The organism is Carnobacterium sp. GW821-FHT04C06, from assembly GCF_059420345.1.
The window spans coordinates 55170-223161 of sequence record NZ_JBWKTN010000006.1 but is presented as its reverse complement, the minus strand read 5'-3'; the positions used below and the strand labels follow the sequence as shown (position 1 = coordinate 223161).

Here is a 167992-nt window from a genome sequence, read left to right as displayed (position 1 = left end):
CTTGACCTAGTCAAGAGACCCTACACATTTGATTCGTCTTACTTTGTTCAGTTTTCAAAGGTCTAAGTTGTTTCGTTATTGTTTTGACAACTTCTATATATTAGCACGTTTAGAAGTTTGTGTCAACAACTTTTTTTATTTTCTTTTTCGCTAAGTTGTTGTTACGTCCTAGCGACATGTATAAATATAACAGGTATATCAAGGTTGGTCAACTCTTTTTTTGCTTTTTTTTATTTATTTTTATATTTATTAACAATATTTACAGAAGAGTTAAATCATACGCTTACACTTGGCAATAGACGAACTTTAGCGATAACGAAACTTCTATTGTACTGCATTGTTTTAAATGTATAATATCCAATAAAATATTTAATAAACAAAAAAAGAGAGTCTACGGCTTGTAGACCCTCTTTTTTACTATTAATTATTACGCATTGTTGGAAATAGCAATACGTCACGAATCGCTTGAGCATCTGTTAACAACATTACTAAGCGGTCAATTCCGATTCCTAATCCACCTGTTGGCGGCATTCCATATTCAAGAGCTTCTAAGAAATCTTCATCTAATTGATGTGCTTCGTCATTTCCTTCTGCTCGTTCTTGCATTTGTGATTCAAAACGTTCTCTTTGATCAATCGGATCATTTAATTCTGTAAATGCATTTGCATATTCATTTCCAACAATAAAGAGTTCGAATCGATCTGTGAAGCGTCCGTCTTTAGGATTTTTCTTCGCTAATGGCGAAATTTCTACAGGATGTCCATAGATAAATGTCGGTTGAATCAATTTCTCTTCTACAAAAGTTTCAAAGAATTCATTTACGACATGACCATATTGCATGTTCTCAGTAATTGCTACGTTATTGTCTTTTGCTAGTTGACGTGCTTCTTCATCTGTCATTACTTGCCAAAAGTCAACTCCAGATACTTCTTTAATAGCATCTAGCATGTGTTGACGTTTCCAAGTTGTTTCTAAATCAACATCTACACCACCATAAGTGATTTTAGCTGTTCCTAATACTCGCTCAGCTGCTGTACGAATGATTCCTTCTGTTAAATCCATTACGTCTTGATAGTCTGTGTATGCTGTATATACTTCTAACATTGTAAATTCTGGGTTGTGTGTTGTATCGACACCTTCGTTGCGGAATACTCGACCGATTTCGTAAACTTTTTCCATTCCTCCAACAATTAAGCGTTTCAAGTGCAACTCTAAGGCAATACGTAAATACAATTCCATGTCTAATGCATTATGATGCGTAATAAATGGACGCGCTGCTGCTCCACCTGCTAAATTGTGTAAAGTTGGTGTTTCTACTTCCAAGTAATCTTGTTCATTTAAATAATTACGAACTTCTTTAATGATTTGGCTACGTTTTGTAAAACGATCAAAGCTTTCTTTGTTACTAATCAAATCTAAGTAACGTTGACGGTAGCGTTGTTCTACATTTGTTAAACCATGATATTTATCTGGTAACGGACGTAGTGCTTTTGATAGTTGAACCAATGAAGTAGGCTTAATCGTTACTTCTCCAGTATCTGTTTTCATGATGATTCCTGTTACACCGATAAAATCGCCTAAGTCTGCGTTTTTAAAGATTTCATAGTCTTCCTCACCAACAGTGTCTTTTCGAACATAAATTTGAATTTGGCCTTTACGGTCTTGTAAATGAGCAAAGCCAACCTTACCTTTTCCACGCTTAGTCATGATTCTTCCAGCAACAGTTGCTGTTTCTTCCTTGGCTGCTAATTCTTCTTTAGTATCAGCATCATAAGCTTCATGTAATTCGCTTGATAGATGTGTTCTTTCAAAGCGACTGCCAAATGGATCGATGTCTTTTGCGTATAAATCGGCCAATTTTTCACGACGCACTTGTAATTGGTCATTTAATTCTTCTTGATTGTTAGTTTCGTGGCTCATTTTTTGCACTCCGTTTCTGTTTCGTTTTGTTTCTTCCATCTTTACTCTTTATAATGCCAATATAATTGAAAAAAAGCAAGGGAATTAAAGTTTTTATCTTTAATTTCCTTACGTTTTTATTTCACCTTGTTCAATTCTCGTTCTTCTGTCGCTTCTACAAATGCATCGAGTATACTTACCATTTCTTCTTGTCGAGTTGCTTGATTCACTGCTAGTTTAGTTTTTGCTGCACGTGAAATCCCTTTTAAATAGTAAGCAGCATGCTGACGGAATTCTCTAGTGGCAATGGTTTCGCCTTTTAAATCAACTAATCGTTCTAAGTGAAGCTTGGCTGTAGCAATTTTTTCTCTTGCTGGTGGTTCAGGTAGTAGAATTCCTGTTTCCAAGTAATGTTTGGTTTGATAAATCATCCAAGGATTTCCTAGCGCTGCGCGTCCAATCATTACGCCATCTGCACCAACCTCATCTAACATACGTTTAGCGTCCATTGGGGTTTTTACATCTCCGTTCCCCATGAATGGAATGGTTAGTGCTTGTTTCACTTCTTTTAAAACATCCCAGTCTGCTTGTCCTTCGTACATTTGGACTCTTGTCCGACCGTGCATTGCTACTGCTCCCGCTCCTGCTCGTTCTGCTGCTAATGCATTTTCAACAGCGAATACATGATCCAAATCCCAACCAATTCGCATTTTTACGGTTACTGGTAATTGAACAGCATCTGCAACTGCCGCAACCATTTCATAGACCTTATTAGGGTCCAACAACCATTTTGCGCCAGCTTCTGCTTTGATGATTTTATTTACTGGGCATCCCATATTAATATCGATAATGGCTGCTTGGGTATTTGCCTCAACAAATTTTGCAGCTTCCACTAGTGTATCTTTATCGCCACCAAAAATCTGAACGCTTAATGGGTACTCATTTTCTTCAATGTGCAGCATTTCTAAGGTTTTTTTATTGCGAGTTTGGATTCCTTTATCACTGATCATTTCACAAACAACTAAGCCTGCGCCAAATTCTTTTACAGTAACTCGGAAAGCTGCATTGCTAATTCCAGCCATTGGAGCAACTACAACACGATTGGGTATTTCAACGTCTCCTATTTTCCACATGGTTTATTTCCTCTTTTCTCTATATAGGTAACAATTGGATTGTTGGTTTAAATTTACTAGAGGTATCATAGCATAATTCACAAACAAGTAAAACTGTCTTGTTTGTAAATTAAAAAAACTTCCAATGATACTCATTGGAAGTTTTGAATTATTCGCCTTCTACTGCTGGGTATAGTGCTGTTGATAAATAGCGTTCGCCGTTGTCAGGTACTATCGCTAAAACGGATTTGCCTTTTCCTAACTTTTTAGCAACTTCAATTGCTGCTTTAATTGCTGCTCCTGATGAAATTCCAACAAGTATTCCTTCTTTAGTGGCAACTTCTCTTGCCATTCCTAACGCATCTTCGCTTGTTACTTCTAAAATTCCATCATAAATTTTCGTATCTAAGACACTAGGCACAAAACCTGCTCCAATTCCTTGGATTTTATGGGGACTTGGTGAGCCTCCTGCTAAAACAGGTGATTCAGCTGGTTCAACAGCGTAAATCAAGGTCGCTGGATTTGCTTGTTTTAAAACATGACCCACTCCAGTAAGAGTTCCACCAGTTCCAACGCCTGCAACAAATGCATCTGGTCCTTTTCCGTCAAACGCTTCTAAAATTTCAGGTCCAGTTGTCGCTTCATGGACTGCTGGATTCGCTAAATTGTCAAATTGCATTGGCATAAAATAATTGGGTTGTGCTGCTAATTCAGTCGCTTTGGCAATTGCACCTTTCATTCCTTCTGATCCTGGCGTTAATATTAAAGTCGCTCCATATGCTCTTAATAATTTGCGACGTTCAATACTCATAGTATCTGGCATAACTAAAATTGCAGGATAGCCTTTTGCTGCTGCTACCATCGCTAGACCTACACCCGTATTTCCACTTGTAGGTTCAACGATTGTGTTTCCGGGTTTTAAAACACCCTCTTCTTCTGCAACTTCAATCATATTCAATGCAATTCGATCTTTTACGCTACTTCCAGCGTTAAAAAATTCTAGTTTCACATAAACATCTGCAGCTTCTGCTGGAACAACTTGATTTAGCTTAACGATTGGGGTTTCTCCGATTAATTCTGTTACTGATGAAACAATTCTTACCATGTTGTTTCCTCCTCTATTTGTTCAACTTGGAACGTTAGCTTTATTTTAGAAATCTTACTTACTTTTGTCAAGTGAAATGCAAAAGCCGTTTTCTTTTATTTACAAAAGAAAACGGCTTGGATTTTTTTATTTAGCTAAGGCTTCTGCTCGTAATTCTATCAAATCTGTTTCTGAATAATGGTAGTGATTGCCACAAAAATGACAGCTTGCTTCAGCGCCATGATCTTCCTCAATCATTTCAGTGATTTCGTGTTCTCCTAATGCAATAATCGCTGTTGAAAAGCGTTCTTTTGAACAATCACATTTGAAACTGACTGGCATTTTTTCAAGAACTTTCACATTTTCTTTACCTAATAGACGATCTAATATTTCTTCTGGTTGCTCTCCTGCATCCATTAATTTTGATACCAATGGAATTTCAGCAATATTTTTTTCAATTGCAAGAAGCGTTTCATCTGTTGCTCCTGGCATTACTTGAATCATAAAGCCCCCTGCGGCTTTAATGGAATCGTCTGTGTCTACTAAAACACTTAATCCAATTGCTGAAGGCACTTGCTCTGAATTAGCCATGTAGTAGGTGAAATCTTCGCCTAGTTCGCCACTAACTAGCGGAACTTGTCCAGAAAAGGCTTCTTTTAAACCTAAGTCTTTTGTTACTGTTAGCGTCCCTTGAGTTCCGACTGCACCGCGAACATCGATTTTTCCTGAAGCGTTAGGAGGTAAACTCACACTTGGATTAGCAATATAGCCTTTTACTTCACCTCGGCCATTACTGTCTACAACGATGTGCCCAACTGGTCCGTCTCCATCCACTTTGACAGTCATTTTGTCGTCACCTTTTAAAGTTGCACCTAACAACAGTGCACCAACCATCGTTCTTCCTAATGCAGCAGATGATGCGCTCCATGTATCATGTCTTTTTTGAGCTTCACTAACGGTTTCTGTTGCACAAAGTGCGTAAGCTCTAATTTGCCCCTCGTAACACACACTTTTTAATAAATAATCTGACATTCTGTTTCACCTCATATTTTGATAAAAGAAGGACACAACAAATGTTGTATCCTCTTTTTGAACGATTTAATTTTTATTTGTAACGATCTGAGAAGTTGTTGTCGTCGTATTCAGACTTAGCTTCTTCCTCTGTTTTTTCTTTTTGTTCTGCTTTCACTTCATCAGAAGCTTCTTTGGCTTCAACATGTTCTTCCACTTCTTCTTCATGAAGTTCTTGCTTACGTTCCGCTAGTTCAGCTTCTTCTTGTTTCATTTTTTCAGCTTCTTTAGCTTCTAACGCCTTTTTTGCCTCTTCAAAGGTTGCACCTTTTTCACTTGGAAATTCAGGGTTTTCTTGACCTTTTGCTAGTGGCATTTCGCCTGTTTCAAATAGACTCTTGATTGTGCGTTCGTCTAATGTTTCTAATTCTAGAAGTTTTTCAGCAATCAATTTGTGTTGTGCTTTATGTTCTTCTAAGATACGACGAGCTTCCACGTGAGCGTCATTTAACAGTTTGCGTACTTCTTCATCGATTTCATATGCAACTTGTTCTGAATAAGCTTTTGTTTGACCGTAGTCACGACCAACAAAGACTTGGTGGTTTCCTTCATATTGAACAGGACCTAAACGATCACTCATTCCGTATTCAGTTACCATGCTACGAGCTAAGCCTGTTGCTTGTTCAAAGTCGTTACTTGCGCCAGTCGATTGAACGCCGAAGACCATTTCTTCCGCTGTACGTCCACCAAGCAATCCAACAATTTGTTCAAACATTTCTGTTTTAGTCATTAAGAAACGATCTTCTTTTGGAAGCATAATGGCATATCCGCCAGCACGGCCACGAGGTACGATGGTTACTTTGTGAACAACGCGTGCGTCACTTAGTACCATACCAACGATGGTATGTCCTGATTCATGGTACGCAACCATTTCACGTTCTTTTTTACTGATAACGCGGTCTTTTTTAGCTGGACCTGCAATTACGCGGTCTTGTGCTTCATCGACATCTAGCGCGTCAATTTTAGTTTTATTTCGACGAGCTGCAACTAATGCAGACTCATTTAATAGGTTTTCTAAATCCGCACCGGCAAAGCCTGGTGTTTGTTGTGCTACTACTTTTAAATCTACGTCATCTGCTAAAGGTTTGTTTTTAGCGTGGACTTTAAGAATTGCTTCACGTCCTTTAACATCTGGACGGCCTACTAAGATTTGACGGTCAAAACGACCTGGACGAAGTAAGGCTGGATCTAATACGTCTGAACGGTTGGTTGCAGCAATGATGATGATGCCTTCATTTCCTGTAAATCCATCCATTTCAACTAATAATTGGTTTAGGGTTTGTTCACGTTCGTCGTGTCCGCCACCCATACCTGCACCACGTTGACGACCAACTGCATCGATTTCATCGATAAAGATGATTGCTGGAGCATTTTTCTTCGCTGTTTCAAATAAATCACGTACGCGGCTTGCACCGACCCCTACAAACATCTCAACGAAATCTGAACCTGAGATTGAGTAGAAAGGAACGCCAGCTTCACCTGCTACGGCTTTTGCTAGTAAAGTTTTACCAGTTCCGGGAGGTCCTTCTAATAGAACACCTGCTGGAATTCTAGCTCCTAAAGCAACAAAACGTCTTGGGTCTTTAAGGAATTCAACTACTTCAACTAATTCTTGTTTTTCTTCCTCAGCTCCTGCTACATCTGAAAAACGAATTTTGTTGGCTTTGCTGTCAGCTTCTTTAGCTTTTGATTTACCAAAGCTCATCACGCCACGTCCGCCGCCTTGTCCACCTTGACCGCCTTGTCCCATCATTAGATAGAAGAAGAAAATCAAAATAATGATTGGCGCCATTGTCATTAATAGAGTTAACCAGATTCCTGGAGTATCCTCTTCTAATGGTGTCATCGTTACTTTTTTATCTTGAGCAATACCGTTAATTTCACTAACAATCGAGTCATTTTGTAAGACTGTTGTTGTAAAGTTCTTGCTCTTAGCGTCTGTTGAACCAAAGATTTTTAGTCCAGACGAGCTGTCTTTCACTTTTTGTTCGTCACGATATTCCCCAGTGATGTTATAAACCCCACCACTTGGTTGGATGTTAAATTTTGCTATTTTGCCGTCTTTCAATTGAGTTACGAAGTCACTTCCTGAAAGCTTGTTACTTTGTTCGCCAGTTGATCCACCAGTTGCCCAAGTTACAATTCCAATGATTCCTAAGAAAACAATTGCATAGAAGACGCCACTTTTAAAGAGTCCATTCTTCTTCATATTCGCCCTCCTTCTACACATGAGTCTGTCTCATGTTGTATGGTTAATTTTACTTTTTATAGTATTGTTTCAATTCTAGACTATCATAACATATTTGACCTTCATTGACCATTTATTTCTCTTGGTAAATCTCAGGTTTTAAAATTCCAATATAAGGTAGATTACGATAACGTTCTGCATAGTCCAAGCCATAGCCTACGACAAATTCATTTGGTACTAAGAAGCCAACATAGTCCGCTGTAATATCCACAACGCGTCCTTCTGGTTTGTCTAAAAGCGTCACAATTTTAACTGATTTGGCTTGACGATACTTAAATAAGTCAACTAAGTAAGCTAACGTTCTGCCGCTGTCGATAATATCTTCAACAATCAAGATGTCACGTCCAGTTACATTGGTATCTAAGTCTTTAATGATTTTTACTTCTCCTGAGGAAACAATATCATTTCCATAACTTGAAACATCCATGAAGTCCATTTCTAAATAGGTATCAATTTCTTTGACAACATCTGACATAAAGAAAGTTGCGCCTTTAAGAACACCTACTACAAGCGGATTCTTACCTTGATATTCCTCTGTTAACTGTTTACCTAGTTCTACGGTTTTAGTAGCCAATTCTTCTCTTGAGAAGAGGATACGTTCAATATCATTTTGCATTTATCGTTTTCTCCTTTTCAATACCCTCATTTTTATCGTAAACGAGTATGTATTGTATTTTATCAGTTTCTTTAGCAATAGACAATTGGGATTCCTTATATTCTATCAACCAAATAATTTTTTTTTGATTATCGGCGATCAAATATGCTTGATTACGCTGTTCTAGCGGTATTTTTTGATCTATTAAAATATCTTTAAGTTTTTTGTGACCTCTGCTTTTTCCTTTTAAGCTCATTTTATCACCAGGCAACCGATTTCGGATGGTTAGCGGTAATTCTAGCGAAGCTGGATTAAGATAGATCACCAATTGATTGGGTGTTTCTTTTTCTTTGTAATCTGTTGTTTTAAAAAAACCAACGCGCTCACCGTTTGGTAGGTCAACCCATGAATTCAATGGCAATTCGGTTGAATAAAAACTGGATTTACTGATTATTTTTTCGTTTGTTACGTAAAATGAATCGTAGCTTTTAATGCCGTACCATTGATTTGAAAAATGAAGCTCCCCATTTGGTTGTTGACTTTCTATTAATTCGAGTATTTTTGCTAGATGGTTTCGTTGATAACTAAAGGTGGTTTGCTTCAATAATTCTTGTAAAAAATGGTTTAAGATTTGTTTTCTTAAACTAGAAGGATACTGTTGAAAATCGGAAATGGTTAGTTTCCAAGTTCCTTTGCTTTCTTGTTTAACCACTTTTTGATAGCTTGTCATTATTTGTAGTTGAGCAATCTCAAGTATTTCTTGTAAGTCATTTGAAAAATCATTAAAATGTTGAATCACTTGCGGATTTTCCTTCTTCAACAATGGCAGAATATGGTTACGATATCGATTTCTTGTGTATCCATCATCAAGGTTTGTTTTATCCTCAAAGTAGACGACCTGATGGTTTTTGCTATATTCAAGAAGTTGACCTTTTGTAAAAGCAAGTAACGGACGAACGAGCTGTTTATGGTAAAACTCTCGGTCTGTCTGAATTCCTGCAATGCTTTCAAGATGTCCACCTCTCACTAAACGCATTAAAATCGTTTCTGCTTGATCGTCTCCATGATGAGCTGTTACTAAATGGCTGATTTTTTCTTCAGCCATTATTTTTTTAAAAAACTCATAACGAAAAGTTCTGGCAGCGGCTTCAGTTCCTGTTTTTGGTTGCTCGGATTTTTCCCATTTTGTTGAAAAATAAGGGATCCCGTTGTCTAAACAAAAAACTTCTAGAAAAGCGGCTTCATTTTGAGATTCGTTTCGTAGCTGATGATTAACATGGGCTACTGCAAACCACGGTTTTACTTTTAATGGCAACTTCATAATTAAATCTAGCAATACCATAGAGTCTACACCTGTTGACACAGCCAGCAAAAGTCGATCGTTTTTTTTCCAAAAGGTTTGTTTGTAACATTCACTTAAAAAATTGCTTTCGAGCATCTGCATGGCCCCCTTCAGGATCATTCTTTTTTTGAATAAACATAAAAAAGGATAAGTTTCCTTATCCTTATCATCTATTTTAGTTACGACGTCCGCCTCGTCCGCCTCGTTTTCCTTCAGTATTGCGTTTTAATGAAGTTAAACGATCGTCACTATCTTTTAAAAATGAAGTCATCAATGAATCAAAATCTTCTTTTTTAGGAACTGCGTTGCGATTGTTACGGTCATTTCTTTGGTTTTGATAACCACCACTGCTACGTCCGCCACCGCTGTCTCTTCCGCCGCCACCTTCACGACGTCCTTGATAGCTTGACTCACGTCTTGCTGGAGCTGCTGATTCGGGTTTGTCTACTGCACGACGAATTGAAAGACCAATTTTGCCGTCGTCTCCGATAGACATTACTTTAACCGTTACGTCATCTCCTACTTTTAAAACATCTTTAATGTCTTTAATAAAGGTATCAGATACTTCACTAATGTGAACAAGACCTGTTTTACCTTCACCTAAATCAATAAATGCACCAAAATTTGTAATACCTGATACTTTTCCTGAAATTTTACTTCCTACTTCAATTGACATAAAAAATATGTTCCTCCTTAAAACTTGTAAGCTCATTATAGCACGCTACTTGGCTACTTCAAAAGACTATTTACTCAAATTTTGTTAAATTTGTAAATATTTAATCAATAATACACTTAAAACTCTTAGTTAGAGCTGTTTTCTTGCTTATTATCCTTTTTTTCTTCACTAGATTTATTTTTTTCAGTTTCTTCTGATTTCTTTTTTGTTTCTTCCAATATCTTGGCTGCGTTATCTTCTGGTAAGCTAAAGATAATCTCACCGTCTTTTGATAGATAATACTTGCTACGAGCAAGCTTAGTAACAAAGTCATCATCTTTCAATTGATTGATTTGGTTGTTTAATAAACGTTGTTCGGCTTGAACTTTTTTCAAGTTTTTTTCTGCTTGAATTTTTTCTCGATTCATTTTTGCAACTTCTTGACGGTTGACTAAAATTGTAATCGAAAGCCCCACGATGATAATCGCTCCAACTAAACTAATAAGAAAGATTCTTCTTCGCATATGTCGTTTTTGCTTCTTTTCACGATGATTTTGAAGATTTTTTTCTTGGGTATACTCATTTTTCAAGTTTTCGACATTGCTTGGTTGGTGATTGTGTTTCTTCATTTTTCCACTCCTCGATTTGAAAAAACTAAGAGTCTTTTGCACTTGGATAAAGTTGTTAGCTTCGTTTTACTCGTCTCTTTAATAGTACAAGAAAGTCGCAGCTTTGTCTATTAAGAGTCCGCCCCATCAGGAGTATCTACTTTGTACGTTTCGCTAATAATTGTGTACATATTTTTCGCTTCATCTTTTTTAGTCGTTTCGATAATACGGTCAATTTTTACAACTAGTGTTTTATTGCCAAAAGCAATACTTAATTCATCGCCAATTTTTACATCTGTTGATGATTTTGCCGCAAGTCCATTAACTTGAATTCTACCTTTATCTGCTACTTCTTTTGCTACTGTACGACGCTTGATAATTCGCGATACTTTTAAAAATTTATCTAGTCTCATGGTTGTTCCCTCTTTTCTTCTGCTTTTATTTTTTGCCAAAGTTTATCTAATTCTTCGATTGTATTGATTTCCACGCCATCAAAAACATGGGGGTGTCTTCTGCGCAATTTTTTATTCAGTGTTGTGAGGACATCTTCTAATGTGAAATAGCCTTCTCTTTCGCCAAATCCTGTGTGATACAAGACTTGCATTAAAACGTCTCCTAATTCTTCAATGGTGTTTTCTGTATCTTCATTTTCAATTGCTTGAATTAATTCTGCGGTTTCCTCTTTTAAATAAGGAATCAAGGTCTCATGGGTTTGTTCTTGAATCCAGATATCGCCATTTTCACCGGTAATCGCATCCATGTAGGTTTGCAAGGTAGCAAATGCAGCAACGCGTTCGTCTAATTCTAACGGAGGAACGTAAAGGGACGTTAAATTATGGACGCCTTCCATTCGATCGATTTCGTATAAAGGCAACCAGTCAATTTGTTCCTCTTTACTTCCTGCTGAATGAACGAGTGCCACTTGATGATCGTCTGGATAGATTTCCATTAAGGTCAGCTTCACATCACTTGCGATAAATTCATTAAAGACTTGCATGATAATAACGTGTTGGCTCATTTGAATCTCGTCTTGTCTTAAAGCTAGTGCGTCTAATAATTGGAAGCCTTCAACTGGATCTATCTTCACTGCTTGAAAGAAATCGTCTAAGAAGCTTTTTCCGCCTTTAATTGTCACTTGGATGCCTTTTGTGTTTGCTAGCAATAATTGAACTGATTTTTCAGCGACCATTGGATGACCTGGTACGGCATAGACAATTGGTTTTTCTGTTTTTTGCGCACTATCAATTAATTTTTCGACAATGGTTTCATAGACATTTTCAAATTGGTCGTTTGCTTCATAAATCTCATCAAAGGAGGTGAAATGAAGATTTTCTTCTTCTAAATTCGCAACAACTGGATGTAATTTTGTTCGTAAATAAACAGGGTAATCTGCTTTTAATAGTTGATAGACGCCAAAAGGCAACTGCTCTATATCTCCTGGGCCTAAACCAACAACAAGGATTTCTCCCATAATAATTTCCTACTTTCTTAATAGCTTTTTGCCAAAGGGCATGTAGAGCCATTCTCTAATTGTAAACAGTTTCCACTTTAAAATACTAAAGCCAAAGATACTGACTCCGACAATTATCCCAATGAAAGTGACTAGAATTGCGCCACTTCGTCCGGAAAATAGTGGGAATAGACTTAAAAATAGCACTGTCAGCAAGACAACAAATGTCATCACCCAACAACATAATACTAATTTTACCAAAAATCCGCCACGTAAGATACTGCCTTTAAGTGCAACAGGAGAACCAATCCATAGGCAACTTAAAATAACCGCTAAACTCATTACTGTTGCTAGACTTGCCCCTAGTGTTCCAAAAGCCCTCACCAAAAGATCGTTAAATAAAACTTTGACTACCAAACCGACTAGAAGTGCAATCATTGCTAAACGGTGTTGGTTGCGACTTTGTAAAATAGCATTGTACGCCCCAATTAACGATGCCAAAATGATTGATAGCAGGTAGATGCTTAAAACACCATTTCCTGCTCGATCTCCAAATAAAACGTGATTAATATAAGGCAATAAAACCAACATTCCAGAGGTCGCCGACATCGCAAAAGCTGTCGTAATCCTAAGAAGCGAAACGGCTGTGCGCTGGAATTCAAATTCTCTTTTTGAAACATAATAATTGCTTAGCATCGGTACCAAGCTAGCTGCGAATCCAGTTCCTACAACCATTCCTAATTGAACAAGCGGTTGTCCGCGGTCATAAATTCCTTTTAAGTTCTTAGCTACGTCAGGGGAAATTCCACTTAAGGTCATCCCTTTGTATAATGTAAAGGAGTCAATTAACTGCAATAAAATCAACATCGCACTTAAAATACAGATAGCTGTTCCTTCTGTCAAAAAACGATAAAGCAAGGTTGAATAGCTTGTTGGTTGATACAATTCTTCGCTTCCTTGTTTTTCAAAAGCTGGCGCTATAAAATTCGCTTCTTTTTTTACATAATAATAATAGGCTAATACCAATAACGCTGCGATTCCTGCAATCCACGCGCTACTCATCGCAATGGTTCCCATTTGATAGTCTGTCCAGCCTAATTTCAGATAGAGAAAAGCAGCGATCAAAATGACCGCAACACGCACAACCTGTTCAACGACTTGAGATACGGCAGTAGGCAGCATGCGATAGGTTCCTTGAAAGTACCCTCGCCAAACAACTAAAAAAGGCATACATAGAAACATCCAGGAAACCGCTTGGACGAGGGGTGTTAGTCCGCTGTCTCCCATTAAACTTGCAATTTTTCCAGCAAAACCATAGATTCCAGCAAATAACACGATTGAAAAAATGCTTAGAATGACGAAAGTTCGTTTGAGTAATTCTTTTTGACTGCTCTGTGACTTTCTTTCTGCTACTAATTTTGATAAAAAGATTGGAAAGCCTGATAAAGCAAAGGTCATGCCGATTCCATAGAGTGGGTAAACTTGCTGATACACGTAGAATCCTGTATTTCCTACCATATTTTGGAAAGGAACACGGTAAACGGCGCTTAGTATTTTAGCAATTAATGAAGCTACAGATAAAATCACTGCGCCATTCATCATATGCTTCATTTGTTTATTTCCCATTTATACACCTACATTCGTTAAGTCTTAAAATAAATTTTGACTTTCGTTCTTTTTATCGAATTATACGTTTAACTTCTTAAGAAAAGCTGAAGTTTCTGCTTTATTTTTCAGATGCTTCACTTTTTTCTACGAAGTAAGCTGCAACATTTTCTGCAAATTTTTGCAAATAATCTAACCATTGATAGGTTGGCTCATTGTTTAATTGGAAGGTTACGACTAATTTTTCTTTTTTAACAGCGACATTCGCTCTTAATGGAATATCGCCCAGTGCTTTGAATACTTCTTCAGCTGGCAATTTTTCAGTGCCTGATTGAGAAAGAGTGACGTCAATTTGATTGTTGTTACGTTTAATAAATTCAATTAAGGCTTTTTCGCTATGCATTTTAATTAGTCCAATCGATAGTAAATCAGCTACTTCATCTGGATATTCGCCAAATCGGTCAATTAAATCATCTTGTAGCATAGTATATTCTTCTAAGTCTTTTAATTCACGAATGCGTTTATAGATTTCAATTTTTTGACGTTCATCTTCTATATACGTGCCTGGTAAATAGGCATTGATTGCCAAATCAATTTCCACCTGTGTTTTCTCTTCCTTAACTTCTTCGCCACGTTTTCGCATCACGGCTTCACTTAGCATTTCAGAATACAAGTCAAATCCGACGGAATCAATAAAGCCATGTTGTTGTGCACCTAATAAATTTCCTGCCCCACGGATGGATAAATCGCGCATCGCGATCTTAAAACCTGAACCTAACTCGGTAAAGTCTTTGATGGCTTGCAGTCGTTTTTCGCTGACTTCATTTAGTACCTTGTTTGCTTGATACATGAAATAGGCGTAGGCTACTCTGTTGCTTCGGCCCACTCGTCCTCTTAGTTGATAGAGTTGAGACAAGCCCATATGATCGGCATTTTCAACAAATAAGGTGTTCACATTTGGGATATCAACGCCGGTTTCGATAATCGTCGTCGTTACAAGAACATCATATTCACCTTCAACGAACTGGTATAAAATACTTTCCAACTGTCCTTCTGTCATTTGACCATGTGCATAGGCAATTTTAGCATCTGGAACGAGCATTTGCAGCTCATCTACCTTTTTCTCAATTGTTTCAACACGATTGTAGAGATAAAAGACTTGCCCGCCACGTGTTAGCTCTCGCTCGATGGCTTCACGAATAGCTCCTGGATTTTGCTCCATCACGTAGGTTTGAACAGGGTAGCGATTTGCTGGTGGTGTTTCGATAACTGATAAATCACGTACGCCTAGCATTGACATGTGTAAGGTTCTTGGAATTGGTGTTGCTGTTAACGTTAGCACGTCCACTTGTGATTTTAACTGTTTTAATTTTTCTTTGTGCTTCACGCCAAATCGTTGTTCTTCATCAACTACTAATAAACCTAAATCATAAAAATCAATATCTTTTGAAAGGATTCGGTGAGTGCCGATGACGACATCCACTTTCCCTGTTTTAATGCCTGCAATTGTTTCCGTTTGTTGTTTTTTCGTTCTAAAACGACTTAACAATCCTATCTCAATTGGAAAATCTTCAAATCGGGTAACAAGACTTTCGTAATGTTGCTGAGCTAGAATGGTTGTTGGGACTAAGAACGCGGCTTGTTTGCCATCTTGTACGGCCTTAAAAATAGCACGCATAGCGACTTCGGTTTTTCCGTACCCTACATCTCCAACTAACAGGCGATCCATTGGCTTTTTCTTTTCCATATCGTGTTTGATTTCAGCTGCACTACGTAGTTGATCGTCGGTTTCTGAGTATGGAAAGGCGTTTTCAAATTCAACTTGATAGCCATCATCTGGTGAGAAGGCATACCCTACTTCTGATTCTCTGGCTGCGTATAGCTCAATCAAATCATCGGCAATGTCTTCTATTTTAGCGGCTACTTTTTTCTTCGTTTTCGCCCACTCTGCGCCTCCTAATTTATTGATTTTTGGAGTTTTCGCTTCAGAGGAAACGTATTTTTGCAGTAAGTTAATTTGAGTTACGGGAATAAACAGCTTGGCATCGTCTTTGTAGATCACTGACATATAATCTTGATGAATGCCATTGATTTCAAGAGTTTCCATTCCAGTGTATTTTCCGATTCCGTGATTGACATGGACGACAAAATCACCTGGGTTTAACTCGGTGTAGCTTTTTAAACGCTCTGCATTGGATAAGGTTTGTCTGCGAGCTGTTTTTTTCGTCACTTTATTAAACATTTCGCGTTCATTTAGGACAACAATTTTTTCTTTTGGCAATTCAAATCCGTTGTGGATTTCGCCTGTGGTAATTTGAACGAGTCCTGTTTCTAATTTTTTAGGTTTAACGACTTTGCTTACTATTTCAAAATCTTTAAAGGTTTGATGGACTTTTTTAGCGCGTTCGTTGTCTGGAACCATTACGATAATCGTATTTTTTTGCTTCGTCCAGCGTTCCATTTCTGTTTTTAATAGAGGCATTTGGCCAAAAAATTGTTGCATACTTCGATATTGGAAGGGATGAATTTGAGCAAATCGAAGATTTCCCATACCTTTTTGAAATAGTGAGAAGTATAGAATGTCTTGTTCTTGATTTTTCATTACGCTTCTTAATTCATTTGAAAAGACTTGATCTCGTAAAATTTTGCGTTCAGCTAGCTTATTCGTCATCCACTCAGCTTCTTCTTCAACTAGTCGACGCTCGGTTTCTAAAATACGTGGGTACTCGTCCATAATGATTAAGCTGTTTTTGTGAATATACTCAAGTACAGTTGTATGCTTTGGATAGACAAAATCGGTATACATCACTAACTTATCCGTTGGCTCGCCTTTATCAAAAGCATCCACGATTGGGCTTAGCTGTTGATGGAAAATTTCTTTTTCACTTGCATCCATAATTAAATCGTGGTTTCGTTCAACTGCTTCACTAAATGCTGTTGCGCCTTTTTGTAGGAGCTCTTTGGTAAACAAGACATCTGTTGCAGGCAAAATAGTGATTTTCTCAATATTTTCAATTGAGCGTTGGGTATCTGCTTCAAAATAGCGTAGTGAGTCGATTTCAGTATCGAATAAATCAACTCGGATAGGGTGTTCTTCTGTTAGTGGGTAGATATCGACAATCCCACCTCGAATGCTAAATTCACCTGGTTTCCCTACTAAATGCTCTCTTGTATAGCCCATATTCACTAATTGTTCAGCTAAATGAGTTGGATCTAATTCGCCACCTTGTTTCATTTTAAATCTTGCTGCTTTCCAAATTTCTTTTGGTGGCAATAGCTTACGAATGCCAGATAATGGAATAATGACGATACCTTTTTTACCTGACAGTAAGAAATCTAGTGTTGCTACTCGCTCGGCACGGTATTCAGGGGACGAGACGGACATTTCTGCTTGAATCATTTCATCTACGGGGAATAAATGTAGTTGGTCTTCTGGAACAAATCCTGAAAAATCTTCAATCAGTTGACTGGCATGAAATAAATTGTGCGCGACGATAACAATCGGTTTTTTCTTTTGTTCTAAAATCGTACTGATGACTAGTGTTCTTGCTGATCCTGATAAACCAGTAACTAATTGAACCGTATTTTGACCAATCGATTCAAGTAAATTCGCTATATCAGGAGTCGTTGCTAAGAGTTGTTTAATATCACTCATTTAAATGCTCCTTTATTCTATTATTTCTAAGTAAGGGAAAAGAAGCTCAGAATTTCTCTCAGCTTCTACTTCTTTATTGGTTGTTTTTAATTATGCTTTTTTATTAAATTCATTCATGGTTTCTAGAAAAGTATGACCTTCTACCCAATATTTGATTGCTTTTGCACTGTCTTTGACGGCAAATAACATCTCTTCATGTACTTCTTTTGGAAAATTGCTTAAAACATGGTTAATTACGGTTTGCCCTTTGACTGGACGATCAATTCCGATGCGAATTCGATTAAATTCAGATGTACCTAGGTGCTGAATCAAGCTCTTGATGCCGTTATGTCCTCCCGCACTTCCTTTTTGACGAAGGCGAATCTTGCCTGTTGGTAAGTCTAAATCATCATAGACAACAACCAAGTCGTCTATTCCTAAATTGAAATAATCCATTAACGGTCGAACAGATCTGCCTGAATCGTTCATAAAGGTTTGTGGTTTAACAAGAATAACTTTTTCAGTTCCAATAAAGGCTTCTGCGTAAACTGCTTCAAATTTACTTTTATTGAATGTAAGACCTTCTTGAAAGGCAAGTTCATCCATTGTGATAAAGCCTATATTATGTTTTGTACCAGTATATTTAGCGCCTGGATTCCCCAAGCCAACAATCATTTTCATTTTGTCGCCTCATTTTAATTATAATTTGGTTCTGAGCTTCTTTTTTTCCACGCAAAAAAATGCTGCACGAATAGTCGCCCAGTTGTGTTGCTTAAGACAGTATACCATATTTGCAAAGAGATAAGGAAACACTCTTCTTTTTCCATTAAAATTTAACAAATTCGTGACATTTTGTTCCCTTTCTAAAAAAACAGTTGATTTCCTAAGCATCCTTCATTAATATTTTCTCATAAAATGCTATACTGAATTTGATTAAAATAATTTTCAGGAGGAATCCCAACTATGATACAACATGATATAAAAGATCATCAAAAAGTAATTATCGTCGGTGACGGTGCTGTTGGTTCAAGTTATGCTTTTGCTCTTGTAACTCAAAATATTGCGCAAGAAATTGGAATCATTGATATTGATCGCGATAAAACAGAAGGTGACGCGATTGATTTGTCACATGCTCTTGCTTTTACGTCGCCTAAAAAAATATATGCAGCTAGCTATGAAGACTGTCATGATGCAGATATCGTTGTCATTACAGCCGGTGCTGCTCAAAAACCAGGTGAAACACGTTTGGATTTAGTTAACAAAAATCTTAAAATCTTTAAAAAAATTGTCGGAGATATTATGAAGAGTGGATTTGATGGGATTTTTCTAGTTGCCAGCAATCCTGTTGATATTTTAACTTATGCTACATGGAAATTCTCTGGTATATCTAAAAATCGCGTTATTGGAAGTGGAACTTCTTTAGATAGTGCACGTTTCCGTCAAGCGATTGCTGAATTAGTCCACGTAGACGCTCGTAATGTTCATGGATATATTTTAGGAGAACATGGCGATACAGAATTTCCTGTTTGGTCACATGCAAATATTGGCGGCTTACAAATTTATGAGTGGGTCAAAGACAATCCTGATGTTGATGAAGAAGCTTTAGTAGATGTCTTTTTCAAAGTTCGCGACGCTGCTTATGAAATTATTGAAAAGAAAGGCGCAACCTTCTATGGCATTGCCGTTGCTCTAGCACGAATTACAAAAGCGATTTTAAATGATGAAAGCTCCATTTTACCCTTATCAGTCTATTTAGATGGCGAATATGGTCAAGAGGATGTCTTTATCGGAGCTCCTGCGGTTGTAAATCGTCAAGGAATTAAACACGTCATTGAAATTCCATTATCTGACTCTGAAAAAGAAAAGATGGCACTTTCTGCCAACACATTAAAACAAATTTTAAATGATGCCTTTGAACAATTAGAAGATTAAAAATTTCAGTGAATTTCTGTATTAAAAGGGACTGAAACAGCATGAAATCCTCTATTTTAAAAATAGAGGATTTCATGCTGTTTCTTATTTTTGATTAGATCAATTTCCACTCATTTGTCATCATTCCTTAAGTTGCTTGGAACCTCACTAAAGTTGCCCGCTTCTGTAACTTTATTTAATGATTCGAGTCTAAATTTTTGTGACCGTTGCTAAACTTCTTGTACCTATACAATACAAACTATTGTGCTACATAGTTGATTGAAATAAGTCTTTTAAGATTACTTTATTGTATAAGGAATCTAATTCTTTAGGCGTTAATTTTTTATTTAATGATTTATTCCAGTTATCTAAAAAATTTATGTTCGAAATGACATATTTACTAGCAAAAGAAGGATCAAAATGATTTAGAGACAGCTCTTCGAAATAGTGCTTCATTTCTATTTCAAATGATTTTAATAAATATTCTGTTAAAAAGGTGTTGAAGGGTTCATCATTTACATGATGGCTAATTAATGTTCTAGCTTTAGAAGATTTATAAAAAGAGTCCGCTGTCTGAAAAGGTCGATGGATTCTATCATGAATAGTTATTTACGTAAATTGATTCCATAAAATTGAAGTTCCAAATTCTAATAAATTGTATTTATCATGAAAAAGTCTATAGAAGGTCGAGCGATGTATCCCTGATTGTTCACATATTTTATTTATAGGAATTTTAGAAAATGTGTCTTCTTCATTTGTAAGAAGAAAATAAAATTGTTCCCATATATAATTTTTTTGATTCATTGCTTTCATCGTAAACCTCCTAAGAAACTTATTTCATTGCTGTTCCAAAAAGAGACAAAATTCAATTTTGTCTCTTTTTATATTATGCTTAACAGTATAATATAAACGTACACTGAATAAAAGGAGGAAGACACGATGACGAGAAAAGTAATCCTTTATATTGCTACAAGTATTGATGGATTTATTGCAGATACTGACGGAGGAATCGAGTGGCTATCAGCAAGTGAAACTTCTGGTTTAGCAAAAGATATCGATACAACCTATGATGTATTTTATAAGGAGATAGATACGGTTATCATGGGGCGAACAACCTATAATCAAGTGGTAAATGAATTATCGCCAGACTTCTATCCTTACGAGGATAAAATTAATTACGTGTTAACTAGTAAAGTTGGTGATAATAGAGCGGACATTAATTTCTCAAATGAGAGTGTAGTAGATCTTGTAGAAAGATTAAGACACGAACCTGGGAAGGCTATCTGGATTGTTGGTGGAAATAGCGTAATTATGCCCTTAGTTGAAAAGAATTTGATTGACGAATATCGGATTGCTACAGTTCCTGTTTTACTTGGGAGTGGGATTCCACTGTTCAACACATTTAATCCATCACTTTTTTTAAAGCTAAGAGAGTCCCGTCAAATTAATACTATTTGTTACCATACTTTTACACTCAACTAAATTATTGTTAGAAAGAGCTGAAAAAATAAAAATAACTTGGTAATTTTCAGCTAATCTGAATTTCACCAAGTTATTTTTTTAATCGTTGTATTCCCTTTTTGGCTAAAATACTCCTGACGTAATTCGGCCTTGATACATTGTCACCGTTGGAGACGTTCTTCTAGCTACTGCTTCTGCTGAGCAACTGGCATTTGTAAAAACAAAGGTAGCCTTATCTCCAATTTTTGGCCATACTTGTTCGCCTTCATCGTTAAGCGGCGTAACGCCATTGGTAATCAAACCTAGTGTTCTACTTAGTTCAAATTCTGTCACTTGATTAAATAGTTCGCCAAAACGACTTGCTCGCTCTAAAATATCACCATTTCCGTAGGGGGACCAATTATCAAAAATATTGTCACACCCAATTTTAGTCGTAACCCCTTTACTGGCTAATTCTAGCATTGGTGGAATCACTGGATCAATCGGCACACTTGTAATAATCTCGATTTTAGCTTCATTTAAGGATTGAAATAATTCTTCCTTTCTAGAACCCGTCACGTCTCTTAATCCAAATCCATGACTGACCGCTACTTTTCCTTGCCAATGATAGTGATTTGTTAAGCGAATCAGCTCGTTAAATGTTTTAATTCCCATTTCTCCTCGTTCATGTAAATGCAAATCAATTCTTGCGTTGTTTTCCATTGCTAGTTCAAATGTCATAGCTAATGATTTTTCCATTTGCTGATCGACAGCTGTTGGGTCTACACCGCCTACTATTGTTGCCCCTTTTTTTAAGGCTTGTTTCATTAAATCTACGCTATTGCTACGTAACAAGCCGTGTTGAGGAAAGGCCACTACTTCAAAATCCATTTTTTGCTGATTCGTCAACGCATCCATCACTTCCACTAAATGTTCTAGCTCCACTGTTGGATGCACATCTACATGAGTTCTGATAGCTGTTACCCCATTTTGACGATACGTATCTAGTAAGATTTTTGCTCGTTCTTGAACCCCTTTGTCTAATTGCTTTAACTCAATCATTTCATCTTCAAAACGTTCAATAATCGAAGGTACGCGCTTTACCGCTTTCCACGGCGTTCCTAATCTTGATTTATCTAAATGGCTATGTCTTTCCACAAAACCAGGCAATACGAGTTGTCCTTTGGCGTCATAAACCGTAGTAGCTGCTAGCTGTCCTTTTCCCTCTTGAATAATCTGGCTAATTTTTCCTTTTTCAATTAAAAGATCAACCAAGGCTGTCTCAGTTTGACTAACGGTATTCCCACTTTTTTTAAAGCCAGTTTCCAATCGGCAATTTTTAATTAATAGCGTTTCATTCATGTGATTCCTCCTTTTGGTTAGGCGTGAATAATCGTTTCTTTAGTGTTTTCAACCGTTACTCGACCGTTTTTAATCACTACTAAACGCGTCGGTAAATCAATGATAGCATTCGCTTTAGAAATTGTGTCTAATATAACTAAGTCGGCTTTTTTTCCAACTTCTATGCCGTAATCCGTTAAACCTAATGCTTTAGCTGGATTCTCAGTAATCATTGGCAACACTGTTGGTAAATCCGCTGCCCCTCCCAAATGCCCAACAGGAATGGCTAGCATTGCAATTTGTAAAATATCGCCGTTGCCGTAAGGTGTAAAAGCGTTGCGGATATTATTCGTTGCCAAGCACATATTTACGCCGCCATCTCTTAATTTGCGAATGGGGGTGACCGCTCGTCTCACGTTAAATTCATCTTTCCTAGCTCCTAGATGTAAATCCGTTGCAGGCAATGCCATTACGCTTATTTCTGCTTGTGCCATTTTTGAAATAATGTTATCCAACTCTAGCTTTGGTAAAGCATGTAAGGCTGTTAAATGTCCAACCGTTACTCGCCCTTGATACCCTTTTTCAATCGTTTTGGCACACAGATACTCAATTGACAAGGCGTCTGCTTCATCACTGAAATCTTGATGCAAATCGATTGGTTTATTGTATTTCTCAGCAATTTCAAAAATCAAATCGATGTGCTTTTCTGCTGGTAAATCATTATAGGGAATACCTCCGACTACATCGGCTCCCATTATCATTGCCTGATGCATCATTTCTTCTGTTCCAGGTGCCTTAAAAATTCCTTCTTGGGGGAATGCAACGACTTGGATATCAATCAATTCTCGGTATTCGTCTTTTAATTTCATAATGGTTTCAAAACCGGTAAACCCTTGCGCTGGATCAAATTCGGCATGTGTTCTAACTGTTGTAACACCATTAACAATCAACATCTCTAATGCTTTTTTTGCTCGTTCTTCAATGTCTTCTTTGGTAAACGTTGGCTTTAATTTAGCAGTCACTTTAATTGCTTCTTGTAATGTTCCTGATTGATTCGGCTTACGTTCTGCAATTAACGCCTTATCTAAATGAATATGTCCCTCTACAAAACCTGGAATCACAACATTTCCTTTAGCATCAATTGTTTTTTTAACTTCTTCGATACTATTTTCAGTAATTTGGCTGATTCGGCCTTCCTTGATTCCAATTGTTTTCAGTGTTTCACCATCATTGATACGTGCATTTTTAATGACTAAATCAAACATTTCTACCACTCCTCTTTTTTATTTAAGCTACTACTAATGATAAAATTAGCAAAACAACAGACGCTATGCTTAGCCATTTAATATTTCCTTTCACAACGTCAATAATCGGAATTTGAAAACCGGAAGATAAGGCTTGCATCGTAATATTCACAAAGCTCATTTGACTCCCAAATCCAACACCAATTGTGACAAATCCTAGTGCTAACGGTGAAAATCCTAATGAAACTGCTACTGGTAAAACTAAGGTTAAGACTGATCCCACGTAGGCTCCTGCTGGCACGCCTATCAAAATCCCCGTTAAAACAGCAACCGGTATCACAATCATTGCAGGAGCCGCGTTTGCAACTCCAGCAATCGTTGCAAAGGTTCCTGTTTTAGCAATTATATTAATAAAAGCTAAGAAAATTCCGACTTGAAATAAACGTGTTAAAATATAGGTTGAACCGTCTACCATCGCGGTTACAGACTCATTTAAATTAAAGGCTGTACAAAAATAAATTAATGCCAACGTAACTACCATATAAACAAGCGGCGTAAAAATTTGAACCCCTAAAACTTGATTGACTAATGGGCCAAAAATAACTGCGAATAAAAGAAAAATAGCTGGCAGTGTAATTTTAAATAATCGTCCATTACTCATCGTTTCATAAATCGAAGCTTCTTCTTCTTTAAAGCCCAATTTTCTGCGTTTTGTCCCCCAAAAAGCTAATAGTACAGCAGCTAAAACAAAGATAAGCCAATAAGGTCGCATAATGGCTACATATTCACCAACTTTAATATTCCCTAATTTAGAAACGATGCTTGATTCTAAAGAAGCAGGGGATGTTGTAAAAGAAACGGCCGCGGCAATCGACATGGCCGCGATTAATTCTGGTACAGCCCCGACTGCTGCAAAAGCTAGTGGCGCAATGACCATCGCGCTTCCTCCACCGATTCCAGACATATAAGTTGCGGCTGCTAATAAAATAACAATAAAACCAGAAACATATTCAACCTTTCCTTTTGTTCCTCGTTTGACTAATGTTAAGGCTGCGGTATAGCTTCCTGCCTTAAAAACAGCCATCGCAATCGCTGAATTGACAATTGGTACTGTAATGCTTAACATCATTGGAATGGTTTCTAAAAACTGCTTGTTCGCTTCAGCTAATCCTATACCTCCAATCAACATGGCTAAAACGCCACCGCTTAAACCAGCAACAATCATATCAACCTTTAAGAAAAGCAATACTAATACTAAAATTAATGGAATAATCGTTAAAATAGCGTAAAATCCCGTTGCTGCTTTGGCTGCCCCTAATTCAGCCGCATATACTTGTTGGACACCTAAAATACTAATAACTAAACTAGCCACTAACGCCACAATCACCTTAACCTTGTTCATTTTCATTCCCCCGCTTCTTTTAGTTACTCTTGTCCCCCATATTCAACTAACATCGTTGCAATCCTTCCATAGCCTTTTTGCTTTGCATAAGTCAATGGTGAAATCCCCCTACTATCTTTTTTATTTGGATCAGCTCCATGTTCTAGTAGCAATTGAATAATTTCTTGTTGCGTTTCACCTCCGTCACTTAGTACAATTGCCTCTAATAGCGCTGTCCAACCTGATTGATTGATATGATTGACATCAATTGGTGTTTTTTCAAGTAATAGCCGGACATTGTCCACATGCCCTTTTTCAGCTGCTGGAATTAATGCGGTTCCACCGTAACGATTTAACAAATTATAATTAGGTTTTTTATCTAACATTAATGTAAGTATTTCAAATCTTCCTTCAGCTCCTGCATATAAAAAAGGACTGTCTTGCAGCTGATCTTGTTGATTCACATCTGCACCTGCTTCTAATAAAGCTGTTGCTGTTGCGATATTATTTTCTTGGGTAGCTATCAGTAAAGCGGAGGCTCCTTTTTCGTTAATTGTCGTTAAGTCTGCTCCATCCTCAATCAGCTTTTGAATGCTTTCTGTCGTTCCAATACGTGCTCTAGTTAGAAGCTCTTGGTTTAATTCAGGAGTGGCTCGTGGTTCTTTTTTTAACTCTGCTACAGAGTCAGTTGATTTTAATTCTTTTTTATTAGATGAATGGCTGGAATTCAGCGTACTTTCAGATTGTACCCTTTCAGTTTTTTTATCTTCTTTTAGTTTAGTTGTAACCGCAAACAAAATAAAAATAATCACAATGAAACAGACGCTCCCGATTTGCCAATAATTCTCTTTTTTCATCTTTATTCACCTCTGCTCGTTTAAAGTAAAAATCTTTTATTTCGTTAACGAAAGCTTATCATGGTATGCTATTTGTAAACACTACGAAAATAATTGAATTACGATACGAAAAAAGTATAGATAGGTGAGTGAAATAAATGGACTTTAGACAATTGAACTATTTTATTGCTGTAGCCGAGGAAAAAACAATTACTGCCGCTGCCGAACGTTTACATATGGCACAACCACCTTTAAGTCAACAGCTTAAACAAATGGAAGAAGAGTTAGGTACGCCATTAATTGAACGAACTCCTAGGCAAACTCGTTTAACTGCAGCTGGAACAGCTCTTTACTATGAAGCATTAAAATTAGTCGAGCAATTAGCAGAATCTGAGCAATTGGTGAGGGAGACTGGTGATGGGTTAAAGGGACAATTAAAAATTGGTGTTAATACCCTTTCTGACAATTTACTCCCACAGGCTTTGATGGATTTTCAAAAAGATTTTCCAAACGTTACTTTTGCCATTCATCAAGGAGAATCTCAGCAACTTTGCGAGCTTGTTCGCAAGCGCAAGATTGAATTAGCAATTGTTCGTTATCCATTGGATTTAAAGGGTTTTTCTATGAAATTTTTGAAATCGGAGCCCTTTTATTTTGTCTGTGATGGGAGTGCGAAAAAAGGTCCTGCACCTGATGACTTTCATGGAATTGCCGGTAGTAAATTAATGTTGCCAAGTACAGAAGGTTTAGGCGTTTATCATTCAATTATTGAATATTTGGCTAAGTATCAATTGAATCCTGGCTCTATTTCAACCTGTAGTGATATTCGTTTATTATTTAGCTTAATTGAACAAGGTTTTTGCACAAGTATTGTTCCTGAAACTGTTTTAAATATGTATCCGCATTATCAAGTGGCAACACACTTACTAGAAGACCCTTTATTTCAAACTTCCTTTGGTGTTATTTGGCTAGAAGAACGTTATTTATCAAAAATGGCTACAGCGTTTTTAGAGTATTTAACTGTTTCTTAAAAAATAAGTTTAAAATAAGGTACATAGCTAGAGTTTCCATCTAATTATGTACCTTATTTTTTATAATATGAAGCATAACTAATCGTTGTACCTTAATTCTAATTGAAATTTTTTGAGATTTTCTTTTATGATCTCTGACACTAATTCATTACCAAGTAATTTTACTAGCCCCATTGCTATAAAATAATGATTTTCCGCTTCTCTATTATTTTTTATTTTTGCTAAATTAAAAGCTTTCTCATAATAAAATCTATACAGTGCATTTAATTGGTTAATCTCTTTACTAAGCGATATTCCTTTGTCACATAATAAAATCGCTTGTTGGAAATTTTCAATATCAGAATAAAATTTAGCGCTGTTATAATAGATTTTCAAGATAACCTCAATATCAAGTAATTCTAAATCTGCCAATTGTTCAATATTTGCTACTGATTTTTCGTAATATATGTTAGCTCGATCAAGTTCATCGCTAACAAAAAAGGAATATCCAAGCATATTTAAAATTTGACAGTCCAAAAAATCAAATATTAATGAGTCTTTATTAATAGTTAATGATAAATTCAAGTAATATTGAGCTTCTTGCACATCTTTTTTATGGTATAAGAAAAGAAAACCTTGGTAGTAATTAAGCAATTTTTTTTCATAAGTATTTGTCATTTTTTTCTCTGATAAATGTGACATGACTTGGAATGCTTTTTCAAATTGATTATTGTCGCAATATTTTTTTATTTCTTGCAACAAGTCGTAGTTTACGTTTGATTCTCCTTCAAATAGAAGAACATCGTTTAATTTAATGTCTAGCCGAGTACAAATATCTGACAAAATTTTAATAGTTGGTACTCTGTTATGTCTTTCTATCTTGCTAATCGTTACTTGTGTACATATATCTTTAGCTAATTCTTTTTGAGACAACTTTTTTTCTTTACGAATTTCTTTTAATTTACCGCCTAAAATGAGCATTTACTTAACTCCTTTTCATTTAATTTTCACTTTTATATAATAATCAGTATACACCAAAACAGATTCATAGTATAGTTGTTAATAATAATACGAATCAAAAGAAAGGAGGAATACTTTTTTGGATATCACTCTAATTACACCTTATGGCGATTTACCGCTTTGGGGATAAAAAAAGAAAAACTGATAAACTCTACATTAATGTAGTTTATCAGTTTTTTTGCTTTTTAATGCCAGTCATTCCCTTATTCAAATCTATTTTTATTTTTCACACGCCAATTCAATAATCGCTGATGCGTAAATATCCATTGCTTGATACATTTCACTTAATACTTGCCCTTCGTTCGCTTGATGGGCCAAGCTTTTACTTTCAGGAAAATGAGCGCCAAAGGCTACCAGATTGTCCATCGTGCGAGCTAATGTTGCTCCTCCTGATGTCATTGGTTCTGTCAAATCACCTGTCTTTTCACGATACACTTTTAATAACGTTTGAATTAATGAACTTTCTTTAGGTACATAGATAGCAGGAACATAATCGAATTCTTTTAGGGTTAAACCATAGCTTTCAGCAACCTTAGCCAATTGCTTCATCAAAGCTTCTTTGTCACTTTTAACGGGGATTCTCATATCAATGCCAATGGTCGAACTCTCATCAGAAACATTTAACAGTCCTACATTAAATGTTAGTTCGCCACTTACATCATCTGAGATTTCCCCAAATAAGGTGGCCCCATTTGTTTGCTTACCAATTTGTTCTGCTAAGAATGTCAGCGTTGGATGAGAGATTGCTGGAGCAAGTCCCATTGCTAATAAATTAATCGCATTTTCTCCCAATTGTGCCACACTTGCGTGGACTGCCTTGCCTTTTACTGTTACTTCCGTTTCGCTTGAATCAAAATCAATGCCTAGCTGCGTTAAATTTTTCATTACCGCTGTCAGTTCTAATCCATGATAACGAGCTTGTGCTGGAACTACATTCAACGCATCTCCTGCCTTCAACTGAATATTAGGGCTTCCTGGACCAATCAACTCGACTTGCAATAATCCTTTTTCAGCAAAAACTAACGGAAAGCTGCCATCAGGCACAAAGCCCATAGTAGCCTGTTCTTCTTTTTTATTATAGGCTGCCATGCAACGCCATAAGGTTTCCTCATCCGTACTAAAAATAAAACGAATCCGTTTATTAAATTGATAGCCTGCATCAACGACTGCTTTAAATCCGAAAAGAGAAGCAATGGTTGGTCCCTTATCATCTTGACTTCCACGTCCGTACATCACGCCGTCTTTAATGGTTGCAACAAATGGATCTGTCTTCCAAAGGGTTAAGTCTCCTGCTGGCACTACATCTAAATGGCAAACAACTGCCACTAACTCTGAGCCTACGCCATAATCTGCAAAACCATAAAAACCAGCTGGATCTTCATAAGTAGTCATGCCTAGTTCTTTGCAGATTTGCAACGCTTCTTTTAGACATAGCGCAATGCCTTGTCCAAAAGGTGGATTGGTTGTCCCGTCAGAAGTAGTGACGGACTTATGATTGATTAAGCGAGCTAAGGCTTCTGTGCTTGCCTCTTGATGAACCTTTGTAATAATTGATTTCATTAATAACTTTCCCCCTATTAACCTTTTTTAATTTTTATCGATGGTAATATATTTGTAGTTTGGCGAACCGATTTGATATTGAATGTAGTCTTTTACATAATTTTTGACTAACATTGAATCGGCTTTTTGATACAACGGAATAATCCCTGCGTCTTCTAGAATAATCTTTTCAGCAGTTAAATCGGCTTGGTATTTTTCTTCTTCATTTGCTGTAGTCACTGCCGTTTTAACAGCCTCATCGTATTTTGGATTAGCGTACTTTCCGCCATTAAAAACAGAATCCGATAAGAATAAATTTAAGAAGGCATCTGGATCGTTTTCATCTGCGCCCCATCCTGATAATAGCAAGCCAAATTGTCCCGAATCACCTAGTTCAATTCTATTTTTAAAGGGTACGTTCTTAAGTTTGATTTTCACTCCGTCCAACTCGTTTTCGACACTACTTTGAATAAATTGACTCACTTTTTTACTCGTCTCGTCGTCATCCGTCACTAGTTCGATTTCCACTTCTTTAATACCTGTTTCTTTTTTAGCTTCTGCCCAGAGCTGTTTCGCTTTTTTCTTGTTATAGGTTAGATACTCACCAGACTCTTTTCGGAAATCTTCTCCTGTTTTTGGATTTTTAGCTAAATTTTTAGTGACTAATCCGTCCAGTGCTTCTGAACCATTTGAAATAATTTCATTTACTAACTCGTTACGATTAATTGTTAACGCTAATGCTTCTCTGATTTTTTCATTTTTTAATGCGGGAATATTGGTTTGGTTGATTTCTAAATATACAGAACGGGCTGTCAAAGGAGCAATAAATTCAGGATCTGCCAAATATTGTTTTGCATATTCTCCTGTTAATCGAACTAAGTCAAGCTTGTCATCCTGATAAAGATTAATTCCTGTCGCCGTTTCTTTGGTTACTTCATTGGTGATTTTTGCTAGGGCAACATTCTTTTGATCCCAATAATCAGGGTTTTTGTTGTATGTCCACGATAAACCTGTTCCATCCCACTCGCTTAGTGTAAAGGGACCATTGTACAATGTATGTTCACTATCGGTTCCAAATTTTTCACCTTGTTTTGTAACAAAATCTTCATTCTGTGGAAAAAAAGTACCTCGTGTAATTCCCGACAGAAAGTTCGCTGTTGGTTTTTCTAATTGGACCTCTAAAGTCGAGTCGTCCAAGGCTTTAATCCCTAAGCTATCTACGGGAGCCGTTCCATTCATAATCGCCGCAGCATTTTTTACCGGCTTCATCACGAAAGCATAATTAGCTGCTGTTTTTGGATTGACTACTCGCTTCCAACCAAACTCAAAATCTTTAGCCGTTAACGCGGTACCATTTGACCATTTTAAATTGGGTTTTAACTTGAATGTATACGTTAAGCCGTCTGCACTGATTGTCGCATCTCCATCAGAAAGAGCTGGAACAGGTTTTTCTTCCTTATCTAAACGGTACAGACCTTCCATGACTTGATTGATTGCTGTAAAGCTAATCGCGTCTTGTACTAAGGCTGGATCCATTGTTGGCAATTCTGCTGGCACACTCAAATGCAATTCTGTTGTTTCTTGGTTGCGAGAACCTGTATCGCTTGCTTCTTGATTGTCTTGCTGACACCCTGCTAGCACTAAAAAAGCGGATAAAAATACAAGTTTTTGAATTCTTTTCATTTGTTACTCCCCCATTTTTTTGTCACTTTTAGTTGATTAAATGACTTAGTAATTGCGTATTCCAAAGTTTTAACTATCATACACAACTATTCAAAAAAATGCAAGTTCATTCACTAATTTTGTTTAAAAATGGCTAAAATGAATAAAATTATGTATAAAACGTATATTTTATGTATATTAAGATAGAGATGTATACAAAAAAACACTAAACGAATGTACGTTTAATGTTTTAAAGTGGAATAATCGTATCGTCGATTTCTTCCGTTTTCTCTGTTGTTTGGATTTCAATAATCATTTTATGTGGCAAACAAACACTGGTTTGACCGGGTTTGCTAATCCATCCTGTTTTCACAGCTACTTGATCTGGGCTATTGTCTTCTTTATCTCGAATTCGCGTACCATCTACTTCAATAATATTGTATTGCCCTTTTGCTGGATGCAACGTAAAGGTTTCATGTTTGGTTGATTCTGACAACGTAATGCGCCTTTCTTCTTTTCCATTTATGGAAATAACGGCTACAATCTCACTGTCAGCAGAAACATGGCTATTTTGAATGGTAAAAATCACAATTGGAATAAAAGAAGCAAGCATTAATAATGCTACAATAATCCAATCAAATGGTTTGACCAATTCATAATGCTGTTTTAATCGTTTCATTTTGGCGACTCCTATCAACTTTATTACTTGTATTATAGCATGTCTCTCCAATTTTTTTATAACAAGTTGAAAAAGAAAGTGGGCTATTAAATCATAAAAAGCCAGTTGCCTCTAAAATGGTTAGCAACTGGCTTTTTAAGTTTATTTTTTAGTTTTGAATTTTTTTTCAAAAAGTGGACTTACTGATTTGTTTTCGTGAATACGTTTAATCGCGTCTCCCATTAAACTACCAACACTTACTTCAACAATTTTTTCACACTTACGATCTTCTGGTAAATAAATTGAATCTGTTACAATCAGTTCTTTGATAACAGAACTTTGGATACGTTCTAAAGCAGGACCTGACAATACTGGGTGAGTACAACAAGCGTATACTTCTGTTGCGCCAGCTTCTTCTAAAGCACCAGCAGCAAGAGTAATTGTACCCGCTGTATCAATCATATCATCAATCAAAATACATTTTTTTCCTTCAACATTTCCAATAATATTCATGACTTCCGCTACGTTTGCTTTTGGACGACGTTTGTCGATAATTGCAATCGGTGCTTTTAAGAATTCAGCTAATTTACGAGCGCGTGTTACACCACCATGATCCGGTGAAACAACTACAACATCCTCATTTGCAATATTATGTGTTAAGAAATAGTTTGCAAGTAATGGTGCCCCCATTAAATGATCAACTGGAATATCGAAGAATCCTTGAATTTGTGAAGCGTGTAAATCTAATGTCAAAATACGGTCAGCGCCAGCAGCTGTAATCATATTCGCTACTAACTTGGCAGTGATTGGTTCTCTTGAACGAGCTTTACGATCTTGTCTAGCATATCCATAATACGGAATAACTAAATTGATTGTTTTAGCACTTGCACGTTTTAATGCATCGATCATGATCAATAATTCCATCAAATTATCATTGACTGGACTTGATGTTGATTGCACGATATACACATGATCCCCACGAATACTTTCTTCAATATTGATTCGAATTTCTCCATCGCTGAATTGATCCACAGATAATCTTCCTAATTCTACTCCTACTTCATCCGCAATCTTTTGAGCTAAGGGACGGTTTGAGTTCAATGCAAAAATCTTTAACTTCGGATCAAAATAATGTTCTGACATAATGGCCTCCACTTTCTATTGTATCAAAAATTTTAGTTATCTTATCAGTATAATACTAGTCATTTTTCACAGAGAAATCAAGTAAATCTCTTAAATATTTTTTAATTTTTAATGTGGAAGTTTTTTGAAATAATCTGCTTTGTTTTCTTGTCTAGCTCTAGCAATGGCTAAACTGCCTTCTGGAACATCACTTGTAATGGTTGAACCTGCAGCAATGTAAGTGTTTTTTTCAACTGAAACGGGGGCAACTAAATTCGCGTTACAGCCAATAAATACGTTATCGCCTACCGTTGCACGATGTTTGTTTTTTCCGTCATAATTAACAAAAATGGTGCCACATCCGACATTGATATTTTTCCCTAAGTCAGCGTCTCCAACATATGTTAAATGTCCTACTTTAGAATCTTCATCAATAACAGCATTTTTCACTTCAACAAAATTGCCTAAATGAACGCGCTCCCCAATCGTGCTATTTGGTCGTAAATGACTGTATGGTCCAATATTGCTATCATTCGCCATTTTAGAGTCTTCAAGATTAGAACTTACTACTCGAACGCGGTCTCCAATTTGGCAATTGTTGATTTCTGAATGTGCTCCAATAAAACAATCTTCACCAATGATTGTTTTACCTTTTAAGATAACACCAGCTTCAACAATCGTATCGCTCCCAATTTGAACATCGCTATCAATATACGTTCCTTTTGGATCAATTAAGGTCACCCCATTTTTCATATGGTTGTAATTGATTCGTTCACGCATCGTGCGGTTCGCTTCAGCTAAGGCAATACGGTCGTTAACCCCTAAAGCTTCATCAAAATTTTTCATGCGGTATGCCGCAACAATTTGATTGTTATCTTTCATAATTTCAATCACATCTGGCAAATAGTATTCGCCTTGGGAATTTTTATTTCCGACTTTAGTCAAAGCATCAAATAACATTTTATTGTCAAAGCAGTAGGTTCCTGTATTGATTTCTTGAACACGGGCTTCCTCATGAGTAGCATCTTTTTGCTCTACTATTTTCTCCACAATTCCTAGTTCATCACGAATCACACGACCATAGCCTGTTGGGTCTTCTGCAAAAGCAGTTAAAATGGTTGCTTTTGCGCCTTTTTCTTGATGATAGTCAAACAGATCTTTTAACGTTTCTGAGGTTAGCAACGGCGTATCTCCACAAATGACTAGAGTGACACCTTCTTGATCTTTTAATAGACTCGCTGCTTGAAGTACCGCGTGTCCTGTTCCTAATTGCTCTTCTTGTAAGGCATATTCTGAACGATTGCCTAGATACTCTTTAACTTTTTCTGCGCCAAATCCAACAATGGTTACTACGCGATCTGTACCTGCTAATTCTACTTGTTCAACAACGTGTTCTACCATTGGTTTACCTGCAACTGGATGTAATACTTTATATAATTTTGATTTCATTCTTGAGCCTTGACCTGCTGCTAAAATGATTGCATTTCGTTTTGTCATTTCAATGACTCCTAACTGATTAGTTTTGTATTTTTCACATATTTTATTTATATTCAACTATTCAATAATAGCCTAAATGTAGTTATTTTTCAACATACAACTCAGGCTACGTCTTTGTTCAGTCTACTCATTTATAAAGGTAATTCCTATTGAAACAGAACTATACCAATTAGAATAAGTCTTTTCAAAAATGATTTTCTTCAAAATCCAGCAATCCATATTTTTTTTGAAACCGTTGAATAATTTTTAACCATGATGCGCTAAAGAAAAAAAGAAAAAAAACATTTGATAACGCATGCGCCAAATCAAAATAAAAGCTTGCAGCATACGCTTGTAAAAAAGTTAATGCTGATAGGGGTTGAATAAAGCCAATTACATACCATAAATTCATAATCCAACCAAAAATAAATCCCCAAATAAATCCAAATACTAAGCGTCCCCACATTTCTTGTAAGAATGGAGTCTTTCCTAATAAACCAGCCGTATATCCCATCAATCCCCAACAAAACATTTGCCATAAAGTCCAAGGCCCTTGTCCTAAAAACATATTAGAAACTAGCGCTGCTGTTGCGCCAATCATAAACCCAGATTCCTTACCTAGAATCATCGCTGCAACAATAATCACAAAGCTCGTTGGTTGAACACTTGGGAGCATCGCGAAAGGAACTCGGCTCACTGCCGCAATCGTTGCTAAAACTGCAATAAAAACGATTTCTCTAGCAGTCATTTTTCGCCGTTCAAACCGTTGATACAAAGGGTACATCCCCATTGCTAAAAAGATAAAGCTCAGCAATAGATACTGTTTCCCGCTCACTAATAATGAACTAATCAACAAAGTAGTCATACCAATTATCGAACCTAAAATAGGCTTAATTTTCAACATATGGCAATACATCCTCCCAGATCAACGCATTTGGCAGTGAATGTCGAACTAACCGATTGATACTTGTTGTGTAAAAGAAATTATCACTAAAAAATTCTTTAGTGGGTGCTTTTGAAATAATTCTGCCATCAAATAGCATCGCAGTTTCATTAAAATAACGCGCTGCAAATTCTAAATCATGAGTTGCGACTATAATCAGAACTCCTTCCTTTTCTAACTCTTTTAGATAAATTCCTAAAGTAGCTTTTCTAACTGGATCTAAACCTTTCGTTGGCTCATCTAATAGTAAAATTTGCGGATTTGATAACAAAGTGATTCCTAACGCAATTAATTGTTGTTCCCCACCACTGCAATCAAAAGGATTACGTAGAGCAAGATGTTCAATTTCTAGCTTCTCCAACATCTTTTGAGCAGTTTTTTTAGTGTCTTTTAATGCAAGCTGTGCTCCCCGTTCAACAAATTCTGCTAATACGGTATCATTAGCAAAATGATAGCTTGGATTCTGTGACAGATAACCAATTTTTTGGTAACGTGTTGTTAAATCAAGTTTTAAAATAGCTTGTTTATCGATACGAACTTTACCACGCCTTGGTTTTAATAATCCTGCCAACACTAGTAATAACGTTGATTTTCCTGTTCCATTTTTACCTACAAGTGCTAAACTCCCTTGCTTTGGTAAGGAAAGACTTAACTCTCTTAAAATACAACGACCTTGCGCTTCGTATTGGAAAGTTAGCTTTTTGGCAATAAGGTTAGCTTCTTGTTCTTTTTCAACGTTCGCTGGAATCTCAACTGGCTGAACAGGCTTAAAAGTTGGCAAATTCCTTTGGCCTTCATTCACAGTAAAATAACATTCTCCCTTCCCTAATTCAATAAACAATCTGGGGATTTGAGGGATGAACAACTTACTAGGAGCTGTCTTTGCTAACTGTAAAACACTTCTTTTGGGTTTGTCTTCATAACTAATTTTTCCTGATTCCATAAAGATTAACCGCGTTGCAAGCGGTAAAACATCATCTAAACGGTGCTCACTAATTATAATGGTCATTCCCAGTTCCTCTTGAACTCTTTTTAATAACGTCAGAAAATCTCTCGTTGCTACTGGATCAAGTTGCGCCGTCGGCTCGTCTAACAACACCAATTCAGGTTGTAAAATTAAGACGCTTGCTAAATTAATCATTTGTTTCTGTCCTGCAGATAATGTATGAATTGACTCTTCCATTAAATGCTGAAAGCCTAAAAAGCTCACCATTTCTGCAATGCGTTTATTGATAATATCAGGAGCACACCCACAATTTTCGAGAGCAAATGCCAGCTCGCCCATCACGGTGTCCATTACAATTTGGTTGTCTGGATTTTGAAAGACCATCCCGACTTCTTTGGCAGATTGAATTGGGGTTAGTGTTGAAAAGGGTTGCCCTTTATAAAAACGTTCTCCAGAACGCTTGCCGATTGGTGACAACTCTTTTTTTAAGTGTTTTAACAATGTCGTCTTTCCACTTCCAGAGGCGCCCGCAATTAAAACAAATTCCCCTTTACCTGCACTAAATGAGATATTGTCTAACGCTTTTTTTGCTTCATCTGGGTAATTAAAATTTAATTGTCGTGTTTCAACCAGCGCCACCATACTCTTTCTCTCCCTTCTAAAAATAATGGAATTCCAATAAACAAACTAATAAAAATGAATAGGAACCATTCATTTAAGGTGGTGAATCCCCAGTTGCTAAAGGATGTATATACGCTGTACTCACCTATCCCCTTTAATTTCCAGCTGATAATCGTAATGAAGAGCGTCCCTCCGATTACTCCTATGAGCCAGTCTCTCACTTCCATAAAATATCGTAAATAGCTTGTTCTTTTAGCAACACCGTATCCTCTTCCTTCCATTGAATCCGCTGTTTGCAAGGCTTCTTCTAGCGAGCAAATCAATAAAACTTGAACTAATTTCATGCCATTTTTAGCACGTTCTCTTAGTTTTCCCGTTTCCATTTGAATGCCTCTCGTTTTTTGCACTCTTGTAATCGTAGTCAGCCTTCTCAAAAATAGCGGAACAAAACGAATTGTGATCATCGTTAATAAGGTTAACTGTGGCGAAATTCGTGAAAAAAGATATAAAAATTTATGAGCAGTTATGACTTGATTATAAGAAATAAAAATCAGCATTAAATTTAAATAAACCACTGTCATTAATAATCCATACAGCACAGCTTCTAAAGTAACTGGATTAGCACCTAAATAAAAAAGAAAATAAGTACCTCGATGATTTAAAAGTCCATTGAATAAAATAATCGCCAATAAGAGTATCCAGGATTGTTTAAACATCTTTTTTACTTTTTCGGTATTTCCTTGAAGTATATTTAGCAATAGCAACAGAAGAAGCTCTGTTAAAATGATGACAGGTTGTGTAAATAATATCACTAAAATAAACAATCCTAAATAATAGCTTGTACTGATAGCTGGATGTATTTCGTCTAATACTGTCTTCATACTTCACCTCTTTTCTATACTAAGAACCAGCCAAAATTAATAAGCTAATTTCGACTGGTTTAATTTATGCTATGCTTTTTTACGTCTACTCAAAACAATTCCACTTGTTCCGATTAAAAATAATCCGACATTTAACCCATGATTTTGCCAGGTTATCTTTTCACCTGTTTTAGGAAGTGCCGTTTTAGATTGCGTAGTCACCTGTTTTTCTTGGTTTTGTTGGCTAGTCGCTAACGGCTCACTCTCATTTTTTTGAGGTACTTGAACTTGAACAGTTTCTTCTTCTTTTGGTAACTCTATCACTGGCTCAACTAATGATAATCGTTGACCAACCATTACTTCGTCATTTTCTAAACGATTCCAACTACGAATGTCTTCAATCGCTAACCCAAAACGAGTTGCGATTAAAGCAAGCGTATCTCCTGCAGCAACTGTATAATAACCACTTTCTGGGATTGGTAATGGTGTCTTTTCTACTGGTTCTGGTATTGGATTTGGTTCTGGATCAGGAGTTGGCTTAGCTTCTGATTGGGTTAATAAAGGGACGGGATTTTTTTCGAAATCATAGATAGAACCTTTCTCTTCTTGGAAGAAACGATATTGCGCAAGGGCATAAATAACTTGTTCTAACGCTGCACCATTATTGGCAGTATCCGTTGCAACCCATTTAAAGCCACCATCTGCTAACTGATAAGTCAGTAATGCTTCAACCATCGTAGCGTCTTTCGTGTACATCGGATCCATTGGATTTATTTGATTACTAGTTAACCCCATTAATGCTTGAGCAATTGTATTGGAATTTTCTTCTCCCCAAAATCCAGCTGATTTGTAACCACCTGACGGTTCTTGAACAGCTGCTAAATAACGAGCAGCCTTATTAATTGATTCTTGAACTGCTGGTTTATCCCGATGATTAGCTAATGACGTCATGACCATTCCCGTAATATCTACATCACTTTTTGTCCCAAACAGGGCCCAACCGCCGTCTGATTTTTGAAGAGAGCATAGCCTATCGACTAATTGATCCAATGTAAAAGCTGCATCCTCTGGTACGGTATATCTTTTTGTTTCAAGTGCAATTAGACTATAAATAATGCTATTGATGCCTTCATTTAAAAGATTTTTATTTTGATACATTTCGGCCACTAAATTTTTGTGAGTTGTTGCTTCTGGGATAGATGTAGGGTCAGCGCCGATTGCAACTAAACCAATCAATGTTCGAGCATAATCTGTCGAGGCTAAACGATTGGCTGTATTTAGATAAGTCACTACCTCACTGTAGCGCGCTTGTCTCATTTCTTGACTAGCAGGTTGCAGGGAACGTGCACGAGCTAAGGCTTCCCAGTCACCGCCTATTTTTCCCTTTTCCATCATTTTTGCTACTCCTCGATTTTCAGCTTCCTGAACATTCGAATTGCTTTCTGCATGAACACTATTGCTTGAGATACTTAACAGGAAAATCCCTGCTACCACGATTTGAATAATTTTATTTTTCATGATGTTCCTCCATTTTTAGTTATCCTTGTGGGGCACCAACATCTTGCCCTAGATTTTCTGTATATTTCCACTCAATTTGATCGCCATTTTTTAAAGGGTAACTGTTTGCGCCATATCCAGGAAATAAACCATTGACTGCGTATAACCAACCACTTTCAGGCCCTTTATCCTTTTCGTAAAGGTTATTAATACCTGCTACATAACTTCCACCGAAGGTTACTTCAATTTGAATACCATTTGTTTTACAAAAACGAGTTAAAACGGACATCACGCTTTCGCCTTCCTCTATTTCAACTTTTTGTGAAGTGCGCAAGTAAGCACTAGAATTAGCCGTTGTTCCACGAATTGAAAGGTTAACGGTTGGTTTTTCAACAACTTCTGGTGCTGGGGTTGGCGCAGGTTTCACTGGTTTCGTAGAATCTGATTTTTGGGGTTCTTCTGGTGTCGATTCGCTGCTTGTTTCTTCTTGTTTTTTAGATTCTTGAGAAGGATCACGAGCTACTTGCGTTTCAGGACTCACTTCAGGAATTGGATTCGCTATTGCACTACTTTCTGTTTTAGATGCTGTTTTTTTATCATCAAGAGAAGTGCCTTCTTTTTCTGTAGTTGTTGTTTCTTTTATTTTTTGAGAATCAGAGTCTTTTTTAGCACTCTTTTTTTTCTCTGAATGTTTTAACGGTTCCTTTTTTTCACTTGTTTCTACTTTAGGCGCAATATGGCCATATTTGCCATTCACAAAAATACCACCGACGGTAAAGAAAACTAATGCTCCTGTTACAATTAATTGAATTTTTTTCTTTTGCATTTCACTCCTCCTCGTCATTTTCAAACTCCATTTCTTTATTATAATCGCCATTTTAATCGGTTACAACTGTTCTTAGCTTCTTTATTGAAATACTTCTTTATTTAACCGCTTTTATCCCTTCTTAAAATAGGCTATACTGAAATCAATACAACTATGTTTAGGAGGATTTTATTATGGTATTCGGTTCTGAAAATGATTGGATAGAAAAACTAGCATTAACGCCCCATCCTGAAGGTGGATTTTTCAAGGAAATGTTCCACTCGAAAGAGACCTTCACTACAAAAGACCAACGACTAAGACACCACTATTCTAGTATTTATTTTCTTTTAAATACTAAAAGTCCTTCTCACTTTCATCGTTTAAAATCGGATGAAATTTGGTACTACCATACAGGTTCGCCATTATCTGTTCATTTATTGCATCCTGATGGTCGTTATGAAGAAATAAAATTAGGTCTAGACCCTTCCAAAGGGGAAGTCTTACAGGCTGTTGTTCCAAAAAATGTCATTTTTGGATCTAGCGTTGAAGAAAAAGATGGCTTTTCTTTAGTTAGTTGTATGGTCTCTCCTGGTTTTGATTATCATGACTTTGAGTTGTTTACTCAAAAAGAGCTCCTAAAAGATTATCCAAATCATAGTGGCATTATCAAAAAATTAGCTTACTTTGAATTACCATCTGCATAACAAAAAGCACAACAGAAAATTTCTGTTGTGCTTTTACAACTGACAGCGCCCTATTCTTAAGTAAAACATGAGCCTCCCCTTTAAAAAGGCTTTGTTTATTCATTAAATCAATATTTTTTATCTATTGACTAATTGATAGGCTCTGTTGATAAAAATCCACTTAATGACGAATCATAAAATGATTTTTTACCTGTGATTAATTATATCAATAAGTTTACTTTTTTACTTTTTTATTTTTTCTTGTTTAATAGAAATTTAGTTTATAATCGTGCTTAATTGGCGTCATTCCTACTATTCTATTCATCAAAAAAAGCCGTTGATTCAAGAGAAATTTTCTTGAATCAATGGCTTTTTTTACTTAAAGTAGTTTCCTGGGCTTACATGAATCGTTTTATCGCGGATATCAACTTCATCTACACATAGTAGAGATGAATAATCCTCAATCATACGATTTCCACTAAAAGTTGATTCAGCAAAAACAGTAATCCCAACGAGTTCTGCTTCAAATTCTTCAATCAAGCTCTTCATCCCGTTAACCGTTCCGCCGCCTTTCATAAAGTCATCTACGATTAAAACGCGAGATCCTCTTTTTAGACTACGTTTTGATAGTTCCATTTTTTCAACTCGTTCAGATGAACCTGACACATAGTTGATGCTTACTGTTGAGCCTTCTGTAATTTTTGAATCACGACGTACAATCACAAAAGGAACATTCAAATAGCTTGAAACAGCTTGAGCAATTGGAACTCCTTTAGTTGCAACTGTCATTACAGCATCAATTGGCTGATTTAAATATTGCGTCGCAATAATTTTTCCAACTTGACGCAAGATGTCTGGTTCACCTAATAAATCAGATAAATAAACATACCCACCTGGTAGTAATCGATCTTGTTCTGATAAGCGTAAACACATCTCTTTCACAAATTCGGCTGCTTCTGCTTCTTGGATAGCAGGAATAAACTTGACGCCACCTGCTGCTCCTGGTACGGTTTCTAACGTTCCTGTACCACGTTCTCTAAATGTTTTTTTTACAATTGTTAAATCTTCACTGATAGAAGATTTTGCTGAATCATAGCGATTTGCAAAGTATGTCAAAGAAACTAATGTATGGGGTCTTTCCAATAAGTAACGGGTCATATCAATCAGTCGTTCACTTCTTTTTACCTTCAAAATGGTCACCTCTTTCTTAATATTAAAAACCAAATTTTACACTTCTCCTATTATACGGCTTAAAACAAAAAAAAGGTAGTTATTTCTATTGTTTTTTGTTAAAATGTTCGTTTTTGTTATTATTTTCTCATGAAATTTGATTTCAACCTTCGCTTTTTATACTTTTTGACTCATTTTAAACGAACTAGCATTTATGAGTTATTTTATTACATATATGATAATTTTATTGTTTTATTAGAAAACTAAAAGTAATATGAAATAGTAATTAAAAATTATTTTATTGGAGGAATTTGATGAACTTGAAAAGAAGTGCTATTTTATTAACCTGTGGAGCGATTTTATTTACAACTTCTGGAACCCTATTGTCTCCTATGTCAACACAAGCAAGTACAATGGAAATTAATCAGAATAAGATTGTCGAAATTAAAGACCCCGTTTTAAAAGAAGCCATCAAAAAACAATTAAATCTTACACCTGATGAAGAAATCACTTATGACAACATTCAAAAGTTAACTGATTTAAATGTTTCAGAATCTGCCATCAAAACACTTGAAGGCTTGGAAAATGCTCATTCTTTAAAAACACTTTATCTTTATCATGTTCAACAGTTTGATGGTAATTTAGCACCTATTGCAGGTTTGACAGAGCTAACTGAATTAAATGTCGGTAAAGCGAACATTACAGATCTATCGCCTTTAAAAAATCTATCCAAAAACATGGTGGGTATGAGCTTTGAAGACAATCCTCATTTAACTGATAACAACAACATTTTAGGAGCTTTTACACATCTCAAAACACTAAGCATTAATAATACAGCAATTTCTAACCTAGATTTTCTAAAAAATATGTACGATTTAGATATCTTATTTTTAAACAACTTGCCTCTTGATGCTACTTCTCAATTAACTTATATTAGCCAAAATAAAGCACTAACGAAACTTTCGATGAATAATCTTGCTCTTTCATCGCTTGAATTTATTAGACCTTTACAAGATTTACAAGGATTAAGCGTTAAAGACAATCATATTGTAGATTTCCGACCACTGACAGCGACTAAAGTTGACAGTCATAACGATGATTTATTTTCTGCTGAAAATCAATCTATTTCCCTACCTGAAGGAACAGTTGGACTAGGTACTCATGTAAGTTTATACCTTCCAAAAAATGACGCGCCTGTTCTTAAATGGAATGCTTTAGGTGATTTTGTTAACAATCAATTAACTTGGCACGAAACAGGAGTAAATACGTTAGACTTTTCATCAAATGACAATCTTATTTCTGGAACTATCCAACAAGTAATTAAATAAAAAAAAGACACTTCTCAACGGAACTGCCACTATAATTAGATACAACTAAAAAAGAGCACCTCAAATTTAGTAAAATAAATTTGGAGGTGTTTTCTGATGTCAAAACATAATTTTTATCCTGTTGAATTAAAGATTCAAATTATTAATCGATTTCTTAATGGTGAAAGCGCAGCTTCACTTCGTGAAGAATTTAAAATTCCTAGTAGAGGAACTCTTTACAAATGGAAAGATTGGTACCTAAATGGTGAGATAATAAGTCTAGAAAGTTCTTTTGGACGACGATTAGAAAAGGATATTCCTGTATCTGAACAATTAGATAAAGTAACGAAAGAGCTAAACTTATTAAAAAATATTTTTCTCAAGAAAGAGGATGATAGCTGAAAATATAGTGCAGTTTATTAAATAAAATACAGATATCTTTTCCATTACTAAATTAACGGAATTAGTTGGAATCTCTAGAAGTTTTTATTATCGTCACCCAAATAAAGAGAAAGTTAAATTTTCCTATCTAGAGCAAAGGATCCAACAACTAACGAAAGAAAATCACTTTCTCTATGGCTATCGAAAAATTCATGCACTTATCAATAAAAAGTTTTCTGTAGGGATTAATAAAGTAGCTAGGATTATGCGTAAATATGGATGGAATTGTATTGCGAAGAAGAAAAAATTTAAGAAGCCTCGTAATCCATATAAATCTTTTGAAAATGTCATTAATAAGGATTTGGCAATAGATAGACCTCTTTGTAAATTGACAACGGATATTACTTATCTACCTTTTGGTAAATCTATGCTCCATTTATCAACAATCATGGATACCTTTAATAGTGAGATTGTAGCCTATAAAATTTCAGATGATCCAGATACTAAATTAGCCGTAGATATCTTAAATCAAATTGATACATTTCCAAAAGGAGCCAGTTTGCATAGTGATCAAGGTTCAACCTATACTTCAAAAGAATTTTATGAAGTAGCCCGCAAAAAAAAAACGTTATCCGAAGTATGTCCCGTAAGGGGACGCCCTCAAATAACGCACCAATAGAATCGTTTCATTCCTCACTAAAGTCTGAAACATTCTAGAATAACAAACGAGTCTTAACGAAATTAGGTCCTCTTTCACCAGTAGATTACCGGAAAAAGATGACCTAATGAGATGCTCTTTTTAAATTGTGTCAAAAAGTAGTTGCATTCCCACTGAAGGGTGTCTCTTTTACATAGTTTAGGACTTGCGACTTTCTCGATAGCGAAGTTTTGAAATAATAGCAATACATCCACCACTTATAATAAATAAAAGGATAAAAATTAAGGTAATCGTAGCCCCAGGTGGAGTCCCAAATTCATAAGAGGTTGTTAATCCACCAAACATCCCCACCAGACCTACAATGACTCCCATTACCATTACCCAATTAAAACTTTTACTTAATCGCATCGCGATAGCTGCTGGCAAAATCATAATAGCAGAAACCAATAAAGCTCCAGCTATTGGCATAATCACTGCAATTGTTACACCAGTAATCACGTTGAATAATAGAGACATTAAACGAACTGGTAAGCCAGCTGTATAAGCCGTATCTTCATCAAAGGTCAAAACATACATTGGCTTTCTAAATAAGAAGAATAGAACTACAACAATAACAAATAATGCTGTTAATAAGTATACTTGCTCTTGACTAATGGTTACGATTGAACCAAACAAGTATTGCTGTACACTTGCTGTTCCACTTCCTTGATCTAAGCTCATAAGTACCAATGCAATCGATAGACCTGCAGACATCAAGACCGCAATGGATACTTCCGAATAGGTTTTATAGATACTGCGAACGTATTCTATAATCAACGCCGCAATGACAACAACGACTAACGTTGTGAATGTTGGATTGATATTTAAAAACATTCCTAATGCCACACCTGCTAAAGAAATATGCGAAAGTGTATCTGCCATCAAAGACTGTCTTCTTAAAACAAGAAAGAGGCCTAATAATGGCGCAATCACAGCAATTAAGAAAGAGGCTTGGAAGGCGTGCTGCATGAATTCATGGCGAAACATCTCCACGGTGAGTCCTCCTTTCGAATCAACTGAATATGACGGTCGGCGTACTCTTTAATATCATCATGATCATGGGTTACCATCAGAATTCCTTTTCCATGAACTTGACTGCTGTGTTTTAGTAGCTTATAAAATTCGCCTCGTGCTTCTACGTCCATTCCAGTTGTTGGTTCATCTAACACAAACAAATCTGGATCTGTCGCAAAAATTCGAGCTAAACAAATTCGTTGTTTTTGACCACCGGATAACTCGCCTATTTTTTTATGGCGCATATCCCACATCCCAACAGATAAGAGGGCCCGCTCCACATGTTCATGATCTTCTGGCGTCAGGCGTTTAAACCAACGACCTTGTTGATAGCGGCCTGATCGTACTAACTCTAAAACTGTACTGGGAAATCCAGCATTAAACGAGGCAATTTGTTGTGGAATATACCCAATGCTTAGTTTTTCACCAGCGCTATTCACCTTAGAAATCGTTGCACTTCCCTTTCCCGGCTTTAACAATCCTAGAATATTTCTAAGCAGAGTTGATTTTGCTGCTCCATTTTCTCCTGTCAGCATAACAAACTCTCCTGGATCAACAGTAAAGGAAATGTTTTCTAAGACTGGCTCTTCATCATAATAAAAAGTCAAATCGTTTACTTCTATATAATGCACACATGTCCCTTCTCTCTTGTACTTCGCTCAGTTTCTTTTTTGCTCTTTATAGTTTACCTTATTTGATGGTTTCTTGTAAGGCTTTCAAGTTATTTTCCATTACTTTGATGTAATCAATTCCTTGATCTTGATCTTCTTTTGTAATGCCTTCAATTGGGCTTAAAACAGCTAACGTTGCACCAGTCTCTTTAGCTAATGTTTTGGCAATTTTAGGAGAAGCCGTTTCTTCAAAGTAAATTACTTTAATGTTGTTTTCCTTCACAAAATCATTTAACTCTGCTAATTTAGCAGGACTTGGCTCTTGATCTGGGGAAATACCGGAAATAGCGACTTGTTTTAAATCGTATCGTGCTGCTAAATAAGCAAATGCTGCATGTTGTGTAACGAAGGTACGATTTTTCGCATCTTTTAAACCTGCTTCAAATTTTTCATTTAAAGCATCTAATTTATCTGAATAGGTTTTGGCATTTTTTTCATAGCTTGCTTTGTTTGTTTTATCTGCTTGAATGAGACCTTCTTTAATTGCATTAACTTCTTCTTTGGCTAAAACTGGATCTAACCAAACATGTGGATCATGGGCATGGCTATGACCTTCGTGGTCGTGATCATGATCTTCGTCTTCTTCTTCGTGGCTTCCTTCAAGCAACTTAATTTCTTTACTTGCATCGATGACCACCGTCTTTTTCGTATCAATATTTTTCAATACACTACCAACCCAAGTTTCCATCTCTTCACTATTGTAAACAAAAACATCAGAATCCGCAATTTTGGCGATGTCTTTTGCGCTAGGCTCGTAATCATGTGGTTCTGTACCAGCTTTCATTAAAACAGAAACCTCGCCATTATCTCCTACCACATTTTTTGTAAAATCATACATTGGATAAAATGTCGTCACTACTTGTAGTTTATCTGTTTTTGCTGTTTCTTGTTTATTGCCACACCCCGCTACAACAAATAAGATGCTAAGCAATAAAATACTAAATCCCATTATTTTTTTATTTTTCATGTAAATCCTCCTATATAGGTGCTTTATTATATTCTATGTTCAGTGCGATGACGAAATTAAATGATTCTGTTCAAATCGTAATGATTACTATTTACCAACGCATTAAGAGCTTATCATTATCTGAAACATTGGTCAAGTAAAAAATGAAACAAAATAAAAAAATCATGTTCACCTAAGTCAATTAGATAAACATGATTTCTTCCCATTACTATTAAGATACGTGTTTTTCAATAAATTCCATCATTTTATTGAAAGTTATTTTGGCTGGCTCTGTATTTAAAAGAAATTGATATTCATGCTCTGTTTTTGCTTCTTTTCGATCAAAGAAAATGCTTTCCACTTCAATCTGTTTTGCCTTTAATTGTTCAATAAATTCATGCGCGTGGTGCTCAAAAGAATTTGTATTGCCATCTGTTACAAAAACTGGCGGATATTCTTTTGTAATGTGTAAATCTAATGCCACTTGTTTTAAGCGCTCATCTTTTAACCAGTTTTTTTCTCCTACATACGCCCATGCAACTTGATTCATCAAGATATTCATTAACCTTGACTTACTTTCTGTTCCTAATTTTTCAATATTGAAGGGTCCGCAAAATAGTAGACCGCCTTTGATACTTTCTTTTGGTACGACGGCTTGAATTGCGACTAATTCCGCTAAAATTGGATTAGTCTGGATTGCTAAAAATTGTGCAACAATCTGTGCTCCTGCTGAATCGCCTGCAAAAAGCACTTGATCCAAATCAATTCCAAATTCTTCTGCGTGCCCCTTTAAATAAAGGTAGCTTTCAGTTAACTGAACTAATGGGCCTGGATAAATTTGCTCAGGTGCTAATGCATAATTGATGTTAGCAACCACATAGCCATAGCTCGCAATACTTTCTGCATAGCTCGTAATATCTCTTTTATCCCCGCCAACGTAAGCTCCACCATGAACCCAAATAATTAAAGGAGCTTTTCCAAGTGAATCTTTAGGCATAATCACATCCATCTTTCCATTTGCCAACGTTGAGCGGTAATCAATATCCTTGACTGAGGTTGTTTTAGCTTGGATTTCTTCATGGTTTCGAGGAGTAAATTCTTTTGGTCGTTCAAAACGTTTTCTTAATAATTTTGAAACAGGGACGGGTGTTAATCTCGTGATAATAGCTGGAGCCATTAGGACACCTATTAAAAATGGTGCCACGTAACCAATCCGACGCTTTTTCTTTTCCATTTTATTTCACCTCGTTTAACTTGTTCTTTCTTTCATTATGCTATTTAAGTGTTCTAACTAAATAAACTTCTTTACAGAATCCTTTTAATCCATTGTAAACTCTTTGGGCTCTTGAGTATTTTTCACACAAGGCAAATACAGTTGGTCCACTGCCACTCATTAAAGCTGCATCTGCACCAAATTTTAACATTTTGTATTTGATGCGTTCGATATCTGGGTGGCGTGCAATCGTAATGTGTTCCAAAACATTTCCAACATTTTGAATCATTTCTTGATAGTCTTCGTTTTGAATGGCGGCAATCATTTCGTTTGTATTCGGGTGAACCAACTCTTCAAAAGACAGTGCGCTAAAGACCGTCCCTGTAGAAACGCCGACTCTTGGTTTAACTAATACGACCCAGCATTGAGGCATCGTACCTATGTGTTGAATTTGGTCTCCACGTCCTGTTACAAAGGCAGTTCCTCCGTATACGCAAAACGGTACATCAGAACCTACTTTTGCGCCTAAATCCGCTAGTTCATCTAGGCTTAAATTCAGTCCCCATAATCGATTCAATCCTCTTAAAGTCGCTGCGGCATCACTACTTCCACCAGCTAAACCGGCTGCAATAGGAATTTTCTTTTCAATAGTAATCTCTACACCTTTTTTGATTTGGAACGTTTCTTTCATCAATTTGGCTGCTTGAAAAGCATGATTTCGTTTATCTAGAGGCAACACGCCACTTGTTGTGCGAATGATAATTTCGTCTTCTGGTAAGTTTTTTAACGTAATATGATCCGCTAGATCTACTGTAGTCATGACCATTTCTAATTCATGGTACCCGTCCTCTCGTTTATACAAGGCGTCTAGGGTCAAATTTAATTTTGCTGGAGCTTTTTCTATGATTTCCATCTCTTCACCAGTACCTTTTCCTATTTAGTATCTTCAAATATAGTAGCTTAAAAATACTGATTTGAAAAGGGGATTGACTGTTCTTCAAAAAAATGGATAAAAAAAACGAGCCTCATCAGCTCGTGGTGATACTATTTAAGCATACTCGCAACTTTCTTCATTAAAAAATTGAATCTCAACTGATTGAGTCAATACATCCGTATAGCTGTATGATACACGTTCAAATGCATTTTCATCTTGATCTAGATCTACAACAAAAACAGAGGGATACGTTTCACGTAAAATTCCCTTTCGTTCGGTCTTTCTTTTGCGTCCCGTCTGAGCGGTTAACATAATCTTTCTACCTAACTGACAATCCAAGTTCTTTTTGATACTTGCTAACGTAATTGGCATTAGATTCACCTCACTGGTTTTAAGTATACCATAAAATAATAAATTTTACAAGTATACCATATGACAACCATGATAGCAACTAATAAATTTCTCATTTTAATTGCGGTATAATAGGCTTTCTAGCTGTTTTAATTTTTTTATATTTATTTTTTTCTTCATGATTATCTATAAAAAAAAGATTGAAAAGGTATACTTTTCAATCTTCTGTCACTTCATTCCATACATACTCTCCAATTGCATCTGACAAACGACCAAATTCGGCTAAATCAAGTGTTTCACCACGTCGTTTTGGATCAATTTCTGCAACTTCTAACGCTTTTATTAGTTTTTCTTTAATCTCATCTGTTTTTCCATAGCGAGTCAATAAGTTATTCCATAATGTTTTACGACGTTGGACAAAGGCTGCTTTGATAACTTGGAAAAAGATGTTTTCATCCTTAACTTTAACACTGGGTGTTGCTCTTCTTGTTAATTTGATAATAGCTGAGTCCACATTTGGTTGCGGAACAAAAACTGTTTTAGGAACGATAAAAGCAATCTCTGCTTCCATGTAATATTGAATGGCAATTGACAAGGAGCCGTATGCCTTTGTTCCTGGTCGTGCTGTAATGCGCTCTGCTACTTCTTTTTGCATCATAATCACTAGGGCATCAATTCGTACTTCTGATTCTAAGAAATACATAATAATTGGTGTCGTAATATAATAAGGCAAGTTTGCAACAACCATTAAAGGTTCTCCCAAATCAACTTTTGTTGCTAGAACTTCCTTTAAATTCGCTTTTAACACATCACTGTGGATAATCGATATATTGTGATAAGGACTCAATGTGTCCGCTAAAACAGGCAGTAAACGATCGTCAATTTCAAAGGCAACGACTTCTTTACTTGCTCTTGCTAAATGCTCTGTTAAAGCCCCAATTCCTGGTCCTACTTCCACAACATTGACCTCTTTTGTCAAACCTGCGGCAGCGACAATATTCACTAAAATATTAGGATCAATGATAAAATTCTGACCTAAACTTTTCTTTAAAGAGAAACCATGTTTCTCTAAAATTTCTTTTGTTCTAATAGGCGTTGCGATATCTTTACGTTGGGTCATTTTCTTCCTCCAAAATTTGTTTCATGGCTTTGATTACTTCTGTTGGTGTAATTTGAAACATTTGCAACCTTTTTTCCAATTGTTTTCCATTAGTATAACCGATATTTAAATGTTCTCCTAATTTTTCTCGGCGTTTTTTAGAAGAAGTTCCTGCTAATAGTCCTGCATCAATCAAGAGTTCTCTTGGTATCAGTGATTCTTTCTCAACCGTTTCTGTATATACTTTTGAAAGAGCTTCGCGAATAGCTGCTGGTGATGCGTGCTCAATCCCTAAACTACCTTTGCCTTTGGGTTTTGCATCTTCCACTTTTAAAAAAGCATGTTTGACACCGGGGACGTTTCGAGAAATGATTTTTCTGATTTTTTCACCTGGGAAATCTGGATCTGTAAAGACAATTACCCCTCTAGTAGCTTGCGCCTTAGCTATCATTTCAAGAATTTCATCATTAATTGCGGAACCTCTAGTTTCAATTGTATCAGCTTCCAAAGACTCTTGAATACGTCTTGTATCGTCTCTTCCTTCAACAACGATAATTTCTTTAATTTTTTTCATTTAGTTTAACCTAAACAAGCGATTGGCATTCGTTGTCGTTTGTTGCGCCACTTCCTCATAAGAGATATTACGTAATTTGGCAATTTCTTCTGCAACGTATTTCACATATGCAGGTTCGTTACGTTTTCCTCTATATGGAACTGGAGTTAGGTAAGGAGCATCTGTTTCCACTAGTAACTTATCGAATGGAACAGCTTTAGCCACCTCATGAACTTCTACTGCTTTTTTAAAGGTTACAACGCCGCTTAAGGAAATGTGCATTCCTAAATCTAGGAATCGCTCCATCCATAAGGTGTCGCCACTAAAGCTGTGCATAATTCCGCCGATATCTTCAACATGCTCTTCTTTTAAAATTTGGTACGTATCCTCAATTGCATCACGCATATGAATGCTGATTGGTAATTTAAGTTCTTTTGCAATTTGCATTTGTCTTCTAAAGACATCTTTTTGAGTTTGTTTAGGGGAAGTATCCCAATGGTAATCTAAGCCCATTTCACCCATTGCAACTACTTTTGGCAATTGCAATTGTTGAATTAATTTTTCTTCAACTTTATCATTATATAGATAAGCTTCTGTAGGATGCCAGCCAATGATACTGTAAATTTCTGAAAAATCACGACTCAATTCTAATGATTTTTCAATTGTTTTTTCATCAAAGCCGACAATTGCCATGCGCTTCACATCATGAGCAATTGCTCGTTCTACTGCTTCTGCTTCTTCGCCACTAAAAGCTTCATCATTTAGGTGAGTGTGCGTGTCAAATAACATTTTTATATTCTCTCCTTTTAGTTAATTTTAGAGAAACACCCCGCTAAGATGATTAGCAGGGCGCTTCTTTTTTTAGGCTACTTCTGAACCGTTTTCTGCTTCTAATGGGGCTTCAATCACTTGTAATTTCCCATCTTTTTCAGCTGAAAGAATCATTCCTTGGCTGATTTCGCCACGCATTTTACGTGGTTTTAGGTTGGCTACAATTACAACTTTTTTCCCAATTAATTCTTCTGGATTTGGATACCATTCTGCAACTCCTGAAAGAATTTGACGGTGATCCTTATCGCCAGCATCTAATCGGAATTTTAATAATTTGTCAGCACCTTCAACTTTACGACAGTCAATTACTTCTGCGACTTTTAGTTCAACTTTATCAAAGTCTTCGTATTTGATTTCTTTGTCTTTTGCTGAAACCAACTCTGTATTTTCTGGATTCCACATGTTTTCATCTTCCTCCGCTTCGTCTTGATCAGTTGCAGTTTTTCCTAACATTTGCTCTTTAATGTAGGCTACTTCTTCTTCTAAATCTAAGCGAGGGAAAATTGGTGTTCCCTTGGAAACAACTTCAATTCCTACTGGGAATGAACCAAATTGAACCATTTCAAAACTGCCTGCCACGTCCCCTGTCACTCCTAATTGAGTGAAGATTTCTTTTGGTGCGTGAGTTAGGAAGGGTTGTAATAACGTTGCAGCAACACGTAGGCTCTCTGCTAAATGAACCATGACGCTGTTTAAGTCCGCTTGTTTTGTTTCGTCTTTTACTAATTTCCATGGTTCGGTTTCGTCGATGTACTTATTGGCACGAGAAATTAAACGCCATACTTCGCTCAATGCTGTACTAAATTGCATATTGTCCATTTCTTTTTGGTAATTTGTTACCACTTCTTCAGATAATGCTTTTAGGGATGCATCGAATGCTGTCACGTCACCTTGATAAGTTGGAACATTTCCACCACAATATTTATTGATCATTGCAACTGTACGGTTTAATAGGTTGCCTAAGTCGTTAGCTAAGTCATAGTTCACGCGAGAAACGAAATCTTCTGGAGTAAATACGCCATCGCTACCGAATGATACTTCACGCATTAAATAATAACGTAAGGCATCTAACCCAAAGTGTTCTACTAGCATATCTGGATAAACAACGTTTCCTTTGGATTTAGACATTTTGCCGTCTTTCATTAGCAACCAGCCATGTCCGAAAATTTTCTTTGGTAATGGCAATTCTAGTGCCATCAGCATAATTGGCCAATAGATTGTATGGAAGCGAACGATTTCTTTCCCAACCATATGCACATCAGCTGGCCAGTATTTGTCAAATAGTTCTGTGTCTTCGCTGCCGTATCCTAGTGCAGTGATGTAATTTGCCAATGCGTCAATCCAAACGTAAATAACGTGTTTTGGATTACTTGGTACTTTTACGCCCCATGAAAAAGTTGTACGTGAAACAGCTAAGTCTTCTAAACCTGGCTTAATGAAGTTGTTGATCATTTCATTTTTGCGTGATTCTGGTTGGATAAAATCAGGATGTGCTTCGTAATAAGCTAATAAACGATCAGCGTATTTGCTCATTTTAAAGAAATAAGACTCTTCTTTAACCAGTTCAACTTCATGGCCACTAGGCGCTTTTCCGCCGATTACATTGCCATCAGCGTCACGATACACTTCAGCTAGTTGTGTTTCTGTGAAGAATTCTTCATCTGAAACAGAGTACCAACCTACATATTCATCTAAGTAAATATCTCCTTGTGCTAAGAAACGTTCAAAAATATCTGCAACGGCCTTTTCGTGAGCGGGATCAGTTGTACGAATAAATTTATCGTTGGTAATTTCTAATAATTCCCATGTTTTTTTCATGTCTGCTGCCATATCGTCCACGTATTGTTGTGGTGTGATTCCTAATTCTGCAGCTTTGTTTTCAATTTTTTGACCATGTTCGTCGCTGCCTGTTAAATAAAAGACATCGAAGTCCTGCATTCTTTTATAGCGTGCCATCACGTCACAAGCAATGGTTGTGTAGGAGTTTCCAATATGCAATTTACCACTTGGATAGTAGATAGGTGTTGTAATATAAAAAGGTTTTTTTTCAGTCACGTAAAGTGCCTCCTTGATTGATTTTTAAATTTTTCGTCAAAATTCCTATTCTTGGATAGTATAACATAAATTCCATTGACTTAGGGGGATAAGTTGTAAGAAACCTTTAGAATTAAGCTTTTAAATAGAAAAAAAGTTAAGCCTATCCTTTAAAGATAAGCTCAACTTTTAGACTCTTATTTATTTTTTTACAGGCATAAATGGATGTAGCATTGCAGCAAAATTCCCCACTGTTGTTGTTTGCAATACCACATGTCCAGGTCCAGTGACAACTGTGTCAAATAGACCTTCGCCACCGAAAACCATGTTTTTGATTCCTTTAACCGTTTGAGTATCTAATGAACAGCTTTCATCCATCATCGCAACTAATCCTGTATCACAAACCAGGCGCTCTCCTGGAGAAAGGTCATAGCCAATCGCACTTCCATCAATTTCTAAAAAGACCGTTCCTGGTCCTGTAATTTTCTGCATAACAAAACCTTCGCCACCAAATAAACCTGATGATACTTTTTTCTGGAAAAACACACTTAATTCAACGCCCTCTGTCGCTGCAAGAAAAGCCGATTTCTGAGCAACAATACTTTCTCCAGCACCTAATTCTTTTGCTACAATACTTCCTGGAAAGGAAGAAGCAAATGCTATCTTTCCTGCAGAGTTCGCTTTATAGCGACTTAAAAACATACTTTCTCCTGAAAACATTCTGCCTAGCATTTTTTTTGCTCCACCGCCTGTTGTTGTTTCTGTCACAATATCCCCTAACATCCAACTACGGTCGCCATTTTCACTTACCATAACTTCTCCTTGCTCTAATTCACAAATAACGACTGGCAATGTATCGCCTTCAATACTGTATTTCATTTTTAATTCTCTCCTTTTATCTATGTATTTCCCTACCTGATAACAGATCTTATTATAACATTGCACTCCATTAAAATCACATGCATTATTCTAAAATAAATCCTACCTACTGCTTTGATGAACAACTCTTGACAATTTTATAAAGAAATGATTATATTCAATAAAATGCTCTGTAGAAACTTTTGTTACTGATTTTTATGTTATAATCTCTTCTATATACTTACGAGAAAGAAGGGATACGGATGTCTTTAATCGTATTAATCGGTGCTCAAGCTGTCGGGAAAATGACTGTTGGGAAAGAATTAGAAAAACAAATTGAGGCAAAATTATTATTCAATCATCAAACGATTGATTTATTTGCTACTTATTTAGGTTATACCGACGACACGTTTGCTTTATCTTCTAATGTACGAAAAGACCTTTTTAAAGCATTTGTAAAAAACAAAGGGAACAATGCTACAAATTCTATTATTTTTACTGTGTTAATCCAATTTGACCAACCCGATGATATTGATTTTCTAACCGAAATTAGCTCGCTCTTTTTAAATGAAGGGGAGTCGGTTTATTTTGTTGAATTAACTACTGATTTAGACGAGCGGTTAAAACGCAATGTTCATGAAGAACGTCTTCTTGAAAAACCTTCGAAAAGGAATCTTGAATTTTCGAAAAATGAGTTGCTAACGGATATGAAGGAACATCGGATGGTAAGCAATGAAAATGAGTGGAATGAATTGTTTCCCAATGTGCACTCTCTTAAATTAGATAATACTTTTCTTTCCCCTACAGAAACAGCCTCTCAGATTGTAGCTTATTTCCAATTAAAGTAACTGTTAAATAAATACAAATTCCCAAGCTATTCCGATACTTTAATGGAATGGCTTGGGAACTTTTTTATTGCTCATTTTTTTCGCTTGTCACTTTTATTAAACTTACTTCTTTATCAATTGATGACGCATTATTTTTCCCGCAGCATTGCGAGGTAATTCTGATAGTTCATAATATTTTTTTGGCAGTTTATAGGAAGCGAGCTTTTCCTGACAAAACTCTTGAATTTTTGTGAAATCAACGAGTTGATCTTTTTCAAAAACAAGATAGGCAACTGGAATTTGATCCCATATTTGATCTTCTTCCCCTACCACAACGACTTCTTTGATTGCTGGATGTTCCAATAAACAATGCTCGATTTCACTAGGGTAAATATTTTCGCCACCTGAAATAATCAAGTCCTTTAACCGATCTACTACAAAAAGATAGCCTTCATCATCTAAATAACCGATATCCCCTGTTTTAAACCATGAATCTAAGGGGAATTCTGGTTGGTTTAAATAACCTATTGTGATATTGGGCGCTTTTAAGTAAATTTCGCCTTTTTCATAAGGGGCACAAATTTCAGCACCCTCTTTACTAATTTTCAATTCTACTGGAAAAAGTGGCAAACCTGATGAACCGATTTTCGCTGTCGCCACTTGGCTGTTTAACGCGACGACTTGAGAAGCTGTTTCTGTCATACCGTACGATTGGATAACTGGAATTTCTTTTTTGACACATGTTTCGAGTGTTTGGGGATCAATGGGGCCTCCTCCTAATAACATGCATCTAAAATCAGGATGATAATGTGCCTCTTCTAAATCTGCCACTAACCGTTTTAACATGACGGACACAACAGAAATAATTGTACATTCGCCATTTTTTAAATAATGGTTGATTGTTGATGCCTCAAAATGCTCCATTAAGTAGACTGGCATGCCGTAAATCAAGCTTCTCATCATAATTGAAAATCCACTGATATGAAACAAGGGAACTGCACACAACCAACTGTCTTTGTCTGACAACCCTAAATTTAAAGCTGATCCAACTGCACTCCACCAATGATTGTTAAATGTTTGCTGAACACCTTTTGGTCGTCCTGTTGTACCAGAGGTGTACATAATTGTCGTTACTTGATTTAAATCAAAAGTTAAAACTGGTTGAAAATCCATTGGCGTTAGTGTTTCAATTTGACCAAAAGAATAGGTTTGTTCTTTTGGAAAATCTTTAGTTTTAGCGGAGTAAGTTGAATCGTACAATGTCAATTGGCAATTTGCATCTTCTATTTGATAACTAAGTTCACGGGTAGTTAATCTGTTGTTTAAAAAAATAATTGTTGCGCCTAATTGTTGTAAAGCTAAGATTAAGACATAGAAGGTAGCGTTATTTTTACCTAAAATAGCGACCTTTGTCATTTCTTCAATACCTAATGTTTTTAATTTAGCCGCTGTTTGCAAAACGTCTTTTTGTAGTTCACCAAAAGTCAGCGTCTTATTGTCAAAAACAAGGGCTGGTTTATGTGGGGATAATAAGACTCGTTTTGTTAACCAATTTTCCATCATTGTTTCTCCTTTCAAAAAAGAAAACTGTTAGAAATTCAACTCGAATCTTCTAACAGCTTCCTATTTTATTATGAATTGATTGATTTATGGGAATTTAGGGAATTGATCAAAATCAGGATCACGTTTTTCTAGGAATGAATTTTTACCTTCTTTTGCTTCATCAGAAGTATAATATAACAAAGTAGCATCTCCTGCTAATTGTTGAATTCCTGCTAATCCATCTGTATCAGCATTCATTGCTGCTTTAATGAAACGTAAAGCCGTGGGGCTCTTCTTCAACATTTCTCTTGCCCATGCCATTGTTTCTTTTTCAACTTCGGCAACAGGTACAACTGTGTTGATCCAGCCCATTTCCAATGCTTCGTCTGCTGTGTATTGACGGCACATAAACCAGACTTCTTTCGCTTTTTTATGTCCAATCACGCGTGCTAAATAGCCAGAACCGTACCCTGCATCAAAACTTCCAACGTTAGGCCCTGTTTGTCCAAACTTAGCGTTGTCTCCAGCAATTGTTAAGTCACAAACAAGTTGTAAAACATTCCCACCACCGATTGACCAGCCTTTAACCATTGCAACCACTGGTTTTGGAATAATACGAATTAAGCGTTGTAGGTCTAATACATTTAGACGTGGAATTTCATCTTCGCCAACGTAGCCACCATTTCCACGAACACTTTGATCGCCGCCTGAACAGAATGCATTGTCTCCTGCGCCTGTTAAAATAATTACGCCGATATCAGAATCTTCACGACTGATTGTAAAGGCGTCAATCATTTCAGAAACTGTTTTTGGGGTAAATGCGTTATGCACTTGTGGACGATTGATTGTGATTTTTGCAATATGATCTGTTTTTTCGAATAATATTTCGCTATATTCTTTAATTGTCTTCCAATTTTCTACCATAATTTGGTGACACTTCCTTTTCCTTTAATAACATCTTCCTATCTAGTTTAACTGATTATTGACGAAAAAACACGATAAATGATTGTTTTTTTAGATTTTCATTCGTTTAATTTCGTAAAATTGATTATAATGAAGACAAATCATTTTTACAAAAGGAGACTCACCATGAATTTATTAACAGCATTAGGTATCGTCACTAAAAGGGCGAATCAAGAAGAAGTTCAATTGACTCTCGAAATTACAGAACAGCACCAACAGCCATTTGGTCTCATGCATGGTGGCATATCTGGTATTTTAATTGAAACGGCTGCAAGTATTGGTGCAAATACTTATTTAGATACTACTCAAGAAGTCGCGGTGGGGCTGGAGCTTAACCTCAATCATTTGGCTAGTTTCCAAAAAGGACACTTGATTGTGACCGCTACACCGATTCATACTGGAAAGCAAACTCATGTGTGGCAAGCGGTTGTTTCTACCGATACAGGTAAGAAAATTAGCGTTGGGCGCTGTACGTTGATGATTCAAAGACTTGGCTAAAAAAATTTTAATGGGGATTAAATTCAGTTAGAAGGCGTTCCTTTGTTTTAGATAAAATAATTTTGAGAATGAATGTAGTTTTAGTGTTGTTCTACAAACTATCTAGCTAGTCGTAAAATAAAAAAGCACCTTCTTTGGGAGGTGCTTTACATAATCCCCATTAACCCAAGGTCCCCGTCCCCCAATCGTTTTCCAACCAAAGATTGTGAAAACCCATTGGTCTAGTTTAAGAACGTTGAGAAATCAGGATTTAGGGTTAGCTACTTCTTGTGAAAATTAGAAGAAATTTTCTTAATTAAATAACAGTTTATTGTCTATTTTTGAATACTTAAATTTTTAGCTATAACCCATCCTCCTAAGCCATAAGATGGTGATAAAATGAAATAAGAAAAGTTCTCTGATTTTAATTTATCTGAAAGTTCATCAATTTTTTTGTAGCTCATAGGCCATGAATTTTCTTTCCCCTTATTTAGTATGTCTATGTTTCCTTCAATAAAATCGTCTAAAGGTGCTTCAAATAAATCAAGGATCACACTACCAAATAATTGGTCTTCAAAAAAATAAGCAAAAACCTCACTAAAAATAACCACAACTTGTTCTCCTGATTCAGTTTTAGTTGTCATTTTAATTATTTTGTCCGTTAAACTCACTTCATAAGATATTATTTCATTGTCATGTAACATAATTATTTCCTCACTTTATTTAGTATTTAGATTCTGATTGTCTAGGTTTAGGATTTGTCCAATCCCATTTATGTCTATGAGGAAAGGTATGAGACCCATCGTCAGAATGATTGTAATCTATATCTTCTATTACTTTTCCATCTTCACCATAATATCTTCTTTGTTTTATACTTCCATCTGGATTTAATAAATCTTTTGAAGAATTTGGTTCACCTTCAGACCCTAATCTAGCTTTCTTTTTATCATATGCTTGTTGAGTATGTTTCTTTGCAGGTTTTCCATCTTCAATAGATTTTTTAAAATCACTTTGATCTTTTATTTTAGAATTTTGCATTTGCTGAATGTTATCCATGCCGTTCTGAATCGTGTTACTAAACACAAGCCCACCGTGAGCCAGTGCTCCAGCTCCGACTGTGGCGCCTGCGCCAGCAATTGCTCCAGCTCCAGGTGCAAGAGCTCCACCACTCATAACAGTTGCTCCAGCCATTCCTTGTAGACCTTTAATCACCATATTAGCACCTTGATACATTTCTGTTAACGATTGAATCCCCGTTAACCCTGTTCCAAATAGCTTTCCATAGTTATAATTTTGATTGTTTTGAAAATTTCGATTTGCCTTCTTTGCTTTTTTACCTAGATTATTTTCTACAACTGCGATTCCAGCGCCTTGTAAAAAATCGAGTGTTCCAGACATTGTTTTTTTCCACCAGGGAACTTTAGCTTTTTTCTTCTTCGGTTTTTCTTTCTTAGCTTGTTCTTTCTGTCGATCCTCCCAAGCTTGATCAATAGTTTGCGCCCAGTCCATATTGAGACCAGCTGTCGAAAAGGTGCCAGTGGTTCCATTCCAGGCTTTGCCTTCGGCAATTAAAGCCACTCCTCGTTCAAGGTTCTGTAACTGCTGTTCAAGTTCCTCGAAAATGGAGGCTGACTTATGATTGAATTCTCTTAGTTGAGTCAATTTTCTTGCTGTTTTCCCTTTGGCTTCTTGTAAATTATCGATGATATTTTGGGTGAAAACCTTTGGAATTGCGATTGAATTTAAGGCTGTAGACATGGAATCTAAACGCGACATTTGAGAAACAAGGATGTCTTCCTGTAGATCATTGACGTCTACGTTTGATTTGTAATCGGTGATCAGTTTTTCGTTCGCACGAATCGCCGTCTCACAAACTAAAATAAAACCGCGTGTTGCTGGCAGATAAGCTGTTTTAAAATAGTTTTTTGCAGAATCATATGTATTTCCCTGCAGGGAAGGCTCTAAAATGATTTTACTCAAAACGGTTTGTATTTTCGTCATTCCATTCATAATGTTCGTACAATAGCTTTTAATGGAGCTGGTTTGTGTATTCACTTCGCCGACAAACATCTTAATTCCCATGTGTTTGCTCCTTTCGGCTTAGCGTTAATTTTTGATAATAGAGTTCATCCTCTTTATCTCTTAAGGTCTTTTTCTTTTTTTGGAGTTCTTCGTAATCCTGCTCACTATCATGGAGATAGCGTTTTTGTTGGTGGAGCGTTTCTTGTTGCAAGTTTGCGATTTGCCCGCTCATTTCTCCTTCTCTCCAAGTCTCACGCATTTCATTAAAAAGGTGTTGGACTCTTTGGAAAATACTCTGAACGTCCCCTGTGTTCTGTTCTAATTTGCGGATAGCGGTTTCTGTTTGATAGCAATCCTCCGTTACATTTCTTAACTGTTCTTGTAGTCCTTCAATCGTTGGCTGTGGTTCCAATCCTCATTCCTCCAAACGTTAGTTTAAGTTAAATAAGGATTTTGCCAGTGTTTGATCCGTTGCTTCAAAATCCATTGCAACACTTTGGATGTTTTGACTATCACGCTGTAAGGCACCTAAAAAGCTCGTTAACAATGATTTTGTTTGGTCAATAGTAAGACCGGCTTTTTGGTTGCCTAATATAGTCGTAGCGGAAGCTTTTGAAATCGAACCTGATTGAAAGAAAGTCTGTGTAGCGTTGGAGAGCTCTATTGCTAGAGAACGCGCTTGATTTAAATCGCTTTTTATAACTCCCATTTAAAAAATCCCCTTTAGTTTAATAATAGAGCATTTGATTTTAAAAAATACAAACGTTCTTTAATATTAAAACATAGATTTCTAAAAAAGAAAATAGTAAACGCAATCATTATTTGAAATCCTATCTGTAAGGATTGTTGATTTTAAATCTAACCATTCAGAATAGGGGGATGTAGCATTTCATCCATTTATTTGAGTTTTTTATTTTTTAATTTATCCTTCTATAATACTGCTTTAAATGTGTAATCCATATAGCCTGAATAAATGGCGTAGGAATTTTCTGTTTCATGCTTACGTACTAGCAACATATATTCTAGTAATTCTTCATAACTTACTGCTATTTTTTCTTCTTTCTTATGTTGAATCAAAAATTCAAGCATTGCTTTTGAATAATCGAAAAAATTAAAATAAACTTCCTTAAATGGTGTACTCATCGCGGCACGATCTTCTCCTATGCCCTGACAAATACCTGATAAATCTGTTTTTTGCATTTGAGTATCTAAATTAGCATGAAATAGAAATAAACATTCTTTTCGATATTCAATCAAGTAGTCCTTCTCAGAAGCCCTTAGTGTATGTTCATTTGAGTAAATGTAATATTCATTTACCCAATAATCAATAAACTCTAAATCGTGTTTTTTTAAGTAGTCGTAGATTTTCTGATTCATTTCTACCATCACCCTTCCCCATTTTGCTATTATTACAAGTAACTAATTTTATACTTTTTTTGTTACTTTACCATAAATCTTTACAATTTTAAAAAGAATTCAATAGCAAAAAGTCATCCTATTATTGATTTCGCCATTCTTTTGTAACATTCACATCCTATACTCTTTTTAACAACTACAAAAGAAGTGGGGAATCTTATTTATGGCACCTTTAAGTATCACGAAAAAAAAATTCTTACCGATTATTTTCCTTGTATTATCTCTCTTACTCTGTCTATCTTTCGTTCTAAATAACACACAAAAAAAGGAAGTACCACTCACACAACATGACTATTCAACAGCTTATCAACAAAAATTCATTGATGAAATAGTTTTGGAAGCCCAAGCTCTTCAACAGCAAACAAACTTATTTGCAAGTATCACAATTGCTCAAGCAATTTTAGAATCTGACTGGGGACGAAGTGATTTGGCAGTTGATTCTCATAATCTATTTGGAATCAAAGGAAGTTTCAACGATCAATCTAGCACTCTTCCAACTGATGAATTTGAAAATGGAGAACGTATTACAATTGAGGCTAGCTTTAAAAAATATGACACTATCCAAGAATCCATGGTGGATCACATTGATTTTCTAAATGGCGGAACGTATGAAGCTGTTAAAACTAGTACGGATTACAAAGAAGCAGCTTACGCCTTACAAAATGGTGGCTATGCCACTGACCCTCATTATGCAGAAAAATTAATCGAACTGATTGAGCAGTTTAAGTTAAATAAATATGACCAACAAAGGAGTTTATCATGAACAAACGAACTACTATCAAAAAAAGACGTCGTCAATTTCTGTTTGGAAGCATTATTATTTTAGCAATTGCTCTAACGAGTTGTGCTGTTTATGGCGCTAAGTTATTAACCCAAACGAAGCAAACTATTGATCATTCTTTTCAGCAATTAAAAAGAGATGAAGGAACTAAAAAATCACTTTCAAAGAAAGATCCATTCTCTGTTTTATTGATGGGAATTGATGATACGAGTGAACGTAATTTAGGCAGTTCTCGGACAGACGCTCTAATTTATTTGACTATAAATCCTAAAAATCATACGGTTGATATGGTCAGTATTCCTCGTGATACCTATACAACAATAAAAACAAAGCAAACTACTTATCAAACAAGAATCAACGCTGCCTACGCTTATGGACAAGAGGAAATCACGGTTCCAACAGTGGAGAAGCTGTTAAATGCTCCCGTTGATTATTATGCTACCTTCAATTTTAATTCATTTCTTGAAATCGTTGATCAATTGGGCGGTATTGAGGTTGATGTTCCCGTTACTTTTACGGACACCAATACTCTTGGAAATGGTGAAGTTCATTTAAAAAAAGGAAAACAGCATTTGACTGGTGAAGAGGCATTAGCACTGGCAAGAACTAGACATATCGATAATGACGTCAAGCGTGGCGAACGCCAGCAACTTGTTCTTGAAGCTATCGCAAAAAAAGCAATGGACACTGGATCAATTAAGCAATATTCAAGTATTTTAAACGTTATTGGCAAAAACATGAAAACTGATTTAACATTTAACGATATCCTTGATTTAGGGAAAACTGCCTTAGGGAAACCTTATCATTTTACTTCTTATGTCTTTGACTGGGGAGATGTTACAATAGATGGTGCAAGTATGGTGGAGTTATTTCCAGACAGTCTTGATTTTATCAGCCATCGTTTGAGAGTTTCTTTAAAATTAGATGATGTTGATGAGCGTGATAAAAAAGAGTATCAGTTTACAAGTACTAAGGAAAGCCAGTATAATTAAGGAAAGAATGGAATCCATTAATTGGATTCTATCTTTTTTTGAAAGGAAGTTACTCAATGAATATTTTAATTGCCGATGATAGTCCAGAAATTGTCCATATTGTCAGTGCTTATTTAAAAAAAGATGGTTTCACTGTATTTATAGCATCCAACGGTGAAGAAGCCCTAGATATTTTTTATCAAAAAAAAATTGATTTAGCCATTATTGATTGGATGATGCCTAAAATAGATGGCATCGAAGTCACCAAAACGATTAAAGCAGAAAGTCCTGTAAAAGTGCTGATGTTGACTGCAAAAAATACAGGTGCTGACGAGTTTCTTTCATTAACAAGTGGCGCCGATGACTACATCACGAAGCCCTTCCATCCGCAAGTCTTAATGTTGCGCATCAAAAAATTATTAGGTTTGGCTCAAACAATTCTCATTCAAGATTTGATGATTGATCCTACCAATATGAAAGTCTGGAAAAAAGATGAAACCATCGATTTAACGAAAAAAGAGTTTGAATTATTGATGATGCTTTTTAAAAATCGTGGCACTATTTTAACCAGAGAACAATTGTTAATTGGCGTGTGGGGAATGGAATATGATGGCGTTGAACGAACTGTCGACACTCACATCAGACGACTCCGGGAAAAAGTCGGACCCTCTATCGTCCATACAAAACGAGGAGTGGGATATACCATTGAAAATGAAATCTAAAAAAATAAGTACTACGTTAACCGTGACTCTATCGTCGATTTTAATTGCTAGTTTTATTTTAATGTTTCTTCTCAACACCTTGATTTTGCCTCATTACTATTTTTCAAAAATGGAAGATAAAGTAAGTCAGGTGATGACATCTATTAAAGCCTTACCTGATACAAAAAGAACAACAGATGCATTAAATCAGTTAGAAAATACCCAACAAGTAACTATTTTAAAGTTAAAAAATGACCCTGCCAACATTGATGATTTTAATGAAGCTTTAAATACACAACTTAATCGCAAAAGAGTTGCCTTAAATCGGTTTTGGATTACTGAAGAAACTTTAACTCAACTTCAAAAAAGCCCTTCATCTATCCAGCGAATCTTCGATCAAGGAAAACAAAAATCAAGCTTCTTAGTAGAGATGGCAATGATGAAGGACACTTTTTATCTCGTTGGCGTTTCAACAGTGGATTTTACAGAAACCGTTGAAATTATTAATACCTTCAATTTAATCTCTTTAAGCGTGACCTTGCTTATTATTATTGTCTTAATTTATTTTTCTGCAAAAAAAATAACTGATCCTTTAGTTAATTTAAAAACCATTGCTGAAGAAATTTCTACGTTAACCTTTGTCACAACGACAGATATCCCTAGCAATGAAATTGGTGAATTAGCCATCAGCATCAATAAAATGAGTCACGCACTTGCACGTTACCAACAAAATTTATTAGCTACTAATAAACAATTAAAGCAATTTACAGCGGATTTGACCCATGAACTAAAAACTCCGATTGCAGTGATTAAAGCCTATGGTTCAGGAATTGAAGACGGTTTAGATGATGGGACCTATCTCAGCGTTATCTTGCAACAAACCCAACGTCTAAATGAAATCGTAGACCAAATGTTAACCTATGCCAAGCTTGAATCCCAGCCTCTTCAAAAAAATTCCCTTCAGCTAAGTGAGTGTTGGAATCAAAGTGCTATGGCGTTAACTCCGATGATGAAAAAAGAGCATATCTTATTATTAGAAGCCAAAACGGATCAACCCTTATCTACTATTGAAGCTGATCCAACACTTATTAAACGTGTTTTCGATAACCTTCTAACAAATAGTATTAAATACACAACCGATAAGGAAATCCAAGTAACTTGGCGAGAAACTGCTACATTGATTGAATTTTCTATTAGCAATCAAACAAACTTACCGACTGGATTCGATGTAGATAAACTTTGGGAAGCTTTTTACGTTTATGAAAAGTCTCGAAACAAAGATTTATCAGGGACGGGGTTAGGGTTGCCGATTATCAAATCAATTATGGAAGAACATGGATTCAGTATTGAAGCAAAATTAGTTCATCATTTGTTAGTATTTACGTTGACTTTTCATAAAAATGAAACAAAAAACAGTTAATTTTATAGCTAAAAAATAATGTGAACCCTCATTTTTAATAAAAAGAGAGCTCACATTATTTTAGTGTTCCTGCATAGCAACTATTTTTTTAAATTGAGTATAGGTTTCTTTAAACAAATTGGCTTGATAATGGAATTCCAAATTTTCTAAAGTATCGATTGCATTGTTTACTTTTTTTTCACCATCAAGCAACTCATTTTCATAAATTAAAATTAAGCCAATGTAATAAAAATAACTAATTCTAAAGAAAAGTTCTTCAATCCCGTTAGAAAAATAATCTAACTCTTTCAAAAGGATTTTAGCCGTTTCAATATCAAGCAACAGAATCGATTCGCGAACAGCATTGATTAGTAATGTACAGATAACTTTTTTCCCTCTCCCAAATTCTTTATATTTTCTGATTTTTGGAAGTAGCAATTTAAAATAATCGAGCCGTTCTTTATAATCAATATAGTCAATCGTGTTGGCTAAAAAGCGCAGTTCGTCAATTGTCCAATCTTGTATATTTTCTAAATGTGCCGTAATTAGATTTAAGGCTTGTTCATCTATCTTTTCTTTGCTATATAACCCAGTTTCATTATAATCATTTAGTTGATCTATTCGAGCAGTCAGTTCAGCTATTTTTAAGTTAATCTGATTGTTATCGACTGCGTTGCTGATTTTATTTTTCAAGTTCACTAGACCCGTAATATCATTTATATTTCCGTAATGTCCATATTCATTATAAAAAGATTCCGATTGAGACTCATGGTAGTGATTGTAAATATACAGAAATTCATCTACTTCCATTGGGATTTTTTCTAAAATTTGATTGAACAAAAAAAACGAAATTTCATGTTTTCCTTGTTCAAATCGAATCGCATATGATTTTGACATAATCGATTGATATAAGTATTTTTGCGTTATATTTTTTTTAATTCTAATTTCTCGAATTAACTCACCGTATGTCAAAATATCACTCTTTTCTCTTTTTTACTAACTATTATAAAATAAAAGTGTTAAATAAGGTACTTTTAAGCATTTATTGCTTTTTTTATTTATAATAAGTCGTGTAAGTATTACGTACAAGGAGGAGCATCACTATGTATGAATTAAAAGAAAATTTATCTGGAAGAAAAATCATTATCGGTTCCCTTCTATTATTGGTAGGATTTACCTTACTCATGGTTTACAGTTGGGCTTGGTGGGGACTATTTGTTGGAGGAGCGATCGCTTGGATAATTGTTTTTGGTGCTACTGGACGTGAATCGTTTCATTTTCCAAAAAAATTGTGGGTTATTCCATTAGGTGTTCTGCTTTATTTTGTTGTTGGAATTGTCGTCGGCGTAATTGCAAAAACACTTGGACTACATTGGGCAAGTAGTCCCGCAGTTGGTCATCTTAACGAACTCATCTTCATGCTTCCTATTATGTTAATGGGAGAAGAGTTGTTGGGCATAGGTATTTTAGAAGTTGCCCGAAAAAAAGGATTGTCTGTCACTATAAGTACACTAATAAGTGCTGTAATTTTTGGTTTACTGCATGTGATTCCATATTGGGATGGCAGTCTATTTTCAACCGTATTGCATGTTTTACTTTTGCAAGGTGTTGCTAGAATTATTTTTAACTTCATTTATTTGAAAACAGGAAATAGTATTTGGGGCTCTTGGGTAGCCCATATGCTAGTAGATATCATTGCATTATTTGTGGCGCAATCTATCATGTAGGTATGATATAATTCTGTTCTATCATTTCTAAAATCAACGACAAGAGAGGAAGGATTTACATGCTAATAACAACTACTGAAGCGATACCAGGAAAAGACTATGAAGTAATCGGGGAAGTTTTTGGACTAACTACACAATCCAAAAATGTATTTAAAAATATTGGCGCTAATTTGAAAAACATTGTAGGTGGTGAAATAAAAGCCTACACGGAAATGTTGGAAGAATCTCGTGAAAAAGCGATTGAACGCTTGAAACAAAATGCTAAGGACATGGGAGCAGACGCCGTTGTGATGATGCGCTTTGATTCCGGTTCGATTGGAACAGATATGCAGTCCGTTGCAGCTTATGGAACAGCCGTAAAATACAAATAATTTTTTATCTGAATCATTTTACTCTTTCTCCATCTCTTTATTTTAAATAGAGAGATGGGGAATTTTTTTTATTTAAAATACACAATCCATTCAATCCTCCTTTATCATCTTTACTTTACCTTCGCCATTTTTCTGTAACATTCCCTTGCTACACTAAGTCCATCTTAAAGGAGGACAATTATGAAAAAATTTGGAGTGTATTTAAGTTTAGCAATGATTTCACTGTCATTACCTGCCTGTAGTTTGGCAAATTCAAAAGAAGCTGGAACGGTTGACGCTGCTGTCGTAAACAAAGAGGTCGAAAAAAATAAATCCTACGCGAAAAAGGAATTTGATTTTGATGTTGTTCCTGAAACCTTTCAAGTAGCAATCACAGAAAATGGGACGAAGGAAATTGTTGCACAACCTTTGGAAGCTAAGAAAGTTACCGATTTAAAAAAAGAGAAAAAGCAGATCAGTTGGACTTATCCAACCGAACAAATGCACATTGACATTCAGAAAAAAGCGAATCATCTGGCTATTTCCATCACAAGTTCAGATAAAGAAGACCGCACCTTTAATTGGCCAAAGCTAGACGCAACAAACTATACGTTGCCTATTGCTGAAGGAAAGACCATTCCCAATGACCAAAAAGATTGGCTAGCTTATTTTAAACAAAATGACGAATTAGCTATGAGTGAGTCTTTTTCAATGAACTTTTTCACAACCAATCAACAAAAATTCGCTACTACTTTTGTGATGGACAATACTTTTGATAGTGATTTGATTGCTCAAACAGAGCCTCATTTAACACTTGAAAATGCGCATCATTTTATTGGGTTTAATCCAAATAAAACCTTGAACTACCGTTTATATGTAACCGATAATGATCCTGTTGCAATTGCCAAAACCTATCAAATGGACCGGATGGAGCGTGGGGAATTTAAAACCCTTGATGAAAAAGCTGAAAAAAATCCTGAAATCAAAAAAATGGCAGGTGCGATTCAAGTTTATTATTGGAACAATCGTATTTTAAATACCGAAGATATCAAATGGAACAAGCTTCCCGATAAAGTCGACGAACCTATTTTTAAATGGATTGGCGAACTATTGGATCAATATGGCGAAGATGGTTCCGAAGAATATTTAAATGCGCTAGCTGCCTTCAAAAATCATGAAGGGTATACATTTGAAAAAAATACTATTTTAACAGCGATTAATTATACCTTACTTTATCCTCAATTTTACAACGATGCTATTTTTAAAAATCCTGATAAAATAGCTCAGCAGTTACTGGATAAAGGAATTGATTCCCTGAGTGAACAAGAACGCTACACGCTAAATAAACATTTATTAGCTGGGGTTCTTTCGGATTTGACACCAGAACTTAATTCATGGGGACAAGCTTCTTCTACGGATGTTTTAAAAGATATGAAAGCCAGTGGCATTGAAAATGCTTGGATTGGTTTGCCAAATTGGGCGAATGGCTTGATGAATCCAACGATGGTTAAAACAGCAAATGACCAAGGCTACTTAGTTGGCCCCTATGATTCTTATCAATCGATTCAAGAAAATGCAAGTATTGACTGGAACACAGCTTCTTTTCCTAATAAGGAGCTTTACGAGCAAGCAACGGTTTCCAAAAAAAATGGTGACAAAGTGGCTGGTTTCTTAGGTAAAGGACGTAAGTTAAATCCAACGCTTATTTTCCCAGATGTCAAAGAGCGCTTTACTGGCATCGTTAAAAATAAAATTCCCTTTAATTCTTGGTTTTTAGATACCGATGCTGCAGGTGAAATTTATAATGATTACAGTAAAGATCACTTAACAACTAAAAGCGAAGATGTCGCTGGACGTTTACAACGAATGGATTATTTCGATCAACAAGGAATGGTCGTTGGCTCTGAGGGTGGAAATGATTTTGCCTCAAAAGAAATGGTTTTTGCTCATGGATTAGAAACACCCGTAATTATGTGGTCAGATCCTGACATGCGTGAAAATAAAGACAGCCCCTATTATGTTGGAAGTTACGCTGCTCTTGATGGCGGCATCCCTAGCAAATACAATAAAGTAGTCCCTATCAAAGAAGAATATAAAGCTATTTACACAGATCCTGTTTATTCGCTACCACTGTATAAACTTGTCTACAATCGTTCTGTTATTACGTCTCATCATTGGGAATGGGATAGCTACAAAATCAAGGATCAAGTTGGCGAGCGTCGTATGACAGAATATTTATATAACACTCCGCCGATGGCCCATTTAGATAAAGCAAGCTGGGAAGAACATAAATCTGATTTAAGCCAAAATGCTAAAACTTGGTCGCCGTTCCAAAAAGCAGCTTTACAACATGAAATGACTGATTTCAGTATGTTAACAGCTGATCGTTTAGTCCAAAAAACACAGTTTGGAGATAAACTGTCTGTCATCGCTAATTTTTCTGATACTGATTATGAAGCTGATGGTGTGAAGGTTGCTGCTCAAACAGCTCTTGTTCTAAATGATGGAAAAGAAACAGTGATTAAAGGAAATTAAGTAAAAAGATCCGCAAACCAATTAAACTGGTTTGCGGATCTTTTTACTTAATCCAATTCAAATGTCATTTCAACTGGATTGTGATCTGAATGTTCAAATCCCGCATCAATCACATTGGTACGACGATTCGTTACATTATCCGAAATAATAAAGCCATCAATCACCGCAACAAAAGATTTATCTTTTTCATAGGGTTTATCTAAATTGCGGACACTTGGAACTGGCGTTTTCACGTCACTAAGTTCTGCTAGGGATAAATTTTTTGGCAAGTCTTTTTTAGGGAATGCTTGCAGCCATGTGTACTCTTCCTCTTGATTATTATCAAATACCTCTGAGGATGTGTCTAATAAATCATGATTGAAGTCCCCACCGCAAATAACATAGTTCCCTTTTTTATATTCGGCCTCCATATGATTAAATAATTTGGCAATCTGTTCTTTTTGTACTTTTTTATCCTTCATATAGGCAGATAAATGAACATTATAAAGCATTAAATTCTTCCCATTTTCTACGGGTATCTTCGAGACCGTAAAGGCTCTGTCTAAATCAAAAAACTTATTGAAATTTGTTTCAATCGGCAAACTGTAGCGCGTGCTTTCGGTTATTTGAACATCACTCATTGTGACAATTCCAGATTTTGATTTTCCAATCGGATCAAAAATAGGATACATCAAGTACGCTGAATCGTAATTGGTTGCATAGCTTCTTGAATAGGTTGGGAAACGTTGACTTAGTTGTTTGATTTCATTGATTCCTCGACTACGTGTTGCGTTTACGTCTACTTCTTGAAACAGTGCAAAATCTGGATTAGCATTTTGAATGGTTTTTGCTGCACCATTTACATTGGTTAATACACTTTCTTTGCTATACGCTTTTGATTCTTTTCCACCATCCATAAAAAAAGTGTATTCGGGACTGTAGGAACCGTAACCGATGTTAAAGGTCGTAACGTTATATTCTTTATTTTGAACTATTTTTGTAGCTGTTGCTTTTTGTTTGATTTCAGTAGGGAGCTGGTCATCCAGTCTAGCATAGCTCACATAAACATAGCCGACATAAATCAAAACTGCTACTAAGATAATCCCTAACATTCCACCAACTATTTTCAAAAACTTTTTTATCTTCATATTCCATAAACCCTCCACCCTTTAGTAAATCCCATTATATCATCAATGTATCTCAATTTGCTAAATGAAGAGTAAAAAAAAACTGCTCTTAAAAGAGCAGTTTAAACAACTACGGTAACCGCTTCAAACGGTTCTAAGTTCCCACTGAATAAATGCGTTCTCTCATGTTCATAATTTGAAATCACGATTTCTTGAACTGCATACTTTTGGCTGAGTTGATAAGAGTTCCTTTCTTTTGAAAAATTGACGATCGTCAGCCATTTGGTTGATTGATCCGTTCGTAGATAGGCTAATACAACAGGATTCCCTGTTTCTATCTGCTGATAATCCCCCTCAACTAAAATTGAGTTTTCTTTCCGCAACGCAATTAATTTTTGATACGTGTAAAAAATTGAATTTGAATCTGCCAAGGCATTTTCTACATTAATTGTATGAGAATTTTTATGAACAGGTAACCACGGTGTTCCTTTTGTAAAACCACCATGCAATTCATTCGCCCACTGCATCGGATGCCTTGCGTTATCTCTACCTTTGGCATTAATCGACTTTATTAATGATTCTTTCGCGTATCCTTGGCACAATCGCTCCTCATACATTCGTCTGCTTTCAATATCATCCACTTCACTAATTTCTGTAATTGGATAGTTTGTCATCCCAATTTCCTCGCCTTGATAGATATAAGGCGTTCCCTTCATTCCATGGAGATAAATAGCCAACATTTTAGCACTTTCTACACGATACTCGCCGTCATCTCCCCATCTTGAAACGATTCTAGGCAAATCATGGTTATTCCAAAATAAACTATTCCAGCCTTCATTTCCTAGTTCAACTTGCCATTTAGAAAATACTTGATGCAACTCTGCTGGATTCAAGGTTTTTAGATCCCATTTCCGCTGTCCTTGAACTTTATCTAAATTAATATGCTCAAATTGGAAAACCATTGATAACTCCTGACGTGCTGGATGCGAATACTCTTTAGCAATTTCTGGAGTCGCACCCCATGTTTCACCCACTGTTACAACGTCATATTGACCAAAAGACTGTTCATTCATTTCTCTAAGGTATGGGTGCAGCATCGGTCCATTTTTGGTGATTAATTTTTCAGGCTCCTTGCCAATCAAATCAATCACGTCCATCCGAAATCCACCTACTCCTTTGTCCAGCCAGAAGGTCATCATTTTCCATATTTCCTGTCGCAATTTTGGATTTTCCCAATTTAAATCTGGCTGTTTTTTAGAGTGGATGTGTAGATAATATTGTTGGGTAACTTCGTCATATTCCCAAGCAGAGCCACCAAAATCTGAAGTTAATTCATTTGGCTTATCTCGCCAAATATAATAATCTCGGTATCGATTTTCTTTACTTTTTTTAGCTTCAATAAACCAGCGATGTTCGTCTGAAGTGTGGTTGACAACTAAATCCATTATCACTTTGATGTTTCTTTTTTTCGCCTCGTTCAACAATTCATCCATGTCTTCCATTGTGCCATATTCCGGTTGGATTTCTTGATAATCGCTAATATCATAGCCATTGTCATCATTTGGAGATGCATAGACTGGACTAATCCATAAGCCTGTAATCCCTAGTTTTTCTAGATAATCTAAACGTTGGATGATTCCTTTAATGTCTCCGATTCCATCCTCATTGCTATCTTGAAAACTCCTTGGATAAACTTGATAAATAACTGCATCTTGCCACCATTTTTTAGTCATTTTTTTTAACTGGTTGGGTTAAGGCAATCAGTGCTTCACCTGCTCCAACTTCCTCCTTGGTAATCTCTTCAACATTTCCATAAGCCAAAGTGTTGGTCACAATAACCATTACTGTAGCGTCATAACCAGCCGATTGAATGTGCTCTTTATCAAAGGTACCTAATACGTCCCCTCGTTTAACTACTTGACCTTGGGTTACTTGTTGGGTAAAGCCAGTACCTTTTAATTCTACCGTATCGATTCCCACATGAATCAACAACTCACTTCCTAATGCTGATTTAATCCCATAAGCATGCTTGGTTTCATAAGCCACTTCAATCACGCCATCACAAGGCGCGTAAATCGTCCCGTCTAAAGGAATAATGGCTGCACCTTTTCCCATAAGTTCTGCTGAAAAAACTTGATCTTTTACTTGACGTAAGCTTTCGACTTGACCGGAAACAGGTGCGTAAATTACTTCATCCTGCACACCTTGCGCCACTTCTGATGGGTCTTCATTAATTGTTTGAGCTGTTGATGTACCTGTTTCTACATTCAATACTTTTTTTCCATACATAAAAGTAAACACAAAGGCTAAAACAAAACTAATGACACTGCAAATCATAAAGACTGGAATTGATTTTGGTGAAATGGAAATAAATCCTATCACACTGGCTGGTCCCATTGCTACTGCTAAAACATGAAATAATCCGATAAAAGCAGAGGCGATTCCAGAAGCTATCATCCCACAGACAAACGGGAATTTTAATTTTAAATTGATCCCAAAAATAGCTGGCTCCGTAATACCTAAAAGTGCTGAAATGCTAGCTGAAGAAGCCAAACTCTTTTGTTTATCATTTTTTGTAATAAAGAAAACAGCCAAACAAGCCGCCCCTTGCGCAATATTTGCCATTGACGCTACTGGGAAAATAAAGGAACCTCCTGTTTTAGCAACTTCTGCCAAAAGAGTCGTTTCAATTGCTGGAAAGCTTTGATGTAGTCCCGTAATAACAATCGGTGAATAAAACAAACCAAAAATCCCCATACCAAGAAATCCTGTTGTTTCATACAACCAAACAAGTCCATCTGTCAAACCATCACTCACAATACGCATCAAAGGTCCGACTAGGATAAAGGTTAAAAATCCCGTAATAATAATGGCTAACATCGGTGTAAAGGTAAAATCAAAAGCCTTTGAAATTCGTTTGTGGAAAAACTTCTCTAATGTTGCTAAGATCCAAGAAACAGCCAGAACAGGTAAAACAGAACCTTGATACCCTGCTTGAGCTACATTCAAACCAAAGATATTCCAGTAAGGCATACTTCCATCTGTAATAGCATTTGCCACGCCGTATCCATTTACTAAACTTGGCATCACCATCACCATTCCCATGGCTGCACCTAAATAGGGATTTCCTCCAAAACGTTTTGTTGCTGAAAAACCAACTAAGATTGGTAAAAAGGCAAAGGGCGCTGAGGCCATTAAATTAATAATATCTGCTAAATCTTTAATCGCTGGAAAATTTTCAACAACCGATTGAGGTCCAAATAGATGTTGTGCTGTCAATAAATTATTCAATGCCATTAACAAACCACCAGCAACTAAGGCTGGAACAATTGGTACAAAAATATCAGATAAAATTTTAATAAATGCCATTAAAGGATTCGGCTTATTTCCTTCGCTTGCAACAGCTTTTAAATCCTCTGTTGACGTTTCACGAACACCGGTCAACTTTACAAGTTCGTCATAGACGACATCCACATCCCCTGGTCCAACTATAATTTGAAATTGGCCATTCGTTTTAAACGTTCCTTTGATATCCGCTTGATTATCTAATAATTGCTGATTGATTTTACTATCGTCTTTTAGAACAAGGCGCAATCTTGTCGCACAGTGGGCCGCAGCTTGAATATTATCTTCTCCTAATGCCGTTAAAATATCCTTTGCAACTTGTTTGTGATTCATCTTATCTCCTCCTATGAAATCGCTTTTATAGTTCTATCATACACGATTTTATTTTTATGTCAAACGTATATCATATTTTAAGTTAATAAATATAAAAACGATATGTTACCTTTATATAAAGCTTTTAAAAAATGACAAACGATTGACATATTTTGAAAACTACCGTATTCTAAAAATAGATAACGCTTTCTACTGGAGGTTTTTTTATGTCAAAGTTAATTGAAAATTGGACAACCGATTTACGTTACAAAAAATACAATGCTTGGGATTCCACCTATTTATCTGCATTAACAGAAAAAGTGAACACTGCACCTTGGCGTTTGCAGTATCATATCCAGCCAACATCAGGTTTATTAAATGATCCAAATGGTTTTTCTTACTTTAATGGCAAGTGGCACTTATTTTACCAGGCCTATCCATTTGGCCCCGTGCATGGATTGAAATCTTGGGCTCATATGACTTCCACCGATTTAGTCCACTGGGAATATGAAGGTATCCCACTTGTACCAAGCAACGCATATGACAGCCACGGGGTTTATTCTGGCTCCGCTCTTCCAATTGAGGACAAGCTTTTTTTAATGTATACAGGAAATGTGCGCGATGCTGATTGGAATCGTTCTGCTTTCCAATTGGGAGCATGGCTCGACCAAGAGGGACAACTCACAAAAATGACAAAACCTTTAATTGAAACGGATACTACTCAGTACACACATGATTTTCGTGATCCGCAAATTTTTAACTACGGAGATACTTATTTAGCAATTATCGGTGCACAAGATACGAACAAACAAGGAAGAGTCGCTGTTTATCAGTCTGAAAATAGTCATGATTGGCACTACCTTGGAAATTTAACTTACACCGATTTACCGATGGGTTATATGGTAGAATGTCCCAATTTAGTATTTATCGACGAGCAACCTGTTTTACTTTTTTGTCCACAAGGTATGGATCATTCCTTACTGGATTATCAAACAATTTATCCAAATGCCTACGTTTTAGGAAGCCGCTTCAATAAAGAAACGTTAACTATTGAAAATCCGACAACTCTTCAAAACTTAGATGAAGGATTCGACGTTTACGCAACGCAAGCTTTTAACGCACCAGATGGTCGAGCGTTAAGTGTTAGCTGGATTGGTCTTCCAGAAATTGAGTACCCTACTTTTTCTGATGGCTGGGCACATTGTCTAAGCTTGGTTAAGGAGCTATCCATTAAAGATGGGCACCTTTATCAGTTTCCTGTTGTTGAAACTCAAACACTACGCCAAGATGAGATTTCTTTTAAAGGTCAGATCCTTCCCTCAGGACAACAATTACTTGAAAATACATCTTTTTCCTATGAACTAGAGCTATCATTGCCAAAAGACGAACGTGGCGAGTTGAAACTCTTTGCAGATGAGGATGCTGCACGCTATTTAAGCCTATCTTTTGATACAATATCTGGTAAACTAACAGTAGATAGAACGCTAGCTGGTGTCCCATTCGCAGAAGAATTCGGCAATACTCGCTCTATAACTATTCCAAGACACGAGGCTCTTAAGCTTTCTATCTTTGTTGACCATTCAGTCTGCGAAATTTTTATCAATAATGGACTTAAAGTAATCACACTAAGACTTTTCCCTGCAGCCAACCAAACTCAATTGTGGCTATCTGGTTCTGGCAAAGGTTCTTATCAAGGAAAGTTCTGGGAATTACTTAGTCAATAAAAGGATGGAAATCAATGACAATCAAATTAACCGATGTTGCAAAAAAAGCAGGCGTTTCGCCAACAACTGTCTCAAGAGTCATTAATCATTATGGCTATTTAAGTCAAAAAACCATTGATAAGGTTCATTTAGCGATGGAAGAATTGAATTATCAACCTAATTCCCTTGCCCGCTCCTTGCAAGGTAAAAACACACAATTAATTGGCTTGATTTTCTCATCTGTAGGCAATCCCTTTTTTGGCGAATTAGTTGAAAAATTAGAAAATAAATTATTCGAAAAAGGCTACAAGACTATCTTATGTAATAGTGCGGACAATAAAGAAAAGGAACGTGATTATTTAAGAATGCTCGCTGCCAATAAGGTAGATGGTATTATTGCTGGCGCCCATAATTTAGGTATTAAAGAATACGAAAAAGTTGGTTTGCCTATCGTTTCATTTGACCGTTTTTTAGCCGATAATATTCCTATTGTCAGCAGTGATAATTTTCATGGTGGGCAAATCGCTACTCAGGCATTGATTCAATCTGGTGGAGAGAAGATTGCTATTTTTACAGGAACCAATCGTTCTAACTCTCCCACAAATAGTCGACTAGAAGGATATTTAGCAACGATTAAAAAAAATCAATTAGAGCCTTATGTTTTTGAATTTGATTCTCATTACTCTCCTGCTTTAAAATCGCTTGAAATTAAAAAGATTTTAAAGGAAGAAGCGCTTGATAGCGTCTTTTGTACGGATGATCTAACGGCAATCTTAGTGATGAACGAAGCGGTGAAGTTAGGATTAAAAGTTCCTGAAGAATTGAAAATTATTGGTTATGATGGGACTACTTTCATGCAGCAGTATTTTTCACAATTGACAACCATTGTACAACCTATTGAGGATTGTGCTACCCTCTTAATTGATTTGCTTGTCCAACGAATCACAGATAAAGACGTCGCCTTAGAACCGCTTTACACACTTCCTGTAAAATTAATTCAGGGAGCATCAACTTAATGACAGCAAAAGACCCTTTTAAGCTAGCATAATTTGCTCAGTTAAAAGGGTCTTTTTTTGTTATTTTTTATCATTCAAATGACGACTTAATGTTTATAAAATGGAACTAAAATCATGCTCAATAATATCTTCTAAAATAAATTGGTTGTCACTATACGTGTATTTAAACAACGAACAGTTTTGAATTTTGACATTTTTTTTAACTGGACTTGTGTGTTCCCAGTGACGATAAAAGTTCGCAATTGCAGCACCATGGGAAACAATCAAACTATTTTTTGCATGACTTTTTTCAATAATTTTTTTTATCGTTGAACTGATTCTTGCTTCTACTTCCTCTTGGGATTCGCCACCAAATTGCACAAAGTAATCATTGTATGGAAGTGGGGGATTTAAATGTTCCCCTTCTCCTTCATAGGAACCAAAATTCCATTCTCGTAGATCTTTGATACGTTCATAGGGAAGATCCGTCAGCAGTTCAAGCGTATCAATGGCTCTTTCAGAGGTGGAAGTATACGCCTCATCAAACTGAATGCCTTCCTTTTCCAAATGCGCTCGTGCCATCTTAGCTTGTTTAATTCCTAGTTCAGTTAAAGGGGAGTCACAAAATCCTTGTATTTTGTATTGAGCGTTGAATAGAGTTTGTCCATGTCTCACTAAATAGAGTGTTGTCATTTATTTACCTCTTTTCATAGGATTTAATTGATTTTTCGTTTTGGAGAGTGCCTTTTTTAGAAAAACTTTTAGATAGCTTCGTTTCACGAGTTGCCCTCCATTTAATCATAGTAAGTAGGGTTGGAACTTGTACTCCATCTGCTAACCTTATTTTTTCATAATTAACTCCCCTCCTAGTTTTCTTTATAAGTTTAGTATAAACTATGGAGTCTACTCCAGTACAATTACTTTGTGTTTAGCTCCCATAATTTCCCACTTTTTTTACCCTATCAAATAAAAATTTTGCCTCCCGCTAACAAAAAAAGTTGCCTAGATACCCCTCAGAAGAAAGGTACCCAGACAACTTTTTTAATTTAAATCTTGATTCCTAAACCTTCTGCAACACGTGCGCCATATTCAGGATCTGCTTTTAAGAAATGCCCAATTTGGCGAATCTTGATTTGCTCGTCCTTCACTGGGCTCATCGCTGCCACAATATTTTCTATCAAACGAGTCTTCTCATCTGCAGGTAAAAGACGGTAAAGATCACCCGCTTGCGTGTAATGATCGTCGTCGTCATAAGGAACTGCATCTGCTACGCCATGAATTTCAAAGCTTGCTTGTTTATTTTCTGGTGTTTCTGTTGGTCCACCTAAGCTATTAGGCTCGTAATATGCGGAACCACCTCCATTGGCATCACTTCGCATAGCACCATCTCGATGATAGTTGTTTACGTCATTTTTAGAACGGTTGATTGGCAACAAATGACTATTTGCTCCAACACGATGACGGTGAGCATCACCATATGCAAATAAACGACCTTGAAGTAATTTATCTGGTGAAAAATCAATTCCTGGTACAATATTTCCAGGTGAAAAAGTCACTTGTTCTACTTCAGCAAAATAATTTGCCGGGTTTTCATTTAAAACCATACGACCTAGTTCAATTAATGGATAATCTTTTTGTGACCATACTTTAGTCACGTCAAATGGATTGAATCGGTAGTGGTCAGCGTCTGCTAATGGCATTAATTGGACACATACTTTCCACGCTGGGAAGTCTCCATTTTCAATAGCATTGAATAGATCTTCGGTATGATGATCTGGATTTTCACCGGCAATTTGCTCCGCCACATCAGCCGTTAAATTTTTGATTCCTTGTTCTGTTTTAAAGTGGTATTTCACCCAAACGCTTTCTCCTTCCGCATTCGTCCACTTAAAGGTATGACTACCAAAACCATGCATATGACGGAAAGTAGCTGGAATGCCTCGGTCAGACATTAAAATCGTTACTTGATGAAGTGCTTCTGGTGATAATGACCAAAAATCCCAAACAGCATTTGGATTTTTTAAATGAGACTGTGGATCACGTTTTTGAGTATGAATAAAATCTGGGAATTTGATTGCATCTCGAATGAAAAATACGGGTGTATTGTTCCCTACAATATCGTAATTGCCTTCTTCTGTGTAAAACTTCAATGCAAACCCACGAGGGTCACGAAGCGTATCTGCTGAACCACTTTCGCCAGCTACCGTTGAAAAACGAGCAAACATCGGCGTTTTTTTACCTACTTTTGAAAATAAATCAGCTTTCGTATAATGGCTTAAATCATTGGTTACTTCAAAATAACCATGAGCTCCTGCTCCTTTTGCATGTACCACACGCTCAGGAATTCGTTCACGGTTAAAGTGTGCTAATTTTTCTAATAAGGCGACGTCTTGTATTAAAACAGGTCCTCGTACGCCAGCTGTCATTGAATTTTGATTGTCGCCAACTGGAGCTCCCTGATCGGTTGTTAAGTTTGATTTTGTTGGATCTAAATTTTTAGTCATTCTTTTTCCCCTATCCATCTTTATTTATTATCATTCTAAAAACAGAACGATTATAATAAGGATAACGTTAAAAAAACTGCCGGTCAATCTATCTGCTCTTATCTAATTATCGATTCGGAATAATATAACATACATATATATCAATAAGCATATTATTTAAAAAAACAAAAGCTTGTTTAAATAACGATCATTTATTTTTTATTGCTCCAATTTCTTGCAACCCGATTTGAATGCCATTTTTTTCTGGGCTTTCTGTAATCTTATCTGCTACTTGTTTTAATTCTTCTCGTCCATTTCCCATTGCAATACCTGTTCCAACCAATTTCAACATTTCTATATCATTTAACCCATCGCCAAAAGCAGCTGATGCTTCAATGGGAATGTGTAAGTGTTCTAGTAGTTTAATGATTCCGACCGCCTTTGAACCGCCTTCTGGACAGACGTCCACTGAATAAGGATTCCATCGCATAAAATTACAGTCTGGAAATTCTTTTGCGTAGTAGGTATCGTATTTTTCAGTTGCATGTAACATACACTGGTAAATAACGCGATTTTCATAATATTCTTTTAAAATGGGTTTTTTGCTTTTATCTCCATATTTAAAAATTAAGTTCACGATAAAGTGAGGCGGTGTAAAGGGGAGATGGTTGCTGATTTTTTTCTTCCAGCCTTTACTGCTGGCACTTACCAATGAATTGCCTAAAATTTTGTCTGAACCACAAAAGGCAACTGTTTGATTGTTTAATTCAGCTGCTTTTGCAATTCGCTTAACAGCTCCTTTTTTCATGGGGTTCTGATAAATAACTTCATTTTGATGAACAACGTATTGACCGTTCAAGCTCACATAGGTTTCAATCTCTAGTTCTGCTAAGATTTCGTGAATCCTAAAAGGCGGTCTACCTGTTGCAATTGCAGGAATAATTCCGGCTTCCTTTAATTCTGCAATTGCTTTTTTTGCTGATTCTGGAATGCGCTTCTTGCCATTTAAAAGAGTGCCATCAATATCAAAAAAGATGATTTTATACATAACTAGCTCCTTTTTAAAACTGATTTGATTTAAGTTTATTGTACTCTATTTGATAGCAAAATAAAAAGGTTGGGTATTAGTTTTTATCTGTAGAACTGAATAAGGTAGCAGCAAACTGTACCTTAATCAGTAATTGCTTCTATTTTCTTTTGTTTAATTTAAGTCAATTTGATTTTTTATTTTCTTTAAAAATAGTTCATATTTACTTGCATGCTCTTTCATGTCCAAATACTCGAAAATTTCAATTGATTTTTTTGCCCTCTCCTCACCTTTCCTATCACCTGTACTTAATCTATAAATTCCCTCAAGAAAGTTAATGACATTTTTTTCATACAAATTTTTTTCATCTAGATTTTGAGATTTTAATAAGTTCAGAAAATAGTGACTATCATTTATTTTATCTGATTCTAAACAAATAACAGTTAAATTTATAAGGGCACCATTCATAAAATGAGCATAATCTTGATTTTTTGAGTAGTTACGCAATGTTTTCAATATTTTTTCTGACAAAATAAGAAGAATATCAAAATTAAATACATCCATAGTTGAAATAAATAAACTTATTTCGTGCTTTGTCCAACTTTCTATCGATATTAGATATGTACAAATTTCATTAACTACCTTTTCTTTAGGTGGGATTCCTTTAATTCTACAACTCACTACATGAGCAATTTGTGAAAGTTGATAAAATTGTATATTTTTTGTTTTCTTATAGTCGAGAGACAGAGAATTTATCAGTAATTCTAAACTGTTTGAATCTGATAAGTAGTAAAAACTATATATTTTATACCAGTAATTATCATAGATACTTTTTGAGTAATTATTATGTATAAAGAAAAATTCATCAAAATCTACATTTAATCTATTGAGTATTTTAAAAAACAATTCAATAGTTAAAGAATTTTTGTCATTTTCTATCTTATTGTAGAAACTTAATGACAGAATATCTTCCGAAACTTCTTTTTGTGTTAAATTTTTGGCTTCTCTTATTTTTTTTAAAGTACCACCAATATTCATATATAATTAATCACTCCTTTTTTGATATATATGAATATTTTATATCAAATATGGTTTTTTTGCAATAAATTAAAATCTCACGTGTTAATATAAAATTATAATACGTATTAATAAATTTTGAAAGGAGTAGGTTAATATGATTGAGTTTGAACCAACAATTTTAGAGTTAGTTAGATTAATCCCCTATGGTAAATTATGAAAAACAAGAAAATTTTTACATTCTTTTCAGTTATAACTATTTTATTAATTGTTTTTTTTGGTATCTTCATATTAAACAATAAAACTAGTTTTAATTACACTCTAAAAACAATGAGCTTAACAAAAATTAATACTAATGAATTTGAATCTTTGATTAAAAAAAAAGAAAGACATTTTATTTATGTTGGTAGAAAAACATGTCCTGATTGTCTCAACCTTATCTCTAAAACGAATAAAGTCATACACAGTGCCAAAAAATACGGAGAAGTTTACTATTATGACACAGACTATGCTAGGGACGATTTAGGATTTGAAAAATTTACTGATAAAGTTGGAATTTCTTTTGTTCCTACAATCATTGAACTAGAAAATGGAGAAATTAAAAGACAATTTTCTAGTGAAGAAATCAATAATTACAAAAAAATCAATAACTACATTGAGGAGGAAACACAATGAAAAAATTATTCAAATTAACTTTAATTTTAGGTATCATCTTAAGTTTTATTGCTATGCCTTTCATAAGTAGCGCAGCTAGCGTGAATTCCACAAATTCAAATAATATGTCTAAAATGATTAAAGAAATCAATTTTGAGACTGATCAAAAACAATTCTCAAAGTATCTGAATTTAGCTAAGGTGGGAATGCTTGATAAAAGTATTGATTTAAAAACAACTACATCTAATTTAGATTTTGAAGCAAGTAAATTGACAGAATACGACGGTTTTATGTTGTTAACTATTCCTTTTAAAGAAGACAGTCATTTCAATGTCTTAAGTAATATCACGATTGCATTTAAAAATGATAAAGTCGTTAACTACTCGGAACAGCAATTGACAAAATCAGAAAACAATACATTTTGGGTTAATCAATTCATTGATGGAAAACAAGCTCGTAATGAAGATTTAACTATTGACTATGTTTCAAATGAAGAAACAAAAACTGCTATTAAAGAAATTCAACAATTAAGTACCCAACGAGGTCTAAATATGTCTTGTTTTGCAGCGGTTGTTGGAGCTTCTGGTGGTGTTATTGGAGTTATTCTTAAACTATGTGGAGCTCCTTGCTCGCTAGCTCCTCCAATCTGTGCTGGATGCCTAGCAGGAATTGTTGTAGTTGGAGGCGGTGGCATTATAGGTGCCGTAGTTACATGTTGGAAATGAAATTTATTAAACATCTACTTTTCAGCATCATAGGCTTCATTCTCTTACTGTTATTACCTTTCGATTTAAAAATTGGATTACTCATATACATCATTTACTTTTTAATCATATGGTTGCCTGTTTGCTTGTTAAATTTTAAAAATAAAAAATAGAAAAAATCCCATGTAAAAACCCTCCATAGTGGTTATTTCATGGGATTTCTTATTTTTTATTTTTTCAACCACGTTTCTTCAATTTCATCATAAGGAATCGGCTTACTAAAGTAATAACCTTGAATTAAAAAATTCCCCATATGATTTAAAGTTGCTAACTGTTCTTTGGTTTCAACGCCTTCAACTATAATTTGTAAATCAAGTTTTTGGGCTAGTTGAATAATTGTTTCTGTCACGATAAATACTTTTTTATCAATATTCATCGCTTCGGTAAAGCTTCGATCAATTTTCAAGCTTTGAATAGGGAATTCCATTAAATAGCGTAATGAACTGTAGCCTGTTCCAAAATCATCCACACTTAAATGGACGCCTAGTCGATGCAAACGCCATAGAATATTTTTTGATTCCGTTACGTCTTCCATTAAGACCGTTTCCGTAATTTCTAACTCGAGTAAATAGGGTGGAATTTGATATTTTTTTAGCAATTCTTCAATTAGTGCAACCAACTCATCTTCTTGAAAATGTTCAGCGGAAACATTGACAGAAATAGGAACTTCATAGCCTTTTGCAAGCCAACATTTTATTTGTTTCACACTCATTTCCACTAATTGCTTGGTTAACTCTAAAATATGTCCCGTCTTTTCACTTAAGGGGATAAATTCATCTGGATAACGCAACCGATCTTCACCAGTGACTTGCCAGCGAATCAAGCCTTCTACCCCATAAAAACGACCGCTATCTGCATATACTTTAGGCTGGTAGTGTAAAATAAATTCCTGATTTTCAATACCTTGAATCAATTCTAATTCTTTTTGATAATCATTTTTCAACTGCACTTGATAGTCAGAATACGAAACAATCATCGTTTTCCCTGAATTTTTTACTTCTTGCTTAGCTGAAAACATCGCAATATCTGCTTTTTTTAGCAACTCTTCTAATTCAGACCCATCTTCAAAGGCTTTTACAACGCCAATACTTGCGGTTGGATTCAATACCATTTTTTCAACAATAAGAGGTTCGTCAAAGGCTCTTAAAAGATTTTCAGTTACTTCTCTTGTTTCTGCTTCATTTTTTTCAATGTAAATTAATGCAAATTCATCGCCACCAGTGCGCGCAAGAAAGTAGTGGTGACCGATATAGTCACGCATCCGTTTTGCAATGTTTTCTAAATATGCGTCCCCAATATGATGACCAAGTGTATCATTGACTTTCTTTAATTCGTTCAAATCAATATAGAAAATAACGAAAGAATTTTTTTTAGTACAATCATAATTTTTTTCAAAAATCTCAAGTTCTTGATGAACAAATTCATTCATATAATAACGATTGGGAAGATTGGTTAAGCTATCATGGTAAGCAATTTGACGAATTTGACGCTTCATCTCATTTTCTTCGGTTACGTCAATAGCAATAATAAAGACTTCCATTACAATATGATTGTCAGGAACTACCGGAATCATTTTAATTTTAAATTCACGATATTCATTGGTTTTTAGTTTTATTTGTTCTTCTAAATGCATGCTTGTTCCCGTTTCAATTACTTCTTGAAAACATTGAACCGCGTTTGTATAATCCTCATCTCGCATAAATTGACGAACTGGATGTTCTCTATCTTTTTCTAAATTTAATTGAAAAGAATCAATTGCAACTTCATTTGCGGTCACCAATTCTCCATTTGTATTTAGTAGAAAAACAGGATCGGGATTGCTTTTTAATAGTGCTAAACTGGTATCCTTTAATTTACTGATTTCTAGTCTGTTTGTATCAAAAATGTAACTGATTAAGCTACTAAAGATTAATAGTACCTCTGCTAAAACAACCATTGAGCTTAAGCTGACTGATAAAAAAGCTAAGTTCGCATGATTTTCTCCAACACTATGAGGCGTCATCATTCCAAACATTCCTAAATAGTGAAATGAAAAAATACCTACTGCCAAAATCAATACTTGTTTAAGATCTTTGATTATTTTAAAAGAGTGATGTTCAATTCGAATCGCTTTCATGGTTAAATAAGCTGAGACGTATCCGATGATCAGTGAAACCAACAAAACAATCGGATGTTTTTCTAGCTCTAAAGGCATCATTGCAGCCATTCCGATATAATGCATCAAGATGAGTCCAGTCCCAAACATAACCGTTCCTTTTGTTAAATCGTTGGATTTGAATTTTGGTGAGCAAATTTCCAAAAACGATCCGTAGGTTCCAATAAAAACAACCAGTCCAGATAAAATAACTAATTGAGTATTGTAAGAATCAAAAACTGCGTGTTGAAACGAGATCATGCTGATAAAATGCATTCCCCAAATACCAAAACTAACACCTAGTGCTTTTAATACTATCCATACATGCCAATTAACTTTCTTTTTTCTACTCAAAAAATAATCCATACTGACAGCATTGTAAGAAGTAAAAATGGCGATCATAAATGAAATTGCCATTAACAACGGAGTTAAATAATTAAATTTCACGAATCACTCCACCTTTTCTGATTTGTTATTTAACATCAAAAAAATTGATTGAAATACTCACAATACTATCATAGCTCAATTTTATTTTTGATACATTAAAATAGACTTAAATTATGTTATTTATCCAAATTTAGTCCTAATTTATAAAAAAGAAGACAACTTTGTATTCTCATACTAAGTTGTCTTCTTTAGATTGTTTTTTAAACATCGTACTCCAATTCTTTAATCGCCGCTTCGACAAAGTCATAGGGTGTATGAATCGTCTCTTTATCAAATTGTGCAGCTCCTGCTTGAATTACAAGATCAACTGTGTGAAGATCTGAAAATTCTTTTGCTGACTTTTCAAAGAATTCTTTAATTCGATCGGTTACAATTTTGCTGCCGTCTTGATCTGTAAATAATAATAAGCCCCAAGTTAAATGTTCACGATCCAATACATAAAGAACATCATTGTCTCTTATCGCTTCTTTAGTCGATCTTGTCACGCGTTTAATCACTTCTGAAATTTGTTCATCATCCAACATTCGTTGCAGTTCATTCCAATACTTTACTTGAATCACAACCATTGAAACAGGCAAATTAAAACGTCTTGACGTCGACATGAATACCAACGCATCTTCTTTGTAAGCGGTCATCGTGCGTAATCTTGTTTCTTCATCAAGCGTCCCCAATTGTCGCGTTTTGCGCTCTAATTGGTGGTTTTCTGCCTGTAGCTCTTTAGTATGATAGCTAAACAGATAGACCATCACTGAAAATAAGGGAGTCATCACTAACCAAAAATACAAATTCAAGCTGACTGATTGACTGTTAGTGGTTGCTAGAAATAACGCATAACTCCCTTGACCAAAAATAAACAATAAATTTAGGACAAGTCCCATTGTAATAGTGGTGAAATACGTGATAATCGCTAAAATCATCGCGATATTCATAAAAATAATATTTTGCGCAAAACGTTCAGGGTTCATTCCGACAAAAATGGCGACGATAAAGTTTAGTAACAGAAAACCTAATAAAGATAAATCTGATAATAATTGATTATTTTTCATCATAATCCCCCTTCATTTTGCGATTTTTACGGAAGGCTAAGAATAAGCCCACAATCACTGAAATTCCAACTAAGGTAACCGCTAGTAAATAAATGGTTATGGTTGAATTTTTCTGAACTTTTTCAACAAAGGTTTTCTTTTCGCCAATATCTTCTGATTTTTTAAAGCGATATACGTAGCTGTTTTTATCCTTATCAATCACAAACGCATCGCCACTGTGTTTACTTACGCTTGTTTGACTGGCCATTTCTTTTGAAGCTAGATAAACAGATTCAGATGTTGCTCCTGTTAATATCAAGGCTCCAGATCCTTCATTATACGGCGAATGAATCAACTGACCCGTTCCAATTTGTTTGCCATAATCAGACTCAATACTAAGTTTTTCATTTGAGACAAACCCATTTCCAGCTTTATCGTATTGGAAATACAATTCTTTATTGAGTGATTTGATGACTGGATTATCTTTTGGAGAACCCATCAAAATAAGGTTATAGTTTTTCAAATCGGCTTTAGTTGCAGTCGTTGGGAAGAATTTTACTATCCCTGTATTGTCTTCTGCATATTTCCCTAATAAATTAATGACGTTGGTTAAGCTCTGATAATAATTTTGATCCATTTTATCAGGTAACACAATACCGATTTGATTGTAGCTTCCATCTTGCAAAAATGGGAATGGGTAATTTTGAAACAATAAATCTGTTCGGTCTTGTGTATTAATCAATAACGTTGATTCTGGTGCAATATAAGCCCACGGCGTTTGACTGCTGTCAGCAACACAAGGAACTGACTTCATCTCTAAATCAAAGCTGACTGTGACGGTATAATTTCCAACAACGGATAAATCTGCTGGCATTTTAAAAGAAACCGTATCTGAATCCGCATATTCTTTGTTTAGTTTTTTACTTCCAATTGGAATATCATTGATAGAAACCGTAACTAATGAACGATCAAAATCTAGATTTTTAGCGTATCTAAAGGCTAAATTCACTTCACTATTTTCAGCGATTGAACGATTTGCTGGCAAACTCATAAAATATTTTTTCTCTTGATGCCCTGCTCCTCGCACTTCATCTCCTGTTTTTGTTAATGCAAGTTCATCGTTTATTTTTAAGGGTTGGCTAGCCGTTTCAGTAGTCGTTGTGACTATTTTTTGGTCACTAGAAATTTGAGACATTAATTCATCATTTGCTACAAAACGCCCTGCTTTAATGAGTGCTTTTGGGTCATTTGATGTTACAATTAATACCGCTTTATTTTCGATTTTAAGCAATTGAATCACCGCATCTTTTTCCACTTTTTCAGCATCGATTTTACTTTGATATTCAGTTGGTAAATTTTTATATTCAGCTACCACTATTGTATAAGGCAGACCCATTGATGACGTATCTGAAAATGTACTAACAGGAATAGTTGCTCCATCTGTTTCATTTTTCTTTGCGTAACCAGACAACGCGTACACCGCGCTTTGTAGCTCTGTTTCATTGGCTTTATCTGGGACTAAGACTGCTACTTTTTTCTGAATCGTCGTGTCCATGCCACCAAAATAACTGTTGAACTGTTGAATAGTCGTTGACATAGGCTGTTTTGTATAAGCAACTCCTACATTTGAACCGTTATAAATGTGCAACCAATCAGCTGCAGATTGTGTAACACTACAAACATCTTGGGTTTCTTTGGTTACAATGACACCTTCAACTTTCAGTTCATTTTCACCTTTCCTCAAAATGTCTTTGGGTATTTCCAATGTTAGACTCTGTCTTTCTTGTGTTGATTCCGTTGGTCTAAATGAATAAAATTTCGTCCCGTTCACTGAAATCGTGATGCTTGACGCTTCATTTTTTGTTAACTGTGACACATTGTAATCTAAATTAAGCGTCACTTGATCAACATCCCAATAATCTAATAATTTAAAATAAAGGTTACTTGTAGGTGCACTTCCAACTAAGGAGCTTTTCGTACTTTGAAAATTTGTAATAAAGGTTTCTTTATCTGCTGCCGCCTCTTCGCCTTCAGCGTGGGCTAACATTGGTACACTCATTGATAAAAATGCTAAAATCAATCCCATTTTAATCCACTGCTTCATATAACAGTCACTCCTTTTCTATTTTTCATTTAAAATCGTTCGGTTTTGTACCATTTAGCTTCACGTTTCAAAACGGATTCTTTGATAAACATCACCATACCGTACGCCGCAACAAACAACCACATTTGACTATAAGTGACATACATCAACATAATAATGCCCACATTTCCTAGCGTCATCTCGCCTTTTTCAGTGGTGATGGTAATAAAGGTCCCTACAATAAATAACAAAATGGCTAAGAGCCATAATAGTCCACTAAAACCAGCTAAGGTTGTTGTGAGGTAACCCATTAAATTCATCACTAATAAAGTATCTGAAACTACTAAAGAGGTCATTAGTAAAAAGTAAATCGATAAAAAATACAAAATATCAAAACGAATTTTCCTAGCTTTACGGTCAAATAATAACGGTGTATTTTTAACAATCACATAAATATTGCCTTTTACCCATCTCGTCCGTTGTCTAAACCATACTTTCAGCGTTTGAGGCTCTTGCTCCCAAGTAACAGCTTTTGGTTGAAATTTAATGCGATAGCCCATCATGTAAATTCGAAAACTAATTTCTGTATCTTCAGCTAATGCCTTTTCATCCCAACCCCCAATTGCCTCAATGATCGAGCGTCTGACAATAAAATTCGTACCTGGAATGGTACACAACCCAAATAATTGCCAACGGCCTGCTTGTGCCATCCATTGAAAGGATAACGTTTCGATATTGATAAAACGAGTCAGCAAGCTAGCATCACGATTTCGGGTTCTAAATTTGCCAATTACCCCACCAAGGCGTTCATCATTTGTCAATTCTGCTACTAAATAGCGCAAGGCTGTTTTTTCTGGTGTGTTATCAGCATCATATATTGCAATGACCTCTCCTTTTGCTTGTTTAAAGCCAATATTCAACGCATTGGATTTTCCTTTTCCACCAGTCTCTGCATCTGTATTTACGATGTGCAATTGTCTAGTTGGATTTTTTCGTTGAATCGCAGCTAATAATTCGGCACTGTTGTCAGAAGAATTATCATTGATGACAATAATTTCATATCGTTCATGTGGATAATCAAAACGCAGTAACGCTTCGACTGTTTTTACAATTACGATTCCCTCATTGTGGGCAGGCACCATAATTGAAACAAATGGTATTTCGCCTTGAATTTGTGGAACTGCTTTTTTTTCTGTCTTTATATAGTAAATATACCCCGCAATAATCAGGACAACGTTTACTAATAGTAAACTCCATATTGAAATCGTTGAAATGAGTAAAAGATAGTCTGCTATTGTCATCACTATTCCCTCCTTACTTTTTAGTGCGATATTTACCACGATACAAGTTATAACCAACAATAAAGAATAAAACTAAAATAAAGAGTGTTCCAACAATAATAATCGTTAACACTTTATCTTGAAAAGCAAAAAATCCAGCCAAACTCCCTTTATCTGTTGCTTGCTTTTGAACTACTTTCTTACTTTCTTGAGGCAATGTGTGCAAATGTTTTAACTCGCCATTAACACGTACTTGACCATTTTTTACATCAATCACACTTGCCGAAGTTGCAACATGGTGTTCACTTTTCCGGATATCTCTTGCCATCATCGGCAGATTGTCTATTTTTTTTAACATGCTGTTAAGTTTTTTTAATGTATCTGGAAAATCATACGTAATGGCAGTTGGAGATGAAAATTTATACCCTAAAGCAGTATCGGTCCATTCAATTCCATCTAAATTTTCTGCTGGCAAAGCGTAATAGGCCTTTTGATAAACACCACTTTTTTCTGCTACAACACGTTTTGCTATTGTTTGAGGATTCGGCAACAATAATACACTATCACTTAAACCTAAGGCGTCTTCTTGATAGCCTTGGTCTTGATTCCAATAAGCTGGTGTCGCGATCCCGATGGGGTATACTTCATGCTCAACCAATTTATCAATCGTTGTATTCATAATCTCTTTTAACTCACTATCATCTTGTTTATTCGCTTGTGAAGCTACTGGCGTTTGCAATAAAATGGAGCCATTTCGAAATTGCAAGTATTGCAACGTATCCACATATTTATCGTAAGCCTTTAAATCTGTATTTTGCCAAACACTAGTTGCACTAACTGCAAAGGGTATTCCTTCTTTAAAGAGTTGATCCCCCATATATTCCAATAGAGCCAAATCGGAGAATGGTGTGACACCGGTAATCACCAATACCGGTTGACTTTGATAGGTGATGTTCAACCATTTCTGTAACAGCTTTACCATTAATTCTTGACTTAAACCCGTTGCATGAAAATAGGGTAGATAGGCAATTTTACCTTTCAACGTCCCGTAGGAATACGTTATCTGTTGGTTTTCAAATGAAATCAACCCCAGATCAGTTGTTGCATCCGTTGCATTTACTGTAACTTCTGCTGGTTCCAAAATCAGTTCTCTCGCCTCTAACTCTTGACTGCTCAGTTTAAAACGTTGCTTTGGAATTTTTTTCAATTGAATGCCCATTTCTTCTTGCCAACTAACTGGTAAGTTATCGCCAATATGAAGCTTCAAACCTTGGTAATCGTCTCGGTCTGCTAAAAACTCTTTATTTTGAATCTCTAAATCAGGAGCATTCATTAATTCAATCATGCCGTCAAACTCTTGAAGTTGATTTTTTTGATAATGATCGATGCTGACTGTGGAAACAGCGATATTCAAGCTTGTTAACAAACGTTGTAGACTTTCAATTGATTTTTCACCTGATCCTGACACATCTAAACTATCATAGACAAATAAAATCGTTTTATGTGGATGATCAATCGTTTCAGCCTTTGTATTTTCCGCTCCAATTACTAATGAAACGAATAAAAAGAAAAAGAGACACATCATTTTTTGAATTCGATTCATTTCATTAGCGCCCCTTTTCATCCTTTAATAAGTTGCCTTCATCCGACCATAAATGATTCGTTAAAACATCCGTAATCGTCATTAACGTCAATCCATCAAAAATAACGGCTACTAGGAAAAGATGTTTGGCTAAATCTGCATCTCCATCTCCAATAATAGAAATCAATAGAATTCCTGGAACCATCGTGATTAAGGCAATAATAAACCCATAACGCACAAGCCCACGATAACGTTTTTCTTTAAAATTTTGATACGCTGATACGCCGTATATTCCTAAATACACCAACATCCAAATAACAATAAAACCAATCGTCTTAGGATAAAACATTCTTTTAATCGAACTATAGCCTGTAAAATACGTTACTTGAGCTTGAGCTGGGCGTTTGGCAGAGGCTTCAAAGTTCCCCATTTCTCTTGGTTGCACTTCATGAATATCACGAGCCGCAATATCTAATAGGGTAAACAGTTCATCTGGATGAAAGAGATAATGTTTTAAAATCCAACCAAATCCATATTCATTATAAAAATGCTTAAACAAATATGGACTGTTTACATCAATTGCCTTGTATTTTTGAAAAAAAGTATTGCCTTTTAACAACGCGTATTGTTCACTCATATCCCCATCTGCTAAAGCCGCTTCGGGTTCTTTTGATTCTAATAAAACTCCTCGCGTCAATGATTGGTATTGGTTGATTTTTTCAAATTCAGAAGTGATTAGTTTGTATGTAGCCACACCAGAAATTAAAACGAGAACCAATCCAGCAGCTACTCCAATTCGATAAAAACGTTCCTTGCGAACAAACCAAAATGCGATATAAAGAAAAGCCAAACAAATTGCTAGTGGTGCATTTTGCTGCTTAACCGTTACTAAAATAATCGAACTGACTGTCACCAAGGTCACCATTGCTGTGTCATTATAGCGATGACGGTATAGTAATAATGTCCCACTGATGATATAGAGCATCGCTATAAACATAATGGGTTCACTGTACAGTGAGTTGAAATAAACTGTATACGCAGTATCTCCGAAAATAAATACCGTGATCAACCCAATCAAGTAAGCTTTATTACTCGCTACACGATACGTTAATCCTTCTACCAATAAATAAATACCACCTAAATAGAACACATAATAAATCAATCCCATAAATCGTAGGTCAAAAATTGTTTGACTATAAAAAAGCTTGTTTACAAAAATCGCTAATTTAATAAATAATGGTTGCGAAGAAAAAATCGTCGCTATATTTTCATTGTAATACTGCATAATTCCTAACTTTTTAACAACATCTACAAAATAATGATCTGAATAGCCTGGCAAATGATACAGACCATTACTATAAATCATCCTAAAAAAATCACCATTATCTGCAATTCCGTTATAAGGCGGAACAAACAAAACGATTCCTGCAATAATCGCTACTAAACACACACTGAATACCGCGGGCGAAATAAAACGATCAAGAAAGTTAACCGCTTTTGTATATTCGTTACTAATCACTCGTAATCCTTTTTTCAAAAAGTCACCCTCTTATCCTTATTTCAGTGTGATTTAATATTGATACGCTAATAATGCAATTAAATTGTTAAATGAATAGACTTGGTTTGTCTCTGTATCCCCGTAACCGCCATATAACGAGCTTGCTTCATCCATAATTTGATAAGTTTCCATTTTATTCATCGCTGTTAAATAAAATTCTTCATCCCCAGCTTCTGAGGCAATCATTGCCGCAATGCCATATGCCGCTGGTGATTGGTTTAAATCAATTGGCTTGCCTTTGCTATCGTAACGATTCGATAAGGTACCGTCATTTACTTGTTCTTTTAAATAATCAATACTCGCTTGCTTTTGTAAACCCACTTCACTTAGATGTAGAATCGCTAATAATGACTCAATGACATTGATTTCAGTACTATCTTGATAATCATTTTTTGAATAATTAAAGCGAGTTTTATAAAATGGGAAAGTATCTCCTAGATAGCCATTTTGAAGAATAGTTGTCTGATTTTCTAGCAACTTTGTTTGATTGCCTGGTAACAGACTGATTGTTTTTAAATCGATATAACATAACGTAATAAAATCATTATTCATCTTTGTTTTGCTGTCATAAAAATCATAAAGTTCATTCTCTTTAATGGATGTTTTGATGAAGCGATTGGCATATTTTTCAAAATCTTTTTCGTACTCAGTATCATGAAATTTACTCCCTGCTTCTTTCAAACTACGCAAAATACGCAAATCATCCACCGACGCGTTCACATCATATCGTTTGGCTAACTTAGGACTGTATCGATAACTAAATTGAGTTCCATCATCGACTGTTTTAAGGGTTAAATTCCATTCATTGCCAAATTCTTTTTTCTGACCAGTTAAAGCTAAATAACGCAACATTAAGCCTGCAGATTCACTTAAAATCTCATGACCAGTTGCGGTTTCCGCTGTTTGATCGGTATCTATATAATTGGTAACAATCCCATACTCACTTGTCATTTTAGTTTGTATAAACTGATTCAGTGCTTGCTCATGTTGATTGTCCTTTGTTCCAAAATGATTTTTAGGTTTAATTGTCTGCTCTTCTTTCATGATGATTGAGGCCTCACTTGAGGAATTATTTTGTTGTGAAGGAGATGATTTAGGTAGTAGAACTAGTAAAATAAGGCCAATCACTAAAAAAATTATTAACAAACCGCTAATCAGAAAATAATGACTCTTTTTCATAGTTATTGCTCCTCTTTTTTATAACGTTTCTTCATTTTTTAAGAAAGCTTCAATTTTTGCTTGATCTTTATACTCTGCTAATTTTTTGATAACAACACCGTTTTTTACCACAATTACCACCGGAACAGAAGAAATACTAGTTGCTTTAATAATTCTTTCAAATGCTACATTATCTTCTTTTTTAGCTTCATCCGTATTATAGTAGAAAATCTGTTTATTAGTCGCTTCTAACGCTTCTTCCAATTTAGGTTGAAAGGCCTGACAATGAGCACAGGTTGGACGTCCAATATAAAAAATCCCACTTTTTTTAGTATCAACTACATCTAAAAAGGCTTGATTATTGATAGTGACTAACTTCTCTTCACTTTTCTGATTTGTTTTAAATACCATCATGCCTACTATTCCTAACAAAACAAGTCCAATTATCAAAAATACCAACCATTTTTTCATATTTTCTGCCCCCATGTTATCTTAATAGTAAAAGTTTATCATAGATACTTAAAAATGTGGATTTAAAGCATTTTTGATTCCTTTACTCCTAAAAATGCACAAAGTTTTACAGTACATCTTAACATAAAAAGAACCTGATATGATTATCAGTTTTTATTGATACCTAGTAGAAAACTGATAATCTTTCACTTGAAACGCTTTCCTTTTAAAAAGGATTATTTCCTAGGAAATAATTCCCTGCCTTTCTTTTCAATTTCCATAAAGTTGCGTTACAATAATAGTAAGAATCCAATAAAATAGGGGGTATTTTATGATTACCATTGGTTTAACGGGTTGGGGAGACCACGAAACATTGATTTTAAACAAACAACAAAAATTGGAAAACTACGCGTCTCATTTCCCATTTGTAGAATTGGATACAAGTTTTTACGCATTGCCCGCTAGTTCAAGTATTGAAAGTTGGTTAGCAAAAACACCTAACACTTTTCAATTCATACCTAAAGCACTGCAAACCATGACTAAACATCGTGACTGGAGTGATTTCTATCCGAGTGAGAAAAATATGTTCGACACTTACTTAGCTACTTTTGAACCCATGGTTTCAGCAAATCGGTTGAAAGCCATTCTTTTTCAATTTCCACCGTATTTCGCCTGTACAAAAGAACATGTTGCCTACTTGAGAAACATTCGAATGTGGATGAAAGATTTGCCAGTTGCAATTGAATTCCGCAACAACACTTGGTATTCCATTGACTATCAGCAACAAACTCTTCAATTGTTAAAGGAACTCAACTTTATTCACACAGTAGTTGATCAACCTCAAACACCAACAAACAGCGTTCCTAAAGTTTTATCAGTAACCAACTCTGCCTTAACTTTATATCGTCTTCATGGTCGTAATTTTGATGGCTGGTTGAATGCCTCTGGACCTGATTGGCGAAAGAAAAGGACTCTTTACAACTATAATTTAGCAGAACTAGAAGGTATTAAACAGGATATTTTGACGCTTACAGAAGAATCAAATGAAGTTGCTGTTATCTTTAATAACAACTCGGGAGGGCACGCAGCAAGCAACGGGAAAAGCTTGCAAAAATTAATGAATGTAACATTCATTGGACTCTTGCCTCAACAGCTGGATTTAGAATTATTTTAACAATCTTATTGCTTTATTAAGAAAAGATTCACGATTCCTTTGAAAAACATATGCTACACTAAATAGGAATGACAAAAAGAAAAGAAGGTTTAATTATGTCTTATCGAACACCACCCTTTATAACACCATTTGCAATTGTTTCAATCGTTATCGGGCTAAGTGCGACGAACACGATTGTAAACCGGGTTAGCCCTCCGGCACCAAGGCAAGAACAAAAAGAGAGTCAAGAAACACCTACTCAAAAAGACTCTTCTACAATAGACAGCGCTACTTCTGAAAAGAATGAGTCTGAAAATTCTTCTAGTTCAACAGAAACTAAAAGCTCAGAAGAACCTACGAAAAAGGACTCCACAGAAGATGGTAAAACTTCTGACAGCACAGTGGATTCTAGTCAAAAAGAGCCTGCAACAAGTGACACAAGTACAAGTGAGTCTGCTCCCACTGATAGCTCGACTGACTCTAGTCAATCCAATCAAACGCCGAATACACAAAAAGATACAACTCAGCAACAAACAAATACGACAAATCCAACAGCTAATCAATAGAAAGGAGATGAATATTCATGTTTAGTTTATTTGATGCTATCAATCATTATTTAGGTTTTTTTAACTTTAATCTTAAGTTGAAAAATCAGATTTATACGATAATGGGATTTATTGGGAATTGGTATTTGTTGCATTTAGCGATTCAATTATTTAAAAATCAGCTTTACTTGCGTGGCTTTTTATTTGCACTGATTTTTCTCGTGCTTCTTTATTTTTCAATTTTAAATCTTGTTTACTACTTTACATCCAAAACGGTTAAAGGAGACATTTCTCCCCATATTGAAAAAATATTTGGTGGAAAACCTAAAGATGCCGATATTTCAGCACCCATTTCTCCTAATCCTTTTCATACACAACCGGGGACTCCTGTTATGTATGACCCTGTTGGAATTTACGATCAGAACAATCTGATTTCTGCAACGCTAACTAGTACCGATGCTCAACGAGAAGTCCTCAAACATATCGCGGATCATTTGCTTGAAACCCATCACATTCAAGAAAATTATCAAGGACTAAATGATCAACAAGTAACCGATTTCCTAAAAAAAAGCAATCTAATTGCATTTGATGCTATCGGAACTCACGCCTTAATTCCTTCTTATAAAATAGTGACTGAGGAAAATCAACTGAACGTTTACGCCGGATTAAATATCCTAGATCAACAACTTATCGGCAGCATTGAAACTGTCGGAACCTTTGATATTCATGACTTGCAAGAAAATTATCAGCTTTTACCTGTCAGTTGCATCCTTCATGGGGGCAAATGTAAAACAATTGGGCGCTCGGGGCTCATTGAAAGTATTGAACCTTATTTTGTTGAAATGAAAATTGCCTATCAAAGAAAAACGAATGAACCTAAAAATACCAACTAAGTAAAATTTATTTACTTAGTTGGTATTTTTTATATCATTTCTTTCGCTAATAATCGATACGTGTTTAACCGCTTTTCTTGGCTATGAGTAATACTCACAATCATCGCTTCATCAAAACCATACGTTGTTCCTTCTTGAAGTAATTTATCAGCAACGACAGCCGGTGTTCCTACTAAGTGGATTTTGCGATTTTCTTGGATTTTCATTCGATCTAGCTCTGTTAAAGGCAAGCTTTTTGCTACTTCAGGTGTTAAAATAACTGGTTTTTCACCTTTAGCCATCATCAAACGTTGAATATCGGCTGGTGCTGCCTCATACTCTGCTTCTTCCAAACTTTCTGCAACCGTTGCTAAATAAGCAACATTGATTTCTGGTTTTTCCATAAAATCAGACGGCTGAAATCTTGATTTGTACAAATCCAGTATTTCTTTTGATAAAGACCCCATAAAAAATTGAGCAAAAGAATAGCCAACACCCATTCTAGCAGCTTCTCTAGCGCTGTCTCCACTTGATCCTAATAGCCACGCTTCGGGTAATACTATTTGACTTGGAGAAGCGATTGTTTCTTGATACAGCGAATCACTAGGAAGCGCATCTTTAATTAACTCTAAGGTTGTTTCTAATTTTTTATATAGATAACGCAACTCAGGGCGTGCACCTTCTGATAATGCATAAATAGCCTTCATATCTCCACCTGGCGCTCTTCCAACACCAAAATCAATTTTCCCTGGATTCAATGCACTTAATGTTTTAAATACTTCTGCCATTTTTAGTGGTGAATAGTGCATCATCATCGTTCCGCCTGTCCCTAATCTAAGATTTTTAGTCAAACTAGATAAATACGCAATGATAATCTCAGGCGCTGAGCTTGCGAAGGTTGTTGTGTTGTGATGTTCTGCTAACCACATGCGATGATATCCTAATTCATCTGCTAGTAACGCTAATTCCACGGCTTTTATAATTGCCTCCGCACTTTGATTCCCTGCAGTTACAGGAGCTTGGTCTAAGACACTTAATTTCATTTTTTGTTCCTCCTACCTTCATTGATACACTACTTTTAGTATACTGCTCTTATACATAAAAAGCTGACTTTTTGCTTTAACTAAAAAAGCCAGTAACTGAATAACGATCAGCTACTGGCTTTCAATTGTTTTATTTTACAACACGAACTGCAAATGAAGGTGCATATCCGCTGATACTTTGGTATTTCACAACGTCACCTGTTTGTGGAGCATGAATGTATTGTCCACCACCTGCATAAATTGCAACGTGATGAGTAGCTCCACGAGGTCCCCAGAACAACAAATCTCCAGCTTGTAAAGCGCCCATTGACACTTGAACACCTGATGATTCTTGAGGAACTGTATAACCACCGATTGATTTTCCTAGAACACGACTAAATGCATAGCCTGTTAAACCAGAACAATCAAATCCAGCAGGACTTTTCCCACCCCATACGTAAGGAACGCCTAGATAACGTGCTGCTTCAGCAACAACTGCTGCTCCTTCGGCTGCTGAAATAGTATTTCCAGAAACGCTACCTGCGCCTGGATCAACAGCAGGTGCATTATTGGTATTTGCTGTTTCTGTTTTTGATGTTTCGGTTGAAGTTGGAACTGCTTTTGGAGCTTTAGCAGCAGCTTCTTGTTGTGCTTTTAGGTCAGCTGCTTTTTTCTCAGCATCTGCTTTTTCAGCTAAGAATTGATCACGTTCGCCTTCTGCTGTAGCTTTACTTGCTGCAAGAGTTGCAACTGCTGATTCTTGTGCGATTTTTTTCGTTTCTAACTCACCTTTTAACTTTTCTAATTCACCAGAAACTTGACGTTGTTCTTCGATTTTAGAATCTGTCTCTGCTTTTTTACTTTCTACTGCTTTTTTATCGTCTGCTTGTGCTTTAACTAATTCACGATTTGCTGAAACCATTTGGCTAACAACATCAACGCGGCCAATTACATCAGATAAAGATTCAGCTGAGATAATGAAATCTATGTAGCTATCTCCATCATTTACTTGCACTGATCTTGCTTGTTTTTTCAATTGTTCTGTTCTTTGGTCAATTTTAGCAGTTAAATCATTGATTTCTGCTTCTAATTTCTCTTTTTCTTTTTGAGTCGCTTCACTTTGTGCAACCAATGTTTTTGCTTTTTCTTCTGCTACTACGATTTCTTTTGTAACAGCTTCTAAACTTGTTGTTGCTTCTTTTTGTTGACCTGATAAGTCACTAATTTTTGAATTTTGTTGTTCAATTTTTTCAGATAAGTCGTCTGCTAATGCGCTAATTGGTGCTGATAAAGCTGATAATGTCAACGTTCCTGCTAATACAAAGGTCATGATTCTGTTTTTCACACTAAATTCCTCCAAATATCGTTGTTTTTATAGGTATATTTTTTAAGTTTATGTTTAAATTTTAGCGGTTATTTAACCTTAAAATATTGTATCATACCCTCACCTCAACGCCTAGCAATTCTCAAAGATGACTCACAAATGTAATATTTTTAAAATAGGACTAAAGGATGAATTATGTTTTGATGGGTTTTAGCCCTTTTCAATGGATGGTTTGTTACAGATGCGTAACAGGTTGTGATAAATGAACTATCGCTAACAAAGATTTTTAAATCTTTGTTAGCGATAGTTTTACTTTTTATTAAATTTATTTAGGTAAATCAAAAGATAGCTCTTTACCTGCTCCCATTGTCTTGCCCTCTTTTGTTCTTAAATTCACTTCAATTTTAAATTCTTTGTCTTTCCAAATTTTGTCATATTGTTCTTTGTCCAACAAGAAGACTTGTATGAATTCTTTTTTACTACCTTGTTCTAGTATTTGATTATTGCGATCTGTGGCTAACAACATACTTGAACTCAACAATCGTTGAGTACCATTATTGACTCTCAATACAGAAGAAGACATACTTAAATCAATATCTTTATCGCTTTTGTTATCTGTTTGAAATTTAGCGGTTAAAAGTACCAAACCATTTTCAACATTATCAAAACGCGGCGCTTCCACTTCGTTGGGTACAAATTCTGTAAATTGATAACCCTCTAAAGTTACGCCCACATCTTCAAGTGTTTCTGTTTTATTGATTTCGGATTTTTCTTTAATCATCGTTTTTTCACCCATATTATCAACCGTTACTTTATCTTGATAATAAGCACCATTGGCTTCTTTCTTTTCTTCACCTTGACTGCTGATTGGAAGCTCAATTTTTTGTGGACTTCCAATCATATCATCAACTTTAAAACTATCCGGCTTCGTATGTACACCTGGAATTGTTAAAGTGATACTTGTTTGTTCTTTAATTTTGTCAAATGCTGTTGGACCAAAAGCATAAGCTAAGTATCCTGTTTTTGTTTCTCCTGAAGTAACCTTAAATTTAGAAGCTACCATAATACTACTCAAATTTTCTTTTTCATCTGGTAGTAATGATTTTATCCCCATTGAAGTTTTGCTTGTTCCTACATAATTCAAATCAAAAGAAGGTGTAAAATAAATGTCTTTGTCTTCTTTATTTTCAATCGTATATTTTGCTATCATAATTCCACCGCGTTCTATTTGTTCTTCAAATGGAATCGCAAAGTCCCGATTAAAATCTTTAATCTCCATATATTCATAGCCGTCTAAAGTGATAACAACTTCACCTTGATTTTTCACGATGGGGTCTTGACTGGCATAAATTTTCTCGATGCTTTTAGCATCCGTTTCTTTTTTCATTTCTGAAATTTGTTTGCTAAAATCAATACTCCCCGTTGATTCTTTTTTTACTATTTTCTTTTCTTTCGGCTTATCTTTTTTTGATTTTGAACTTTCGACAATCGATTCTTTAGGTGCCTTAACTTCCTTTTCCTTTGTTCCACAACCTGCTAATACAAACGTACAGATTGCAAATGATGTAGCAAACATAGTTAATTTACTCTTTTTCATTTTCTTTCCCCCATTACTTTTTTACTTACAATTAAAGTATAGCAGTTCGGAATATAAAAATACAAGCGTAATTATAATGTTTTCTATATAATAACAAAAAACCACACCGAATTAAAATCCAGTATGGTTTTACTTTTAGTATGCTTTTACTTTACTTCACTATCTAAAACAAATTTCCCAACAACAGCAGCTAATACACCACCAACAATTGGTCCCACAATAAAGACCCAAAGTTGCGACAATGCTTCGCCGCCAGCGAAAATTGCAGGAGCAATACTTCTAGCGGGGTTAACGGATGTTCCTGTTAATGGAATACCTAGCAAGTGAATCAATACAAGTGTTAAACCAATTACCAATCCAGCAAATTCTGGGTTGCCTTTTTTACCCGTTACCATCACGATTACCAGTACAAAAACAAAAGTTAAGATACATTCAACTAGAAAAGCACCCATTGCGTTTAAGTTACCAAAGCCGTTTTGACCTAAGTTTGAAACAGATAAATCAGATGCTACTAAAATACTTTTTAATACTGCAGTTGCAACGATTGCACCTAGTACTTGACCAACAAGGTAGTACACAAGCTCCATTGCTGAAATACGTTTATTAACAAACAAACCGATTGAAACAGCTGGGTTAACGTGACAGCCTGAAATGGTTCCAATACTGTAAGCCATTGCTACAATCGATAAACCAAATGCCATTGCAATGGCTAACGTACCAACACCTTCAATTCCTCCACCTAAAACGGCCGTTCCTGTACCAAATAATACCAAAACGAACGTTCCGATAAATTCAGCAATTCCTTTTTTTATCAATTACAATTCCTCCTTAAGGATACAAATAAGAGCATTTTCTTACAGAATTTTATTTTAACATATTCAATGAGCGTTCTGCCTAAATTTGATCAAAGACAATTTTCATAATTCTTTAAGAAAACCTACTTTTTTTATAATCCTTTTCGTCCAATAACTGGAAAGAATTTTGCTGTTTTTTTAGCATATTCGATAAAATCAGGACGATCTTTGTATTTTTTTTCTAATAGTGGAACACCAGATACATATAATAACAACAAGGTAATGATAATTGGTCCAATAATTCCCCACAAGTTAGCTACTGTTGTTAGTGTGATAACATAAATCCCCCACCAACTAAGAGCTTCGCCAAAATAATTGGGATGACGAGTCAATGACCATAGCCCAGTTGTCAATAACTGTCCATGATTTTCAGCATGCTGTTTAAATTTTGTTAATTGCCAATCCCCAACAACTTCAAAGAAGAAACCAATTCCCCAAATCGCAATCCCCACTGTATTCCACCAATAAAAAGAATCAACTTTTGTCGTATTTATCAATAAAATAGGCAGTGAAACGATGTAAAGCAACACACCTTGTAAAACAAAAACGTTTAAATACGCTTTTAATCGCGGAAAATGATTTCCCCAGCGTTTGCGCATATTAACATAACGATAATCTTCCGGCTTCCCAATATTACGACGAGCTAGGTGATAAAACAATCGCATCCCCCAAATCAAGACTAACAGAGTTACCCACATTCCAGCAAAGGTTGGCGTTCCAGTTGAAAAATAAGATGCTAACGCCACAATAATAAAACCCGGTCCCCATGCCAAATCAACAATTGAATTATTATTTAATAGCTGGGCAATAATAAACAATATCGTAAAATAAATAACTAATAAAACACCACTTAACACATAAGCATTTCCCATTTAAATCTCCTCCATTTCCCTATCTTCCATCGACAAAGCGATAGCAATACATTCTTCCCCTGCACTCATTGCAACTACTGTAGAAATCTCCATTAAATAGTGAGGTTCAAATCCTAGTTCAGCTTTCACTTGATTAGCAAACCGTTTTGCCCGTTTTTCATCATTTGCGTGAATGATCGCATAGCGTTTAATTGAGTGGTGTCGTTGCATTTTTTTTACTTCCTTCAATAAACGTTTTTCATTTGACTTTGTGCTAAAAGTCACACCTTCCACAGATCCGCCACCTTCTTCATTCAAGCTGACAATTGGTTTTAAGTGAACTTTTTGAGCAATTTTCCCGACAATACCAGGTAACCTTCCCGATTGAATCATAGCATCCAATTGATTCACACTCACTAAGATTTTAGTAGTAGCACGTGCATCAACTACCCTGGCAACAATTGTATCAAAGGATTCTCCTTTTGCAATCCACTCCGCTGCCTCCATCACCAATAACCCTTCTGCAGCCGAATTTTGCTTAGAATCAATAATAGCTATCTTGGTTCCTTTTTGCTGAAACTTCTTTGCGCCTTCTTTGATTGAAGAATAAGTTCCGCTCAGAGCACTCGCAACTGTGACAACAATAATTTCTTGATACCTTGTTTCTAAATAAGAAAAAAGATTTTCAATCGCTTTAAGACTCGGTTGGGAGGAACTTGCAGTGCCATTTTCGACGCGGTTCATTTCATAAAATTCTGTTGGTTGAATAGTGAGTTTATCCAAATAATTAACATCGTTAATAATCAAGTTCATAGGCAACACATGGATTTGTTCTTTTAAAACGAACTCTGCTGGTAAATCAGCAATTGAATCCGTTACAAGGGCAATTGGATATTTTTGATTGGTATTCACTTCAAATTGCAACAGCATATCATCTGCTTTTTGCTGCAAAATACGCCCCATCTTGCATAAACGGCGCATCACTTCTGCAGGTTGATTGGAATGAATATGAATACGTGCTTTTTTAGACCCCGTTGCTACTACCATCGAATCTCCCAAATCTTGAAGTAACGCTTTTATTTCTTCCTGTACAAGATCTTCTCCTTCGATTAAAACCTCAGTGCAATACCGATTTAGTGGAACGCTATCAAATTGGTGATGCGACTGACTTACATCTACACTCAACTGTTCTTGAATAAGAGCAGAATCAATGATTGATTCTGTTTCTCCTTGTCGACAAATCATCTCCGTAAAACCTTCGAGAAACAAAACAAAACCTTTTGCTCCAGCATCTACAACATTATTTTTTTGTAAAATTTTTAACTGCTTTGGAGTTTCCTTTAATGCGTATCGCGCGTTGTCTAACCCTCTACTTAATGTTATTTTCAAGTCCGCTTCTTTTGCATCAAGTGATTCTGCCCAAGCTCGAATAACCGTAATCATCGTGCCTTCCATTGGATTTTCAATCGCGGCATACGCATCTTTAACAGCCGCCTTTGCACTTTCTACAAAATTCAATGAAGAAAATAACGCTTCTTTTTCAATTTGTTTTGCAAATCCATTCAAATATTGGGCAAAAATAATACCCGAATTTCCCCTAGCACTCACTAATGCAGCTTCTGCAACAGCATCAAAAACTTCCTTAATAGACTGGAATTGTTGTCCAGTTTCTTCAATAATCCCCTGCATTAAAGAAGCCAGATTGCTTCCGGTATCCCCATCTGCTACTGGAAATACATTCATATCATTGAGTGACTTTTTTTTATTAATAACAGAAATAGCTCCTTGCTGAAAAGCTAATCTTAGTTGTTCTTTATCAATTACTCTATTAGATTCCATTAGTTCCCCCATCTTTACTCCCTGCCTTAATTATTCTAATGCCATTGAAAATGTTTTGCTATCAAATAAACAACCCCAGCTGTGGCACTATTTAAAACCGTACCCCAAATCAAATCAAGGATCGTAACTAGTGTCGACCAATCTTTCAACGTCGCCAAATTGGTTAAATCATATGTTCCATAACAAATTAAGCCGAAAAAACCACCTGTGATGAGCGCTGTGAGTAAGGAACCTTTTTCTAGTGACGGATTGATTACAAAGAAAATCAATCCTGCAATAAATAACAAATAAAAAATAGCTGCTGGTAGTACTTTAGTTTGACCCATCAAATGACCAATTTCCTTTTGGTAAACATTTTTAGCAATAAATAATAACCAAATTAAATCAATAATCAAAAAAACAAAAACTGTTGTGAGATAAATTTTAGCATAATAACCCATTGTTCTCTCCTCCTTTTTTACTCTTAAAAATATGACTTATTATAACAAACCTACACTTTAATTAGCGAATACTTTGATTGCAGTTTAATCGATTGACAGTTTTAAGCTTTAGTTGTATGATGAATAAAAGCTTACTATTTGTAAGTTATAAACTTTTAATTAAAGGAGTATCTCTACTATGAAAATTGATATTTGGTCAGACTTTGTATGTCCATTTTGTTATATCGGAAAACGCCATTTAGAAGCAGCTCTTGGAGATGAAAAAGATGTTGAAATTATTTTTCACAGCTTTGAACTTGATCCAAACACCGCTATCCATCACGATGAAGACATTCACCAATTGATTGCCACAAAATACGGGATTAGTTACGATCAATCCAAAGCAAATAACGCTCACATTCAACAAATGGCTGCAAACGTTGGGTTAGATTATGACTTTGACCATATGCAGTCAACGAACAGCTTCACCATCCATCGTTTAGCACAATTTGCTAAAGAACAAGGACTTGGAAATGAATTTGTTGAAGCAGGTATGCATGCTTACTTTACGGAAGCCGCTTTTTTGAATGACGAAGAAACATTAGTTGCTATCGCTAAAAAAGTAGGATTGGACGAAGCTAGAACTCGTGAAATCATCCATTCAACAGAATATACAGCGCCTGTTCGGGTCGACGAAACCAAAGCAATGGAATTGGGCATTCAAAGTGTTCCTTTCTTTTTAATTGATGACCAATACGCTTTAAGTGGTGCTCAACCAATTGAAACCTTTAAATCTGTTTTGGCTCAAATTAAAGAAAAATCAGCAACTTCAGCACCCATCGCTTCTACTGATGCTAATTGTGAAGGAGATTCTTGTACAATTTAACTAAAAAGCAGTTTCCTGAATATTTTTCGCCATCTGACTCATTATCGGATGGTTTTTTATTTTTTTCTATTGCTATTCTTTTAAATACTTGTTTAAATTAAAAGAAAACCTTTACAAAAAGAAGGAGGCATTTCCATGTTAAAAAAAATCCATACCGATTCAGCACCAGCAGCGATTGGACCTTATTCTCAAGCGATTGCTGTCGGCGACACACTCTACACATCTGGCCAAATCCCAGTTGATCCTACCACTGGAAAAGTTGTCGCAGCTACAATTTCCCAGCAAACTGAACAAGTCATGAAAAACCTAGCTGCTGTTTTAAATGAAGGCAACAGTGATTTACAACACGTTATCAAAACAACTTGCTTCTTAGCAAATATGTCAGACTTTGCTGAATTCAATCAAGTTTATGAGGTCTCCTTTGGCGAACACAAACCCGCTCGCTCTTGCGTAGCAGTAAAAGATTTACCTCTTGGGGTTTTAGTTGAAATAGAAGCAATTGCTATCATCAATTAATTGAAACAAAAAACGATCTATTCCCAACTAAACATCATTAGTTAAGAATAGATCGTTTTTCATTTCGATTCCATTTCATCAGAGATTTTAAATACATAGTTGTCTAATTCAAATAGCTCCCTTAAAATTTCTTCCACTTGGTTAAATAATTGATTGACTTCATTGATTTTATTCGAACATTCGATTGTTTTATGTCCTTCGTAAATGAATTGATCGTACGCTTCAATTAATTTTACTTGTTGCACGCCTTTAGTAAATAAGGTGAATTCATCCATCATCTGAACTTCAAAACTCTGTTTCCACCCCTCCGTTAAGACAATCGTCATTACAACAGTATTGACTGACAGGCCATCTAATGCTATTTCTCTGCCATTTACCAATAACGTATAGCAAACACTTTTCACAATCCCACAAGCATTGCATCCACCTTCAGTTAAATCAACAGACTTGCTAAGAACAATCTCTTTCATTTTTTACCTCCACTTACAATGACTTATATTAGTTAAATTATACTACTTTTTAGTGACAAGAACACTTTAATTATTCATCATTTAGCATTCTTATCACAATCACGTTTTATATTCGTTCTTTTAATCCAAATGTAGCGAACAATCAAATATCCATGTTAATTTTTTGGGTACATCGCCACATGGAACATGCTAAAATCGGTTTATACTATTCAATGAAAGGAAGGGCTCCAGATGATAACAAATCAAGCAAAAATCGACCTCTATTACCAAATGCTCCTTGAAAAAAATTCAACTTTCGAAGGTGTCTTTTACGCTGGAATCAAAACAACTGGCATTTTTTGTCGCCCTACTTGTCCCGCGCGAAAACCTAAGAAAGAAAACTGTGAATTTTTCGAAACTGCCAAAGAGGCAACCTTAGCTTCTTATCGCCCTTGCAAAAGATGCTTGCCTCTTTCAAATCCAAGTCACTTATCCCCTGAAGTAAAAAAATTGGTCCGCGCAATTGAAGAAAATCCAGAACGAAAATGGACAGATAGAGATTTCGATGCGCTTTCCATCAGTGCAAACACTGCTCGCAGACAATTTAAAAAGCAATTTGGTATGACCTTTATTGAATATGCTCGTTCAAGAAGGTTAGGGTTTGCTTTTGAACACATTCGTAAAGGAACCTCCTTTATCGACGCACAACTTAATACTGGTTACGAATCAAGCAATGGCTTTCGAGACGCCTTCACACGAACAATGGGCACCGTTCCAACCAAATCTGCTGATATTAAATTGCTCACTGCTCATTGGATTGAAACACCTCTTGGATCGATGCTAGCAATCGCTGATGAAAATGCGCTTTATTTGTTGGAATTTGTTGACCGTAGGGGCTTGGAAACTGAAATTGAAAAATTACGAAAACGAGCACACGCTGCTATTATTCCAGGAGCCAATTCCATTATCCAACAGATTTCCTCTGATTTAACCAACTATTTCAATGGCACACTAACCCAATTTACGACTCCCATCCACTACCTAGGATCTGATTTTCAAAAAAGTGTTTGGGACGAACTTCAAAAAATACCAGCTGGCACGACTCTTTCCTATAAAGAACTTGCCGAAAAAATAAACAATCCAAAAGGCTACCGTGCCGTTGCCCGTGCAAATGGTACAAATCAGCTTTCTTTAATTGTCCCTTGTCACCGCGTCATCAATACAAATGGCGCCTTAGGAGGCTATGGCGGAGGTGTAGATCGTAAGGAATGGTTATTAAAACATGAAATAAAACACTACAACAGAAAAAGCAACTAGGAAAAATTCCCAGTCGCTTTTTCTTACTTTTCAGATTTCTTCATAAACCCAACTAAAACGGTAAACAACGGTGTCAAATAACAAAAGAAAGCAAATGGCAAGTATTGCAAGGTCCCAATTCCAAGCGTCCCTGCAATAAATACACCACTCACGCCCCATGGAATTAGTGGGTTGAAGGTCGCTCCCGCATCTGACAAGGTTCTAGATAGATACTTATCAGGTAAATCAATTTTACGATAGTTCTCTTTATAAGCCTTACCTGGCAAAATAATAGAGAGATATTGTTCGCCAATCAATAAATTGACCCCAATTGAACTTAAAGCCGTCATTAAAATCAAACGCCCTTTTGTCTTCATCAAATCCTCTACCTGTTGCAAAATCGTTTCTATAATACGCAATTTCACTAACAGTCCACCAAGCGACAGGGCTAAAATAATCAATGAAACCGACCACATCATGCTTTGCATCCCACCACGAGTCAATAGCGTATCGACATTTTCAACCCCTGTTTTCGATACAAACCCATCTTGAATCCAAGAACCAACAGAAGCAATTGTAGTAGATGGATGATAAATGTAACGCACCACAATTGACAATACAATACTCGTTAAAAGAGTAGGAATCGCAGGCACTTTACGCCATGCGGCAATAAATAAAATTAAAACAGGAAATAACGTAATTGGAGAAATCGTATAAAACTGATGCAGCGTATCTGTAATAACTTGTAAATCATCACCAGCTGCACCTTTTACTGGATGAAAACCAAGAGAAATAAACGCAATAAGAGAAAGAACGAAGGCTGGAAAAACCGTCCACAACTCATTTTTAATATGCTCAAATAGATCAACTTCAGCAATTGCTGCTGAAAGATTTGCTGTATCCGATAAAGGAGAAATACTGTTCCCTAGAAAAGCTCCGGAAACAATTGCTCCAGTTGTAATAGCTGGATTAAATCCCATGATTTGTCCCATTCCAAAAAAGGCAATTCCCACTGTTGAAATCGTCGTAAAGGAACTTCCTACCGTTGCACCAACAACTCCACAAATAATAAAAACTGTTGGCAAAAAGAATTTAACAGACAAGACGCTAAATCCATACACCATAATCGTGGGAATCGTTCCTGCAGCAATCCAAACACTGATTAACGCACCAATCAAAATGAAAATAATAATCGGAACCAAACCTGGCGTAATCCCTTCCTGAATGCCCTCATGAATTGTCTTCCAAGATACTTCTTTCACTGCAGCAAATAAAATGACCAATGCTAAGGCAAATAAAATCGCCACATGAGCTGGCAGTTTAAAGCCAATAATACAAGTTCCAATCATTGCTAATAAAACAACTAAAAGAAACATTGCTTCTTTAATCGTTACATCCTTCTTCATCTTTTGCGCTTCCTTTCTTCTCTTTTCATTCACCTAATAAATTAACGTCTTGAGTACGCTCCGTGCCAAACTGGACCAATAAATTGGTTTAAGGCAAATCCTTCTTCAATGCCACAATAAACAAAGTCTTTTGCTTTTATCACAGCCTCTTTTGCCGATAAACCATTGGCTAAACCAGCAGTTACAGCAGCTGCAAAGGTACAGCCTGCACCATGATTGTGATTTCCTTCAATTTTAGGTGATTTTAGTAGCATAAATTCTTCCCCATCATAAAACAAATCAATCGCTTCTTGACTAGTTAACCCTTTTCCGCCCTTAATGACAACATTTTTGGCTCCTAAAGCAATAATTTTAGCGGCGGCTACTTTCATATCTTCCACTGTTTCAAGTGGTTTCATTTCTGCTAATTGACTGGCTTCAAATAAATTTGGCGTTGTAATGGTTGCTTTGGGAATCAATAATTGACGCATACTGCTAACATTTTCAGGCTGTAAAACCTCTGCTTCACCTTTACAAACCATCACTGGATCAATCACGATTTGTTCAATAGCACCTGTTTCTAACATTTGACTCACCTGTTCAATGGTTTCAACTGTCCCAAGCATACCTGTTTTCATTGCTTTAAATGGCCCACACGCTAATGCCGTTGCCAATTCTTTTTCAATGATTGATTCTGCTATTGGAAAAACGTCATGATGCCAAAAATTCGCTGGGTCCATTGTCACAATCGATGTGACCACACTAATACCGTAAGTGCCATATTCTTCAAATGTTTTTAAGTCCGCTTGTAAGCCTGCTCCGCCACTTGTGTCAGAACCTGCAACTGTCAATACTCTTTGAATTTCCATCTAATCCCCATCTTTCCACCAAATTTAGTTGCTTGTTATACAAAGAAATGTATAGCAGAATGCGCTCCACTATACATTACTGTAAACCAGCCTTCGCTATTTTCCTTGCGCAGACAGTAGTTCTATTCAGAAAATCCAAGCCAACTCGGAATTAGTTGAATACCGATTTCAAGTCAGCTAAGACTTACATTTTCGTTCAATTAGTTTTCTTCAGCATAGATTGCTTCTAATTTACTTTGAATTGCTGCTTCAATTTTAGCTGCATATTCGTCAAATACTTCTTTATCATTCATATATGGTGACATTGCAGAAGCACGTAAGATGGTTACTTTGTCAGCACGTTCCCATTCTTTACGTGAGAAACCTAAACCATTTACAAATTCAAATGGGCTGTGTCCATATTCTTCAATCGCAAAGTCAGTATGTGAAGTGATAAATTCATTGTTGTATAAACCACCTTTTGCATATGAAGCATAATCATAGAAATCATGGTTTAATTTGTTCATTTTCACTAAGTCAGTGTTGCCTTTTTCGTTGAATACATAATCTACCATGTTGAAATCTGGTTTTGTTAATGCATGCAATTCAATTGTTTTGTCGCCAACTTTGAATTCTTTGCCGTCGATAAAGTGATAGAAGTGATAAGCTCCTTCAATGCTTGCACCCATTAATTTACCGTAACCAGTTACGTTTAATGGCAATACTTTGTGTGCAGTCCATACAGCAGCTGCAGTTGCGCCGGCTTTTGAACCTTCAAGAATATATGCACCTAATAAGGCTGGAATATCCGCACCTTTTTCAAATACATACGTTGCAAAGTAAGAAATAACGTCACGCATGCGGATATCTTTAATTACAACACCACCTGCAGAGTAAGGGATATAACCCATTTTATGAGGGTCGATTGTAACAGATTCTGCTAAGCTGATTGCTTTGAATGATTCATAAACTTCTCTTGTTAACCAATCATTTTTTTCCATGAAGATACCGTTTTTAGCGTAAACAGCTTCGATTTGATCCCATTCAATAAATTCATCGTTTTCATCTAAGAAGATTGAACGTCCATAACCACCGTATGCAGCATCAACGTGTACATAGAAGTAAATACCTTCTGCAGCTAATTTATCGCGTAATGCAATAATTTGGTCGATACGGTCGATTTGACCTTCTTCAGTTGAACCAACAACACCTACTACCCCAAGAGTTGGAATACCTTGTGCAGCTAAATCACGAATTTGTGCTTCCAATTTATCAATATCCATACGGTATTCACTGTTTACTTCACCAGCGATCACTTGGTCTAAACCAATACCGATAATATCAGCAGCTTTTAACCATGAATAATGTTTTGTTTGTGGCACAATCCATTTACCTAATTTTTCTAAGTTTTTACCACTACGCGCTGAACGTGCTTTAATTTCGTCAAATTGATCTTGAAGTTGGTCTAAAATGTTTAGAACTTCTTCAGTAGACATATTTAATAATTCCCATTCAGATTTACCTGCAACCATTTCTGGTGCTACTTCTTGGATAGCAAATGGCAATGATTTCATATTACGTGCATACCATAAGCCTTCTAAGTTAGCGATTGAACCATCAGCTGCGATGTGTCCCCAACCATTTTTATAACCCATCAATGTTGCAAATTCCATTCCGACTTCTTCTTCCATTTGAGAAGTTGCTGGAGATGATTCGTAAGCCACGTTGTTTCCGTTCCAAAGCATTGCAGTTGTATAAGCAATAATGGCTGGCATTAATGTTTCAGAGTTCATATGACCCCAGAAACGACCTGCTGAGTGCCATGGAAGTGATTCAGTACGTAAACGTGAAGACAATACGTTAAATACGCTTCTCATGTTATCTGCTGTTGCTTGGAATTCTTTTGAACTTCTGTCTTGTGGAGTAATTACTGGTAAATCTTGAGGCATGTAGTTTTGTCTCCAACCAACGTGTTCGTCGATCATTTTGTTTAAAATTTCTTTGAATAAATCAACGTTTTCGCCTTTGTCGCCAAGGAATAAAGCTTTTAAATTAGTATCATCTGTATTAAATGTGTTTTTCATGATGTGTTCCTCCTGTAAAGTTGTTTTTGAGTGAAAGCAAGGACATTTGTATAGGATGTCAGATGCTTGTTATTTTTTATTGATTAATCTTGTTTTTTCCATTCTGGTTTTTTAAATTTGAAGATTAGTAACGCAATCACTACCATAATCACCGTTGCTGCTACTTGATAGATAATATAACCGATATGACCACTTTCAGAAATTGAAGATGGTGGAATCAAACTTACTAGAATTGTTACGATAACACTTAAGATTGAAAGTCCTGCAACAAACCACATTAAGCCATTGCCTTTACTTCCTAATCTAAATGGACGTTCTACTTCTGGCATTTTGTAACGTAATTTAATTGCTGAAATGGCAATCAATAGATAAACGATGCAATAAAGAATCGTTGTTGTAATCGTAATAATTAAGAACGCTGCACTAATATCTGGAATTACTACATATAAGAAAGATACAAGAGAGATAACGATTGCTTGGATCATGACAAATGTAATTGGAATTCCTTTAGCATTACGTTTTTGGAAGAATGGAGGAAGATTTCCTTCATCTGCCACTTTAATCATTGATTTACTTGGTCCTAAGACCCATGCACTTAATTGAACCAATACCCCAACTAAAATCATTAGTGAAATAATGTTATTGAAAATTGATGGAATCCCTAAGTCTTGCGTCATAATTACAAATGGTTGTGTAATATTTGCTAATTCCATTTTTCCTGCTGGTACGCTATCTGCCACACTTAAACCTGCTACTAAGTTGAAAACAACTAATAATAGAACAGATGCGATTACTGCGATTGGATAGTTGCGTTTTGGATTGTCGATATTATTTGCATGAACAGAAGAAATTTCAACCCCTGCAAAGATAAAGATAATTCCTGTTAATGTTGGTAAGCTTCCTAAATCACTGAAATCAGGTAATAGTTTACCAGCTTCAAAATGACCTAAATAGCTATCTGCATTAATTCCGTGTTTTGCCATATATAGCACGCCTAGAATCACTAGTGCTAAGAATGGGATATAAACACCGATAATTGCACCCCAGTCACCTGCGATTTTAACCATGTCAAATTTCAAGTTCAATAACGTAATTCCCCAATAAGAAATTAAAATCATCACGAAGATGAAAATATTGTTTGTACCAAGTTCTGGACGGTTAATAACATAACCTAGTAATACTCCAACTGTTGAAGCAACCATTACCATTCCAAAGAACATTTGCACCCATAATAACCAAGAAGTAACAAAACCCCATTTTTCGCCAAGTGCGTTACGCACCCAAACTTGAGGTCCTCCTTCTTCTGGCCAACCCGTTGATAACTCAGCTGACATTAACGCAATTGGTAATGCGAAGACACAGGCTGCTAATAACATATAGAAGATTTGCGACCATCCTGTTGAAGCTAACGTTGGAACACTACGAACCGTTCCAAAGAAGGCCATTGTAATTCCAATTAAACCAAATAATGATAATTTTTTAGATTTTCCCATAATAGCTTTACCACTCCTTTTTTAGTTTAGGAGTTTTCTGAGGTAATTGACTAATTGATAGCGCCAATAAAAATTCAATTAGTACCTTAAGTCAAAAAACTTCTATTAAATGTTGTTTTCGATTTATTTCACAATTCAAAAAAACAAATATACTAATGTTTCGATAACTTTATATAGTAATTTATACATTTTAAATTTGATTTTCAAATTCCAAATAAAATCGATAAACAATTGCTAACTTGTTAATACATGCGTTAGTTTAGTCCTCAAAAAGAAGTTTGTCAACAAGCTAAAAACCCTTTATATTAAAAGAAAATTAGACTTTTACCAACTTCTTTGTTAAGGGTTTTCGTTAAAGCTTCAACTCGTTAACGCATTAAAGAAACAGCGTGCAAAAGTATTTTCAGCTATTTATTTTTATGCATTTTTATCTAATTATACATAAATTTATCAATTCGAATAAAAACAAAAAAACAACTTAAATATAATTTTTTCACAAAAAGAAGCTTCATTAAAGACTTTTCAAGTCCCTAATTAAGAAAATCCCCACATTTGCGATTACGATTAAAAAAGACACGAATTCGACATTATCGAATTTTATACACAAACTTTCTTTCTATTTTTTTCGATTAAAAATTAACACATGCTACCATCATCACTTTTGTTCATTTCAACATGAAAAAAAAAGAAGTTAAAAATGAGAAAAAATCTCTTTTTACTCATTTTAATTCTCATCATTTTTTTAGTATTTTTAGTTAAAATAACACTTTGTTTTTTTAGAACAATCTGCCTCCAACAAAAAAAGCCCTAACTAAGTTCTGAAACTAGTTAAAGCCTTGCTCTTATTCTTCATCATTATTTGTTTGATCATTCTTTTCCAATTCAATTCGTTTAAACAACATATCATAAGAATTGTTCCCGTCAAAAAGGGAACGCTTCACTCGAGCAATTGTTGCTGTACTTGCGTGAGTCTCTTTTTCAATGACACTATATGTTTTCTTTTCATATAGCATTTTCGCAACTTGATAACGTTGCACCATCGTTTTAATCTCATTCAATGTTAGTAAGTCATCAAAAAAAGCAAAACATTCTTCTTTTGATTCCAATGCTAAAATACCATCAAAAAATTCATCTAGCATTTGATCGCGTATTTTATCTATCTGCAAAATCAAAACTCCTTTCACAAACTTATCTTGATTCCTTTTTTAATAGTATGCTCTTGGCTGATTATATCAAATTATTCACTAAAAGTCATGAAGTTATGTTAAGGAAAATAAAATGAAATTCTTTATTGAAATCAACTTTAGCAAAAATCACTTTTACTAAGTAAAAATAAAAAACTATTTAAAAAAAAGAATAAGCTTATTTTAATCTGTTTTCACTTCACTTTCATGCTCATATTTTTACTATTTAATAATTTGCTTGTTGACAAAGTTTTTTTCTTGGACTATACTTTGGTCAATCTCATAAATAACTTACTTTGAAAGAGCGCAGTAGCATGTTATCCCTGTTTGTAGAGAGCTAGAGGTCGGTGAAATCTAGTACAAATAACTTTTGCGAAGTACACTCTGGAGTTTCTTGACTAATCTCAAGCGTTTTACGAACGTTATCTAGTAAATGAGTGACATTTACAACTTTGCTTTTGAGTTGTTTATGTAATTTGGGTGGTAACACGGTTAATTCGTCCCTATTAAACTGAAACTTTATGTTTCGGTTTGGTAGGGACTTTTTTATATTTCTAACTAATTTGAAGGAGTGAAGAACACATGAACATTATTGATGAATTACAATGGCGCGATGCCATCAACCAACAAACTGACGCTGAGGGCTTAAGAGAACTTGTAGAGACGAAAAATATTTCATTGTACTGTGGAGTAGATCCAACTGGAGATAGTATGCATATTGGACATTTAATTCCATTTATGATGATGAAACGATTCCAATTGGCTGGACATCACCCTTACATTTTAATTGGAGGGGCAACTGGTACAATTGGCGATCCAAGTGGTCGTACATCCGAACGCCAACTGCAAACAATGGAACAAGTTCAAGCAAACGTAGACGCCTTAACGGCACAAATGCAAAGCCTATTCGACTTTGGTGGAAATGACGACGTGACAATGGTGAACAACTTTGACTGGACACATGATTTGACATTACTTGATTTCTTACGTGACTACGGTAAAAACTTTAACATCAACACAATGTTAGCTAAAGATATCGTTTCAAGTCGTTTAGAAACTGGAATCTCATTCACTGAGTTCACCTACCAAATTCTTCAATCAATGGATTACCTTCACCTATTCAAGCACCATGATGTTCAATTACAAATTGGTGGCGCGGATCAATGGGGCAATATCACTGCTGGTTTAGATTTGATTCGTAAAAAAGAAGGCGCTGAAGCGAAAGCCTTCGGTTTGACAATTCCTTTGATGTTAAAAGCGGATGGTACTAAATTTGGTAAAACTGCTGGTGGCGCAATTTGGTTAGATCCTAAGAAAACAACACCATTTGAGTTTTTCCAATTCTGGTTAAACCAAGATGATCGTGACGTTGTGAGATACTTGAAATTCTTCACTTTCTTAACAAAAGAAGAAATTGATGACCTTGCAAACAAAGTGGCAACAGAACCACATAAACGTGAAGCTCAAAAAACGTTAGCTAAAGAAATGACCAACTTTGTTCATGGTGCTGACGCATTAGCAGAAGCAGAAAAAATTACAGCTGCTTTATTCTCAGGTGACGTTAAAAATCTAAATGCGGATGAAATCGAAGAAGGCTTTAAAAATATGCCAACTTTCGAAGCAACTAAAGAAGAAAAAAATATTGTGGACTGGTTAGTTGATCTTGGAATCGAGCCTTCAAAACGCCAAGCCCGTGAAGATATTAACAACGGCGCAATTTCAATGAATGGGGAGAAAGTTGAAAGTGTGGATGCTGTCGCTTCTCCAAGCAACTCATTTGACGAACGTTTCATCTTAATTCGTAAAGGCAAGAAAAATTACTCATTAGTTAAACTAGTTTAATTTTAAAAAGGGATAAATTCGGTTTTATCCCTTTTTAATTACCTCATAAAAAGGAGCTCAGATGATGATCCATTTAATTTCAGCAACTTCAAAAGAAGACGCCTTACTCTTAAACCAATTAGCTACTAAAATTTGGCAAGAACACTACATTCCAATTATCGGCGCGGATCAAGTTTCTTATATGCTGACCCACTTACAATCGGCTGATAAAATGTTCCAAGACATCCAAAGTGGGATGACCTACTATTTAATCCAAGTTATAAAAGCCGACGGTACAAAAGAATGGGCTGGTTACGCAGGATTTGAAATCAAATCAGACCACTTATTTCTAAGCAAACTTTATGTATTAGCTGATTTTAGACAACACGGCATCGGCTCTTTTGTTTTCCAACACATTCTCAAAGAAGCAAAATCAAGCAACTTACCTGCCATCCAATTAACAGTCAACAAATACAACGACAAGTCAATTGCAGCCTATCAAAAAATGGGCTTTACAACGATTAAAGAACAAGTTGCAGATATTGGTGGCGGCTATGTAATGGATGATTACGTGATGGAATATCGTATCTCATAGAAGCACTCAACTATCAAAAAAACCTGATGCATTTCAACCTTTTTATGGCTGAAATGTATCAGGTTTTTATTATTTTAAAATGCATACGTCAGCAATAATATCGCTGCTAAACCACCAATAACTGAAAGTCCCATCGACTTTGTTTTATAAGCAACTGCCATCACGATTACTGCCGCAATAATTTTCAAATTACTAAATAACGAAAAATCGCCATCTACAATAAAAACATCTTTAAAGAACAAGGCCGCAAACAACGCAGCTGGAACATATTTCATCCATTCATGAAACCATTCAGGAATATCACGCTTAGAAAAATACATCATCGGAATCACTCTTGGCAAATACGAAACAAATGCCATTCCTAAGATCAATAAGATAAATTGACTATTCATGTGGTGTCGTTGCCTCCGTCTCTAACGGTTGTCGTGTTTTTTCTTTAAACTTTAGTTTACCAGCAAGATTCCGTTTCTTTAATTGCTTTTCAATCATATAACCAGTAAAAGAAGCAATAATTGTGGCTAAAATCAAACCAATCGTACTTTTTAAAATCAACATCGTCATAATTGACAATAATCCTGAAAAAAGACCTACAAAAATAATTAATTTATTTTGCAACTGCATCGTAAACATATAAATAAACATCGCAGTTAAAGCAAAATCAACAATATGAACATCTAATGGAAGCACTGACCCTAACATTGTACCTGCAACAGTACTCACTAACCAAGATGCTAACGAATAACGATTGACCATCAGAGCCTTATGGGCATTCCAACTTGAATCAGTGGAAAACTTCAAATAATTAACTGCATAATTTTCATCATTAATACTTTTAGTAAACAAAGCTATAAAGCCACGCTTTTCTTTTTTGATAAATGTCGATAAACTAGAACTAAGCAATATGTAGCGCAATTCTAAAAATAGCGTCATCATGATAATCGAGAGAATTGGAGCTGAATCTACTAACATAGCTGCGGCCAGAAATTGAGCACCACCAGAAAAGACTAAAAACGAGATAAGTGCGGTATACAACCCATTAAATCCAACTTTTTGTAACAATACGCCACAAGCAAGACCAACAGGAATATAACTTAAGCAAAGTGGCATCGCAACTTTTAACGTTTCTTGCCAGACTGCTTGATTCTTCTTTGACATGAGACAATCCTCCATTTTACGTAGGTAAACAATGTGTCAATTATAACATAAAAAAATAAAAAATGATGCTCCTTTTTTCTGATAGACCAATAAGCTCTTTTGAATAAGAATTCATCCACAACCAAAATAAAAAAAAAGCTATTTAATTAGGCTTTTCAATTATTTGGTTAATAAAGACTCATACTAAACTCATGTATTTCTTAGATTAAAAACAATGAAAAAACGATTCCAACTGCATCTACAGACTTTAGTTACCTTCCATATAACGCTTCAAGACGTGCTTTAAAGCTGTCCCGATTGTCTGTAAATTCAACAAAATAGTCTAGCTGCCATTTTTGTGTTACTTGGGCTTGTTTGCTAGTTGGAGAATCCCAACTTGGATAAACCCGCATGGCCATTTTCCCTTTTTGTGAATCTGTCCGTAAAATATGTTGCTCTATCAAAACACCTTTAGGAAAGACAAATTGACCTATTCTCTCTCCAAGAAAAGTTGTCACTACTAACAAATCTGGACTTTCTTTTTCATGAAAAGCTTGATTTTTATTTAAAAGATCTTTCTCCCAAAATGCAACAAACTGTCCAATTTTTGTTGGAGTGATTTTAGCAACTCGAAAACGAATCGATAGTTGATTTAATTGGAAAACGCCACCAGCATACTCCCTATTCTGCACTTCTTCAGCTAAGTTTTTCACCACAAATTGATTCGGACGATAGAAAATCGAATCGATTTGCAACATACACTCTTTAAAGTAATCCAATTCCACACTTCCTTTTTGATCTATTATAACATTTTTTGATAAAATAAGAGTTGACTCTTACACAATGGGAAGGTTTACAATAAACCTATAACCATTCTATATAGGAGGTACACAATGAAAAACTATGAAACAAAACAAGACTTACTCGATGAAATCAAAAAAAAACACGTAAAATACGATTCCGAATTCGACGCTATTCCCGAAACTTTAAAAAACACCCGAATTGAAGAAGTTGACCGCACCCCTTCCGAAAATTTATCTTATCAAATTGGTTGGATTCAGCTCCTTCTTAGCTGGGAAACAGCAGAGCAAAAAGGTCTCCACGTAACCACTCCAACTCCTGATTATAAATGGAATAATTTAGGCGGACTTTATCAATCTTTTTATGATAAATATGGGAACCTGCCCTTGACTATGCAAAGAAAATTATTACAATATTCATTAAACGAACTTTACACACTTATAGAATCCTTTTCTGATGATGAACTATTCTTACCTAATCAGCGTTCTTGGGCAACTACTAAAGCGATGTGGCCTGTTTGGAAATGGATTCATATTAACACAGTAGCTCCTTTTACAAACTTTAGAACAAAAATTCGCAAGTGGAAAAAAAGCGTTTTAATTGAAAAAACATTAGACAACTAATTGTCTAATGTTTTTCTTTTTTTAAAAGAATGATCCTAATAAACTAGCAAAAATAATTCGAACAAAGAATAACAGAACCGCACCTGCTACTGCACCACTAGCTAAGGCTAGGTAAAAGGTATCCAAGCGACTTTTATTTTCATTGAAAACAATCGTTACTAAAAATGCAACAAAATAAAGCATTAAATTAAAGATCGCTAAGTACGTAATGATATCTAAAACGGAGTAACCAATAATACTTAAAATAGCCATGATTGCTGTTACAATAATTGAACCATTCAATAAATTAAAGAAATACAATGAAAATGATTTCCACTCCATCTCATTTTTCATCACTAAATGATTAAACCCATAGGATACACCTGCTAGTAACGCTAATTGAATGCCTGTTGCAATAAAAATTTTAAAGAACATTCCTAGTGTTCCCATCATGTTACTATCAGAAAAAAGCCCACTGTATGGAGAAGCTGAAACTAATCGTGCCATACAAAATGCTGTAAATAATGAAATCAATCCAACTGAAACCAGACCATACCACCATTGACCTGCATTGTCTTTTTTTAATGGTGTTTTCAAGGTTTGACGTAAATACGACCAGTAATGATGAGCATGTTCTTTAATAACTGCTGAATCAACATTTCCTGTATCGGGCTCATCTGCTTCTTTTTCTGAAACGACCTCTTCTTGTAACAAATCTGTCCTCTCTTTGTCTTCACCACAATTTGGACAAACATCCTGCTCTTCAGTTAATTCGGTTTGACATTTTTCACATTGTTTCATCGACTAAAATCCCCCTTTTTTCATTAGGCATAATTGCCCTTTTAATAGTTTGGCATATATTTTTATAAACATCAATAACAATAATTATCTATAATTCCAAAAAAAAACACTCTTATTAAAAAAGTGTTATTTCGAAGCTACTGTTTCCCGTTCAATAATTTCATGAGGAATAATCATTTTTACAAACGGTGCTTCTTTTTCTTCAATTTTATCAATCAATTTCAGTGCGACTTGTTGACCAAGTTGCGGAACATTAATATCAATCGAAGTTAATTTAGGATAGGCCATTTTGGCAAAAATCGAGTTATTGAAACTAATAATTGAAACATCCATCGGAACTTGGTAGCCTAACATTAATAACCGTTGCATCACTGTTACCGCAAGCATATCATCGCTAACTACTAAAGCCGTCGGTGCCGTTTTTTGATGTTCAAATAACTTTTCTAATGGCTGTGTAACAGTTGCATTGTCAGAATCTGTCATTAAAATAGATTGTTGTGGATTAATAGCGATTCCAGCTTCTTGCAACGCATCTCGAAAACCCGCCATCCGTTCAATCGTAACTACTTGATCCAAATCATCCCCCACATACCCAATTTGAGTGTGTCCCTTTTGAAGCAAGTAATTTGTCGCGTCTTTTCCAGACAATCTATTATCGTTATCTACATACAATGTTTCATTTTCAAAGAGATACGGGCGACCAACCATTGCATAAATCAAATTCGCTTCATGTAAATATTCAATAATTTGATCTTCCCAAGTAGAATACAAAACAATAAAACCATCAACCGTTCCACGACGTGCCATCATTTTAATACTCTCTAATAATTCACCAGTATCTTTTCCTGAAGCAAGAGACACCATGTAGTGTTTTTCGTTACACACTTTGCTAATTTCACGAATTACTTCTAAAAAGAATGGATTTTGAAATGCAACACCGTCTGAAACTGGCATAATTACTCCAATCGTTTTAGTCGTCTTACTAGCTAAACTTTGAGCTGAAAAATTTGGCACATACCCCAAATCCGCCATCGCCTGACGAACTTTTATTTTTGTTTTTTCGCTAATACTACTGTGGTCTTGAATCGTTCTGGAAACAGTAGATGTAGCAACGCCAGCTTTTTTTGCAACGTCTTTGATTGTAACTGCCATTTTTTTAACTCCTTTTTATTATTCGTCTATCAAACCAAATTGATAAATCGTCTGATGTTTTTTAGGAATACCTGGCTGTAATAGAATCGATTGGAAATTTGAATGATGAACAGCATCGGGTAATCCTTGTGGTTCAATCGCAATCCCTAAGTGACTAGACATCTTTTGATTGCAAACAACGTAATTCTCGTCCATATTTGTTGTTGTAAATACTACAACACTTTCTTCACTGGTGGTGATTTCCATTTTCCGTTTGCTCTTTGGGTCCGCCAAGTAAAGCTGAGGTTGCCCCTCTTTATGTTTTAGTTTAAACGCATCGTCATAGCCCTGTGGCTGTTTAAAAAATTGCCTAGCTAACAGCTTTGGCGATTGAAAATCAAAATTAGTACCTTCAACATCCATAAGACGTCCTGTAGGAATTTTTTCATGATCCAACTCAGCTACTTGATCACTAGCTATTTGCAAAATATGCGTTGAAATTTTTTCTTTTCCATTTCCACTTAAATTGAAGTACGCATGATTGGTTGGATTAAATAACGTTTCTTGATTGCTACTTCCTACCATTTCTAGCTTCAGTTCTTGATTTTTCGTAATCGTATACGTAGCACGTAATTGCAACTCTCCTGGATAACCATCTGTTCCGTCAGGTAAAACCAAGCTTAACTGAATACCACATTCTTCCTCTGTTACAAAAGGAACACTATGCCAAATTTGTTGGTGAAAACCTGCTCCTCCTCCATGGATATGATGTGGAAATTGATTTTGTGTAAGCTGGTGTGCCTTCCATTTCCCATTTCGGATGCGCCCAGCAACCGGGCCAACAAGTGCACCAAAATAAGCTTGATCCGCTAGATAACCGTCAATATTTTCTAAATTCAACACAACATTTTCACTGAATCCATCTCGGTCTGGAACATTGATGGCCGTTAGACGACCACCGTAGTTCAACAGCGTTACAGAAAAACCAGCTTCATTATCAAGCGTATACGATTCAATTTTACCTTTTGGATGAAGCAAAATGGTTTCTGTATTAACCTTCATTCCGGTAGTCCTGCCATGTTTTTTCTAATAAAGGATACGTCAATAAATCCGTTGTAGGAACAACCTTCGTTGCTTCTTTTAATTGCACTGCATCTCCTACACCAACTGCCGCCATATTTGCTGCACAAATCGCCGATACTCCCGCAATAGCATCTTCCACTCCTACACAATCAACCGGAGCAATCGCTAGCTGTTTTGCACCTTGAATAAAGATATCTGGTGCAGGCTTCCCTGCTTTTAAAGTTGTTGGATCAACGATTGTATCAAATAAATCGGCAATATTTAATTTAGCTAAGATAAACGGACCATTTTGACTTGCTGAAGCTAAACCTATTTTTAACTGCTTTTCTTTTAAATCAAGCAATAACTCTTGAATGCCTGGTAAAAGATCATTTGGCGTCATTTCTTCAATCATTTTTTGGTAGACATCATTTTTTTGGGTAGCCAATTCAATTTTTTCGGTTTGAGTATATTTAGTTGTCAAATTCCCTTTTTCAAGAATTTTTTCAAGAGATTCTGAGCGGCTAATTCCTTTTAACTCTTCATTAAAAGCTTCATCTACCACCACGCCAATTTCTTTCCCTAACCAGCGCCATGCTTTGTAATGATAATGGGCGGTATCTGTAATGACACCATCTAAATCAAATAATACTGCTTTCATACTAGTTCATCCTATTCTATCATTTATTTTCCACAAGTAAAATGCTTTTAGACTTGATAAGTTGGAACTGTTAATTTAGTCGCTAATTCAACCACTTCATCGTATAAGTTTAATGTCAACGGCTCGCCGGATAGTAATGTCAAACTGGTTTCAGTTTGGTTCACTTCAATAAAGATTAAACGACCACGATAATTGATATGGAAACGATAGTAGTCCCAATCTGCTGGTACAAACGGTTTAAAGGAAAGCGTGTCTGCAAATGTTCGCATTCCTGCAAAGCCTTCAACAATCGTTAACCAGCTTCCTGTCATCGAGGTAATGTGTAGACCATCTTCCGTATCATTATTGTAGTTATCTAAATCTAGGCGTGCAGTTCGCGCGTATAGTTCAACTGCCTTTTCAGACATTTCTAATTCTGCTGCTAAAATAGCATGCACAGATGGAGACAAGCTTGACTCATGAACCGTCATTGGCTCGTAAAAATCAAAATTCCGTTGCTTTTCAGCTTTAGTAAATTGGTTATTAAAGAAATAAATTCCTTGTAAAACATCTGCTTGTTTAATAAAGCATGAACGTAAAATTTTATCCCACGACCAATTTTGATTGATTGGCAAATCTGTTTTTGCTAATTGACTAACTGGCATTAATTCCTTATCTAAAAACGTATCGTGTTGAACGAAAACATCTCTTTCTGCATCATAAGGATAGTACATTCTCTCAATGATATCTTGCCATTTTTGTTTTTCTTCTTCTGTTACATTCGTACGATTTACTGCCTCTTTATCTGCAGTTTGTAATTTTTCTAGTGTGTAAGCTAACGTCCAAGTGGCTAACTTATTTGTATACCAATTGTTATTGATGTTGTTTTCATATTCATTTGGCCCCGTCACGCCGTGGATCATATACTGTTTTTTAGTTGCTGAAAAATGAACGCGATCTGCCCAAAAACGACTGATTCCAACTAAAACATCCATGCCTTCATTTGCTACATAGCTATGGTCTCCTGTGTAATTAGTATAGTTATAAATGGCATAAGCAATCGCACCGTTACGATGAATTTCTTCGAATGTAATTTCCCATTCATTGTGGCACTCGATTCCTGTAAAAGTAACCATTGGATACAACGCACCTGCTAAGCCTTGTTGTTTTGCATTATGGTACGCACCAGTTAACTGTTCATGGCGGTATTTCAAGAGATTTTTACTAACGGATGGGTCTGCTAATGCTAAATACAACGGTACAGCATACGCTTCAGTATCCCAGTAAGTAGCACCGCCATATTTTTCACCAGTAAAGCCTTTAGGTCCAATATTTAAACGCATATCTTCACCATAATAGGTAGAAAACAGTTGGAATAAGTTAAAACGAATCCCCTGTTGCTGTGCATCATCGCCGCCAATTTCAACGTCACTTAACTTCCATCTATCTCCCCAGATTTTTTCATGCGCTGTTTTTAGCTCTTCAAATGAGTGAGGGACGATACTCTCTTCCATTAACGCTTCCCCTGCTTTTAAAACAGCCTCTTTATCGTAGTCTCTTGATGTAGTGACAATAATGTTCTTTGTCAAACTAGCTTTTTGATTCGTTTCTAATTTTACCGAAAAACATTCAGAAACCATTAATTCTTCAATTTTTTCAGTCGTTTTTACTAAACCTTCAACCGTATTGCTCATTGTAGCAGCAACGGTAAATTGCTCAATTCCAAAATCATTTGGCTTTGTTTCTACTACTAAACGATTCGAAGCTGCTTCAACAGGTAACCAAAACATTTCATCGTAGTTGCTATCTTGATTTCGGACATCCCCATTTAATTGTGACTGAATCTCAATCTTGGCTGGTTCACCTAAATTGGTTACGATAACTTGAATGCTACATAACTCTTTAACTGCTAAACTTAAAAAACGTTGAAATTCAAATTTAATACGTTTTCCATTTTTACTCACGATAAAACTTCGGCGTAACACACCTTTTTCCATATCTAATTCTAATAAAAAGTCTTCTATTTGATCGGTAAACAAATCAATTGCATTGCCGTCAATCAAAATATCCATTGCAATAATGTTAATTGAATTAATTACTTTCCCAAAATACTCTGGGTAGCCATTTTTCCACCAACCTACACGTGTTTTATCTGGATACCAAACGCCTGCAATGTAATTCCCTTCATGATGATCTCCTGAATAACTTTCTTCAAAGTTACCTCGCATCCCCATGTATCCGTTTCCTAAACTTGTCAAACTTTCTTGTAACCGGCGATTTTCTTTATCTAGTGTATTTGTTTTTACCTTCCAAGCATCAATATCAAATAAACGTTCAATTGTCATGTCGATTCCTCCATTATCTTTGTATTTATCTTTTTTGGTCTTACAACACCCTTATCATAAACGCAACCGGTTGCGTTTGTCAATTCCTTTTATTTTATTTATTCATCAGACAACAAATTTATCTCTTGCAATTTGCTAACAGTTCAGTTTATAATCAAAGCAACCGGTTGCACAAAATATTCATAAATTTTACTTATATAAAAAATTCCCATCTACAAAGAAGGAGCGAACAATAAAATGAAAAAGATGTTCTCGTTTGAATTTTGGCAAAAATTTGGTAAAGCTTTAATGGTTGTTATTGCGGTAATGCCAGCCGCTGGATTAATGATTAGTATTGGTAAGATTATCGCATTGGCAGGAGGGGATATTCATCTCGTACTCACAATTGGAAGCGTTGTAGAAAATTTAGGTTGGGCAGTCATTACAAACTTGCATATCCTTTTTGCCGCAGCTATCGGAGGTTCGTGGGCAAAAGAAAAAGCAGGTGGTGCCTTTGCAGCACTATTAGCATTTATTCTAATTAATATTACAACCGGTTCCATTTTTGGTGTAACAAGCGATATGTTGCTTGAACCAGATGCAACTACACACACTCTTTTTGGCACTAAGATTTTAGTAAACGGATACTTTACTTCTGTACTAGGCTCTCCCGCTTTAAATATGGGGGTCTTTATCGGAATCATTTCAGGATTTGTTGGAGCGATTGTTTACAATAAGTATTACAACTATCGCAAATTACCAGATGCTTTAGCATTCTTTAATGGAAAGCGCTTCGTTCCTTTTGTCGTAATCATGTGGTCAGTAATCATCGCTATTATTTTAGCCATCGTTTGGCCAATTATCCAAACAGGAATCAACCAGTTTGGGTTATGGATTGCAACCAGCAGTGAAACCGCTCCCGTCTTAGCACCCTTTATCTATGGAACTCTTGAACGCTTATTGCTTCCATTCGGACTGCACCATATGTTAACAATTCCAATCAATTACACCGCACTTGGGGGAACATATACTATTATGTCCGGCGTAAATGCAGGGAAAGAAGTTTTTGGTCAAGACCCTCTATGGCTTGCATGGGCAAGTGATTTAGTGAATTTTAAAAATGCTGGCGATACTTCTGCTTACCAACAGTTGTTAACAACTGTTACTCCTGCTCGTTTTAAAGTCGGACAAATGATTGGTTCTTCTGGAACCTTAATGGGAATTGCTTTTGCGATGTACCGTCGTGTTGATTTAGACAAACGTGCAAAATATAAAACTATTTTCTTATCTGCAGCAATCGCTGTCTTTTTAACTGGCGTTACCGAACCTTTAGAATTTATGTTTATGTTTGCAGCACCTGCTTTATACGCTGTTTACGCTGTTATACAAGGTGCTTCATTCGCTTTAGCCGACTTAATTCACTTACGTGTGCATTCTTTTGGTAATCTAGAATTCATCACTCGCTTGCCACTTTCAGTAAAAGCAGGATTAACGGGGGATGTTATCAATTATGTGATTAGTTGTTTAGTATTCTTTGCCATTTCATATTTTGTTGCTTACTATTTAATTGGACGTTTCAAAATGGCAACTCCTGGACGTAATGGAAATTACATTGACGATAGCAACGAATCTACGGATGGCGAATCTCAACCAAATATCTCTGACGACCAACAAGTTCAAGGAATTATCAGTGCTTTGGGTGGGTTAGAAAATATTGTCGATGTAGATGCTTGTATGACGCGGCTTCGTGTCACTGTCAAAGATCCAACTTTAGTTGGGACAGAAGCAGAATGGACGATGTTAGGGGCATTGGGTTTAATTAAAAAAGATACTGGAATCCAAGCAGTGTACGGACCAAAAGCAGATGTTTTAAAATCAGATATCAATGACGTGCTAGGTAAGTAATGATGAAAATGTTGACACTTAATACACACAGCTGGCTAGAAGAACATGCTCTTGAAAAATTAGAACTACTTGTTGAAACGTTAATTCAGAAAAAATATGACGTTATTGCCTTGCAAGAAGTAAACCAATCAATTAACGCTCTTCCTCTTGAAAAAAAGAATCATTTTCATCAGGTTGATAACCAAAAAATACTACGTCAGGACAATTTTGTTGCCGTACTACAAGAACAATTAGCTAAAAAAGGGCTCCAATATGATTGGACTTGGGTAGCCAATCATATTGGGTATGATCGATTTGATGAAGGCGTCGCCTTACTAAGCTTAACACCAATTGAAGCAACGACTTCTTTTACTATTTCTAATGAAACGGATTATACAAACTATCAAACTAGAAAAGTTATTGGCATCAAAACAACTTTAAACAATCAAACGGCTTGGTTTTATAGCGTTCACTTTGGCTGGTGGAATGACAATAAGAATCCTTTCAAAGAACAATGGGCTGCTTTGTTAACAGCCATGCCAGAGCCTAACATACGAACTTTCTTAATGGGAGATTTTAACAGTCCTGCTACAGTCAAAAATGAAGGCTATGACTTAATTTTACGTGAAAATTGGCTTGACACTTTCCAGCAGGCTAAGGAAAAAGATAGCGGAATAACGATTCCAGCGGCAATTGATGGTTGGAAAAGTGCCACTGATGCCTTACGAATTGATTATATATTTACAAATCAACCTATCGAAATTAGCTCTTCTATGGTTATTTTTAACGGAATCAATCAACCTGTAGTATCTGATCACTTCGGCGTTGAAGTTCAATTTAATTTTTAAAACAAAAAAAGACCGTCTTTCTAATTAAATGGGAAAGACGGTCTTTTCTTTTACAATAGTCTATGGTTTAATTAAAGAACAACCTATTTTTAAAGGAGTTTGCACTATGAGAAATAAATTATGGCCCGCTTGGATTCTCGTTTTAATAATCTATGGTCAACAAGAACTTTCTGTCTTTAAAGAAGAGCGAGCACAACCTATTGAAATAACTTCGACCACCACCAATGAAGATTCTATAGAATCAAACGATAGTAGTAACTATTCAGAAAAACTTGAGGACACCACACAAAAAACGACACTTCTAGCCGTTCAAAAAATGAAAATCGACTACCGATCCCATCATCAAAAGTTAAAACTGAGTTATCAAGTTCAAAACAATGAAGTGAAAGCTAAAATACAGCAAAATCATGAAAAATCTAAAGGGATAAGAGCTCAAAATAAAATCGAAGATCTTTTCCAATCAACTGACTTTTCTGCCGCAACAGCAGACTCGCTTCTTAAGACGCTTCAAATTTCCTATCAATTACCTGACTACACCAACTATCAAATTGAGCTTACTTTACAAGATGGCACACAGCTTGAATTTGAAAATGACGATTAAGCCATGCAAAAAAGCATTCATTTAAAAATGAATGCTTTTTTATTAAATCAACGCTTAAATAACATTTTGTTTAGCGTTGTTTGCGAATCATATCATATCTTTTAACAGGCGTTGTCACTTTCGTTTTCACAATCATCATCGCATTTGGTGCGCGATCAATCGCTTCATCGTCTTCATTCCATAAAACCTCGATTTTTTGATGACTATGAGTAAAACCAGGACCGTAGAATTCAACGTCGTCCCCAACCCCAAAGTTATTCCGTTGTTGAATGGTCGCAATTTTAGTTTCAGGATCATAGGCTAAGACTTGTCCAATAAACCCATAAGCTGGAATTTTACGACGTTTGCCAAATAGTTGCTCATCTTCGGTTGGAACACCGTAATAAAAACCAGTCGATAATTCTCTTTGTGCGACTTTCCATAATTCATCTTCCCACTCTTGCTTGAAGACATAGTTATCCGGATCCGCGCAATACGTATCAATCGCCTGACGGTAAACATTAGATACTGTCGAAACATAGTGAATTGATTTCATCCGTCCTTCAATTTTCAAACTATCTACGCCATTTTCTACTAATTCAGGAATATGATGAATCATCGACATATCCACTGCACTCATTGAAAATTCTTCTAAAGGTTGTCCACCTACCAACGATTCACGCTCACCTGAAATCGGCATATCAAATAAATCATATTTCCAGCGACATGATTGCGAACACCCTCCACGATTGGCATCTCGTTGTGACATGTGATTCGATAACACACATCGTCCAGAATACGAAATACACATCGCACCATGAATAAACGCTTCAATCTCAACCTTTGTTTTTGAACGAATTTCTTTTACTTCCTCCATACCAACTTCACGAGCTAAAACTACACGTTCTAGACCTTCTTCACGCCAAAATTCTAACGTTTGGTAGTTCGTTGCAGAAGCTTGAGTAGATAAATGAATCGGCAGGCCCGGCGCTTCTGTCGCACAAATTTCAATCAACGCTGGATCTGAAACAATCACTGCACTAATGCCAATGTCTCGTAACGTTCTAAAAAACTCTCCAGCACCTTTCTCATCGCCTTCATGTGTCACCATATTCGCTGCAACATATACTTTTGCCTTGTATTTTTTGGCAAATTCAACCCCTTCACGCATCTCATCAAAGGTAAAATTACCTGCTCGACTTCTCAAACCATAAGCATCTCCACCAATATAAACGGCATCTGCTCCATAATAAATCGCTGTTTTTAACTTTTCAAGTGTACCCGCGGGGGCAAGAACTTCAGGTTTCTTTTCAATTATTCTCATTTTCATTAGCTCCTTATTATTTCACTTCATTAGGATCTTTTACAAAAAATCCTTCATCTAATTCTCGGTCTGCTGGATGGTGTGTAAGAATTTGCTGATTTAATTCTTCCATTAATGTAGGTGTCCATTGCCCTTTTTCAAAAGCCTCTTTTGCCTTCACAAAAATTTTCGCAATTTCAACAAAAGCTTCACCTTTAGTAAAAATACCGTCAAGCTTCCATTGAGTCATCCCGATATCAACTAGTTTATCCAATTCAGGCAGTAAATTAATATCATTTGTAGCAAAAATATGGGTTCCATTTATATCTTCATAAATAGAATAGTGGGTATCTGTTTTTTTAGGTTCTGAAATAAACAAGCCACGCTCTTTTGACGTATCTTCGTCTTTTTTTATAAAATTAAAGTAGTTTTCTACTAATGGTCGTTTAGATTGATGAATACAAGTAGCACCATAAACAAGTATCTCAGTCGGTACCGTTACTTGTGGAGCAATTACTTTCAACTCTTCATAGGTAACTTCTCTTGCCAAAACTGCGCCAACTGCGCCCCGCTGTACCCAAAAATTAATTTGTTTGGCACTCGTTACTAAGATTTGGGCATCGTACACATATGGCAACTTAATGTCTTTTGTTTTTAAAATATGAATAATCCCAGGATCGCCTACTGCAATACGGTCTACCCCAATATCCGCTAGAAAGCTTAAATAATCCGGCACAAAATCAATGCGGTCATTATGCATAATCGCGTTCACTGCTACACAAACTTCCACATTATCCTTGTGAGCTAATCGGACTATTTCGCTTAATTCTTCTTTTTTAAATGAGGTCGGCAAACGTAATCCATAAAAATCCTCTCCTACATATAACGTGTTGATTCCCGCTACTATTAGTTCACGAGCTTGCTGGATTGATTCCACTGTTGCAATCAGTTCAATCATTCTTCTTCCTCCTTCAATTTAAATCGTTCTTCCTAAGAAGCCTCATTAAATTGTCTATTTCACGAATTTAAATAGACTAGTCAAAAACTGATGCGCTCGCTATTTATTGAGCAAAAGCTCTATCTAGTCATTATTAAAAATTCACAAAGTTTTCTTATCCTCTAAAAGCCTACCACAGGATTCATTTTCTGCCAACTCTTCTAATCAAAAAAACCTATTTTCTTGTCTGTTCTGTGACATTTTTTTTGTAAAAAAGACTATTAAAATAAGTAGAACTCCTAGTGAAGGAATCCTACTTATTTTAAACTGCTGCTTATTGTTCATGTTCGTCAAATTTTAACTCAATGGTTTTAACGGTATGGTTTTCCAATTCAACTACTTTGAAATGCAAACCTTGATAAGTAAATTCATCACCTATCTCAACGTCATATTTCTGACTTAAAATCCAACCACCAATAGTGTTAACTGAACTTTCATCATCTATTTTTACTTTCGTGATTTTTTCAATCGTTTCAAGTAAAACTTTTCCAGCAACCACATAATGAGAAGCCGTTATTTTTTGAATGTCTGGAATTTCATCAATATCGAATTCATCTCGAATTTCGCCCACTAATTCTTCGAGAATATCTTCAGCAGTTACAAGACCTTCTGTTCCGCCGTATTCATCAAGTAAAATCGCTAAGTGACGATGTTCTTTTTTCATTTTTTCAAGCAAATCACTGATTGGAACAGTTTCCATCACTTGAATAATCGGCTGAATCAGACTTTCAATTGTATCTGTAGGCTTGACATTTTTTTTTACATACGCATGAAATAAGTCCCTTGTATTTAAGACTCCTACAATATCATCCTTTGAATCCTTAATGACAGGATAACGTGTATATTGCTCATTTAATGAAAATTCCGCTGCTTCTTCAATCGTCATTTCACAATTCATTACAACCATTTCTTGTCTAGTAATCATGACTTCATTAGCTAAACGATTGTCAAAATCAAAAACACGGTTTAAATAGTTCAGTTCAGATTGATTAATATCGCCATGCTTGTAGCTTTCTGATGCGATTAAGCGTAATTCTTCCTCACTGTGAGATTCATCGCCCTCACCAGTAAATTCAAACCCTAACATTCTTGATACTGCTCCCGCTGAATGATTTAATCCCCAAATAAATGGATACATCAATTTATAGAAAAAATGCAACGGACGAACAACGAACAAGACAACTTGCTCGGTCTTTGAAATGGCAAATGATTTTGGAACTAATTCTCCTACCACTACATGTAAGAATGTAATAATCGAAAATGAGATAGCAAAAGCTACGACTTTCGTAACAGCACCTGGAATATTTAAATAAACGAAAATTGGATGAATCGCTGCTTCAACCGTCGACTCCCCAATCCAACCTAATGCCAAAGAAGTCAATGTAATTCCTAATTGACAGGCAGACAGGTACGCATCTAAATGACTGTGTACTTTTTTTGCTAACGGTGCATTTTTAACACCTTCCGTTACCATTTGATCCAAACGACTGGCTCTCATTTTTACTAAAGCGAATTCTGCTGCCACAAAAATTGCAGTTGCTGCAATCAGCAACACAATACCTAAAAATCGAATTGTTAATATCATATTGGGTATAAAACCCCACACCTCCATAAAATTATCTGTAGCTCTATTGTACTATATAAATTCCTGTAAATAAAATTTAATTCCATTCTTATTTTAGCAGTTTTTTCTTTTTTATTTTATTTTTACATTTTCAATTACGTTTTAAAGTTCTATCTATGGTATACTCAAATCCTTAGGTATCGTTTAATTAAATCAATCATTTAGAGGTGGAACTGTTATGTTGCTCATCGGCAATCAAATTATTATTAATTTGGCACTAATTGTCAGCACCGTTTTAACTTGTTATTTCGTAGCATTAAAATTTTCTGGAAATAGTCGCATCTTCAATCAAATTGACCTCACCAATACGCCTTTCTGGGTTATTTTTTTATTTGGTTTTTTTATTGGTCTATCCAGTTTAATTCTGTCAAATAATGAGATTATGATTTTTAATAGTTTTAAAGTTGATATGCGTTATGTATTTATTTTTTTCTCTGTCATGTATGGGAGTATTCAGCTTGGAGAAATCACAACATGTGTGGTGGTCTTTGGAAAAACCTTACAATACCTTTTAAGTGGTACTGGCGGTTTGTCTTTTTATCTAAATAACATTTTATTAACGTTTTTATTACTCGCTGTTTGTATTTTAGCTAAAAAACAGCAATATTCCTGGAAAAAATCACTTATTGTTTTTTTAAGTTTTTTCATTATTTTACGAATTTTTATTTTTTCTTTTGTCTATGCCCCTCTCTTACAACCACAAAAACTCCTAAATCTATTTTTCTATTTCCTAATTTTCAGCAGCATTTTCCTTATTACTTACGTCATTATCAATATGGCTGTTTCCGTTACTAATACCATGAATCATTATAAAGCACGAGCTTCGACGGATCATTTAACCGGTCTGTACAATCGTCGTATTTTTAGTGCTGACTTAAGTGATACGTATATTTTAAGTAAAAAATCAAAACAAGCCTTTGCCCTTGGCATTCTTGATATTGATAATTTTAAAATGATTAATGACACGTATGGCCATCAAACAGGAGACCTAGTATTAAAGTATTTAGCAAAACAGATGAATGAAGTTACCCAAAGAAAAGATGTTTACATTTATCGCGTTGGGGGCGAAGAATTTGCGATTTTAACGAGTCTTTCAAAAAAAGAAACCACTCAAATCTTAGCAGAATTTCGTCAGCAATTAATTACTCATCCTTTTATTGAAAATGAGCTTCCTCTTCCTATTACGGTTTCCATTGGCATGACGGAATTTAATTATTTATCTGACACTGATTCCTATGAGGGCAGTGATATTCTATATGTTCGTGCGGACAAAGCTCTTTACGAAGCGAAACGGGCGGGAAAAGATAGATTAGTATGGTTTTAATCAAAAAAAGCCTACTCGAATCATAAATGATTCGAGTAGGCTTTTTCAAGTGAATTATTTTACGATTGAAATCGTTGCTACTGAACGTCCTAAGCTTAACGCTTCAGAAGGTGATCCAACTAAAATATCGATTTTATTTCCTTTGATAGCACCACCTGTATCACACACTTTAGCCATAAAGCTTTCGCCATTGCTTGTTGTAATTGATACAATTGTGTTTAATGGTAATACGCTTGGATCAGCTGCGATAATACGGTAACCATCAGCAGTTGTTGTTTGTCCGCCACGTACATCCGTACCATTCGCCGTAACGCCTGATTGTGAACCATCAAATGCAGTATAATAACTTGCATTAAATGTTCCTGCAGCAACACCTGTTGCTACCGGCGCTTGTGCGACAGTTGTTGCTTCAGTAGTAGTTTCTTCTACCACAGGAGTAGTTGCAACTGCAGGTGTTGAAGTAAGACTTCCACCGTTTATGATTAATTCAGAACCAATTTGTAAAGTTAATGGGTTAATGTTGTTGTTATTAGTGATTAAAGTTTGAACAGATACTCCTGTTTTTTCGCTAACATGAGATAAAGTATCATTCTTTTCGATTTGCCAGTTGCCATTAGGAAGTGCTGCTGCGTCTGCTTGATTTGCTGTTACATATAAACCTGTTACTGCCAAGCTTAATGCTGCTACCGTCGTTACTACTGTTTTCTTGAAATTCATTGAATAAATTCCTCCATCTATTATCTAGTTTCTAGTGTTGTTATTTTTTCGAGAAACATTTGCGTTGCTCGACTCCAATAAGATTAACGTATTCCTTGGGGCTTAAGGTTAACAATCCGTTACAACTCTATGACGACAGTTGATTAAAAGAGGGAATTCCAAACATAATCGTTATTAAACTGAATTTTCTGACAATTTATATATTCATTTTATTTGCATATTAACTAGTCTAAAGCCTTTCATTAAAGTACTTTTCTTATTTTTATTTTTCCATAAAATTTCAACTGTTTTTTTAATACCTTCTTTTTTTTATGTAATATTTTGATGAAAAAAAGAGGATTATTTTTTGAGAAAAATGAAATTCTCCTTTTACCTATAAAAACACTACCTAATATTACATTTATATTACAAAAATTTCGCATAAAAAAGCTATTTCTACTATTTTTCTAACGTTTATGATGATATTTCTAGCATATTTGGTAGGTTTCTATTTATACTATCGAATAAATAGCTCCTCTATTTTTTTTCAGTTATAATAGAAGGAAATGAAACGAAAGGATCGATTCACTTTGACTATTTTTATCGACGGCGACGCTTGTCCAGTCAAATCTATTATTATTGACGAAGGAACTAAACAACATTTTCAAATTACTATTGTCACTAGTATTTCTCATTTTTCAACCGTTCAACAACCACCTAATGTCAATACAATTTATGTAGACAACGGGGCTGAAGCTGCTGATTATCGGATTATGCAACTTGTAAAAAAAGACGATGTACTCATCACGCAAGACTACGGCTTAGCTTCATTGGCCTTAGCTAAAGGATGTATCGTTCTACACCATACCGGATTTCAATATACCATGGACAACATCGATCAGTTATTACAATCTCGTTATTTAAGTGCAATGGTTCGAAAAAGTGGCAAGCGAACCAAAGGACCTAAACCTTTTACAAAAGAAGATGCTTCGAATTTCAGAGAAAACTTCTTGGTTATTTTATCAAGACAATCAAATAACTAGTAACGTTATTGAATAGAGCGATTGGCTCCCCACTTTAAAACAAAGCAATTTTATTGTATGATTAGTTTACTTATCTTATGAGGAGTCAATTAAATGTTTACTATTTTTAAAGTTATCATCTCAGACTTTTCAATCTTAATAACTGCTTCTTATCTTTTTTCAAAGTTAACTAAAAAAGGTGTTAATTCTGAACTAAATTTTTTTAAGAAAATCCAATTTGGTATCTATAGTGGTATTACCGGAATTTTATTACTAGTTTTTTCAATCTTCTTTAATAATGAATTTATGATTGACTTGCGCCTAGTTCCAATTGTAATATGTAGTTTTTGGGTAGGAGGAATTTCTCCTTTTGTAGCCAGTGTCATTATTGGATCTGGTCGTTATTTTTATGATTTTTCTGATAAAGGTTTTCGTTTTTTTATTTTGTATCTCTTAATTGGCATTAGCCAAATTTTTATTAGTCATTTATTTAAAGAGTATTCTCCAGCTAAACGACTCTTCTTAATTTTTGCTACTATTCAAATACCTGTTATTTTAAACTTTCTTTCCTACTCAGGTAATTCTTGGGCTAATTGGCTGCTTATTCTTGCTTCGGTCAGCTACAATACCATTGGAATTATTCTGAACAATCAATTTTTAAAAGATATGGAAGATCGAAAAGTATCCTATCAAAAATTGGAAAAAGCTTCTACTATTGACTATTTAACTAAAATTCCAAATCGCTTTTCTTTTGATAATCAATTAAAAAAAGATTTAAGTGAACAAGAATCGACTATTTTATTTCTTTTAGATATTAATAACTTTAAAAAAATCAATGATCTCTATGGCCATGCGACTGGGGATGAAGTTTTAATTCATTTTTCAGCAATTTTAAATGAACATCCACAAATTAATAGTCGTATTTATCGTCTAGGTGGCGATGAGTTTGCGATTTTACTTCCCAAACGTGATCTTCACGCTTCAATTGAAGATTTTCGTTTCTTAATCAAATCATTGATACAAGAGAACCCTTATGTTGAAGAGGGGTATGAATTAATTCCTTTATCTACTTCAGTTGGAATCGGTGTATCTGATGTGGAAAGTAACAGCGGTTTGTTGTATATTTCTGCAGATAAAGACTTGTATCATGACAAAGCACAACATAAAATTTAATTGGAGGAATCGCTATGATTACGAATATTGGTCAAATAATGCTTTACGTTGAAGATCAAAAAGCAGTTGCTGAATTTTGGGTAAACAAAATTGGGTTTGTTATCTTAGCAGAGGAAAAAGCAGATAATGGCTTTTATTGGATTGAAATTGCGCCTACAAAAGAAGCAACCACAAGCTTAGTGCTACACAATAAGGAAATGATTGCAAAAATGCAACCTGAACTAAACTTAGCGACTCCTTCTCTACTATTTGATTCGTTTAATCTTGATGAGACCTATCAACAGTTTAAAGAAAAGGGTGTTACTGTAGGTGAGTTGGTTTCAATGCCTGGGCGCCGTGTGTTTAACTTTTCTGATAACGAAGGCAATTATTTTGCAATTCAAGAGACGTAAAAAAAGCTATTAAACATAAGAAATGTAAAATTTCTTTGTTTAATAGCTTTTTCTTTAGCTTATCAGCCTCATATAACTGTTTGGACTAGTTTGTTGCTGATAATAATTCAAATTTACTGTAATCTTGCATTTTTAAGTTTGCAACAAAATCAGCATTGCTTGAATCTACAGAAGCCGTTGCACCTTTATTAACAATAAATGATGAACCTTTGATATTCCATGTTGTTTGTACGGCACCTTGACGGTCGTAAACACGTACTCTACTTGGTTTATCAATTGCTACAGTTGTTTTCAATGATGTTTTTGTAAATAGTGGTGCTGCAAGATTAGTATTTTCAATCACAACTGATTTAGAACGATCAATGTTGAACGCTGTATCCGTTGCACTTGAAATGACGCCAGTTTTAGCTGCACCCACAACATTGAATGTTGCACCTCTAGAAAGGTTCACTTGTGATCCACCTTTTGGTAAAGTTAACGTTTGTTTTGTAGCACTTGTTGATTGGAAATCGACAACTGCTTTTGAACCTGCATTAATTTCTGCTACTTCGCCTTTAAGAGATTTTGTCATTGTTGCTACAGGACCTTCTGCTACAATTTTAACTGAAGCATTGTCTTCAACCATAATTTTATTGATGTAACCGCCAAATACAGGGTGAAGTTTGTTTTTTACTTCTAAATCAACAACTGCACCATTTTTTACAATTGCTTGTCCATCTGCTACTTTAAATTTGAAGGCAGCACGGTCATGTACACTGTTTGATGCCACACCTGTTACTTTAGAGTTTTCAGCAAAAACTACATTTTTTACCCAACCAATTTCATCTTCTGTATCAAATGAATTTTCGCCTTCGAATGTCAAAGTTCCTTTGTCTAATTGAACAAATGTTTCTCCATTAAAAACATTATCTTTTGACACGAAATCCCAGCCAAGACATCCTTTAAAGAATGTTCCTAATGAGCGTTTTGTTACACTAACATCTGCTCCTGTTAACGTAAATGTTGCTGAATTTTTTGAAGAAATTGCTGCTGAGATGTAATACTTGTTTAAATTGATGGTCACTCCTGGATTTGAATACATCTGAATATCACGCATTGGAACACCTGTAATTGCTCCTGTAAATTCAATATTATCTGCAACTTCAATTGCTGTAACTGAAGCATTTTTTAAAGCTGCTTTTAGTTCAGCAAAATTGGTTACAACTGTTGCGCCTTCAACTTTAACAACCTCTTCAGTTGCTACGCCCTCTGCTTGTGCTGCTTGTTGCGCTAACACTGCCCCTGCAGTTGTTGCTAGCATTGCAATCAATGCTACTTTTGTAAATCCTTTTCTCAAATGAATCTTTTTCACTACTATTCTCCCCTTTTCTTTGTATATTAAAGTACTTTGAAACCATAATATAACACGTATTTCTGAATTTGAATTTTAAATATTTGTTGGTTTTTAACAAAAAAAATAAAGCTCATTTTCATCGATTTACAGTTCTTCGATAAAATGACTTTATAAGACTCTTATTGGTTAACCTCTACCAACCTTTTCTTTTATTCTATAGTCAAATAAATAATAAGACCACTTAACACGACTAGTATAAATACAATAACTAGTAACTGCCGATAGAATTTTTTTGTTTCAGTTTGATAAGACTCATAGGTATAATGTGCAATTATTTTTTGGTTTTCACTCTTTTCTTCAATTTCGTATTCAATTGGGAGATTCTCGGAAAATACAGTATTTGATACTGTAAAAAAAGCGACGATTGCAAATACAGTCAGCCATTTCTTCATTTGTTCTCATTCCCATCCCTAATTCGTTTATTAGTTTCTTCCTTTTATTAAAGCATTCTAATTTTATTGTTTCAATAGAAGAAGGACGCTTTCCTTTTTCTGTTAATTCCCAATACTTAGGAAAAATAAAAAAACTTCAACCAACATGCTGTTGATTGAAGCTCATAAGTTAATTTAATCCATGTAATTTTTGATACAAGTCTTTTGCATAACTATCCGTCATCCCACAAATAAAGTCGGTAATCAGTAGCAGGCGCAAATACAGTTTAGTCGTATCATCTTGCCCTTCCGCATTTTTGAAGTAACAACCAATATAGTTATCTGAAATCAACGCCATTAATCGTTTGCTTTTCATTGTTTCCAAATGACTATTTTTGCTATCATAATAAATCGCTGCTGGTACAAACATATCTAATAGCGAGCTAATGATTTCACTTCCTGCTAACTCTGTTTCCAGTACTCCTTTATCTTGGTAAAGATACTTTCTTGATAACTGCTGTAAAATTTGAACAAGTTGTTTTGCTTCCGAAGCATCTATTAATGACTCATTAAAGGTACCTTCCATAATTTCAAAATAATGCTCATAAAAAACTTCCAATGAACGATTAATCAGTTGACCTCTTAGACTTGATGCAATCCACTGCTGACCAGTAAAACTGTCGTCATGATCCTTATAACGTTCGCTTCGCTTAATAAGTTCTTGGTGAACAGTAGCGGTCACTCTGTTAGGCTCTTCTACCGCTTCGAACTCTTCTAACATTTGAGCAACTGTTACGATTCCTTTTTTCATGCCGTCTTCTAAATCTGCATTTAAATATGCAATATCATCTGCTACTTCTAGCAAATAAGTTAATGGGTGTCTTTTACTTCTAGCACCTGTTGAATTCGTCACATCTTCAAACAATTCTTGATCTGCATAAAAATACCCCATTTTTTTACTTCTTATCTCTTTTTTAGAAATCTCTAACGAAGAAACTGGGTACTTCATAATACTGTTCAAGGTTGCATAGGTTAAATTCATACCATAATCATCGAATTGATAGTGCAACTTAGAAACTACTCGTAGCACTTGTGCATTCCCTTCAAAGTTGAAAAAATCTTGTTGCATTTGTGGCTCTAAAATATCTGAAATAAAATGATCTCCATAAGCTAATTGATCCATATTTAACTGGAACCATTCTCGAATTGATTCTTCACCAAAATGACCAAATGGCGGATTGCCCATATCATGCAATAAACCTGCACAAGATAGTACTTCCGGTATCTTTTCAGCATGTTCTTTTGTGAGTTCTGGATCTAACCCTGTTTCTAATAAGTGATAAGCTACCATACTTCCCATTGACTTCGCAATCGTTGAAACTTCTATTGAATGTGTTAATCGAGTCCGTATGAAATCACTTTTTTCTAAAGGGAATACTTGTGTTTTATCTTGCAATCGTCTAAATGAAGCACTCATTACAATTCGTTGATAATCATTTTCAAATGCGCTTCGCACATCTTTTGACTTTGCGTAATTGACGTTCGTTTTTCTACGACGCTCGTCATCTAATAGTTGATCCCAATTCATTTTCACTTGGTTCACTCCTTTTTCGCTCTCTTGAATTATATCATAATTTTTGTAAAAAAAAATAAAGCTTTTGGATGGGCAATACACAAGCGAATATAAATCATATTATTTAAAAAATCAGATATTTTTAAAAATGATTCTATTGTATTCAATTTGAATTTTCTAAATAACAGTAAAATTTAAATAACGACATTATTTATAAAACGTGTTATACTAATTTTTTAGAGGTTTCACAAGCATATTAAAAGGGCTCCCTATACTTATTTCATTCCTTATAAAGGCTCCACGTAGTCATTAGTCTTATCCAAAGTTTATTCTAGCAACATTTTCGAAAGGTGATTTTATGATTTATCTACTGTTCTTTTACCCTATTTTTATGAGTTTAATTTGGATTGTTTTTTCGATTGTTTTTTCAATCAAAAGGGAAGTTAGTTTTAAAAAGAAGACTACTTCTAAGCCATTTATATCTATTTTAATCCCTTGCTACAATGAGGAGGCACATATTGATAAGACGATCAATCAATTATTAACTACCATTGATTATCCAAACTACGAGATTATCACGATCAACGATGGCTCTTCTGACAATACATTGAAACATTTAATCAATTTAACGAATCAGTATCAAAATGTTCGTGTTTGTAATGTTGAAACCAATTTAGGAAAAGCACATGCATTGATTCAAGGGGCTATTTTTAGCAAAGCTGAATTTTTACTTTGTTTAGATGCTGATGCAACAGTTGATAAACATGCACTTCACGCAATGGTTCGAAATTTTTTAGGGAAATCGAATCAGGATGTTGGTGCTGTTACGGGAAATCCTATTGTCAAAAATCGAAAAACATTTATTGGAAAAATCCAAACCGTAGAATTTCTTTCAATTATTGGTCTTATTAAGCGAGCGCAATCAATTTTTGGTACGTTAAATACCGTTTCGGGTGTCTGTGTCATGTTTCGTAAAGGAGCATTGCTTGATGTTGGTTGGTGGGATCAAGAATGCATTACTGAAGATATTTCCATTACTTGGCGATTGCAGCGTAAACATTGGCGGATTCTATTTGAACCAGATGCCGTTTGTTGGATGCTTGTTCCAGAAAAACTAAGCAGCCTGTTTAAACAACGACTTCGTTGGTCTCAAGGTGGAATTGAAGTGCTATTGAAAAATGCGGATATCTTTTTAGGGCGTCAGTTTAATTTTGGTTTGATTGTGTTGTATTTAGAGCAACTTTCCAGCATTATTTGGTCGATTTTATGGTATAGCTTATTACCTGTTATTTTGGCAAAAGGGATTATTTTTCGAGATATTCAAATGATTACATTGATTTTAACTGTGATTATTACTGTATTCTCTATTTTTCAATACCTATTGTCGATTTTTATTAATTTGAAGTATGATTTTAAACTGTTAGGAACCTCTTTTTTTGCTATTTGGTACATTTTATTGTATTGGGTTATTAATCCGATTACGTTGCTAATCGCCATTCCGTACGGGATTCGAACGTACTTGAAAGGTGGACAAGCAGTTTGGGAAAGTCCTGACCGAGGAGGTGGAAATGGATGAAGAGTCGAAGAAGCTTGAGTTTTATTATGCAAGTTGGTAGCTCTGTCGCTCTTTATTGGGTGATTTTGAAGATTTGTAAAGTTCCTTTTGCTGTTTTTAATTACTATTTTATTGGAAAAAACAGTTACCTTACACAAGTACCCGCAATTAAGCTTGAGGATTTACTCTTTTCTGTTACAATTTTACAACTTATTTTTACTCTTATAAAATTTATTTTCTTTCTTGGATGCTACTTTCCATTAATGAATTTTATAAAACGGACATTCTTAAGTCCTAAAAAAAGACCGATGGTACCTACAACTAGTAACGCAGATATGGGGGCATTCTTTGCGAAATCACATACTTATTTTAGTACCATGAAACAACAAAAACGCTACACTATTCCTCAAAAGGACGAGCTGCCTAATGAGAAAATGCACGTATTAACTGAAAAAAAACAAGTAGCTTGATAACTACTATAGGGGAGTTTTATTTTATGAAAAAAAAGATTTTTGTTTTACTAATGTTAAGTCTATGCTTTATCCTTTCATTTGCTATTATTCGAAATTACGTAAATGCAATCGACCGCGATACGGTTGAAAAAAATTACCAAAACTACCAATTTTCAAAATTCATTGACGATATCAGCTTTAAAAACAACGAAATAAGTAAAGAGTATCGTTTATCAGACATGGTGAAATTACAATATACTTGGAGCCTAACTGACCAGAAAAAAGGAGATGAGTTAGTTTACACTATTCCTAAAGAAATGTATATTGTCAACGATTTAAATTTCAGTTTACTTACAAATAAGGGCGAAAAAATTGGTGAAATTTATTTATTTAGTGAAACAAATCAATTAAAAATCAAATTCACAGATCCTGATAACTTGATGGAAACTAAGAATAAAATGAAAGGAATTTTCTACTTTACCGTTAAGCTATCTCCTGAGTCTTGGAATAAAGTCAACGAAAAAACAATTGAATTTCCTATGGGAGAAAACGAAAAAAAATTAACAATTAAAATCAAAAAAGAAGATACTCCTCTTAAAAACGAGTTGATAAACGGTTGGGGCATGTACAATAAACAAGAAAAATTAGTCGATTGGAATCTTCGGATCAATTATGCTGAAAAAGTAATGCCCGACGCTTCGATTAAGATTATGATCGGCAACAAAAATGAAATTGATACTGATAGTTTCCAATTATTTGAAATTAAAAACAATGATTTAGTTAAAACATCCAAAGAAATCAAACAATCGGTTGTTGATGGTAAACTTATACTATCTATTAAAGACGTAACAAAACCTTATCTAATTGCTTTTAAAGCTAGCAACAGCACTAACCAAGCAACCTTATCTGCTACACTTTCAAATTATTCTAATCAACTTGCTGAAACTGGAGAATTAACTGCTTTTTATACGACCGGTGCTAGCATTTTAAACGACGCTTCATGAGTACATCTAAAATTATCAAAAGTTTTTTACTCTACGATTTTTATATTTTTGCTTCCTATGTATTAACAAAAAGCGTCTTCAACGAATTTTATACTGAATTCCCAAAAAACAATGTTTTCTTTTCATTGTTTTTTGGGATGGTTTTTACTAGCATCATTCTCTTAACCAATAAAAAATTAAATCCAATTCGAAAAAAATTATTCCCTGTTTTAATAGTAATTTATTTTTCTTTTCTACTATATAACAGTTTCTTTAGAGCTGATGAGCTTCTCCATAGATCCCTTCACCTAAGTGAGTGGCTAATTGAAACACTCTTTTTTATTCCACTTGGCGGTTTTTTTTATCGAGGAAACTCTATTTCTATTTTTATAAAAATGCTTTTTTTAATTTTTATTATGTTTCTAGGATGGGCTCTTCAATTTGAATTTTCAACCCTTCACTCTCTTTACTTGATACTCTTTGCACGTTTTTTAGGAATGGTAATTGGATATATTAGTACAAAATTAATTTCTGCCATAAATTGACTACCCTATGATTGGAGCTTATTGATGATATCTTCTATTCAACAACATCGCAATCGTAACCTCGATTTATTACGTATTCTTTCGATGTTTATGATTGTCTTGTTACACTCACAAACTTTCGGCATTTTCCATTATGGTTTGCCCTCAGGAATTCAGTTATTTACAGTGTATTTATTTCGAAATTTAGCCATTGTCGCTTCAAATTGTTATGTTTTAATCAGTGGCTACTTTTTAATAAAAAAAGGATTTAAACGTAAAAAAATAGCGTACTTTGCATTTGAAGTGAGCTTTTATTCAGCTTTTATTTATTTGATGATTGTTCTCTTTACGCCACTTACCTTTTCAATCCAAGATTTCTTTCATTGGATATTCGTTCTTTTTTGGGGAAATTACTGGTTTGCAACCTTATACCTTGTGTTGTATCTTCTTTCTCCTTTTTTAAATTTATTTTTAAATCAACTAACTCAAAAGCAATTTCAACAGGTATTAATAGGAAGCATTGCAATTTTTTCATTCTGGGCTACATTTTCTCACTTACCGATTTTAGGGATGAATGAAGGCTATAGTATCTCAAATTTCCTCTTACTTTATACTTTAGGCGCATATTTCCAATTGTATCAATTGCCTTTCAAATGGAAGTCTGGTTGGTATCTATTCCATTATTTTAATATTGCAGTAGGATTAACAGTGTATTTCTTTTTAATTGACTACAAAGATTGGATGATTGACTACCATTCCCCTTTTGTTTTACTTGCTTCCGTATTGCTTTTCCTTTTCTTTAAAGAAACTCATTTTAAGAAAACTTGGGGAAATAAAATAGTCCCTTTTATCTTTGGTATTTACTTAATTCACGAACATCCTTTGATTCGCACCCTTTTATGGGAAGAATGGATTCCTATTCATCAAATTATTCAACAACCATTAATGAATTTTATTTTATTAGGATTAAGTACGCTTATTTTTATTGTTTGCTTACTCCTTTCATTACCCCTTCATAAACTTAGTAAAAGGATATTTGAGATATTACTGACCAAATTAAATTAAAACCTGAACTCAATGCTGAATGCATTGAGTTTTTTTATTATTTTCTTTCACATTTCCTTTTTGAGATTATAATCTCAAAAAGAATTTAAATAGAAATTGTTTTTTTTTATTCACATTTAAGTTATTTGTCTTTCTTAAAGATAAATAATATCGATTTCCATATGATAATCTTATTATTGTAGTGCTATTATCATACTTATGAGATAGAATACAAAAAAATATTAGGGGGAAATAAAAATGAAAAAATTAGTAATTGCAAGTTTATCATTAGGAGTTTTAGGATTAGTAGGTGCTCCTTTCGCATCAGCTGCAGATTTAGAAACAAAAGGAACTACTGGTCAAGTTGAATTTACTGAAGGTAAAATTACCATCGAAGATGGTAAAAGTACTTTTGGCGGTGGATTACCATCAAATTTAGATTTTGGTAAACATGCAATCCAAAATGAAGCAGATGAAGAATGGTCTGCTACAACAGATGGAACTGTTACTACTGGTTCATTAAATGTTTCAGACAAACGCGGTTCTTCAGCTGGTTGGACTATTAAAGCTAAGCAAAATGCACAATTTAGCATTAATTCTGTAGAATTAGAAGCTGCTGCTTTAACAATTAAAACTGGCGATGCTACTAACGTAGGTGGCGTTTTGCCAACTGTTGGTGCCATTAATGTTGATAAAGAATTACCTATCAATGCTGATGTGGACTTCTTTGGAGCTAAAGTTAACACTGGCGCTGGAGATTCACACTTAGCATTAAATGAATTTAGATTAGCTGTACCTGCTACTTCTGAAAAAAGAATGGGTGTTTACAAAACTTCTATCACTTGGACTTTATCAGATACACCTGTAAACTAATTAAAAATCAAGAAATATAGATAGTCATTTATTTTGGCTATCTATATTCACTTTTGAAAGGATGCCCTATAAAAATGAAAAAAAGGTTACTTATTTTTTTTGCTTGTTTTCTAGGATCGCTTTTCCCTATCTTGAATGTACAAGCGGATGAAACTAGCGACCCAAATAAATTAGCAAATTTCACAACAGAGGCTGCATTACCAGAAAATCAGTTTAATAAAAATGTTACGTATTATGATTTAATGGTTGAACCAGGTTCTAAACAAGACTTAACTGTCATCATTAAAAATACATCTAATGAGAAAATGACAATCAGCCCTTCTATTAATCGTGCACATACTAACCTTGTTGGCGTTGTTACTTACTCAACTAAGAGCAAAGAGAAGGCTCCAAACCTAAAATACAATATTGAAGACATCGTAACACTCGATCAAACTACAATTGAAATTGAACCGAATGAAAGCTACAGCCTTCCTATCCATATCAACACACCAAATGAAAAATTTGATGGCGTATTGGCAGGAGGTTTATATTTATTTAAAGAAGATAAAACCAAAAATAAAGGCAATGTTAAAAATTACTTTGCTAGAGAAATTGCGATCTTACTGAGATCTGACCCTAGTAGCACTGAGCTATCAGGTAATTTAAAGGTAATTAAAGCTAGTGCTGGACAAGAAAATTATCGGAATGTAACTCAAGTTCTATTCGAAAATGATCAGCCAGCTTTTTTAAGCAACTTTTCAATTGATGCAAGAGTTTCTAAAAAAGGAACTTCTGAAACTTTATATGAAGTCAGCACTAACGGTTTATCGATGGCACCTAATAGTTCCTTTAATTTTCAAGTCCCATTAAATGGTGCTTCTTATGAAGCTGGAACGTATACCGTTAAAGGAACCTACAGCCACAATGATCAAAAAGAAAAATTTGAAAAAGAATTTACTGTTTCTAAAGAGGAAGAAAAAAAATACAACGAAAAAGATGTAACAATCGATCGTAGTAGTATTTTTGACAGTAAACTTGTCATTGCGCTTTTCGTTTTATTAAGTGCTCTGATGCTTGTAATTCTACTCATTCTTTTTATCTATCTAAAAAATAAAAAGAAAAGAAAAAAAGCAGCACAACGCAGAAGAATCGCTCAACAAAGAAAAAAAAGAAAGAAAAAAAAACCATCTGATATTGAGTAATCGTTTCTAATATAATGAAATCAATTAAGTAACTACTGCTTTGTTAATTTCAAGTAGTTACCCCCAAAATACAGTATTATACGATACTACACTTTCAGAAAGGAGCTTTTACTTTGAAAAAAATATTTTTAAATGTCTTACTATATATGACTTTACTTTCGACAGTTGCTCCCATGAGCACCATTGTTCAAGCGGAGTCACCAAGTCCTACAGAACCTGTGACTGTACAAGATCCTCTTGTGCAAAATCCACTTCAAACAAATGAGTTAACGGAGAAAAAAGATGCTCCTATGATAGCTGATACGTCCGAACCGCTAATAGAAGACAATCTTGCTCCACCAGTAACACCTTTTCTAGACACAAATAAACAAATTTCAGAAAATAAATTAGACTCTATTGTTCCTACAGTGAGTACAGGAAATTCTAATTTACTAAAACCAACATCTAAATTGGAAAATTATGCTATAAATCAATACTACGATTCAGCTACTATCGAACGAATTGGAGAAGATGGCAAGCTAACTAAACTAAATCATGGAGATACTATCGATTATTATGACCAATTTAATTTTAAATATAATTGGTCTGTCGATAACTCTGCTAATTTAGTAGCGGGTGACGTCATCAGAACTATTATACCTGCTGGAATAAATCCATTAAGGACAGGTCCCGTAAATGTTACTAATAAAAATGGAATCGTTGTTGGTTCATGGAGCATCGTAACATCTCAATCTCAATTTGGACACAAAGTTTTAGAATTTACAGTTAACGAAGACTTTGTGGGAATAAATGACCGATCTGGTACAATTGATTTCACAGCTCAATTAGATTTTAGTATAGTTGAAAATTACGACCACTGGATGGTCCTAAACTTTGACACCAAAGCTTCAGAAAGTATTCAGCTTTATGTAAAAAAAGGATTCCCAATTGATCCTAACGAACGCTTATATAAATTTGGACAAGTAGACACCACTAATCCTGAAGTAGTCATTTGGAGTATTCGAGTGAATTATTCAGGTAAAGCAAGTTCTAACGTTCAAATATATGATACACCACAAGATCAAACTTATATTCCTGATCGTATTTGGGCAAGCTGGGGAGAATTTGATAAAACTGGAGCTTTCGTTGAAGCTACTTCCGAGCCTGTACCTAATTCTTCAATTGCAAAATATCCCGGTGGTGGATTTCGCGTTAACTTTGGAGATATTGGAGAAGGAACTAATAGACCTTCTGGCGTAATTAACGTTGCCATGAAAGCAAAAGATGGAGGTGCTGCTGGAAGGTATTTCAATAGTGTGGAATACCAAGAGGCAAGAGTATTCAAGATTTAATAGCTGCTACGCCCAAATCCGGTGGTGGTGGCGAAGGTGAAGGAAAAACAACACTTTCTGTTCATTTAGTTGACTCTACAGATTCTTCAATCAATCTAGAAAGAGGCAACTTTGCTATATTCAAAGACGATGAAGAACGCCCCATCGGAACTTCTTACAAGGTAGTTGGAGGTTACTTTACAATCCCTGCCGAACTTGGTAGTAAATACAGAGTTGTTCAAACTGAGGCTGGTGAAGCCGATGTGGTCGTTTATGGGCTTGGTGATATTACAGAGCACACGGTTACTGTAAACGGTAATACTGAATTAACTTATTACAACGTTCCACTTAAAGGTCATGCACGACTTACAAAAGTGGATGCAGATGATCCCTCTATTCGAATACCAGGGGCTAAATTCACCTTATTCAAATCATTTACTAATAAAATTTTGGCAGAAAACTTAATTACAGATGAAAATGGTCAAATTGTTGTTAGTAATTTAGATACCGGAAATGTCTATTTTAGAGAAACTGAAGCTGCACCTGGCTATGCATTAGATACATCACCAATTGGTATATCTATTACCGAACAAATGATAAATCGACCAGGTAGTCGCCCTATTTTCGTTCCTCATAATGATAAAATATTTACTAATAAAAAAGCTGCACAGGAGATTTCTCTAATCAAGAAAGACAAATCGACTCCTAGCATTCTACTTCCAGATGCTCATTTTGATCTTTACAAAGTAGGCGAAACAACACCTATTAAGACGGATTTAGTTACGGATGCTAATGGTTTAATCAATGTTTCTCTAGAATATGGCGATTACTATTTCCAAGAAACAATCCCACCTACTGGGTACGTTTTAGATGAAACGAAACAGCACTTTACAGTGAGTTCTACTGAGCAAACACCACTCGTTGTTTTTAATGAAAAACAACGAGTAACCATGATTGATAGTCAATTCCCAAGTGACTTAAACTTCGGAACACATTCAATTCAAAATAGTTCGGATGAAAAATGGCTTGCTACAGTAGATGGAAATCAAACCAGTAAAACCATTACTAGCACTTTAAAAGTTGACGATAATCGTACAACAACAAGTGGCTGGAAATTAAAAGCCAAACAATTGGAACAGTTCAAAAATGGTGCCACCGAATTAACAGGCGCACACTTACTCATAACAGCAGGTACTGTAAATAGTAATGCAAATGTGATTCCATCTAATGGAATTCAAGGAACCACTGCAACTTTAATTCCAAATGAAGAAAAAACTATTTTTGGTGCAAAAGCAAATGAAGGAACGGGAATTTCGACGTTAGAACTATCTAAGTTTGAATTAAGTGTCCCTAAAACTGCCGCAAAAAAAGTTGTAAAGTATTCCAGTTCAATTGTATGGACACTATCTGATACACCTTAGTAAGAAAGGAGATCTAAATGAAAAATAAGAAACCAATCTTCATTGCGTCGCTACTTTCAATTTTGATATGTCTTAGTATTCCAACACAAGCTTTGGCAGATGATAACATTCATGAAACGACTGGAACCGTTGAGTTTTACTATTCAGATTCATCTTCCGTAGTACCGCCAATCAAAGAAAAACCTCAAGATCCTATTGAGAAACCAGCACCCTCAATCAAAGAATCGAATCTTAACAAACTTCCTCAAACAGGTGAGGAAAAATTAGCTCTTTATTTTAAGATTGGTGTACTAAGTGCTATCGTTGGTCTACTTGTTTTATATAAAACAAAAAAGAAAACTAAATGTAGCAATCTTCAATAGGTACTACCCTAACCCTTAATGAAGTAGTCCATACTAGTTGTTTGTTGGGCTACATTAAAAAGAACACTAGGAGGTAGCTGATGACTATTGAACAATATTGGAATGATGTCACCATTTATTATGTTGTATTTCAAACTCATACTAACTTAGAAATCAGCAAAACGTTGGTTTTTCCAACAGAATGGTCCCAAGAAAAAGTAAAAACTAGTATTTCAAACTGCTTTAATAACGTAAAAAAAATTATAGTCATTGAAGAAGATGCAGAAGGTCTAGCTTTGAAGCTATAATTTTTCTATAAAAAAAGGGAATTTTGACTGTTAGTCAAAATTCCCTTTTTTTCGATTTCATCATTCGTAAACTTCACGTTTTACAATTCCAATATAAGGCAAATTGCGATATTTTTCAGCATAATCAATTCCATACCCTACAACAAATTCATTAGGTACTGGGAACCCTACATAATCTGCGGTAATATCCACTACTCTACCTTCTGGTTTATCAAGCAATGTTACCAATTTCACTGAATTCGCTTTACGGTATTTAAATAAGTTGACTAGATATTCCAATGTACGCCCACTATCGATGATATCTTCCACAATTAAAATATCGCGCCCTTCAGCATTCGTGCTCAAGTCTTTAATGATTTTTACTTCACCTGTAGAAACAGTTGCATTTCCATAGCTCGAAACATCCATAAAATCTAACTCAACATCAATATCCATTTCCTTCACTAAATCAGTGATAAAAAAAATAGCGCCTTTTAAAATCCCAACGACCAAAGGATTTTTTCCTTCGTAATCTTTTGACAGCTGCTTTCCTAATTCGGCGGCTTTTGCTCGTAACTCTTGCTCCGAGTAAAGAATCTCTTGAATATCTTTATGCATTTGATTGGTAAACTCCTTTAAGTTTTCTCAATTTGATTAAAACAGTACGTCTTGCATTTTAGCAGTTTCCAAGGAAAGAAACAATCACTTATTACTTAAAAGTAACGTTTCTTTTTGAATAAAAAACTTATCTACTTGTTTAAAATCGATAGCCACACCTATTCCAAACCCATTTGGCACGGACATTTTTCCTTCCTTGAATGAAAAATCTGACGTTACAATATCTGATTCAAAATAACGGCTCGTTTGTGAAATATCTCCAGGAAAACGAAATTCTGAACGAGAAGCCAAAGCCAAATTATGAGCTCGTCCTACGCCCGCTTCAAGCATGCCTCCGCACCAGACTAATAGGTCTTCTTGGTCACAATACGAAATGATTTCTAACGCTTCAGTTAATCCACCCACTCTAGAAAATTTTAAATTAACTGCCTTGCAACTGCCTAATGCCACTGCTAATTGAACATCAGACAATGAGCGAATATTTTCATCTAGACAGATTCTGGTTTGAACTTGCTTTTGCAACCAAGCATGATCTAAGAAATCTCGGACACCAAAAGGTTGTTCAATCATGGCTAACTGATAGTGGTCCAATTCTTTTATCAATTTGATATCAGACCTCGTATATGCAGAATTGGCATCTGCCATTAATACTAAAGTTGGATATTTTTCTCGAATAGCTTGAATGGGTTCTTTATCGAATCCTGGTTTAATTTTCAATTTCACTCGTGTATAGCCTGCATCTACATATTTTGAAACAAGTTCTAACAGTGTGTCTGTATTTTCTTGAATTCCAATACTTACGCCGACATCAATTATTTGACGACTTCCTCCAAGTAAACTTGCTAAAGAACGGTGTTTACATTTTCCATATAAATCCCAAACAGCTGATTCAACGGCTGCCTTTGCCATTTCATTTCCTCTAATGCTTGAAAACCGTTCTTTTATTTCACGTGGATGTTGAATGTCCTCACCTTTTAACAACGGAAGCAAATGATGTTTTAAAATCAGATAAGCGGTCTCACTCGTTTCTTCTGTATAATCAGGTACTGCAAAAGCTTCCAGCTCTCCGTAACCTTTTTGACCATTCTCCTCAACTACTTCCACCAAATAAAATGGCTTTTCTTTCATCACACCATAACTCGTAACAAATGGTGTCACTAAAGGCATAGCTAACTGATACAGGTTTACTTGGCTAAGTTTCATAGGTCTCACCTTCTATTGTCTAAGTTTTTTAATGCTACAGAAAATTCTGCTGGCGCTTCTAGATGAACGGCATGCCCTACTTCAGAAAATGTAACAATGGATCCCTTTTTTAAGTGGGGATTTATTTGAGCTGCAAGTTGACAAAATTTAGTATCTAATGATCCTACAAAAAGAAAAACAGGACAATTGATAGTGGATAATTGATTCCAGTAACTAGGCTGACTTCCTGTTCCCATACTAATCAAACTTTTTTGCAGCCCTTCTACATCTTGACTAAGGCGTTCTTTGCGAATCGCTTCTTGTGTAGCAAGTGTCAATTTTTTTTGAGATGAAAATAAGGCGAGATTTTCCCAATCGTTTACAAATGAGACAAGGCCTTTTTCCATGACTTTATCGGCTAATGCTTGATCTTGAATTTGACGTAGTTGTTGCTCTTGTTGCGTTTTCAATCCCGGTGAACTACTTTCTAAAACCAATTTCTCTACTCTTTCTGGATAATATAACGTAAAGGCTAATGCCAATCGCCCTCCCATTGAATAGCCGAGTAGCGAGACTTTTGGAACCTCTAGTTGATCTAATAAGTCTGCTAAATCCTTACATTGCTCCTCAATTGCATAGCGGGAAAAGTCCGCTTGGCTTGTTGTGTTGCCGTGACCCAACAAATCAAGCGTCAAAACCGTGTCTTCTTCTAAGACTGGCAGGATTTGACGAAAAGTGTTCTTCGTCCCTGTAAATCCATGTAGCAACAACCAGGTTGTCTTTGACTGTCCTTGGGAAAGAACATAATCATAGCTCAGCCCTCTTAGCTTAATTTTCATAACCATGATCCTTTAAGGCTTTTGACACTGCTTGATAAAGCTCACGATGGCTTGCTACATTTTCATATCGATTGGTTTTGATTTCAATAATATCTAACCCTTTATGAAAACTAGCTAAATCCATTGCTTCATGAAATTCTTCTTGTGTTTTAGGCGCTTGGTAATTACCTTGGTACAATTCTGCAATCGTTTCAAAATTCAAAGCTAGTTCCGTTCCAAAAAGTGTCTCAAAATGTTTTGGTAACGTTGCTTGCGGTAAAAATGAGAAAATACCACCACCACTATTATTGACTAGAATAATCGTTAAATTTAAGCCATATTTTTGAGCCATTGCCAAACCATTCATATCATGATAAAAAGATAAGTCTCCAATCACCAAATACATAGGCTGAATCACAGTTCCACTACCTAAGGCACTCGAGATAACTCCGTCAATTCCATTGGCACCACGATTAGCTAATAATTTGATTGATTTATTTGTTTTATTAAAGAAGGTATCCACATCTCGAATTGGCATACTGTTTCCAATAAACAATCCTGATTTTGTTGGTAAATATTCTCTAATCCAGCGAATCAATTGTCCCTCATTTGCTTCTGTTAAGGTGGTCAAATACTCGTTAACAACCGTTTCTGTTGCCTTATTAACATGTTGCCAACTTTGCAACCAATCTGAACTGGTTGCTTTTTTAAAGTCTTTTGCTAAAGCATCTACTAAAAAGCGTTCATCGCAGTGAATGATATCCGTTGCTTGCTTCGTTGGGTCTTTCCACTCATTACCAGAATCCACCAAGTAATACAAACTATCTTCAAATTGTTCAATCCATTTCATTAAAGATTTAGAAACGGGCATTGCTCCAAATCGAATAATGACTTCTGGAATCAACTCCGTCACTAAATCTTGCTCTCTTAAAAAGGTGTCGTATTGGTCAATAACCGTGTCGTCAGTATCGCCATATGTTCTTAATCCTGACAACGGATCTGCTAAAATAGGCCATTTGATTTGCTTGGCAAACGCCGCAAGTGGTTCGGCAAATTCTTTCTTACTATTTGGTCCTACAATAATCATTCCCTTTTTACCTTCACAACTAGCAATAATTTGTTGAATAAGTTCTGGTTGAATCACTTGATGCGCGTAATAAATATGGGTATGACGAATTGCTTTTTCTTGTGTGAATGGAGAGGGGTCTAAAATTGGAACAAGTGGTTCTCTTAATGGAAAGTTCAAATGAACGGGACCACGTGGCGCTGTCATCGCAATATCAACTGCTTTGCTCCCTTGCCATTTTGCATAGCGTAGCATTTCGACTGAGTTTTCTGGGAGTGCCATATCCGTAAAATATTTCACATGAGTACTGTATAAGTGAACCTGATCCATTGCTTGAGGAGCGCCGACATTTCGTAGTTCGTGAGGTCGGTCCGCAGTTAATACTAATAAAGGAATTCCTGACAATTTTGCTTCCGCTACTGCTGGCATATAATTAGCTGCTGCTGTCCCTGATGTACATAATAAAACGACGGGACGTTTCCCTGCTTTAGCAATCCCTAACGCAAAAAAACCTGCTGAACGTTCATCGACGTCAACATAAATTTTTAAAGCTGGATGCTCTGCCATCAAAATAGCCAACGGAGTAGAACGTGAACCGGGGCTAATTATGGCTTCTTTGACGCCTGCTTGAATCAATTCTTCAATAAATGTCGCTAAATAATCGGTCATTGCTACTTGGTAGTTACTCATGATCTAATCCTCCTAAAGCTCTTAACATCGGTTGAAATTTTATTCTTGTTTCAATTAATTCTTCTGCTGATTTTGAACCGGCTACTAAGCCACAACCTGCAAATAATATACTTTGCTTTTCCATTAGTAAGGCTGAACGAATAGCTACAGCAAATTCTCCCTCGTCATCTTGGTTTAGCCAACCAATTGGTGCTCCATAAAACCCACGATGATAAGGCTCCTTTTCACGAATAACTGCTAACGCCTCGTTTCTTGGCAAACCACCTAATGCTGGAGTTGGATGCATGGCTTTAACTGCCATTAGAAATGGAACAGTCGCCTGTCTTTTTCCTTCAACTGTCACAAATAAATGCTGAATATCTCGATTTTTTAAAAGTGTTGGATTTCCAGAAACATTCAAATCCATCGTCAATGTTCGTAGGGTTTCAGAAATCATTTCAACAACTAAATGGTGTTCATGTGTATTTTTATGATCCTTCAATAATGCCTCTCCAATGACTTGATCTTCTGCTTTCGTTTTCCCTCTTGGGGCAGATCCAGCTACACAAGCTGAATAATAATGCTGATTCTCTGCTGCAAGTAATTGTTCTGGCGTTGCACCAATAAAAGCTTTCTCTTTATTTTCTAAAACAAAAAAATAACTATTTTGTTGCGTCATCATCAGCCGCTCTAAAACATCTTCAACGTCTACAACTGAATCGTGTTCAACCAATAATTGCCTAGATAATACCACTTTTTGTAACGTCGTGGATTGTTTAATCAATTCAACTGTTTCGTCAACGGCTTGTATCCATTCTGTTGTTGCTAATTCAGTTTTGTTAGTAACAACTGCTTTGGCTGCTTTAGATACTATTTGTTCTTCAAGAAGTTCTTCCCATTTCCCAAAAAATTCGTTAGCCTTCTGATGTAAGTCTGTTTGAGAATCTACGTAAAAATTAATAGTTAAGTAGGTTTCTTCTGAAAGTACAGTTACTAAATACGTTGGCAAATAAAAAAATGCCGATTGAAAATCTTGCCATTCTTTAGATTCTCCACGTTCAGGGTCGAAGTCAAAGCCACCAAATAAAAGGGCACCCGTTGCGCGCCTTTTTTGATTCGTTGCCGTTTGTTTTTTTAATTGCTGATTAAATTCGTGGACACCTTGATAACTCGTTATTCCTTTATTTGAGCAAAATTGATTTGTACTTCCTAATCCCACTAGCGTTACCTTTTTTGAAGGATTTTGCCAAAAAAAGCGTTTTGTTGAATATACTCCTTTTCCTTGTTTAAAAATCATCAATGGGTTCAACGACTCTATTTTTGTTACCCAGCTGACTAAAACTTTTTCTTGTTTGGTTAATAATTCTTCTACTTGCGCTACTAGACCCACTGGTAATTCTACCATTTTGATTCGCTCCTTAATTCTCTTAATCACTTCTTAGTATAACAAAAACCAAACAAAAATACAGATTCATTGATTGAATAATAGGGAAATTTAATCGTTTTATTGGCTGCTTCTGCTTAATAAAAACGAAACCCCAAATTCAATGAAAATGAACTTGGGGTTTTGATTGTTTATTCTATTGAGCTGATTCTAATGCCGTTACGATTTCTTCTAAGGTTTTAGCTCCGAAAATCACTTGCTGATGATCCATAATCATCGCTGGAACGCTCATAATTTTCTTCTCTTTTTTCAAATCAGGGAATAATGCTGTATCAATCATTTCTGCTTCTACCTTATGATTAAGAGAGGCAATGCGTTGACAAGCTGCTACTACATCTGGGCAATAATGACAGGTTAAAGAGACACAAATTTCAATTTTTGAAGCAGGTAATTTTTGAATCCGTTGAACTAATGCATCTTCAATCGGTTGGCCCGCACTTCCCACGTTGTATATTGCTAAGACTAATGAATTTAATTCATGTCCACTTGGAACGCCACTAAATTTAATTCCTGTGTATTCTCCTTGATCATTCAATAAGACAGCTGTGGGCGTTCTTGTTAAATTGATTTTCTTTTCAAATGCATCGTCTTGGCCCAACATGCGGTTTTCAAATTGAATATGTTCACTTAAAGGCTCAATTTGCTGTAAAAAGGCTTGCAATTCAATTGATTTTGCATCATTTTGGTCAAATAAATTCACTAAGGTTACATTCGTTGTCAGTTTACTAAAAATACCCTTTAACTGCTCTTTCATCGTTTCTGGGAACCACTCATTTGAAGCAGTAGTTTTTGACTTTTCAGCTTTTTTAACAGACTCTGCTTTATGTTCTTTCACTTCTTTTTTCAACATTTTCTCACTAACGGCTGGCAATCCAAGACGTTCTTTTTCATTTGTAACGTATTTTTCAGCAACTGTTGCTGCAATTCCACCATCTGCTACAGCTGTAACGATTTGTCTCAATTCTTTAACACGTAAATCACCTGCTGCATAAACACCCGTCACACTCGTCTCCATTAGCTCATTCGTAGGAATAAATCCTTGCGGCGTTAACTCAATTTTGCCTTCAAAGATTTCGGTACTTGGCTGATTCCCAGCGAATACAAACATCCCAAATGCGCCATCTTCTGCAGAAGCTTCATAAGTAAACGTTTCCCCCGTTTCATTGTTTAAGAAAACAGCTTTTTTCATGAAGTCATCACCTGTTACTTCTTTGACTTCGGTATTATAAATAATTTTAATATTTGGATTGTTTTTTGCTTGATCTGCAGTCATTTTAGCACAGGTGAAATCTGGCTCTCGGATGATCATTGTAACACTTTTTCCATAACGTGTTAAAAAGACCGCTTCTTCTGCCGCAGCATAACCTCCACCAATCACAAAAATATCTAAGCCACTGAAAAATTCCCCATCACAAGTTGAACAGTACGCAATTCCTCGGCCTGTAAATTCCGTTTCACCAGGAAAGCCAATTTTACGTGCTGATGCACCCGTTGCGATGATCACTGCTCTGGTTTTATAAGTTGTCGTAGCTGTTTTGATAATCTTAACTTCTTGTTCCAATTCAACTTCACTAATTTCGCCCGTCGCAAATTCTACGCCAAAATCTTGTGCTTGTAAGTACATTTCTTCCGTCAATCCTGCACCAGTTGATTTTCGAACCCCTGGATAATTCACAATTTCAGAAGTCGTTGTCACTTGTCCACCAATTTTTTCTTTTTCAATAATCAGGGTATCCAACATTGCCCGACCTGCATAAATTCCTGCAGACAAGCCTGCCGGTCCACCACCAATAATAATCAAATCATATATCTGTTCTGTCATCGTTTCAAAACTCCTTTTTATTTGTCTTCTAAAAAAAGCTCCATTCCATCCATTATGGAACAGAGCTTCTATTTATTTCATGTTAAATTTTACCAACTAAGTCTAGGCTTGGTGCAATTGTATCTGCTCCTGGCTTCCAGTTTGCAGGACAAACTTGATCGCCATGTTCTTCTACGAATTGAGCAGCTTCTAATTTTCTAACTAGTTCATCGGCATTACGACCAATTCCCATATCATGGATTTCGTAAGCTTTGATTTCGCCTCTTGGATTTACGACGAATGAACCACGGTATGCTTGACCAGCTTCTTCATCCATCACGCCAAAGAAACGTGAGATTTTTCCAGTTGGATCAGCAATCATTGGATATTGAATTTTTCCAATTGTATCCGTCGCATCCGCCCACGCTTTATGTACAAAGTGGCTGTCGGTTGAAACTGAATAAACTTCGCAATCAATCGCTTGTAATGCTGCATAGTGATCTTGAACGTCTCCTAATTCAGTTGGACAAACAAATGAGAAATCTGCTGGGTAAAAGAAGAAAATACTCCATTTTCCTAAAACATCATCGGTTGTTACTTTAATAAATTCACCATTTTGGTACGCATCTGCTTCAAATTCCATTAATTTAGTATTGATTAAATTCATTATTTCCACTCCTTTTTAATAGTTCGTTTTACTAGTTTAATTGTAACAAACGATAATTATTACGTCAAACGAATTATTATAATCTAGCGCTTATATTCGCATTATCAACGTAAAAAAGACCAAAAATAGATTCATTTTTGATCTTTTGAATAGTAGGCTCAATCCTTATTCTTAATGGACTAACTGGTAAGACTCTAAAACTTGTTTTTTTAATATTTTTTTCGTTGTTTCATCTGCAAAACTAGCTTGAATGCCATTAAGTGTTAATTCTTCCATTCCTCTATAGCCAATTTGATACAAACGGTCTAATGTCATAAATTCTTTTGTTAAATTAGTATTAGAAACAGCTCGATTATCTGTACTAACAGCCAATTTCAATCCAGCTTTTTGAAATTCTTCAAAGGGGTAGTTTCCCCATTTGTCTACCGTTTTTGTTTGCAAGTTACTGTTTGGACAAATTTCAATGGTAATCCCTTTTGAAATACAATAATTTAAAATCTCTGGATCATCTTTTAGAGCAATCCCATGGCCAATTCGAGTAGCTCCTAAATCGACTGAATCTTGCACATTTGTTGCACAACCACATTCACCTGCATGAAGGGTTATGGGTAAATCATACTCTACTGCTAACTTAATTATTTTTTTATACTCTTTTGGCGGATAATTGGCTTCGTCACCTGCTAAATCAATCCCTACAATCCCTTGACCTAAAAATTCTTTCGTCAATTCAACAATCTCTAGGTTGTCTTTTTCCTGATGCCCTCGCATCATACATAAAATTCCGTTACTTTTAACACCAAAATCTCGTTCACCTTTTTTTAATCCTTCTACTACCGATTGGATGACGCGTTCTGCAGATAACCCTTTACGCGTTGAAAGCATTGGTGCAAAACGAACTTCTATATAGGTCACATTTTCTTTTGCAACGTCCCCAATCAATTCATACGCAACTTCTTCAAGAGCTGACTCTACTTGTAAGCAATCTAAAACCGTCTCAAATTTCCCAATATATTCCAACAAACTTTGACAGCCTTCACCCGCTTCTACTAAGGTGCGTAGGGCTTCTTCATTTTCAGGAAGTTCATAACCCTGCTCATTAGCAATGTTGCGAAGTGTTTTTTTACTTACAGATCCATCTAAGTGACAATGTAATTCTACTTTTGGCAAATTTTCAACTGTTTTTTGTTCCAATCGTGTCATCTCCTTTTTAAAGTAACGAAATAGTTAATTGATGATAACGGATTTTCATGAAAAATGAAAGCTTTTTTATAAAAAATGAAAAACTTTTCATAAAAAAGCTAAATTGAAATCCCTTACTTCTAAAAAACGTTCGTCTTTAAACTGAGAAGTCTAGTTACTTTTGCTTGTAAAAAAACTAGCCATCTTGTGCTTTTTAAGATACTATTAGTGAGTATGAATGCTTAGAAATCCATTTAATTAAAGGAGGTTTTCTCTTGTCAAAAGCCTATACAGACTTATTATTAGATACTTGTCTTTTAGCAGGTAAAATTATGATGGAGAGTGGCGCTGAGATGTATCGGGTAGAAGATACGATGAATCGAATCGCGACTGTTGAAAGTGGTAAAAAAGGGATTAGTTTTGTAACTCCAACGGGCATTTTTATGGCAATAGAAGGCGGAAGCTCTGTTAAATTACAACAAATTCCCAGCCGTTCAATCAATCTTGAACGTGTATCCAAAGTAAATGATTTATCTCGAGAATTTTCCGCTCAAAAAATTGATCTCCCAACACTTTCCACACGTCTTAAACAGGTGGAAAATGAAAATGATTTTTTTCCTATTTGGTTACAAATTATCGCAGCCGCTATGGTTAGTGGTACCTTAATGATTCTATTTGGTGGTGCATGGCCTGACTTTATTCAATCCTGCATTATTGGAGCCATTGGTTTTGCTGTTTATTACTATAGTAATGAATTTTTAAAAGTTAAATTTTTAGCTGAATTTTTTGCTGCTTTTGTGATTGGATTGCTTGCTATTGCAACGGTCTCAATTGGATGGGGTGTCAGTGTAGATGGAATGATTATCGGAAGCGTCATGCCTTTAGTTCCTGGTGTACCGATTACCAATTCAGTTCGTGATTTATTAGCAGGGCATTTATTGTCTGGTATGGCACGGGGTACAGAAGCATTGATTACTGCTTGTATGATTGGAATCGGAATCGCTGTTGTCTTCCAAATGTTCTATTAAACAGAAAGGAGCTCTACCACTATGTTTGACTTAACTATTCAATTAGCCTTTAGTTTTTTAACAACGGCTGCTTTTGCCATTATTACAAATGTACCAAAACGTTCTTTAATAAGCTGTGGTTTAACAGGGATGCTAGGGTGGATTGTTTATTGGGGAACAGGTCAATTTGGTGTTAGTACTGTTTTAGCAACCTTTTTAGGCGCGTTCACCGTAGCTATTTTCAGTAATCTCTTTTCCAGAATAAAAAAACTGCCTGTGACTATTTTTAACATTCCAGGTATTGTTCCATTGGTTCCTGGTGCCTTAGCTTATCAAGCAGTTCGTAATCTTGTTTTAGGAGACTATGTAGCCGCCGTCTCATTTAGCGTAAAGGTTCTGTTAGTTGCTGGCGCTATCGCATCTGGCTTAGTCATTTCTGAAGTATTTAACCACAATATTCGTAATTTCCGTGAAAAAAAAGAACACTTTTAATCTAAAAAACGCAGTCTAAGAAACTTTCTCTTAAACTGCGTTTTTCAATCTACTTATTTTTAGTTTTTTAAAATCAAAGCGGAGTATAATTCATCTACATAAGTCACTTCTATAATATGATCAAATTTTTCCAAAATAAGGACTTTAATTTCTAGTTCAGAAAGAGTCATAGGCAACACTATTGTTTGATGAATTTCTTTTTGATTGATTTCTCCGTTTTTCAAATGAATTTGCGCCATAAATCCGATATTATAAATTACGCCATCATCCCAATTTTTTTCAATCATTTTATTATTTCGCTCCTTTTCAAATACCGGCTTATTCTTCTTAATAGTAGCATATTAAGATGAAACTTTTATTGAAATTTTTTCTTAAAAAAAAGAAATTTTTAATCTCATCCTTGCTAGCGCGCTTATTTTGTGCAGCTTTTACGAAACTATTAAGTCTTTTTTGTGCATTACGCCATACCAAATGAAACCGTTTTCTAATATACTTGATTTAACAACAAAATAAATAGAATGTGGGATGATATCATGGTAGAGATTGCTTTAAATAACATTTATAAAAAATATGACAATGCTGAAAACTTTTCAGTTACAGATTTTAATTTAACTATTCAAGATCGTGAATTTATTGTCTTCGTTGGACCGTCTGGTTGCGGAAAATCAACTACATTGAGAATGATTGCTGGACTAGAAGATATCAGCGAAGGAGAACTTTTCATCGGCGATACTTTAATGAATGATGTAGCACCTAAAGATCGTGACATTGCGATGGTTTTCCAAAACTATGCTCTTTATCCGCATATGACTGTATACGATAATATGGCTTTTGGTTTAAAATTACGTAAATACGATAAAGCCGAAATTAAAAAAAGAGTAGAAGAAGCAGGTGAAATTCTTGGTTTAACAGAATACTTACAACGCAAACCAGCTGCTTTATCCGGTGGACAACGTCAACGTGTAGCTTTAGGACGTGCAATTGTTCGTGACGCTAAAGTTTTCTTGATGGATGAACCACTATCCAACTTAGATGCAAAACTAAGAGTTGCCATGCGTGCTGAAATTGCGAAATTACATCGTCGTTTGGAAACTACTACTATCTATGTAACCCATGACCAAACAGAAGCTATGACAATGGCCGATCGAATCGTCATCATGAAAGATGGCTTTGTTCAACAAATTGGATCACCTAAAGAAGTATACGACACACCTAAAAATGTCTTTGTAGCCGGCTTTATTGGTTCCCCCGCTATGAATTTCTTCGAGGTCACGTTAACAGGCAATGTCATTTCTAATGGTTTAGGACTAAAATTAGTAATTCCAGAAGGAAAACGTAAATTACTAGAAGGAAAAGGATACGAAGGCAAAAAATTAATCTTTGGTATCCGTCCAGAAGATATTCATAGTGAGCAAATCACCCTTGATTCAAATCCAGAAAGTGTTGTTCATGCTGAAGTTGTCGTTTCGGAATTACTAGGTGCCGAAACAATGTTGTATACTCGTATTGATAACACCGAATTTATCTCTAAAGTAGATGCAAGAGATTTCCATAATCCAGGCGAATTTGTTGACCTAGCCTTTAATTTAAATAAAGGCCATTTCTTTGATCCTGAAACAGAAGATGTCATTCGTTAACCTGTAAAAAATCATTCCATTATGAAAATAATGTTTTTGATAAATAAATAATCCCTTTTTCGACATCCTTAATTTATTTTAAGGATGTCTTTTTTTTCTTCTCGTTTTAAAAAAAGGCTATTCTTTTAGTGTTTCAAAATAATTCACGTTTTTGTAAAAATAAAACTAAGCTATTTAACTACTTTTTTCAACTTTAATCTTGTTCTTTTATTTAGATAACATAATAATGAAACCCTTATATAATTAAGGAAAACTAGTAAATATTAAACGAGGATATTCGCTTACAAGTTATTTTTTATTTTTTCCCTTTTCTGAGACGAAAATACGCAAAAAAAAACAACGATAATTTTCCATAAATCAGTTGACTTCCCTCCTTTAAAATGGGACTATTATAGGTAGTGAAGTTTTATATTACAAGTGATTTAATGCAACTAATCGATAGTATAAACTAGCCTGATAAATTTGAAAAAATAAAGGAGATCAATATGAAAATTATTGTAGTAGATCCAGGTAAAAATGAAGTAAAAAGCTTTTGTTTTTCAAACAATGGCACTCTAGAATACGTGAACTCATTTCCTTCAAAATCTAACGAGATTATCGAAGAACGATTTTTAGAAGAAGACAGCTCTTTACGCCAATACCGTATGGAACTAAATGGCCATAACTATATGGTAGGTGAAGGTGTGGATACCACTTATAACACAGAATTAACAAAAAATACATTGCACCACAAATTATGTATTTATGCAACCGTGGCAGACTTTTTAACTGAAGAAGATCACGACGAAGAAGTATTACTTGTTTTAGGCTATCCTTCAACAGATTTCCAAAACAACTTCCGTCGCGAAGATTACCAACGTCTGATTTATGGTGATAAAGATGGTCATATTGAATTCGTACAAAATGGCAAAGACGTTTCTTTCCAATTAACAAATGTCATCGTCTTACCAGAAGGACAAGCAATGTTACCAAGAATGACTGAAGTAGAAGATTATTATTCACTTTACGTGTTAGATATTGGTGGACAAAATGTAAACTTCCGTGAATTCGACAATAAAGGCAACGCGAAAACAGCTTTCTCAATCGATGCAGCTGGAGTGAATTATTTAGAAACCACTCTTGAAGCCGAATTGAGAAGAGCAATCGAAAATCCTAACGTGAACTTCCGTGGTATTGATTACAATGAAGCGATCTTAACTGGTAAAATTTTCGACATCGGTGCTATCGAAGGATTCTCTGATTCAACTGCTTTCATTAATAATGTTGTTCAAAACTTTATTAAAAAAGAAATCGTTAGTGAATTAGCATCTCGTGGATACAACATTAATGTTCAAGGTCAACACATCATCTTTACTGGTGGTGGAAGCTTGTTGTTACAACCTTATTTAGAAAACTTATTACAAGGAAACAAGTCAAACTTAATTTTCTCAAAATCTGCTAAATGGGATAACTGCTTGTCTTATACAATCAAAGCATTCCAAGAACAATTTACAACAAATGAGCAGTTTACAAGTTTCATCAAACCTTTATACACTGAATTAATGAAAAATGGTTACGCAAACTTCTATAAAGGCCTAACACCATCTGCTACACAAGATGATGACACAATGGACTTTAATCGCGTTCTATAAACGATAACTATTAAACCAAGTTAAAGATACAGCCGGTTTGGTTGTATCTTTAATTTTAGTCTGAACATCTAGGGAAAAAATAAAAAAGATAAAACTACAAAAAGGAGTACACCTATGAAACTTCATGATTTTTTAGATAAAAAAAATGCGTTGATGGATGCTTTATCTTCAGATGAAGTCAGTTCTAAACCAACAACTGATTCTAAAAAAGATGATCCGTTTAAAAGCGAATTAGTTTTTAATCAAATCAAATCAGAAGAACAATCTACTGATAACATTAATCAACGTAACGCTACCGTTTTACCAAATAAAACTACTTTTCAAAAAAGCCCACGCTCAAATAATACAATTCAATTTAAAAGCATTGACAACAATCGCAACATTGAAAAAAATACTGAGCTAGAAGCAAATTATGAAAAACGTTTAACTGAATTAGAAGCTGCTTTTGAAATAAAACAAGCTAAATTAGAAGCTGATTACCAAGAAAAAGCAAACCGGATTGAAACAAAGCAGCAATTAGTTGCTAGTGAGTTGGAAAGCAATTTTAATCAACAACTCGAACAATTAAAAGAACAACAACTCGCTGAACAAAAAGAACTTGAATCACAATACAATCATAAAGTGGCTGAAATCGAACGTCTTTCTGAAGAAAAACAAAAAGATATTGAAACAAAATACCACGAAAAAATGAAAATGCTTGAAGGAATCTATACAGATCAACAAGAATTAAACGAACAAAAATATTTAGCCAAAGAAATCGCTATTGAAAATGCTCGTAAAGAAGAAGAAGAAGCATTCAATAAAAAATATGAAACAAAATTAGCTGAACTCGAAAAACAAGCACAGACTAAAAAAGAGCTTGATGAAAAAAATTATCAAGAAAAACTAGCTCAATTAACTAAAAAACACGAAGATCAAGAACAAGAGTATGAGCGTAAATACTTAGAAAAAATTGAAAAACTTGATTTATTCTATCAAGAAAGACAAAATACCCTAGAGCTTGATCTTAAAGCCCGTGAAAAAGAAATTATTCAACAAGCTGAAAAGATTGCTGAAGAAAAAATTGATTTAGCCGGTCGTGAAGCACAACAATTATTGAATGACATCAAAGAAAAAGCTGAGAACCAAAATAAACAAATTGATCTTCAAAATCAAGAACTTGAGCTACAAAACAAAAAATTAATTGAAGATGCCAAAAAAATGGCAAGTAATATTATTAACAGTGCAAATGGCGAAGCTAAAAAGAAAAGTGAAATCGCTGCTGAACAAGCTGAAACAGCTTTGAAAAGCGCGCGTAGTGATGCTCAAATTCTGATTGAAAATACGCAAAATGAAGCTGAAAATATGCTAAAACTTGCTAAAGCTAATATCTTCGCATTAAAAGAAGAAGCTGAAAAAGCGATTGTATTAGAAAAAGCACAACATGAAAATATAATTGCAGATGAACGTTATCAGCTTAAGGCTGAGCGCGAATCCTTCTTAGTTTATAAAGAAGAATTCCAACAACATAAAGCTGCTATTGAAAAAAGCTTAGCCCATAAAGAGCATATTTTGGCGACTAAAACACAAGAAGATATTGCTTATTTAGAAGATAAAGCGATCGAACTAGACAATAAGCTAGATGCACGTATTCAACATAGTGAAAAACAATATAAATTAATTCACTATTCTACAATGCTGTTAAGTATTGTGACCTTGATTTTCTTTATTCTTTCGGTTTATTCTCAAACTTCTTATCCACAAATTGGATTATCTTTTATTTCTGTAGTAATCAGCATGTACCTTTTTTGTACTGCATACCTGAACCATAGACATATTGATGAGGTATCTGATGATGATGACGAATTTGATGACGACGATGAGTTCGATGATGATGACGAATTTGATGACGACGATGAGTTCGATGAT

152 protein-coding genes, 1 pseudogene and 1 other annotated feature are annotated in these 167992 nt (G+C 35.4%); of the genes and pseudogenes, 51 read left to right on the top strand and 102 right to left on the bottom strand.

Going from position 1 to position 167992, the window contains the following annotated elements:
• Positions 1 to 420 precede the first annotated feature (420 nt).
• The 14 genes from lysS to pth all read right to left on the bottom strand — a co-directional run bounded on the left by lysS (position 421) and on the right by pth (position 17984).
• The gene (lysS, locus tag AC07SW_RS12220) at positions 421 to 1920 is read right to left on the bottom strand and encodes a lysine--tRNA ligase (RefSeq protein WP_494632983.1); all 1500 of its coding nucleotides are present in this window, start codon (positions 1918 to 1920) and stop codon (positions 421 to 423) included.
• 116 nt (positions 1921 to 2036) lie between these two features.
• Complete coding sequence (gene dusB / locus AC07SW_RS12215; RefSeq protein WP_494632981.1) at positions 2037 to 3032, bottom strand: tRNA dihydrouridine synthase DusB; 996 nt, start codon at positions 3030 to 3032, stop codon at positions 2037 to 2039.
• 148 nt (positions 3033 to 3180) lie between these two features.
• Entirely contained in the window at positions 3181 to 4116 is a 936-nt protein-coding gene (gene cysK / locus AC07SW_RS12210; protein WP_119908625.1) for a cysteine synthase A, read from the bottom strand.
• A 126-nt stretch (positions 4117 to 4242) separates the two neighbouring features.
• Positions 4243 to 5127, bottom strand: a complete 885-nt coding sequence (gene hslO / locus AC07SW_RS12205) for an Hsp33 family molecular chaperone HslO (RefSeq protein WP_135023506.1) — start codon at positions 5125 to 5127, stop codon at positions 4243 to 4245.
• Positions 5128 to 5200: 73 nt separating this feature from the next.
• Positions 5201 to 7375 (bottom strand): ATP-dependent zinc metalloprotease FtsH, encoded by a 2175-nt coding sequence (gene ftsH / locus AC07SW_RS12200; RefSeq protein ID WP_119908627.1) that lies wholly within the window; start codon positions 7373 to 7375, stop codon positions 5201 to 5203.
• Positions 7376 to 7487: 112 nt separating this feature from the next.
• The gene (hpt, locus tag AC07SW_RS12195; protein WP_034573274.1) at positions 7488 to 8030 is read right to left on the bottom strand and encodes a hypoxanthine phosphoribosyltransferase; all 543 of its coding nucleotides are present in this window, start codon (positions 8028 to 8030) and stop codon (positions 7488 to 7490) included.
• Positions 8020 to 9447 carry a tRNA lysidine(34) synthetase TilS gene (gene tilS, locus AC07SW_RS12190; protein ID WP_494632978.1) on the bottom strand — a complete coding sequence of 476 codons (1428 nt, stop codon included), beginning with the start codon at positions 9445 to 9447 and terminating at the stop codon, positions 8020 to 8022. The genes hpt (AC07SW_RS12195) and tilS overlap by 11 nt, the downstream gene beginning before the upstream one ends.
• 79 nt (positions 9448 to 9526) lie before the next feature.
• On the bottom strand, positions 9527 to 10027 hold the full coding sequence (locus AC07SW_RS12185; RefSeq protein ID WP_034573269.1) for a S1 domain-containing RNA-binding protein: 501 nt from the start codon (positions 10025 to 10027) through the stop codon (positions 9527 to 9529).
• Between the two features lie 125 nt (positions 10028 to 10152).
• On the bottom strand, positions 10153 to 10635 hold the full coding sequence (locus tag AC07SW_RS12180) for an FtsB family cell division protein (protein WP_119908629.1): 483 nt from the start codon (positions 10633 to 10635) through the stop codon (positions 10153 to 10155).
• Positions 10636 to 10745: 110 nt separating this feature from the next.
• Positions 10746 to 11027, bottom strand: a complete 282-nt coding sequence (locus AC07SW_RS12175) for an RNA-binding S4 domain-containing protein (RefSeq protein WP_119908630.1) — start codon at positions 11025 to 11027, stop codon at positions 10746 to 10748.
• Positions 11024 to 12085: a MazG nucleotide pyrophosphohydrolase domain-containing protein gene (locus tag AC07SW_RS12170; protein ID WP_119908631.1), complete on the bottom strand. Its 1062-nt coding sequence runs from the start codon at positions 12083 to 12085 to the stop codon at positions 11024 to 11026. The genes AC07SW_RS12175 and AC07SW_RS12170 overlap by 4 nt, the downstream gene beginning before the upstream one ends.
• Before the next feature lie 9 nt (positions 12086 to 12094).
• The gene (locus AC07SW_RS12165; RefSeq protein ID WP_494632975.1) at positions 12095 to 13690 is read right to left on the bottom strand and encodes a putative polysaccharide biosynthesis protein; all 1596 of its coding nucleotides are present in this window, start codon (positions 13688 to 13690) and stop codon (positions 12095 to 12097) included.
• 100 nt (positions 13691 to 13790) lie between these two features.
• On the bottom strand, positions 13791 to 17324 hold the full coding sequence (mfd, locus tag AC07SW_RS12160) for a transcription-repair coupling factor (RefSeq protein WP_119908632.1): 3534 nt from the start codon (positions 17322 to 17324) through the stop codon (positions 13791 to 13793).
• A 90-nt stretch (positions 17325 to 17414) separates the two neighbouring features.
• The gene (gene pth / locus AC07SW_RS12155; RefSeq protein ID WP_034573256.1) at positions 17415 to 17984 is read right to left on the bottom strand and encodes an aminoacyl-tRNA hydrolase; all 570 of its coding nucleotides are present in this window, start codon (positions 17982 to 17984) and stop codon (positions 17415 to 17417) included.
• 282 nt (positions 17985 to 18266) lie between these two features.
• On the opposite strand from pth, the gene AC07SW_RS12150 reads away from it, so the two are divergent.
• Positions 18267 to 19235, top strand: a complete 969-nt coding sequence (locus AC07SW_RS12150) for an L-lactate dehydrogenase (protein WP_494632973.1) — start codon at positions 18267 to 18269, stop codon at positions 19233 to 19235.
• 588 nt (positions 19236 to 19823) lie between these two features.
• Here AC07SW_RS12150 and AC07SW_RS12145 read toward each other — a convergent pair.
• Positions 19824 to 20027: a helix-turn-helix domain-containing protein gene (locus AC07SW_RS12145; protein WP_494632971.1), complete on the bottom strand. Its 204-nt coding sequence runs from the start codon at positions 20025 to 20027 to the stop codon at positions 19824 to 19826.
• Positions 20028 to 20153: 126 nt separating this feature from the next.
• Here AC07SW_RS12145 and AC07SW_RS12140 point away from each other — a divergent pair, with 126 nt between their 5' ends.
• Positions 20154 to 20696, top strand: coding sequence for a dihydrofolate reductase family protein (locus AC07SW_RS12140; RefSeq protein ID WP_311779863.1), 543 nt, complete (start codon positions 20154 to 20156; stop codon positions 20694 to 20696).
• Positions 20697 to 20798: 102 nt separating this feature from the next.
• Here AC07SW_RS12140 and AC07SW_RS12135 read toward each other — a convergent pair whose 3' ends face one another.
• From AC07SW_RS12135 to AC07SW_RS12120, 4 genes are read right to left on the bottom strand one after another with little or no spacing between them, the layout of a single operon-like run.
• Positions 20799 to 22016 carry an amidohydrolase gene (locus tag AC07SW_RS12135; RefSeq protein ID WP_494632969.1) on the bottom strand — a complete coding sequence of 406 codons (1218 nt, stop codon included), beginning with the start codon at positions 22014 to 22016 and terminating at the stop codon, positions 20799 to 20801.
• Positions 22017 to 22033: 17 nt separating this feature from the next.
• Entirely contained in the window at positions 22034 to 23260 is a 1227-nt protein-coding gene (locus AC07SW_RS12130; RefSeq protein ID WP_494632968.1) for an amidohydrolase family protein, read from the bottom strand.
• Positions 23261 to 23282: 22 nt separating this feature from the next.
• Positions 23283 to 24641, bottom strand: coding sequence for a hypothetical protein (locus AC07SW_RS12125; RefSeq protein WP_034573243.1), 1359 nt, complete (start codon positions 24639 to 24641; stop codon positions 23283 to 23285).
• A gap of 23 nt (positions 24642 to 24664) precedes the next feature.
• Entirely contained in the window at positions 24665 to 25477 is an 813-nt protein-coding gene (locus AC07SW_RS12120; RefSeq protein WP_119908637.1) for an ankyrin repeat domain-containing protein, read from the bottom strand.
• A 137-nt stretch (positions 25478 to 25614) separates the two neighbouring features.
• Here AC07SW_RS12120 and AC07SW_RS12115 point away from each other — a divergent pair, with 137 nt between their 5' ends.
• The gene (locus AC07SW_RS12115; protein ID WP_135023494.1) at positions 25615 to 26487 is read left to right on the top strand and encodes a LysR family transcriptional regulator; all 873 of its coding nucleotides are present in this window, start codon (positions 25615 to 25617) and stop codon (positions 26485 to 26487) included.
• 78 nt (positions 26488 to 26565) lie between these two features.
• Here the strand turns inward: AC07SW_RS12115 and AC07SW_RS12110 are convergent, their stop codons facing one another.
• The 11 genes from AC07SW_RS12110 to AC07SW_RS12060 all read right to left on the bottom strand — a co-directional run bounded on the left by AC07SW_RS12110 (position 26566) and on the right by AC07SW_RS12060 (position 39636).
• Positions 26566 to 27447: a helix-turn-helix domain-containing protein gene (locus AC07SW_RS12110; protein ID WP_135023492.1), complete on the bottom strand. Its 882-nt coding sequence runs from the start codon at positions 27445 to 27447 to the stop codon at positions 26566 to 26568.
• A gap of 258 nt (positions 27448 to 27705) precedes the next feature.
• Positions 27706 to 29046, bottom strand: a complete 1341-nt coding sequence (locus AC07SW_RS12105; RefSeq protein WP_135023490.1) for a M20 family metallopeptidase — start codon at positions 29044 to 29046, stop codon at positions 27706 to 27708.
• A gap of 27 nt (positions 29047 to 29073) precedes the next feature.
• Positions 29074 to 30708 (bottom strand): peptide ABC transporter substrate-binding protein, encoded by a 1635-nt coding sequence (locus tag AC07SW_RS12100; protein ID WP_463685229.1) that lies wholly within the window; start codon positions 30706 to 30708, stop codon positions 29074 to 29076.
• A gap of 229 nt (positions 30709 to 30937) precedes the next feature.
• A complete protein-coding gene (locus AC07SW_RS12095) occupies positions 30938 to 31366 on the bottom strand; it encodes a NusG domain II-containing protein (protein WP_034573232.1) in 429 nt (142 codons plus the stop codon).
• Positions 31367 to 31507: 141 nt separating this feature from the next.
• A complete protein-coding gene (locus AC07SW_RS12090; RefSeq protein WP_034573230.1) occupies positions 31508 to 32488 on the bottom strand; it encodes a ribose-phosphate diphosphokinase in 981 nt (326 codons plus the stop codon).
• A gap of 108 nt (positions 32489 to 32596) precedes the next feature.
• Entirely contained in the window at positions 32597 to 33964 is a 1368-nt protein-coding gene (gene glmU, locus AC07SW_RS12085) for a bifunctional UDP-N-acetylglucosamine diphosphorylase/glucosamine-1-phosphate N-acetyltransferase GlmU (RefSeq protein ID WP_119908641.1), read from the bottom strand.
• 184 nt (positions 33965 to 34148) lie between these two features.
• The gene (locus tag AC07SW_RS12080; RefSeq protein WP_135023485.1) at positions 34149 to 34847 is read right to left on the bottom strand and encodes an ECF transporter S component; all 699 of its coding nucleotides are present in this window, start codon (positions 34845 to 34847) and stop codon (positions 34149 to 34151) included.
• Positions 34834 to 36474 carry an ABC transporter ATP-binding protein gene (locus AC07SW_RS12075; RefSeq protein WP_494632965.1) on the bottom strand — a complete coding sequence of 547 codons (1641 nt, stop codon included), beginning with the start codon at positions 36472 to 36474 and terminating at the stop codon, positions 34834 to 34836. Before AC07SW_RS12075 ends, AC07SW_RS12080 begins: the two co-directional genes overlap by 14 nt.
• Entirely contained in the window at positions 36444 to 37334 is an 891-nt protein-coding gene (locus AC07SW_RS12070; protein ID WP_119908644.1) for an energy-coupling factor transporter transmembrane component T, read from the bottom strand. Before AC07SW_RS12070 ends, AC07SW_RS12075 begins: the two co-directional genes overlap by 31 nt.
• A 69-nt stretch (positions 37335 to 37403) precedes the next feature.
• Positions 37404 to 38831 (bottom strand): LysM peptidoglycan-binding domain-containing protein, encoded by a 1428-nt coding sequence (locus tag AC07SW_RS12065; RefSeq protein WP_135023481.1) that lies wholly within the window; start codon positions 38829 to 38831, stop codon positions 37404 to 37406.
• Positions 38832 to 38850: 19 nt separating this feature from the next.
• A complete protein-coding gene (locus AC07SW_RS12060) occupies positions 38851 to 39636 on the bottom strand; it encodes a DUF4430 domain-containing protein (RefSeq protein WP_034573220.1) in 786 nt (261 codons plus the stop codon).
• 173 nt (positions 39637 to 39809) lie between these two features.
• Here AC07SW_RS12060 and AC07SW_RS12055 point away from each other — a divergent pair, with 173 nt between their 5' ends.
• Complete coding sequence (locus AC07SW_RS12055) at positions 39810 to 40319, top strand: cupin domain-containing protein (protein WP_135023479.1); 510 nt, start codon at positions 39810 to 39812, stop codon at positions 40317 to 40319.
• A gap of 354 nt (positions 40320 to 40673) precedes the next feature.
• On the opposite strand, the gene purR is transcribed toward AC07SW_RS12055, so the two are convergent.
• Entirely contained in the window at positions 40674 to 41489 is an 816-nt protein-coding gene (gene purR / locus AC07SW_RS12050) for a pur operon repressor (RefSeq protein ID WP_034573954.1), read from the bottom strand.
• 293 nt (positions 41490 to 41782) lie between these two features.
• Here purR and AC07SW_RS12045 point away from each other — a divergent pair, with 293 nt between their 5' ends.
• The 3 genes from AC07SW_RS12045 to AC07SW_RS12035 all read left to right on the top strand — a co-directional run bounded on the left by AC07SW_RS12045 (position 41783) and on the right by AC07SW_RS12035 (position 43835).
• Positions 41783 to 42796: a leucine-rich repeat domain-containing protein gene (locus AC07SW_RS12045; protein ID WP_119907216.1), complete on the top strand. Its 1014-nt coding sequence runs from the start codon at positions 41783 to 41785 to the stop codon at positions 42794 to 42796.
• 96 nt (positions 42797 to 42892) lie between these two features.
• Positions 42893 to 43177, top strand: a complete 285-nt coding sequence (locus tag AC07SW_RS12040; protein ID WP_119907217.1) for a helix-turn-helix domain-containing protein — start codon at positions 42893 to 42895, stop codon at positions 43175 to 43177.
• 34 nt (positions 43178 to 43211) lie between these two features.
• Positions 43212 to 43835 (top strand): DDE-type integrase/transposase/recombinase, encoded by a 624-nt coding sequence (locus tag AC07SW_RS12035; RefSeq protein WP_494632989.1) that lies wholly within the window; start codon positions 43212 to 43214, stop codon positions 43833 to 43835.
• 177 nt (positions 43836 to 44012) lie between these two features.
• On the opposite strand, the gene AC07SW_RS12030 is transcribed toward AC07SW_RS12035, so the two are convergent.
• The 11 genes from AC07SW_RS12030 to AC07SW_RS11980 all read right to left on the bottom strand — a co-directional run bounded on the left by AC07SW_RS12030 (position 44013) and on the right by AC07SW_RS11980 (position 54378).
• Positions 44013 to 44846, bottom strand: a complete 834-nt coding sequence (locus AC07SW_RS12030) for a metal ABC transporter permease (RefSeq protein ID WP_034573211.1) — start codon at positions 44844 to 44846, stop codon at positions 44013 to 44015.
• Positions 44792 to 45499 carry a metal ABC transporter ATP-binding protein gene (locus tag AC07SW_RS12025; RefSeq protein ID WP_034573209.1) on the bottom strand — a complete coding sequence of 236 codons (708 nt, stop codon included), beginning with the start codon at positions 45497 to 45499 and terminating at the stop codon, positions 44792 to 44794. Before AC07SW_RS12025 ends, AC07SW_RS12030 begins: the two co-directional genes overlap by 55 nt.
• Before the next feature lie 58 nt (positions 45500 to 45557).
• Positions 45558 to 46505: a metal ABC transporter substrate-binding protein gene (locus AC07SW_RS12020; RefSeq protein ID WP_119907218.1), complete on the bottom strand. Its 948-nt coding sequence runs from the start codon at positions 46503 to 46505 to the stop codon at positions 45558 to 45560.
• 211 nt (positions 46506 to 46716) lie between these two features.
• Positions 46717 to 47718, bottom strand: coding sequence for an alpha/beta hydrolase (locus tag AC07SW_RS12015; RefSeq protein ID WP_135017982.1), 1002 nt, complete (start codon positions 47716 to 47718; stop codon positions 46717 to 46719).
• Positions 47719 to 47758: 40 nt separating this feature from the next.
• Positions 47759 to 48610 (bottom strand): 4-(cytidine 5'-diphospho)-2-C-methyl-D-erythritol kinase, encoded by an 852-nt coding sequence (gene ispE, locus AC07SW_RS12010; RefSeq protein ID WP_135023471.1) that lies wholly within the window; start codon positions 48608 to 48610, stop codon positions 47759 to 47761.
• 135 nt (positions 48611 to 48745) lie between these two features.
• On the bottom strand, positions 48746 to 49003 hold the full coding sequence (locus tag AC07SW_RS12005) for a Veg family protein (protein WP_034573202.1): 258 nt from the start codon (positions 49001 to 49003) through the stop codon (positions 48746 to 48748).
• A gap of 196 nt (positions 49004 to 49199) precedes the next feature.
• Positions 49200 to 50102: a 16S rRNA (adenine(1518)-N(6)/adenine(1519)-N(6))-dimethyltransferase RsmA gene (gene rsmA / locus AC07SW_RS12000; RefSeq protein ID WP_135023469.1), complete on the bottom strand. Its 903-nt coding sequence runs from the start codon at positions 50100 to 50102 to the stop codon at positions 49200 to 49202.
• Positions 50089 to 50655 carry a ribonuclease M5 gene (gene rnmV / locus AC07SW_RS11995; protein WP_135023467.1) on the bottom strand — a complete coding sequence of 189 codons (567 nt, stop codon included), beginning with the start codon at positions 50653 to 50655 and terminating at the stop codon, positions 50089 to 50091. The genes rsmA and rnmV overlap by 14 nt, the downstream gene beginning before the upstream one ends.
• Entirely contained in the window at positions 50656 to 51423 is a 768-nt protein-coding gene (locus tag AC07SW_RS11990; RefSeq protein WP_034573196.1) for a TatD family hydrolase, read from the bottom strand.
• Between the two features lie 72 nt (positions 51424 to 51495).
• Complete coding sequence (gene metG, locus AC07SW_RS11985; RefSeq protein WP_494632961.1) at positions 51496 to 53520, bottom strand: methionine--tRNA ligase; 2025 nt, start codon at positions 53518 to 53520, stop codon at positions 51496 to 51498.
• A 180-nt stretch (positions 53521 to 53700) separates the two neighbouring features.
• Entirely contained in the window at positions 53701 to 54378 is a 678-nt protein-coding gene (locus AC07SW_RS11980) for a TIGR00266 family protein (RefSeq protein ID WP_119907222.1), read from the bottom strand.
• Between the two features lie 242 nt (positions 54379 to 54620).
• On the opposite strand from AC07SW_RS11980, the gene AC07SW_RS11975 reads away from it, so the two are divergent.
• A complete protein-coding gene (locus AC07SW_RS11975; protein ID WP_034573190.1) occupies positions 54621 to 55205 on the top strand; it encodes a DEAD/DEAH box helicase family protein in 585 nt (194 codons plus the stop codon).
• A 102-nt stretch (positions 55206 to 55307) separates the two neighbouring features.
• On the opposite strand, the gene AC07SW_RS11970 is transcribed toward AC07SW_RS11975, so the two are convergent.
• On the bottom strand, positions 55308 to 56744 hold the full coding sequence (locus AC07SW_RS11970) for an o-succinylbenzoate--CoA ligase (protein ID WP_135023463.1): 1437 nt from the start codon (positions 56742 to 56744) through the stop codon (positions 55308 to 55310).
• 87 nt (positions 56745 to 56831) lie between these two features.
• Positions 56832 to 57650, bottom strand: coding sequence for a 1,4-dihydroxy-2-naphthoyl-CoA synthase (menB, locus tag AC07SW_RS11965; RefSeq protein WP_034573186.1), 819 nt, complete (start codon positions 57648 to 57650; stop codon positions 56832 to 56834).
• A gap of 129 nt (positions 57651 to 57779) precedes the next feature.
• Between menB and AC07SW_RS11960 the strand changes: the two genes are divergently transcribed.
• Complete coding sequence (locus AC07SW_RS11960; protein WP_311918569.1) at positions 57780 to 58187, top strand: PaaI family thioesterase; 408 nt, start codon at positions 57780 to 57782, stop codon at positions 58185 to 58187.
• Positions 58188 to 58501: 314 nt separating this feature from the next.
• On the opposite strand, the gene AC07SW_RS11955 is transcribed toward AC07SW_RS11960, so the two are convergent.
• The 5 genes from AC07SW_RS11955 to AC07SW_RS11935 all read right to left on the bottom strand — a co-directional run bounded on the left by AC07SW_RS11955 (position 58502) and on the right by AC07SW_RS11935 (position 61574).
• A complete protein-coding gene (locus AC07SW_RS11955) occupies positions 58502 to 58870 on the bottom strand; it encodes a hypothetical protein (protein ID WP_119907225.1) in 369 nt (122 codons plus the stop codon).
• Positions 58871 to 58889: 19 nt separating this feature from the next.
• Complete coding sequence (locus AC07SW_RS11950) at positions 58890 to 60248, bottom strand: T7SS effector LXG polymorphic toxin (RefSeq protein WP_494632960.1); 1359 nt, start codon at positions 60246 to 60248, stop codon at positions 58890 to 58892.
• Entirely contained in the window at positions 60238 to 60600 is a 363-nt protein-coding gene (locus AC07SW_RS11945; RefSeq protein ID WP_135023459.1) for a DUF3958 family protein, read from the bottom strand. The genes AC07SW_RS11950 and AC07SW_RS11945 overlap by 11 nt, the downstream gene beginning before the upstream one ends.
• Positions 60601 to 60618: 18 nt before the next feature.
• Entirely contained in the window at positions 60619 to 60897 is a 279-nt protein-coding gene (locus tag AC07SW_RS11940; protein WP_135023457.1) for a TIGR04197 family type VII secretion effector, read from the bottom strand.
• Positions 60898 to 61118: 221 nt separating this feature from the next.
• Positions 61119 to 61574: a hypothetical protein gene (locus tag AC07SW_RS11935; protein ID WP_051915724.1), complete on the bottom strand. Its 456-nt coding sequence runs from the start codon at positions 61572 to 61574 to the stop codon at positions 61119 to 61121.
• A 193-nt stretch (positions 61575 to 61767) separates the two neighbouring features.
• On the opposite strand from AC07SW_RS11935, the gene AC07SW_RS11930 reads away from it, so the two are divergent.
• From AC07SW_RS11930 to AC07SW_RS11915, 4 genes are read left to right on the top strand one after another with little or no spacing between them, the layout of a single operon-like run.
• A complete protein-coding gene (locus tag AC07SW_RS11930; RefSeq protein ID WP_034573176.1) occupies positions 61768 to 62367 on the top strand; it encodes a glycoside hydrolase family 73 protein in 600 nt (199 codons plus the stop codon).
• Positions 62364 to 63377, top strand: a complete 1014-nt coding sequence (locus AC07SW_RS11925; protein ID WP_135017992.1) for an LCP family protein — start codon at positions 62364 to 62366, stop codon at positions 63375 to 63377. The genes AC07SW_RS11930 and AC07SW_RS11925 overlap by 4 nt, the downstream gene beginning before the upstream one ends.
• A gap of 56 nt (positions 63378 to 63433) precedes the next feature.
• Complete coding sequence (locus AC07SW_RS11920) at positions 63434 to 64078, top strand: response regulator transcription factor (protein ID WP_494632957.1); 645 nt, start codon at positions 63434 to 63436, stop codon at positions 64076 to 64078.
• Positions 64068 to 65477, top strand: a complete 1410-nt coding sequence (locus AC07SW_RS11915) for a sensor histidine kinase (RefSeq protein ID WP_236707195.1) — start codon at positions 64068 to 64070, stop codon at positions 65475 to 65477. The genes AC07SW_RS11920 and AC07SW_RS11915 overlap by 11 nt, the downstream gene beginning before the upstream one ends.
• A gap of 60 nt (positions 65478 to 65537) precedes the next feature.
• Here the strand turns inward: AC07SW_RS11915 and AC07SW_RS11910 are convergent, their stop codons facing one another.
• The gene (locus tag AC07SW_RS11910; protein WP_494632956.1) at positions 65538 to 66428 is read right to left on the bottom strand and encodes a helix-turn-helix domain-containing protein; all 891 of its coding nucleotides are present in this window, start codon (positions 66426 to 66428) and stop codon (positions 65538 to 65540) included.
• 131 nt (positions 66429 to 66559) lie between these two features.
• Here AC07SW_RS11910 and AC07SW_RS11905 point away from each other — a divergent pair, with 131 nt between their 5' ends.
• From AC07SW_RS11905 to AC07SW_RS11895, 3 genes are all read left to right on the top strand, one after another.
• On the top strand, positions 66560 to 67183 hold the full coding sequence (locus tag AC07SW_RS11905) for a CPBP family intramembrane glutamic endopeptidase (protein WP_494632954.1): 624 nt from the start codon (positions 66560 to 66562) through the stop codon (positions 67181 to 67183).
• Between the two features lie 59 nt (positions 67184 to 67242).
• Positions 67243 to 67554: a heavy metal-binding domain-containing protein gene (locus tag AC07SW_RS11900; protein ID WP_034573164.1), complete on the top strand. Its 312-nt coding sequence runs from the start codon at positions 67243 to 67245 to the stop codon at positions 67552 to 67554.
• A gap of 180 nt (positions 67555 to 67734) precedes the next feature.
• Positions 67735 to 70068 carry a glycoside hydrolase gene (locus AC07SW_RS11895; protein WP_494632952.1) on the top strand — a complete coding sequence of 778 codons (2334 nt, stop codon included), beginning with the start codon at positions 67735 to 67737 and terminating at the stop codon, positions 70066 to 70068.
• 47 nt (positions 70069 to 70115) lie between these two features.
• On the opposite strand, the gene AC07SW_RS11890 is transcribed toward AC07SW_RS11895, so the two are convergent.
• The 3 genes from AC07SW_RS11890 to AC07SW_RS11880 form a co-directional block, all read right to left on the bottom strand.
• Positions 70116 to 71195 (bottom strand): endonuclease/exonuclease/phosphatase family protein, encoded by a 1080-nt coding sequence (locus AC07SW_RS11890; RefSeq protein ID WP_494632951.1) that lies wholly within the window; start codon positions 71193 to 71195, stop codon positions 70116 to 70118.
• Between the two features lie 101 nt (positions 71196 to 71296).
• Positions 71297 to 72907, bottom strand: a complete 1611-nt coding sequence (locus AC07SW_RS11885; RefSeq protein WP_494632950.1) for a glycoside hydrolase family 13 protein — start codon at positions 72905 to 72907, stop codon at positions 71297 to 71299.
• Positions 72900 to 74852 carry a sucrose-specific PTS transporter subunit IIBC gene (locus AC07SW_RS11880; RefSeq protein ID WP_135017999.1) on the bottom strand — a complete coding sequence of 651 codons (1953 nt, stop codon included), beginning with the start codon at positions 74850 to 74852 and terminating at the stop codon, positions 72900 to 72902. The genes AC07SW_RS11885 and AC07SW_RS11880 overlap by 8 nt, the downstream gene beginning before the upstream one ends.
• Before the next feature lie 206 nt (positions 74853 to 75058).
• Here AC07SW_RS11880 and AC07SW_RS11875 point away from each other — a divergent pair, with 206 nt between their 5' ends.
• Both AC07SW_RS11875 and AC07SW_RS11870 read left to right on the top strand, forming a co-directional pair.
• Positions 75059 to 76555 carry a sucrose-6-phosphate hydrolase gene (locus AC07SW_RS11875; RefSeq protein WP_494632948.1) on the top strand — a complete coding sequence of 499 codons (1497 nt, stop codon included), beginning with the start codon at positions 75059 to 75061 and terminating at the stop codon, positions 76553 to 76555.
• Positions 76556 to 76569: 14 nt separating this feature from the next.
• The gene (locus AC07SW_RS11870) at positions 76570 to 77550 is read left to right on the top strand and encodes a LacI family DNA-binding transcriptional regulator (RefSeq protein WP_119907252.1); all 981 of its coding nucleotides are present in this window, start codon (positions 76570 to 76572) and stop codon (positions 77548 to 77550) included.
• 93 nt (positions 77551 to 77643) lie between these two features.
• Here the strand turns inward: AC07SW_RS11870 and AC07SW_RS11865 are convergent, their stop codons facing one another.
• The 4 genes from AC07SW_RS11865 to AC07SW_RS11850 all read right to left on the bottom strand — a co-directional run bounded on the left by AC07SW_RS11865 (position 77644) and on the right by AC07SW_RS11850 (position 82077).
• Positions 77644 to 78222 (bottom strand): histidine phosphatase family protein, encoded by a 579-nt coding sequence (locus AC07SW_RS11865; protein ID WP_494632946.1) that lies wholly within the window; start codon positions 78220 to 78222, stop codon positions 77644 to 77646.
• Between the two features lie 353 nt (positions 78223 to 78575).
• Positions 78576 to 80033 (bottom strand): catalase, encoded by a 1458-nt coding sequence (locus AC07SW_RS11860; RefSeq protein ID WP_119907254.1) that lies wholly within the window; start codon positions 80031 to 80033, stop codon positions 78576 to 78578.
• A 187-nt stretch (positions 80034 to 80220) separates the two neighbouring features.
• Entirely contained in the window at positions 80221 to 81060 is an 840-nt protein-coding gene (locus tag AC07SW_RS11855; protein ID WP_135023443.1) for a Cof-type HAD-IIB family hydrolase, read from the bottom strand.
• Positions 81061 to 81213: 153 nt separating this feature from the next.
• Positions 81214 to 82077 (bottom strand): helix-turn-helix domain-containing protein, encoded by an 864-nt coding sequence (locus tag AC07SW_RS11850; RefSeq protein WP_051915722.1) that lies wholly within the window; start codon positions 82075 to 82077, stop codon positions 81214 to 81216.
• Positions 82078 to 82272: 195 nt separating this feature from the next.
• Here AC07SW_RS11850 and AC07SW_RS11845 point away from each other — a divergent pair, with 195 nt between their 5' ends.
• Both AC07SW_RS11845 and AC07SW_RS11840 read left to right on the top strand, forming a co-directional pair.
• Positions 82273 to 82731, top strand: a complete 459-nt coding sequence (locus AC07SW_RS11845; protein WP_494632944.1) for a thioredoxin family protein — start codon at positions 82273 to 82275, stop codon at positions 82729 to 82731.
• On the top strand, positions 82728 to 83435 hold the full coding sequence (locus AC07SW_RS11840) for a hypothetical protein (protein WP_135023439.1): 708 nt from the start codon (positions 82728 to 82730) through the stop codon (positions 83433 to 83435). The genes AC07SW_RS11845 and AC07SW_RS11840 overlap by 4 nt, the downstream gene beginning before the upstream one ends.
• 208 nt (positions 83436 to 83643) lie before the next feature.
• On the opposite strand, the gene AC07SW_RS11835 is transcribed toward AC07SW_RS11840, so the two are convergent.
• The 8 genes from AC07SW_RS11835 to AC07SW_RS11800 all read right to left on the bottom strand — a co-directional run bounded on the left by AC07SW_RS11835 (position 83644) and on the right by AC07SW_RS11800 (position 95212).
• On the bottom strand, positions 83644 to 86055 hold the full coding sequence (locus tag AC07SW_RS11835; protein WP_135023437.1) for an EAL domain-containing protein: 2412 nt from the start codon (positions 86053 to 86055) through the stop codon (positions 83644 to 83646).
• A gap of 200 nt (positions 86056 to 86255) precedes the next feature.
• Entirely contained in the window at positions 86256 to 87101 is an 846-nt protein-coding gene (locus AC07SW_RS11830) for a GGDEF domain-containing protein (protein ID WP_034573122.1), read from the bottom strand.
• Complete coding sequence (locus AC07SW_RS11825; RefSeq protein WP_463685238.1) at positions 87091 to 89184, bottom strand: cellulose biosynthesis cyclic di-GMP-binding regulatory protein BcsB; 2094 nt, start codon at positions 89182 to 89184, stop codon at positions 87091 to 87093. Before AC07SW_RS11825 ends, AC07SW_RS11830 begins: the two co-directional genes overlap by 11 nt.
• 29 nt (positions 89185 to 89213) lie before the next feature.
• The gene (locus AC07SW_RS11820) at positions 89214 to 90464 is read right to left on the bottom strand and encodes a glycosyltransferase family 2 protein (RefSeq protein WP_034573118.1); all 1251 of its coding nucleotides are present in this window, start codon (positions 90462 to 90464) and stop codon (positions 89214 to 89216) included.
• Between the two features lie 13 nt (positions 90465 to 90477).
• Entirely contained in the window at positions 90478 to 92046 is a 1569-nt protein-coding gene (locus AC07SW_RS11815) for a hypothetical protein (RefSeq protein WP_494632942.1), read from the bottom strand.
• Positions 92047 to 92050: 4 nt separating this feature from the next.
• Complete coding sequence (locus AC07SW_RS11810) at positions 92051 to 93562, bottom strand: YfdI family membrane protein (protein ID WP_238328281.1); 1512 nt, start codon at positions 93560 to 93562, stop codon at positions 92051 to 92053.
• 33 nt (positions 93563 to 93595) lie between these two features.
• Entirely contained in the window at positions 93596 to 94762 is a 1167-nt protein-coding gene (locus tag AC07SW_RS11805) for a hypothetical protein (RefSeq protein WP_463685240.1), read from the bottom strand.
• A gap of 18 nt (positions 94763 to 94780) precedes the next feature.
• Entirely contained in the window at positions 94781 to 95212 is a 432-nt protein-coding gene (locus AC07SW_RS11800) for a DUF6568 family protein (RefSeq protein WP_463685241.1), read from the bottom strand.
• Positions 95213 to 95522: 310 nt separating this feature from the next.
• Here AC07SW_RS11800 and AC07SW_RS11795 point away from each other — a divergent pair, with 310 nt between their 5' ends.
• The 3 genes from AC07SW_RS11795 (at position 95523) to AC07SW_RS11785 (ending at position 97782) form a co-directional block, all read left to right on the top strand.
• Positions 95523 to 96365: a DUF72 domain-containing protein gene (locus AC07SW_RS11795; RefSeq protein ID WP_135023425.1), complete on the top strand. Its 843-nt coding sequence runs from the start codon at positions 95523 to 95525 to the stop codon at positions 96363 to 96365.
• A gap of 95 nt (positions 96366 to 96460) precedes the next feature.
• Positions 96461 to 96910: a hypothetical protein gene (locus AC07SW_RS11790; protein WP_135023424.1), complete on the top strand. Its 450-nt coding sequence runs from the start codon at positions 96461 to 96463 to the stop codon at positions 96908 to 96910.
• 17 nt (positions 96911 to 96927) lie between these two features.
• Complete coding sequence (locus AC07SW_RS11785; RefSeq protein WP_119907262.1) at positions 96928 to 97782, top strand: DUF6681 family protein; 855 nt, start codon at positions 96928 to 96930, stop codon at positions 97780 to 97782.
• Positions 97783 to 97811: 29 nt separating this feature from the next.
• On the opposite strand, the gene AC07SW_RS11780 is transcribed toward AC07SW_RS11785, so the two are convergent.
• From AC07SW_RS11780 to AC07SW_RS11750, 7 genes are all read right to left on the bottom strand, one after another.
• A complete protein-coding gene (locus AC07SW_RS11780; protein ID WP_463685243.1) occupies positions 97812 to 98804 on the bottom strand; it encodes an MsnO8 family LLM class oxidoreductase in 993 nt (330 codons plus the stop codon).
• A gap of 130 nt (positions 98805 to 98934) precedes the next feature.
• Positions 98935 to 100128 carry a C40 family peptidase gene (locus AC07SW_RS11775; protein ID WP_119907264.1) on the bottom strand — a complete coding sequence of 398 codons (1194 nt, stop codon included), beginning with the start codon at positions 100126 to 100128 and terminating at the stop codon, positions 98935 to 98937.
• 304 nt (positions 100129 to 100432) lie between these two features.
• Positions 100433 to 101704, bottom strand: a complete 1272-nt coding sequence (locus AC07SW_RS11770; RefSeq protein WP_463685244.1) for a DUF5068 domain-containing protein — start codon at positions 101702 to 101704, stop codon at positions 100433 to 100435.
• A 146-nt stretch (positions 101705 to 101850) separates the two neighbouring features.
• Positions 101851 to 102516 (bottom strand): MIP family channel protein, encoded by a 666-nt coding sequence (locus AC07SW_RS11765; RefSeq protein WP_201785272.1) that lies wholly within the window; start codon positions 102514 to 102516, stop codon positions 101851 to 101853.
• 134 nt (positions 102517 to 102650) lie between these two features.
• Complete coding sequence (locus AC07SW_RS11760) at positions 102651 to 103430, bottom strand: DUF1295 domain-containing protein (protein ID WP_034573096.1); 780 nt, start codon at positions 103428 to 103430, stop codon at positions 102651 to 102653.
• Positions 103431 to 105248, bottom strand: coding sequence for a DAK2 domain-containing protein (locus AC07SW_RS11755; RefSeq protein WP_463685245.1), 1818 nt, complete (start codon positions 105246 to 105248; stop codon positions 103431 to 103433).
• 35 nt (positions 105249 to 105283) lie between these two features.
• Entirely contained in the window at positions 105284 to 105688 is a 405-nt protein-coding gene (locus AC07SW_RS11750; protein ID WP_034573093.1) for a DUF2177 family protein, read from the bottom strand.
• Between the two features lie 178 nt (positions 105689 to 105866).
• On the opposite strand from AC07SW_RS11750, the gene AC07SW_RS11745 reads away from it, so the two are divergent.
• Positions 105867 to 106553, top strand: a complete 687-nt coding sequence (locus tag AC07SW_RS11745; RefSeq protein WP_119907266.1) for a DsbA family oxidoreductase — start codon at positions 105867 to 105869, stop codon at positions 106551 to 106553.
• Between the two features lie 135 nt (positions 106554 to 106688).
• On the top strand, positions 106689 to 107069 hold the full coding sequence (locus tag AC07SW_RS11740) for a RidA family protein (protein WP_135018016.1): 381 nt from the start codon (positions 106689 to 106691) through the stop codon (positions 107067 to 107069).
• Positions 107070 to 107128: 59 nt separating this feature from the next.
• Here AC07SW_RS11740 and AC07SW_RS11735 read toward each other — a convergent pair whose 3' ends face one another.
• The gene (locus tag AC07SW_RS11735; protein ID WP_135018017.1) at positions 107129 to 107539 is read right to left on the bottom strand and encodes a DUF4809 family protein; all 411 of its coding nucleotides are present in this window, start codon (positions 107537 to 107539) and stop codon (positions 107129 to 107131) included.
• A 231-nt stretch (positions 107540 to 107770) separates the two neighbouring features.
• Here AC07SW_RS11735 and AC07SW_RS11730 point away from each other — a divergent pair, with 231 nt between their 5' ends.
• The gene (locus AC07SW_RS11730; protein ID WP_119907269.1) at positions 107771 to 108835 is read left to right on the top strand and encodes a bifunctional transcriptional activator/DNA repair enzyme AdaA; all 1065 of its coding nucleotides are present in this window, start codon (positions 107771 to 107773) and stop codon (positions 108833 to 108835) included.
• A gap of 23 nt (positions 108836 to 108858) precedes the next feature.
• Here the strand turns inward: AC07SW_RS11730 and nhaC are convergent, their stop codons facing one another.
• The 5 genes from nhaC to AC07SW_RS11705 all read right to left on the bottom strand — a co-directional run bounded on the left by nhaC (position 108859) and on the right by AC07SW_RS11705 (position 115790).
• Entirely contained in the window at positions 108859 to 110220 is a 1362-nt protein-coding gene (nhaC, locus tag AC07SW_RS11725; protein WP_494632940.1) for a Na+/H+ antiporter NhaC, read from the bottom strand.
• A gap of 41 nt (positions 110221 to 110261) precedes the next feature.
• Positions 110262 to 111068, bottom strand: a complete 807-nt coding sequence (gene thiD, locus AC07SW_RS11720) for a bifunctional hydroxymethylpyrimidine kinase/phosphomethylpyrimidine kinase (RefSeq protein ID WP_034573084.1) — start codon at positions 111066 to 111068, stop codon at positions 110262 to 110264.
• A gap of 200 nt (positions 111069 to 111268) precedes the next feature.
• Positions 111269 to 113131 (bottom strand): tyrosine decarboxylase, encoded by a 1863-nt coding sequence (tdc, locus tag AC07SW_RS11715; protein WP_034573082.1) that lies wholly within the window; start codon positions 113129 to 113131, stop codon positions 111269 to 111271.
• Positions 113132 to 113214: 83 nt separating this feature from the next.
• On the bottom strand, positions 113215 to 114624 hold the full coding sequence (gene tyrP / locus AC07SW_RS11710) for a tyrosine-tyramine antiporter (protein WP_034573079.1): 1410 nt from the start codon (positions 114622 to 114624) through the stop codon (positions 113215 to 113217).
• A gap of 842 nt (positions 114625 to 115466) precedes the next feature.
• Positions 115467 to 115790, bottom strand: coding sequence for a YerC/YecD family TrpR-related protein (locus AC07SW_RS11705; RefSeq protein ID WP_034573077.1), 324 nt, complete (start codon positions 115788 to 115790; stop codon positions 115467 to 115469).
• A gap of 305 nt (positions 115791 to 116095) precedes the next feature.
• Positions 116096 to 116316, top strand: a binding site (T-box leader).
• Positions 116317 to 116390: 74 nt separating this feature from the next.
• On the opposite strand from AC07SW_RS11705, the gene tyrS reads away from it, so the two are divergent.
• Entirely contained in the window at positions 116391 to 117650 is a 1260-nt protein-coding gene (gene tyrS, locus AC07SW_RS11700; protein WP_494632938.1) for a tyrosine--tRNA ligase, read from the top strand.
• A gap of 64 nt (positions 117651 to 117714) precedes the next feature.
• The gene (locus AC07SW_RS11695; protein ID WP_311779920.1) at positions 117715 to 118224 is read left to right on the top strand and encodes a GNAT family N-acetyltransferase; all 510 of its coding nucleotides are present in this window, start codon (positions 117715 to 117717) and stop codon (positions 118222 to 118224) included.
• Positions 118225 to 118298: 74 nt separating this feature from the next.
• Here the strand turns inward: AC07SW_RS11695 and AC07SW_RS11690 are convergent, their stop codons facing one another.
• The 3 genes from AC07SW_RS11690 to AC07SW_RS11680 all read right to left on the bottom strand — a co-directional run bounded on the left by AC07SW_RS11690 (position 118299) and on the right by AC07SW_RS11680 (position 120137).
• The gene (locus tag AC07SW_RS11690) at positions 118299 to 118616 is read right to left on the bottom strand and encodes an AzlD domain-containing protein (RefSeq protein WP_034573068.1); all 318 of its coding nucleotides are present in this window, start codon (positions 118614 to 118616) and stop codon (positions 118299 to 118301) included.
• Positions 118609 to 119379: an AzlC family ABC transporter permease gene (locus tag AC07SW_RS11685; RefSeq protein ID WP_494632936.1), complete on the bottom strand. Its 771-nt coding sequence runs from the start codon at positions 119377 to 119379 to the stop codon at positions 118609 to 118611. Before AC07SW_RS11685 ends, AC07SW_RS11690 begins: the two co-directional genes overlap by 8 nt.
• A gap of 251 nt (positions 119380 to 119630) precedes the next feature.
• Positions 119631 to 120137, bottom strand: coding sequence for a MepB family protein (locus AC07SW_RS11680; protein ID WP_311779921.1), 507 nt, complete (start codon positions 120135 to 120137; stop codon positions 119631 to 119633).
• A gap of 114 nt (positions 120138 to 120251) precedes the next feature.
• Between AC07SW_RS11680 and AC07SW_RS11675 the strand changes: the two genes are divergently transcribed.
• Positions 120252 to 120782, top strand: coding sequence for a ClbS/DfsB family four-helix bundle protein (locus AC07SW_RS11675; protein ID WP_494632935.1), 531 nt, complete (start codon positions 120252 to 120254; stop codon positions 120780 to 120782).
• A 21-nt stretch (positions 120783 to 120803) separates the two neighbouring features.
• On the opposite strand, the gene AC07SW_RS11670 is transcribed toward AC07SW_RS11675, so the two are convergent.
• From AC07SW_RS11670 to AC07SW_RS11650, 5 genes are all read right to left on the bottom strand, one after another.
• Complete coding sequence (locus AC07SW_RS11670) at positions 120804 to 121562, bottom strand: hypothetical protein (protein ID WP_135022841.1); 759 nt, start codon at positions 121560 to 121562, stop codon at positions 120804 to 120806.
• Between the two features lie 126 nt (positions 121563 to 121688).
• Entirely contained in the window at positions 121689 to 122714 is a 1026-nt protein-coding gene (locus tag AC07SW_RS11665; RefSeq protein WP_034573053.1) for a LacI family DNA-binding transcriptional regulator, read from the bottom strand.
• 18 nt (positions 122715 to 122732) lie between these two features.
• Positions 122733 to 123755, bottom strand: a complete 1023-nt coding sequence (locus AC07SW_RS11660) for an aldose epimerase family protein (RefSeq protein ID WP_034573049.1) — start codon at positions 123753 to 123755, stop codon at positions 122733 to 122735.
• Positions 123745 to 124416, bottom strand: coding sequence for a beta-phosphoglucomutase (gene pgmB / locus AC07SW_RS11655; protein WP_135022842.1), 672 nt, complete (start codon positions 124414 to 124416; stop codon positions 123745 to 123747). Before pgmB ends, AC07SW_RS11660 begins: the two co-directional genes overlap by 11 nt.
• 47 nt (positions 124417 to 124463) lie before the next feature.
• The gene (locus AC07SW_RS11650) at positions 124464 to 126740 is read right to left on the bottom strand and encodes a glycoside hydrolase family 65 protein (RefSeq protein ID WP_494632933.1); all 2277 of its coding nucleotides are present in this window, start codon (positions 126738 to 126740) and stop codon (positions 124464 to 124466) included.
• Positions 126741 to 126977: 237 nt separating this feature from the next.
• On the opposite strand from AC07SW_RS11650, the pseudogene AC07SW_RS11645 reads away from it, so the two are divergent.
• The 3 genes and pseudogenes from AC07SW_RS11645 to AC07SW_RS11635 form a co-directional block, all read left to right on the top strand.
• Positions 126978 to 128615 (top strand): annotated as a pseudogene (locus tag AC07SW_RS11645) (PTS transporter subunit IIBC); the annotation flags it as partial.
• Positions 128616 to 128623: 8 nt separating this feature from the next.
• Positions 128624 to 129451 (top strand): endonuclease/exonuclease/phosphatase family protein, encoded by an 828-nt coding sequence (locus AC07SW_RS11640; protein ID WP_494632932.1) that lies wholly within the window; start codon positions 128624 to 128626, stop codon positions 129449 to 129451.
• 106 nt (positions 129452 to 129557) lie between these two features.
• A complete protein-coding gene (locus AC07SW_RS11635; RefSeq protein WP_167736661.1) occupies positions 129558 to 130052 on the top strand; it encodes a YusW family protein in 495 nt (164 codons plus the stop codon).
• A 70-nt stretch (positions 130053 to 130122) separates the two neighbouring features.
• Here the strand turns inward: AC07SW_RS11635 and AC07SW_RS11630 are convergent, their stop codons facing one another.
• From AC07SW_RS11630 to AC07SW_RS11620, 3 genes are all read right to left on the bottom strand, one after another.
• Positions 130123 to 131355 (bottom strand): peptidase U32 family protein, encoded by a 1233-nt coding sequence (locus AC07SW_RS11630; RefSeq protein WP_115588689.1) that lies wholly within the window; start codon positions 131353 to 131355, stop codon positions 130123 to 130125.
• Between the two features lie 16 nt (positions 131356 to 131371).
• A complete protein-coding gene (locus AC07SW_RS11625) occupies positions 131372 to 132292 on the bottom strand; it encodes a peptidase U32 family protein (RefSeq protein ID WP_494632931.1) in 921 nt (306 codons plus the stop codon).
• A gap of 313 nt (positions 132293 to 132605) precedes the next feature.
• Positions 132606 to 133916 (bottom strand): hemolysin family protein, encoded by a 1311-nt coding sequence (locus AC07SW_RS11620; protein ID WP_034573025.1) that lies wholly within the window; start codon positions 133914 to 133916, stop codon positions 132606 to 132608.
• Positions 133917 to 134133: 217 nt separating this feature from the next.
• On the opposite strand from AC07SW_RS11620, the gene AC07SW_RS11615 reads away from it, so the two are divergent.
• Positions 134134 to 135279, top strand: a complete 1146-nt coding sequence (locus AC07SW_RS11615) for a GGDEF domain-containing protein (RefSeq protein ID WP_119907283.1) — start codon at positions 134134 to 134136, stop codon at positions 135277 to 135279.
• Between the two features lie 54 nt (positions 135280 to 135333).
• Here the strand turns inward: AC07SW_RS11615 and AC07SW_RS11610 are convergent, their stop codons facing one another.
• Positions 135334 to 135996, bottom strand: coding sequence for a 3D domain-containing protein (locus AC07SW_RS11610; protein ID WP_034573020.1), 663 nt, complete (start codon positions 135994 to 135996; stop codon positions 135334 to 135336).
• Positions 135997 to 136565: 569 nt separating this feature from the next.
• On the opposite strand from AC07SW_RS11610, the gene AC07SW_RS11605 reads away from it, so the two are divergent.
• From AC07SW_RS11605 to AC07SW_RS11595, 3 genes are all read left to right on the top strand, one after another.
• A complete protein-coding gene (locus AC07SW_RS11605; protein WP_119907284.1) occupies positions 136566 to 137018 on the top strand; it encodes a YaiI/YqxD family protein in 453 nt (150 codons plus the stop codon).
• A 93-nt stretch (positions 137019 to 137111) separates the two neighbouring features.
• A complete protein-coding gene (locus AC07SW_RS11600; protein ID WP_494632929.1) occupies positions 137112 to 138170 on the top strand; it encodes a GGDEF domain-containing protein in 1059 nt (352 codons plus the stop codon).
• A gap of 14 nt (positions 138171 to 138184) precedes the next feature.
• A complete protein-coding gene (locus AC07SW_RS11595; protein ID WP_135018035.1) occupies positions 138185 to 138562 on the top strand; it encodes a VOC family protein in 378 nt (125 codons plus the stop codon).
• An 85-nt stretch (positions 138563 to 138647) separates the two neighbouring features.
• Here the strand turns inward: AC07SW_RS11595 and AC07SW_RS11590 are convergent, their stop codons facing one another.
• The 3 genes from AC07SW_RS11590 to AC07SW_RS11580 all read right to left on the bottom strand — a co-directional run bounded on the left by AC07SW_RS11590 (position 138648) and on the right by AC07SW_RS11580 (position 141914).
• Positions 138648 to 139913 (bottom strand): pectate lyase-like adhesive domain-containing protein, encoded by a 1266-nt coding sequence (locus AC07SW_RS11590; RefSeq protein ID WP_485402578.1) that lies wholly within the window; start codon positions 139911 to 139913, stop codon positions 138648 to 138650.
• A gap of 191 nt (positions 139914 to 140104) precedes the next feature.
• A complete protein-coding gene (locus tag AC07SW_RS11585; RefSeq protein ID WP_034573010.1) occupies positions 140105 to 140347 on the bottom strand; it encodes a hypothetical protein in 243 nt (80 codons plus the stop codon).
• A gap of 169 nt (positions 140348 to 140516) precedes the next feature.
• Positions 140517 to 141914: a deoxyguanosinetriphosphate triphosphohydrolase gene (locus AC07SW_RS11580; protein ID WP_034573919.1), complete on the bottom strand. Its 1398-nt coding sequence runs from the start codon at positions 141912 to 141914 to the stop codon at positions 140517 to 140519.
• A 343-nt stretch (positions 141915 to 142257) separates the two neighbouring features.
• Between AC07SW_RS11580 and pgaC the strand changes: the two genes are divergently transcribed.
• The 10 genes from pgaC to AC07SW_RS11530 all read left to right on the top strand — a co-directional run bounded on the left by pgaC (position 142258) and on the right by AC07SW_RS11530 (position 151894).
• Positions 142258 to 143475: a poly-beta-1,6-N-acetyl-D-glucosamine synthase gene (gene pgaC / locus AC07SW_RS11575; protein WP_494632928.1), complete on the top strand. Its 1218-nt coding sequence runs from the start codon at positions 142258 to 142260 to the stop codon at positions 143473 to 143475.
• A complete protein-coding gene (locus AC07SW_RS11570; RefSeq protein WP_034573004.1) occupies positions 143472 to 143924 on the top strand; it encodes a hypothetical protein in 453 nt (150 codons plus the stop codon). Before pgaC ends, AC07SW_RS11570 begins: the two co-directional genes overlap by 4 nt.
• A gap of 26 nt (positions 143925 to 143950) precedes the next feature.
• Positions 143951 to 144910: a collagen binding domain-containing protein gene (locus AC07SW_RS11565; RefSeq protein ID WP_463685254.1), complete on the top strand. Its 960-nt coding sequence runs from the start codon at positions 143951 to 143953 to the stop codon at positions 144908 to 144910.
• 548 nt (positions 144911 to 145458) lie between these two features.
• Positions 145459 to 146478: an acyltransferase gene (locus AC07SW_RS11560; protein ID WP_494632927.1), complete on the top strand. Its 1020-nt coding sequence runs from the start codon at positions 145459 to 145461 to the stop codon at positions 146476 to 146478.
• Positions 146479 to 146715: 237 nt separating this feature from the next.
• Complete coding sequence (locus AC07SW_RS11555; RefSeq protein ID WP_119907292.1) at positions 146716 to 147330, top strand: WxL domain-containing protein; 615 nt, start codon at positions 146716 to 146718, stop codon at positions 147328 to 147330.
• 74 nt (positions 147331 to 147404) lie between these two features.
• Positions 147405 to 148514 (top strand): WxLIP family cell surface protein, encoded by a 1110-nt coding sequence (locus AC07SW_RS11550; RefSeq protein WP_494632926.1) that lies wholly within the window; start codon positions 147405 to 147407, stop codon positions 148512 to 148514.
• 113 nt (positions 148515 to 148627) lie between these two features.
• Complete coding sequence (locus AC07SW_RS11545; protein WP_494632924.1) at positions 148628 to 149845, top strand: collagen binding domain-containing protein; 1218 nt, start codon at positions 148628 to 148630, stop codon at positions 149843 to 149845.
• A gap of 242 nt (positions 149846 to 150087) precedes the next feature.
• Entirely contained in the window at positions 150088 to 151245 is a 1158-nt protein-coding gene (locus tag AC07SW_RS11540) for a SpaA isopeptide-forming pilin-related protein (RefSeq protein WP_494632923.1), read from the top strand.
• Positions 151246 to 151262: 17 nt separating this feature from the next.
• Positions 151263 to 151607: an EF2685/EF0750 family sortase-dependent surface protein gene (locus AC07SW_RS11535; protein ID WP_119907294.1), complete on the top strand. Its 345-nt coding sequence runs from the start codon at positions 151263 to 151265 to the stop codon at positions 151605 to 151607.
• A gap of 80 nt (positions 151608 to 151687) precedes the next feature.
• Positions 151688 to 151894: a hypothetical protein gene (locus AC07SW_RS11530; RefSeq protein WP_034572981.1), complete on the top strand. Its 207-nt coding sequence runs from the start codon at positions 151688 to 151690 to the stop codon at positions 151892 to 151894.
• A 60-nt stretch (positions 151895 to 151954) separates the two neighbouring features.
• Here AC07SW_RS11530 and hpt (AC07SW_RS11525) read toward each other — a convergent pair whose 3' ends face one another.
• The 8 genes from hpt (AC07SW_RS11525) to add all read right to left on the bottom strand — a co-directional run bounded on the left by hpt (AC07SW_RS11525) (position 151955) and on the right by add (position 161329).
• Entirely contained in the window at positions 151955 to 152491 is a 537-nt protein-coding gene (hpt, locus tag AC07SW_RS11525; RefSeq protein WP_034572978.1) for a hypoxanthine phosphoribosyltransferase, read from the bottom strand.
• Positions 152492 to 152575: 84 nt separating this feature from the next.
• Positions 152576 to 153694: an o-succinylbenzoate synthase gene (gene menC, locus AC07SW_RS11520; RefSeq protein ID WP_135022855.1), complete on the bottom strand. Its 1119-nt coding sequence runs from the start codon at positions 153692 to 153694 to the stop codon at positions 152576 to 152578.
• 5 nt (positions 153695 to 153699) lie between these two features.
• Positions 153700 to 154512, bottom strand: a complete 813-nt coding sequence (gene menH, locus AC07SW_RS11515; RefSeq protein ID WP_238328656.1) for a 2-succinyl-6-hydroxy-2,4-cyclohexadiene-1-carboxylate synthase — start codon at positions 154510 to 154512, stop codon at positions 153700 to 153702.
• Positions 154502 to 156247, bottom strand: a complete 1746-nt coding sequence (gene menD, locus AC07SW_RS11510; protein ID WP_119907297.1) for a 2-succinyl-5-enolpyruvyl-6-hydroxy-3-cyclohexene-1-carboxylic-acid synthase — start codon at positions 156245 to 156247, stop codon at positions 154502 to 154504. The genes menH and menD overlap by 11 nt, the downstream gene beginning before the upstream one ends.
• Positions 156240 to 157631 (bottom strand): isochorismate synthase, encoded by a 1392-nt coding sequence (locus AC07SW_RS11505; protein ID WP_135022857.1) that lies wholly within the window; start codon positions 157629 to 157631, stop codon positions 156240 to 156242. Before AC07SW_RS11505 ends, menD begins: the two co-directional genes overlap by 8 nt.
• Positions 157632 to 157806: 175 nt before the next feature.
• Positions 157807 to 159492, bottom strand: a complete 1686-nt coding sequence (locus AC07SW_RS11500) for an FAD-dependent oxidoreductase (protein ID WP_135022858.1) — start codon at positions 159490 to 159492, stop codon at positions 157807 to 157809.
• A gap of 82 nt (positions 159493 to 159574) precedes the next feature.
• Positions 159575 to 160138 (bottom strand): alkyl hydroperoxide reductase subunit C, encoded by a 564-nt coding sequence (gene ahpC, locus AC07SW_RS11495; protein ID WP_034572964.1) that lies wholly within the window; start codon positions 160136 to 160138, stop codon positions 159575 to 159577.
• Between the two features lie 171 nt (positions 160139 to 160309).
• On the bottom strand, positions 160310 to 161329 hold the full coding sequence (add, locus tag AC07SW_RS11490) for an adenosine deaminase (RefSeq protein ID WP_494632921.1): 1020 nt from the start codon (positions 161327 to 161329) through the stop codon (positions 160310 to 160312).
• 263 nt (positions 161330 to 161592) lie between these two features.
• On the opposite strand from add, the gene AC07SW_RS11485 reads away from it, so the two are divergent.
• Positions 161593 to 162345 carry a threonine/serine exporter family protein gene (locus AC07SW_RS11485; protein ID WP_135022860.1) on the top strand — a complete coding sequence of 251 codons (753 nt, stop codon included), beginning with the start codon at positions 161593 to 161595 and terminating at the stop codon, positions 162343 to 162345.
• A gap of 21 nt (positions 162346 to 162366) precedes the next feature.
• On the top strand, positions 162367 to 162816 hold the full coding sequence (locus tag AC07SW_RS11480; protein ID WP_034572953.1) for a threonine/serine exporter family protein: 450 nt from the start codon (positions 162367 to 162369) through the stop codon (positions 162814 to 162816).
• Positions 162817 to 162875: 59 nt separating this feature from the next.
• Here AC07SW_RS11480 and AC07SW_RS11475 read toward each other — a convergent pair whose 3' ends face one another.
• On the bottom strand, positions 162876 to 163103 hold the full coding sequence (locus tag AC07SW_RS11475; protein WP_034572950.1) for a hypothetical protein: 228 nt from the start codon (positions 163101 to 163103) through the stop codon (positions 162876 to 162878).
• Positions 163104 to 163349: 246 nt separating this feature from the next.
• On the opposite strand from AC07SW_RS11475, the gene AC07SW_RS11470 reads away from it, so the two are divergent.
• The 3 genes from AC07SW_RS11470 to AC07SW_RS11460 all read left to right on the top strand — a co-directional run.
• Positions 163350 to 164453: an ABC transporter ATP-binding protein gene (locus AC07SW_RS11470; protein ID WP_034572948.1), complete on the top strand. Its 1104-nt coding sequence runs from the start codon at positions 163350 to 163352 to the stop codon at positions 164451 to 164453.
• 485 nt (positions 164454 to 164938) lie between these two features.
• The gene (locus AC07SW_RS11465) at positions 164939 to 166084 is read left to right on the top strand and encodes a ParM/StbA family protein (protein ID WP_034572944.1); all 1146 of its coding nucleotides are present in this window, start codon (positions 164939 to 164941) and stop codon (positions 166082 to 166084) included.
• A 114-nt stretch (positions 166085 to 166198) separates the two neighbouring features.
• A partial coding sequence (locus AC07SW_RS11460) for a hypothetical protein (RefSeq protein WP_494632919.1) occupies positions 166199 to 167992 on the top strand: 1794 nt, incomplete at its 3' end.

What these genes read in the sequence shown, in the direction of transcription:
- pgaC (WP_494632928.1), top strand. Translation starts at nt 142,258, where the DNA reads ATGATTTATCTACTGTTCTTTTACCCTATTTTTATGAGTTTAATTTGG.
- AC07SW_RS11875 (WP_494632948.1), top strand. Translation starts at nt 75,059, where the DNA reads ATGTCAAAGTTAATTGAAAATTGGACAACCGATTTACGTTACAAAAAA.
- AC07SW_RS11535 (WP_119907294.1), top strand. Translation starts at nt 151,263, where the DNA reads ATGAAAAATAAGAAACCAATCTTCATTGCGTCGCTACTTTCAATTTTG.
- AC07SW_RS11690 (WP_034573068.1), bottom strand. Translation starts at nt 118,616, where the DNA reads ATGAATAGTCAATTTATCTTATTGATCTTAGGAATGGCATTTGTTTCG.
- AC07SW_RS12145 (WP_494632971.1), bottom strand. Translation starts at nt 20,027, where the DNA reads ATGAAAGCAATGAATCAAAAAAATTATATATGGGAACAATTTTATTTT.
- AC07SW_RS11815 (WP_494632942.1), bottom strand. Translation starts at nt 92,046, where the DNA reads ATGAATCGAATTCAAAAAATGATGTGTCTCTTTTTCTTTTTATTCGTT.
- AC07SW_RS12140 (WP_311779863.1), top strand. Translation starts at nt 20,154, where the DNA reads ATGACGAGAAAAGTAATCCTTTATATTGCTACAAGTATTGATGGATTT.
- AC07SW_RS11635 (WP_167736661.1), top strand. Translation starts at nt 129,558, where the DNA reads ATGAGAAATAAATTATGGCCCGCTTGGATTCTCGTTTTAATAATCTAT.
- AC07SW_RS11920 (WP_494632957.1), top strand. Translation starts at nt 63,434, where the DNA reads ATGAATATTTTAATTGCCGATGATAGTCCAGAAATTGTCCATATTGTC.
- tdc (WP_034573082.1), bottom strand. Translation starts at nt 113,131, where the DNA reads ATGAAAAACACATTTAATACAGATGATACTAATTTAAAAGCTTTATTC.
- AC07SW_RS11665 (WP_034573053.1), bottom strand. Translation starts at nt 122,714, where the DNA reads ATGGCAGTTACAATCAAAGACGTTGCAAAAAAAGCTGGCGTTGCTACA.
- AC07SW_RS11980 (WP_119907222.1), bottom strand. Translation starts at nt 54,378, where the DNA reads ATGAAATACAGTATTGAAGGCGATACATTGCCAGTCGTTATTTGTGAA.
- AC07SW_RS12040 (WP_119907217.1), top strand. Translation starts at nt 42,893, where the DNA reads ATGTCAAAACATAATTTTTATCCTGTTGAATTAAAGATTCAAATTATT.
- AC07SW_RS11825 (WP_463685238.1), bottom strand. Translation starts at nt 89,184, where the DNA reads ATGAAGCAGTGGATTAAAATGGGATTGATTTTAGCATTTTTATCAATG.
- pgmB (WP_135022842.1), bottom strand. Translation starts at nt 124,416, where the DNA reads ATGAAAGCAGTATTATTTGATTTAGATGGTGTCATTACAGATACCGCC.
- AC07SW_RS11880 (WP_135017999.1), bottom strand. Translation starts at nt 74,852, where the DNA reads ATGAATCACAAACAAGTTGCAAAGGATATTTTAACGGCATTAGGAGAA.
- AC07SW_RS12125 (WP_034573243.1), bottom strand. Translation starts at nt 24,641, where the DNA reads ATGAACAAGGTTAAGGTGATTGTGGCGTTAGTGGCTAGTTTAGTTATT.
- ahpC (WP_034572964.1), bottom strand. Translation starts at nt 160,138, where the DNA reads ATGAATTTAATCAATACTAAATTAATGGAATTTGAAGCAGATGCGTAC.
- AC07SW_RS11565 (WP_463685254.1), top strand. Translation starts at nt 143,951, where the DNA reads ATGAAAAAAAAGATTTTTGTTTTACTAATGTTAAGTCTATGCTTTATC.
- AC07SW_RS12105 (WP_135023490.1), bottom strand. Translation starts at nt 29,046, where the DNA reads ATGAAATCAATTATTACAAAGGTTCATCAAGAGGCAAGCACAGAAGCC.
- AC07SW_RS12015 (WP_135017982.1), bottom strand. Translation starts at nt 47,718, where the DNA reads ATGGAAAAGAAAAAGCGTCGGATTGGTTACGTGGCACCATTTTTAATA.
- AC07SW_RS11695 (WP_311779920.1), top strand. Translation starts at nt 117,715, where the DNA reads ATGATCCATTTAATTTCAGCAACTTCAAAAGAAGACGCCTTACTCTTA.
- AC07SW_RS11755 (WP_463685245.1), bottom strand. Translation starts at nt 105,248, where the DNA reads ATGGAATCTAATAGAGTAATTGATAAAGAACAACTAAGATTAGCTTTT.
- AC07SW_RS11740 (WP_135018016.1), top strand. Translation starts at nt 106,689, where the DNA reads ATGTTAAAAAAAATCCATACCGATTCAGCACCAGCAGCGATTGGACCT.
- hslO (WP_135023506.1), bottom strand. Translation starts at nt 5,127, where the DNA reads ATGTCAGATTATTTATTAAAAAGTGTGTGTTACGAGGGGCAAATTAGA.
- AC07SW_RS11865 (WP_494632946.1), bottom strand. Translation starts at nt 78,222, where the DNA reads ATGACAACACTCTATTTAGTGAGACATGGACAAACTCTATTCAACGCT.
- AC07SW_RS11670 (WP_135022841.1), bottom strand. Translation starts at nt 121,562, where the DNA reads ATGAAACAATGTGAAAAATGTCAAACCGAATTAACTGAAGAGCAGGAT.
- AC07SW_RS11840 (WP_135023439.1), top strand. Translation starts at nt 82,728, where the DNA reads ATGAAAAAATTATTCAAATTAACTTTAATTTTAGGTATCATCTTAAGT.
- AC07SW_RS11610 (WP_034573020.1), bottom strand. Translation starts at nt 135,996, where the DNA reads ATGAATTTCAAGAAAACAGTAGTAACGACGGTAGCAGCATTAAGCTTG.
- AC07SW_RS11530 (WP_034572981.1), top strand. Translation starts at nt 151,688, where the DNA reads ATGACTATTGAACAATATTGGAATGATGTCACCATTTATTATGTTGTA.
- mfd (WP_119908632.1), bottom strand. Translation starts at nt 17,324, where the DNA reads ATGAGTGATATTAAACAACTCTTAGCAACGACTCCTGATATAGCGAAT.
- AC07SW_RS12185 (WP_034573269.1), bottom strand. Translation starts at nt 10,027, where the DNA reads ATGTCAATTGAAGTAGGAAGTAAAATTTCAGGAAAAGTATCAGGTATT.
- AC07SW_RS11465 (WP_034572944.1), top strand. Translation starts at nt 164,939, where the DNA reads ATGAAAATTATTGTAGTAGATCCAGGTAAAAATGAAGTAAAAAGCTTT.
- AC07SW_RS12060 (WP_034573220.1), bottom strand. Translation starts at nt 39,636, where the DNA reads ATGCAAAAGAAAAAAATTCAATTAATTGTAACAGGAGCATTAGTTTTC.
- rsmA (WP_135023469.1), bottom strand. Translation starts at nt 50,102, where the DNA reads ATGACCCAACGTAAAGATATCGCAACGCCTATTAGAACAAAAGAAATT.
- AC07SW_RS12055 (WP_135023479.1), top strand. Translation starts at nt 39,810, where the DNA reads ATGGTATTCGGTTCTGAAAATGATTGGATAGAAAAACTAGCATTAACG.
- menB (WP_034573186.1), bottom strand. Translation starts at nt 57,650, where the DNA reads ATGGTAGAAAATTGGAAGACAATTAAAGAATATAGCGAAATATTATTC.
- AC07SW_RS11940 (WP_135023457.1), bottom strand. Translation starts at nt 60,897, where the DNA reads ATGGGAGTTATAAAAAGCGATTTAAATCAAGCGCGTTCTCTAGCAATA.
- AC07SW_RS11585 (WP_034573010.1), bottom strand. Translation starts at nt 140,347, where the DNA reads ATGAAGAAATGGCTGACTGTATTTGCAATCGTCGCTTTTTTTACAGTA.
- AC07SW_RS11625 (WP_494632931.1), bottom strand. Translation starts at nt 132,292, where the DNA reads ATGATTGAACTGATTGCAACAGTGGAATCAATCCAGCAAGCTCGTGAA.
- AC07SW_RS11730 (WP_119907269.1), top strand. Translation starts at nt 107,771, where the DNA reads ATGATAACAAATCAAGCAAAAATCGACCTCTATTACCAAATGCTCCTT.
- AC07SW_RS11550 (WP_494632926.1), top strand. Translation starts at nt 147,405, where the DNA reads ATGAAAAAAAGGTTACTTATTTTTTTTGCTTGTTTTCTAGGATCGCTT.
- tilS (WP_494632978.1), bottom strand. Translation starts at nt 9,447, where the DNA reads ATGCTCGAAAGCAATTTTTTAAGTGAATGTTACAAACAAACCTTTTGG.
- AC07SW_RS11900 (WP_034573164.1), top strand. Translation starts at nt 67,243, where the DNA reads ATGCTAATAACAACTACTGAAGCGATACCAGGAAAAGACTATGAAGTA.
- AC07SW_RS11620 (WP_034573025.1), bottom strand. Translation starts at nt 133,916, where the DNA reads ATGATATTAACAATTCGATTTTTAGGTATTGTGTTGCTGATTGCAGCA.
- AC07SW_RS11745 (WP_119907266.1), top strand. Translation starts at nt 105,867, where the DNA reads ATGAAAATTGATATTTGGTCAGACTTTGTATGTCCATTTTGTTATATC.
- AC07SW_RS11790 (WP_135023424.1), top strand. Translation starts at nt 96,461, where the DNA reads ATGTCTTATCGAACACCACCCTTTATAACACCATTTGCAATTGTTTCA.
- AC07SW_RS12135 (WP_494632969.1), bottom strand. Translation starts at nt 22,016, where the DNA reads ATGAATGAAACGCTATTAATTAAAAATTGCCGATTGGAAACTGGCTTT.
- AC07SW_RS11895 (WP_494632952.1), top strand. Translation starts at nt 67,735, where the DNA reads ATGAAAAAATTTGGAGTGTATTTAAGTTTAGCAATGATTTCACTGTCA.
- AC07SW_RS11785 (WP_119907262.1), top strand. Translation starts at nt 96,928, where the DNA reads ATGTTTAGTTTATTTGATGCTATCAATCATTATTTAGGTTTTTTTAAC.
- AC07SW_RS11950 (WP_494632960.1), bottom strand. Translation starts at nt 60,248, where the DNA reads ATGGGAATTAAGATGTTTGTCGGCGAAGTGAATACACAAACCAGCTCC.
- hpt (WP_034572978.1), bottom strand. Translation starts at nt 152,491, where the DNA reads ATGCATAAAGATATTCAAGAGATTCTTTACTCGGAGCAAGAGTTACGA.
- AC07SW_RS11960 (WP_311918569.1), top strand. Translation starts at nt 57,780, where the DNA reads ATGAAGACAAATCATTTTTACAAAAGGAGACTCACCATGAATTTATTA.
- AC07SW_RS11675 (WP_494632935.1), top strand. Translation starts at nt 120,252, where the DNA reads ATGAAAAACTATGAAACAAAACAAGACTTACTCGATGAAATCAAAAAA.
- AC07SW_RS11830 (WP_034573122.1), bottom strand. Translation starts at nt 87,101, where the DNA reads ATGAAAAATAATCAATTATTATCAGATTTATCTTTATTAGGTTTTCTG.
- AC07SW_RS12100 (WP_463685229.1), bottom strand. Translation starts at nt 30,708, where the DNA reads ATGAAAAGAATTCAAAAACTTGTATTTTTATCCGCTTTTTTAGTGCTA.
- AC07SW_RS11480 (WP_034572953.1), top strand. Translation starts at nt 162,367, where the DNA reads ATGTTTGACTTAACTATTCAATTAGCCTTTAGTTTTTTAACAACGGCT.
- AC07SW_RS11500 (WP_135022858.1), bottom strand. Translation starts at nt 159,492, where the DNA reads ATGACAGAACAGATATATGATTTGATTATTATTGGTGGTGGACCGGCA.
- AC07SW_RS12075 (WP_494632965.1), bottom strand. Translation starts at nt 36,474, where the DNA reads ATGGTGGCGCTGGTTGAAACACGACAATTAAATTTTAATTACCCAGAT.
- ftsH (WP_119908627.1), bottom strand. Translation starts at nt 7,375, where the DNA reads ATGAAGAAGAATGGACTCTTTAAAAGTGGCGTCTTCTATGCAATTGTT.
- thiD (WP_034573084.1), bottom strand. Translation starts at nt 111,068, where the DNA reads ATGGAAATTCAAAGAGTATTGACAGTTGCAGGTTCTGACACAAGTGGC.
- AC07SW_RS11560 (WP_494632927.1), top strand. Translation starts at nt 145,459, where the DNA reads ATGATATCTTCTATTCAACAACATCGCAATCGTAACCTCGATTTATTA.
- AC07SW_RS11975 (WP_034573190.1), top strand. Translation starts at nt 54,621, where the DNA reads ATGTCTTTAATCGTATTAATCGGTGCTCAAGCTGTCGGGAAAATGACT.
- AC07SW_RS12180 (WP_119908629.1), bottom strand. Translation starts at nt 10,635, where the DNA reads ATGAAGAAACACAATCACCAACCAAGCAATGTCGAAAACTTGAAAAAT.
- AC07SW_RS12070 (WP_119908644.1), bottom strand. Translation starts at nt 37,334, where the DNA reads ATGAAGACAGTATTAGACGAAATACATCCAGCTATCAGTACAAGCTAT.
- AC07SW_RS11660 (WP_034573049.1), bottom strand. Translation starts at nt 123,755, where the DNA reads ATGAAGGTTAATACAGAAACCATTTTGCTTCATCCAAAAGGTAAAATT.
- AC07SW_RS11750 (WP_034573093.1), bottom strand. Translation starts at nt 105,688, where the DNA reads ATGGGTTATTATGCTAAAATTTATCTCACAACAGTTTTTGTTTTTTTG.
- AC07SW_RS11805 (WP_463685240.1), bottom strand. Translation starts at nt 94,762, where the DNA reads ATGAAAAAGAGTCATTATTTTCTGATTAGCGGTTTGTTAATAATTTTT.
- AC07SW_RS11570 (WP_034573004.1), top strand. Translation starts at nt 143,472, where the DNA reads ATGAAGAGTCGAAGAAGCTTGAGTTTTATTATGCAAGTTGGTAGCTCT.
- dusB (WP_494632981.1), bottom strand. Translation starts at nt 3,032, where the DNA reads ATGTGGAAAATAGGAGACGTTGAAATACCCAATCGTGTTGTAGTTGCT.
- AC07SW_RS12095 (WP_034573232.1), bottom strand. Translation starts at nt 31,366, where the DNA reads ATGAAACGATTAAAACAGCATTATGAATTGGTCAAACCATTTGATTGG.
- AC07SW_RS11770 (WP_463685244.1), bottom strand. Translation starts at nt 101,704, where the DNA reads ATGAAAAAGAGTAAATTAACTATGTTTGCTACATCATTTGCAATCTGT.
- AC07SW_RS12065 (WP_135023481.1), bottom strand. Translation starts at nt 38,831, where the DNA reads ATGAAAAATAAAATTATTCAAATCGTGGTAGCAGGGATTTTCCTGTTA.
- AC07SW_RS11735 (WP_135018017.1), bottom strand. Translation starts at nt 107,539, where the DNA reads ATGAAAGAGATTGTTCTTAGCAAGTCTGTTGATTTAACTGAAGGTGGA.
- menH (WP_238328656.1), bottom strand. Translation starts at nt 154,512, where the DNA reads ATGAAAATTAAGCTAAGAGGGCTGAGCTATGATTATGTTCTTTCCCAA.
- AC07SW_RS12005 (WP_034573202.1), bottom strand. Translation starts at nt 49,003, where the DNA reads ATGCCAATTACGTTAGCAAGTATCAAAAAGAACTTGGATTGTCAGTTA.
- AC07SW_RS11640 (WP_494632932.1), top strand. Translation starts at nt 128,624, where the DNA reads ATGATGAAAATGTTGACACTTAATACACACAGCTGGCTAGAAGAACAT.
- AC07SW_RS11990 (WP_034573196.1), bottom strand. Translation starts at nt 51,423, where the DNA reads ATGTTATTTGACACGCACACTCACCTAAATGATGAAGCTTTTAGTGGC.
- AC07SW_RS12165 (WP_494632975.1), bottom strand. Translation starts at nt 13,690, where the DNA reads ATGGGAAATAAACAAATGAAGCATATGATGAATGGCGCAGTGATTTTA.
- AC07SW_RS12120 (WP_119908637.1), bottom strand. Translation starts at nt 25,477, where the DNA reads ATGAAAAAAGAGAATTATTGGCAAATCGGGAGCGTCTGTTTCATTGTG.
- glmU (WP_119908641.1), bottom strand. Translation starts at nt 33,964, where the DNA reads ATGACAAAACGAAATGCAATCATTTTAGCAGCAGGTCAAGGCTCAAGA.
- AC07SW_RS11855 (WP_135023443.1), bottom strand. Translation starts at nt 81,060, where the DNA reads ATGTATAAAATCATCTTTTTTGATATTGATGGCACTCTTTTAAATGGC.
- AC07SW_RS12170 (WP_119908631.1), bottom strand. Translation starts at nt 12,085, where the DNA reads ATGGGAGAAATCCTTGTTGTTGGTTTAGGCCCAGGAGATATAGAGCAG.
- AC07SW_RS12150 (WP_494632973.1), top strand. Translation starts at nt 18,267, where the DNA reads ATGATACAACATGATATAAAAGATCATCAAAAAGTAATTATCGTCGGT.
- AC07SW_RS11595 (WP_135018035.1), top strand. Translation starts at nt 138,185, where the DNA reads ATGATTACGAATATTGGTCAAATAATGCTTTACGTTGAAGATCAAAAA.
- AC07SW_RS11870 (WP_119907252.1), top strand. Translation starts at nt 76,570, where the DNA reads ATGACAATCAAATTAACCGATGTTGCAAAAAAAGCAGGCGTTTCGCCA.
- AC07SW_RS12020 (WP_119907218.1), bottom strand. Translation starts at nt 46,505, where the DNA reads ATGAAAAATAAAAAAATAATGGGATTTAGTATTTTATTGCTTAGCATC.
- AC07SW_RS11845 (WP_494632944.1), top strand. Translation starts at nt 82,273, where the DNA reads ATGAAAAACAAGAAAATTTTTACATTCTTTTCAGTTATAACTATTTTA.
- menD (WP_119907297.1), bottom strand. Translation starts at nt 156,247, where the DNA reads ATGAGTAACTACCAAGTAGCAATGACCGATTATTTAGCGACATTTATT.
- AC07SW_RS11955 (WP_119907225.1), bottom strand. Translation starts at nt 58,870, where the DNA reads ATGTTACATGACAATGAAATAATATCTTATGAAGTGAGTTTAACGGAC.
- AC07SW_RS11650 (WP_494632933.1), bottom strand. Translation starts at nt 126,740, where the DNA reads ATGACAATTGAACGTTTATTTGATATTGATGCTTGGAAGGTAAAAACA.
- AC07SW_RS11505 (WP_135022857.1), bottom strand. Translation starts at nt 157,631, where the DNA reads ATGGTAGAATTACCAGTGGGTCTAGTAGCGCAAGTAGAAGAATTATTA.
- AC07SW_RS12175 (WP_119908630.1), bottom strand. Translation starts at nt 11,027, where the DNA reads ATGAGACTAGATAAATTTTTAAAAGTATCGCGAATTATCAAGCGTCGT.
- AC07SW_RS11795 (WP_135023425.1), top strand. Translation starts at nt 95,523, where the DNA reads ATGATTACCATTGGTTTAACGGGTTGGGGAGACCACGAAACATTGATT.
- AC07SW_RS11780 (WP_463685243.1), bottom strand. Translation starts at nt 98,804, where the DNA reads ATGAAATTAAGTGTCTTAGACCAAGCTCCTGTAACTGCAGGGAATCAA.
- tyrS (WP_494632938.1), top strand. Translation starts at nt 116,391, where the DNA reads ATGAACATTATTGATGAATTACAATGGCGCGATGCCATCAACCAACAA.
- AC07SW_RS12080 (WP_135023485.1), bottom strand. Translation starts at nt 34,847, where the DNA reads ATGTTGAAAATTAAGCCTATTTTAGGTTCGATAATTGGTATGACTACT.
- menC (WP_135022855.1), bottom strand. Translation starts at nt 153,694, where the DNA reads ATGAAACTTAGCCAAGTAAACCTGTATCAGTTAGCTATGCCTTTAGTG.
- AC07SW_RS11850 (WP_051915722.1), bottom strand. Translation starts at nt 82,077, where the DNA reads ATGAATATTGGTGGTACTTTAAAAAAAATAAGAGAAGCCAAAAATTTA.
- nhaC (WP_494632940.1), bottom strand. Translation starts at nt 110,220, where the DNA reads ATGAAGAAGGATGTAACGATTAAAGAAGCAATGTTTCTTTTAGTTGTT.
- ispE (WP_135023471.1), bottom strand. Translation starts at nt 48,610, where the DNA reads ATGGAAATCATAGAAAAAGCTCCAGCAAAATTAAATTTGACCCTAGAC.
- AC07SW_RS12115 (WP_135023494.1), top strand. Translation starts at nt 25,615, where the DNA reads ATGGACTTTAGACAATTGAACTATTTTATTGCTGTAGCCGAGGAAAAA.
- AC07SW_RS11580 (WP_034573919.1), bottom strand. Translation starts at nt 141,914, where the DNA reads ATGAATTGGGATCAACTATTAGATGACGAGCGTCGTAGAAAAACGAAC.
- lysS (WP_494632983.1), bottom strand. Translation starts at nt 1,920, where the DNA reads ATGAGCCACGAAACTAACAATCAAGAAGAATTAAATGACCAATTACAA.
- pth (WP_034573256.1), bottom strand. Translation starts at nt 17,984, where the DNA reads ATGAAAATGATTGTTGGCTTGGGGAATCCAGGCGCTAAATATACTGGT.
- AC07SW_RS12045 (WP_119907216.1), top strand. Translation starts at nt 41,783, where the DNA reads ATGAACTTGAAAAGAAGTGCTATTTTATTAACCTGTGGAGCGATTTTA.
- AC07SW_RS11930 (WP_034573176.1), top strand. Translation starts at nt 61,768, where the DNA reads ATGGCACCTTTAAGTATCACGAAAAAAAAATTCTTACCGATTATTTTC.
- AC07SW_RS11475 (WP_034572950.1), bottom strand. Translation starts at nt 163,103, where the DNA reads ATGATTGAAAAAAATTGGGATGATGGCGTAATTTATAATATCGGATTT.
- cysK (WP_119908625.1), bottom strand. Translation starts at nt 4,116, where the DNA reads ATGGTAAGAATTGTTTCATCAGTAACAGAATTAATCGGAGAAACCCCA.
- AC07SW_RS11800 (WP_463685241.1), bottom strand. Translation starts at nt 95,212, where the DNA reads ATGAAAAAATGGTTGGTATTTTTGATAATTGGACTTGTTTTGTTAGGA.
- AC07SW_RS12110 (WP_135023492.1), bottom strand. Translation starts at nt 27,447, where the DNA reads ATGCTCATTTTAGGCGGTAAATTAAAAGAAATTCGTAAAGAAAAAAAG.
- AC07SW_RS11885 (WP_494632950.1), bottom strand. Translation starts at nt 72,907, where the DNA reads ATGACTAAAAAATGGTGGCAAGATGCAGTTATTTATCAAGTTTATCCA.
- AC07SW_RS11470 (WP_034572948.1), top strand. Translation starts at nt 163,350, where the DNA reads ATGGTAGAGATTGCTTTAAATAACATTTATAAAAAATATGACAATGCT.
- AC07SW_RS11905 (WP_494632954.1), top strand. Translation starts at nt 66,560, where the DNA reads ATGTATGAATTAAAAGAAAATTTATCTGGAAGAAAAATCATTATCGGT.
- AC07SW_RS12090 (WP_034573230.1), bottom strand. Translation starts at nt 32,488, where the DNA reads ATGTCAGAACATTATTTTGATCCGAAGTTAAAGATTTTTGCATTGAAC.
- AC07SW_RS11760 (WP_034573096.1), bottom strand. Translation starts at nt 103,430, where the DNA reads ATGGGAAATGCTTATGTGTTAAGTGGTGTTTTATTAGTTATTTATTTT.
- AC07SW_RS11555 (WP_119907292.1), top strand. Translation starts at nt 146,716, where the DNA reads ATGAAAAAATTAGTAATTGCAAGTTTATCATTAGGAGTTTTAGGATTA.
- AC07SW_RS11970 (WP_135023463.1), bottom strand. Translation starts at nt 56,744, where the DNA reads ATGGAAAATTGGTTAACAAAACGAGTCTTATTATCCCCACATAAACCA.
- AC07SW_RS11630 (WP_115588689.1), bottom strand. Translation starts at nt 131,355, where the DNA reads ATGAGAATAATTGAAAAGAAACCTGAAGTTCTTGCCCCCGCGGGTACA.
- AC07SW_RS11860 (WP_119907254.1), bottom strand. Translation starts at nt 80,033, where the DNA reads ATGACTAAAAATTTAGATCCAACAAAATCAAACTTAACAACCGATCAG.
- AC07SW_RS11925 (WP_135017992.1), top strand. Translation starts at nt 62,364, where the DNA reads ATGAACAAACGAACTACTATCAAAAAAAGACGTCGTCAATTTCTGTTT.
- AC07SW_RS12130 (WP_494632968.1), bottom strand. Translation starts at nt 23,260, where the DNA reads ATGTTTGATTTAGTCATTAAAAATGCACGTATCAATGATGGTGAAACA.
- AC07SW_RS11820 (WP_034573118.1), bottom strand. Translation starts at nt 90,464, where the DNA reads ATGACAATAGCAGACTATCTTTTACTCATTTCAACGATTTCAATATGG.
- AC07SW_RS11915 (WP_236707195.1), top strand. Translation starts at nt 64,068, where the DNA reads ATGAAATCTAAAAAAATAAGTACTACGTTAACCGTGACTCTATCGTCG.
- AC07SW_RS11935 (WP_051915724.1), bottom strand. Translation starts at nt 61,574, where the DNA reads ATGGTAGAAATGAATCAGAAAATCTACGACTACTTAAAAAAACACGAT.
- AC07SW_RS11685 (WP_494632936.1), bottom strand. Translation starts at nt 119,379, where the DNA reads ATGTCAAAGAAGAATCAAGCAGTCTGGCAAGAAACGTTAAAAGTTGCG.
- AC07SW_RS11615 (WP_119907283.1), top strand. Translation starts at nt 134,134, where the DNA reads ATGTTGCTCATCGGCAATCAAATTATTATTAATTTGGCACTAATTGTC.
- hpt (WP_034573274.1), bottom strand. Translation starts at nt 8,030, where the DNA reads ATGCAAAATGATATTGAACGTATCCTCTTCTCAAGAGAAGAATTGGCT.
- tyrP (WP_034573079.1), bottom strand. Translation starts at nt 114,624, where the DNA reads ATGGGAAAATCTAAAAAATTATCATTATTTGGTTTAATTGGAATTACA.
- rnmV (WP_135023467.1), bottom strand. Translation starts at nt 50,655, where the DNA reads ATGAAAAAAATTAAAGAAATTATCGTTGTTGAAGGAAGAGACGATACA.
- AC07SW_RS11600 (WP_494632929.1), top strand. Translation starts at nt 137,112, where the DNA reads ATGTTTACTATTTTTAAAGTTATCATCTCAGACTTTTCAATCTTAATA.
- AC07SW_RS11890 (WP_494632951.1), bottom strand. Translation starts at nt 71,195, where the DNA reads ATGAAGATAAAAAAGTTTTTGAAAATAGTTGGTGGAATGTTAGGGATT.